The sequence below is a fragment of the Acinetobacter sp. AHP123 genome (genome assembly GCF_023757925.1).
Taxonomy (GTDB): domain Bacteria; phylum Pseudomonadota; class Gammaproteobacteria; order Pseudomonadales; family Moraxellaceae; genus Acinetobacter; species Acinetobacter oleivorans.
Genome location: NZ_CP092454.1, coordinates 2,766,925 through 2,997,610, shown reverse-complemented (window position 1 = coordinate 2,997,610; position 230,686 = coordinate 2,766,925). Strand labels below are relative to the sequence as shown.

Below are 230,686 nucleotides of genomic sequence, written 5' to 3'. Positions count from 1 at the left end.
TGTAGAGTACTCAACCATTGCCCCTAAAGTATCTGGCAATATTGAAGAAATTTATATTAAAGATCATCAGACCGTAAAAAAAGGCCAACTTTTAGCAAGGATTGACGCGCGTGATTATCAAGCTGCTTTAGCTGAAGCTGAATCTAATTATGCAAAAGCACAAGCTGACGTGAGTGAAGCGATGCTCGCAGTTGATAGACAACCGACCGTTATTCGAGAAACTGAAGCACAGCTGAGAAAAGTAGAAGCAGGAATCAAACTCACAAAAGATAATACGGCGCGTTATGAGCAACTACAGGCACTTGGGGCCGAGTCTAGATTAATTACACAGCAATCTAAGACGACTTTGACTGAACAATATGCTGACTTAGACAGCAGTAAAGAAAAAGTGATTGATGCACAGTATCAGCTCAACCAATATAAAATTCAGGTACAAGCCAAACAAGCTGCTCTTAAACAAGCACAAGCGGCACTTGATAAAGCAAAACTGAATTTAAGTTATACAGAAGTTCGTGCACCTATTGATGGCATGATTGGTCAAAAGTCAGCTAACGTAGGTAACTTTGTGAGCGCTGGTAATCCACTCATGGTGGTTGTGCCTTTAGACCAAGTCTATGTAGAAGCCAACTTCCGTGAAATTGAGCTAAAACAAATAAAAATTGGACAACCTGTTAATGTCTATGTAGATGCTTATAACGTTGAGCTGAAAGGTGTGGTAGACAGCTTCTCTCCATCTACGGGCGCATTTTTCTCTCCGATCTCTGCGACCAATGCAACTGGTAACTTTACCAAGATTGTTCAGCGTCTACCTTTACGAATCAAGCTTGTTGAAAATCAAAAAGACGTTAAATTATTACGTCCTGGTTTATCGGTTTTAGTATCAATAGATACGAATAAATAAATAGTTTAGATTTCAAAATATGAGAGACAAAGAGACCATTTACGGTCTCTTTTTTAATGATGAGTTTTAAAAAGTCTTTAAAACTTTTTGGTGTAGTTTACAAACAAACGGTCTTCACCAAAGTCATTGCCATGTTTAACATTGTAATCAATCCGAATATATTGCAGGGCAACGCCTTTTAAGAACGGCTGCTGAAATGCATAGTTTAGAATAACGTTTGACTCGGTTTCATGGTTTTTCTCGCCATTGGCTGCTTTAAAGTCATGGCCGTAAACATATTTCACCATCGCATTTAGGCCTGGTACATAGTCTTTAAAGTCATAGCCATACATGACGTGGTAAGACTTTTCATCTTCTTTAAAGAATCCGGTGGCGTTCCAGTTAATGAAATAGGTCTCTGGTAAGAAACCATCTGGTAATGGATAAGCCGATTCTCCCATAATCTGTTGGTACCCCAAGCCAAAGGTATGATTTTTTACTTTGAGTGTTTCTAACACCCCAATGTTCTGCGCATCAATATCAAAAGTATTGCCGTCATCTTTTGCATTGAAATATTTAAACTTAGAAGTAAGCGCAAAATTAGGTTGCTTCCAATTATGCTCAAGACCAACATAGTGTTTGTTGTAGAGATCTTCTAAATTACCAAAGTAGTATTCGCCCTTGAGTGACGGCGTAAATTGATAGCGCAGATCTATGTAATTTAAACCATCAGATTCTTTAGTAACCCCATTTGCAGTAAAGGAAAACTTTTTAAAGTCTTCTTCATTTCGGGGAGATACTTTTTCAACCCGACCAATTTCAGCATAGAGCTGATCTGAAAGTTGCGACTTAAGATTGGTTCCCCAATAAGAGGCAAGCAATTGTCGGCTGGCATCAACAGCCGTTACAGGCAGGTCTAACCAGAGTTCACCGACACTCAGCAAGGTTTTGTCATAGCCCAGTTTTAAAGTCGCGCCGTATTTTAAAAAGTCGGATGCTTGTGACTGTGTTTCCTTATTAAAAGGCAAAACTGTGTCTGCAACATGTTTGTCTGAACTTAAGCGCACAGCATATTGAACAGAAGCATCGGCCCCAATCGTAATAGGCTTGTCTGCAATTACTAAAGGGGTGTCATGCATTTTCGATTTATAAAATAATGACGCTGCCTGAGACCAACTGCCCGTATCTTTGAGTGCATCATTATCAAAATTACGATTGATATAGGCATTTTTTAAAGTGAATTTCCATTCATCTTCGCTTTGTTGAGCGGTATCTGCTGCCCAAAGCATTGAATGACCACTACAGATAACTAAAAGAGTAGAAAACTTTAAATATGGTGTTTTTAAATATTTCATGAAACAAATCATCCTTTAATTATTGTCTGCGCCATCCTTTGGTGCAGACATATATTTATTCGGTGCGATAGCCTTATCTCAATTCGAAGCGACTAAAACTTGAGACCGATTTTTCTTTAAACGTTTAATGAGTAACAACGAAACCGCGGCACAAAATGCAGGTATCGCTAAAATACTTAAAATTTCAAAACTGGAGAGATTTAACGACATTAACCAGCCGCCCATAATCGATCCCACAATCGAACCTGAGCGTCCTACTGCATTGGCCCAACTTACCCCTGTTGCACGACAATGTGTTGGATAAAAACTAGATGCAAAAGCGTTTGCTCCCACTTGAGAACCACTAATTCCTGCACCTACCCCAAACATAGCAAACATCAATAAAGCCGTATTTGCCTGTTCAATTCCAAACCCTAAACAAATCAGGAAAAAACCACCAAAAACATAAGCCGTACTTAAAATTTTGGTTGCATCCATCTTATCCATCAGTAGGCCTAAGACAATGGCACCAATGGTTCCCCCTATTTGAAAAATTGAAGTCAGCCATGATGCATTGGATAAATTAAAGCCCTCATTGGTTAATAAAGTAGGCATCCAACTTGAAATCATATAAATAATGAGAAGGCTCATAAAAAAGGTAAACCAAATCAAAAAAGTACCTAAAGCAAAACCTTTATTAAACAAGTCTTTCAAGCTTGATTTTTCGACTTCATTGACTGTTGGAACCAAGGTAGGAGTACGATTTAAATGCGGTGCAATACGGTGAATAATCTTTTCAATTTTCTCGGTGCCTTTCTTTTTAAGCACTAAAAATCGGATAGATTCAGGCAATAAAAAATATAAGAAAGGTACAGTCGCTAAAGGCAACACTCCCCCAATGAGCAAAATACCGTGCCAGCCAATATGAGGAAGTAGCTGAGCCGAAAAAATACCACCAAGAGCGGAACCCACAGTAAAGCCACAGAACATCATCGTTACAAGATTAGAGCGACGAGAAGTAGGCGCATATTCAGAGGTTAAAGTAATTGCATTGGGTAAAGCCCCCCCTAAGCCCAAACCAGTGAGAAATCTCCAAATAATCAGCGTTTGTAAATCTGCTGAAAACGAGGCAAAAACACTGGCAATTCCAAACATAATCACCGAACCAATCAAAATCGGTTTACGGCCTAATTTATCGGATAACGGCCCAAAAATGAGTGCGCCTGCCATCAGTCCAAATAAGCCAGCGCCAAATAAAGGTGCCAAATCGGTTGCTTGCAACCCCCATTCTGCCTTTAAAGCAGGTGCAATAAATCCAACTGCTGCGGTATCGAACCCATCAATCGCAACAATCAAAAAACACAACCACATGATTAATTTTTGCAAAGACGATAGCGGTATTTCATCAATGAAACTTTGTACGTCTATAGAATTTTGAGACATGAGAGCTCCTTTCGCCAATACATTGGCGTATATGCAATCCTTAGCAAAGGTACCCAACTGTATTTTTTATTTAGGTTGAGCACCTATTTCAATAAATCAGATCAATTTGATTTATTTCACATTCACCGTAATGCCAGTCAGTCCGGTAATGTCTGCACGCATAACATCACCTTTCACTACCGCACCCACGCCTTCTGGAGTTCCTGTAAAAATCAAATCACCTGCTTTTAGTTCAAATAGCGTAGACAAATTGGCAATCGTTTCAGCCACAGACCAAATCAGGTGACTGACATCGCTGTGCTGTTCGGTTTTACCATTTACCGTTAAATGAATATCGGCATTATTGATTTCACCCGTTTGAGTAATCGGATGAATTGGGCCAACTGGTGCAGAAAAATCAAAAGCCTTACCGATTTCCCATGGGCGACCTTTTTCACGCATTGCCATCTGTAAGTCACGGCGTGTCATATCTAAACCGACGGCATAGCCATAGATATAGTTCACTGCATCTTCAACCGAGACATTTTTGGCATCTTTACCAATTGCAACAACCAACTCAATTTCATAATGAAAATTTGAAGTTTCAGATGGATATGGAATATCAACCGCATCTGTATTTACCGGAACAACCGATTCAAGGTCATTTGGCTTACAAAAGAAAAATGGTGGTTCACGGTCTGGGTCAAAACCCATTTCACGGGCATGAGCAGCATAGTTACGTCCGACACAATACACACGGCGTACTGGAAATTTATGCTCTGAGCCGTGAATAATTAGACCAGCAGTGGTCATTGGTTCAAAAATAAATGACATATATGAATTCCTTCTATTAAGTTAATCACGACTCAAAATGCATCAGCCTGCTGTTCAGGTGCTGCTTTTTGAAATGCTTCTAAGGTCATGCAATGTTGGTAAATTTCATTAATGTTTGGATAAGCCGATAAATCGACTTTAAAACGCTCGGCAGACACTACTTGTGGAACTAAATAGGCATCTGCAATGGTCGGTTGCTTGCCATAGCAGAACTTTTCGCGATTCTGGTCTTGTTCCAAAATATGCTCCAAAGCCGTAAACCCATCCTGAATCCACTTGGCACACCATGCATTGATTTGTGCCTCATCCAGCCCTAAGTTCTGGCGTAAATATTCAAGAACACGTTTGTTGTTTAAGGGATGAATGTCACATCCAACTAAAGCAGCAATGGCGCGGACTTTCTCACGACCCAATGCATCTGTAGGCAATAAAGCAGGTTCGGGATATTGTTCTTCTAGCCATTCGATAATGGCTGGACTTTGCAACAAGTTTCCAGATTCAGTTTCAAGTACGGGTACAAACCCTTGCGGATTTAAAGCTTTAAAAGCAGCTTGATGGTGTTCGTTTTTAGCGAGCGAGATATAAGCCGCCTCATAAGCCAAACCTTTTAGATTCAATACAACGCGTGTTCGGTGCGATGTACCGCTACGGAAAAAGCTATAAAGTTTCATGCCACATTTCCTTGATAGTTTTTCACTGCATCAAGGCAGTTATTGACATTCCAGCCATATAACCATTCCATTGCATCATAAAAACGTTCAGTAGGACGTCCACGCCACAAATCGTTGCGAACCAAGCGTTGCACACCTTTGGCATGGTAAATTTTGCCCATTTCACGTGAAGACAAAACAATGCGCGCTGTACGTGCCACACGTGCTTTTTGATAAATATCAAAAGCTTTCAAAATGTCATGGTCGGTAACACGTAACGCTTCACCTAAAGTTACCGCGTCTTCCATCGCCATACATGCACCCTGCGCCATATATTGCGTGGTTGGATGTGCTGCATCGCCAAGTAATGTCACACGGCCAAAAGTCCATGTTTCAATCGGCTCACGGTCTGCGGTTGCCCAGCGGCGCCAGCTTTTAGGTAACTCAATCAATTGACGAGCTTTCGGGCAAATTCCTTGAAAATAAGACAGTACTTCTTCTTTAGAGCCATCGGTTACGCCCCACTGTTCTTGCTCACGGCTATGGAACGTCACCACAACGTTATATTCCTTTCCGCCGCGCAGTGGATAATGCACAAGGTGGCAATTTGGTCCGACCCAAATACTCGCGGCATTCCATTTCAAGTCTTCAGGAAACTCGCTCTCAGGTACAACAGCACGGTAAACCACATGACCTGTAACCAATGCAGGGTCACCCACATAGGTGTCACGCACAACCGATTTAACACCGTCTGCACCGATAAGGGCCTGACCATGATATTGCTTTCCGTTTTGATCGGTAATTGTTACGCCAGCATCATCTTGGTCAACTTTTTGAATATGACAATTAGTGATAATTTCCAAGTTACCGTATTGTTTTGCACCTTCCACTAATGAACCGTGAATATCAGCACGGTGAATCACCGCATATGGGTTACCAAAACGTTCACGGAACTTTTCATCGGTTGGAATTTTGCCGACCTGATATTCATCAATTGCATCATGCATGACCATATAGTCGGTATAGACCGCTTTACTGCGAGCAATTTCACCAATTCCTAGCGCATCAAAGGCATGAAAAGCATTCGGGCCTAGTTGAATACCTGCACCGATCTCACCAATTTCAGGTGCTTGTTCAAAAACCTGTACCTTAAAGCCTTGTTTTGCCAAAGCGAGTGCAGCTGCAAAGCCGCCAATGCCGCCACCAGCAATTAATATCGGTTGTTGAGTATTTGACATGATTTATATCCTTATAAAATATTCTATTTACTGGCGCTCACGCACAGAGTACAAACCTAGTTTCCGTTGTAAGGGTGCTTCATCTGCAATAAACAAATAACATGGTTGATCTGAGGTATTGATTAAATCAATATGAGAAAAACATGGCGCACATGCTGTATCAGCTTTATTTAAATTGAAATCTTTCTGATCAATTTTGACTTGGAGCTGACCATCAATCACATGAAAAATTTGGGCAGTAGAGCGCGGTTGGAGCTGTAATGTTTCATTTGGTCTGAGCATTAAAGCGGAGTAACCAATAATATTTTGGCAGTCATCACCAGTTTCAGGATTGATGTAAGTCACCTGAATTGGGACTTGATGGTTTTTATCATCTGCAAGCGCATGCAAAACTTTTTTTGTTTCTTTCCAAGAGTAGCGCATGATCGGATACGAGGCATTTTCACGGGTAAAATGAGCTGTTGGTACAATGCCCGTTCCATAATGATGAGCATTTCCGGCACTGGTCACTTTTTGGATTTCACCCGGTTGTACATAAGAAGCTTCCATGTAATAAACCAAAGGTAAATCCAACACATCTAACCAGATCACAGGCTCATCGCCATCATGTCCATGTTCATGCCAAAGCCCTGATGGTGTAAGGATTAAATCTCCATGCTCCATCATGCATTTTTGACCTTCAACAGTCGTATACGCACCTTCACCCTCAACAATCAGACGTACTGCATTTGGGGTATGTCGATGTGATGGTGCCCACTCTTTTGGCAACAAAAGCTGCATACCAAGATACATGACCGAACTGGCTTTCATATTTTCCAGACCATGTCCGGGATTTGCTAAAACCAATACACGGCGTTCAGCTTTTTCAATTGGTGTTAACTCACCAGCTTCGAGTAATAAAGGTTTAATATTCTGAAAATACCAAGCGGTTGCTACGGTCTGCGGCATCGGTTTATGCGGAGGTAATACATTGCGTAAACTTGGCCATAAAGGGACTAAATTTGATTCTTCAAGTTGACCAAGATAACGTTTTGGCAAGTCATCTAACGTTGCTAACTGTTCCATTTCAGATCCTCTATTTAAGGCCAATTTGTACAAGAATGCTTTGTACTTTTACGGCCTATTCTTCCTTGATCATCAATGTAACAATCGAAAATTGTTGAATCCATGCACAAAAAACAATAGTCTGTATTGATAAAATCAATACAAGGAAATTAAAGTGTTTGATCTTGATACTCGGCTTTTACAAATTTTCTTTGAAATTTATAAACATAGTAGTGTGTCTAAAGCTGCCGAACAGCTTGAAATTGGACAACCCACTTTAAGTATTGCGTTAAATAAATTACGTGAGCATTTTCAGGACCCACTTTTTGTCCGTATTGAAAATAAGATGCAACCTACTGAGTTATCTAAACAAATATATCCGCTGGTTGTAGAAATTCTGAACCGACTAAAACTGGTTCAAAACTACAATATTGAATTTGATCCACAGACTTCAAATTATCAATTTAAAATCAGCATGACTGATATCAGCCATCTGGTTTTATTACCTAAACTGATCAATTATTTACGTGCCCATGCTCCCAATATTCGCCTAGAAATTGTCCCCATTGATGCCAATACGCCAGTTATGATGTCAAATGGAGACATTGATTTAGCCATTGGTTTTTTGCCTCAACTTGAAGCAGGTTTTTATCAGCAAACGCTTTTCCAGCAACGTTATATTTGTATAGCCAGTAAAGAACACCCGAGGCTTACAGGCACAACGCTTTCAGATCAAGAATTTCGCCAAGAGCTACATGTCGATATTTTTGCAACGGGTGGGCACTACGTGCTGGAGCATGAGCTACAAAAATTGGGAGTAAGCCGAAATATTCTGGTTCGTTTGCCAAGCTATTTAGGAGTTGGCTTGGTTGTTCAAGACACAGACGCGATTGCGACTATTCCTCATTATTTAAGTCAGGTGCTTTTAGTCAGAGGGGGTCTAAAAGTTTTAGAACCACCTTATCATTTTCCGACTTATAGCGTAAAGCAGCACTGGCATGCACGAGTTCATCAAACACCAAGCAACCAATGGTTAAGAAGAGTATGTTTTGAACTTTTTTCTGAATAGAAAATTTAACAGACATTATTAAATATCTAATAAAAACAAAAAGACTTTGCATAGATGAATAAAATCTCACTAGACAAAGTCTTTATAAACTCTTTTTTTAATTAATCTAAATTCATGGCAACCGATCTGGTTGCTTTACGCTTTCGCGTGACAAACAACCCGCAAATGACCACCAATAAAGTTACGCCTAAAGATAAAGTGGTTTCATAACTATAGGTTGGTGATAAGAACATATAACCTAAAACAGTCATAATCACTAAAATCACAAACCACGTTAACCATGGGAACAACCACATTTTAAAAGATATAGCTGCGCCCTCTTTTTCCAATTTATGTCTTAAACGTAGTTGTGAAAATGCAATTACAAGGTAGACCAGTAAAGCAATTGAGCCTGTGGTGGATAGCAAGAATCCAAAGACTTGACCTGGGAACATATAGTTCACGGCACAGCAAATCACGCCAACCAAAGTAGATAAAAATACGGCTGAAGTCGGCACACCTGCTCTATTAATTTTTGTCACAACACTCGGTGCTTCGTGGCGTGTACCTAAAGCAAATAACATTCGAGATGAGGTATAAACCGCGGCATTCATACAGCTTGCAACGGCAATAAAAACGACGGCGTCCATAATCAGTTTAGTTTCAGGTACATTTAAACTCATTAATACAAACTGAAAGGTGCCGAACTTTTGTAAATCTGGTGAGCGCCAATCGACCAAGGCAACTGCAAGAAAAATCGAAACAACAAAGAATAAAATAATTCGATAAAGTACTAAATTCGTTGCTCGTTTAATTTTTTCTTCTGGATTTTTAGATTCTGCCGCTGCAATAGAAAGAATTTCTATTCCAAAAAATGAAAATGCCGAGATTAAAATGGCTGACAAAACACCGCCCATTCCGTGTGGCATAAAACCACCATTTGAAAATAGGTTGCCAACGCCACTGACATTTGTTGCTAAAGGCCAAATTCCAAATACAGCCATTGCTCCAATGATAATGAACACTACAATCGCAATAACTTTAATGAGTGCAAACCAAAACTCAAACTCACCAAAGCTTTTGGTACTAAAAAAATTAGCTAGACTAAGTAAAATAATAAAGGCAAATGCATAAACGGCACTAGAAATTTGCGGGAACCAAGCATGTAAAATTTCAGCTCCAGCAATGGCTTCAATTGGAATCACCAGTACCCAAAACCACCAATATAACCATCCAATGGTAAACCCAGCCCAAGGGCCAATGGCTTTACGGGCATATGTAGAAAATGAACCTGTGTCAGGTTGCGCTACCGCCATTTCACCCAGCATGCGCATGACCAGAAAAACTAAAATACTTGTAATTATATAAGCAAGTACGGCAGCAGGCCCTGCTTTTGCAATTGCCGCAGAAGAGCCTACAAATAAACCTGCACCAATAACACCACCAATACTAATCATGGTGACATGTCGATTAGAAAGTCCTTCACTTAATTTTATTGTTTTATCATTGTTCATATTCGATTCCTTCAAATTGACAAACTGATTTTAAAACCGTCTTAAAAATGTACTTCTCCAACTTGTACGAAACAAAAAGGGAAAATCAGAGTTTTCCCTTTTATTGATTAATTTAATGTAGGCATAGCAAATTGTTTGGCTTCACGAAGCTGAGTTGAAGGCCAACGTTGGGTAATGGTTTTACGGCGTGTATAAAAACGCACACCATCTGGGCCATATGCATATAAATCACCAAACAATGAACGCTTCCAACCACCAAAGCTATGATATGCAACTGGTACAGGTAATGGCACATTAACTCCAACCATACCAACTTGAATATTGCTCGTAAAATAACGTGCAGCTTCACCATCACGAGTGTAAATACATGTTCCATTACCATATTCATGGTCATTAATCAGTTGCATTGCATCTTGCATGGTTTGTACACGAATGACCTGTAAAACAGGGCCAAATATTTCTTGCTGATAACTTGTCATGTCTGGTGAAACTTGGTCAATTAAAGTTGGCCCTACAAAAAAACCGTTTTCATAACCTGCCGGTTTTGCATCACGACCATCTACAACAATTTTAGCACCTTGTTGCTCTGCACTTTGAATAAAAGCTTGTACTTTGTCTTTATGTGCTTGCGTAATGAGCGGTCCGAAGTCATTACGCTCATCTGCATAGTGCCCAAACTTCAATTGCTTCATTTCTTGTTTTAATTTTTCTATCACAACATCGGCAACTTCATCACCAATTGCAACTGCGACTGATAATGCCATACAACGTTCGCCAGATGAGCCAAACGCAGCCCCTAACAAAGAAGTCACGACATTATCAATATCAGCATCAGGCATAATAATCGCATGATTTTTTGCTCCACCTAAAGCTTGGCAGCGCTTACCACTCGCCGTTGCCGTACGGTATATGTACTCTGCAATAGGCGTTGAGCCGACAAAACTAACCGCTTGAATTTTAGGATGATGTAGCAACGTATCAACTGCCTCTTTATCGCCGTTTACAACACTAAAAACACCATCAGGTAAACCTGCTTGTTTTAGAAGCTCCGCTAAAAATAAAGCGGCAGAAGGCGCTTTTTCCGAAGGTTTTAAAATAAAACAATTACCGCAAACTATTGCCATTGGGAACATCCACAACGGAACCATTGCAGGAAAGTTAAAAGGCGTAATACCTGCAACCACACCTAGCGGCTGGAACTCACTCCACGAATCAATATCTGGACCCACATTTTTTGAAAATTCACCTTTTAAAAACTCAGGCGCACCACATGCATACTCAACATTTTCAATGCCACGTTGTAATTCACCTTTAGCATCGTGGCAAATTTTTCCGTGTTCCTCACCAATCAGCTGGCAAAGCTTGTCAGCATTTTCTTCGAGTAATTGCTTAAATTTAAACATCACACGCGCACGTTTAATCACAGGTGTATCACGCCATGCTGGAAAAGCCTGCTCTGCTATTTGAACCACTTGATTGACCAAATCAGCATCTGCAAGTGCAACTTCTTTTGTACTCTCACCTGTCGCTGGGTTATAAACCGGTTGTTTCTTGGTGGTTTTAGTGACGAGTCCACCATCAATAAAATGCCCTACCATTTTAACGGTTTGCTGACTTGAATCTGTTTCTGTGTTGGCAACCGTGTTACTGTCAAAATTCTCTAAAGTGTTCATCTTTATTCCTTGTATCTATTCATCTTGTCCAATTAAGTTCAGCCGATCAGTGTTATCTGACTTGATAAATTGCCTCACCGACGGCATTCATGAGTCGTTGTAACTCAGCTTCAGTGCTATTAAACATTGGACCAAACTGAAGCGTATCTCCGCCAAAACGGACATAGAAACCTGCTTTCCAAAGTTGCATACCAATTTCAAAACCACGAATCGTCGCATCGCCATCACGCGGAGCTAATTGCACAGCACCAATCAGCCCGCAGTTGCGTATATCAAGAATGTTTGGAGCGCCTTTTAATTCATGTAGAAGTTTTTCAAAGCTTGGAGCCAAAGCAGCCGATTGATGAATTAAATTTTTCTTCTCTAAAACATCGAGCGTCGCTAAAGCCGCAGCACAGGCAACTGGATGCGCCGAATAGGTATAGCCATGGGTAAACTCAACCGCATGTTCTGGTAAATCTTGCTGCATAAAGGCATCATAAATTTCATGGCTTGCCACCACGCCACCCAACGGAATAGCGCCGTTGGTAATTTGTTTGGCAAAATTTAAAATATCTGGCGTAACGTCAAAATATTCTGAAGCCGTCCATTTCCCCATTCGCCCAAAACCAGTAATGACTTCATCAAAAATAAGTAAGATATCGTGTTGATCGCAGATTTCTCTTAAGCGTTTTAAATAACCAGTCGGCGGCACAATACATCCTGCCGAGCCAGAAACAGGCTCTACAATAACGGCAGCAATATTCGAAGCATCATGTAGCTCAATTAACTTAAGCATTTCATTGGCAAGCTCTACGCCACCAGTTTCAGCACAGCCTTTAGTAAAACTTAAATCGGGTTGTAAGGTATGCGGTAAATGGTCTACATCCATAAGCTGACCAAACATTTTACGGTTACCACCGATACCACCAAGACTTGTCCCCGCAACGTTTACACCATGGTAGCCACGTGCGCGACCAATCAACTTGGTTTTGCTTGGTTTGCCTTTAATTCGCCAATAGGCACGCGCCATTTTAATTGCGGTGTCGGCAGACTCTGAACCTGAGTCGGTAAAGAACACATGCTGCAATTTTTCAGGCATAAGCTGAATAATTCGTTCAGCCAATTGAAACGACAATGGATGACCAAACTGAAATGCTGGTGAGTAATCCAGCTTTGCCAACTGAGTACTTACGGCTTGCTGAATTTCAGGAAGCGTATGCCCAGCACCACACGTCCATAGACCTGATAATGAGTCATAGATCTCACGGCCATTGCTATCAATTAAATATGATCCTTTAGCACCGACAATCATCCGTGGATCTTTATGGAAATTACGATTTGCAGAAAATGGCATCCAATGCGCTTGATAATTTAAGCTCATCTGAGCATTTGATTGAACGGTTTCCGATGCTGCATCGTCATCAGTTAATTTGTCGATATCAAACATAATCACTCTTCTTGTTTTGAGGCTATTTTTTGAGTGTACAGAGCGATATAGTTTTGATAAATTCAAATTATCTTGAGTTTAGATTTAAAAAAACAAAACTAAATGAAACCTAAAAAATTAAATCAAGTCACTGATTTTGATATTAAATTACTTAAAGTATTTAAAACGGTTTGTGACTGTCACAGCTTTACATCTGCCGAAAGTATTCTTGGTATTAGTCGTTCTGCAATTAGTTTGCATATGAGCGATTTAGAAAATCGTCTGGGCATTCGGCTATGCCAACGTGGCCGCGCAGGGTTTGCATTAACTGATGAAGGTCGTGAAATTTTAGAATATATAGAAGTGCTCACCGCTTCTATCGAAGACTTTCGCTCTAAAGTTAATCAAATGCATAACCGTCTAAAGGGCGAATTTAATATAGGTATTATTAATAACCTTGTGACCATGCCAAGTGGCTACATTACCAATACGCTGGCACAACTCGCCGAAGAACATTCTGAAGTGATCATTAACATTAGCATGAGCACCCTTTCAGATATTGAGTGCCGTGTATTAGATAACCGTTTACATGCAGGAGCAATTCCCCTTGTGACTCCGCTGTCTGGCCTAGACTATTTTGATTTATATAGCGAAAGTTCATTTTTATATTGCGGTAAAAACCATCCCTTGTTTGGTAAATGTAGCAAGATGGATTTAGATGAATTAAAAAAATGGCAAGCTGTACTCCCTAATTATGCAATCACACCTGAAGCAGCAAAGTTGCACCAGCTTTTAGACTGTAAAGCGACAGCAAGCGACCGTGAAGGAATTGCCTTTCTAATTTTAACCGGAAAATTCTTAGGTTTTTTACCCGACCACTATGCAAAAAAATGGGTTGAAGATGGTTTTATGCAAGCTGTTTCAAAGGAGAAAATGCATTACAGCACACCCATTTGCTTAATTACTCATAAAGGCAAAAACCACAATATTATTTTAAAAACTTTTATGGAGATGCTTGAAAAACGGATTGTTGGAAGTTAAAAATCTTTGTTTTTTAATTTATTAAGCTCAAACATCGCATTTTTATATTCAAGATATGCCTTTTCACTGATTAGAACCACAGAGTCTTTCTCTTTTCGTGTAATTTTTACGGCGTAACCTAACAGCACTCTTTCCATGACTTTTGAAAATTGTGATCTTGCATTTGCATAATTAATTTGTTCCACAATATTAGCCCTAATCAGATAAAAGAAAGCCACTTTTGATATTAAAGTGGCTGTGATTACATTAAAAATTGTATCGACCTAATAAGTTGATTCGAGATAACTTCCCTTCTAAATCTGAAAAAGTTTCTCTCTTACCATAGGTATATTCCACACCAAGATCGACTTTCTCTACAGGCGTCCAGAATAAATTGACGCTTGCATTGATTAGCCTTTTATTTTGATCAGGATTATTTTCTGAAAAAATTGAATCTTTATAAACAAGGCTACCAGCAGATAAAGAAGAGCGTAAATTTTCATTCCATTTACGCATATACCCTAACTCGACAGAATCAAATTCACTTAGATACATTCGATTTTGATCAAAGTAGAACGCATCATTATCTTTTGAATACAGCATGTAACGGTTATCACCCGCTATGTGATAGTAATTGAATACAACTGAGTCGTTTTCAGAAAGCTTATACTTTGTGCCTAGCCCAGCTCCCCAAGCAAGTTTAGTTTGCTCTTCATTCGTATCAGAGATTGCTCGATTTTCATGTACCATTCCGTGCAATTGAACCAAAAAATTTGGATTCTTAAATTCATATCGCATGGTTAATGCAGGAAAACGGCTGCCGCCTTCTACATTTTTATTTTCAACATCACCGCCTTCCAAAGCGACTAATAATTTTTGTTTGGCATCAACAACGTGCTGATAACGGATTTGGATGTTACGCTGAGTTCCTGTACCCATCGCGCCTGTAAAATCAACCAAACTTGGAGCTGTATCACTATTAACAAAAGGTGAAGTGGTTTGACCAATCAACCAATTTCCTAGTGAAATATAAGCATGTCTAACCCGAACCGAACCATTACCGTTATCTCCGCCACTTCCCATGAAATCGGCTTCTAGCTTTCCAACCAAATCTCCTTTCGAGGTCGGCTTGACGATATCCACACCTACACGTGAAGTCGCAGCAGAAACATTTAATGATTTACTTGGTGAGTTTGAATTATCTAATGGTAATGACCCTGTTTTATTCGCAATTGAACGCGTTGAGCCTTCAAAATCATATGCGGCATCAACCCGAATATTTCCATAAAATTTAATTTTAGTTTGGTCAGCCGTAGTAAGCTTTTCGGTGCTTGAGGTTTTGTTTTGAATCAAGTCAGGTGTTTTGTTTAATCCATTATTTTTATTTAAATTTTGCTGCTCCATCAAATAATCTATTTGCTGTTGTAATTTAATTATTTTTTCATTTAGCGCTGAGTTATCTTCGCTTTTAGCTTGGGCTTGCTGCAATGAAATACTCATTAATAACGATAAATAAATAATCCCTTTATATTTCATGTCCTTTTCCTTTAGACGAAATTATCTAGACCAAATTGAAATTTCCTATTTTTCAATTAGCGACCTAATAATTATTGAGTTAACTTTTGAGAGGCTAACGAAGCTCAACCATTGACTTCGCTAGTTCCATTCCTGCTCGAATATTTTTGAATAACCTTATTCAGGTAATTCACATCCTTTTTGTTTTAAGCTGTTGATCACCCAGCTACGGTCATTTTCCCCTACGGCGATTTGATCTAATTGCTTTTGTTCAGCGGCATGTTTGGTACTTGCCTTCAGATAAACTTCTTCTACTTCTGCATACGGCACGCTTAAAAGCCCATCTTCATCCCCTAAAATCAAGTCTCCCGGTTCAATTACCATTCCATTGATTGCGATAGGGACATTAATTTCCCCCGGTCCGTCTTTATAAGGCCCTCGATGTGAAACTCCTGCCGCAAAAAGTGGGAAATCTCCCTCCCCAATTACAACCGAATCACGAATAGCGCCATTAATAACGATGCCGGCTATACCTTTTTTAATGGCATAAGCAACCATCATCTCTCCAATTAATGCATTGGTTAGATCGCCACCCGCATCAACCACAATGACATCTCCCGCTTGGGCGATATCAATAGCGTAGTGCAACATCAAGTTATCACCCGGACGCGCCTTAACTGTAATGGCAGGTCCACAAAGATATCCCTTTTTATGCATTGGTCTTAATTGAGCCCCACCTGAAGTCATTCGATTCATTGAGTCACTGACATTAGCGACTGGTAGATCTCGATATTGCTCAATCCATTTTTGCTCAACTTTTCTGTCGTTTTTTAGCACTCTAAAACCAATTGCCATAACTTTTCCCTTACATCAGTTTTCTTGTGCAAATTAATATGACAGCATTTTTTTGAAATGTCATTTCATTTTTGATTAAATTTAAACTAAAATTTACTCAATTTTTAAATTTAGTTTTTACTATTGACTATTTTTTTGAAATATCGTTTTAATAATATGGATTATTAAGGACGTATTTTGCTCAAAATACTTAAATGGAGTGCAAGTCAAAATGAAACGTAAAGTTCTTATCACGGGGCCAACATTAACTTCAGATGCGTTACTGTATGCTCAATCCCATGATATTCAGTTGATTCCAACTGAACCCTACATGGCAAAAGATGAAATGGAAAAACTCATCCATGATGAACAACCTGATGCAATCATTGTTCGGACAGGCAAACTTTCTAGAGATATGATTTTTGCTTCAGATAATTTAAAAGTCATTGCAAAACATGGTGTTGGGTTTGACACAATCGACACTCAAGCTGCCGCTGAACGAAAAATTCCTGTCACTATTGCCGTAGGTGCAAATGCACAATCTGTTGCCGAACACGCTTTTGCACTCATGTTTAATGTTGCTCGACAAGTCACATGGTTAGACCAACGTATTCGAGAAGGTCATTGGGACAAAGCAAGTGCAAATGGCGTGGAGTTATATGGTAAAACACTGGGCTTAATTGGTTTAGGGGCAATCGGTAGCATACTCATGAAGTTAGTGGCTCCCTTAAACATGAAAGTAAAAGTATATGATCCGTTTCTACAAAATCTGCCAGAGCTTGATTATGTAGAACAAGAGCATGACTTTGAAAAACTCTTAGAAACTAGCGACATTATCAGCCTACATTGTCCACTGACAGCAGAGAATAGACACTTATTTTCTCATGCCCAATTTGAAAAGATGAAACGATCAAGCATCTTAATTAATACAGCACGTGGTGAATTAATTGATCAGGCTGCATTAGTTGATGCACTAAAAAATAATAAAATTGCTGGTGCAGGTCTAGATACTTTTTCTTCAGAGCCACCTGAAAAAGATAATCCATTATGGGAATTACCTAATCTAGTTGTTACTCCTCACATAGGAGCAAACACAACAGATTCACGTAATCGCGTCGGTCTCTTAGCACTCGAACAGATTGTGAGTATTTGGGATGGTCAACTATTAAACCCACGAGCTATCGCTAACTGGAAGTTACTCAATAGCTAATCATGGAACTCAATTGTTTCTAAGCTTTTAGATGCGAGAACAATTAAAATATTGAATATAAAAAAGGATTTTTTTATGTCTACAGAATATTCTCAACCGAGTGCGATTGAACGTGAAACAATGCGCAAGGTGGCGTGGCGATTGCTGCCTTTTTTAACGCTTTGTTATGTGATTGCTATTATTGACCGTGGCAATATTGGTATGGCTTCATTACAAATGAATGAAGACCTTGGATTAACAGCTACTGCCTTTGGTTTTGCCAGTAGCTTATTTTTCTTTGCATATTTTCTATTTGAAGTACCCAGCAACCTCGCCATGCAAAAATTTGGAGCAAAAGTATGGATTGCCCGAATTATGGTGACTTGGGGGGTAATTTCAGCTGCAACAGCATTCGTTGAAAGCTCCACATCGTTATATATTATGCGCTTTTTGCTAGGCGCTGCCGAGGCTGGTTTTTTCCCTGGCGTGATTTTATATCTAACTTATTGGTTGCCCGCAAATTATAGAGGCCGAATGATTGCTATATTTATGGTGGCAATTCCGGGGGCAAACTTTTTAGGTTCACCATTATCTGGTTTTTTGTTATCCCTAGATGGTTTGATGGGCATGCGCGGATGGCATTGGCTATTTATTTTAGAAGGTATTCCTGCGATTTTACTGGGTATCGCTTGCCTATTTGTACTCACAGATCGACCAGAACAGGCAAAATGGCTCAATAGCGAACAAAAAGCTTGGTTAGTTGAAAGACTACAATTTGAACGCCAACAAAAAACTCCGATTGGTCATATTTCACTATGGCAACTTCTAAAGAATAAATATATTTGGGCTATGATCATTATTTACTCTGGTGCTTCTGCTGCCGGCAGTACAATGAGTGTTTGGGCACCACAATTAATTAAATCATTCGGTTTAAGCAATGTAGAAATTGGTTTAGTGAATGCAATTCCTTATGGCATCGCTTCTATTGCCATGATTCTTTGGGGTCGTAGCTCAGATCGTAAAAATGAACGCCTTTGGCATACAGCAATCGCTCTATTAATGATCTCAATTGGTTTATTAATTGCTTTGTTCACGTCTTCACTTATTGGCACAATCTTTTTACTCAGTATCGTTTTAATTGGTGCTTATTCTGTGAAAGGTCCATTCTGGGCTTTAGCATCCTCATGGATGTCACCGACTACAACGGCGGCAGGACTAGCAGCAATTGGCGCATGCGCTAACCTGATTGGTGGCGGCATGATGGTGAATATCTATGGCGCAATCCATGATGCAACAGGAAGCCATGCTATAGCCCTACTTCCACTTGCAGCCTTAAATCTCGTATCGGCTATTATGGTTTTCATTATGTCTAGAAAGAAAGCCGTTTTGTTTAACCAACCACAAAGCACTTCGTAAATAACACGAATAAAAAAGGGGCTAAATCATTAGCCCCTTTTTTATATTTAAAATATTAAGATTAATTACGAATACTCTTACCACCCAAACTTTTGGTCAAGTCATCTGCAATTTTAAAGAAGAAATCACCCACAGATTTTGCAATTTCCGAAGTAAAACGGCTTGATGGACCTGAAACAACCAATGCGCCAACCACATCATTTTGAGCATCAAATACTGGCAATGCCATTGAAGCAGCATGTGGCTCCGTTACACCCGTTGAATAAAAAGGATCAGTTCTTGATAAAACTTGTTCGTGTGTTGACCGTAATGCTTGAGCACCAGCCGCACCATCCATTGGTCGAACTTCACCCGGCTGAATATGAACGCGCAATCGATGGGTAGAGTTTATTCGATATTGGCAAAGGCGATATGCCCCATGTTTAACATAAAAAGAAGCTGTCTCACCAATTTCATCTACAAGTTGCTGTAAACAAGGCACAACATGTCGTTCTAGATCTAAAGCATCTTGATAAATTGTATTTAAACGCATAACTTCGCTGGCAAGCGTATATCTGCCATCTGAAAGACGGTTAACAAAACCAAAATCTTCTAGCGAAACGATTAAGCGCATGATAGTTGCTTTATTTAATTCTGTTCGTTCAGCGAGTTCTGCTAGGGTTAAAGATTTATCACCTATTCTAAAAGCAGTTAACAAAGTTAAAAGGCGATCAGCCGATGCATTTCCGCTTGTTGCTGGGTGAGGTTTAATTTTAACCATGTTTTTCCTACAATAGCTTGATATCAATTTTAATGTATTGAATTAGGTTTTTAACTTTACCATATTTCTTATATTTTAATTTAATCTCTCAAGTGACCTTCGGTTTTTCTTTAACCAACCATATAAAGCTTATTTCTTTCATATATTTATCATAAAACAATAAGTTCTTCCTTGAAGTCACAAACAGACCACTACACTGCTTTTCTTATAAAACCCCACCAATAATTGACATTTGGCGGGGCTTTCTATGCAGAGAAAATACGACAGGTTAAATCGTAAATTTTCCTAAACGAAAGATTAATATTTAAATGAGGATATTAAAAACGATAACCCACACCCAAATAAGTAATTAAAGGATCAATATCAACTTTGGTTGAGGCATGAATTAACTGCTTACCTGTTTTGCTATCAATTACATCAATATTTGCGCGGTTATTTAACTTTGCATAGGACACTGAACCAACAGCATACCAATTTGGCGTGATGTCATAAGTAGCGCCTAGACTCACAATTGGTGCAATCGCATCAGTCGTTTTAACTCGAACATATGGATTTGCACTTGAAGTTTTACCATCTAAGGCTGCACCAGCATTGTTATCTAGAACATTCTGAATCATATGACCCGCAGCAATTAAGTCAGAATTAATTTGGTCGTTTAACTTAATGTTAGAGAAGCGTGAATACATAATTCCAGCACCAATATATGGGCGCAATTTATTTACTCCTGCCTTTCCGAACTGATACTGAGCCTCTAATGCTGGAGTCCATGCTCGTACCGTAGCAGCTTTCGATTTATTACCCAGATTAGTAATCGGAATATCTTGTAATAAATCAAGCTTATCTCCTATAACCAAAGCAGCTAATCCTTCAGGATTTGCAAAACCAGATAACGGCGCGTTGATTTCTCCTTTCCCCTTAATATCAACTTTTGGAGGAATCCCACCGATTAACTGTAAAGACACGTTCTCATTCACATAGTAATTAAACATTAAACCCAGAGTGTCTACATCTTCTGCTTCAAGCCCTGTGCCTTTACCTTCCCATTGTTCTAATCCTTTAATGGTTGCTGTACCCGTGATATCTGGTGAAACCATGTCATTTTCATCTACAAGCCCTAATAACTGACCAACCGATTGTTGTTGATTGCCGTTTTCATCGACTGGATGACTAAATACCATATCGAGAACTTCTTTGGCATTTTCCCCAGTTGATAATGTTGCATTAGGGTCTATGGATTTCATAAATGCTGAAGTAGAAATAGTTCCGACTTTGGCAGTGGTTCCATTTGCTACAGCAGTATTTATGTTGAATGGATTTGCTTTCCCTTGTGGCATGACATGCAACCATCCAGCAGATACAGAAAACCGTTTAAATTCTGCATGTGCTGTTTGAGTTCCCGTTACAAAAGCCACAGCGAGCAGATTTCCGCCTATTAATTTTAAAATATCCATTTTATTTCCTTTATTTTATTTAAGAGGTTTCCATTAACCTCTTCATTTAAAATAAAGATTTTTTTAACTTTTGGTAAAATTTTCCGATAAAAAGCATTATAAAACAATATATTAATTTTAATTAATTTATTTTACTTGATTGAAAAATATACAATATAAGTGAATTTTCTATGGAAATTTATAAATTAAAAAAAGCCCACCTTCCGATGAGTGTATTTTTACTGAGATTAAAGCCTATTTTATTTTTCTTACATTTCACCCATAAAAAACTCCGCTAAATAATTTTTTAGCGGAGTCAAAAATACAGAATAGTCTGTATTTAGATTTAATCAAAAAAAATGCTATCGCATCTATGGAATTTAATTAGTAAATGAAAGAAAAACCATTTTCATAAATTTTATCTGTAGGGACATAGTAATATCCTTGACAAGCACCTGTTACATCATCTATTGCTCCGAGTGAAAGAATACCACTGGCAATCGTTAAAGCTGTAAATACCGGCCCACCACTATCACTACCACCACAAGTAGACGTATTTACATCTACCCAAAAACTGCCAGGAAATAGAGGCGCACCAGTATTAGGATCATATTCTGGAACAATTACACCCACACCTCTAACAGTACCGCAACTATATCCTGTTGCATTACCATAGTGACAAACACTATCACCAACTCTTGTTGCAGATAGAGTACGTCGACCAGTAAGTGTTCTAGTGGTGGTTGGTCCTACGTAGAACTTATTGGTGATATTGGCTGTTGTACTATTCCACTGAAGATCATTAGACTGTGCAAACGGAATCTCACCTACAAATGTATATGGAGTTCCATCCTGTTTACTCTTGAAGTTATTAGGGCAGTGAGCAGCTGTACTCATGTACTTTGTACCATTGGCATTTTTGATGCCAAAACCTGTAGTACAATCTGCATACATTGTTGAGCTGATTTGTCCTGCAACAAAAGTTCCACCATTAGCATCTACAAGAGGCTTTACAGACCAGTTAACTAAATTAATTTCTAGCGGTAAGTTCGGGTTGTTCCATTCAGCTTTGATTTGATCTATTTTTCTTTGGTTCTCTGTTGTTTGTTTGCCCTTTACGCGAACATAAATACTTCCACTTTTTTCGTCATATCCAACAGTTTGAACTTTAGAAAAATATTTACTAGCTAATTTAGCAGCTTTATTTAGTTGTCCTTTAGCATTCTCTCTTGTTTCTTTAGCTCCGTATTGAATTTCTATAGGCAAATTGCTTTTTGAAATAGCATTCCCTACCGCTACATTTCTTTTCTCATTCTGGCCATAACCTTTGACTCTAACCACAATTTTATATGTAGGTGCGTTTTCCACGTAAATACCACCTATACGCCCTTTAAATTCTTTTTCAATAGTGTCGAGTGCCGAGTCTCGGTTAGCTTCTAATACTAATGCTTTATTTGCTTCTGCTGTACTTACGCCATGCAATAAAGAATAGCTTCGAATATCTTGTTCAGCTCCATTATTTGGTGTAGCGAATGTATAAGTTGAGGATATTAAAATTGTTAGTGCTAATATTTTTTTCATTTTTTACCTTCTGGTCAAAAAAATAAGATTCAAATATAACGATATATTGTTTCTATAAAAACCAACCAAATTTTAAACATGAGGTGCATAACCTCGGGTATTCACATAATGTTTCACCATTAAATATAATATTTCTAAGGAAAAATTAGAGAATTACAATTTATAAAACAAAATATTCTTAACCGTTATTTTTTGTTTATTTTTTAAATAGTCTTTTTGCTTAACTTAGTATAAATATTAGAAGTTATAAGATGATGTCTCATAAACAATCAATAAGCTGGGGCTATCTTGTACCATAATTCCTGAGACTATCTGGTTGTAAAATATTATTTTTGATGCTGGCTCATTAATAAACCAAACTTACTAGCTATTATTTTTTTGTTTTAGAGCGGTTACTGCCCTGTCAAGATCGTCACAGCAAATGTTTATAACTCTGCTTACCACACTCATACGGTGTATCTTTTAATTCTTCCAATTCCTCTTGTAATTTTTGTCGATCATGTGGAAAAATATTCATAACATCCTGTTTTTTCAATCTAAATCTTTCTTTATTTAACTTCATAAATTCAATCATTGGTTTTTGTGCTTTCCCAACATCACATAAAAGGTCTGCTATTCTCATCTGATGTTTAAAGCTGACTTGTCCTGCCGAATGAATTCCGCTTAAATAATTTTCTAAATTTTGTTCAGCAGTTCGATAATTTTCTATCAATTTTACATAAGCTTCGATTTTCTCTTTTTCTAATTTTTCAGCATGTAAGTAAGTAGAGCTTAAATAAAATAAGATAAGATAAGGATAATTGAAAATAGTTTCATTTTTATTGGACGTAAAAATTCTTTGGATTTAAATTATAAATCAGAAACTCTAGTCTCAATAAACACTACTACAAAAAAAAGCCCACCTTCCGATGAGCTTTTTATTTAATTAAAATTAACGGTATGTATTAGGCGTTAAATTCTGCTAATACGGCTTATAATATCTATGATTTAAATACAATGACTACTTATTAAAAAAAAGAGCACCTAAGTGCTCTCTTGTTCTTATTGATTTTTGGATAAGGCAAAATTTATTGCCCTGTCATATGCGTGTTCTTGTAACTCTGTATACACATAGAAATGCTGTTCTGTCTTGGTAACAGGATTAATGAGTTTCATTGCTTCATAACTATGAGTATTTAAATCATTAGGATCAACATCAAATGCTTCTAATTGCTGCTCTCTCCACTCGCCACTTAGAACACCACCCACACAAAGCCATTTTGTTGAATTGTCTGACATATCATGTTTACTCTATATAATAGCTGTTGCCATCGGAACTGTTGAAAACCAAATTTAAAGTAGGGTAAATACATTCACCTTTTAACAAAATATATTCAACTTTGGGTCTCTGAACTCTAGAAGAATGACCGATTTTATTAGTATCTACTTCTGTATAGTTTGCGTGCGCTCTTTTTTCTTTACCTTGGAAATCAATAATTGTAATTTCTTTTAGCATTAATATGCTCCAATTTAATCATACATATTATGCCCAACGATATTTTTATACTATGAATATTTTGTAGGCAACTAGATTGAATTAATTTTTAAAAAACTATCAATCCAAAACGTGGAAAAAAATTATATATGTTTACTTTGTGTACCCCTACTTGAAAGTTGGATAAGGCAATTTCAAAATTTAAAGGATAAGACTCAACAGGTTATATATAATTGATTTTATTTATGAAATAAGTTGTCGACATAAAGATCCTTTCTTGGACAAATCAACACACATGAGTCTTAAAACTACCGCAATGTAAAGGCCTTTAAAGTGTACTATCAACTCTCCCTAATGAAGATAAGAAGATAAAAATGTCAGGTTTTAAAAGTTTTTTTTCAAAATACAACTAACCACGCTAATATCATCAAAGCTCAAATGAACAAGCATCCTGCAACACCACCTACCGAAACTCAACCTTCAGAAGTTCCAGGCACAGTAAAAGATCTGCCTGAGAATAATGAACAACCTGATCCTAATAACAAATAATTTCTTATTAACAGTGCTTTGGACGTTGTTTTGAGGCTCTGCTACTATAAAGAATAAATTAGTGCACTGATTTATTATACTATTAACTACTTTTATCAATTTGATTTGTTTAGTTATTTAAGAAATTACAGCCATTCATTCCAGAAAATTGATATGACTAGTCTCTCAGATATGAGGGGCTTTTTTAATTGTTTTTACTTAACCAGTATTTAGCCGACTCCGCCTAGATAGATTAAGCCCACCATAATTGGCAGGCTTATTTTTTAATATCTGAATTATGAAAGATAGGGATGTTTTTGCGCCAAATGATCATTCGCTATTTTTGTAATTTCAAAATAAGATAATTCTGCACAAAGCCAAAAACGATATATATTTTCGCCCACTAAGTAACTCTGGCGGTTGTATGTTGATTGTTTACTTGCATCTATTTCACTGGCTTCAAAGTAAGTACCTTCACGGTCATATACAACTTCACCATCTAAATCACCGCCAATACAAATGAACATTGTAATAATCCATAAATTTATGAAGATCAGCTTAACACATATAGAAAAAATCCCCCCAAAATAAGGATACTTTGCGGAGCTTTATTTAGTGTAAACAGTCAGGAATTTTTAGTCGTATTGGTTAGAGTAAATAAGCTTTATTAATCAAATATCATCATACAATTCGATAAAAATCGAATATCAACTCTTGATTGAACTTTCTATTTGAATTTTATACTTAATATTTTTCTCCTCATCAATATAGGATAGTAAATGTTCATCCCTTCTTTTCCTTAATTTTCCAATTTCTGAATCAATTTTTGCAGTAATCAACGATTCCTCTTCTTGCTCCTCATTAGGAATGTACTCACTTATTGATTTCATACTTTAACACTCCTGTTTTACTGCATTGTTAGTTTAGAACAACTAAATAAACAAGTGCATTAGAGTGTTTTTTATTATTAAAAGAAAATTTGAAATCTATAAAACAAAAAAGCCCACCTTCTGATGAGCTTTTTATTTAATTAAAATTAACGGTATGTATTAGACGTTAAATTCTGCTAATACAAAATTTTTTACTATTTCATCAAAATTAGGTTTCAGAAGAGTTAGCTTGCTATCTTTTATAGTTTTATACCAATAACTTGCTGCAACTCCCATACTGAACAAAGCTAAAAATTTCATTGCTCACCTCACTTATTGGGAAGAGTGAAATTTAAAGTATCATTCGCGTTTGTAGCATTCCAACTCGTTTTAGCGAGGTTTCTGTATGTATTTCAATCAATGTGTAATAAAAAAGTTCACAACTTTTTAGCTTTATTTAATGAAAATAGTGCAATTTATCTACACTTTTCCCAGTATCATGCCAACCTAAAATTTCCCATGTATAAAGTAAAGTTCTTAATAAAAGATAAAGAATGGTTATTCCTCATTTTTAACTTTGTCTGTAGAAGGTGTAATTATAAATGGTTGACTGAAGTAAACTGGATAATCCAGATTCTTATATCTAAGATTCAGCTTTTCTTGAAATATTTTAAAAATTGTAGCTCTTATCGCTTTTAAAATTTTTTCATCTTGCTCTGGATCACCACTACTCTTTGTAAGAACTACTTCGAACGAACCATTTTTATAAAGTTTTATACGTGCTTCTGCTGTTAGATTTTTTAGTCCTGATTTAGAAATTTGAACACGAGTTACTTCATCATTTGCATAGACAGACATACCAAGAGTTAAAACAAATAGCCCACTTACTAAATATTTTTTTATCATATTTTACCTATAGTTACGTTTACTCATATTTTTATAAGTGCTAGGATTAAATAAATTATTGAATAACATAAATAATATGAGCTTTAGTACTTATTTACCAGCTACATCTTTTAAAGGGACACACAACAATACCATTATCGAAGGTAGTTTCGAATCTGGTTCATTTGAAGGCCACCTTTTCTTTAATGGAAATTGGATTCAGGCTAAACTTTTGAATTATTATAAAAATTATGAGAGAACACTTAAATGTGGGATGAAGACTAATCAACGAGTAAAAATCTTGCTAGAGTTTTATGAATGGTTACCTGCTTACGGGACTCAAGCGACTAAAGAGCATTATGGCGAACAGTCTTTTAAATCAAAACTAAAGCTTTTTAAAGAAGCTGGATTTAATCAAAATTTCCTCGATATTATGAATGATTACTATCCTATCGAGTGTCCTGAATTTCGCCAATGGAAGTTTTTATTTAAATTTAATAGAAGACCATTAACGCTCATTGATTAAATTTAATAGAACTCGATTTGAATTTTGATAATTACACGAGAAAAAAATGGAATCTTTAGAAGTCGTTGCCGCAGTCATTCAACACCAGGATAAAATTTTATGTGCCCTTAAAGGTGAGCACAAGTACCCCTATTTATCGAATAAATATGAATTTCCCGGTGGCAAAGTCGAAGCGGATGAAACACTCGAACAAGCGTTAATTCGAGAGATTAAAGAAGAGCTCAATTTAGATATTCAAGTAACAGCATATCTATTAACTGTAGAGCACGGCTACCCTAACTTTAATATCGAACTGATCACTTTTATGTGTGTGACTAAGACTATTGAAGAGTTAGCGTTGAGTGAGCACCAGGATGTACAATGGTGCACAATCGATGAATTAGAACAGCTCGACTGGGCTGCTGCTGATATCCCCATCGTGAAATACTTACTTGATAATAAGACTACAGCATGTTGAAAGATTTTAGACAATTAAAACCAGGTACCATTTTAGATAATGATGGATTACGTGATTACTTCCTTTGCTCACCTCAGGGCGGAATGCGTCGGTCTCACAAGACGAATACCCTAATTATTGTTTCGAGTCCTATCAACTCTATTTATGAAGATCGATGGATCGGTGATGAACTGCATTACACTGGTATGGGTCAAGTAGGTGATCAGGAATTAAAAAGTCAAAATAGAACATTAGCTGAGAGTCATTCTAACGGCGTTTCAGTTCATCTTTTTGAAGTGTTTGTCGATAAAGAATATATCTATCAAGGCCCTGTTACTCTCGTAGCAGATCCATATCAAAAGATCCAACCTGATGCTAATAAACAAGATCGGTTAGTCTGGATATTCCCAGTTAAATTGTCTGATTCAAATATGGCGATTAGTGTAGAGACTATAGAGAGCACCAGTCAGAAAAAACAGCGTAAGTATAAGAAGAAATCGATTGAGCAATTGATGGCAGATGCTCAGGCTACAGCACAAATGCAAGTCAGCTACCGCAATACAAAGACTAAATACTTTATTCGTTCAGATGCTATTGCCCAGCTTGCGAAGCGTTTAGCAAATGGAATTTGTCAGCTTTGTGAACAACCTGCCCCTTTTAAAGACAAAAATAGTGAGCCTTACTTGGAAACTCACCATATTGAATGGTTGGCACACGGTGGACCAGATACCGTTGAAAATACGGTAGCTCTTTGTCCGAATTGTCATAAGAAAATGCATGTTGTGAATGCTGAGTCAGACCGGAAAAAACTATTATTTAAAATAAGTCAGATCAGATCAATTTTATAAGTTTATTAAAACTTGAAAATTCTAAGAAAGGAATGTCAAAATGAATGATAAAATATTTAAATTAATTATTGATATTAGTGGATGGGTTACAACATTAACAATAATTTTCTTTTTTTCTACTCTGTTATTGTTTAGCCATAACAACATTAATGAACCATTAAAAGAGTCTTGGTCTTTGTCAATAAACTTTTTTGCTAGCATCGGCACACTAAGTGCTGTTTTTGTAGCTATTTATGCCTTTTATTTTCAAGCATTACAAGCAGAACCCGTACTTGAATTAAAAATACAATCTATACACAGTACAAACGATAAAAATCTTGGGAGGTCAGTGCATAATATTAATATTTCCATTATTAATATTGGAGGAACAGCAATCTTATTTACACCAAAATTACATTTCACGGGTAAATTAGGCGATTCATTATTTTCTGTACAACCTGAATATGGATATGACATAATTCAAAATCTTGAGCAAAATAAAGATAAACACCTAATAATTACAATTCATAATAATTTAGATATCAACTTACATGAAATAATTAAGGAACTTAAATTAAATTTAGAGTTGGTATATAAAGATAAATTACAAAACAATTTCTCAAGAAATTTTAAAGTTATTTCAAAACTAAATTCACAAAATAAAGATTTTCTATATTTGATAAAAAAGCACCCTAAAGTGCTTTTTTTAAAATCTTATAAAGTTCAATATTAAAAACTGAATCTTTAGATCTAAGGTCAAAATCAGATTCTAAATAAATCCTTTTCAACCATGTAATATCACTATCAGCCTTACTGAACAAAGTAACTCCAACTAATGAGTTAAAAATGTTTAATGATAACTTTTCATTCTTAACATCCAGTAAACTCATTGTTTTTAATACTTTATTTAAATAAATTATTTTTTGTTTATCATCGACTTTTTTAGATAATAGAATTTTCCTTAACATTTCACCTAAACAATTTGAAGCAAAATCAATAGCAACAATCTTATCATTTTGATCTACAAGTAAAGTGTTTGAAGCTAAAACCCAATCACAACAATAATTCACCATAACATTTATTAAATAGTCAAATTTAAGCGGGTTTTCTTGCCAAGTTTCTGAATTTTCACTTCTATCAATATTATTTAAAATTTCATCTAAAAAATTATTATAATAATTTAACGACATATGATCATCTTTTTTTTGGTATATAGAACTACTTACCATAAAGTTAAAAAAATAGATTCCAACATATATTTTACAATTCCATCTTTCATCTGTAGAATAAAAATTATTACAGTAGCTATTATAGTAATTATTTTTACCATTTTGCGACCTTATAAATTCACACAAATAATCACCTATCGGTTGCCATAACATTACTTTAATTGCAACATCTGTATTAGAGAAGTAATAGTTAAGTAAAAAATTCTCTGGTAAAATATCAAATCCTTTGGAATACAAAAATCCTTGATTATCTTTAAGCTCCCGATACAATAAACTATTTTCATTAGAAATTAAAAGTTTAAAAAAACCATCAACAAATTCCTCAATTCTCAAAAAGCAATTTAAAGAAGTTAATTTAATTGGAATAGTTGAATGAACATCAACCAAGTAATTCAAAAATCCTGAAGACTTAATTAGCCTTGAAATTGAATTAATTAAATTAGTTTTCCCACTTATTTCTTTAGGCATATACAATAAAATTCTACTAAAAACAAAAAATTTAAATTTTCTAAATTTACTGATTTTTATTGATGAAATATTTAAAATTTCTTCATATCTCAACTGAGAGTTGACTCTAATAAATTTATGAAAATTTTCATATAATCCTTGCCTATCAATTTCAAATAAAAACTGATCAAGATATTTCTCAAATAAAAAATTTAAAATATTATATTTCTTATCTTTTAAAAGCTTATAAGAAAAGTCATCCCACTCATCATAATTAGATATAGGTAACCTTTTACTACGCAACTTTAATACAAAAATAAGGCTCATTAATATCACACATGTTAAAACAACTGTTTTATCATCAAACCCCCAAATATAATTAATACCTTCTATATTAAAAACTTCTATTACTACACTCGAATAAATAACTACTAAAGCAATCAAATTAAATACAAAAAAGCATAATGTATCTATCCAAGAAACTCTTAAAAAAAAATCTTGTCTTCTTTCTTCAGAAATCAAAGTAATAATTGCAATAAAAATTCCTAATACGGTAAATAAACCACTAGCATCCATTGTAATATTCTTAAGCTAAGTATATGAAATTGACTAATTATACCCAATAATCCCATACCGACAATGCAACACAGCTAACTCATCCTTAACATTATCATTTCCCACCAAAAAACCTCTCCACCACCATATCCCTCTCATCCAAACGATTTGAGCTTAAAATCTGAAACATCAAACCATCGATTAAGTTTAAAACCATATTGGCATCGGGTTTTAGTGTGCTGTTCTCTAAACTAAAAACCAGATCAAAAAGTTCTCGAAGCAACCATTTTCTATACTCAATTGCCATTTGGTAGGCCTGAGAGTAAATCTGTTTAATTTCAAAAATAGCTTTAAGCAATAGATAGTACAGACTATTAAAATTGACATGTAAAGCAATAATCTCTTTGAGTTTATCGCTTGAGGTTCGGTAATTACTTGAGTAAATAATTGCCAACACTTCTTCTTTCAATCGGCTTTTTTGAAAAGAGACGCACCTTTCAACAAGCCGCTCTTTTGAATGAAAGTAGTTATAAAAAGTGGCTTTAGGAATTTTGGATTCTTTGGCAATTAAGTCCACGCCCGTATTGTGAAATCCATAGAGATCGAACAGCTCTATTGCAGTATGAATAACCTGTAATTTTTTGGAAGAAGTTTCTAAAGTTGGCATAGTTTTACCGTTATAAATTCTTGTTGTTTCTAAATGAGATACTTTTTTGGGAGAAAAAAAGGCACAGCAAAGCCGTAAAGACTGTGCGTGGCACATCTCAAGTTTTATTGTTGCTAAGTTTTAGACGTGAAGATTTAAAGTCCGATAAGCCTATAGCTCATCAAACAGCTTTAAATTGACTTAAGTTGTGTCGAGATAGATTTTGACAGTGACTGCCAATAATTTATGAATGTGCATAGCCAACTCCTTCTTTTGGGAGTTCTGCCAAAGCATTATAAATTATGGTGGCAGAACGGAAGCAGGTTGACGGACTGGTTCAACTCCAGCACACTCGAAAGTGTCCCACTCCCGTCCTACCGCTACGGGAGGGAACGAGATGTGCACACAAAACTATTCCTCAGAAGAAATAATCCTGATGTGGTTGAATTACGGTCCGTCAAAACCGACTGGCAATGTAGGCCAGCCCGCAAATGGTAATCTTCAAAAATTAAGGTGTCAATGTGAAATTGGCTAGAAATTATTTAATTAATTATTGTTTTTCATTTAATTACACAATTAAGAAAAACCTTAAATATTAACTTAATAAAACCCTCCTGTTTTATAAACATGTTAGCTGTTAGGTTCAACTTGAGTCGTTTTACTACTTGAATATATAAAATAAAGCGCAATCGCTAAACAAATGAGCGCGCCCAATCTATAAGTTGAAAAAGGCAGAATTTCATTGCCAAACCAACCAAAATTATCAATTAACATACTCATGAGAAGTTGCCCAAAAATCACCGCAACAGTTGCAACAGCCGCCCCGATTCTTTGCACAGCTAAGACCATAATCACAATATAAGGAACGCCACACATTGCACCTAGTAATTGCCATTTAGATACATCTAATAAGGTTAAAGTTTGCTTGGGTTCAAAATAAAAAATCAGTAATGCGGTAATTAAAGCGCCTACAGAAAACGTTAAAAATGCACTACGGAATACGCCAACTTTACTGCCAAGCTGTCCATTAATTGCTGCTTGTACACTGAGTAAAGCACCGCCGATGACTGCCAATAAAATCATAAATATAGTCATATTTCCCCCTTATGCTTTTGCGACTAATGAAAGTGCAACCACAATAAAAACAAGCGCAAGCACACGGTTTCGATCTACTTTTCTATGCGGGGTTCCGAGTAACCCATAATGATCAATAATCAGGCTCTTAAAAACTTGACCAGCCAAAATCCCAATCATGGTCATGGCAATACCAATAATCGGCGCTGTGATGGTGAGAATAATGACGTAGATCGGGCCAATTACCCCACCCAATAACTGCCATGATGGAAGAGTAAAAAATGAGGGACTATTGCGAGGACTAAAAAACAACATAAGTAGAAAGGTAAGTGCGGCCCCTACTCCAAAAATACTAAAAGTGGCCCACAATTCTCCAACTTGTGTACCTAATGGCCCTAAAAGACCTGCTTCTACAGATAGCCCCATCCCACCTAAAATGGTTAGAAACAGTAATAGAATTTGCATGAACATTGCCTCATGGTATTTAGGCAACGAATCATAGAGTAGCCAATTCAGCAGAAAAACAGCATAATCCACGAATCACTTTTGCAGAAATTGCACAGATGAATTTGTCAAATTCGATTGATATTCGTACCCTCCGCTTTTTTATCAGTGTATATAAAGCTCAAAACTTCTCTGTTGTGGCGAGAAAAGAAGATGTTTCGGCATCGATGATTTCTCGGACTATTCAACAGTTAGAAGATGCCTTGGGACAACAACTTTTTTATCGAAATACACGAGCAATCACACCGACCGAATCGGGTAAATTATTTTTTGAATATGCCAAAAGAATTACAGAGCAATTTGATGAAGCTCAAAAAGCATTGCAGGATAAAACTGTAGAGCCCTCTGGGCTGGTTAGAATTAATGCACCCGTATTTTTTGGTCAAAGACATATTGCGCCGTGGTTAGCAGGTTTATCAGAACGTTATCCACGGCTTTTAATCGAACTGATTCAGACAGACGAATTTATAGACCCTCTTCGGGACAGTACTGATTTAATATTTCGCATTGGAACCCTCACAGATTCATCGTTTCATGCGCGTATTTTTGGCACACAAAAATATCATTTGGCGGCCTCTCCTGCTTACATTGCTAAATACGGTACTCTTGATCATCCCAAAGCACTCAATAAACATAAATGTTTAGTCTATAAAGGGTTTGAAGGACCTAACCGTTGGTTAATTAGAAAGCCAGATGAGGAATGGGTACATTATCCAATTGTGCCTTTACTTGCTTCAAATAATGCTGAGAGCTTAATGACGGCGGCACTCAATGGGATGGGAATTGTTTTATTTCCTGACTGGCTCATTGGTGAGGCATTAAAGCATGGCGAATTAATAAAACTTTTACCTCAATATGAAGCATCTATTAAACCTCAACCACAGCACATCGCAGCAATTTATCCTAATGTGCGTCATCCGCCTTTAAACATTCGGGTAATTATTGATTATTTTGCTGAAGTCTACGGTGAAACACCTTATTGGCAGGATTAATTTTTCTTTTAATTAGGATTTATAAAGAAAAAATACCCTGCACGTTAGGCCTCTTTTTAATTAAGCTTATTCATTTTGTTTAAAAATGCTAAAGCTTGCTCAGTTGACCCTTCATTTAAAGGGCTGTGGTCGGGGTTAAAGTATCGCAAACATGCAAATATTATATTATCAACTTTAGGCACACGGTCTTGTCGAGCTGCTCGGAAATAATCTTTGAAACGAAAACGATGTGGTAATTGCGCATCTTGTTCTACTAGATTTTCGACAGCAACATAAGCCAAAACAATAAATAAAGGGAATGTGAAAACCGCTGCCCCCACTCGAAGTACATTACTATTGCTAAAATATCTAAACATTGCATCGGCTACTTCACGGTGCTCAACCTCTTCAGCCCCATGCCATTGCAATAACCGTAACATTTCCACATCGACAGGTGCGTGTTGTAACCCCTCTGCATTGAGAACCCAATGCCCTAATAGTCCAGTCAGATGCTCGGCAGCAGCCACCATTGCTAATCGGGTCGTTAGCCACATCGACTTTAAGCGTGGATGCTTCAATTCATAACCTAATGGTTTTGGGCCAATCATGTCATTAAATATCCAATTCATCAGTTTGGTATAACGACTTAAATCAATCCCTAACGCCTCTATATGCCGAGTTCCGAGAGTGTGCCCATAACTATGAGCACCCTCTTGTTTAATGAAAGCAATTGCAGCCTCTTTAAGTTTTTCATCTTTAATATAAGGCAATGCATCTCTAAACGTCTGACAAAACCAACGTTCTGGTGCAGGTGTAATTGGGTTAATTGAATTTAATATTTGTGAAACTATGGGATCATCATAAATCCAATGCGTTGGCGTTTCAGTAAAATTAAATACAGGACGCCGCGGAACAATCATATGGTTTTGTCTGATTAAACTATTCATGATAATAAATCCTTATATATCAAAAGCGCTTACCATTAATCCTGAGTCAAAATGTTAAAGCCCATACGTGGACCAAAAGCAATCAATGTTCGCACTAAGCCCTTAATCTCTTTGGGTTGTTGCCCACTGCTAATACGGCGAAATTGCGAAGCATGCCAAGCGAGTTGCAAATAGGCATCTACAGGTTTGTATCCAATGGCTGGAATTTTTGCTGGTTTTAATACCGATTTTCCGGCTAACAGTTGTTTTGCTAAATCTGGCTGTACTGCAAAAGGCCGAGCCAATCCAACCAAATCGACCGTACCATTAGCAACAATATGGTTCATAAAATCTACATCGCGCAGTCCACCTGTTAACATGAGTGGTAATTTGCTTTGTTTACGAAGTGCAGTGGCATAGTCAATAAAATATGCATCACGCTGAGCAGAACGATCTGGTGCATAGCCTAACTGTGCAGGAGATTCATAATTCCCGCCTGAAATCTCTAATAGGTCGATCCCTTCTGCTTCTAAAGCTAATGCAATTTGTAGAGACTCTTCCTGACTTAAGCCGCCCTTTTGGAAATCGGCAGAGTTGAGTTTTACGCTTAATATTTTGTCTTTGCCTATTGCAGCTCGCACAGCCTGAACTGTTTCAATGAGCATACGGCGTCGGTTTTCAGGACTACCGCCCCACTTATCTGTTCGAAGATTGGCTAGAGGTGATAAAAATTGTGAGAGTAAATAGCCATGTGCTGCATGAACCTGTACTCCATCAAAACCAGCTTCAATAGCCAGCCTCGCAGTTTGAGCGAATCGATTGATCTGCTCATATATTTCTGCTTCGGTCATCGCACGAGGAGTACGAATAATATTCATGGCAGGTAAATCAAGCCCAACTGCTGAAGGGGCTATTGGCTTTTTCAAAAGTGGTAAAACTGCAACACGACCGGGGTGGTTAATTTGCATAATAATTTTGCTGCCATTGGCTTGAGCAGCCTGAGCCCATAACTTATTTGCTTGCAGAAATTCTGCTGACTCTAAAACCACATTTCGTGGTTCCACAAAAGCACGATGGTCAATCATGACATTGCCGGTAATTAACAACCCTGCTCCACCTCTGGCCCAAGCTGCATACAACTGTTGTAAGTCAGTGGTCGGTGAACCATGCCGATCGGCAAGTTGTTCACTCATTGCAGATTTGGCAATTCGGTTTGGAATGCTAATGCCACAGGCTAACGTTAAAGGACTTGCTAATGTGGGTTTTGAATTAGGTTTTGTCATTTTCTTTCTTCCTAAATTTAAAAATCATTCATTGAGATATATGTCTTTTAATTTCATCATTTGCTCACGGTTATCATGTTGCCAAGGATGAAAATCTTTAGAATAAAAATCTAAGTAACTGCGGCTAATTTTTCGGATCACACCTTGACCGCCAAGCAAATATTTCAAACCTACATATAGACTTTTAAAATCTCTATTTTTGCCAGAAGCCTTTAAAAGCTCTTTTGTTCCTCTGGTGGTAATGATGAGAAAAGAAATCGTGGTTTCTAACATCACTAGTCGTAAGAAGTAAGGTCTATTCACTAAAGATTGGTAGACATCAAACGCCACAGCTTTATGCTCTGTTTCTTCAATCGCATGCCAAGCCCAAATTTTTCGCAAATGAAAATTAAACAACTCTAAGTCTTCAGGCGCGATACTAATAAAATAGTCCGCTAAAATTGCCGTTAAATGTTCCATACATACCGTGCAAGCCAATTGATGTTCTAAAGAAAATCGTTGCTGCAACATACGGTTCATCTTTTTAAAACGCTTATAGATACGTTCAACGGGATAACCTTTTTTAAGCATGACAGCATTAAGGGCATCGTGCTCTTTGCCGTGATGTGCTTCTTGACCAATAAAAGCTCGGACTTGTTTAAGCAAAATAGGATCGCTAATTTTGTCCTGATAATTACGCACACTATAAATAAACTGCCGCTCACCATCTGGAAAAGCACTCGACAAGGCAGTAAATAACATGGTCAGCAAAGGATTATCTTTAAACCAAAACTCTGGTATTTCATCTGGAAAAGATAAGTCTAACTGGCGCACTGTAATGTCAATTGATGCGGAAATTTTAGAAAAATCTTGTGTTGGCTTTGACTCAAAAACTGCATTCATCTTTATTCTCCAGCTATAAAACGCGTGGATTAAACTGACGTAATAAAAATAGCGGCGTACGTAACCGAGGTATTTGAATCGGTGGAATTAATCCTCCCGATAAATCAACGCGATGTAATCTGGCCTCAATAACTTCGCCTAACCCCATATCATGTAAAGGGTCGTTTGCTGTGCCTGTAAAACGTAAGTTTATTTCAACCTGACGCACTTCAACTGGATGCTCTTTCGGGGTAAATCGAACTTCACGGGGTAAACTAATTCCTAATCCACCCGTAATATTCCGATGCGGTAATCCTAAAATTGGAGGTGCATCATGAATGACTTCACCCAGCTTGGCTTCCATTTCAATGAGTGTTGTGCCTCGGCGTGAAGCTTTGCTTAAAATGCGTTTGCCATCATTTTCCCAGCTAATTTCTCCCATCTTTTTAGGGTAGCCGAGCAATTCACGGCCAATAATCATGGCTCGGTCATCGTCCAAAATCATCCAAGGACAAAAGATTCCTGTTCTGTTGCCAACTTTAATATGAACAAATAAACCCGCTTCATGGTAAGCACCCGTATAGACATTTTCTGGGAAATACGCACAAAATAGATCGGCTCTGGCAGGTTTAACCAGTGTCATTCCAGACGGTAACCAACGTGCCATCGCTTTTTCATCAACTTCAACGACAGCAGTCAAATATTGAGCATTGTGATAAAGCTTATTGCCAAGATTAGCTAAACCCACAGGCACACGTAAGTCATTAATCAACTGTTTCATGGGCTTAATCTCGAAAATACTTGTTTAAGAATGGGCAGCAAAATAATGCGTGGTGTGTAACGCCCTCCAAAGGTTTGGGCCTGTGCCACGAACCCTGGAATCACAATTCGACAATTCCGATCCATTCCTTGAATAGCTTCTTTGGCGACGCGTTCTGCGGTTACCCAAACGAGACCTCCACCAACACCATCAATTTTTGTAATGCCTGCAACTTCATTAAAACCAGTTTTGGTTGGCCCCGGAGCCAGTAGCGTACAGCTAACCCCTGTCCCTTTAAGTTCGCTATGTAATGACTCGGCAAAAGAATTGGCAAATGCCTTGGTTGCTGCATAAGTTGCGTTTGCTGGAGTTGGCTGGTGACCAGAAGTTGACCCTACAATGAGTATCGCTCCAGCTTTTCTTTTAATCATTTGTGGCAACACGGCTAGAGTCAGGTCATGAATTGCCACCGAATTAACTTCAACTTCTTCACGCTCTCGGTCTGCATCTAAGTCTTGCAAACAACCAAAAGTCGCAAATCCAGCGTTATTACAAAGAATGGCTACTTCAATATTTTCTAAATAATCACGAAATTTAGCTCGCGCTGCCCGATCTCCCAAATCACATGAATATAAATCTACGGATATTTGATATTCGCCTTTTAATTTTTCAGCAAGTGCTTCTAATTTTTCTACACGGCGAGCCACTAAAACTAAAGAATAGCCCCGTACAGCAAACTGTTTTGCTAGCTGTTCACCAATGCCCGATGAAGCGCCAGTAATCACAACTCGAGAGGAAGCTTGTGGAATAGGTAAGCTCATAATTGATGCTCAAAATACAGTAAATTGATTATTCCGAACTTTTAACTTGAGCGTGAGATGCAGATCAGACATACTGATAATCATTTTCGGCCACAATAAAAAACAATATGAAAGATCCTTATGGGCTTTCCAAAGCCAGTATTCCTATTTCTTATGCGCATTTGTTACTAGAAATCATGGTCGACAAAGGATTTTCTGCGCTTGAAATTTTGAAGAAAAGTAAAATTCCCTTAAACCTTTTAGATCAACTAGATGCGCGAATTACTCCTGTGCAGTGGTCTAAACTGGCATGGGAAAGCTTGTTATTGTCGAAAGATTCTGGCTTGGGATATGAATATGGACTAAAACTGCGTTTAACTGCTCATGGCCCGATGGGATATGCCCTCATGAGTAGCCCAAACTTACATCAGGCTCTCGATGTTTCAACGCAATTCTTTAACATGCGATTAAAAGATTACCGCATTGCTCTGCTAGACGATCATGAATTTTCTATTATTGAAATTAAAGAAACTCATCCTGTTGTCAGCAATCAGCCCGCGCAAGTGGAAAAGCTTAGACGATTTTTTTATGAATGTTTGATGATTGGGGTGATTCAAGCTGGTCAATTTTTGATAGAGCATGACTTTACTGAAATTCAATTATGGGTGGATTGGCCAGAACCTACTTATCACAAAGCCTATCAGCATTTATTGCCACCTATTCGATTTAACCAAGCAACTAACCAAATTCGATATAAAAAACAGCTTCTAGATTTACCCATTAAAATGGCAGATCCGATTGCCTTTAAACAAGCTCTGGCGCAGTGTGAAGCTGAACAAATCCGTTTTTCAGAGCAAATTAAAGATATATGCCTGACCGTAAAGGCCGAACTAAACTTAAAACCACAGGTGGGGTATCCCTCATTTGATGAAATTGCGACTCGCTTAAACATGTCTAGCCGAACATTGCGGCGCCATTTGAACCAAGTCGGTTCTTCATATTTGCAACTGCTTGAAGAAGCTCAACAAAAAGAAGCTGAACATTTGTTAATTCATAGTGATATGGATATACAAGAAATTGCGCTTTATCTGGGCTATATACAACCTACAAATTTCACACGAGCTTTTAAGAAATGGACAGGTCAAACACCCATTACATTTAGAACGAATCAATAATGTAGATCTAACAAAATATATCTTGCTGTCTTGCTATTTTTATGTATGATTGAGTAATCACTCAATTAATGTGTTTATATATGGCTCGTCCACGCAGTGAAGATAAACGTAATGCAATTTTAAGTGCTGCTATTGAAACATTAGCAGAGCTTGGTGAACGTGCGTCTACCTCAAAAATTGCAAAAGTCGCTGGTGTAGCAGAAGGTACTTTATTTACCTATTTTAGCAATAAAGAAGAATTGCTCAATCAGTTATATCTTTCACTAAAGGCTGAACTACGTCAGGTCATGATGCTTGGTTACCCTGCTGATTCTGACCTACAAACACAAATGTCACATATTTGGCAAAGCTATTTGGACTGGAGTTTAGAAGCTCCTCTTAAACGAAAAGTCATGGCACAGCTTTCGACTTCGGAACAAATTACTGAGCAAAGCAAACAAATTGGCATGCAAACCTTTTGTGACCTCACCCAAAATATTCAAGACCGTATTAACGATGGCAAATTAAGAGATTATCCGCCGTTATTTATTGCTTCAATTTTAGGTGCACTTGCAGAAGTTACACTTAATTTTATTGCCCAAGACCCTTCTCAAACCGAGCTTTATCGTAAATCTGGTTTTGAAGCGTTTTGGCATGCAGTTTCAATTTAGATAAAAGTTAAGGATGCGCGGCGTCCTTATTTTTAAACCAATTAATGAGTGAGCAAATACTCATTTAAATAAATCAAAATAAGCACTTAGCCCAAGTTCTTATTTGCACATATAGGTTTGTTCCAATAAGGAAAAACAAGATGACTATTTCAAACACAACAGACTTGCCTTCTCCCTTAATGCCATCTCAACAGCACAATGGCAAATTTAGAAATACGCGTCCCAATCAACACAAGCCTTCTTTTGGCAAAACACTTCAGCTCATGTGGAAGTTTTTATTTAACAAACCAAAAGACACCGTTCCAAACAAAGAAATTCCTATTTTAAGTTTGTCGAAAGAGCAGTTATTAAGTGCACCCGATCGCTCTCTATTTCGTTTGGGCCACTCAACCCTCTTGTTAAAACTGCAAAATGAATTTTGGTTAACCGACCCAGTTTTTTCAGAGCGTGCGTCACCTTTTCAATGGCTTGGACCAAAACGTTTCCACCAGCCACCGATTAGCATTGCGGACTTACCACCCATTAAAGGCGTGATTTTGTCTCATAATCACTACGACCATCTCGACTACCATGCAGTGATGCAACTTAACGATAAGGTTGAGCACTTCTTAACACCGCTTGGTGTGGGTGACACACTCATTAAATGGGGAATTCCAGCAGAAAAAGTTCAACAACTTGATTGGTGGGATACTACCCATGTAGATGGACTAAAATTGGTGGCTACCCCTGCTCATCATTTTTCAGGCCGTGGTATGGGCGACAGCAATGCGACGCTTTGGGCTTCGTGGGTAATTATTGATAATGACTTACGTGTATTTTTCAGCGGTGACACAGGCTATTTCGATGGATTTAAAGAGATTGGACATCGTTATGGCCCCTTCGATCTAACCATGTTAGAAACTGGTGCTTACGACCCTGAATGGCCTGATGTTCACATGCAACCCGAGCAAACTTTACAAGCACATATCGATTTAAAAGGTCGTCATTTGTTGCCTGTTCACAATGGTACTTTTGATTTGGCACTTCATGCTTGGGATGATCCATTTGAACGTATTGTCGGTTTAGCTAAAGAAAATTCGTTAGCGATTAGCACACCGCAAATGGGAGAACTCTTGAATCTTAATGAACCAAATGTCGAAAATTATTGGTGGCGTTCGTAAGTTTGAAGAAATTATTTGGAGAGTAAAAGAATGCTTTTACTCTCCAATCTTAATATTTTAACTTTTCTTATGTGCCTTCCAAGGAAACTTAATTGTGCATAAAACAAAAATCAGAAATAAAAATTGAGAAATATACATATAATTCAGCAAGTCTCGGCCCACTTTTAATGTAATCCAAGTGTTGTGAATGACATCACTAAATATAATGAGAAAAGTTAGAATTAAGCCGATACGGGGTCTATAAAATAGAAGAATTGCTGCAAGTGGATCAATAAAGGTTAAAGATGTCCAATAAATACAGGTAAATAGTGGTGCATTGTTATAGTCCCAAAATAAACCGTGCATTAGAACTGTTTGTAAATGATTGAACCCTGCACCGATAAGACAAAGTGCATAAATACATCTAATAATAAATTCAGTTTTCAAAACAACTCTCTTATTCATTCATCGTGCTATCTAAAAAATATTTTTATTTAAATAGGATGTTTTAAAAACATCAAAATAAAACAATATATTAAAATTAATTATAATCTTTTAAGTTGTCTCTTTATGCCCAATTCCTAATTTATTTTAAGCAGAGTAAAGAAAAATGTAGTGGAGTTAACCACCACATTTTAAAACATAAGAAGTTAAACATTTAAAGCTTCTATAATCGCCAAAGCCGTCTTTCTAGCTGAAAAAGGGTTTTGCCCAGTAATTAAGTTGCCGTCTTGAACTACATATGGTGCAAAGGGAATAAAAGCTTTTTCATAATGAGCGCCGTATTCTTTCGCTAACTCTTCGGCATTGTACGGCACTTTTTTTGCCACTCCGGCCAAGACCTCTTCACTCCAAGCAAAGCCTGTTAACTTTTTATTTTTTATCAGTCGCTCACCATTTGAAAGTCGTACATTGAGCAAGCCACAATAGCCATGACAAACACTTGAAACGATGCCGCCATTTTCATAAATATTTTTGGTGATTTCTTGAAGTTCAGGGTTATCTAAAAAATCCCACATCACACCGTGACCACCTGTGTAATAGATTACGTCATAATCTTGCCCATTAATATCGGAAGGCTTAAACGTATTTGCCAGCAGTGTAATAAAAGCTTGGTCCTTTTCTCGGTCTTTGACAGATTTATCTGCCACTAAAGGCACAAGCGATTTTGGTTCAATTGGAGTTTTTCCGCCATTTGGGCTAACAATATCTTGTATGTAACCTTGCTTTTCAAATTCATCATAGGCATGGGTGAGTTCGCCTAACCACAGCCCTGTTGGTTCATCTACATCCTTATAACGTGAAATATTGGTCACGACATGTAATATGCGTTTAGACATTTTCTCACCTCATTTTTCATATTTATAATTCTATTCTTTCATCTATCAAAGCATAGAAAGCTGTTACTGAAAGTGTGTGGTTAGTAAAGTTATGAACCTTGCTTTTACAACACTATAAGTCTAAAGTTAACTTTAATGTCAATAGAGTCTGTGCCATGAATATTAGCGAGTTATCGAAACTAAGCGGCTTAAGCACCCCTACAATTCGTTACTACGAGCAAATCAAACTCTTACCTAAAGCAAAAAGAAAATCGAATGGTTACCGTGAATATACCGATAACGATTTAAAACAACTTTCTCTTATCCAACAAGCCCAGCAAGTTGGTTTTTCTTTAGCAGAAATTAAAGCTTTTTTGCCTTCAAAAGTTGCCACTTGGAACCACGATGCACTTATTCAAACAATTGAATTAAAAATTCAAGAAATAGAGCTTTTAGAACAAAAACTCAAGGTGAGTAAGCAAAACTTACGTACTATGATTCATGCCATTAATGACAAACCTGATGAAATTACCTGCGAGCAAAATGCAGAACGGCTCATGACACTTTATTTCGACAAAGCAAAAACACCGTAATTCCTTCGAGACCTATTGACCTTAAAGTATGCTTTAAACATACGATTGGCTACAGGTAATGAATGAGGACCTGTCATGTTTAAAGTTTGGAATTTTCAGCGTTGGTTAACCATTATTTTTGCCATTTTTTTGACTACACATGTGGTACATGCCGCTGAGTCAAATAAAGCTCAAAGCCTTACCAAAGCAAATGGAAAAATTTTAGTCGTAATGACCAATCACTCGGCTTACCCTTCCCGTTCGGATAAAACAGGACTTTGGCTGACTGAACTCACTCATTTTTACGAGGTCGCTTTAGCTGCTGGTTATGAAATGGATTTTGTAAGTCCTTTAGGTGGTGAAGTGCCTCTAGATGAACGTAGCCTAAAGTCCATTTACCTAGACAAATCAGCACGTCAGCATTTAGCCGACCCAGCCTTTATGCAGCGGTTAAAAACAACGCTGGCTCCGAGCGCGATTAATCCTACCCTGTACAAAGCCATTTACTATACCGGTGGCCATGGAACCATGTGGGATTTCCCAACCAATAAAGCTTTGCAAAACATTAGTGAACAGATCTATCGCCAAGGTGGAGTCGTTTCAGCGGTCTGTCACGGCGTAGGCGGTTTATTACCTTTGCAGGATGAAAATGGCAAACCCTTAATTGCTGGTAGAACCGTTACTGGTTTTGCAAATATTGAAGAAAGACTTTCAGGTATTAAGTCTCAAGTTCCATTTTCTTTACAAAACGGACTTATTGAACATGGAGCAAACTACAAAGAAGCGTTTATTCCATTTACGTCTTATGTGGTTTCGGACGATAGAATTATTACTGGACAAAACCCTCAGTCGAGTAAAGAAATTGCTGAAGCAGTGGTTAAGCGTTTAAGTAGCATGCAATAAAGCTAAAAAGACGAATTATAGACCAGCACTGTAATTCGTCTTTTCCATACAAATATTATAGAAAAAAATCAGCTTATCTTTTGATAGTGAAGACCTATCGCGCCAGAAGCAAAAGTTTTATTTTCAATAAGTTTAAGATTGGTCTTTTGCTGAATGCCTTGAAATAGTCGTAAGCCACTACCAATTAAAACGGGCGAAACTGTAATTTTATATTCATCGATTAAACCCAGTTGCATCAAATAGTGCGCGAATCGTGGACTGCCCAGAATCACCATATCTTTACCTGATTGCTGTTTCAGCTTATTAATTTCTTCTTCGACATGGTCTTTTACAAGACGGGAATTATTCCATTCAACTTTATCTAAGGTGGTCGAAAAAACAATTTTTTCGGTCTTTTCAATCCACTCAGCATGATTTCGTTCATGCTCCGAAGCTTCTGGATTTGAAAGCATGGTTGGCCAATAATTATGCATCATCTGATAAGTCGCACGTCCCCAAATTACCGTATCGGCAGTGCTCAAAATTTCTTTGGCATGATTTGCCAAATCGGCATCATAAGCAATCCAGCCTATGTCCATTGCCCCATTTGGACCTTCGACAAAACTATCTAGCGATGCATGTAGAAATAGTATGAGTTTTCTCATTATTCTCATTCCTTTGTTATGAAAAATATTTATCGCTTTTTAGTATATTCAATTTGAATTATTTCTTATGGAGTGTTTTGTTTTCTCGTTTTCTTTTTATCTATATAAAGCCGTATTCATTTGAAATATTTATAAATTACCCGAAAAAGAATACTTCCTTCTTCGGGGGTGTCTATAAATGTACTGTTTTAATAAGGGCTTTTAATTAATGACCAGCGGACCAGAACCCGGCAGCTCGGTCACTAGCCTATAACCCATCAATTTTGCTGGTGTATATGTACCGCCTTTCACGGTATTTTTGAGTAAATAATTCACCACAGTCAGTGAGCCATTTACGGTAAGGCTATAAGCGTTTTCTGTTTGGATGCGGGCAGTTTTGATTTCCCCACGTGAATTTCTAGCTTCACCCCAAACATAGGTAGGTACTTTCGCGCGGAGTTCCTCATTTGGCCCCACAACCGTTTTTTCAATACGCGACTTAATAAACTTCTGCACTGCATTGATTTTTAATACTGGGCGTACATAGTTCAGCATTTTCGCGCCAAAAATCATTTTGGGAAATGCGGGTACAAATACTTCAATGTTTGGAATACCTGTTGTATAGAACGCTGTAGATACGTCTCCCCAAGGAACACTCATGGCACTTTTTTTACCGTCACCAAAATCAATGGTCCGAACATAATGTGCTAATGGAACGGTGGTAATTTTTCCGTTTTTACGAATTTTTCCGCCTTCAGCCATGCCTTCTGTACTTGTTTTAGCTGTACCCGGTGAAAACCCTGTTCTAGAGTCAAAACCTAGCGCTAAATGGGTTGCATCTGGCAATGCTTCTTTCAGTGCAGCGGCAACACAATCTGTCGGAATCACATCGAAGCCAACACCCGGACAAAGCACAATATCGGCTTTTTCAGCTTGGCTGTTAAGTGACTGTGCCAATTCAAATACAGCGATTTCACCCGTAATGTCGAGATAATGAGCGCCTGCTTTAATACACGCTTCCATCATAGGTTTTGATGTTGCTGAAAATGGGCCTGCACAGTGCATGACCAGTTTAAAGCCTTGGATTTGCTCACTTACGGCATTTACGTTATCAAGCCCAAAAACTTTATAGTCGAGTTCCAACTCTTGAGCAATTGCTTCAACCTTAGCTTTGTTACGACCAGCCAAAGTTGGTTTTAGACCTTGGCGTACAGCTTCACGAGCGATTAACTCGCCTGTGTAGCCATTTGCTCCATAAATTATCCAATTTGAATCGTTAGGATTTGTCATAACACAACTCACTTATTAAGAAGCAAATGTATAGTCACGCATGCCTTTTTTGTATTGGCGGGTACGGCATGACATAGCTGATTGTTGCAAAATTAAAGCCCAAGCTGGTGAAACATTTGGTTTTGTTTTTTTACCAGAACTTAAATTACGTAACTGGAATTTGACCACTGCCATATTGGCAAGTGAAGCGAATGTTTTATTTTCCCATGTAATTGGCTTGAGTTCAGGTGAAACATTTTTGCCTTGTTTCCAAGCATTTGGCAAATTAGGTTCAATCGCTAAAGCTGTGGCAATACCGACCATATCTACACCACTTTCAACCACTTGCGCTGCCACTTGTTTACGGCGTATGCCACCTGTGACCATAACAGGCATTTTGGCAACTTTACGAATTTCTTGTGCAAATTCTAAAAAGTAAGCTTCGCGAGCAAGTGTACGGCCATCACGTGCTTGGCCTTGCATTGCAGGCGCTTCATAGCTGCCGCCTGAAAGTTCAACCAAATCGACTGCATGCTCATTTAGCATTTTAACCACTTGTTGAGCATCTTCAGCGCTAAACCCACCGCGTTGGAAATCGGCTGAATTTAGTTTTACTGCTACAGTAAACTGAGGAGAAACCACTTTACGAACAGCTTCCACAATCTCAATTAAAATGCGAGCGCGGTTTTCTAAAGAACCACCCCATTGATCTTGGCGTTTATTGCTCAGAGGAGAAAGAAACTGGCTTAGTAAATAACCATGCGCTGCATGAATTTCTACACCAGTAAATCCTGCTTTTTCACCTAAACGTGCCGTGTTTGCAAAACGCTGAATCACTTCTGCAATCATAGATTCAGTCATTTCAATTGGTGTATTAAAGCGATTTGACATTTTGCCAAGATCTAGTGAAATAGCTGATGGCGCCCAAGTCTGCTGACCTAGGTTAGCTTGCATTTGTCGACCCGGATGGTTAATTTGAAGCCAAACCTGAGCACCTTTGGAACGGCTAATTTGTGCCCATTTTTTAAAAGTATCCAGATGCTTTTCATCTTCAAGCACTACGCCGCCCGGTCCAGTCATCGCTCGGCGGTCTACCATCACATTTCCAGTAATGATTAGACCAACACCACCATTTGCCCAAGCTTGATATAAATGCATTAATTCTTCTGATGGTGCATGGTTTAAATCGGCCATGTTTTCTTCCATTGCCGCTTTAGCAATACGGTTAGGAACATAGGAGCCATTTGGAAATACTAATTTTTCGAACACTTTCATTGGAATGACCTCATTCAGTATGGCTTTACTTTAAGATTAAAGCTAACTTTAATGTCAACACCTTTTCGCGATTCTATATTTAATTAATTGAATTTATTATTTTTATAAAAAAAAGGCACTCAATGTGCCCTTTTTTTAAAGTTTTAAAACTTTTAATTATTCGCGAATAAACGCCAACAAGTCAGCATTAATCACTTCATGGTTTACAGTTAACATACCGTGAGAAAAACCCGGGTAGATTTTAAGTTGGCTATTTTGAAGTAACTCTGCAGATTTTACGCCAGACGTTTTATAAGGCACGATCTGGTCATCATCACCATGCAACACCAAAACAGGAATGGTGATTTTCTTTAAATCTTCGGTGAAGTCAGTTTGTGAGAACGCCACAATGCCGTCGTAATGTGCTTTTGCACTGCCCGTCATGCCCTGACGCCACCAGTTAGCAATAATACCTTCAGATGGCTTTGCATCAGGTCGGTTAAAACCATAGAACGGACCTGATGGAAGGTCTCGGAAAAATTGTGCACGGTTGGTGAGAACTTGATTTTGCAGGTCATCAAAGACTTCTTTTGGTAAACCTTCAGAATTATTTTCGGTTTTAACCATTAGGGGTGGAACTGCACTGACAAGAACAGCTTTTGCAACGTTTTCTTGACCATGACGAGCAATATAGTGAGCAACTTCACCGCCACCTGTAGAGTGGCCAATATGAATTGCATTTTTAATATTCAGATGTTTAACCACTTCTGCCACATCATCTGCGTAGTGGTCCATATCGTGACCATCCCACACCTGACTTGAACGTCCATGGCCACGGCGGTCATGAGCAACTACACGAAAACCTTCTTTAAGGAAAAAAAGTAACTGTGTGTCCCAATCATCTGAACTTAAAGGCCAACCATGATGAAAAAATAAAACTTGGGCATCGCGTGGTCCCCAATCTTTATAGAAAATTTCTACGCCATCTTTTGTGGTTACATATCCCATCTTTGTTCTCCTGGTGAAAAACCGCTTGTTGATTCGTTATAAAGATTTGAATATTTATACTAAGCTTAAAGTTAACTTTAAGGTCAACTATATTAATCATCTTTTAAAAATAAAATTTATATGAAGACGCTCATCAAGTTTGTATCTTTTTAAACTTTAATTGTTTTTATTTTATTTCTTTTAAATGTCAAAGATTTGACATGTCAAAATTAAAGCCTTGACTTTAAAGTTAGCTTTAAACTTATAGTGACCACATTGGCTATTAATTAACACGTCTTGATAAAGACAACGGTAGCTACTCGGTCAATTAATGTAAAGGTGAACTCCAATGAATATAAAACAACAATTTACTGAGGTTGAATTCGGGCAACAAAAAGTCAAAGTACCTAAAGGTGGTTATTATGATCGCTTTAGAATGAATCCTGACCTAGACAAAGTGGCTCAAGACCCTGCTGTTGGCAATATCGACTTTTTCCGTCATATTCCTAAAAAAATTGTGGAATCCCGAGTAGGTCCTGTCTGGGCACCTAACTTTTATTATCGTAGTGCAAATGTTCAATTGTTAATACTTGCTCCGATTAAGCAAATTAAAGCAAAACTTCCCACTGCTTTAACGCCATTACAACCATTTCCGGGCTATGGTTTGATCGCCGTCACATTCTTTACCTATTCGGTTTGTGACAATGACCCTTATAACGAAGTGTCGATTACGATTGTTGTCCGTAAGCCTAATGCTCGTGGGCCACACATCGCCGAGTTAATGAAATCGATGCGTCAACGTCATTTTTATGCGCATGTTTTAGCTTTGCCAGTTGATACTGAAATTGCCAGAGTGCGTGGTGTACATGGTTACCAATTACCAAAATGGTTAACTAAAATTGATGTCGACATTAATTCAAAAGAAGTTCAAGCCAATATTTTTGATGTTAATGGAAAATTAGATTTAAGTTTGAAAACTGCTGTTTCTACTTTAAAACGTGTTGACGCTGAAACGCATATTAATAAAGCAACTATGCTTCATGTGGTCGATGGGAAATGGCATCAAACCGAAGTTCAGTCCAACATTCTTTCTTTTGCGCAAAAGCTTTTTCCAAAGAATGTTCAACTCGAGAAAAATGAGGGGCCTTTAACTACATTGCTAAATGAATTAGGCGTTTCAAAAATTTTACGCTTAGATGTTATTGAGGATGCTCAGGTGGTGCTTAATTTGCCAGTTAAAATTTAGTAATGCTTTATTCAATAAGATTTGAGTAGTTAGACTAGATATATAAACATATTTCATGATTGTATTTTTACATCTAAAAGCCTACTAACTAAATAGTAGGCTAGTTTTCAATACATTTATTACCAAATTTTATTTCAGTGGCGATATTGAAGTTGGTGATGGTGTGTTCTTTGAAAGATTAAGGATTAGGTTGTTATTTATTATCAATTTCTGGCACTACCGCTCCCTTATCTATTTTATTAAATCTTTCTCAGGTAAGAAAAAAAACCAAAATCACATGGTAATTTTGGGTTGATATAAAAAAATAAGCACGATCTATATGCGAATATTTGGAGACAATAAACCATGTTTAATCAATCTTGCACGAATAATATTTCGGCTTATTCCTAGTAATTTTGCAGTATGCAATTGATTGTGATGACAATATTCATAGGCAGCTCCTGTAATTTCTGCCTCTAATTGCTCATTTAAATCTTCGATTCCTTGTTCAAACCAACTAAATAGCAATTGTTTTAAAGTTTGATTTGAGTTGCGATAAATCAAAAAATCATATTCCGAAGTGAGTAATTTATGCTTGAAACCGGAAAGTTGGAAATCATAACTTTGAATCACCCCATTTTTACAAATGAGCAATGCGTGATGAATTGCATTTTCTAATTCACGAATATTTCCCGGCCAATGATAATCAACGAGCAATTGTTGAGCTTCTTCACTTAAGATAGGCGGTTTCTTATTCAGACTCTGCGAATAGTCATAAATGAAGTGCTGTGCTAGAGGCAAAATATCACCAGTTCGTAGGCGAAGCGGTAAAACATGGAGCGATGCAACTTTTAATCGAAAATATAAATCTTCTCTGAAATTACCTGCATATACGGCTTCTTCTAATCGAATATTCGTTGCAGCAATTACTCTGACATCAATTTTTTTGGTCTGTCGAGAACCAACCCGAACCACTTCATTTTCTTGTAAAATTCTTAGGAGCTTCACTTGAATGCTTGGTGATAAATCACCAATTTCATCTAAAAAAATGGTTCCGCCATGGGCTGCTTCAAACCACCCGATCTGATGGTTTATAGCACCTGTAAAAGCTCCTTTTTCATGACCGAACAACTCTGTTTCAGCTAACGTATCAGATAAAGCACCACAGTTTACAGCAACAAAGGGTTTATTTTTCCGATTAGATAAAGCGTGAATCTTTCGAGCAACCAGTTCTTTGCCTGTTCCGGTTTCACCCACAATTAAAACGGACGCTTCGCTTGGTGCGATTTGTTCAACATAAGACATTAAACACTTTGAATTTTGATCTTCAAATACATATGCACTAGCTTTAACCGTACGTACGAGTTGGCGAGATTCGGGATGTTTGACGATATCCATAATAATCTCCAAAATTTAAAGTGGATGAGATCAATCTGAACGAGTACTTTTTCTTAAATCAGAAAAATAGCTAAACAACGTAGCTTAATCTAAGTTTTCTAGATAACTAATACCAATAATATTAAGTGCAAATAATATTAAATTTAATTATTTGCTCATTTAGAGTACTCGATGTGAAATAGGCAACATTCCAAAAGCATAGTGTTGTTTATGCAACAGTACATCAACACTTTAAATTTAAAGCCAACCTGCCACATGAGAAAAAAGATACAGTCTGTTGAAATTTAATAAATATTTTATTGGCATAGTATTTGCTGGCTGCATGCTATGAGACTTTAGTTTGGTTGATCTCTTATGATTTATCTAGCTATAACAACTTATAAATCAATTGAAGCACCAGCCAATTATTTATTCGTCCTTCACGCCACATCGTGAAAGTAAGTCTTAAATTATGTCAAAAATAGATAAAAGGATAAGGCAAGTATGAACGTTTTTAATCAGAACCACAGTATTCGTAGTCTTTCTGATGTTATTCCTGTTGCACAGTCTCTGGCTCAACAGTTTGCGCAAACTGCTATAGAAAGAGATAAAGTTGGCGGTACGCCTAAATATGAACGTGATTTAATTCGTCAAAGTGGTCTTCTTTCTTTATCCATTCCAGAGCAATTTGGTGGCTTGTCTGGTCAGTGGCAAGATATCTTTAATGTTGTCAAAATCTTTGCTCAGGCTGATAGCTCACTCGCCCATGTTTTTGGTTTTCATCATTTGCTTTTAGCAACGGTTCGCTTATTTGGCAATTCACAGCAATGGCAGCGTTGGTACCAACTCACGGCTGAAAAATCGTGGTTTTGGGGAAATGCATTAAACCCACTCGACAAACGTACCGTCGTAAAAAAACAAGATGACTGGTACGAATTTTCCGGGAAAAAAAGTTTTTGCTCGGGTGCGCTTGACTCAGAAATGCTTATTGCATCAGGAGTAGATGAAAAAACTGGAAATCTTTTAATTGCAGCGATACCAACCTCACGCTCAGGAATTACGTTGTACCATGACTGGGATAATATTGGACAACGTCAAACAGACAGTGGTAGTTCCATTTTCGAACGGGTTCGTGTTGAAATAAAAGATATGTTGCTTGACCCAGGGCCACTAAGTACACCATTTTCAACGTTAAGACCTTTAATTGCACAATTGGTTTTTGTGAATATGTTCTTGGGCGTTTCCGAAGGTGCAATGCTTGAAGCCAAACGTTATACAAAAACTGAATCACGTGCATGGTTTTTATCTGGTGTGGAACATGCAGACCAAGACCCTTACATTTTGCGACACTATGGGGAGTTCTGGTTAGAGCTAGAAGCCTTACGCCTGTTAAACAAAAATGCGATTACTAAATTACAAGAAGCATGGGACATTGCCGAAAACCTGACAGAACAACAACGTGGTGAGGTTGCTATTGCAGTAGCAACAGCAAAAGTAGCGGCAACACGAACAAGTCTAGATATTACCAATCGTATTTTTGAGGTGACAGGAGCCAGAGCAACTCAGGCATCATTACGATTTGACCGATTCTGGCGCAATGTACGAACACAAACCTTACATGACCCAGTGGAATATAAGCTGCAAGATTTAGGAATTTGGGCTCTAAATGATCTTTATCCCAAAGCGTCATTCTATTCATAACAACATCGACAACTGAATACTTAGGAATAACCGATATGCATCGAACTCCCACCGACAGAAACGATTTGATATAAATGAGAGAGCTACAATAGATGCGGCATAATATTGTTACGCTACCTGAAATTACCCAGCGCAGTGACTCGCATAAAGCCACCGCACAGGTATTTAACGACCCAGAATCCAAAAAATTGCTTGAATATATCAAGCAGATTGCACCCAGCGAAGCGAGTGTATTAATTCATGGGGAAACAGGTACAGGTAAAGAGCTCATTGCCAGACAAATTCATAACCACAGTAAACGGCGTAATAAACCGTTCATTGCTGTAAACTGTGGGGCTTTTTCGGAGACCCTTGTTGAAAGCGAACTCTTTGGTCATGAAAAAGGTGCCTTTACAGGGGCATTATCGAGCAATGCCGGATGGTTCGAGGCTGCAAACGGTGGGACATTATTACTTGATGAAATTGGGGATTTATCTAAACGGATTCAGGTTAAACTTTTAAGGCTATTGCAAGAACGCGAAGTGGTCCGTTTGGGCTCTCGTAAAAGTATTCCTGTAAATGTACGAGTACTCGCAGCAACAAATGTAAACTTAGAACAAGCCATTCTTAGCGATCAGTTTCGTGAAGACTTATATTACCGTCTTAATGTGGTTACCTTAAACATTAAACCTTTACGTGAACGAAAAGGAGATATTCTACCTCTCGCCTATCACTTTATTGATAAATATCATGCTCAACTTGGTTATGATAAAGCCGATTTTTCCAGCGCTGCAAAAGAAAAAATCAGCAATTACTGGTGGCCTGGTAATATTCGTGAATTAGAAAACATGATCCATCATGCGCTATTAATTTGCCAAAATGGCATTATTGAAAGTCATGATCTCACATTGATTCAACCACCCACTCAACTGAACAAAAATAAGCTTCAAGAAAAAAAAACCAGTGAACCTGTCATAAATCCTAAATTAAAAGAAGTTTTTCATCAGCTATTTCAGCAAAATGATGGACAAGTTTATGCACAATTTGAAGAGCAATTATTACGAATCGCCTATCATTATTGCCACCAAAATCAAGTTAAAACTGCACAAATGCTAGGTTTAAGTCGTAATGTCATTCGTTCTCGACTGATTGATTTAGGTGAGCTGGTTGTAAATAAACGCGGCGAATAAATTATTTTCATCTATCAATATCAAGCCAGTCATCAATCATTTGATTGATGACTGGTTATTAAAAGCTAAGCAATCTCTCCTAAATATGCTTTTTGAATTTGTCCGGTTTCATAAAGAACTTGAGTCTGTCCAGAAACTTTGACTTCGCCACTTTCGATGACATAAGCATAGTTGGTGTAACCAAGTGCCAAACGAATATTTTGTTCAGCAACTAAAAAACTCACACCTTGCTCTTCAGAGAGCGACTTAATTAATTCAAAAATTTCATAACTAATCTTAGGAGCTAACCCCATTGAAGGTTCATCTAATAAAACCAACTTTGGCTCTGTCATTAATGCCCGACCAATGGCAAGCATTTGCTGCTCACCACCGGAAAGATAACCCGCCAATGTCTGCTTCTTTTCATCAAGCCTTGGAAAATATTGATAAACTTTTTCTAATGCAGTTGAAAGTTTGGCACCCGAATGATGCGAAATAAAACCGCCTGTCCGTAAATTTTCATCGACAGTCAAATGTGTAAAACAATGACGTCCTTCAAGGACTTGCACCAAACCTTTTTTGACAATATCACTTGGATTTTTCCCAAGTATGGATTCACCCTGATATTCAATTTTGCCACGGTGAATTTGCCCATTTTCAGCAAAAATCAACTGTGATATTGCTTTCAAAGTTGTACTCTTACCAGCTCCATTGGCACCAAGCAATGCAACAATAGAACCGGAAGGAACAGTTAAACTCACCCGTTTAACTGCCAAAATACTCTGGTCATATACGACTTCAATATCATCGACATTTAACAATGGTTCACTGCTTTCAGGTTTGATACTGTTTAATGATTTAGACATGCGGTCATCTCCTGATCTTATTCTTCAGTTGCGCAATCTCGAACTTTTATGCCTTGCTCTTTGGCATATTTTTCTGAAGATTGTTCAATAATCGGACGTAATAAGCTGCGATCTGCTTGTACCCAATCACTAATTACTTTCCACTCTTTACCATCCCATTGTTGGAAACGTACTGCACCACCGCCTTCATGGTCTTGGCACGATAGTTTTAAAGGCTGTACCAAACCATATGCACCAAGTTCTTTTAGACGTGCTTCAGTTAAGTTGATATGTTCAAAGCCCCAACGGACCTCTTCACCAGTAAGCGGACGTTTACCAAATTTATTTTGTGCCACACGTACTGCTTCTACATTCAAAATACCGTTTACCACACCTAGGTTATAGTAAACCGTACCGAAACGATTTTTATCGGCAAGATCTGACTGGCCTTTATCAACAACAAGTTGTTTAATTTCTTGTAATACAGGGAAATTCGTTCCTGATGGATGAGTCGTAATTGAAATAAACCCATTTGCCGCAGCACCTGCTGGGGCAGCATCTTCTTCTGAGTTTGACCAGATATTCCCAATAATTTTATTGGTTGGGTAACCCACTTTCTGTGCAGTCTTTAGTGCAACAGGATTCATTACACCCCAACCACGAAGAATGACCCAATCCGGTTGAATCCGTCTAATATTTAACCATTGAGATTGTTGTTCATTACCAGGGTGTGGTACTTCAATGTTGGTTACTTCAAAGCCATACTTTTTCGATAAAATCCCAATTACTGGAATCGTTTCTTTCCCGTAAGGAGAACCGTGATATAGAACCACGATTTTTTTACCTTTTAGTTTTTCCAAGCCACCGCTTTGCTGACCTAAATAATTAATAATTGCAGATACTTCACTATATGGATTGAGCTGCAATGGAAACACGTATGGGAAAACACGGCCATCCGTAGAATCTGTACGCCCATGATTAATAGTAATCAACGGTAATTTATCTTTTGTTGAACGCTCTAAAGTTGCATAAGCTATACCGACAGATAAAGGGTTGGTTGCAGCAGCAGGCGCTCCATTTAAACCATTCTTCAAACGCTCATAGCATTCTACCCCTTTTTCTACTACGTACTCGGTTTCACACTCAGACCACACCAGCTTCACGCCATTCACACCACCTTTGGCATTGACGGCTTTCATGTAGTCAATAAAGCCTCCGAAAAAGCCCGTTCCCCCAGCAGCGTAAGGGCCAACCCGATAACTCTGTAACGGGAAATACTGGGCATTTTTATCCGACAATTGTGTTTGCTGCTCAGCTGCGGCTTGTTGTTTTTGCTCAGGTGGATTTTGTTTGTCTTTTTTCGTGACAAACACAATAGCGACTAAAGCGATGGCAATAACCACCAGCCAAAACCACAAGGATTTAAATAACTTCATAAATTAATCTCTAAATAAACAGACAAAAGTGTTGTTAAAACAATTAGTAACGTAATGGCCATTTTCTTAATCTGTGATACAAATTACGTAGTAAACGGCTTAATCCTTCTGGTTCCTTGATCAAGAAGTAAATGATCAAAGCCCCGAAAATAATTTTTTGTAGATTCTGTAGTAGTGCTTGATCGATAGCCTGTCCAAAAACAGCTTGCCCCAAAACACTCAATAAGATAGGCAACAGCACAATAAATGCGGCGCCCAAAAAGCTGCCAGTTAGGCTGCCTAAACCACCAATAATGATGATGAATAGAATTTGAAATGATCGATTAAGATCTAGCCCATCTGCTTCAATGGTTCCAAGATAAGCAAAAGCCCAAAGTGCCCCCGCAATACCGAGATAAAATGAACTGATCGCAAAGGCCAGTAATTTAGTCTGGCTCACCGGAATGCCGATGGTGATTGCCGCAGTTTCCATATCTCGTACAGCACGAAAATTACGACCATATTGACTATTGATCAGGTTGCGAGCCAAAACGGTGAGAACCACAACAATACTTAAGGTCAATAAATAGTGCCCGACTGGGCTATTTATGGAATAACCCAATATTTCCATACGAGGAGCAGTAATCACTCCCGAAGCATTATTGTTAGTAAACCAGCCATACTGCGTGAATAACCACGGTATAAAAAACTGTGCAGCCAAGGTAGAAACAATTAAATAAAAGCCTTTAATTCGAAGACTTGGCAGGCCAACCACCACCCCAGTTAAAGCAGCAATTACACCACCCAAAAAAATGCTGACCAGTAATGGCAACTGAGGAATTCGCAGCTCTAAGTTATAAGTTGCAAATGCGCCTACTGCCATAAAAGCTGCGGCACCTAATGAAAGTTGTCCGGTATAACCTGTCAGAATATTGAGCCCCAATCCGGCAAGTGCCAAAACTAGGAAAGGGACTAAAATGGCATTAAATAAGTAATCTGGTCCAACAAATGGAACGAAAAGAAAGGCAATCAATAGTGCAAAAATAAATAAAATACGATGCTCTTTAAGCCGAAAAATGCGTTTCTCATCTTGATATTGCTGTACGTACTGTCTTGCTTGGCTAAATAAAAACATGACTTATACCCTCGTCACTTGTTTCTGACCAAACAGACCAGTTGGGTATACCAATAAAAAGAGAATCGCTAACACATATGGAAACCAGTTTTCAATTCCGGAGCCAATAATGCCGCCTAAATAAATCTCCGCTAGTTTCTCAGTTGCTCCCACAATCAAGCCCGCTAAAATCGCACCTGCAATCGAAGTAAAACCACCAATAATCAGTACAGGTAATGCCTTTAGTACCACCAATGAAAGCGAGAATTGAACACCTAAACGTGCGCCCCACAACAAACCAGCGACTAATGCAACAAACCCTGCCACTGTCCAGACTAATATCCAGATATGATTTAAGCGAATACCTACGGACTGTGCGGCTAAAGGATCATCAGCAACGGCACGTAGTGAAATGCCAAAGCGAGTTTTACTAAATAAAAGAGATAAAATAATGACCAATGTTCCAGCAATACCTGTTGCGAACAGATCAAACTTGCTCAGCATGATGCCAAAGAAATTAATGGGTGAATCAGAAATTCCCAGATCTAATCCATGAACCTGTGTTCCCCATACAGTTTGAGCTAATCCCTCAATGACATAACTCAAACCCAAAGTTGCCATAAACAATGTAATGACAGAGCGATTAATTAAATGTTTTAAAATCAATGCATCGATCAGTAGTACCAGCACAAAAATGACAAATAGCGTGACAATAAAAGCCACCACAAATGGAATGCCACGTTCAGTTAAATTGACAAAAGTTAAGGCTGAAAATAAAACCAAAGAACCTTGTGCAAAATTAAAAACACCCGATGCCCGATAAATCAAAACAAACCCTATGGCAACCAAGGAATACATGACACCTGCCAACGTACCCCCTAGCAAGACTTCTAGAAAAAAAGACATATAAAAACTAACCTCTTATTTTTTAATTTATTTGTATATGCTCAATGCGCTTCAAGCGCTTGAATCCCTAGATATGCGCTCAACACTTCAGGATGTTCTTGAATTTGTTGTGGCGTGCCTTCTGCGATCTTTTTGCCATAGTCCAGCACCACAATATGGTCAGAAATATCCATAACAACAGCCAAATCATGCTCAATCATGAAAATGGTTATATCCAACTGTTGATTTATCTTTTGAATAAACTTGGCAATACTTCGTTTTTCAGCATGGTTCATTCCAGCCATTGGCTCATCTAAAAGCAGAAACTGAGGTTCTGCTGCCAATGCTCTTGCTAACTCAACACGTTTTTGCAAACCATAAGACAACGAGCTAACCAATTGGTCTCGGTACTCTTGTAGACTCAACAGTTTTAAAATTTCTTCAGCTTTAAAACGCTGTAAATCATCATTTTTTTGAGTGCTTGGTAAGGACAATAATGCACCTAACAATGAATGACGACTTTTTAATACCCGTCCAGTTAAGACATTGTCCAATACCGACATTTGCTTGAAGAGTGCTAAATTTTGAAAGGTGCGCGCAATTCCTAAATAGGGTGCATGCTTTGCCTTATAGTTATGCAAAACCTGACCAGCAAAAATGATCTGACCAGATTGCGGCTGATAAATGCCATTAATAATATTAATTACCGAACTTTTGCCGGCACCATTGGGACCAATTAAAGAATAAATCTCTCCCTCTCTCACCTCTAAGCTAAGCTGCTTGAGCACTTGTGAAGAGCCAAAAGATAAATCAATTGCCTTAAGTTCTAGCAATATCACAGATGATACTGACATATATTCCTCGTCTTAAGTTATTGTTGTTATTGGCAAAGAATGAAGCTGCGAATTGTCCAATTGGGTACTTTGCCATTCGGCATATTCTCCCCATTCGTGTAACTTCACACCTAAACTTTGATAAAAATTTCGTGTTGCAAGCGTTACAGGCTGCCCCACTGTTAAAGCCACTTTAAGATGTGAAAAACCCAACTCTTCTAAAATGACTTGCTTAAATAAGGCAAAGCTAAACTTATCAATGAAAGATAATTTTTCTTCATTTTTCTGTTTTTGAAGTGCTTGCTGGTAATGTTTGGCAAGCCATTTATCACTTGGTAAGCGGTTATAAATTAACTGCTCAACACGGGCATAGGTTTCATTGGTCCCTAAAATCAATGTTGGCGAAATAATCTGTCTATCCTGATCGCGAGTATTTAAGGTCTCAGGAATATTTAAGTTAAAACCTGCAAGTAGCCATGACGACCATAGATAACGAATGTGCCCAACACTTGAAAAAGCACGCGTGACAAATGCTTCCTCATGATGATCTAAGTGGTGGTTTTGAACTAAATGTTTGGCCTCTGCAATCAAATCTTGATGAGAATATTGCACTCTTAGTCGTTGATTAGATTCAATCCGTTCAAAGCTAAAAGCAACTTGTGCAGGTTCGAGCTGAGTCTTTTTAAAATCAATACGATATTTCTCATTGGAATTTTTTAATAATTTATCGACAGATACAACATAGTCATATTCAAATGTACTTAATTTGCTTTGTTCAATATAAAAAATATAAATTGGGTGATAGCGTAATGTCTCAATTGAAACAAGCTGCTCTAGCTCTTCTACGAGAATATAATCTGGCTTTAAAATCGCAAGGTGTCTTAAAAAGTCTTCTGTTTTTAATGTATCAACACTTTGGTCAATCAATTGAACTTCGCCACCTAAAGCCTGTATAGCCAGACTAATAGCAACTACATCAATATTCGGAGAACTGACAATAAGAAAAGTTTGCTTGTTTTGAAAACCATACTCATAAAGCGCAGACGCGTATCTTTCGCTAAGTTCTAGTAAATTTTTCCATGACCAGTGCTGCCACAGACCTAGCTTTTTATGTCTTAATGCAATTGCATCTGGACGTGCTGTTGCGTGGTATGCCAACAGTGAAATAAGACTTTGCGAATAATCTGACATTTTGCAATACCCCCCTCATAACGTCGATTGCTAAACGATGAGATAAAAAAATATTGCTGTTATATTTCAATTTACATGCCAAATATTTTTATAATTATTTTCAATGTCTTACAAAAAGATCTTTCTCTATCTGTGCATAAAAGTGATAGTTTATTGTTGAATAACTGTTTTTCAGGCAACAGTTATTACTTGGTTTCAAAAAAACATTTTTAGAGAAATCTCAAGAACAAATTTTGATTAATACTTTTGATTTTCATAATAGCTCTTCTTTGCTTTAAAAGAGCTATTATGATTTTTATAAATATTTTAGCTAAATATTTAACTAAACCACAAAGAAACCATGTGTTCCATCTGTATTCAGTTGGGCAACTAATCCATATTCCCACTCTAAATAGTCTTGCATAGCTTGGATAGAATTATCCGTTCCTTCATAAGGGCGTTTATACCGATCTATACGGGGTGATAAGTACACATGTTTATCAGTTTCCAAAACATAAGTTTTTGCCCATGCCTGATTACCGCCTTCCAAGACATAAACATTTTCTGAAATTTTGGATTGAAGAGCAGATACTGCATATTGTGCTAACAGACTAGTACCACAAGTGACAACAATTTTATGGTTTGTTGGAATTTTTTTCTCATTAAACAGTCGTTCAATATCTGCTTTTAATACCCATTGAGCAGTAGGAATATGCCCTTTTTGATAGTTTGCACTAGTTGTAAAATCCAGAATAGTGACTTCTTCACCGACATCTAACCATGCTTGCAATTGTTCAGGTATGATCCGATGTTTTATATGCAATAACGGAACAACTGGTTTCCATCCTCCTTGCTCGGTAAATATTGTCTGAAAATCCGCATCGAGTACGTAGACATCCCAATTCATTTGCGCCAACCAAGAGGCAGTCATATAAGCACGGACGAGTTGATCATCAATGAGTACAATTCTGGCACCGCGTACACTCGCATAATGGTCAGTTTCCTGAACTAGTTGCCCACCACCAATCCAACGGCTATTAGGTAAATGCGCTTGTATATATTCTTCTTCTGACCGTACATCAAAAACATAGGTAGTGCGTTCACTCTGTTGTTGGAACAGTTGTAGTTGTTCCAAACTAATCGTTTTTACACCAGCCTGCTGGGTTAATTGTTTGGCATTCTCTAATACGCCTGATGAATTATTTTTATTAGCAAAATTAGTATATTGTTGCTGTTGTCCTAAAGCTAATTGTTGCTGTGCCAATGTCCAACCAATCGTACCGTTACGTAAAGCATAGACTTCATGTCCAATCTTGGCATTAATCAATGACTGTGTACCAATTAAACTACGTGTACGCCCTGCACAATTCACAATAATTTTAGTATTTTCATCTTTAACAATATTTTTAGCATGGAGTACCAATTCAGCACCAGGTACGCTGATGCCGCCCGGAATACTCATGGTTTGATATTCATCAAAACGACGAGCATCCAGAATGACAATGTTTTCCTGATCATCAATTAATTTTTTGACTTCTTGAGCTGACAGTGACGGCGTTCCTTTATGATGTTCAACAAATTCACCAAAGGCTTTACTTGCCGAATTGACATCAATAAAAATTTCACCGCCTGCATCTTTCCAGCCTTGTAAACCACCATCCAATAATGAAATCTGCTGATAGCCTAATGCTTGTAACTGTTGATAGGCACGTTCTGCCAAGCCCTCACCATTGTCATAAATAACAATATCACTAGATAAACGAGGTATTCGATTGAGAATTTCTATTTCAAATTTGGAAAAAGAAATATTGGCAGCAAACAGAGGATGGCCTTGAGCATATGGATCTTCTTCACGTACATCAATTAGTGCGATTTCTTGACCAGCCAATAGCTTTTTGCGGATATCTTGATAAGTTTGAATATTGGTTGTCATATTAATGTTCCTGATTTGAATAACCTGAAATAAAACGCTTTGCTGTGCCATCTAAAGCAAAGGTATAGCGTTCTACTTTGCCAATATCTGCACCATAAATGTGGATGCTAATCGAAACCTGATCGGACAGCGCATTACTCACTTGATGCACATCACCCGAGGCTGGAGTAAAAAAATCAATTTCGCCAACTTTTAAATGATCTGGTTCACCTGTGATCTCAAAATGTCCTAATGCATTTTTTTGGTAGCGCTGTGAGATTTCTTCACCTTGCAGGACACCAACGACTCCCCAAACTTCATGATTATGGATTGGTGTAATTTGTCCCTTATCCCATACAAAACTGACAATTGAAAAATGATCTTGCGGATCGCGATATAATAAAAACTGTTGATAGCGATCAGGGTTCGGTTGCTGATAAGAGCTTGGCAACCAATCATTTAAATGTAGCAATCTACGAAAATCTGGAATAAAAGATTGTATGAGATCAACATCTTCTAATTGCTGTGAAATTCCATATTCAATTCTTTCAATCAACGGCTGGAGTACTTGTTGCAACTGACTCATCTTTATTTTTGCTCCACTTTAAAACCAGTATCAAATGAAGATGTCACATCAAACTTTTTATCAATCAGCTTATATTTGGTATAAAAATCGGCAGTTCCTTGAGAAACTTTGATCACTTCATTATCGATCGGCTCCCACGAGGCATTACGGCGTTTAAAAGCTTTGATTCCCACCTCTTCTGGTAGTCCAGTTATTTTGGCATAAGCTTTACCAAACTCATCCCCGTGTTGTCCCGCCCAAGCTTGCGACTCTTTTAAACGATAGATGAAATCTTGAATTGCCACACGTTTGCTCTGATCTTTTAAAGATTTATCCGTGGCTGCTAAAAAGGTGTAACCTGAATACAAACCACGGCCATTAACCACAACACGAAAATGATCCTTGAGCTCAGCATATGCCGTATATGGATCCCATACCACCCAAGCGTCCACTGAACCATTGGCAACAGCTAATTTTCCATCGGCAGGCGGTAAAAATTTAAATGTCACATCTTCAGGCTTCAGACCTTGTTGTTCTAGGGCTTTTAAAGTTAAAAGATGGCTAATTGAGCCTTTATTGAATGCTAAACTTTTACCCTTTAAATCTTTGGCAGACTTAATTGGACTATTCTGCGGCACTAAAATAGCGACTGGATATGGATCTGCTTTATACACGGCAATAGCCTTGGCTGTTCCCCCATTAGAATTGGCAAAAATAAACGGTGCATCACCCAAGTAACCAATATCAATCGCATCTACTTTTAATGCTTCTGCAACTGGTGCAGCAGCTGGAAATTCATACCAATTGATTTTATATGAGACATTTTTTAAAGCACCAGATGCTTCAAGCTGTGCACGCATATTGCCTTTTTGATCACCAATATTGAGCACAACCTGCCCCTTATTTGCTTTGACTTCAGATGCCTGAGCATGTTCAGGTGAAGCCTCTTTTTTTGTACAACCGACTAAAATTGCTGTTGTAAAAACACCCAATAAAATTTTGCCATAGTGATTCATTATTATTTCCTTTCCGATTAGGCCGAAATCAGCTGTTGCTGTTGATCATATTTTTCTGTTTTTTCACGGATTTGGGGCAATAGCTCTCGACCATAATCAATTGCGTCCTGAACAGGATCAAACCCACGTATCAATACGCTATGAATGCCGAGTTTGTAATATTGCAAAATAGACTCTGCAACTTGTTCTGGGGTTCCCACTAATGCCGTAGAGTTATAACTGCCTTGAACTAAAGAAGTGATACCTGTCCATAAATTGGTATCTAAACGTTCGCCTTGACCCGCTGCTGCAAGTAAACGTTGCCCACCCGTACTTTGTGGTTTTTTTCTGGCAGCTTGTAAGCCAAAATTTTCTAATTGTTTTTTAGATAATTGATAAATTTCTTGCGCTTTTTCCCAAGCTAGGGACTCACTATCAGCAATAATTGGGCGAAATGAAATGTTGTAATCAAGTCGGCGCTCATGTTGTGCTGCCAACCGATTTAGTGTTTCAATCTGCTCTTGGGCCCCCGCTAGAGGCTCTCCCCAAAGCGCAAAAATATCAACCTGCTTTGCGGCAACTTGTAAAGCTTCTATTGAAGAACCGCCAAAATAAATGGGTAAGTGTGTTTGGAGTGGTTTAATTTCAGAATAAGCATCTACTACATGGTAATAATCACCTTCATAGCTAAAAGGTTCTTGGCTATACCATGTTTTTTGTACAACTTCGATGAACTCGGCACTACGTGCGTAGCGTTGTTGTTTATTTAAAAAATCTCCATCTTTTTTCTGATCAATATCACTCCCGCCAGAAATAACATGTAGTGCTAAACGTCCGTCCGTCAGCTGATCTAAAGTTGCCAATTTACGTGCTGCCAATGTTGGAGAAACAAAGCCCGGACGATGTGCCAGTAAAAATTTTATTTTAGACGTATGTGCGGCAGCATAGGCTGTCACTAAAAAACCATCAGCCTGATCGGACCAATAGCCACATAGAATACGGTCAAACCCTGCCTGTTCATGTGCCTGAGCAATTTTGACAATATAATTTTTATCAAAAGTTTTCGTCGCTGGAATAATTTCAGATGCCTCACGGTGCCAGATCATTCCTAAAATTTGAATTGCCATATTTAAACCCGATGTATTTTTTATAAGAATACGGCAGGTCTTAATATGTTAAAAACAAATATTAAATATATAATAATATTAAAATATGGAATACTAAAAAGATAAGTCGTGCTCAAAACATTGTGAACGTCAACGAAAGCGTTATTTTCAATTAATGCTTTTTATATTCTTTATGCTTAATAAAATTTCTTGATATTCCATTTCATCCCCATCCGAGTATGCTCTGTACTTTACGGCTCATCTCTTGGCAAATTGATTGATAGACTTCATTCAAATCGGGTTGAATCATATAAAAAAGTTGCACTGATAAATTGAAGTCAGTAAGTTCAATTGAGGTAAGTTGAGCAGCATAAATACTCTTTTCAAAAACTTCTTTCGGTAATAATCCGACTCCAAGACCTTGAGCCAATAAATTCATCTGCAAATTGGTTCCTGTAACCTCAATTTTTATATTAGGTAACTGATTCAATTTATGGTATTCCGATACAAGATATTGGCGAAAACCACATCCTTCAGTATTAAGAATCCATCCTAAAGACTGACAATCGGCAAGATGCTGTACGGACATCTTTTTTAATTTTTTAGAAACAGTCGGCACAATTTGTAACTGTCCTAAAATTTCCATGTTTATCTGGTCATTCTGCCCATAAGTTTGAGCTGTTGTTGAAAAAATGCAATCTAGCTTTTTTTCCTTAAATTTATCTAATAAATCAATACCCCAACCTGTGCTAATTTCTAAGTTTAATGTTGGATAACTTTGCTTTAAGTCTTCTAAAATACCAGACAAGATCGTGTCCGATAGACTTGTCGCTATACCAATTCGTAAGTTTTGAGTCGATAATTTATAGCTGTTCACTAGTTGCCCTAATGCATCTATTTCAGCAGTCACCTGTGCACACTGCTCAAAAATTTGAAATCCTAGCTGAGTCAATTTTAGAGGACGCGTATTACGGTCAAAAAGTTGTAATCCCAAATCTGATTCTAGATTTTGGATCCTTCTAGTAATAGCAGGTTGTGAAATACCTAATTGCTGGGCAGCCAGACTGGTAGATTGAACATTGACAAAACAAACAAAAGCTTCAATATCTTCAATTTTCATAATAGCTTAGGACAAGGTTTATAAATAAAGGTTATATCCAATTATGATGTTTTTTTATGGAATAAACAGTAGCCTACTATTCATTTTATTTCATATCATCAATATTGAATTTAATAAAAGTCCATATAAGTTTTATGGATGAAAATTATGAAAAGCTTTCAAACTTATGCTGAGCTCAATCGCAATTATTCTCAATTCAGCCGTAATTAACTTAAAAATAAATAGAAATTCAGTTTTAACTACGTTTGGAAGTTTAGATTTACAGATGCCCAAGCGCAGTTAAAAGCCATTATTATTAAATCTAATTTAAAATACTTTTTTTACAGAGACTGTAAAAGTCGAATCAATTGGATTTGAAACAGGCGCACCAGATTCTCCATTACTATACTTTTTATAGTAGTCATTTTTATCCCATGCTTTTGTATAGGCCAATCCTGTAGTCCAGCCATCGCCTAAATCTTTTATTAGTTCGGCTTTAACATCCTGAAAGTTTGACTCTGAAAAGTTTTTGATTCTTTCATAGCCATAGTGAGCACCAAAAGTCCAAGTATCACTGACAGGTTGGGTAAAGTTAAGATCTAAATAACTTGAACCTCTCGACCTTTTACCAGCAGGTCCACCCATAGTTTTAGAGTTATACCCAGCATAATCTGGTGTATAAGTCACAAAGTATTTAAGGCTTAAAGGTCCATAGCCAATTTGAGGTACGATCTCGCCATAGTTATAACTGCTACTCCCGGTTTCTGGTGTACTTTTCGCGCCTGGGTAATAGTAGTAAAAAACTGACATCCCAATTGAAAATTTATCGATTGTTTTTAAATAACCTGTATAAAAATCCCATTCAACTGAAGCATCTCGCAAATAATTAGAGCTCACACTCGATGCCCAAGTCCCGACAAAAAAACCATTCGGGTTGGCATAATCCAGTCCACCTTGCAAAGCAGGTTTACCCCAAGTTTGTTGAAACCCACGTGAAATATATTGGCTAGCAAAAGTAACATTCGCGCTATATGGAGAAGTTTTTTCTTGTTCATTTAATTGGTCAGCATGTACAACACAGGTAGACATAATGAGAGAAGCTGCGCCTAAAATTTTTCTCATCTATTAATTCCTTTTAAATATTACCTATAATCTTAAAGTTTTAAAATAACATGATAATTCAATTTAAAACGTATTAAAAAGTTATAAATTTAGATTTCTCGACACTTCTTCTTGGCTATAGATCTCTTCAATACAATCTAAAATTTTAGGAATATAAGAACTTTGGTCCATGTTACGCATGGATAGAGAAATGGGACTATAAGCCTCTAAATCTAAGATATTTAAATAAGTTAGATTCTTCATTCCAATATCACAGGCACTTTCTGGAATAATACAAATACCCTCGCCCGATGCCACCAAACCAAGCGCCATGTGAATTTCTCGGACTTCGGTGAGTTTGGCCGGAATTAAACCTAATTTGGTAAATAAAGCTTGAATAGTGGTCGAAAAATTAGGCTTAGGCGTGGTTGGATAAGAAAAAATCGTCTCATTGATAATTTGAGATAAGTAAATTCCTGAATCTTGAAATTCACTTAAGGGATGTTTTTTATGAATCGCGAGTTTTAATTTTTCTTTTCTGAGTAAAAGTCTCTTAATGGCTGGATCACTAATGGGTAAGCGACCAAAACCTAAATCAATTTTACCTAACTTTAAAGCCTCGACCTGATCTCGTGTGCCACATTCAATAAGCTCGACATGAATGTCAGGATTCTTTTGTCTAAATAGATAAATGACCTGTGGTAAACGCCCATACAGAAGTGAACTGACATAGCCAACTTTGACAATGTTTTCGACCAGCTTCATTTTTTTAGCCATCGAAGCAGCTTGAGCGGTATGCGTCAAAATTTGAACGGCATGTTGGTAAAAAAACAGCCCTGCTTCTGTCACTTTTAATGGACGCGATCCTTTCACAAACAAATCAATGCCTAATTCTTCTTCTAGTTTTTTGATTTGACGCGTGAGTGGTGGCTGGGCAATAAAAAGCTTCTCAGCCGCTTTAGTCAGACTTTGTTCTTCCACAACGGTAACAAAATAACGTAGATGTCTTAATTCCATTAATATACCTTTTTAGTATCTTAAAATACCGTTCTATATCTATTTTAGGCTATTACATTCTTCTATGGTATGTAAACAAGTTCGTAATAGTTGAAACTTCATGTATAGAACCATAGAAACCATACTTGTGGATATTCCAACTATCCGTCCTCACCAGCTGTCTGTGACTACAATGCGTACTCAGACTTTGGTGCTCGTCAAAATTACGACCACGGATGGTATTGTAGGTTGGGGTGAAGCGACCACCATTGGTGGACTGAACTATGGTGAAGAAAGTCCTGAAAGTGTCAAAGCCAATATTGATACTTACTTTGCACCATTACTCGCATCAGTTAAAGATTTAAATGTTGCTCAAACACTAAAACTGATTCGTAAGAATATTAATGGTAACCGTTTCGCGAAATGTGCCATTCAGACCGCTCTACTTGATATTCAGGCAAAACGTTTAGGCGTGCCTTTAAGTGAAGTTTTAGGTGGCCGTCTGCGTAATAGTCTACCTGTACTTTGGACGCTCGCGTCTGGTGACACTGAAAAAGATATTGCTGAAGCTCGAAAAATGATTGAGTTGAAACGTCATAACACGTTCAAACTCAAAATCGGTGCACGCCATTTGCAACACGATGTTGATCATGTGATTGCAATTAAAAAAGCACTAGGTGCAGATATTAGTGTACGTGTTGACGTAAATCGTGCATGGTCAGAGCTGGAATGTATTCAAGGTATTCAACAGCTCCAAGATGGCGGAATTGATTTAATTGAACAGCCTTGTGCTATTCAAAATACTGAAGCACTTGCTCGTTTAACACGCCGTTTTGATGTCGCAATCATGGCGGATGAAGCTTTAACTGGTCCTGACAGCGCATATCGTATTGCAAAAAGTCAGGGTGCAGATGTATTTGCCGTGAAAATTGAACAATCAGGTGGTCTGATCGAGGCATGTGAAGTTGCCAAGATTGCAGGTTTAGCAGGAATCGATCTTTATGGCGGCACTATGCTTGAAGGCCCTGTAGGTAGCATTGCTTCTGCTCATGCGTTTGCAACCTTTGAAACATTAGCGTTTGGTACTGAATTATTTGGTCCGTTATTACTTACCGAAGAAATTTTGAAAGAACCGCTACGTTACGAAAACTTTGAATTGCACTTGCCAACGGCTCCAGGCTTAGGCATTGAAATTGATGAAGAGAAAGTCGAGAAGTTACGTCGTTAAGGCAATAGGATAAGGAGTTTCCCATGTTATTTCATGTACGTATGGATGTGCATATCCCACTTGATATGCCAGCCGACAAAGCAAATGAAATTAAGGCCATTGAAAAGGCTTATTCGCAAGATTTACAACGCCAAGGTAAATGGCGTCACATCTGGCGAGTTACAGGCCAGTATTCAAACATCAGTATTTTTGATGTTGAGAGCAATGAAGAGTTGCACAATATTTTACAGGGATTACCTCTTTATCCTTACATGAACATCGAAGTGATGGCACTTAATCGTCACCCTTCATCTGTTCGTGATGATGATTCGTAATCTAAGAAAATAGTTTGAGTGTGTGGTCTGAAGCACATTCAAAAAGTGAATATATTTATTCAGAAGGTAACAAGGAACGTGGCGGCACTTATTCGCTAGCAAAACAACATGCCCGCAGCGCTGCCACCCAAAACCGTATTGCATACTTAAGGAGTTTTAGTATGAACCGTCAACAAATTGATGCGCTTGTAAAACAAATGAATGTCGACACTGCAAAAGGCGAAGTTGATGCACGTGTTCAACAAATTGTCGTGCGCCTTCTTGGGGATTTATTTCAAGCCATCGAAGACTTAGATATCCAACCTTCAGAAGTATGGAAAGGTTTGGAATATTTCACAGACGCAGGTCAAGCAAACGAACTTGGGCTTTTGGCAGCGGGCTTAGGTTTAGAGCACTATCTTGATTTACGTGCAGATGAAGCTGATGCAAAAGCTGGCGTTACTGGTGGCACACCGCGTACCATTGAAGGCCCACTTTATGTAGCTGGCGCGCCTGAAACCGTTGGCTTTGCTCGTATGGATGATGGTACTGAGTCTGGCAAAATCGATACCTTAATTATTGAAGGTACCGTGACTGATACTGATGGCAATATCATTGAAAATGCTAAAGTTGAAGTATGGCATGCCAACAGTTTGGGTAACTACTCATTCTTTGATAAGTCTCAATCTGACTTCAACTTACGCCGCAGTATTTTGACTGATGCTGATGGTAAATATGTTGCATTAACGACGATGCCAGTGGGTTATGGTTGCCCTCCTGAAGGTACAACTCAGGCCCTTCTTAACAAATTAGGCCGTCATGGTAACCGTCCATCTCACGTTCATTACTTCGTTTCTGCACCAGGTTTCCGCAAGCTTACAACTCAATTCAACATTGAGGGTGATGAGTACTTATGGGATGACTTTGCTTTCGCAACTCGTGATGGATTAGTAGCAACAGCAGTTGATGTAACTGACCCAGCTGAAATCCAGCGCCGTGGTTTAGATCACGCTTTCAAACACATCACATTTAACATCGAACTTGTTAAAGATGCCGCTGCGGCTCCTTCAACTGAAGTTGAACGTCGTCGCGCTAGCGCTTAATTGAAAGTGTATGTGAGTTAAAAGTTCGCTTTTGACTCACAAAATTTATTCCATTTATTACTACCATTAAGAATTTAAATAAATTTTTAGCGGTAGTAATAACATCACGTTACCTCATGCTCTAAGGTTTCTCACATGATTGACAAAAGTAAGTCCTCTCTTAGCGAGGTACTATCGCAGATTAAAGATGGCGCGACCATTCTGATTGGTGGTTTTGGTACCGCAGGACAACCCGCTGAACTCATTGACGGACTAATTGAACTGGGTATTAAAGATTTAACTATTGTTAGTAATAACGCCGGTAATGGCGATTATGGTCTGGCTAAACTGCTTAAAGCTGGTTCGGTTAAAAAAGTAATCTGCTCTTTCCCACGTCAGTCAGACTCTTATGTGTTTGATGAACTATACCGTGCTGGAAAGGTCGAGCTTGAAGTGGTACCGCAAGGTAATCTGGCTTGCCGTATTCAGGCAGCGGGTATGGGCCTTGGTGCTGTATTTACCCCAACAGGCTTTGGAACACTTTTAGCTGAGGGCAAAGAAACCCGCCAGATCGATGGTAAAAATTACGTGCTTGAATATCCAATTAAGGCTGACTTTGCCTTGATTAAAGCTTACAAGGGCGACCGCTGGGGTAATCTGGTTTACCGTAAATCTGCACGTAACTTTGGCCCGATTATGGCCATGGCTGCTGATGTCACGATTGTTCAGGTTTCTGAGGTGGTTGAGCTGGGTGGTTTAGATCCAGAGCACATCATCACACCAGGTATCTTTGTACAGCACGTTGTACAAGTACAGCCCGCACAATAAGCAATAAGGAGAAATAACATGAGCTACCAGAAACTCAGCCGTGACCAGATTGCAAAACGTGTGGCACAAGATATTCCAGATGGCGCCTATGTGAACTTGGGTATTGGTTTACCAACCAAGATCGCGAGCTACCTACCTGACGATAAAGATATTTTTCTTCATTCTGAAAATGGCCTATTGGCATTTGGCCCACCACCAGCGGCAGGTGAAGAAGACCCTGAACTGATTAATGCAGGTAAAGAGTTTGTGACCATGCTTGAAGGCGGCAGCTTTTTCCACCATGGCGATTCATTTGCGATGATGCGTGGTGGACACCTTGATATTGCAGTGCTTGGCGCATTTCAGGTTGCAGCGAATGGTGACTTGGCCAACTGGCACACGGGTGCACCGGATGCGATTCCTGCGGTGGGTGGTGCGATGGATTTGGCTGTAGGTGCTAAAAAGGTATTTATCACCACAGACCATGTGACCAAGCAAGGTGAACCGAAGATTGTGGCTGAGCTGAGCTATCCGGTTACGGGTAAACACTGTGTTGACCGTATTTACACCGACCTGTGTGTAATAGATGTGACCAAAGATGGTTTAAAGGTGATTGAGAAAGTTGAAGGTCTTAGCTTCGATGAGTTACAGGCTTTGACTGGTGCAACTTTGACTGATGCGACTCAAGGGTAAGATTTAAACAGCCCCAAATTATGAGTTAAAGCAAAAGTTTTTTGTATAAGTAATGCCTTACTTTTTAAGGATAAAAAGTAACAAAAATCCTTTGTTACTCAGACACAACATCCCTGTTGTGCTGAGCAACGAGGCGACATCCATGTCGCCACCGCGAAACACAGAATGGAACTCATTGAATACGGTTCTTGCTTATTAATTTGGTTTTTACCGTAATTCGCTATTGTGACAGGCGACATGGATGTCGCCCGTTGGACAGGGAGGCATGGAAGCCTCCTCTGTTCAACAAAGGTTTTTGGTTACTTTTTTAAAAAAGTGACAAGAATTAGCTACTGGTATTTGACTCAACACGATAAGACTCTGTCATGACTACTTTTAACTTAGTAACCATGATGATCGCCAGCAAACTCTGGAAAAGTCTAACGATGTGGCAGTGACAGCAACAGATTTCAAAATGGAAATGTAAGAATGAAAAACGCTTATATCATCGATGCCATCCGTACTCCATTCGGCCGTTATGCCGGTGGCCTTGCACCTGTCCGTGCCGATGACCTTGGTGCTGTGCCGATCAAAGCGCTCATGCAGCGTAACCCGAATGTAGATTGGGAACAGGTCGATGATGTGATCTATGGCTGTGCTAACCAAGCAGGTGAAGATAACCGTAATGTCGGCCGTATGTCAGTACTGCTTGCAGGTTTACCGTATCAAGTACCAGCAACCACCATTAACCGTTTGTGCGGTTCATCACTCGATGCGATTGCTATTGCTGCCCGTGCTATTAAAGCAGGTGAAGCGAACTTGGTGATTGCAGGTGGTGTGGAAAGCATGAGCCGTGCACCTTATGTGATGGGTAAGTCTGACAGTGCTTTTGGCCGTAGCCAGAAGATTGAAGACACCACCATGGGCTGGCGCTTTATTAACCCTAAACTTAAAGAATTGTATGGTGTAGACACCATGCCCCAGACTGCCGAAAACGTCGCTGAACAGTTCAACGTTAATCGTGCAGATCAGGACCAGTTTGCCTTGGTGAGCCAACAACGCACCGCAAGCGCGCAAGCCAAAGGCTTTTTTTCTAAAGAAATCGTGGCAGTTGAAATCCCTCAGCGTAAGGGTGATGCTGTTGTGATTGATACTGATGAACATCCACGTGCATCGACCACACTTGAAGCTTTAAGCAAGCTTAAACCTGTGGTTAAAGCAGATGGTTCTGTGACTGCCGGGAATGCTTCAGGTATTAATGATGGTGCAGCCGCTCTACTGATTGCTTCTGATGATGCAGTTCAAGCTTATAACCTAAAACCACGTGCCAAGATCATTGCTTCAACAGCAGTGGGTGTAGAACCACGCATTATGGGTTTTGCTCCGGCACCAGCGATTAAAAAATTACTTAAACAAGCCAACCTGACTTTAGATCAGATGGATGTGATTGAGCTTAACGAAGCTTTTGCTGCACAAGCTTTAGCAGTGACCCGTGATTTAGGTTTACCAGATGATAGCAACAAGGTAAATCCAAACGGTGGTGCAATTGCTTTGGGCCATCCACTTGGTGCATCAGGTGCACGCCTCGTAACTACAGCCTTAAACCAGCTTGAGCAAACAGGTGGTCGTTACGCTATGTGTTCAATGTGTATTGGTGTAGGCCAAGGCATCGCATTGATTATTGAACGTGTTGAAGCACTTTAAGGAGAAACAAATGCCATCTTTTCAATCTGCCGATGCACAAATTAACTATCAAACTTTTGGCGAACCGTCGTCCCCTGCTCTGGTGTTTTCCAATTCTTTGGGCACCAATTATGGTATGTGGCAAAAACAGTTTAATGAGTTAAAAGATCAATTTTTTGTGATCTGCTATGACACTCGTGGTCACGGTTCATCATCTACGCCTGAAGGTCCTTACACTGTAAAGCAATTAGGTGAAGATGTTGTCCGTTTACTGGATCATCTGAATATTAGCAAAGCTGCTTTTTGTGGAATTTCTATGGGTGGTTTAACCGGTCAATGGCTGGCGATTCATTACCCTGACCGTTTTAGTCATGTGGTTGTGGCAAATACTGCCGCTAAAATTGGACGAGAACAGGCATGGCTTGACCGTGCAAAATTAGTACGTGAGCAAGGTTTACAACCGATCGCAGCTACAGCAGCTTCGAGATGGTTTACAGATCCCTTTATCCAAAGTCATGCTTCAATTGTCAACAACCTGTGTAACGACTTAAGTGCTGGCAGCGCAATCGGTTATGCCAATTGTTGTGAGGCTTTGGCTAAAGCGGATGTCCGTGAGCAGTTAAAAGACATCAAAATTCCTGTATTAGTCGTTGCTGGAACTCAAGATCCTGTAACAACCGTTTCAGATGGTGAATTTATGCAGCAACAGATTCCACAATCAAAACTTGCAGAAATAGATGCCTCTCATATTTCCAATGTAGAACAGCCAGAAGCTTTTAATAAAATCTTAAAAGATTTTTTATTAGGTTAGTTTTAATATTAAAAATGGCCTATAAAGGCCATTTTTTATATCTTGTAGCTTTTAAACTTAATACCGAATCATGACCGATTTTAATTCGGTGTAATCTTCAATAAATGCATCAGAAAACTCTCTGCCAATTCCTGAAGCTTTTACACCGCCAAATGGAACTGATGGATCTAAGAACGTATGCATATTCACCCACAAGGTCCCTGCCTCAATTTTAGGAATTAAACGCAAAGCTTTAGATAAGTCATTTGTCCAGATACTTGCGGTTAAACCAAAGCGCGACTGATTCATAAGCTGAATAAGTTCTTCATCAGTTTCGAATGGCATTACCCCGACTACTGGACCAAAAGTTTCCTCTGAAAATAAAGGATCATCCGTATTTTTGAAGGAAATTAAAGTCGGCTGTACAAAATATCCTGTCTGATCTAGAGCCTCACCACCAGCAATAATCTGGTTGTTGGCTTTAGCCATATCTAAATAATGTTTTACTTTATTAAAATGTGGCTGATTAGAGAGTGGACCAAACATACTTCCTTCATCCATAGCCGATCCAATTTTAAACTGCGAAAGTGCTTTAGAGAGTTTCTCGACAAGTTCATCATATTTTGTACGGTGTACAAAAAAACGCTCTGGGGATGCACAAACTTGGCCTTGATGTACAAAAGTTGCTTGCAACAAAGTCGGTAAAATCTCATCAATATTTGCATCAGCCAAAACAGCTATGGCATTTTTACCGCCTAACTCTAGACTTACACGGGTTAAATCACTGCTCATCGCGAGTTTACCAATGGCAATGCCTGTTGGTACTGAACCTGTAAATGAGACTTTCTTAACGAGTGGCGACTCAATTAAATATTGCCCTGTATCGCCCTTACCCGTAACCACATTAATTACACCAGCTGGAATACCTGCTTCAATCGCAAGTTCGGCTAAACGTAATAAAGATAAGCTGGCAAACTCACTTGGTTTAAGCACAATGGTACAGCCAGTTGTCAACGCTGAACCGATTTTCCAAACGCCAATCATCAGTGAGAAATTCCAAGGCACAATCCCTGCAACCACACCAATGGGTTGTCTTAAAGTAAAGGCTGTATATTTCTCACCTTGCATAGACGGAATAGAGGGCTGCATGGTTTGACCATTAATTTTGGTTGCCCAACCAGCAAAATATCTTAAGAAAATAACAGATTGTGTGACCTCAAGATGCCGTGAAATATTGATAAGTTTTCCAGTAGATAACGACTCGAGCTGTGCAAGTTCTTCACCATGTTGCTCAATTAAATCTGCCAACTTATTTAGTTTAACGCCACGTTCATACGGCGTAGTTTCAGCCCAAGCATTTTGAAAAGCATGTTCAGCACTTTTCACCGCATTTTCGACATCGTGTTGACTACCAATACTAATTTGAGCAACAACTTGTTCAGTAGATGGATTTACAATATCCACTTTGTCTAAATGCTCGGCAGCAACTAACTTTCCATCAATAAAGTGTCCATGTTGACGTGCCATAAATTGCTGTACGCTTTGTAAAATCTGGACTTCACTCATTTTATTTCTCTCAATTCATTAAAAAGGATCTATTAATAGATGTATTGCAGAATCAACTGTGCATACACATTGGTCTTATCATCGTAGTTTTGAGTACCACCACTATGGATATCGTGTTTTGGTTTATAGAGTCCCATTAAAGGAATAACGTTGAATTTTTTATTGACCGACCAGACTGAAAACACATCCAGCTCATGACCATCCACATTGGCTAAAGACTTATTTAGTGTTTTAAACTTATAGGCCAAAGCACCCAACATAAAATTTTCTTTTAAGTTCATCATGTAAGAGACTTGATGAATATCTGCATTTTTATTGAATGGACCAGCATAGTTTCCGGCAACTTCGCCCTGAAACCATGTACCGAATCCGACCGTATTTCCATAAAACATAGGGTCGTATTGGTCTGAAAAATGGCTAAAGCGGTAGCCTAATGAGGGCGTATATTTTGAAGATAAAAAATTATAGTTCAGCGCTAAGTAGCCAGCGTTTTCGTGGCTATCTTTTTTATCTTGCACCACAAACTCAGTTTTAACTTGTAGCTCTGGCAAAGGTTGATAATTCAGACGTAAAGCATAATTTTTAAGATCTTCGCGCCCTGAAACCTGTTCAGCATCTTTAAGATCTAATACGTTTAAATAGGTAAACCCAACGCCCTTATCTTTAAGCTGATACATCAGATCAGTCACAAAGAGTTCAGGTGAAAATTGTGCTTTATTGTCGGACTTTAAATAAGCCAGCTTTAGCGTTGTATTCTCTTGCCATTTGTATTGAAGCAAACTTGTAAAATCAAAGCTTCGACGAGCTGCCAGATAATATGCTCCGCCCCGATCTAGTGTGCCATCCGCAGGTGCTTTACCGAGGTTTAACGCATCACCCGCAATGAAGAACCCGTCACCAATCATGATATTTTGTCGACCGATACTTAAATCATAGGTCGTTAACTCATCTTTATTGGTACCGTCTTTAAAACCAATGATCCATTCATTCACATCTGTTTTACGTTCTTTACCATTACTATTTTGGCCTGCGTCACCATCACCAAATGTTGCCGAGCTAATACCACTTAGGCTTGCATAGAGCTGATTGTTTTTAAAGGTGTAGTTTCCCTTCGCACCATATTTAAGATGACCTTCTTGCCAATTGATTCTTTCATCCTCTAGGTTTTCACCGTTATAGCTTTTACCGCTACTAAAAGCCCCAAAAGTTGCTTCAAAAGTCGGTTTAATTTCAATTTCACCAGCATGCACAGTTGAAAAAAATGAGACAAAGAGAGTCCCTCGCACAACCTGAGAAAATAAATTTTTCATTGAGAAATTCCTTTTTGCGAACGACTTACCCGCGCTCAGCTATGGGTAACCGATTCGTTACCCACTCTAGATCATGTACCCGTTTAGTGATGGTCGTGCTGTGTGTTTTGCTCTTCTTCACCCAAGTTTAAAGTCGGTGTGTTGTCAAAGAAATTCCAAGGTTTGATGAGTGTATTCACCCATTCTGTTGGCATGATTGGCCACTCTTCAGCACGTGCGACATGGGTTGTCCCTGTTGTCATCCACACCACTAGGTCTTTATTTTCAATATTTTCATTGTTGCCAATGAACTGTCCTAACCCTGTGTCATGAGTCGAACGGTTTGAATATTTCCCTTCAGGGTAGCGTTCTTCTGGATTGTACTGAGTCACCCAAATTTGCTTATCCATAAAGTTCAAACGTTTAAATAACCATTCATCTTTAGAGAAATTGGCTCCTTTCGCCACAGGGTGTGTTCCACCTGCAAAAGGAATGAGTTGATAAGAAACCGGATTACCTAATTTATTTTCCTTGTTGAAATTCGTGAGTAAGCGAATAGTGGATGGATCAAATTTTTCAGCCGCATTTTGCTCATTTGTAATGACTTTACTGTCAATTTGCATTGAACTTGTACGAACACCGCCTTTGTCATTGGCTTTCACCACAGGGTCCATATGCATAAAGCTGTTGTTTTCCCCATCTACATCCATGTCTAAGCGGAAGTTATAGATGTGCTGATGCGTTGTACCCACAATATTATGGTCAATTAAAGTTCCATATTTGGTGTCTTCTTTTGCAGTACTGTCATGCATGGTGCGTGATTTAACGCCTTTAACAGCTTCAATACCCGTTGCACCCGCATTAATCCCAATTACACCATTTTGGGCAAATACCCAGTCAAACATGTAATCGTAGTTCCCCACTGTACTAATCCAGCGCACCACAAGTTCACGGCGGGCTTCACTGGCATCTTGGTTACCAAAAATTTCGTGATGTTTATATTCAGGTCCAGCATAACGTTCAAATACAGCAATGGCATTTGGAATTACTTGTGGCTGCCCTTTGTAGTCTGCAATCACGGCATCAAGTAAAACAGCGTTGTCTGGTGCATCAGTTCCCGGAAGAATAGATGAGGTAAGTGTTCCCATACCATATTCGCCAGAGTCCAAATAAGATTTGAAGTACCATCCAATATCAGGGTCACCATATGGAACTACCATTCCACCCAAGTTGCCTTCATACATGACTTTACGCTTAACGCCTTTATCTTTATAGGTCACCGTTGAAAGCTGTAAGCCAACACGAGAGTCTAACGCCACATGCAAACACCAGTTCCCCCAATGTATGGTTTGGCCAGTAATGCTAAAGTTCTTACCCTCAGGTTCAATAATATTGAGTGGTTTTAGCTTACTTGCTACGGGCTTATTCGACATATAAGGTCGATTTGCCATCGGCACAGGAATGATTGCACCTTCTTCAATCTTGATAATTTTTTCTTTATCTAAATCGACTACAGCAACTAAATTTTCAATAGGATGCGCCCAATAATTGCCATCACCCACATCGAGATAAGCAACAACTTTTAATATATTGAGTTGTTTATCCAGACCATCTTTACCGCCAAAATATCCAACAGTTAGCGGTGTAGCAATCACTTTCTTCACATCGGTAATGCCGCGTTTGCGCAAAGCTTCCTGATATTCTTTACTCGTTTCAATTACACGCTGTACGGCTTCAAAATTATCGAGTAACACCATTCCATGAGTGTCTTTAAGTACATTCCATTTGGTGACTTGTTGAGTGTTAAGGTTAACTTCACCTTCAATCGCTTGACTACCCTTTAACAAAATAAATGAGGCAATACGATCTTCTTTAAATTCTTTGTGATTAATAAAGTAATCCCAGACTTTGGCTTTTTCAGGTTCTTTAAGCTTTAACTCGGCAAAACGCATATTTTTATAGGCGTATTTCGAGCGATTAATCACATCAAAGGTCTTTTTAATTTCGTCAGAATTTAAGCTATTGAGCGGGTGAAACGTATTTTCAATTTTAAAAGTTTGATCTAAACCAGACTGGAATACTTCATTAAAAAAATCTTTTCCAATAACAGGTTTACCATCTTTAATTAATAAAGGCACGCTGAGTTTGAAAGGTTTGCCATTCACCAAAACCTGATCTGAATTGGGTTTAGCTCGAACTACCATAGAGCCTTTGGTGATCATATAAGTATTGGTAAAATCGTCTTTGACAACTTTAGCGCCTTGCTCACTCATGTTTTGATAAAGTGAGACCATTTCGGCCTGTCCACCATGCGCAAACGCTTGAGTATTAATTCCCCAAAAGCTTGCAGCGATTGATAAGTTAAGTGCCAGTATTTTTTGTATGTCATTCAATAATCGTTGTTTACGCATTGGGTTCATCCTTTTCATCTATCCCTGAACTATCTGAATCAGATAGTTAAAATGCACTTCCTGTGAGTGAAATTCATTAGACCAACTTAATAGTTTTATGGTTATTAAGCTTATCTAACCTGCTCTAATGAATTTAATTTCAACACAGTTACATAAGGCTAGCTTGTTCAAGAATGACGTCGAACTTGTCTAAAAATGACATTGAGAGATGAAAGAATTAAACCGACATACCCTCTCTAAATTCTTTAGGAGAAATACCATAAGTCTTTTTAAAGATTTTTGAGAAATGAGCACCGTCCCAAAAACCCCATTTCAAGGCAACTTGGGTAATTGAGCTTTGTTTGTTCTTTTTATCAAGCAAATCTGCTTTGACTTTTTCTAGGCGTTTGAGCTGTATATATTTGTTAATAGATAAATTTTCTTGAAGAAATAGACGGTAAAGATGACGCAGCGATACCCCAATATGCTCTGCAATTAATTTAGGGGTTAAATCGGGTTTTGCTAAGTTTTCTATAATATATCGCTCGGCTTTTTCCATTAGATTATTTGAGCTATTTATATTTTTATAATTAATTGTGGGTTTGATTAAGGCTATCAATGCATCTTCAAAAGCATTACCATCTTCGGTTGCGTACCAAAGTTTAATGTTTTCAGCAGACATATTTTTCAAAATATTCTTGAGCAAAAAACCACTCATATTTTGAGTAATCAGTTTTCCAAAATATTCGGTACTAATATTTTCTTTCAGTAATTTTTCACGCGATAGATGGACTGAAATCTGACTTACCAAACCTTGCGGATACATCGAAATTGTTTCGACTGGGTCGACCAACACAATATCGCCTTCATTTAGGCTTAGAGTTTCATTTTTATATTCGAGTAGCATTTTTCCCGAATACTGCAAAATCAAAAAACAAAAACGATTATTCACTCGATCGATTTCATCGGCTTTTCGGACAATTTTATTTGCATTGTTTTTGATAAAAGCAATTTCGGTATCGCCCAATAAAAAGCACTGAACTTCACCAATGAATAAATTACGGGTTCCGTCAAAATCGGTTTCAAAATTGCCGCACACACTTTTAATATGGTGCGTCCATGTGAGTAATGCATCGCTTACATATTGGTTCATCCCTTACCTCTCTATACATGTGCAACCGCTCAAAATTTTGCGTTTGTGGTGGTGCACTGTCTTGGCTTTTTACAATCTTGTTTTATTGATAAACAAATTGTGTGCCAAAAATTCCTTATCCTTGGAATTGTTTTGATGATAGTCAGCTAGATGTAAAGAAGCTGATAAATCAATTCAATTTATCAGCTTAATGGGACTTATGCTACTCCTGCAAAATCTCGCAGCATGGTAATAAAAATATCCTTTTGTTCCTCAGAATACTTTTTAAACACCTCATTTTGATGGCTATCGGCAATATCAAACAAATACTGTGCTGTTTGTTTACCTTTCTCGGTCAATGCATACAAATTATCGTGATCAACCAATAACCCTTCAAATTTTAGAATTTCAGCCGATCTTTCAACTTCTTGCATTGGCATAGCAATATCACGCGGTAAATCTTCCTTACTTGAAGCAGTACCACTGGCTAAAACGAGTAAAAGACGTGATTCACTGGTACGAAAACCAGAAGCCATTTGCTTAGGGATATAGTCGGTTTGATACGCTTTAAAAGCACGACTCATCAAATAGCAAACATTATTATATAAATGCCCATAATGTGTTTGGTCTACGCCATTCTCTTCAGTTTGCTTAACTTGAAGGCTTGGATGCGGCATGACACAAGAATATGCACCCTGATGGTAAACTAGCGGGCTTCGGCCTTGGTCATGGAAACGAACCACTTTACCAACAATAATCCAGTGGTCACCACCTTCAATCACTTGATAGCGTTCGCACTCAAACACTGCAGAACAATTTTCTAAAATAGGTGCGCGTCCTGCACCAAGTTGAAAATTGGTGTCGGCAAATTTATCAATATTGCGTCTCGAAAACTTATTAGACAGCTCAATTTGGGTACCCGATAAAATATTGACTGCAAAATGTGTCGCCTCTTCAAACACTGAAAAACTTGAAGATTTTTTATCAATACTCCACAAAATAAGTGGTGGGTCGAGTGACACCGAGTTAAAACTATTTGCGGTTACACCGACTTTCTCACCTTGTGCATTTTGTGCAGTAACAATGGTAACGCCTGTTGCAAAATTTCCTAATGCTCGTCGGAACTGTAGTGGATCGACCGTAAACTCATCTATTTGTTGTAATACATTCATCATCTTTCTCCTAAACCTTCTCTTACATCCATATAAATCGCGAGAGCATTAGATATCTAAAACTAGTCTCGGTGTTTTAGAGCGTGAACAGCACACCAATATTTGTTCATTGCTGGCTTTTTCTTCGTCAGTAAAATAAACATCTCGATGGTCAGGTTCGCCTTCAATTACATCGCACATACAGGTTCCGCATACGCCTTGCTCGCAAGACATTTCAATGTCGATGCCTTCTTTAGCCAAAGCCTGCAAAATGGTTTCACCAGCTTCAACCATAATGATTTTTCCACTACGCTCAGCCACCACCTCAAATGAATCTCCCGAGGTGTCAGTTTCGACTTGGAAATATTCTTTGTGGATTTGTGGCTCAGGAAAATCGTGAGTCGTGGCAAGGTTAATCACCCAGTCCATGAAACCGACTGGACCACACGTGTAAATATGGCTTTCCGAGTCAATATTTTTAATGGCAGATTCAAAAAATGCTCTGTGGCTTGCACCTTCGGATTTAAAATGGAAAGTCGTGTATTTTGCTAACTCACCATTTTTAATTTCATCAACAAAAGCACAATGTTCAGGACTAGCCCCACAGTAGTGAAGCTCAAATGATTCACCTTCATGTGCAAGTTGATATGCCATCGTGATTAACGGCGTAATTCCAATTCCACCGCCAATCAATACACTGTGTTTAGCTTTTAAAAGTGGGAATAAGTTTTTTGGTTCACTGACCTGAATTTGCATCCCATCTTTAATTTCATCAAAAGCCGAGACTGAGCCACCACGTGATTCAGGGTCACGTAAAATTCCAAGGCGAAACTTACCTTCGTCATTCGGATTTTGACAAAGTGAATACTGGCGTACCATACCATTTGGTAAGTGCACATCAATATGCGCACCCGCTTCAACTTTTGGTAATGTTGCAGAAGTTGCAGATTCAAATTCCATGACTGCAATATTTCCACCTTCCACATGGCGATTTTTAACGACAACATCATAAAGTGTAGTCATAATTTAACTCCCTTTTCATGGTTAAGCGATTGGCTTAACGCATGAATAAACCACCGTTAATATCCCATGTTGCACCAGTCACAAACCCCGCATTTGGACTCGCGAGCAACCCACAAGTTTCAGCAATAAAATGCATACTTCCTAAGGCTTTAACTGGAATATTCTGGATGAACTGTTCCATTTTTTCGTCAGACACTACGCTATGAACGATTGGTGACTCCATTGGTCCCGGTGCAACCGCATTAACCGTCACCCCTTTTGCCGCAAACTCTTTGGCAAAGATTTTGGTTAACGTCACAATCGCACCTTTGGTTGCCGCATAGTGTGCGCCTGTTGCAGTACCGCCATTTTGTCCCGCTAACGACGCCATATTAATGATGCGTCCATAGCCCTTTTTAGCCATATATTGACCAATAATTTGGCAAGCTTGAAAGGTGCCGCGTTGGTTGACTTGGGTCACCCAATCAAAATCGGCTGCGGTAATTTCAAGTACTGGCGTTGCTTTAGTGACGGTGGCATTGTTAATCAACACATCAAGTTTAGAAAATTTCTCTTCAATCCATTGCACCGCAGCATGAAAATCTGCTTCAACCGAAATATCTAATTTCAAGGGAAACATATTTTGTGCATATTGACTTTGTGCCTTGGCATTTTCGGCTTTTTCAAGCGTACTGGCTGACAAAATCACTTGATGGCCTTGGCTCGCAAAATATTCAGCAATCACATTACCGAGTCCAGAAGCAGCACCTGTCACTAAAACAACTTGTTTCATGTTACCGCTCCTAAAGAATGTAGCTAATACCAGCTAAGGTATCGGTTGAGTTAACTAAGTTAATGATTTTACGGTTAATCTTAAAGCCTGTAGCCGCATCACGAGTCAAATGGTAAGTAATATCAGCTGTGTAATGCTTGAGGTTTTCTTTACGGAACTCGCGCAAGTTTTGAGCACAACGCAAAACGATCTCATTATCTTGATCTTGAATAACACGTACACGAGAAACACTACGTACAGTATTGGCTTTAGGTGCTGTAGAAATTGCTTCACCATTTTCCAGACGCTCTACACGTAAAGTACGCATATGATTATCGTCATAGGCATAATTTAAGTTGTTTTCGTAGTCAGTGAGGTTTGGGTCAATCGGAATGATATAAACACCTTTTTCATTCCATAAATTGAGCCATTCACGGTATTCACTGTGGTCCAACATATCTGCTTCAGCCCAGATGAAAGCAGTGACTTCATTTAATAATTGCAGATTCATATTCATTGCTCTCTCCTTAAGCCGTCATCATCTTTTTCCACTGCTGATATGCTGCTCGCATACCTGTTTCAGCACTGACATCACTTTTTAAGCCATCTTCAGTTTTGACTTCGCCCGGTAAACCACGGTTAAGCATGATCCATAAATCATTACCAGCATTGGCGCCGTGTTGTACGCGTTCCCAAGCTTCAGAGTCATCTGGCGTACCAAAACCAAATGGGCCTTGAAAATGCTCATGCAAACGTAAGCGATATTGGTTGGCAATTTGTGGACCACCGTCCATGGTAATTACCGAGTGATGAATTTCTGTTTCAGCAACTGAAATTGGCTGTAACACACGGAAGAACGCCATCGAACATGCAATATTCGGGAATAAATTTAAGTTAAAGCCAGAACCACCGACTGCACGAACAATACGGCGTACTTCTAATTCTTCATGTCCTTCGTCACGCAAAGCTTGAGCCAAGTCTTCAAAACGCTCTTGAATTGGACGTTCCATGAGCTCTTCGTCTAAATCAACCAGTTCAGGAATCATCACCATGACACTGTGACCATTACCTAAATCTTCAACAAAGCCCGGTTGGTTCTCGAAGTTAAAGAGTTCTTCGGTTTTTTCATCGACAGAACTTAAGAATGACTTATGTACCAACGGGAAGTGATATGCATCGGTGGTATTTTCAAGCTGGATTTTCCAGTTACCTGGGAAGCGGAAACGGTGTTCTCCCAACACTTTAATTGGATAACCCGCACCTTGTTTCATAAACAGGTCAATCCATTTTTTTGCAGGCCCTAAGAACTCTTCAAGCGGTTGAATATCTTCTTTAAATGAAGCGAAGATCATGCCGTTATATTCTTCTACACGTAGACTCACCAGTGGCAATTCAGACTTATCTAAACAATCGCCGTAGCTTTCTGGAGATGGTACACCGCGTAAACTGCCATCAAGTGCATAACTCCAACCGTGATACGGACATACAAAACTATTGGTTTTTCCTTTTTTATGTTCGCATACAGTTGCGGCACGGTGACGGCAACGGTTTAAAAGTACATGGACTTTCTTTTTACGGTCACGCACCGCAACCACAGGTTGTTTACCAATGTTAATTGTTTTATAGCTTCCGCCTTCTGGAATTTCGCTGGCATGCGCAACCCACACCCAAGTGCTATAAAAGATTTTTTCCATTTCTTCATCAAAAATTCGTTCATCTTTATAAAGAGAAGTATGGGCACGGTCACTTTGAACCAAAGTATCGTAATCATTGCCAATGTTATGCGTTGGGATAATACTGTTCATATCAATAGTCCTTTTAAATATGTCCTGGGTCATTCCTGGGAAGGTACCGGCAATTCGGCTTCACTGTGCCAATGCGATACGGGACGACTGAAAATATTCTGTGTTTGGAAATGTTTAATTTTCCATGTTCCATCTGCTTGCTTTTGAAACTTCACATTGAGCTTTGCTGTATTCAGATGACTACGGCCATCTTTAAAGGTTGAAGTTTGCAACATGAGCCAAGAAGCATTTGCATCATTTTGATTTACATAAATTTGTTCTGAATTTACAAAGTGTGCATTCATAACAAAGTGAGATTCTTTTTGGGTGTAGCTTTTAAACATGTCGTAAATCGACTGCCAAGAATCATAACTGCCAAAGGATTTGGCATATTTCTCGCCAATACCTTCCCAAATACAGTCTTGATCAAAAAGATTCATTAGCTCATCAAGGTCTGTATTTGCATTGAGCTCGTCGCAGATTTCCATATAACGGTTCAAACAATTACGAATGGCGTTGTGCGCTTCTAACTGTTCTAGTCGCTCTATGATTTCTGCAAGATTCACTTTGTCATTCATTGCCATCGCCTTAACGTTGGATAATCAATTCGCGCCCAACACGAGCTTCAACTTTGCAATATTTCCAAAGCTTGTATGGCCCTTCACCCACCACGGTCGTTCTAAACAAGTTACAAGCGGCATGTACGGTTTCAATATCTGGAACATCTGCAAGCAAGTAGGTTGTCCAAGGCCAACCAGCACTTGGACCAACCATGCTTTGGTCATCATCAAGATTTCCAAAAACATGTACGCCCGGTAAGTCATGAATGCCATTCCACATTTCACCAAACGCGGCCCAAACCGCTTTGGCTTCAGCGGGTTCAGCATCAAAAAAGTTCTGGTTAATACCCATGCAGAATAAAACGCGTAATGATTTTTTAGCTTCCATCTCAATATCCTTTTTAAAAAATTAAACTTATAAATAACCCGGGGTTGGTTGTAACCCGAAACTGATTGAGCCTGCATTTTGTAAAGTCGCATCGCCCATAAAGGCATGCTGAGTCACCACGTTGGTGTCATTTACAAAACGGCTAAATGGATTGTTGGTATAGATCGCTGTCATGCCCGCGAGCATTTGCATTTTTCGGGTGACTTTGGCGCAAACTCGCGCTGCATGGGTACATGCCAGACGCATATCGCTAATTTGTTCAGCAGTTGCTTCATGCCCAGCAATAATTTCATTCCAGACAATATCCATGGTTTGATAAAACCAAGACTTTGCAGCCTGAAACTCTGCATCAGCTTGAGCAAACTCATATTGAGTCACTGGGCGGTTGGCAATTTCTGACCCGCCCGTAATCGATGCTTTACCCGGTGCTAATTTTTCAAACTCTTCTAATGCGGCAGCTGCAACACCAATACCCACCACAGTTAATACTTGCGTCGCTAAAGACAGTGACGGATATTTAAAAAATGGCTCACTGAGTTTTGACGGTTCACCACGGACAAAAGTCCATTTCTTTTCGACCAATACATCTTCAACGACTAAGTCATGACTTCCTGTACCTTTTAGGCCAACGGTGTCCCAAGTCATTTCAATTTTGGCTTTTTTTGCAGGCATCACTGCCATACGTGGTAAGCCCTGCATTTCATTATTTTTAAGCGGTGAAATGCCCACGCCAACAATGTCAGCGCCCATGCAGCCGCTGGAAAATTTCCAACGTCCACGAACTACGACACCTTCATCGGTAATTTCAGCAGGTTGCGGTGGAAAAATACCTCCAGCAAACACCACATCTGGTCCGTCTTGGTACAATTCTTTAAGCGTTTCTTCTGGCAAACTTCCTAAATAAGCAGGGCTCATACCGAAACTTGCCACCCAACCGACTGAACCATCAGCTTTAGATAATGTCTCGATTAATTCACAAAACTGTCGTGGTGAACATTCGTCACCGCCAAAACGTTTCGGAACCAAAGCACGGTAAACACCGATTTGCTTAAGCTTTTCAATAACGTCTTGGCTCACATATGCCTGATTATCAAATTCACCTGTACAGGCACGTTCACGAATTTCTTGACACAAAGCGTCTAAGTCAACTGCTTTGTCTTGAGAAGCAAACTCCATTTTAGACAACTTATTCATCATCTAACTCCTTGTAATTTATTGCATTGCATCAACACAAAATTTAGCTATTGCGCATAATTGCTCATCTTTTTGATGCTTCGATACGATCTGTAAGCCCACAGGCAAACCTTCACTGGTTTCAAGTGGCACTGAAATAACGGGATGACCTGATAAATTAAATGGTCGAACTAAACCTGTAAGATTCAAAAAAGCGACTGTGTTTTCAGCTTCAGAAACTTTTGGTGGAATTTGCGGAAGTGTCGGTAGAACCAATGCATCATATTTTTCTAATAAAGCATCGAGTTCTTGGGTGAGCTGCGCTTTCACAGCTTCCGCTTGTTTTACTTGCTCTAAAGTGGTGTGTGCCGCTTTTAATAAACGACCATTGACATCAGAACCAATTAAGCCGGTTTGGGTTAATTCACCGTACGCTTGCCAGTTTTCATAATTAATAATCTGCATGCCTGCATCATAAGCAGCTTCAAAATGTTCAACTTTTTCTAAAGTGGTCTGTAAATTGGCTTTTTGAAGTGCTTGATGGATACAGTTCCAAACAACCTCATCTGCTTTGACATCTAAAACCGCAATTTTTGGTGTACGAGTAAATTCAGTAGGTTTGAAAGTTGGATCAATAATTTGCATAGCCTTTTCAATCATATCGACTGAATTTGCAAAAGGACCAACACAATCTAAAGAACTCGACGGCGGATATACGCCTTTTCTGCTCACACGGCCAAAAGTTGGCTTTAATCCAAAAACTCCGCAGCACGCAGCAGGCATACGAATAGAGCCGCCCGTGTCGGTACCTAGAGTAAAGTCAGCTTGTTTTGCTGCAACTGCCGCAGCCGAACCACTCGAAGAGCCGCCTGGAATAAGTTCAGGATATTTAGGGTTGATGGGTGTACCAAAAGCATGGTTAATGCCTGTAATACCAAAAGCCAATTCATGCAAATTTGTTTTGGCAATAATTTCACAGTCAGCTTTTAAAATGTTTTTAACCACCTCAGCATCATCTTGAGCAGGTTCAACATTTAATAAAGCTCGACTACCAGCAATGGTTTTTAGACCTTGAATATCAATTGTGTCCTTGACCATCACCTTGAGCTTGCCACTTCCTTTGTGCACGCTTTGGCTAACAATATTCATTCACTTTTCCATGTATTTTTATTCATTAATCAAAATATCGGAAAATTTAATGGAATTGTCAAGTATTTTTTATAATTTGTTCCCAAGGAAATATCCAAAATTTTGTTTATAATAGGATTACCCTTTTTTCACTAAGTTATTGCTTAGCTATGCTTGATCATTTAGAACAATTTCTTCCTAATAAAGAACCGTCGAGTATTCAAAACTTCCCTTTTTTTTGGGTATCCCAAGTTAACGGAAAATATTCACAACTCATTGAAAAATCAATAAAAAAACTAGGTATTGATAATACACGCCGTAAAATCATTTTAAGTACTAATGCTTTGGGTGAAGCCAGTATTACCGATATCGCTAATCTTTCTACCTTAAAGTTAACTACGGCAACAAAAGCTGTATATCGCTTAGTAGAAGATGGAATTGTCGAGGTCTACTCTTCTACCACCGATGAACGCATCTCGATGGTGAAATTAACGGCCAAAGGTGTTGAGCTAGTTGAACAGATTAATCAAATTAGTGTGGTTACCTTAGCAGGCATCCTAAATGCTTTTTCAGAAGATGAGCTTCACAATTTAAATCATCAGTTAAAAAAATTATTTGATCTCATGCCATCAAGTTGATTATTTGACTTGATATGGGGTTAGATACGCTCAAGAGCAGCATGAAACAGTTCTTCTTTTCTCGCTGCTCTTTATTAAAATAAGTTTTAATATTAAAAAATAAATAAAAATCAGTTTCTTAATTCAATAAATTATTACTATCTGTTTACTTAACATACTTTTTAGGTATTCTAACATACTCAATAAGTAATGGAATTTTACATATAAAAAGAAAATAATAATTCCATGATCTTTAAAAACCCATTAACTCCTAATTGGGTTTAGATGCACTCTTCCGGTCTGTACGAGACCAAATTACTCATTTCTAGCCTATTTATTATTCTTATCTAAAAGGGGGAAATATCGAAAACTTCAGAGGAATAATAAAAGTTAGATATCAATTTCTTTAAGCGTTTTATACATAAGGATTAAGTGTATGAACCAAAGTAATATCGCTGTTGAAAGGACACAAAAGAAAAGCAATGCTTATGCATGGTATGTCGTCACACTTTGTATGTTGGCATATATATTTTCATTTATTGACCGCCAAATTCTGGCGTTGATGATTGAACCCATCAAAGCAGATCTCCAACTTTCAGATACACAATTTAGCTTGTTACATGGCCTTGCCTTCTCTCTGTTCTACGCGGTTATGGGTTTACCCTTAGCCTATATTGCCGATCGTTTTTCACGACCAAAACTGATTTCAATCGGGATTATTGTTTGGAGCCTAGCAACGGCAACTTGTGGTTTAAGTAAAAACTTTATTCAACTGTTCCTGAGCCGTATGGCGGTCGGCGTAGGTGAAGCTGCGTTATCTCCAGCCGCTTATTCAATGTTTAGCGACATGTTTAGTAAGGACAAACTAGGCCGCGCGGTCGGGATTTATTCAATTGGCGCTTTTTTAGGTGGTGGTATCGCCTTTTTAGTTGGCGGTTATGTCATTAACTTGCTTAAAGGCGTGACACTCATTGAAGTTCCACTATTAGGCGCACTTAAAGCATGGCAAATTGCCTTTTTTGTAGTAGGTTTACCCGGTATCATTATTGGTCTGCTATTTATTCTGACTGTTAAAGACCCTGCACGTAAAGGCCAACAGCTCAATCAAAATGGACAAGTTGACCAAGTCAAATTCTCACAATGTCTTCAGTTTATTAAAAAGCATTCGAAAACATTTGCTTGTCATTATTTAGGTTTTACCTTTTATGCAATGGCACTCTACAGTCTGACTAGCTGGACACCTGCATTTTATATTCGAAAGTTTCAACTTGCACCGACTGAAACAGGTTACATGCTCGGTACGATTCTGTTAATTGCAAATACCTTAGGTGTGTTTTGTGCAGGTTGGTTAAACGACTGGTTTATTAAAAAAGGTCGTCAAGATGCGCCGATGTTCACGGGGGTGATTGGTATTGTTGGCCTGATTATTCCAATCGCGTTTTTTACCCAAACAGATCAGCTTTGGCTTTCAGTTAGCTTACTGATTCCTGCAATGTTCTTCGCATCTTTTCCTCTTGTTATTTCAGCAACTGCTTTGCAGATGTTAGCACCTAACCAATTTAGAGCACGTCTTTCTGCCCTATTTCTTTTGGTGAGTAACTTAATTGGACTCGGTATTGGTACAACATTGGTGGCCATTATCACAGATAAAGTTTTTGGTAGTCCGTTAATGGTGGGTTCTTCTTTATCTATTGTCGGTGGTCTGTCGTGTGTACTGGCTCTAATACTGCTTTTTAAAGGCTGCAAATTCTTTAGTGAAAGCATGAAGCTTGAAAAATTAAATTAATAGGTCTCACCAATTGCAGAAATGTACTCTCTAACCAAACGCTTAGAGAGTACCGAAATATTCAAAATTAAGTACTGCCGAGGACTGGCATACATCTGGGAAATGGATTATGGAATTATTTCACCGTTTTAAACCACGCACTTTAGCTGTTGTCACTTTAATACTTATGTGTAGCAACTCATGGGCCGCAAATCCAAATCAGCAAACTGAAGATGAATGGAAATTCACGCTAAAGAATGCTTATATCAACCGTGATTTTGATAATGATGCACTCAAAGATACCGGTAGCTGGTCTCAGGCAGCATCTTTATTTTATAAATCAAAAATGCATGACACTCCATTAGTCATAGCAGATAAGCCAATCACGATTGGGGCTGATGCATCTGTTCAATATGCTGTGCGCTTAAGTTCAGACAAACACGTCGCAGATACAGTTTTGCCCTTTAATAAAGAAACGCAATCTCAGGCTTCAGACTATTTAAAATACGGCGCGACTTTAAAGCTGGGCTATGACAAAACACTTTTAAGTGTCGGTGAACTCTGGCTAGATTTACCTGTAACGGCAGTCGATGCTAGTCGTCAGTTACTCACTTCGTATTGGGGAACCAACTTAAAGTCACAACTTTCAGATCAACTCTATGCTGAAATTGGCCGAGTGGAAAAAGTGTCGCCACGAAATGAAGAAGACTTTAAAAAGTTTTCTTTCACATCCAATGGGATTACTAAAGAATCTGATGGTTTGAACTACATTGACCTGCGCTATCAATTTACGCCGTCTTTAAAGGGTGAATATTATTTTGGTAATTTAGAAGATCTATATAACAAGCATTATGTTGGGCTTGAACATACGTGGAAGCAGCCAACTTTTGCCCTCACCTCTAAGTTTAAATACTTTAATGCAAAAGATGATGGCAATACCTTTGATATTGATGCGCAGAACATTGGATTACTTGAAACCGTTAAAGTAAAAAACCACACATTTGGCTTGGGTTACCAGCAAATTATCGGTGAGTCGGCTTACCCGCTACCAGATGGCTTCTTACCAGAAACTTATTTCATTAACTGGAACGCTACCGGATTCTTTAAAGAAGATGAAAAGTCTTACCATGTGATGTACGGCTACGATTTTAAAGATTATGTACCGGGTTTAAATGCGATGGTGAAATATGTTTATGGACATGACTTTAAAGCAGCCAATGGTGAGAAAAACCACGAGACTGAGTCGAATGTGATTTTAAACTACGCATTTCAGCAGCCTTTCTTAAAAGGTGTGGCCCTGCAATATATTCGTATTGATTACAACGTAAAACATGGTAATGACTTTGGCGAAGACCGCTTATTCGTCAATTACACCAAAAAGTTTTAATTAAAAATTACCCCCTAAAATTTAGGGGGTAATTTTTTATCCTAATTTATTGACCAACTTTAATGGTAAAACCTTCATAGCAATACTCATTGGTAACCACGGCCACTGTGGTACATAAGCTTTCACTGGTTGTTTTTCGATAGCTTTGACAAGTGCTTTGCATCCTGTTTTAGCATCTACCTCAAAAGGTAAATGTTTAGCACCTTCATTCATTTCGGTACGGATGTAGCCTGGGAAAATGGTTGAGACTTTAATTGGAGTATCCAGTAATTCAGCACGAATACCTTCAGCCAAGTGAGCAACAGCGGCTTTACTTGCCGCATAAGTCGATAAATGTTTTGGTAATCCGCGCATTGCACTCATAGACGACATTACCACCAAATGACCTGCATTTTGCGCTCTAAAAATTTCAATCGCTGCCTCACACTGTGCTAAAGCAGAAATAAAGTTTGTTTCGGCCGTGGCTCTGTTAATTTCAAAATTACCTTTACCAATACGACGGCCATTTCCGACTCCAGCATTTACAATAATTCGGTCTAAATAGCCAAATTCTTGTTTAAAGGCGCGAAATACTTCAAAAACCTGATCGTAATTGGTGACGTCCAGACTTTTTGCAATGACTTTAATACCATACTGATTTTCTAGTTCGGTTTTTAAAGATTCTAATCGGTCTGAACGGCGTGCACAAATCGCTAAGTTATAGCCTTTGGCTGCAAATTCATGCGCCATACCCGCGCCCAATCCAGAACTTGCACCTGTAATTAAAATTGTCTTTGCCATGCTTTTATCCTTATTTTAAATCCATGTCAGTAAATCTGGACGCTCAGCTTTTATAAAATGATGTTCATTTAAACTTAAAACCTGAGCTTCATTTCCAACCAAACGCAAAGTCGTGAGGCTTGTATTCGCAATTGCCCAATTCAATGCAAAAGTTCGATTAGGACTGAGTTCAAGCAATTTTCCAATTGCTACAGAAATCACACCACCAGAGGTAAAAACAATTGCATAGCGAGGTTTGGTTTTTGCTAACTCATCACAAAGTTGCTGCAATGCTGTTTCGACTCTTTCTTTAAAGTGTGGCCAAGACTCATCATACTCATGATGAAAATCGCCATCTGTCCATCGTCCAATGGCACCTTCGAATATTTTGGCAAGATATGCGCGAGGGTTCTGTTCTTGCGCCACGTCAGCTTTTAACAGTTCAGGCTGTTCAAAACGCGGTTCATAGCGGGCAAAAACCTGTTGATGGTTAAACTCATTCCATAAATTATTATGTTGAATCACCGCATCTGGAAAGCATTCAGTAAGTGCGAGCTTTGCAGTTTGTTCGTGGCGCTGCATAGTTCCTGCAACCACATAAGGTTGTTCTTTCAATATTTGCTTAAAATAACGACCTAACAAAGTCGCCTGAGCCTCACCATTTTCAGACAGCTCATCATAATTACTTTTACCAAACGATGCCTGTCCATGTCTTACCAGATAAATTGTGGTCATCTTCTTAAAATACCCTGTATTTTCTGTAGAGATTGCTGAGCAAATTCAGATTCTTGCAATTTTTGCTGTGCGATAAGTTTTAAAGCTCGAATATGTAGCGCATGAATCACGATCCAAAAATCTTTAAATGCAGGATTTCGGGTTTGCTTGTGGTAATAACGGTAATAGATTTGCTGGGCAATTACTGCTAAACGAAATACACCGAAGACTTCATAAAAAGCCCAGTTTTGAGGCTCCAATCCTGTTTTTTGCAAATAATACTCAACGACTTCTTTACGAGAGAACATTCCCTTTAAGTGAGTCGGTTGACGGCGCGTCGACCTAAAAATCATGTTATCCGTTAGCTCAACCCAATAGGCCAAAGCACTGCCCAAATCCATTAATGGATCACCCAAGGTCGCCATTTCCCAATCAAGTACGCCAATCACTTCAGTTGGATGTTCTGGATCTAAAATCACATTATCAAAACGCCAATCATTGTGAATAATGCAAGTTGTAGAGTCTTGAGGAATATTATCGTTTAGCCATTTTCGAACATATTTAAATGAAGGAACGTTGATTGTACGGACTTTTTCATAGCGTTTATCCCAACCTTCAACTTGTCTGCGGCAATATCCTGTTCCTTTGCCTAGTTCAGCTAAAGGCGTGTTCTCATAAGGAACTTGATGTAGCTCAATCAGCTTATCAATAGCATTTACACAAAGCTCATGAACTTTTTCTTCATTAAAGCCAAGCTCAGGTGGCAATTTTGCACGAGGAATAATGCCTTCAATGCGTTCCATGACATAAAAATCACAGCCAATGACCGATTCATCCTGACAAAGTGCCACCATTTTAGGAAGCACCGGATAATAAGGCGCAAGATTTTTTTGCACCATATATTCACGGGCCATATCGTGGGCCGACTTCGCTTTTGTTCCTTTTGGAGGACGGCGCAAAATTAAATCGGTATTTTCATATTTTAAACGATAAGTCCAATTCGACGCCCCACCAGTATATTGAGTAACGACTGCTGGGCCAACCAAATCAACGCCTTGGTTTTTTAACCAGTTTTCAACTGCCCCAATATCAAGCTCTTCACCTTCACGTACTTCACCGCCTACATCAATTACCGACATATTCACTTCCTTTAAACTTATACTTTCTTATGACGACCGAAATAACCACGTTTGGTCAACTCTAATTTGGCAATCATGCCTTTATGTACTTCATCCGGACCATCAGCTAAACGTAAACTGCGTGCTTGGGCAAAGAAACCCGTTAATGGCGTATCTCTTGAAACACCTGCACCGCCATGTAGCTGAATCGCCATATCGACTACTTTTTCTAAAACGCTCGGAGCGACTACTTTAATTGCAGATATTTCTGTTAAAGCAGCCATATTTCCTAAAGTATCCATTTTATAAGCAGCATACAAGGTTAAAAGTCTAGCTTGATCTATGGCGACTCGCGCATCGGCTACGCGTTCGAGGTTTCCGCCAAGTTTTAAAATTTCTTTGCCAAACGCCGTTCTAGACATACCTCTATCAATCATGAGTTCTAGTGCTTTTTCAGCAGCTCCGATACAGCGCATGCAATGGTGAATACGCCCTGGACCTAAACGACCTTGTGCAATTTCAAAACCTTGACCCGCTCCACCAATAAAGTTTTCAAGAGGCACTCGAACATTATTAAAGTGAACCTCACCGTGTCCATGTGGCGCATCGTAGTCGCCAAACACAGGTAACATCCGTTGAATTTCGACACCCACCGTGTCAATCGGTACTAAAACCATAGAGTGTTGATGATGGCGGTCTTTAGTTTCATCTGGAGTATGTGCCATAAAAATAATGACTTTAGCATTTGGATCACCTAAGCCAGACGACCACCACTTTTTGCCATTTAAAACAATTTCATTACCATCGATGAGTGCAGTTGCTTGCATATTGGTTGCATCGCTTGATGCAACATCAGGTTCAGTCATGCAAAAAACCGAACGAATTTTTCCGTCTAATAAAGGCTGTAACCATTGTTGTTTTTGCTGTTCACTGCCATAGCGCCATAACAATTCCATATTTCCTGTGTCTGGTGCATTACAGTTAAAAACGGTTGGTGCCAATAAGCTACGGCCAGTTAATTCAGCTATGTGTGCATATTCTTGAACAGTTAACCCTGCACCCAGCTTTTCATCGGGTAAAAACATATTCCAAAGACCAGCTTGCTTTGCTTTAGATTTCAAAGTTTCTAAAAGCTCAGGCCATTGCCATTTTTTCCAGTTTCCATCTGGATTTAACTCGTGAACTTCTTCCCAAAATTTTGCTTCGACAGGTTCTATTTCTTCTAAAATAAATTTTCTTGTTCGCTCAGCAAAATCCTGAGCTTTCTGTGAGAGTTCAAACATTCTTTTTCCTTTACATCATTATCTGGTCTTTACATCAACATAACTTGAAACTTAATATGAATGAAATGATTTTATTAAATAACACCTCATGAATAATATTCATAACTTGTATGGCCTAGACTTAAGTTTTTTTCACCGAATTGATATCAATTTATATCCGCTATTTATCGCGATTTATGAGCAAAAAAGTATTTCAAATGCGGCAAGTAGTCTCAATATTACACAGTCAGCAGCAAGTCATGCTTTGCAGCGTTTACGCCAACAACTTGAAGATGATGTATTCATACGAGTAGGCAATAAAATGTCTGCAACGCCTTTTGCAGAACAGATTTATCCAACTGTTAAGCAAGCACTTTTAACGATTCAAAATATTAGCCAACAGAAACATGTCTTTGATCCAGCCAGTTTAAAAAGCTTAAAAATCGCCGTTCATGATGAGATTGAACCGATTATTCTTCCAAGGCTTGCTCAACATTTTCAAAATCTTAATTTAGATTTGCAGTTTGTCAGTATGAAGCTAGATCGAAAACATATTATGGCGGACTTGGCGACGCAGCAGCTCGATTTCGTGATTGACCTAGAACAATATTTATCTCCAAAAATTACCTTTGATCATTTGGTAACAGATGAGTTCGTCATTTGCAGCCAACTTAAAGAAGTCGATTTATCTCGTTATATTAATGGACGACACATTGGTGTTTCATCACGCCGTACAGGTGCCTTACTTGAAGATATTTATTTAAACCAACATCAAAAAATATCAAGAAATGTATTTATGCGCTGTCAAAACTACTCAACGGCATTACAAGTTCTGGCAGCTCAAGCCAACGCAATATTGACCATGCCTCGTATGATTTTGCAGCATTTATCTTATAGTCCTGAAATTTGCTTACATTCTCTGCCTTTTGAGATAACCAATATTAAAATGGGTATGTTTTGGCACGAAGATTTAAGGGATAATTTAAGACATCAATTTTTGCGAAATGAAATTATTAAACTTTTTCAATAAAGCAAATTGATCTACTAAGCTTCTATCGTACAAGGACCAGTAATGAGTAAAGATGAACGGATAATCCAGAATCAGGACAACAAAAAAACGATTCGTCATGAAGATTACATTGCTGGCATCGGTAAAGGCATGGCGATTTTAGATAGCTTTAGCAGCAATCAACATCGTTTAAACATTTCTATGGCCGCTGAAAAAACCGGGCTCACCCGAGCGGCAGCAAGACGTCATTTATTAACTTTAGAATATTTAGGTTATCTTGAGTCAGATGGTCACTATTACTATTTAACTCCGAAAGTTCTTAAATTTTCAGGAGCTTATTTAGGTGCAGCTCAGCTTCCGAAAGTATCGCAGCCTTTATTGAATCTGTTAACTAACCAAACTTCCCTCATTTATTCTGTGATGGTACTTGATGGTTATGAAGCCATTACCATTGCCCGTAGTGCTGCCCACCAACAAACTGACCGTGTAAATCCATACGGCTTACATTTGGGTAACCGCTTACCTGCACATGCGACATCGGCGGGTAAAATTTTACTGGCACATTTAAGCCAAGAAGAACAATTGGACTGGCTTCAAAAATACCCTCTTCAGCGTCTAACTAAATATACGCATGTCGAAAATGATAAATTTTTAGAGTTACTACAAGAGATTCGAGAGCAAGATTGGTGTTATTCACGTGAAGAACACGAATTAGGCGTTCATGCGCTCGCCGTACCCATTTATGGACAAGACTTTAAAGTGGTTGCAGCTTTAAATATTGTTTCTCCAACTATGAAAACAACTGAAGAATATTTAATTCAACACATTTTGCCTTTATTGCAAGAGACTTCGCGAGATTTAAGGCAAGTTCTTTAAATCTTACTTAGGCTATTCCATAAGGTGTCAATTTTATAATTAGCTTAGGCTATTCGAACACGTAAACGATCGAAATGAATCTGCTTAGGCTATTTCTAAAAGTAATTGAATGGAATTTTCAAATAGCGGATGCCATTCGCTTCAGGTTCCGGAAAGTTTCCACCGTTCATATTAATTTGAATTGAAGGCAGAATTAATTTTGGCATTGCCAAAGTAGCATCTCTTTCTTGACGCATTTTTATGAATGATTCTTTAGAAACGCGTCGATTTAAATGAATATTGCTTTGCTTTTGAGTTCTAATATCTGTTTGACAGACATATTCATCACGGCCTTCGGGCTTATAGTCATGGCATAAAAACATGCGCATGTTGTCAGGAAGTGTATAAAGTTTTTGTACCGAATCATAAAGTGCAGCAGCACTTCCCTTAGGAAAGTCGCATCTCGCTGAGCCATAATCGGGCATAAATAAAGTATCTCCCACAAAAACAGCATCACCAATCACATAACTTAAGCAAGCGGGTGTATGCCCTGGTGTAGGAATGTTATAGGCTTCTATATCCCCTATTTTGAAATGTTCATGATCTTCAAATAAATAATCAAAAGGTTGATTTTCATTAAATTTTTTAAAATCAAAATTATAGATAGCTGAAAATGTTTCTTGTACGATTGAAATCTTCTGACTAATTGCAATTTTACCGCCCAATTTAGATTTCAAATATTGGGCAGCAGTCATATGGTCGGCGTGGACGTGGGTTTCTAAAATCCATTGCACTTTAAAGTTTTGAGCCAAGACATAATCGACAATCAGATCAGCATTAGTTGTTTTTGTAGTCGCCGAAGCTGCATCGTAGTCAAGCACACTATCAATAATCGCGCATTGACGAGTCGCTAAATCCGCAACAACATAGCTAAAAGTATTGGTGTTTTCATCAAAAAAATCTTTTACTAGAGGTCGTTGCATAGGTTTAATTTCCTTTATTTAAGACTCGGTAAATAAACATTCCTAATAACATTGCCACAATAAAATAGAGCGCTTCAAAATGCCCTAATCCAATAAGTGTTAAAGCGGGCGCTGGACATATCCCTGCTATTCCCCAGCCTATACCGAAAATAAAAGCACCGACAATTAACCTTTGGTCAATCTGTGTATTCATTGGTAATTGAATTTTCTCATTAAAAAGCGTTTTAGGACTTTTTATAGCCTTTTGAAATGGAATAAATGCCACAGCAATTGCGCCTAACATCACAAACATTAAGCTGATATCCCACTGCCCAAAGATATCTAAAAAACCTAATACCTTTTCAGGATTCGACATGCCCGAAATCATTAAGCCTAATGAAAACAAGCCACCAAATATAAAAGCTAAAATGTTTTTCATAAGATTACCCCAGCACATGACGAATGATATAAACGGTTAACATCCCAGCAAACATAAAAACTGCTGTCGCTATCATCGAGCGTTTTGATAGCCTGCTCATACCACAAATGCCATGGCCGCTTGTACATCCAGAGCCTAGTCGTGTTCCAAAACCAACAAGTACACCTGCTAAAATAAGTGCAAATGTATTGGCTTTAATTTCAATTTCAGGCTGATAAAAATAGCCATATATGAAAGGTGTAATCACGAGTCCTGCAATAAACCAGAATGCAGAACTTTTAAAAGTATCTTTAGTAGGATTAATGATTTGAGCAAGCAATCCACTAATTCCGGCTATACGACCATTTATATATAAATATCCAACTGTTGCGATGCCGAGTAATAAACCACCCAAAAAGGCATAGACAATATTTGACATATAACCACTCTTAACAATATATGTTTTTATAATCTGTATTATACGCTGATTCTTTTAGAAATACTTAATATAAAACTTTTGAGTTTATAATACTTCTTAACAAGAAAAAGCCCCAAGGTTTTGGGGCTTTTGTCATTAAATTAGATCTTTAATGCCTAATTGTTCAGGCAGTTTTTCCATGACTTTATTCAATCTAGTATTTGCAGGAGAGATACAACCAGTGTAATGGCTTAATTTTGTTTCCGTGCCATTTGGTTGAATCCATGAAATGTAATAGCTAGACATATCAGTTGCCGTTTGCTGACAACCCGCAGTTTTAGATTGTGTACCTGTTTCAGGACGATAAGCTTTTAAATCATCTGCAAGTTTTTTATAGTCTTTTACGCTGCCTTGAATTTCTTTAACACCGATAGCTTTAGTGTATTGCTTACCTTCAAAACGAATTAAACCTGTAGGTGTTACTTCTACAGAATAGATTGGGCATGCGCCAAAGCATGGACTAGAAGCATAACGAATTGTCTCTTGTGTATTCGGTGCTTGCTGAACAGAAGCACAACCCATCAAAGCCAAACCAGATAAAGTTGCAAGAACCAAAAATCTCATCGTATCACCTATTATTATCAAGTGGCTTTAATTTATCAAATCATACACTTCTTGTCATTAAAGACTATTTTTTGTGATTGTTTTCATCAATTCATACAGCTTACCGCTTAGGCTATTTTTATAATAATTAGATGTTATGATCGAAAGTGCATAAAAAAAGGCCCATCTTGCGATGAGCCTTAAGCCAATAAAAGCTTAAATTCCTGAAATACAAATTATTACTGGGTAGTAATAATCTGCGATGACCATTCTAACGTAATGCTATAAATTATATAAATATAATATAAATATATATTTACGCTGGTTTTTCCAGCAAAAAAATCCGACTTTTAAGGACTAAAAAGACAATAATGTTTATTTCTAATTAAAATTCACAACCTTAAGTTAAACAAAACTTAATAAACAAATCAGTTTTATTTATAGGTAAAACATTGTGAAAAATATCTAATCATTCGGCCACCTCTGCGGTTCAAGTATTCTCAATCTTAAGAATATTTTAGGTTTTGCAATGAGTTAAAGCACTTTTTTACTATTTGGTAAATCTATCTAGTTAAAATAATAGAATTTACCACAGCACTTTAATATAAAAAACATATTAAAATTAAAGGCAAAAGAGAATTACTCTCTTTTGCCTTATTTAATTATTGTTCTAAGCTATAAGCGATTACATAATCACCATGATCAGGAGACTGGCGAGCTCCGCCTGCCGTAACAACCACAAATTGTTTACCTGTTTTCGGTGAAACATAGCTTATTGGAGTTCCTTGGCTACCTACAGGCATGCGTGATTTCCACAGTTCTTTACCTGTAGATGAATCAAATGCACGTAAATAGTAGTCCTGTGTCGCAGCAAAGAAAACCAAGCCACCTTGAGTTGCCATCGGCCCGCCAATTGTTGGCATACCAATCGGTGCTTTTAAGCCCATTTTGATACCCATAGGTCCTGTGTCTTCAACCGTACCTAGTGGGACTTGCCATGCGACTTGACGAGTTTTCATGTCAATTGCAGTCATAGTACCAAATGGTGGTTTCTGACAAGGAATACTTAAGGCAGACATAAAGCGGTTTTTATTCACTTTATATGGTGTACCTTTCATTGGTACAGCACCCATACCTGTATTTACTTTTTCACCGCCACTCGCCTGAATCTTAATATCTTCAGGAGTTTGTTCCATTAATTGAACCCATAAACCAAGGCGCATATCGTTCACGAACATATAACGATGAGTCGGATCAAAAGCAATACTACCCCAGTTCATGCCACCCAAAGAACCTGGGAAGCTTAATGAAATGTCAGTACCTGGTGCAGTAAATAGACCTTCATAACGCATCGACTTGAAGTTAATACGGCACATGAGCTGATCAAACGGCGTTGCACCCCACATATCCGATTCAGTTAAAGTCTGATTACCTATTTGAGGCATTTCAACTGAACGTGGTTGAGTTGCACTGTATTGCTCACCCGGAATATTGGCTGGCTTAACTGGCTGTTCAATCACTTTAGTTAGTGGTTTGCCGGTTACACGGTCAAGCACAAAAAATTGACCTGATTTGGTTCCAATCACAACAGCAGGTTTAGTCGTACCATCTTTCAATGGGAAATCAACTAGACTTGGTTGCATTGGTAAATCGAAGTCCCATAAATCGTTATGAACAGTTTGATATACCCACTTTTCTTTACCTGTTGTCGCATCAAGTGCCAAAACAGAAGTATTGTATTTATGATCTAACGGATTACGGTTACCACCCCAAATGTCGACAGATGAGCTACCCATAGGTAAGAACACCGTATTCATTTGCGGGTCATATGACATTGCAGCCCATGAGTTTGCCGAACTACGTTTATAAGTTTCACCTGGTTTAAGAACATAGTTAGGATCTGGATTACGTGCGTCAAATGCCCAACGAAGTTTACCCGTAATGACGTCATAACCACGGATAACACCGCCCGGCATATCTGCTGCTACGTTATCGGCAATACGGCTACCCACTACAATGGTTGTTCCAGCAATAGTTGGTGCAGAAGTGACCTCAAAACGTGGAGCTTTAGTTCCAGCTCCCAGACCTTCTAACAAATCAACTGTTCCATTTACACCAAAATCAGCACAGCGCTGACCATTATCTGCATTCACTGCAATTAAACGACCATCAGGTGTATTGGTATATAAACGATGCGGACATGCTGTATTGGTTGCAACTGTGGTTACTGCATTTGCACCAGGCAAAGTTGGTTGTACAAGTGGTTTGGTTGAATCAAAGTATGCGACCCCACGGCAACGTTCCCAAGCATCGGCTTTAGAGTTCACTTCAGCTTTCCAGAGTTGTTTACCCGAGTCAGCATCTATCGCAAAAATGTTGTTATGTGGTGTACATAAAAAAACTTTGTTTCCAACTTGTAGTGGGGTCATTTGGTCTTCAGCACCATTACCACTACCTGTTGTAAAATCACCTGTTCTAAAACGCCAAGCTTCTTTTAGTTTATGAACGTTATCTCGGTTAATTTGATCGAGAGCAACAAAGCGACTACCACCTGCATCATTTCCATAATTTTCCCAATTCACCTGTTTTTTAGCTGGGTCAACTGGTACTAAAGGTAGCTTTTCTCCTGAACTTGCTACTGTTGGATGCGGTTGGAACATTTGATAGAACGCAATCAACATACCAACAACAACTAACCCACCCACTGCATAGGATGAAGAAGCCAAGCTAGTTTGAAATTGGTAACGTCGAATTGAAGGCAAGGTAAATAACAGTGCGGCAAAAAGACCAGCAGGAAACATTAACCGCGAGAATAACGGCCAAAATTCCCATCCTGCATCAACAAATGACCAAATGACTGTGCCAACAAAAACAGCCGCAAAAATCCAGACACCAAGTGCCTTTTTACGAAAAATACTAAATGCAGAAATGGTAATTAACAGTCCTGCGACTAGGAAATACCAAGATCCACCTAATGAAACTAGCTTGCCACCGCCTACGATGTAAAAAACACCAGTAGCCAATAAAACTAGGCCTAATAGAAAACACCATATTTTGAATAAGATATGAAACTTAGAATCTGACTCAGACATAGATCCTACTCCACATATACTGAACACAATAGTTCAAGCATTTGGGCCAGTTAAACTATGTCTAACTAGCCATCAACATTGTTAAAAATTGACTTTAACGCTTAAGCCCGCCACCCAAGCATCATCGACCGCTTTTACACCAGCAGGTTGATGGATATATTGAATGTTTGGACGTAACATAACGGCCGGAGACCATTGATAGGTATAGTTCAATTCGACATTTAGCTCGTCGTCTTGAATTGGAATATAGTCAGATGCAATCGCATCATAGCTATAATATCCACGGCTTTCGTTTGTTGCGATTTGCTTATCTTTAGCACGATCATTGACCAAATAATTGGCAATACCAAAGCCAATCGAATCATTTGGACGGCTATCAAATGGCCCTTTATACCAAAGAGCAAGTTGTTGGGTACTTTGAACAAAGGTCGTTGCCTTATCATTTACAACACCATTAAAACTTACATATAAACCGCGTTTCGGATCTTGGCCGTTATTCGTCAGTTGTTGTTGTGCATTAATCCAGAAACTTTGTTTTCCGTCATGAACCTTACCCGCGGTTTTAATATCATTCGCTTCTGCGGTTGAGTACAGCGCACCTACTTTATATTCACCTGGTAAACCATTAAAAGCAGCAAGTTTTGGTTTCCATGCGAGCTCAACTGGTATGGTTGCACCCTTCACGTTGTTCATATCCAGATTAAAACCATCACTATTTGATTCGGTTTTAATATTGTCTGGATTTACTTCATAAACACCGACACCCAAAGTCCACTCAGGCGCAAATTGATATTTAACGTTTGCAGCCCAAACACCAACTGGTGAGTTGTACCAAATTGAACCAATTGATTTTCCTAGCTGCCCACCACAAAGCAATAAGTTCTGAAACTCACATTGAGAACTATTAAAGTCTTCTGACATGCCCATACGGCCAACTTTGGCCTGTATAGTATTATCAACAAAGCCTTTCTTCACCCATGCTTGAGACAGACGCCAGATTTTACCGCGACCATAAATCTCTTGAGCATTACCTAATTGGCTAGAACGCGGGTCTTTAATACGCTCCAAAGTAAGCGCATTTCCGTCACGTTTAGTCACGACTAGACTCGCTGTTGTATCTTTCCACCCAGCAATCTTTTCTAAATCGAAGTTTGCACCTAAAGAAAGCTGTGCGGCATTTTCAAAAGTATTGCTGTCGTTGTAACCACCATCTAAATTTGTGGCACTTTGGCTCATAATAGAAGCTGTAAATTTATAGCCCTGTTGTTCTAGCTGCTGGCGTTCACCATTCCAGTCACCTAGCAACCATTGACGGTCTTGTGACCAAGGCTCATTAGCAAGTGCAAATTGACTGCCTAATACTGCGATTGTTAACACACTCAGTTTCATTATATTTGGCATTTCAAGTCCCTTTTATCATTTCTATATTTCTATGCTGCGCCTCATTTTGAGGCGCTTCCCTTATTGTTATTATTTAGTTTGTACGGCCGAACTAAGTTCAGACGTAGCTCCAAAACGATCCGTTACATTCGCTGTAATTGAAGCAACTTTGAGAGTTGGCTTCCAATTCGCTTTTGTATTGCCTTCGGCATCTGTAGCAACGGTAACCGCTCCTAAATATTGCTCAGCTTCTTTTGATGCTGCATTTTGATTTCCAAAGAACTCAACTTGATAGCGTTGGTTTGGTAAACCATTAATTTCTACAGTAACTGAACCTTTATTAACGGTTAACTTCGGCGCTTTAATGCCCTGATTCGGCTGAGCATTACAGTTTTGTTGATTTGGTTGAGTACATGTTTTTTGTTGCTTAGATGGATCCACAACTACACCGCCACCGCGAGAACCGACAAAACCTTCGTGTTCAAGTGCAGGTACACCAAATACAATTGCACCTAAACGCTGATTTGGTACACATGAACCACCGGCTTCACAGCGTTTAATATCTTTACCATTGTCCCAAATCAGATTTTTAGTCAATGTAATTTTTGCATTCGCATCTTTTTCCGAACGAATAGCAACACCAATACGGTTACCATGCACTCTATTGCTATCAAGAATATTGCCATCACCCGTCATGTTGAAACCAATCGAGTTATTGGTCATTTCGTTATAGGCAATATAGTTACGCTTACCCCAGTTAATCTGTAAACCATCCGAGTAGTTTTCGAATTTATTACCGACTACGGCATTGTCATTACCCCACAAAATTTCAATACCTTGTGATGGCTCTGGGTTTGCTTTCGTTGAAACAAAATGGTTATTTGCAATTAAGTTAAACGCAGCGCCACGTGTCAGTTCTAAACCATCACCATTGTCTTGGAAGATGTTGTCTAAAACTTTGTTGTTATTGGTCGTGGTTGCCGTTGGGTTACCTTGCCCGTCATCACCAGTAAGCATGACACCAGCACCGCCATAGTTATTACTAATACGGTTATGTTGAATAAGGTTATTGCTTGAACGGTTAACCAAAACACCAATACAGAAACGATGAATGTCTAAACCTTTTAAAGTGACATTGTTGACGTCACGTAGTACCAATCCCGGTAAAGTCATGGTACGGACATTTGTTCCGTATTGCTCAGGGTTTGCACCAGGACAAGCTTTTGCACCTTCGCCTTTAATGTAATTTGATCCATCAATTGCGATGTATTCACCCGTTTTATCCCACTGGGTACCAATAATTTTGACAGGTGCTTTAATTTCAGGAAGTGCGCTATTTAATTTAATCGCATAAGGTGCTTTGCCTACCGCCTGAATCAAGATCTCGCTCGCTTCGCTTGAGTTTGCATTGGCTTGTTCAATTGCCCAGCGTAAAGAGCCTTTATTGCTATCGTCTTGATAACGGTCAACCACATAAGTTTGTGCTGCAGTTATTCCTGAAACCATCAAACCTAATGCAAGAGTAGTTAAACGTAATGTATTCATTTCATCATATCCTTATGATTTATGGGTTTGTTGGTTGAACGGTTTTTAAAATCTGTTTGAGCTTAGTCACATCAATTTGTCCTGGTGCAGAAGCCTGCCCAATCATGCCAAAGCTATAACTTCCGCCCATGTTGGCAGTCGCAACACGAGAAATCGTACCAAGTTGTCCCATCGACATCGTTAACAATGGTTTAGTGGTTTGCTGACTTACTTTTAAAGTTGCGTTCATTAAAGTGAAAACGTCTTGTTTAGATTTTGGCATTACGGCAATTTTTAGAATATCTGCCCCCATTTGATCTTGTTTTAACAACCGTTTTTCAATTTCATCTTGGCTTGGCGTTTTTTGGAAGTCATGATTAGACATCACAATCAGCACTTTCTTTTGATGTGCTTTTTGAACAATCTCTGAAACTACTTTTTGATCACGGAACATTTCAACATCTAACCAATCCATGAATGGATTTTTTAAATAAGCCTGATAAGTCTTACCATAATCCGCATCGCTAATTTCAAGCTGACCACCTTCGTTTTTAGTACGAATTGTGGCAATTAATGGCTTATTACCTAGAATCTTTTTTAATTCATGCCCCAATGCAATCACTTGTTTTGTATCACTTGCAAAACTGAGTAAGTCGATACGGAACTCTGCCAAATCAGCATCTGCTGTATTCGCAATCACTTGAGCTTGCGCTAAAGCTTGTTCTTTGGTTTTTGCTGTAATTGGAACAATTGTTTTAACTGCTGTAGTCGCAGGTTGTGTTTGAGTAGCTAAAGCAACAGGTTCAGCATTTACCTGTGCTGTGAAAAATGGGAGTGCAAGCAAACTTAAGCTTAATAATGTTTTCATTTTCATCTCTGTCATACCATCCTTTAAAAAGGCTACACGCATCCATGGACAATCATGTGTAGCCTTAGGTGTTTCTTAAATATCAAAAAATACTGTTTCGTTATCGCCTTGAATACGAATATCAAAGCGGTAAACAATTTCACCATTTTCTTCAAAACGTTTTGCAATAAGAGTTTGGCGACGCGGTGCCCACTCAATGCTATTTAAAATTGGGTCATTGCCATTTGCCTCAGCTTCATCTTCAAAATAAACACGTGTATGAAGACCTAAGTTAATACCGCGAGCGAAAATGACTAATGCAATATGCGGTGCTTGAGTTGAACCTTTGCGACCGGCTGTAGCACCTGGCTTAATTGTATTAAAGCTCCAGATACCTGTTTCAAAGTCAGCACCAGTACGACCCCAACCCTGAAATGCAGGATCAGCTTTTTGCTCACGCGTATCTGCCTGACTTGGGTAAATACCATTCGCATCGGCTTGCCAAATTTCAATCAGCACGTCGCGCAGCGGTAAACCTAATCCGTCAAATACCTGACCTTCAAGACGAATACGCTCGCCTTTGGTTTGATCTTGTACTAACTGGTTATTAAAGTTGTTTTCAAACACTTCGATATTTGCTTGTTGTGGCAACAAACCAATGTGAACGTAAGGACCACCTGTTTGAGATGGAGTTTCTTTTAATTCCTGAAAATTCCAGTTATTCATGCTCGTGCTCCCAATTAAGTCAAATCATTTTCGAAGTAAGTCGCTCGACGTCCACGTAAAGTGATGTCAAAACGGTAACAACGGCTATCAGCTTCGATAAAGTTGTTTTTATCTTCTAGTGCAATCAATGCACGACGTTGATCTTCAGAAGGAATCGTTTTTAAAATCGGGCAAGTGTCAATGAGCGTATCGCCTTCAAAATAAAACTGCGAAATTAGGCGCTGAGCCCAACCATCAGCAATTAAAGAGAAGTGAATATGAGCTGGGCGCCATTCATTAATACGGTTACGCCACGGATATGGACCTGGTTTAATGGTACGGAAAATATAAAAACCATTTTCGTCAGTTAATGTACGACCACAACCACCGAAGTTAGGGTCCATTGCACCAATAAACTTATCGTTTGGATGACGATAACGTCCAGAAGCATTGGCTTGCCATACTTCTAAAAGCGCATTTTTTACAGGACGACCAAACTGGTCACGGACATAACCATGAACGATGACACGCTCACCAATTGGTAAACCATCTTTGGCATAGTTCAAAATCAAATCGTTATCTTTTGGGCCAAACAAATTTGAAGAAAAATGCGGTGAAGTAACTTCAGTTAAAGTCTCATTAATAGAAATCAATGCATTTTTTGGCGAACGTAAAACACTTGTCTTATAACCTTCTGCATATGCAGGTGGATGGTCTTCTGTATTACGTTGGGCGTAAGCACCCCAGCTATGTTGTGACATCTTTATCTCCTTAATCCTGTTCTTTTGCTGCAACTGAGTTGACTTCTATTCCCAACTCTTTAAAGACTTCTTCGGCCATATGCATTGCAGCATTTGCAGCAGGTAAACCTGCATAGAGTGAGCTATGTAAGATCAACTCTTTTAAATCTTCTTTAGTGACACCATTGTTGAAACAAGCACGTAAATGCATGCGTAGTTCATCTTCACGGCCAAGCGCCAATAAAATTGCGATCGTCACTAAACTACGTGTATGACGCGGTAGGCCCGGACGAGACCACACCTCACCCCATGCGTAACGGCTAATAAAGTTTTGAAAATCTTGGTTAAAGTCATTTAAGTTTTGCAAAGACCGACCAACATGCTTTTCACCCAAAACTTCAGTCCGCACCTCAATGCCTTGTTTATAGCGTTGTTCATCATTCATTGTGATAGACCTCTATTAAGTTGCATCGGTATGCGCAACAAGTGATTTAACAAATACAGCAACAGCCGCAGCAGTTGCTGGAATTAGTAATAAACTAAGAATGGCAGTAAACGACCAATCATTACCAAGTAGTACGGCACCAATCCAAGCACCAAATACCGCACCGAAACGACCAATACCCGTCATCCAAGAAACACCAGTTGCACGGCACTGCGTTGGGTAAAAACGAGCACTTAAAGCTGGCATGGAAGATTGCGCACCATTAATCGCGATACCTGCACAAAGAACCAATACAGCAAGTAATGTTGAGTTTCCTAAGCTTTGACCAACAGCAATCGCAAATAGACCTGCGGCAAAGTAGAAAATGGCAATGACACGGTTCGGATTAAATTTATCCATCGCCCAACCAATGAACAATGCACTGACCACACCACCAAACTGGAACAAACCACCAATAAATGCAGCACGCTCCATTGAAGCACCTGTTTCACGCATGAGTGTTGGTAACCAGCTTGTAAGCAAGTAAACCACTACTAAGCCCATGAAATAGGTCAACCAAAGTAAAAGTGTCCCTTTTGCATATGGTTTAGAAAACATAATTCCAAAGACATTTTTCTTTTGAGCTGTTTCAGTTTTCTCTTCAGGTACGTGGAATGCGGTGGCATTTTGAACTTGCGTTGGCGCGATATGATTTAAGATCTTGCGTACTTTTTCAGGGTTCTTACCTTTAACAATTAAAAAGCGGTAAGACTCAGGTAATACAAAAATCACTAAAATCATTAAGATCAAAGGTGACCAGCCACCAAGTAAAAATAGACTGTGCCAACCATAGGTCGGGATGAGCCAGCTACTAATAAAGCCACCTGTTGCCATTCCTAGGTTGTAGCCACAGAACATGCATGTCACCAGTAGTGAACGAATGCGTGTTGGACAGTATTCAGAGAATAATGTGGTGGCATTTGGCATCGCTGCACCCAAACCAATACCTGTCAAAAAGCGTAAAACGACAAGGCTATCTAAGTTGGTCGCATACGCAGATGCCAAAGTAAAACCACCAAACACAAGCATCGAAAAAGCTAAAACGATTTTTCGACCAAAACGGTCAGCTGTTGGACCAGAAACCAAAGCTCCAATAATCATTCCACCAAGTGCAGCACTCATCACTGGGCCTAACTGAGAACGATCAACACCCCAGTCTTGAGCCAAAGCTGGAGCGATAAAACCCATTGCAGCAGTATCGATACCATCAGTAAAAATAATTAAGAAACAGATGATTGCGATCATCCATTGATACTTACTGAGTGGAGCATCATTAATTAATGCTTGAGCATCGATACTTTTATTTGGTGCAGCGTAATCCTGAGACGCCATATTTGCCTCCTTAAGGCCAATTCCTTTTAAACTACTAAGCTATTAGATTTGCTGAATAAACCTAGTCAATTCCTGTGTAAATCTTTGTGGTTGCTCAATATTAGAAAGATGAGATGCTTCTAATTTAGCAATTTGACTGTTCTTAATAGCATTCTGCATAAACTCAGCATCTGCTACTGTTGTCACTGGATCTGCCGTTCCTGCAATGAGCAATACCGGCACTTGTATTTGTGTAATTTCATCTCTTAAATCAGCATGTGCTAAAGCACGACATGCATTGGCATAACCTTGTGCTGGTGTGTTTGCCAGACTTTGAATCGTCGTTTGTGCAACCACATTATGTTGATAGTCGAATTTTTCGCTAAACCAACGTGTGTGCGTGGTTTTAACCAATTCAGCCAGTCCATTTTGTTCTACTGATTCTGCGCGACTCAACCACGCCTCAGCCTGTCCAATTTTTGCCGCCGAATTTGCGACAGTAATACTTAGAAAGCGCTCTGGGTAATGGATAGCTAACCAAAGCCCTGTAATTCCGCCCATTGAAATGCCACAAAAATGAGCTTTTTCAATATCTAAGGCATCTAAAATATCAGCAACATCTTCACCTAAATTTTGTAAAGATGTTTCAGCGATCACATCACTTTCGCCATGACCACGTGTGTCGTATGTAATGACATTAAAATGACTTTTAAGCTCATCTACTTGCGGCTGCCACATTCCATGATCTGTTCCTAAGGAGTTAGATAACACAAGTGTTGGAGCATCTTTTAATCCGTCAGTGTATACAGCGAGCTGCTTACCTTGTCGATTGGTTATAAGCTGTTTCACTTTATGTCTCCTCCTTGTGCTTCTTGCAGAACAGCATCAATTTGAGCTTGAATGTTGCCCAAATAATTTTCTGCTTTAAATATTTCCAAAATTTCTGTTTGACTAAAATGTTCTTTTACTTCATCTAACTGACTAACAACCTCAGATAAATGCTGCTTTTGAGCCACGGCTGTTTTACAAGCGGCTTCAACAACATGATGAGCATTTAAACGTCCAATTTTTGGAGCAAGTGCCATCATCACAGCTTCTGCCATAATCAACCCGTTGGTACAGTCAAGGTTCTGCTGCATATGCTCAGCATTAACTTCGAAACCATTTAAAACTTCACCAGTACGAGTTAATGCTCCAGCACAAAGCTGAAAAATTTCAGGGATTGCTAACCATTCTGCATGCCACGCACCTAAGCTACGCTCATGTTCCTGCACCATGCTTTGATAGATACTAGACATAAGTGCTGGTACACGATTTGCTGCTGCAAGTACTGAAGCTGCTGCAACTGGATTACGCTTATGCGGCATGGTTGATGAACCACCACGACCCTTTGCAGTTGGTTCAAATAACTCTGCAATTTCAGTTTGCATCATGAGTGACCAATCACGTGCCATCTTGCCCGTATTCCCGACAATCATGCCAAGCACACTTACGATTTCTACAATACGGTCGCGCTCACCATGCCATGTGCTTGTGGGTACAGTCAGATTCAGCTGCTGAGCAAATGCACTGACCACAAGTGAACCTTGATCTTGCAAAGAAGCTAATGAACCCACAGCCCCACCTAACTGAGCAGTAAGTACACGTGATTTCATGGCTTGAATACGGTCTAAATCACGTTTAAACGCAGAAGCCCAGCGAGCGAGTTTATGCCCTAAAGTAATTGGCAAAGCTTGCTGTAACCATGTACGTCCAATCATGACTTGATAGCGATATTGCTTAGCTTGTTGTAATGCAGCGGTGTAGCACTGTTGAAGTTGTGCTTCGACAATATTTAACGCATCGCGGCATTGCAAAATACAAGCTGTGTCTAAAATATCCTGACTTGTTGCGCCCCAATGCACATAACGTGAAGCATCTTCATCTACATCTTTAACAATTGCCGTAAGCTGCTTTACAAATGGAATTGCGATATTTCCAGCTAAGCCAGTTGCTACAGCCAACGCTGGAAAATCAAACTTTTCTATTGCCTGCTCAGCTACTTGGGCAATGGTATTAGCTGCATTGTGAGGAATCACGCCAACTTTTGCCTGTGCTTGAGCTAATGCAACTTCAACCTGAATCATATATGTGATTAAAGATGAGTCACTAAAGATGTCCGTGACGCCTTCTTGATAAAACAAGCTGGCATATAACTGGCTCATGATTAGACTCTCTCAATAATCAATGCGATGCCTTGACCTACACCAATACACATTGAACACAAAGCGTAACGACCACCTGTTTGTTCAAGTTGGTTTAGGGCTGTAGTCACTAAGCGTGCACCTGACGCACCAAGTGGATGACCCAAAGCAATTGCACCACCGTTTGGATTTACCTTGTTGCTATCGTCTGGCAAACCTAAATCACGGGTCACGGCCAAAGCTTGGGCAGCAAAAGCTTCGTTAAGCTCAATCACATCCATCTGATCTAAAGTCAGGTTGGCTTGTTTAAGTAATTTCTTAATCGCTGGTGCCGGAGCAAAACCCATAATGCGTGGTTCTACACCCACTGCTGTTGAAGCAATGATCTTGGCACGTGGTTTGAGGTTGTAGGCCTGAACTGCCTCATCAGAAGCAATCAGCAGAGCGGCTGCACCATCATTAATACCTGAAGCATTCCCCGCAGTCACAGAACCCTCTGCTTTAACTACAGGTTTAAGTTTGCTTAAAGCTTCAAGGGTGGTCGATGCACGTGGATGCTCATCGGTATCAATCACAACAGCATCACCCTTACGCTGAGGGATTTCAACTGCCACGATTTCTTTAGAAAAAAAGCCTTTGGCTTGCGCGCTTGCGGTGCGTTGTTGGCTCACCAAGGCAAACTGGTCCTGATCTACACGATTAACGTTGAACTGTTCAGCGACGTTTTCGGCAGTCTGGGGCATAGTGTCTACACCATACAATTCTTTAAGTTTAGGGTTAATGAAACGCCAGCCCATGGTGGTGTCTTCAATCTTCTGGCTACGACCAAAAGCACTGTCAGACTTACCCATCACATACGGTGCACGGCTCATGCTTTCCACACCACCTGCAATCACCAAGCTCGCTTCACCTGCTTTAATAGCACGGGCAGCAATGGCAATCGCATCGAGTGAAGAACCACACAAACGGTTAATGGTGGTTGCTGGTACTTGATACGGTAAACCTGCAAGCAGTGCTGACATACGGCCGACATTACGGTTATCTTCACCGGCTTGGTTAGCACAGCCATAGATCACATCATCGACCTGTTCCCAATCTACATTTGGGTTACGCTGCATGAGAGCTTTGATCGGCACAGCACCAAGGTCATCGGCACGGACAGGAGCAAGGCCACCGGCATAACGGCCGAATGGAGTACGGATGGCATCGATGATATAAGCGTTTTTTAATGTCATTTCCCTACTTCCTTACCCTTGAGTCGCATCAATCAAAGTTGCACCTGTTAAAGCCTGTAACTCATCAAAGCTAAGACCTTCAACTTTCTCAATCACCTTCAAACCATCTTTAGTTACATCAATCACGCACAGGTCGGTGTAAATACGGTCAACACATTTTTTACCCGTAACCGGATAGCTCAGCTCAGCCACAATCTTTGGTTCACCTTGCTTGGTCACATGGTCGGTAGTGATAAATACTTTTTTAGCACCTACAGCTAAATCCATCGCACCACCTACCGCAGGAATCGCATCCGGTGCACCTGTGTGCCAGTTCGCCAAGTCACCATTCGCTGCAACCTGAAATGCACCGAGTACGGCAATATCAAGGTGACCACCACGCATCATCGCAAATGAGTCGCCATGGTGGAAAAAGCTGCCGCCTTCAAGCATGGTCACAAATTCTTTACCCGCATTAATTAGTTCAGGGTCTTCTTCACCTGCCGCTGGTGGTGGGCCAAAAGCCAACAGGCCATTTTCAGAATGAAGGAAAATATCTTTATCGTTAGGTAGGTAGCTTGCGATCTTGGTTGGTAAGCCAATGCCCAAATTCACATAGGCGCCATCTGGAATATCTTGTGCCACACGTTTTGCAATCTGGTCACGGCTGAGTTTCTGGTAGCTCATGTTATTTCTCCTTATTGCTTACTGTGCGGGCTGTACTTGAACAACGTGCTGTACAAAAATACCTGGGGTGATGATGTGCTCTGGATCTAGGCCACCTAGCTCAACCACTTCAGACACCTGAACAATTGTGACATCCGCAGCCATGGCCATAATTGGACCAAAGTTACGTGCAGATTTACGGTAAACCAGATTGCCCCAGCGGTCGCCTTTGTAAGCTTTAATCAAGGCAAAGTCAGCCTTAATTGGATATTCGAGTACGTAATCTTTACCATCAATCTGGCGAGTTTCTTTGCCTTCAGCTAGAAGTGTTCCAAAGCCTGTTGGGGTAAACACAGCACCAAGTCCCATACCTGCTGCCTGAATACGGCAAGCCAGATTACCTTGCGGAACAACTTCAAGCTCGACCTTTCCGGCACGATACAATTCATCAAAAACATAAGAGTCTGACTGACGTGGGAAAGAACAGATCACTTTTTTAACTGAACCAGCCTTAAGCAGTTTAGCCAGACCATAATCGCCATTACCGGCGTTATTACTAACAATCGTTAAATCTTTAACACCGAGTTCAATCAGTCCATCAATGAGTTCAGCGGGTTGTCCTGCGGTACCGAAACCACCAATCAGGATGGTCGCGCCATCTTTAATCTGCGATAGTACCTCGCTAAGAGAGGACTTACTTTTGTCAATCATTAGACAACTCCATTGTGCTCATTCAGGAAGGAATAGATAAGAGAGTTAGGCACACAGAGGCAGAATGAACAGATAGATATTTCACTCAATCCCGAGTGTTTCCCTTAGATTTCCTTTTAAACATTCTTGATAATTTTTGTAATTTGATCTAGTTATCAAACCATGGTTTTGTTCGGTATAAATATTTTTTGTTCGATGATCGAACATTATCTAGTATAGTTGTCCGATCTTGATAAATCCTAAAACTTATCAATGTAAAAGAATATGAGTGGTTATAAATAGATATGTAGAAAACTTACTTAGATGGGCAAATCATCCAAGCAAGTTAAAAATAATAGAATTATGACTGAGATTGCAGAATCAAACGTGCAAGTTCTAAATCATCGGGATAGGTAATTTTTATATTATCCGAACGACCCATCACGACCTGTACAGTTTCACCCATATACTCGAGTGCACTTGCCTCATCGGTAATAGTGACGTTATTTTCTAAAGCGTATTCAATTGCTTTTTTTAGTTTACCGATTTTAGTAATTTGAGGAGTTTGAGCTTGCCATAATAAATCTCGGCTAACTGTTTTATCAATTTGATTGCCTGACTTAACCTGCTTTAAAGTATCACGAACAGGAATTGCTAAAATAGCGCTCTCATTTGATTCAATTGCATTTGCCACAAGTGCATTTAAACAATCAAGGGTTACACAAGGGCGAGCCGCATCATGCACAAGGACCCAATCATTTTCATCGGCAAAATTTAAAAGATGATTTAACGCATTTAAAACTGAATGAACTCGCTCAGCTCCACCTATGCAAAAATGCGCCTTATCTATATTTTGAAATGCTAGAGTCTGAGCAAAGGTATCTTGTGTACCAATTGCCAAAACATAACCATTTAATGGAAGTTGGCTTATACGGCCAATCGTATGTTCTAAAACAGTCCTATTCTGAATATATTGATACTGCTTCAATTCAGTTTTAGAAAAACGACTTCCTGATCCTGCAGCGGGAATTACTGCCCACAATTTAGTCTGGGATATCTGGGGATGCAGGTGTCTCATTCGTTTCCAAATCAACTTTAGCGTTCGGGTCAATATAAATAGGTTTGTAATGGGTACTGATCGTACTCATTTGAACAAATGTCTCGTGAGGTTTAACCAAACCAAGATCAAGGCGGGCATGTTCTTCTATTGCTTCTGTACCATTTTTCAGGTCAAAAACCTCTGCTGCCAAAATACGGTTTCGTTCTTTAAGCTCTTCATTTACCTCAGCTTGTTGCTGAATTTGTTGCATGAGAGCTTGATGAGGGATATAGCCACCCTCACCTAACCAAAATTGATATTGCAGGATAGCTACTAAAACAATAACAAGTAGCAATATCAGTTTGCTTGAAGTGGATCGAAATACTTCTAACATATCATTAAGATTTTTAATTAAAAACTTTCGTTAAGAGATTGTATTGTATAGTAATTAACAAGTAGCATGCGCAATTCCTGCAAAAATTTAAGCAAAATTATTAATGGGCATATTACTTTAATTGACCATTGTGACATGTTTCATTTTGTCAAAAATGAATAGAATTTGAAAGGGAAATAATATTTATAAGTACAACTGTTTATAAATCACTCTACACACAAAAAATCATTCTGAGTATGAGAAATTTATGCTGAGAAAAGCTTATGGTTAATTTCCATTATTTACCCGTGTAAATTGTTGCTCTAACATGGTGTTGCCCCATTGGTCTCCTTCCCATTCATTCGTTAGCTTAAAACCAAAAGTTTCATAAAGTTTTCTTGCGGCGCTAAGGCCACTAAACGTCCATAATTGAACAGCAGAGAATTGCTTTTGATCACAAAAGTTTATTGCTTCTTTTAATAGCTTTTTGCCGATTCCCTGTCCTCGACAATCGTCACTTAAAATAAACCACCGAAGATGAGCCTCGTTATTCCCTAAATCTTCGCCATCAATCGCAACAGAACCCACAATTTTATTATTTTTTATTGCCAACCAAATATTATTAGAGTCTTTATAAAGACGGTTAGAGAACTCAGCTAAATTGGTAGCCACTTTTCCTTCAAAAAAAGGTCCAAAATTATAATTTTCATAATAATAAGTACCATGCATTTCTGCGATTCTGCCAATCATACCTGCGCGGTAGCCACTCACAATTTGAATAGTATTGTTATCTATAAGATCTTTATTATCTCGACAGTCTATTAAAGATTCAGCATAGGCTGTCAAACCTTGAGCAATAATAAGTTGTTCAGAAGAGTTTAACTTTTCAATGGCTTGAATAACTCGCCTTTCTCCATAATTATTAATTTTTCTTACAGTATCTATTCCTTTCGGAGTGAGTTTAATCACTTTTAGTCTAGCATCATTCTTATCTTGTTCCTCTTTAATCTCACCCGCCTTAATGAGTTTAAGCAACATTCTACTCACACTCGATTTCTCTAAGCCTAAAAGCTGTCCTAATTGTACAGCGGTTAAAGAACCTCTATTTTCAAGTTCAAGTAAAGAATGAACAGCTGACGGAGAATAATCAGTGGCAGCAAGAGTTGAACTCATAAAACCCAATTCACGGACCATAATTCGAGATGAACTACGGATTTCATCAATAATTTTTTGATCAATCATCACTGCACACTCAAAATATAGTTGTATAATACAACCATATTTGTAAAAAAGAAGTCAAGATTTTCTTCACTTTTAAAACGAGCTTAAAAAGAATAAAAGCCCTCTTTCGAGGACTTTTATAAATCGTTTTCTTATGTGAGTTTAAATCAGAAATTATAACGAACACTCAACGTTGCATTTCGTGGTGTGCCCCAATTCATTGAGTTAGCACCAATACCTTCATAATATTTTTCATCAAAAATATTATCGATATTCAATTGAAGTTTAATATTTTTATCCACTTGATAGCCAAGCATCGCACTTACTAAAACATATGCATCTTGCTCAATACGAGAGCTTCCACTACCCGTATAGTATTTACTCTTATAATTTAAACCAAGCCCTGCACTCCATTGATCAAGTTTGTACTTAACAAATAGATTCGAGGTTGTTCGAGAGTTTGTCGTATTAACCTTTGTGCCTTGTGCATCTTTTGCTTCAAAATTAGCAAAACCAAAGTTAATACCCCAATTGTCATTAATCTCGCCATCAGCTTCAAACTCAAAACCTTTACTTTTAACCCCATCTACAGCGCGATAGGCCTGTTCTGTAGTTTGTGTACCATTACGAATAATAAACGTGTCAGGTATCGATTCAGCAAAATTAGATTGTTCTATTCGGAATACTGACAATGCTGTATTTAAACGCCCTCCAAACCATTCGCTCTTTAAGCCAGCCTCATAACTCTTACCAGTAATCGGATCTATATATTGATCATTTATATCTTTACGTTCTTGAGGTTTAAAAATTTCTGTATAACTTGCATACACAGAATGATCTTGAGCAAAATCGTAAATAGCGCCAACATATGGTGCTAATTCATTGTTAAATTCGCGGTTACCTTTATCATTTTCAGACTTATATTCCCAATTAGATAAACGTGCACCAGCAATAATTTTCAAAGGATCCAGAATCTGAAATTTTCCGGCAACATAAGCAGCAGTTTGTGTAGTTTCATTTAGTGCATTTTTACCATTTAATACTACTGGTTGAAGCAACTCTTGAGCCATATCATTATAGTTAAGTGGTCCACCTAAATACTTTTCAATGTCTTGGTTTGTGTTAGATCCACCAAAAATATCTTTTGTCTTTTCATTCTTATTCCACGATCCACCAATAATGATTTCTTGTGGACGATTAAAAATCGTAAATGGAGCATTGATAAAAACATCAATATTGTTTTCTTCATTTGCAGCTTTTGCGCCATATACTGAGACATAATCAGATTTATTCTCCTGATTATCATTGGGAGTTTCTAATGGACTTGTATTGGTTGCCTTGTCTACTTTTCCAGCTGTATATAGCAACATAGAAGCTGTATCTTCTTTACGGAAGGTATAAGCAATATTTAAATTAACATCATTAAATAAATTATGCTTTAAGTTCGCAAATACTGCCGTTGTATTTACATCCCAATAAGTCCAAGGTGCACTTACTGTTAAGCTTCTAGAAAAATTGGTACGAGTCCCATCAGTATAAAAAGCAGGTGTACCGCCCCAACGAATACCGTCACGATGTAACTCTTGATAAGTTGCCCCAAGCGACATGCTTGTTTTATCACTCAAATCATAGTCAACCGCACCATAAAATACATTACGTTCTTTCTCATAGAAATCCATAAATGATTTTTCATCAGAATGTTTTACAAACATGCGACCACGCAATGATCCATCTGCATTAAGTGGCGTGGAAACATCTGCTGAGCTACTCCAAGAGTTCCATGAGCCTAAAGATGTGCTGACATTACCAGTGAGTTCTTTTGAGTTTGCATGTTTCCGAATCATATTTAGAGCCATTGCTGGATTACCCGCACCCGTGGTTAGGCCACTTGCACCCTTTACGACTTCGATATGATCATAAATATCTAGATCAAGATCGCCTATACTTAAATTTGTTGTGCTAGGCATTCCATCTAATAAGTAATAATCCACCTCAAAACCACGTGCATAAACTTTTTGACGCTCATCGGTACGTGAGGTTGAAACACCCGTAATATTATTCATTAAATCTTGAAAGGAATCGATTTTTCGATCATCTAAATATTCACGGGTTAAAACTTTGACTGATTGAGGAGTTTCACGAAGAGATAAATTTAATTTTGTAGAAGTATTTGTGCTTTTTGCTGTATAGCTCCCTGAACCTTCAGTAACCGCCGGATTTTCTTGTTCTGCTTGTACTTTTATCGTTGCTAAAGTGGTTGTTTCGGTTTGTTCTGCATAAACAAATGAAGGTACCGTTAAAGCCATAGAAAGTGCTAAAGGGTGAACTCTAAATGCTTTTCTAAAGGGCGGATTGTACATAAGAAAATTCCATAATAACTAATGTGCTGAACCATATTTTTAGCCTTCCACTACCTTGTTCCTTGTTACACAGTAGTAAAAGTTCGGCACAAAAATTAACACGAATGATAATTGTTATCAACTTTAAGTTAATAATTATTCTTATTTGTTTAATTTAAATTGCCAATCCATCATTGCATTAAAGAATCGCTATCCACGACATCAAAATTTGGATTTCTAACAGATTAAATGTTGATCTTGTTCAATCATGGTACTGAAACAATGGGCTTTATATTATTGATTCAAAAATATATAAACCAATTTCAAATTCAAATTGACTGTTGAACTACTCATGGACATGAGAAATAAAAAACTACACAGTATTTTCTTTTATATTTTATTATTCTTCATAAATCTCATGAAAGAGAATAAAGGTATAAACTGTAGTGCACAAAATTTTAGCGTTTTCTTTAGTAAGCTTAGGTTTAAGCGCTTGTGATCACCCTACTGATGATAGCCCTTCAAAAATAATTAATATGGAGAGCAATCATAAACAATATACACCTGCTAACCCTTATATATTTGAATATAATGATATTATTTACAGTCTAAAAGCTGAGCAGCCACAAGATACTTCCCATAGAAAATTTAAAAACTTATTAAAAAAAATTCCCTCTAATGATAATAATTTAGATATTTTAAAAACCAAACGCAAGGTACTTATTCACTTAGGTTGCCTTAAAGACGCATATATAGTTACCGAAAAAATTTTAAATAAAACAGATAGTTCACAACTACAAGAGATGCAATGTATTTTTTTAAGAAAAATGAAAAAAGATGCTCATGAAATAAAAGCATGTTATGAAAAAACGGCTCATAGCTATTTAAACGAAATAAATTTAATTCCAAAGGCAGCCATACGATATCAATATGCACTGTGGGGCCATTATGCAGCGATGTTTCATGCGGGACATATAGAATATAAAGATAAACTTCAAGAAATCGTTGATTATCATCATATTGAAGATCATAAACGAACATATCAACAAATGTATGAAAATATACTGAATCCAAATGTTTTTCAAAAACGTTTAGATGCTATTCCCTACAGTCCTGATTGCCCTTAAGTCATATTCGCAATTATTGATAATTAATCATCGTAGTTCAGATCATCCTCATCAACATTGATATAATCTGGTTGAGGGTCTTTATCAAATTGTACAGCACGTATTTTAACCTCACCTAAAATTTTCGCTTTCCCTACCCTATGCATACCATCCATTATTCTCCCATGTGAACATAGTATTATTGGATAAGACAAATCTGCTTCTTGAATTAATATCATATGATCAATGATATCTTGAGTAGTGGGATGAGAATCTGGATACCAGTATGGTTCATTTAATTCTTTTATTTCTGATAGCAAAATTTCTTTTACTTTAAAATTTCTAGTTAATTCTACTAAATTATCTACATCCCAAATATAAGTATCATTTTCAACTTTTCTAAAATGATATTGCTTTCTCATCATATGAAATTCGCTTAAAACACAATAAATTAAAATATATCATATATATATTAAGACCAAACATTATAAAAATTGAGAGACTAAATTTAGGTAATACAGATCAAAATTTTTATTTTATTTAATAACTTTAACAATCATTTTTTCTTAGTGTTATTTCTACGATTGAAGCTTCAACTATATGTTTACTTTAATAAATATTTTAAATAGTAGAATTTATACAAAATCACATAAAGTTTGAATTTTTAACCAACAACTACTTAAAAAGTATATTTTTTCAATTTTTAATTTGCTAAGAATTTTAGAAAGACTTTATCGACCTATTAAAAGGGAGAAAAAAATGGATTTTTTTAATATTTTCATAGGTGACACAACTTGGCCCTTTATTTTGGAAATTTTGGTTCGATGTTTCGTCATGTTTATCATTATTATTAGTTTTTTAAGACTATCAGGTAAACGGGGTATTCGCCAACTTTCCCTTTTTGAACTCGCAATTATTTTATGTTTAGGTTCCGCGGCTGGCGATCCAATGTTTACTAAGGATTTACCTATCGCACATGCTTTTGTCGCATTTATCGTTATTCTTTTTCTCTACCGCCTTGTAACTTGGGCAATGGTAAAACATAAGAAAATTGAAGACCTATTGGAAGGAAGAGCTCTCTGTGTAGTCAAAGATGGACTTTTAGTTTACAAAGATTTCCAGAAACAATCATATTCACATGATGAGTTTTTCTCAGAGATGCGCCAACAAAATGTTGAACATCTAGGCCAAGTGAGAACAGCCTTATTGGAGTCTGACGGTATCCTGAGTTTACTTTACTATGAAGATGAAGAGGTAAAATGGGGACTCCCCCTATTCCCAGATGCTTATTGCAAAGCTGACGTACTTAAAATCAATACTTTTTATTCATGTATGAAATGTGGTGAAACGAAAATTCTAAATACACTCGATCAAGAATGTTCTCGTTGCAAACACCATAGTTGGGCTAAGTCGTTAAAAACCCGTCGTCTAGGATAATAAAAAAGGTGCTATTTTTTATTAAAAATAGCACCTTAAAATGTTAAAAAACTAATTTTAACTTTTTATTTAAAGATTAGTTTAAACCTTTAAACTCAGCTTTACCGCGGTAAGCAGCTTTAGTCAATTCTTCAATACGAAGTAATTGGTTGTACTTAGAAACACGGTCAGAACGGCAAAGTGAACCAGTCTTAATTTGACCAGCTGCTGTACCTACTGCTAAGTCAGCGATAGTTGAATCTTCAGTTTCACCAGAACGGTGAGAAATTACAGTTGTATAACCATTTTCTTTAGCAAGGTAAATTGCATCAAGAGTTTCAGTCAACGTACCAATTTGGTTGTATTTGATTAAGATAGAGTTACCTACTTTCTCATTAATACCACGTTGTAAAATCTTAGGGTTTGTAACGAACAAGTCATCACCTACCAATTGGATTTTGTCACCAAGGATAGATGTCAAGTAAGACCAACCTTCCCAATCTGATTCATCTAAACCATCTTCAATTGAGATAATTGGATATTGGTTTACAAGGCCTGCTAAATAGTCAGAGAACTGATTGCTTGTGAATGCTTTATTGCCTTCACCCGCAAGAACATATTGACCATTTTTGTAGAATTCTGAAGATGCACAGTCAAGCGCCAACATAATATCAGAACCAGCTTTGTAACCAGTTTGACCGATAGCTTCAAGAATAACAGTGATTGCTTCTTCGTTTGAACGCAAGTTTGGTGCAAAACCACCTTCATCACCTACAGCAGTGTTTAAACCTTTTTTGTTTAAAACTGATTTTAGTGAATGGAAGATTTCAGCACCAGCGCGTAATGCTTCAGCAAATGAAGTAAAGCCTACTGGCTCAATCATAAACTCTTGAATATCAACGTTGTTGTCTGCATGTGAACCACCATTGATGATGTTCATCATTGGTACAGGCATAGTCAAAATCGTTTGACCACGTAAGTCAGCGATGTATTGGAAAAGAGGAATTTTCTTTTCATCAGCAGCAGCACGCGCAACAGCTAATGACACAGCCAAAGTTGCATTTGCACCCAATTTTTCTTTGTTTTCAGTACCATCAAGTTCGATCATCGTATTATCGATGTCTTTTTGTTCAAATACTGATTTGCCCACTAAAGCGTCACGGATAATCGTGTTTACGTTGTTAACCGCAGTTTTAACGCCTTTACCTAAGTAACGTGATTTATCACCGTCACGTAGTTCTAAAGCTTCACGAGAACCAGTTGAAGCACCAGATGGTGCACATGCACGACCAACAACCCCAGATTCTAAAATTACGTCTGCTTCGATGGTTGGGTTACCACGAGAGTCCAAAATTTCACGTGCACGGATGTCAACGATTTGGCTCATGAACAATTCCTCTGTTGAATGAATATGAGCTGCGATTAAAGCAGCGTAAATGAGTAAAAACTCAATGGGTGTCTAACTTTTTGAATCCTTTAACCAAAGTATCCAATTCTTTTATTTGTGCCAAGAATGGCTCAAGCTGCGACATACGTAATGCACAAGGTCCATCGCATTTTGCATGTTCTGGGTCTGGATGACCTTCCAAGAACAATCCAGCCAAGCCTGTTGCCATTCCAGCGCGTGCTAAAGTTGTAATTTGAGCACGACGACCACCTGCCGAGTCAGCACGACCACCAGGAGTTTGCAACGCATGTGTTACATCAAAGAAAACAGGAACATTCATTTCTTTCATGATGTCAAAGCCAAGCATATCTACAACAAGGTTGTTATAGCCAAATGCTGAACCGCGCTCACAAAGAATTAGTTTATCGTTTCCTGCTTCTAAACATTTATTCAGGATATGACGCATTTCATGAGGTGCCAAAAACTGAGCTTTCTTAATGTTAATAATAGCCTGTGTTTTTGCCATCGCTTCAACAAGATCAGTTTGGCGACTTAAGAAAGCCGGTAACTGAATAATATCAGCTACTTGTGCAACTGCTTCAGCTTGGTGTGGCTCATGAACATCGGTAATGATAGGAACATTAAAATGTTTTTTAATATCGCCTAACCATTCAATACCTTTTTCAAGTCCAGGACCACGGAACGAATGCAGACTAGAACGATTTGCTTTATCGAAACTCGCTTTAAATACATAAGGAATATCTAAGCGTTTGCAGATATCAACATAAGTTTCTGCAATTTCGAAAGCTAAATCTTTTGATTCAAGTACGTTCATTCCGCCAAATAATACAAATGGCAAATGATTTGCCATTTGTATATCGCCTAAACGTACAACTTCTTGTGGTTTTAATTGTGACATTTAAACTTTCCCAGTTTATTTAAAATCGCATTATTTACTTTTTTGATGCTGTGTTTTCGCAGCATCAATAAAACTAGCAAATAATGGATGTCCATCACGTGGTGAACTTGTAAATTCCGGGTGGAATTGTACAGCAATAAACCAAGGATGTTCAGGAATTTCTACAGTTTCAACCAAATGTTGAGCCGAAGAGTAACCAGAAATCTTCATACCAGCTTGTTCAATCGCTTCAATGAAACGGTTATTCATTTCATAACGGTGACGATGACGCTCAGTAATTTCTGCTTTACCATAGACTTCACGTGTTTTAGTGCCTTCAACCAATTCAGATTTTTGTGCACCCAAACGCATAGTTCCGCCTAAATCAGACTCTACACTGCGTTGTTGTAACTCGCCACGCTCATCTAACCATTCAGTAATTAAACCAATCAATGGATACTTGGTAGAACGGTTAAACTCTGTAGAAGATGCTTCTGGCATTGCAGCAACATGGCGTGCATATTCGATTACAGCCAATTGCATGCCTAAACAAATACCTAAGAATGGAACTTTGTTTTCACGTGCATATTGAATAGCTTTCATTTTGCCTTCAGTACCACGTTCACCAAAGCCACCTGGGACTAAGATTGCGTCAGCAGTTTGCAAAATAGAAACGTCTTGGCTTTCAAGCTCTTCAGCATTGACATAATCAATCTGTACTTTCACACGGTTTTTGATGCCTGCATGCAATAATGCTTCATTAACAGATTTATAAGCATCTGGTAATTCAACATATTTACCAACCATAGCTACACGTAAAGTGTATTCAGGATTGAGTAATGCTTCGACTACATTGTCCCAATCTTCTAGGTTTGCTTCTGGAAGATCATTAAATCCAAAACGCTCACAGATCAAGTCATCAACGTTTTGTTCATAGAACGTACGTGGAATTTGATAAATCGTTTTCGCATCTTTACATACCACAACGGCACGCGCTTCCACGTTAGTGAACAATGCAATTTTGCGTTTAGTATCAACATCTACATCATATTCAGTACGGCAGATTAAGATATCTGGCTGAATACCAATTGAAAGTAATTCTTTTACAGAATGCTGAGTTGGTTTCGTCTTAAGCTCTGCTGCCGATTTAATATATGGCAACAAAGTTAAATGCATAAGCATGGTACGTTTATGACCAAGCTCAACCATTAACTGACGAACTGATTCCATAAATGGAAGTGATTCGATATCACCTACCGTACCACCAATCTCAACGATTGCAACGTCGTAACCTTCACCAGCACGAAGTACGCGTTCTTTAATATTGTCAGTAATATGTGGAATAACTTGAACCGTACCGCCTAAGTAGTCACCACGACGTTCTTTATTTAGAACATCTTGATAAACACGGCCACTAGTAAAGTTATTCAGTTTGGTCATTTTCGCACGACGTAAGAAACGTTCGTAATAACCCAAGTCTAGATCAGTTTCGGCACCATCCTCTGTGACAAAAACTTCACCATGTTGGAAAGGACTCATTGTCCCCGGATCGACATTAATGTAAGGATCCATTTTAACCATTGTGACTTTTAAGCCACGGGCTTCCAAAAGTGCAGCAACTGAAGCAGCAGAAATACCTTTACCTAGCGATGAAACCACACCACCAGTAACAAAAATAAAATGGGTCATTAAGTTTCTCGTACAATCAAGCCGAAATCGGCCTACAATGTTGGGCAATTTTACTGTACTCTGCCCCTATAAAGCAAAGTCAAACCGCACCAATTCAAAGATCATTAAACAACTGGCTATTCTATCAGCATTTTTAATAAAAAATTAGGTCAATCTCACATGATTTTTTCATTCTCTTTTGCTGTTATAATGCGGGCTCCTCAATTAAATGTTGTTTAGGACAATGGCAAATAAAAAACTTTTAATCTGTGCTGCTATTGCGGCTGGACTATTGTTAACCGCATGCGTCAAAAAAGAAACACCAGAAGAAGAGCAAGAAAAGGTTGAAACAGCTGTTTCGGAACCTAAACCTGCTGAACCTGCAAAATTTGAGTCTTTAGAAAGTGTTAAAACTGAAGAAGCTCAAACTCAGGAGCCAACGCAAGTCGAAGTTCACCACGAAGAAACAGCGAATACTACAACTGAAATTCGCCGTGAAACTCGTCCTGCCCATTCTGAGCAAAATTCACAAACAACTGTTTCTGAACAACCTAAAGCAGAGCCGAAGCCTAAGCCAGAACCTAAACCTGAGCCAAAAGCAGAACCTAAGCCTGAGAAAGCTCAGTCTAAACCTGCTAAGCCAGCAGAACCATCTCAAACTGAAGATGATGCTGTTGCCGCTGCAATTGCTGCTGCTACACCAGCGCTTAAAAACTAAGTTCTCGTATGAATATGCCCAAATTAAACACTTGATTTGGGCTTTTTAATTATTATTAAAATTATCAATTCACTCATCAGTTTTACTTTTTCATTCCAATTTGTCTTTAAAGTTTTCCTAGATATCAATTTAGGACAACCTACCCCTTTCACTTGAAAAAGCATTGACGTTCCCTATTCTGAGATGTAATTTTTAATCAAGTTCCTTTTTGGAACTTTAATTAAAAGAAGATTGGAGCTTAAAATGAATACCGTATCAAATCGCGTGCCTGCCTCATTTCCAGTCCGTCGTATGGACTATAATTTTGAAAATGTACCTCGCTATTGGTGTAATAACGAACCCACTTTTACACATTATTTTACGGGTTTATCTACATTGTTCCCCGAAGGTGAATCATATTTTGTTCGTTCAGTTCGAGCATTACGTGCAAAAGCAAAGTCAAATGAACTTCTAGATCGTGAAATTAGTGCTTTTATTGGTCAAGAAGCAATGCATTCTAAAGAACATCATGCTTTTCATGTGAGTGCACAACAACATGGTTTAGATCCAGAATCTTTAGAAAAAGTAACGGGTATTGTTTTAAAGAGTATTGAAAAAGTTTTTAGTAAAAAATGGAACCTACTTGTAACGGTAGGCCTTGAACACTACACCGCTGTACTTGTAGTAAGCATGATGCAGTCTGTTAATGAACTGATGACAGACACAACTATTCGTAACTTATGGTTATGGCATAGTATTGAAGAAACTGAGCATAAAGCTGTGGCCTTTGATCTTTATGAACACTTGTATGGAAGTGGGCTAAGCGCATATCTGCCACGTATCACCGTCTTCACTTTAAGTTTATTTTTAATTACTGGCTTCTCAACAATCTATCAATTCGTTCTTATGAACCGAGATCGCCAACTACTTAATTTTAAATCTTGGCGTAAGTTCTTTAGTTTTGCTAATAAGCAATACAGAACATTGATTCCTAAATTTTTTGACTATTATCGATTTGATTTTCACCCTAACCAAACAGATGAAAAAGACCTCGTTGCTAGTACCAAAATCAAAATTGAACTGAAAGATCCGAAATTGCTTTTATCCTGATCCAATAAAACCATAAAGCCCATCTATTGAATGGGCTTTATTTAATCAATTACGGCAATACCATCACTTTTTATGATCAACCATAAAATAATTCGATATTAATTTGGCTGCCCATGAAGTACTTTTCCAACCTTCGTAAAAACCACAATGACTTCCCTTTTTAGTGGTTACCACTGCAATGTTACTCATTTGCTGAATAGTTTCTTTATAAGGCTCTAAATTTTTAATAGAGCATACTGGATCATCTTCAGCATTAAGAATCATTAATGGAATTTTGACATTTTCAAATACATAAATTGGATTAATTGCCTGACAATAACTTTGATAGTCCTGAAAGCCTGCCATTTCAAAGTATTCTTTTTCAAACTCTTCGAGACTAGTCGTTGCAAGAACTTTTTCTAAAGAAGCAATCTGATTCCAAGTACTTTGATAAGGATGAATAAAATATTTAAATAACTTTTTGGTCATCATTTTGCTATAAAACGGGTGAACATTTTTAAAGCCAATCTCAGTGTTGTAGCCTGGACACATTGCAAAAGCCGCTTTAAATGGTGTGTCAGAGCCTTGCTCACCCAAATAACGAACTAACAATCCTGTGCCAGCAGAAGAACCAACTGCATACAAATCCGATTCAGGAAACAAACTTTGAATATGCGTAAGCTGCTCTTTAAGATCACTTGTTGATCCGAAAAGAGAAATCTGTGGTACAGGCATAGGTAAACCCGCATGCCCACGGCGTAAGCATAGTGCTATTCTCCATCCAGTATATTGATGAATATCTCTCACCAATTCACGCATACTTTCAGGCGTTCCTGTAATGGTGTGCATGATAACCACCGTGGGAGTATCTTTCGGAAGATTATAGCCATACCATGCAATTGCAGTTACGCCCCCATCTTTCATACTGAGTTGCTCAATACGGTCATATTCAAGCTTGATGGTTTTTTTTCTAATAATATCGAAATATAAAAGATGGACATGATTGTTAGTTAACCATGGTGTAGGACGATATTTCTGCTTAAGTTGGGGCAACTTATCCAAAACATCTTTAATTTTCCCTTGTGGGTCATAATAGATTTTTGGCTGTTCAGCACCGAGTACTGAGTCAAACAATTCTGAACCAAAAGCTTTAATTTTATTTAAAGTAGATATGCCCATATCCAATCACGACCTCTGATTATGAGTTAAATGATTGCCGCACTAATGCTGCAACCTGCTGTCCCCAAATTGCATAAATTTCTTTGCTTGGATGAAAGCCATCACTTGCCATAGGCAGATTCAAAGCTTGAAAACTTTCAATATCATATTGAATGAATCTAAATTGGTTTTGTGCTTCTACCCAGTTATATAACACTTGATTCATTTGTTCCGCGTATTTTCCAAACAACCAAGCCAATGGATTGGGTAAAGCTGGAAAATGTTGCATGGGCGGAACGCCTGAAACAATAATGAGTTTAGGCTGAAAACGTGCTTGTATATATTCAAATAATTGCTTTTGTTGTTTTATCCATGAATTTGCTGACGTTAGTTTTGTCACATCATTAACACCAATAGATGTAACAACAACATCATAATTTTGCGGCTCTAAATACTGTAAAGCTTGAAAAACCTGCTTAGTAGTATGACCTGTTTTTGCATGAAGTTTCCAATTTATCAAATATTGATCTTGTAACTCAGAAATAATTGCGCCTGATAAAGCGTCTTGTTGTGTTTCAACGCCAACTCCCGCTGCGGCAGAGTCTCCTAAAATAAGCAGAGACAATGGTCTGCCCTTGCCAACCATGCCTTCTCTTTCACCACTGGCTTCTAGCAAGCGTGGTGTATTCTTACGAACCTTTGTTCCCTGCACAAAAAGTACAGGCAACAATGCTAAAGTTGAAAGTTTTAACCACATTCTATTAGTCTCTATCTCACTTAGGCTATTTACTAAAATTATTGTGGTTGAAACTTGGCAATTCTTATACCCATTTGTTCAGCCAGCGCAGCTAAGCCACTCATTGGACGAATCATTACTTCAAAATCAACAATTTTTCCTTGTTCATTAAAACGAATCATATCAATACCTTTTAATGATTTACCACTGACATTAGCGCTGAACTCAAGCACTACATTCTCGCCATCTTCTGTATAAAACTCACGATGATATGTAAAGTTTTCGAACACTTGGATGACATTGGTAAGAATGAAGAAAACGACCTGCTTTCCTTCGTAAGGTTTATAGGCAACCGGTGAACGAAAAACCACGTCATCTGCCAGTAAATCATTTAGATCAGACAAGTTACCTGCCTGAATCATGTGATGCCATTTTTCTAAAGACTGTTTTGTAGTTTCAAGTGTCATTGTTATTTTATCCCGTAATTTAACCAATGAAGTTAGGGGCATTTCCATATAAAGAAATGCACCATAAAATTTATAGAACCGCTGCTAGTTCAGCACCTTGACGTATTGCTCGTTTTGCATCTAGCTCTCCCGCTTCTTTGGCACCACCAATTAAATGAACATTTTTACCTTCTGTTTTTAATTGGTCATACATTGCAGTGAAAGATTCTTGACCCGCACAAATCACAACATGATCAACTTCAAGTACACTCGGTTGCCCATCTATAGTGATATGTAAGCCCTGATCATCTACTTTGTTGTATTGAACGCCTGCAAGCATTTTAACTTGGCGATTTTTAAGGCCTGCACGATGAATCCATCCTGTAGTTTTACCTAAACCTGCACCGACAACAGCAGTCTTACGTTGCAGTAAATAGATTTCTCGTTCAGAAGTCTCAACTTTTGGCTGTTTTAAACCACCTACATGCTCATATTGAGTGTCAATTCCCCATTCTTCATAAAACTTTTCTGGGTTTAAACTGCCACTTTCACCTTCGTGAGTGAGATATTCAGCCGTATCAAAACCAATACCACCTGCCCCAATAATGGCTACACGTTGTCCCACTGGCACACGTTCTTTTAAAACTTGTAAATAGCTGAGAACTTTAGGATGATCAATACCTTCAAATTGTAATTGACGAGGCGTTACACCAGTTGCAACCACAATTTCATCAAAATTTGCTTGGCTCAACTCTTCATAAGTTGCCTTATGATTCAAAATTAATTCAATGTTTGGTCGTAACTCAATTTGGCGAGCAAAGTAGCGTAAGGTTTCATAAAACTCTTCTTTTCCAGGAACAGTCTTTGCAATATTAAATTGGCCACCAATTTGATGACTAGCCTCAAAAATTTTAACTTGATGTCCACGGTCAGCTGCATATACAGCAAAACTTAAGCCCGCAGGCCCTGCACCAATAACAGCAATATTCTTTTGAACTTGTGCATCTTTAAAAATAAGTTCAGTTTCATAACATGCACGCGGGTTCACTAAACAAGTTGCAATTTTCATTGAGAAAATGTGATCTAAACATGCTTGGTTACAGCCAATACATGTATTAATTTCATCACTACGGCCTTCACTTGCTTTTAAAACAAACTCAGCATCCGCTAGCATTGGGCGTGCCATAGATACCATATCGGCATGACCTGATGCCAATACATGTTCAGCCATTTCTGGAGTATTAATTCGGTTAGAAGTAACTAAAGGGATAGAGACTTCACCTTTAAGTTTTTCAGTAACCCACGTAAATGCAGCACGAGGAACTTTTGTCGCAATTGTTGGGATACGAGCCTCATGCCAGCCAATCCCTGTATTAATAATAGTTGCACCTGCTTTTTCAATTTCTTTTGCAAGCTGAATCACTTCTTCAATGCTTGAACCACCTTCAACTAAATCAAGCATCGATAGACGATAAATAATGATAAAGTTTTCACCCACTAAAGCACGTGTACGTTTTACGATTTCAATAGGAAAACGAATACGGTTTTCATAGCTACCGCCCCATTCGTCATCACGATGATTCGTACGCGCAGCAATGAACTCATTAATTAAATAACCTTCAGAACCCATGATTTCCACGCCATCATAACCCGCATACTGAGCAAGTTTGGCGCAGTTTGCAAAGTCATCAATGGTCTGCTGCACTTCGGCAGAACTTAAAGCTTTTGGCTTAATTGGGTTAATCGGTGCTTGAATTGCTGAAGGAGCAACGTTATTTGGCTGATAAGAATAACGTCCAGTATGTAAAATCTGCATAGCAATTTTACCCCCAGCTTCATGAACAGCTTGGGTAATCACTTTATGTTTTTCAGCTTCTTCAACTGTATCTAACTTCGTACCATGGCTAAATACAACACCATCATCATTCGGAGAAACACCGCCAGTTACAATTAAACCCACATCACCTTTTGCACGCTCAGCATAAAACGCAGCCATGCGTTCATATCCTTGTGGTGCTTCTTCTAAACCAATATGCATAGACCCCATAAGCACACGGTTTTTTAAAGTAGTAAAGCCTAAATCAAGTGGCTTCAATAAATGCGGATAAGCTGACATATTTTCTCCTTTGGCTAGCAATAAGCTTGCTAATGCAACTTGTTGCATTAATTTATAATCAAATTTTGACTTTTATGCAACATGTTGCATAATCTCATTAGTCACACTTTACTTTTGCTTACAAACCGGATTGCCATGTCACTTCCTCATGTTTTATTAACCAGTTTGCTTGAACGACCAAGTACAGGGTTCGAACTTGCCCGCCGGTTTGATCGTTCAATTGGTTTTTTCTGGAATGCTACCCATCAGCAAATTTATCGTGAACTCAACCACATGCTAAAAAAAGGTTGGGTTTCAACGTTAGAAAATGAAATGGAAAATAGTCGAAAAAAAACCTATCAAGTTGAACAATTGGGGCGTATTGAACTAGCTTCATGGATGACACAACAAAGTGAACCCGCGCAGCTTCGTGATGATTTAATGGTTAGATTGCGTGCTGAAGCACAATTGAGCAATAATCAGATATTACCTGAGCTGTTAAGACATCTTGGTTTACATCAAGAGAAACTGAAACTTTATCAAAGTATTTATGATAAGGATTTTAAAGATAACGATGATCTAGATAACCGTGTGTTATACATTCACAAAATGATCTTAGAACTTGGGATTACGATGGAAAGTGAATGGATCAAATGGTTGGAACAAGTCATCCCTCAATTAAAACGCTTTGCTCAAGCTAGCGTAGTTGGAGAATAGTCATGCCATATTACACCATGCCCGATCGGGAAAATTTATTTGTTCGTCGTGTTGGTCGTGGTGAACCAGTTTTGGTTTTATCTGGTCTTGGCATGCAAAGCTGGCAATGGCTTCCTTTTATTTATGCAAACCGTAAAGATTATGAGTTTATCATTCCAGATTGGCGTGGTTTTGGGGGGTCAAAGAACTGTGCAATCCCTGAACAAGATGCAATTTCTAGCCACTGGCAAGATGTCGCCCATTTAATAGAACAATTAAAACTCGATAACTTTATCTTGATGGGTTATTCAATGGGTGCTACAACGGCCATGCATGGCATGAAGCATGCTCATCTGGCGCAGCAATTAAAAGCCTATTTACATATCGATCAAACACCAAAAATATCTGTGGATTCAACATGGGAATATGGTCTATTCGGCCCTCTACATCCCCAGTTCAAACAATTATTAAATGATATCTATCAATTATTATCAAAGCACAAAAATGCCAAATATCTTTATGAATTAGCGCTTCCAGATCGACAAGAACTGGTTCGTCTTTGGGTAGATTTTATTGAGTTACAAAGCAGCAATCCCTTTAGCCCTTTAGTTTTTAAAACAGCGCTCAAACAGCCTTTTCTACAAAAATATTTATTACCAATTCAGCGTCTCGATTATTTATTTTGGTATGTTGAAAATTATCTTTATCACAATGAAGATTATCGTGAAGCCATTCAACAGTTACAATGCCCAACCACCTTCTTTATTGGTCGCAACTCGACGCTTTATCCAGAAACAGGACAGACACTTATTGCCCATAGTGTTGAACACGCAAAAGCAATATATTTTGAGCGCTCAGGCCATACACCTTTATTAACCGAGCCGAAAAAATTTGGGCATGAAATCACTACATTCTTATCAGAACTAAAACATGCTTCTTAAAAAAATAAAGGGATCTATTCGTAGATCCCTTTTTAGTCGAAAAATGATTAAGCAGAATGAGCTAACTCTTTCACTTTTAGTTGCTCAGAAACACTTAACAAAAGTTGCTCAGTTTTTTCCCAACCTAAACAACCATCAGTTACTGACTGCCCATAAGTCATATCACAAGAAATCTTTTGGCTACCATCAACCAAATGACTTTCAATCATGACACCCTTTACCTGGGTTTTTAAACGTTCAGCAACGATTTGCTGTAAAACTTCTGGCTGACGCAACGGATCTTTAGTACTGTTACCATGACTACAGTCAATAACTAATGCCGGAAGATTTTGTTTGTGTTTTTCTCGTATTGCCTGAATTGAAGCTAAATCATAATTTGGTCCATGATTTGCTCCACGCAAAATCAAGTGTGGTAATGGATTACCAGCGCTCTGAATCACTGAAGGCAAACCTTGTTGATTCATTCCTAAAAATTGATGTTCATTTTGTGCTGACTGAATTGCATCTAATGCAATCTGAATTGAACCATCTGTACCATTCTTGAAACCAATGCTGTATGGCATGTGGCTTGAGATTTCACGGTGAATCTGAGATTCACTTGTACGAGCCCCAATTGCGCCCCAAGCCAATAAATCATCAAAATAACCAGTTGCCATTGGACTTAAAATTTCACTCGCAATTGGTAAACCCTTTTCAATAATTTGCAGGTAAAGTTCACGAGACTTTTCTAAACCAAGTTGTAAATTTGATGAGCCATCTAAATTTGGATCGTACATGAAACCTTTCCAACCCACAGTTGTACGAGGTTTTTCAATGTATGCACGCATCACAATAAAAATCTGATTTTTTACTTTTTCTTGTAATTTTTGCAATCTTTCAGCGTATTCAAGTACTGCAACCGGATCATGAATTGAACAAGGCCCTGTAATTACCATTAACCGAGGATCGTTGCCGTTAAGAATATTTTGAATAGTTTGGCGATGTTCGGCAATTTGACGCACGAAAGAGTGTGCAAGCGGATATTTTGCTTTTAACTGGACAGGTAAACTAACTGGTGTTTCTTTTGTATTGCTTTGTGTCAATAAAGTATTTAGGGCATTCATTGGTTTTTCCTTGGGACTGCAATCTATTCAGTCCGATCATTTATTTGAGCGTTTTGGATCTATTCGTTGGTAAAGGTAAGCAAAAGTAAAACCAATAAAAGTTGCTAAAGTACGAATAAGTCATGTTGTTCATTTTAAGTTCCTCGATTCAAAAAAGATAAAGCATAAAAAAACCTGATCGGGGTTGCCGATCAGGTATTAACTGTGATGGGCAACTTTCTCATGCCCGAATACGCTCAGGCAACTATCTAAATTGCCAAAAGTAATAGTAAGCGTTAGTGTTCACAGATAGATTTAACATCTTTATCTCAAATATTAAAAAATGTTCCTTAAACCTAAAATACGCATTGTTGAGAGCTTTGACAAGTCTTTTTTAGAAAAAACTTCTTATTTTCACGCTTAAGATTTGATTCACTCATTGTATTAACGAATCAGCCCTTGAGGTTGTAAAATAATTAAGCCAGCTCCACAAAGCACGATTAGACCACCCAATATATCCCATCTTGTTAATCCAACCTGATCCACAAAACGCAACCACATGAGAGCAGTAAAAATATAAATACCGCCATATGCAGCATAAATGCGCCCAGAAGCCGCTGGATGTAAAGTCAGTAGCCATACAAAGATAGCCAGACTTAAAGCTGTAGGTAGCCACAGCCAAGCAGACTTGCCTTCTCTTAAAATCAGATAAGGGAAATAACAACCAAGAATTTCAGCAATTGCTGTGATAATAAATAACCCGAATACACTGAGTATTCGGGTTATAGCAAGACTATCAATTAACATAAGTTACGCTGGTTCTGCCGTATGATGATCTTCAAAAACTTCAAGTTTTAAGCCGACAGCTTTGCCATCTTCATTTTTCACTGATACAGCCACATTACCACCATGATCTGCAAGTTCGCCAAACAGAATCATTTCAGCTAGTGGTTTCTTCAAGTGTTCTTGAATGAGGCGTTGCATTGGACGTGCACCCATCAAGCGGTCATAACCATTTGTTGCCAACCAATCACGAGCACTTTGATCCACATCAAGTACAACTTGTTTGTCATCTAGTTGTGCTTGTAATTCTGTTAAGAATTTATCAACCACAGACTCAATCACAGTTGTTGGTAATGACTTGAATTGAATAACACTATCTAGACGGTTACGGAACTCTGGTGAGAAAGCACGTTTCATTGCTTCTTGGTTATCAGAACTATGATCTTGTTCAGTAAAACCAATACTCGCACGAGAAATACTTTCTGCGCCAATATTCGTAGTCAGGACAATAATAACGTTTCTAAAGTCTGACTTACGTCCGTTGTTATCCGTTAAAGCACCATGATCCATGATTTGTAGCAACAGATTAAACACATCTGGATGTGCTTTCTCAATTTCATCTAGCAATAAAACACAGTGTGGGTTCTTATGAATCGCATCAGTAAGCAACCCACCTTGGTCATAACCCACATAACCAGGAGGTGCACCAATTAAGCGTGAAACTGCATGACGTTCCATATATTCAGACATATCGAAACGCACAAGCTCAACACCTAACAGCTTCGCAAGTTGCTTAGTCACTTCGGTTTTACCCACACCTGTTGGGCCAGCAAAAACGAAACTACCTACTGGCTTATCTGGTGATTTCAACCCAGCACGAGACAACTTGATTGCTGAGCCTAAAGCGGTAATCGCTTCGTCTTGACCAAACACAACGCGTTTTAAATCACGCTCAAGATTTTCAAGTACTGACTTATCATCTTTAGAAACAGTTTTAGGCGGAATACGAGCAATCTTAGAAACGATGTCTTCGATATTCTCTACGGTAATCAAACTATCATCGCTTTCAGCTTTCAAACGACGCTGAGCACCAGCTTCGTCAATCACATCAATTGCCTTATCTGGCAAGAAACGATCATTAATGAATTTAGCAGAAAGCTCTACAGCTGATACCAATGCCTTATCGTCATATTGTACGTGGTGGAAATCTTCAAATTTAGATTTCAAGCCACGCAAAATATCAATTGTTTCAGCAATACTTGGCTCATTGACGTCAATTTTCTGGAAACGACGTGATAACGCATGATCTTTTTCAAAAACCTGACGATATTCTTGGAACGTCGTTGAACCGATACAACGTAAAGTACCATTAGCCAAAGCCGGTTTGATCAAATTCGAAGCATCCATTGTGCTGCCCATACTTGAGCCTGCGCCAATGATCATATGAATTTCATCAATGAATAAAATCGCATTTGGATTTTTCTTCAAAGCATTAAGCAACTGTTTTAAACGTTTTTCAAAGTCACCGCGATATTTGGTCCCAGCAACTAATGCACCAATATCTAAGCTATAGACTTCAGCCTGACTTAAAGGTTTAGGCGCCTTACCATTCACAATTAACCATGCTAAACCTTCAGCAATCGAGGTTTTACCAACGCCCGGATCACCGACAAGCAATGGGTTATTTTTGCGACGGCGGCACAGAATTTGTGCTGTACGCTCAATTTCTTTTTCACGACCAATAAGTGGATCAGTTTTGCCTTTTTGCGCTTCAACATTTAAGTTCAGCGTATAAAGCTCTAATGGTCCTGCATTGCCCGCGCTAGTTTCACCCTCAATATCTTCAACTTCTTCTTCAACTTGCACTTCATCTTTACGTGTCCCATGAGACAAGTATTGAGTCAATGTCAATCGATTGATTTGATGACGTTTAAGCAAATACACAGCAAAAGAATCACGCTCTGAATACATTGCGACCAAAACATCTGCGCCTTCAACAGTACGATCGCCGCCACTTGATTGCACGTGGAAAATAGCACGTTGCAAAATGCGGTCGAAACTTTCTGTTGGATGAGGCGCTTGCTCGCTATTTTCGCCAAGCTTAGGAGTATGTTGTTCTACATATTCTTCTAATTCTTTACGTAAAGAAACTATATCAGCCCCACATGCTTTTAAAGCATTCACGGCCGAATCGTTGTCGAGTAGTGCTAATAATAAATGTTCAACTGTAAGAAACTCATGTCTCTTTTGACGAGCCATGCTAACAGCCAAACGTAATGATACTTCTAATTGACGACTGAGCATGTAACCCCCTTATGCTTTAGGCTCAATCTGGCAAAGTAATGGATGACCTTGCGATCGAGCGTAATTATTAACAAGGTTTGCTTTGGTCTCCGCGATGTCTCTTGGATATACCCCAGCAATACCTTTACCTTCATAGTGTACTGTTAGCATTACTTGAGTTGCTTGGTCAAGATTCATTGCAAAGTATTGTTGTAAAATTTCAATTACAAAGTCCATTGGCGTGTAATCGTCATTCATTAATACGACTGCATACAATGGTGGACGCTTGAGTTCAGGAGGTGCTGTTTGTACAACAACCTCTCCGTCATGATCTTCGTTTTGCGAATCACTTAAGCGTGGATGGAAGTGCCAATCGACATAACCAGACTGCTGAAAAGAAGCCTTAATATCTTTTAAGTTTGTTTGACGCTTATTTGTTCGCATAGGATGTTACTATTGTGAATTTGCTTCAGCTTGAGGAATTTCTGCCACGAAAGCAGAAGATGTTTCGACAGGTTTACCGCGCTGCCAACTAAAACGTTTAATAACTGGTGTATCAGAGCCGCCTGTTAAACGTACCTCAATAAATTGAGGTGTAAAACCTTTGGGCATCGTCCAACGACCTGTTAAGCGCTCGAAGTCAGTAAAGTTAAAGCTTTTAGCTTCAAGTGGTACAACTAAAACTTCTGTATCTTTAATGAGTCTTATCTCAATTGATCCTGAAGCACGGCGCTTACTTGGGCTTACCTGTACTAGATCCAACTGATATTCATAAGCATTTTCAGGCAAAGGTTTGATTGCCAAATTTTGAATGGTCAAACTTAAACCACCACGCTGCCTCAAGATATCTCGGTAGATATTACTCATACCTTCTTGCTGCGTTTTATCAGCGTTGGCCTGATTAAGAGCTTCAAACAGATCATTTGCATTTGTTACAGCAACATCACGCTCTTGTACCGCAGCGTTCAGGCTTTTATTAACCGCATCTAAAGCTGTTTTCTGCTTTTGCACCACTTCAACCAATTGCTCTGCATCTGCATCGTAACCTACAACAGTTAAACCTTGACGGTGTCCAATTGTATAGCCGAGCGCAAGACAACCACTCATTAAAATAGCCGCACCAATAAACAAAGGTTTATTAGTATTTAAAAAATTTTTCTTTTGCAACGAACTTTCTGCTGAAGTCGTCTGTCCAGAGTTTTGCATCGTCATCTCAGTGTTTAAGATCAGAGTCAAGACACACATTTAAATCGAAATTTAAATGTGTGTGAAGCAAAAAAGAGTTTTTTATGGTAATAAACCAATCCCTTGTAAGCCTTCATCTTCATCAAAGCCGAACATAAGGTTCATATTTTGTACAGCTTGACCAGATGCACCCTTCACAAGGTTATCTTGTACCGCAAGAATAATAAGTTTATTCGGCTGCGGCTTATATAAAGCAATACGAAGCTCATTCGCACCGCGCACACTACGTGTTTCAGGCGAACTGTTAGCAGGCATCACATCAACAAATTTTTCATTTGCGTAAAATTGCTCATACAATGCCTGAATATCAGTTTGTTTTCCAGTTTCTGTCAAATCGACATAAATTGTGCTGAGCATACCGCGAATCATTGGAACTAAATGAGGAACAAATAAGAGCCCTTCGAAGCCACCTTTTTGTCCAGAAATATTTTCTAATGCTTCAACAATTTCAGGATGGTGACGGTGACCCGCAACGCCATAAGCCTTGAAGTTATCAGCATTTTCACTATAGATCATGCCTAAGCTTGCTTTACGGCCAGCTCCTGAAACACCTGACTTCGCATCAATAATAATATTTTTTGTTTCAATCAATGCTTGCGCTGATTTCAAAAGTGGTGCCAAACCTAATTGAACGGTAGTGGGGTAGCAACCAGGGTTACCAATAACTTGTGCCTGTTTAATTTTTTCGCGGTTTAATTCAGCCAAACCATATACTGAGTTTTCTAAAACGTCTGGGCAAGCATGCTCCATGCCATACCATTTTTCAAACTGCTCAAGATTTTGCAAACGAAAATCAGCTGCCAAATCAATAACTTTAGTACCAGCCGCAATCAATTCTTTTGCATGCTGCATCGCAACACCATGAGGTGTAGCAAAAAATACAACATCACATTTTTTTAAATCATCAATATTTAAATCAGAAAATTGAAGATCAGTATGTCCACGTAAATTAGGGAACATATCTGCAACTGGTTTGCCCGCTTCTGTACGTGAAGTAAGAACTCGAACCTGCGCTTTAGGATGTCGTAATAAAATACGTAATAGTTCAACGCCTGTATAACCCGTTCCACCAACAATTCCGACAGAAATCACGTGCATTACCTCAATTTTTGAATCTATACTTGTGCTGTAGTATGACAGGATGTCCAAGCTTACAAAACCATTTCATGCTTGGTAATTTTAATTTTTTTAATTTTAGCGACAATTAGATAGCACTTATTCAACTGTCAGAACTAAACAAATATCAGCAAATAAATATCAGATTTAATTTTGGAGAGCTAGGATGCTTCATCAATCAAAAGAAACAAAATTACGCACTTACCTTGGTTTAAGCACATTAATTTTAAGTGCTGCACTTGTAGGTTGCGGAGGTGGAGGCAGTAGTAGCGGTAGTTCACCAAGCACTCCAACACCTGTTGATCCTACTCCAGAGGCAACAACGGATGTTACAGTTAAATCTCCTGTAGAAATACGCAATATCCAACTCAAAGTATATGACAATACCACCAACTCTGTTTTAGTAGATACTTCAATTGCAAGTTTAAACAGCTTTAATGTCAAAATTCCTACTGCTAAATTAAGTCGTTTATATCGTGTAGAAATTACGACTCAAAATTCATCTCAAGTATTTGATCCGATTACTTCAACATACCAAAATTTCTCTGGCGTTTATCATGCGTTTATTACACCAAACAGTGTAAGTGGCAGAACCCTATTCATCAGCCCAAGCAGTGAAGCAGTCTACCAACGGGCTGTGATACGCTCGGGACAACTCCCTCAAGAAACGATTGACCCAACCCGCATTGAGCAATTGCATGTAGATTTAGCTTCTCAAGATGTTTATAGATCGCTTCTTAATGCATTCAAAGATGCCGATATTCCAAGTTTAAGTCCAGCCAATCCTCTTACAGTTTTAAATTTATTGCAGTATTCAACTAAAAAACCTAGTACATATGTGGATAGCTATCTTAGCTTTGGCTACTTACAATATTGGTCAACTTTTCATGCTGGAACAACCACATACCAAGAGCTCATTAAAAGTTTGGCAACCGATTTAAAAGATGGCTTTTTAGATGGGAAAAAACTTCAAGGTGATCAAACAACATTCACCCCTATTTTCACAGCTGCTCCAGATAATATTGATCCAGTTAAAAATACACTGTTAGATATCGCAGCTAATCAAAAAGCTACACGCGATAATTTTGCAACAAATTTAAAAGTCGCTACCTTTAAATTAGCAGATGCCCAAAGCCAATCCACTCTAGATCAAACAGGTTATGACCTTCTGCAAAAGAAACAATATTCAGGCGTCGTACCTATCGGAAATACGACTGACTTTTTCCGCATCGATGGTGCTGGTGATTATCGTCGTGCTGTAGGTTTTAGCGGCATTACAGCCACCTGCAACGGTTCTGCATATCCTTGCAAACAAGGTTTGACAAGCATTAATCTTTCCGACCCAAAACTACCTGCTACAGATTATTTAGTGGGTCATTACAAAGACACCACAACAGGTTGCCAGCTTAATTTCCGTGCGAATGGTCAAATCGACCTTATTAAAGGATCACAGACTTATCGCTCTGCGTTAAGTGCGGATAGTACAGATAATTTATTGCAAATAGATGCTGCAAGCTCTAGTTATTTACTCAACTCAAGTTCCGCCGAACCAAATAACTCAACGCAGCAATACAACTTTATACAATTATCAATTAAAGCAAATAAAATCGTGAGTGCTAAAGCAGGTTTAGACAGCCGAAAAGCACCCGATAACTTACAAACACCACAACTAGAATGTAGTTTTAGTTAATTTGAGACATACCACCATGCAGGCAACGGATTTGATTTAAGTTGTCTGCGGTGTTTTTGAAAATATGGATCGTATTTTTCAACTTCCGCCCAAAAAGCTGGGCTATGGTCAAAATGTTTAGTATGAGCTAATTCATGAATAGCCACATAACGAGCAATCTCGTGTGACATCAACACTAATCCTGCATGTAGCATAATATTATGCTGACTGCTACAACTTCCCCAACGAGTTTTCGGACGGCGAATTGTACATTCCCGATAAGCCAAATGCGTGTGTTCACTTAACTCTTTTAAAAGCTCGGGTAACTCTTGTTTTGCAAACGCAATCACTGCACTTTGTAATGCCAAATATGGCTGCGTGTCTTTAAGAAATAAACAACTACTTTCCCAATCGAATTGAAAAACTCGATGCTGCTTTTGAACAATGACCTGAAACGGTTGGTCTTTATTAAAAAAATAAATCTCAGAAGGAATTTCAATCGATGCCGATTGAACATTTTGTTGCTTATTCCACGTCTCAGTCAACCATTGTTCAGATTGAGCCAAAAACTGCTGAATTTGTTTCTTACTACAAAACAAAGGAACCGTGAGACGGATTGAAGCAGGCTCAACACGTAAGCGCAATTTTCTTGCTCTTACGTGTCGAACGATTTTAATTTCTGGCATTTCCACAGACATTACTGTGCAGTACGCTCTTCAATACCATTATTTGTTGCAACAATTGCAATCGTTGCTGGGTTTAAAGCAAAAATACCATTAGTCACAACACCTGGAATATTGTTAATGGTTTTTTCTAAATCAAGTGCATTTAAAATATTAAGATTAAATACATCTAAAATTACATTACCATTATCTGTTACTACACCTTCACGATAAACTGGGTCACCACCTAAACTTACCAACTTACGAGCTACAGCAGAACGAGCCATTGGAATAACTTCTACTGGAAGTGGAAAATCACGTCCAAGTTGATCAACCCATTTTGAATCATCAACAATACAAACAAATTTCTTAGCAATTGAAGCTACAATTTTTTCACGTGTTAATGCAGCACCACCACCTTTAATCATATGCATATGACGGTCAATTTCATCTGCACCATCAACATAGGCATCTAAACCACCTACATGGTTCATATCTACAACTTCGATACCTAATTTTTTAAGACGATCAGCAGTTGCTTGTGAACTTGCCACAGCTGCTTCTAATTGTAATTCAGGCAATAAATCAATTAGAAAATTTACGGTACTTCCAGTCCCAACCCCCAAAATGCCGCCTTTGGGCAAGTGTTTTAAAGCAGCTTTCGCAGCAGCTTGTTTCTTTTCATCTTGGGTTGCATATAGACTCATGACATCACTCAACTATTTTTTGACATTTATGCACCAATAATCGGCGCAAATGCACAAGGGTTTGCTACAATAATTTCCTATTTTAAACTGTTATAGGGAAGATGAACATGCTGTCTCGTGTGGTACGACAAATTTTACAAGCAACGGTTTATGATGTTGCAATTGAAACGCCTCTCGAAGCAGCTCCACGAATTAGTCAAAAATTAAATAATACAATTCGTTTTAAGCGCGAAGATTTACAGCCTGTTTTTTCTTTTAAATTACGTGGTGCCTATAACCGTATTAGCCAGTTACCTAAAGAACAACTCGAACGTGGGGTAATTTGTGCCTCTGCTGGTAACCATGCTCAAGGTGTAGCATTGTCAGGTCAACGCTTAGGAATTCCAGCAATTATTGTAATGCCAAGTACAACTCCTGACATTAAAGTTCAAGCAGTTAAACGCTTGGGCGGTCAAGTTGTATTACATGGTGATAGTTTTGATGTAGCAAATAAATATGCACAGCAACGTGCCGAAGTTGAAGGCCTTGTATTCATTCCGCCCTACGACGATGAACTTGTTATTGCTGGCCAAGGCACAATTGCAAATGAAATCTTACGTCAATGGCGTGATGTAGAATATGTGTTTGTTGCTGTAGGTGGTGGTGGTCTAATTTCAGGCGTAGCAGCTTACCTTGGTGAAGTTGCACCCCATGTTAAAATTATTGGCGTTGAATATGAAGAGTCTGCATGTTTAAAAGCAGCCTTAGAAGCCAATGAGCGAGTAATCTTGCCACATGTAGGATTGTTTGCAGATGGTACTGCTGTTGCACAAATTGGTGCTTTACCATTTGATATTATTCGTCTGCGCAAGTCTGATAACTCAGGCCCAATTGTTGATCCAGATATTGTGACGGTAAATACAGATGAAATCTGTGCTGCCATTAAAGATACGTTTGATGAAAACCGCAGCATTGTTGAACCATCTGGTGCAATGGCCCTTGCTGGTATCAAGAAATATATTACCGAACATAAAATTAGCAATAAAAATATGGTATCGATTGTATGCGGTGCCAATATGAACTTTGACCGTCTACGTTATATTGCTGAACGCACTGAGTTAGGTGAGCAACGTGAAGCGATCTATGCGGTAACCTTATCTGAAGAAAAAGGCGCATTCCTAGGCTTCTGCCGTGCTTTACAAGGTCGTAATATTACCGAGTTTAACTACCGAGCAAACAATACAGATGAAGCGCAAGTATTCGTCGGTATTAGCTTAAAAGGTGGTGATGCAGAGCGTCATGAAATTTTAGAACAATTAAAGCAACAGAATTATGTAGTAGATGACTTATCTGATGATGAGGTTGCCAAACTACATATTCGTTATTTAATTGGTGGTCATGCAAATATAGATGATGAAAGATTGTTCCGCGTTGAGTTCCCGGAACGTCCAGGCGCCCTCTTAACCTTCTTAACTCGTTTAGGCCCAACCCATAATATTACGTTGTTCCATTACCGCAATCATGGCGCAGCAGAAGGACGTGTTTTAGTAGGTTTACAAGCAACCGATGCAAAACAGAACCCTGATGGTCTAATTGAAACTCTTGAGCAGATTAGTTATCCGTATGCAGAAATTACGAATAATGTCGGCTACAAACGTTTCTTGAAATAATCTTCAATTTTGATGAATAAGCCGATAAATTTGTCGGCTTATTCATACAATTCTTTTAATATTCCCCTCATATTTACATTGCCTCTCTTTATCTCAAAGAAAATATCCTTAAAAATAAACGTCTAATCAGGAAACAAGGATCAATATGGCACAGTTTGCAGTCATTGGCTTAGGAAGTTTTGGAGCAACTGTTGCTCAAGAGCTCACAAAATTAAATCATGATGTTATTGGCATTGATACGGTAAAAAAGAATGTTGAAAATCTTGCCGACGTTTTAACTCATGCCGTCATTGCCGATGCGACTGACGAACACGTACTTGATGAACTTAACATTCAAAATTGTGATGCAGTTGTGGTCGCAATTGGTGAAGATATTGAAGCAAGTATCTTATGTGTACTCAATTTAAAAAATTTAGGTATAGATAAGATTTGGGTAAAGGCAAAAACTAAAGCACATCACACCATTTTGTCGCACCTCAATATCAATAAAATTATTCATCCTGAAGAAGATATGGGGGTACGAGTTGCCCAAGCACTGAACTATCCAATGGTTAGTCGCTATATGTCTTTAGAAGATGATCACTACATTATAAAAATTGAAATTCCTGACAAGCTTAATGGCATTAACTTATATGGCATTATGCAGCAAGCACCACAGGTTAAAACATTGCTCGTAAAAAGACAGCAGCAAATTTTGTTTGAGACTGAAGAAAATTTCACCTTGCAAACGCATGATATTCTTATTTTAGAAGGTCATTTACCTCAGTTAAAGAAACTTTCTCATTGCTTCACATAAGAGGCGAAATCTAGAATATGTCTATATATCCCAAGCCTAATAAAACATTAAATTTAAGCCCTCCTTCACTCTTGGCACTGGGTTTTTTGGGCTTTATTATTTTTGGCACTTTATTATTAAAACTGCCATTTGCCAATACAGGTCATGTGAGCTGGATGGATGCACTCTTTACAGCCACCTCAGCGGTCACAATTACTGGTTTATCTGTTTTAAATATTCATGAATCTTTTACCCTGTTCGGACAAACCATTATTCTATTGCTGATTCAATCGGGTGGTTTGGGTTTCATGACTTTTGCCATATTGGCTGCATTAAGTTTGTCACCCAAAGTTGGCCTTAAACAGCAAATGATGGCACAAGATAGTCTTGGTCAAACGAGCCTATCAAAAGTTACGTTTGTTGCTAAAGGAGTTGTTACTTACACTCTCATTTTTGAGCTTATTGGTACAATTATTCTCACTACTGCTTTCACACCGACTTACGGCTTTGCACGTGGATTGTACTATGCGATTTTTTACAGCATTTCGTCATTTAACAATGCTGGTTTTTCATTATTTTCTAACAGCTTAATCAGTTTTCAAAGCAATTATATGATTTGTATAACTGTTAGCATACTTTACACCTTGGGTGGCCTTGGCTTTTTAGTTCTCATGGATATTAAGCAAAATAAAAAATGGAAAAAACTCACTCCGAATAGCAAGCTGATTCTTACAACGATTACAGTGATTAACCTGATTGCCTTTATTTTAATTTGGGCTTTAGAAGCTCAAAATCCTCATACCCTAGGAATGCTCAGTGTAGGTGATCAAGCGTTAAATGCTTGGTTTCAAGCCACTGTTCCGCGCTCATCAGGATTTAATACCATTGATACAGGTGCAATGACCAACAGCAGCTCGTTACTCATGATGTTGCTTATGTTTATTGGTGGTGGTTCGCTTAGTACAGCGGGTGGAATTAAAGTTGGGACCTTTGTCATTTTAGTGCTCAGTGTAATTTCTTTTTTACGTCGCACAGATGAAATCCGAATATTTAATCATTCAGTCGCACACGAAACGACGTATAAAGCATTAGCTGTAACTGCAATTACAAGCATACTCATTTTCATGGGATTCTTTATTATTTTGCTTTTAGAGCCTAAAGCAGACTTTATGAACTTGCTTTTTGAGGTTGTTTCCGCAGCTTGTACAGTGGGGCTTTCTCGTGGAATCACGCCAGAGCTGCATAATGGTAGTTTATTCATTTTAAGCCTGCTCATGTTTGCTGGAAGACTCGGGCCTTTAACGCTGGCTTATTTAATTGCCACGCCGAAAAAAAGTCGGCTCAAACATCCCCAAGCCAATATTCAAATTGGATAATAAAAAAGCCGCGTTTAAAGCGGCTTTTTTACAAGTAAAAACTTAGTACCAGTTCATGAGTGAAACACCCAAGCCCGCGTAGGTTGCTCGGTGGTTATAGTCAATTAAGCTTTCACCGTAACCATTAAACAACTGGAAGTGTCCACGCAGTTTGCCACTGATTGGAAAAGCCCAATCAAATTGAACTGCGCCATGAGAATCATCACCGCCTTTCAATGAATGACGCAGCATTAAAGAGAAATCATTCTGCTTCCACTTATAAAATGCTGTTAAATCACCACGACCAACGTAATCTTCAATATCCGGGTTATTATCATCTTTGCTGTCTTCTTCCAGACGAATCCATGGACGAAGCATTACAGCAAAATTACCGCGCTCTAATCCAACGTTAAAAATCACACGGTTCCAGCTACGAGATAATGGATCTGAACGACCATTTGATTGGTGGTTTAAAGTAACCCCAAGCAGACGACCATCTAAACCAAGCAATTCATAGTTTGTTCTAAACATTAAACTTGCTTCAGGCTCATAATTCGTTTCACGGAAAGGACGAGACTCTTCTGCATTAAATGTCTGCCAACGGGAAGATTGGGTATAACCTACCCACAAATCACCATTATTACCAAAAATATTTTCCCAAGCTTTGGTCTTTAAAGAAATCTGAAATTTACTTTCTGTTGATTTCAGATTTTGATCTTCTGTTACCGTATTATTTGGGTTCGGACTATGTGGCAACTCATTTTTGTCACTGGTCCAGAATACAGGTAGTAAATAAACGGGCTGATAAGCACGAATATTCCAAACCCCTAGTTTACTTTTTTCAGACAACTCCCAACGTTGATCTAGCAAAGAAGTAGTAGGTTCAATTTTCGGTGCTTTACCAATTATTTTGATATTACTCACTGTATCTACCACCTTCTCTTTAAAAGTTTCAGGTGGAACAGCAGGTGCATCAATTTTTTTAACAGGCTCTGGTACAGCCGCAGCTTGAATAACTGGTAAAGCTGACGGTTTAAATACAGAGTCATAACAAGCCAGACGATCGGCATTCGAAGCAAGAGCAACACATGCATCTACTGTCGCGGGGGTTACAGGTGCCAAGGTGTCAGCATATGTCACAGACGCACACAAACAGCTAAGCACGATTCCCATGCTTAGCTGTAAAGATGTGCGTTCAAATTGTCTGAACGCCATGTTCATCTCCAATTTTTATTTTAATTAACTTGTTGAATGGTAAAACCTAATTGCTGCAATTCATCACGTTTAGCAAATGGTGCAACTACAGCTTTTACAGGAGTTTGCTCAACCAAATATTGACGAGCAACACGTTGTAAATCATCTAAAGTTACATGCAACAATCTCTCACGCAAGAGACGGCGGAAAGCTGGCGTTCTTGCATGTAACAAGGCATAACACGCAGTAATCGCCTCGCCCGCTGGTGAACCTGGCTTATCCATACTTGCAACTAGTCCAAGAATCGCTTCTTCAAGCTGATGAGGCTGTTGTTCCGTATTTAATAACCATTGCACACTTGCTTCAAAGTCTTTAAAAGTTTCTGCTAAACGTGGGTCACGGTAACTATAGAAACGGAATGAACATGCATTCCCATCATAACTTGCTCCACCACCGTATGCACCGCCTTTCTCACGAATGGCGCTGTGTAAGAAGCCATTACGTAAATAAGCTGCCAATACCATTAACGGAGCTGCATCTGGATGCGACACGTCCACCGCCTGATAGGCTGAAGCACAGAACTGAACATTTGCCTGAATTAACCATGCTTCATGATTATTGTCATTTGCCTGTTCTACGTGAGTTAATTCTGTTGCAGTTGCATCAAAATTTAGTTTATCCCAAACATTTTGGATTTCTTCAACCAAACGTTCAGACTGATGTTCTTCACATACAAGCAAGAACTGTTTAGGTGCTTGCAATAATTTACGATGAATACGCTTTAATTCTGCAATCAAATCATCATATGCAGCAGTGTCTTGGGTAATCTTAGTAACAAGCTCACCTAACCAGTTTAATGCACCTAAACCAGTGTTTTGATAATCGCGTTGAGCCAATGCACTCATATTACGTGACGCGATTTGCATTGCGTAACTATGGCCCGCTCCAGACAAGCGAGATTGCCAGCGTGTTTTACGTTGTTGCAATAACTCAATAATTCGCTCTTTCTCATCAAATCGAAGCTGTTCAAATGCTAATTTTAATAAATGAATTGCATCAAACTTCTGAGTTAACGATTTAGTCGTTAAAGTTAACCAAGCACTAATTTTATCTTTGTCGTCAACTTTACTACGTAATGAAGCACCCATTCCTAAACCACCACTTACAGCTGTTTGTAAGTTTTGTAGTTCAAGATAGTCATATTCACCTGCACCTACTTCACCCATTAAGATAGAAAGCAAATTGAAGTAAGGTGACTTCACAATATCATCAGGAATCTGAATGAGTACTTGTTGATAGTAAATACCGTTCGTACCAGCATGGTACAAATTCAACGGTGTATCCATACGATTACAAAGAATTTCACGTAACTGCCCCTGCACAATATGCAAGTCAGCAGGTACATCTTCCAAACCTACTTTTGGTAATAGTTCAAGGTTGTCTGGAGTATCTTGACGTTCCTCTAGCGCCTTGGTATTAGCGATAATTTCAGCCTTATCAGCATCTGTTAACTTTTCACCAATAGCAGCTAAACGTGCTTTTTCTGCTTCTTGCTCTTTTACAGACTTAGTAGGGTCTGGAACTAGAGTCATTTGCACACGATGTGGGTTGTCTAGCAAATGTGTTTGAATCAGATTTGATAACCACATTGGGTCTTTCAACTCTTCTTTAACTTGTGCAATTGCGCTGTCAACATCCCAAATTTGAATTGGGTCATTATGGTGAATCGCACCACTTAAGCCATTTAAAATTAAACTTAAGCCATAAGGTGTACCGTCACCATTAATTTCACGCTGATGCAACTCAATCTGATGCAAGATTGCATCGACTAAATTACTGTCAATTGGTTTTGCAGCAACATCACGCAGAATATTTAAAACCCCATCTCTAAAGCTTTGTGCATGTTCTGGGTTTGAACCTTGAACACCGCAGTAGAAAGTCATTTCAAAATTACTGTCGTCTACGCCCATCAATGGACCTGTTGATTGAGCATAACCACAAGTTTCTAGGTAATGACGCAGTGGTGAAGCTGAATTTTCTAACAAAATTCCTTCAACCAAACGCATTCCCAAACGCAATTTCACATCATTTGCTTCTGGTAATAACCAAGATAAAACATGATAAGTTTTATCTTTTAAATCATCACTATCAACACCATAATTTTCTGTTACTTCAATTGGTGCTGCCAAACGTTTTTCGGGCTTAGAATATAGAGTTGTTCCAGCAGAAAACTTATGTAGAGCTAGTTTTTCAAATTGCTCTTGCAGTTCATATGCTGTTTGATTACCAAAGGTCATGAATACAGCATTACTTGGATGGTAATGTACTTTATAAAAATCGACTAACTGCTCATACGTTAAATCAGGAATATCTTTCGGGTCACCGCCTGAGTTGTAATGATAGGTCGTTTCAGGAAATAAATGATGAGCCAACTGATGATAAAGTTGGTCAGACGGGGCACTCATCGCACCTTTCATTTCATTAAAAACAACACCTTTATAAACAGGTTGCCCATTTTCTAGTTCAATACGAATACCTTCTTGAGCAAAATCAAGCGGATTCAAATTAGCAGCAAATGCCGCATCAAGATAAACAGAGAGTAAGTTTTGGAAATCTTTTTTGTTTTGAGTAGCAAATGGATACGCAGTCCAATCTGCTGCAGTAAACGCGTTCATGAACGTATTTAAAGAACGGCGAATCATTAAAAAGAACGGATCACGTACCGGAAACTTTTCAGATCCACACAAAGCGGTATGTTCTAAAATATGTGCCGTGCCTTTAGAGTCCATAGGCTGTGTTCTAAAAGCAACAAGAAATACATTTTCATCATAGTCAGTTGCCAAGTGATAATGCACCGCACCTGTGACTTTATGCTTATATTCAGACACTAAAATATCTAATGCTTCTACATGGTGCTGACGTAGCAACTGAAACGCAGGGTGAACAGTTTGAGAAATGGTTTCAGTGACATCTACAGTCATGTGATCTCCTAACATATCGGATAAGTGAATAAGTCTCATTATAGCCTGAGTCAGCTTGAGATTGGCGAACAAAAGCCAAGTAAAATACTATGTTTTTGTTGAGTATTAGTTTTCATTGGCACGGCTTTGATATCAAGCACATAGCCATGAACGTTTTATCCTACCAGAACAAAAGCTTTTAATTCTATTTATATATTAACCAATAAATAAAAAAGCCCATCAAGTCGATGGGCTTTTAGAAAAACTTTTACTTAAAAACGATAACGAAGTGCAATTTGAGCATTCAGTGGATCGCCCATCATGTTTGAATCATTTGCGTTACTATGACCTGAAACAAAGTAATCACGATCAAACAGGTTATTTAAGTTGAAGTTCACATCATAGCGTTCACTTTGATAGCCTAGCGCAGCATTTACAACAGCATAACCTGGTAACACGTTTTTGTTATCTGGCGCACTAAAACGTGATGATTCACCGCGTCCGCCTACAGCAGCATACCAATGATCGTTAATTTGATATTTTAACCATAGGTTAGCAGTATTGTTTGGCGTAAGCGCAGAATGATTGCCTGTCAGTCCAATAGTAGATTTTTCAATCTTACCATCCATATAAGAATAGCCTGCCAATACTGATAATTGATCAGTTAATTGACCTGTTAATGAAAGCTCAACACCCTTGTTTTTTTGCTCACCCGCCAACAATGCTTGATTTGGGTTTGCAGGATCTTGGTTTTGAATATTCGTTTGGCTCATTTCAAACAAAGCCAATGTCACATTCAACTGATCATTCACATCCCACTTCGCACCGACCTCAATATTTTCGGTTTTTGTTGGGCTCAAATCATCACTATTTTTATATAAAACAAATGAATCAGCCAAAGGCTGGAAAGATCGATTATAAGAAGTGTAGAGTGAAATATTGCTTACTGGCTGATAAACCACCCCGATTCTTGGAGAATAGGTGTTATCAGTTCTATTTAATATTTGAGACTTCACTTTATCATTACGATCTTGTGACAAATTATCATAGCGTAGACCAACTAAAACTTTCAGCTGATCTGTAACTGTCATTAAATCTTGTAAATAGATACCGTAGTTTTCAAAGGTATTACTATTATTATTACGTGCAGCTGTTGAGCCTGTATTAATCGGCGCCCAGTATTCTAATTTAGGGTTATACAAATCAGTTGTGGTTTTAGCACCTTGCCAAAGTATTTCATCTTTGTGCTGCTTACTATATTCCGCACCAATCAAAGTATTGTGCTTTAAGAAACCAGTATTAAATAAACTACTTAATTCTTGCTGAACATACACGCCATCTTCATTACGTAAACGCTTATTTTGAGTCAAAGTAATTTGTGACTTATCAGCGGGATGTGAATCAACACTATATTGGCGGTCTAATGAATAGTTATAATGACGAACTGCGCCATGATATTTTAGATTATCATTAAACTCATGATCTAAGCTTATGGTTTGGCTTGAAATTTCAGTATCAACATCACCAACCTCTTTACCGTTTAACGCACCATAAAAAGTTTTAGGGTTTGTTTTAACTGGTTTACCTGTAATTGGATCTGTCGGAAAACCTTGATCTGCTAAACGGTCATCATGCAAATAGTCAGCCTGAATTAAAAGCTTAGTCTTGTCTGAAATATCCCATTGTAAAGATGGAGCAACCGCTTGGCGTTTTAAAAAAGCCTGATCACGATAACCATCTGAATCTTCAACTGCTCCAGTTAAACGAACCTTAACATTCTCTGCTACTTTTTCATTCACATCGACTTCTGCACGGCGTTGCCCTGTTGTAGCACCAATAAGACTGACTTCATGCAAAGATTCGTCCATTGGTTTTTTATTAATTTTATTGACTAATCCACCCGCAGAACCACGTCCATATAATACAGAAGCAGGCCCTTTTAATACTTCAATACGCTCAACATTCGACATGTCGCGAAAATACAATGCATCATCACGAATACCATCTACATAATTATCTGTGATTGCAGAGAAACCACGAATCATGACCTGATCACGTTGCCCGTCACCTACACTAAAGCTCAAACCAGCAACGTTTTGCAAGGCACCTTGCATTGAAGTGACAGTCTGCTCTCTTAAAACTTGTTTAGGCACCACATTTACGATTTGAGGAACATCTTTTAATTGCATAAGTCCTTTAGTTGCAGTTGATGCTTGTCCCACTTCTTGTTTTAGGCTTTGTTCCTTTTCAGCTTTTACTGAAATTGTTGGAAGGTTGGTTACAGCCTGTTGCTCTGCCTCGACGGCATATACATGGCTCGTCATAACCCCAACTGATGAAATAAATAAAATTGAACGCTTCATGTAAGTTCGCTATGAAAAATTTCATGCGAAGTTTCAATGAAGTACACTGTATTTGTAAATATTAGCAAGAATCATTATTAATTGATAATATTTATTAAAAATAGCATTTCAATAGCTTAGTTAAACAATAATTTTCCATTAATCTCTGAATTAACTGAATTTTATTCAACAAACTACAGCAAATCCAAGCAATGGTGTAAACTTAGCAACCTGATTTTTTTATTTGTGACAACACATATGGCAACTGTAGATCTTTTTGCAATTGGTAATGCATTAATCGACCAAGAATTTAAAGTGTCTGATGATTTTCTGAATCAACAAGGCTTGCAAAAAGGCACAATGCAGTTGTCCGATGGTGACACTCAATCTGCTCTTTATGCAGAGTTAAAACAGCACCAAGACTACAAAGGTCAAGCGAGTGGTGGTTCAGCAGCAAATACGACCGTGGCTTTTAGTGCATTAGGTGGAACTGCTTTCTATGGTTGTCGTGTTGGTAACGATGATTTAGGTTCAATCTATCTGCAAGGTCTAAATGAAGCTGGCATTAAGACTACTCCAAAATCGATCAGTGAAGGTGTGACAGGTACTTGCATGGTACTCATTAGCCCTGACTCTGAACGCACGATGCACACCTATTTGGGTATTACTGCTGAACTCTCTCAAGATCAAATCGATTTTGAACCATTAAAAACAGCAAAATGGCTTTATATTGAAGGTTATCTTTCTACAAGTGAAACAGCGCGTAAAGCTGTAAAACAAGCAAGAGAAATTGCAAAAGCAAATGGTGTTAAAATTGCCCTGTCTCTTTCAGATCCTGCGATGGTGCAATACGCTCGCGAAGGCTTGGAAGAGCTTATGGATGATGGCGTAGATTTACTATTTTGTAATGAACAAGAAGCCTTAATGTATACCAATACAACATCTGTAGAAGATGCTCTTGCTCAATTACGTTTTAAAAATCATACAGTAGTTATTACACAAAGTGCTAAAGGTGCTTTAGTTTCTAACCCTACCCAACATTTCCATGTGGCAGGCCGTCATGTAGAAGCCGTTGATACAAATGGTGCAGGCGATGCATTTGCAGGCGCATTCCTTTATGCCCTCAACCATCATCAAGATTTAAATGCTGCTGCACAGTTAGCTGTCTTAATTTCGAGTGAAGTTGTTTCTCAATTTGGTCCACGTTTAGCAATTAATGATTATGCTAAACTTCTTGAAAATTTTCAGAAGGAATGTGCTTGAAATGGAAAGGATCTGTATGACGGAAGAAGTTCCTGAGCGTGAAGCTAGAGCTTTTGACACTTTACAAGGAACGACTATTTTCGTTACGCAACGTGACGGCGCATTCTATGCTTATCAGAATTTATGCCCTCATTTGCAAACTGAGCTTGAATATTTAGAAAATCAATTTCTTGACCAAGATCAAGAATACATCCAATGTTCTACTCATGGTGCTTTATTTACCGTGGAAACAGGTGAATGTATTTCTGGGCCATGTTTAGGCGATTTTTTAAATAAAGTTGAGCTTAAAGTACATTCAGATGGCGGTATCTATATCGTAGACTGAAGCTATAAACATTAGAGTTTCTGCCATGGCTGATTTCTTTTTCAATTATTATCTTATGCCATTTCACTTAAGTGTAGTGGCTTTGATATTGCTCAGCGTGGTAGAAACCATTGGTATGTATATTGGACTCCGTCCAAGTCAATTACTCAAAAAAATTGCACCCGATTGGCTTTCTAATTCACCGCTACTTAATGTTAAATTTTCTAAAGCTCTAATTTTCGTTTTTTTACTTATCAATTTCAGTTATGCAGGTTACTTTTTACAACTCTCTTTCTTCGCAATACAACATTATTTTATTTCCCCATTTTATTTAATCGTCCCTGCACTTGTGATCGCAATCTTTTTTACTGTGTTCATGATTCACTGCCTTGACCAAGTGATTAAGCCCAAGCTCACTCATACAAACTATAACCTTTTAGGCCGATTAGCAACCATTTCTAGTGGTAATGCCAGACCTGGATTTTCTGCCCAAGCCCGCGTGCGTGATGAATTTGGTCAGCTACATTACGTTCAAGTAGAACCAGAGTACGGCGAACTCGAATTATACTCTCAAGTTATTCTTGTCAGAGTTCATAAAAGTCATTATGTAGCTAAGAAAATTTCTGTATCTAACGATCTTTTTGCACCCGATTAACTCTTAATTATTCGTGTAGTTTCTTATCACTTTTTGCAGGCTTCATTACGCCTGCATTTTGTTATTTTCTTTCTTAATTAATATTTATTATCCCGAGCACTTTAGTTGGAAATAAATTTAATAAATATTATATGCAACCATTTTAGTTGGTATTAAATTAAAACAAACCATTTTAATAAACTTTATATTTTTATTTACAAGTGTTTTAGTAGGAATTAATAATTAATTCAAACTATTTTAGTATGATATTTATTTTAAAATAACAAGTCATTGTTTTATATAAAATAATTATTTAAATATTCATTTTAAATATATTTAATGTTTATTTTTATTATGTTTTGATTAATAATAAAATTATTATCAAATGAGGTTTAATATATGAGCCTTTATTTTAAAAATCTTAATAGTCGTTTAATTAAAGAAATCACTATTATTCTAATAATAAAAATAGTACTTCTTTTAACGATTAAACATATTTGGTTTGATGCTCCCACCATCCCCAAAAATTTCGACAATCAGGTCGCTGAGCATATTGCTGGCGATAACATTTCCAACATTAAGGAGACACGTTGATGATTTCTGAAAGCGTGGTTGATCTTTCGCGGTTTCAATTTGCAATGACCGCAATGTATCACTTTCTTTTCGTCCCTTTAACTTTAGGTTTGGCATTTATTCTTGCCATCATGGAAACCACTTATGTCATTTCTGGTAAAGAAATTTACAAAGATATGACTAAATTTTGGGGAAAATTATTTGGTATTAACTTTGCTTTAGGGGTTACGACTGGCTTAACAATGGAGTTCCAGTTTGGAACAAACTGGGCTTATTACTCACACTATGTAGGTGATATTTTCGGTGCACCATTAGCAATTGAAGGCCTGATGGCATTCTTCCTTGAATCGACATTTATAGGTCTATTTTTCTTTGGATGGGACCGGTTAACTAAGGTTCAGCATCTAGGCGTAACATGGTTAGTCGCTCTAGGTTCTAACATGTCAGCGCTCTGGATTTTAGTGGCGAATGGTTGGATGCAAAACCCAGTAGGTGCTGCATTTAACTTTGAAACGATGCGTATGGAATTAGTTGATTTCGGCGCGCTTATCTTTAACCCTGTAGCTCAGGTTAAATTTGTACACACTGTATCTGCGGGATATGTAACTGGTGCAATTTTTGTACTTGCTATCTCAAGCTACTACTTGCTTAAAAAACGTGATCTACCTTTTGCACGTCGTTCATTTGCAATTGCTGCAATTTTCGGTCTTGCATCTACACTTTCAGTGATTTTGTTAGGCGATGAATCTGGCTATGAGCTAGGTGATGTTCAAAAAACTAAACTCGCTGCGATTGAAGCAGAATGGGATACTCACCCTGCTCCTGCTCCGTTTACCTTGTTTGGCGTACCAAATCATGAAGAAATGCGGACAGATTATGCAGTTAAAATTCCATATGCATTAGGTTTAATTGCAACTCGCTCAACAACCAAAGAAGTTACTGGTCTTAAAGACCTCATGCAGCAGCATGAAGTCCGTATTCGTAACGGTATGCTTGCCTATGCTGAACTTGAAAAATTACGTGCAGGCGATCGCTCACCAGAGTTATTGGCTTCTTTTGAGAAAAATCAAAAAGATCTAGGTTATGGCCTACTTCTTAAGAAATATGCACCAAATGTAGTTGATGCAAGCGAGCAAAATATTAAAGCTGCTGTAAAAGATACTGTTCCAAATGTTACAGCGCTATTTTTCTCTTTCCGCGCAATGGTTGCCTCTGGCTTCTTAATGCTATTACTTTTCATTTTAGCGACTTGGGCTGTAGCAAAAAGAAATGCTGAAAACAAACCTTGGTTACTTAAATATGCATTGTTTGCACTGCCACTTCCTTGGATTGCTGCACAAACTGGTTGGTATGTAGCTGAAGGTGGACGTCAGCCATGGTCAATTGGTGAAATCTTACCAACCCACCTCTCTACTTCTAGTTTAAGTACTGGTGATGTATGGGGTTCGATTCTTGCCTTAGCAGCGTTCTATACAGCTCTTTTAATTATTGAAATGTATTTAATGATCAAGTTTGCTCGTTTAGGGCCAAGCTCTCTGCACACTGGCAAATATCATTTTGAAAAGCAAGAACCAAAAGCAGCTGTTAATGGGGAGGCCTTATCATGATTGAATATGAATTATTAAAAATCATTTGGTGGGTGTTAGTTGGCGTACTACTGATCGGCTTTGCTCTGACTGATGGCTTCGATATGGGTTCTATGGCTCTCATGCCTTTCGTTGGAAAAACTGATAGCGAACGCCGTGCTGCAATCAACACGATTGCACCACACTGGGATGGTAATCAGGTCTGGTTTATTACGGCGGGCGGTGCCCTATTTGCTGCTTGGCCAATGGTCTATTCAGTTGCCTTCTCTGGCATGTACTGGGCACTGTTATTAGTTTTATTCGCCCTCTTCTTAAGACCGGTTGGCTTCGATTATCGTTCTAAACTAGATAATACCAAGTGGCGTAATTCTTGGGATTGGGGCCTGTGCATTGGTGGTGCCGTTCCAGCGCTTGTGTTTGGTGTAGCGTTCGGCAACTTATTTCTGGGCTTACCATTTAGTTTAGATGACACGTTACGCTCTGAATATACTGGCAGTTTTTTTGCTCTTCTCAACCCCTTTGCCCTAGTTTGTGGTGTTGTGAGTTTATCTATGCTTTGTGCACATGGTGGTGCATGGCTCATGTTGCGTACAGATGAAGCTTTAAAACAACGCTCTGCCAAAGCCACTCAAATTATGGCAATTATATTTTTAATTTGTTTCCTTGTGATTGGAGCGTGGCTCTATTTCGGGCAAGTGCCAGGTTATAGCTATGCTGTTGCCATAGATCCAAATGCTGCACTCAACCCTTTAGCTAAAGAAGTGGTGACTAATAGCAATCCTGGTTGGATGAACAATTACAGTACCTATCCAGTGACTAAAGTTGCTCCAGTTCTTGCAATATTAGGCGCCATCATTGCAATTTTTGCATCCTCAAAAGCAAAAGCGGGCTTAAGTTTTACTGGTACAAGCTTAATGATTGTAGGAGCAATTTTAACTGCTGGTTTTGCTCTATTTCCGTTCCTGCTTCCATCTAGTATTAATCCCAACTCGAGCTTGACGATGTGGGATGCTGTCTCAAGTCACCTTACTTTAGGCGTTATGACGGTTGCTGCGTGCATTTTTGTTCCTCTTATTTTGATCTATACCAGTTGGTCTTATTACAAAATGTGGGGAGTCATTACCAACAAACACATCGAGTCAAACTCGCATAGCTTGTATTAAGGAGAACACAATGTGGTATTTCGCATGGATCCTAGGCATTTTGATGGCATGTTTCGCGGGCGTACTCAGTGCACTTTATATCGAACATCATCAAAATTTAGATGAGGAATAAATGATGGCAAAAGCAATGACAGCATCAAATCATCGAAAAGCTCAAGCATTTGCAATGGCCCTTTCTTTTCTGTTGGCATTGCCTCTTGCTGCAATTTTGTTGGTTTATCCTTCACTCATGCTAGATGCTAACGGACACTACAATCATAGCCAGCTTATGCTGGTAATGATTGGTATTTCTGGTGGCTTTATTTATGGAGTGGGTTTCGTACCCAACTTCTGGCTATGGAAATGGCTATTTAGCCCATGGGTGGCTTGGCCTCTCATGCTTTTAGGCTATTACATCTGGTTTCTAACCTAAATCAAAAAGACCTCAAATGAGGTCTTTTTTCATTTCAACTAACTTAATAGGCACCCTTGGCACGCCTACCTTTGCCTCAACTGGATATGGCTGTTCATTACCCGTTTTCACATATCCACGTCTTTCATAATAAGCTATCAATTCAGAACGGACATCGAGTACATGCATTACGGCATTTGTCAGATGTGGATCTTCTTTCAATGCGTATTGCTCTGCATATTCTAAAACAGACCGACCCACTCGCATATTTTGAACTTGAGGATCCGTACAGAATGTTCCAATCTCAACCTGACTATTTTCAAATGTGAGCCCAACACACGCAACAATTTTAGAAAATTCAGTTTCCGCTACCAATAATGTTGAATTCCCAAGTTGTAGTTGTTCCTCTAATTGATGCTCTGTGATACGTAGTCCTTTTACCCACCCGAGCTCTGTTGTCCAACTTCGACCCTGCTGTTCTCGATAAGACTTATTAATTAAATCTACAAGCTGTGGAATATCCGCAAATGAAGATAAACGAAATTTTAAATTATTCATAAAGTATACTTAGGCTATTTATAAAAATTCTAAAAATAAAGCCGATATTAAATCGGCTTTATTTCAAATAGCAATTAATTAATTTGATTGTTCAGCTAACCATGCCATGAATTTTTGACGCTCAGCTTTAGAAGCCTTCTGCCAAGTTTCAACTAAACGTTGATCATTCGTTTGCGCTCCACCTGTTACTGCCATAGACGTTGCAGTTGGCACAACAACTTGAGCGGAAGTAGGTTTAGCCGATGCATATACTGCTTCAGGCTGTGGTTTAGATGATCTAGTTGTAAAGTCAGTTACTTTACCCAACAAGCCAGTTGCAAACCATGGTTTTGCTTCATTGTTTGCACCCGTTTGTTTCACAATTAATTCATTATTTGCACTGTACAAAGCAACTGTTGGTTGTTCAGCATATTTTTTCGCATTTTCATAATCTTTAGGTACATCTACCATCGAAAGCTTATAAGTTTTCCCATCTTGCAATGCAGGCGTTTGAATTGTGACTACACCAGATTTAACAATGTCATGCTCACCATTTAAATGTTCAAAATATTCTTGATAGCGCACGCTTAAGCTAGTTTCACCCGCATCAACTTTATAATTATTTTTAGATGAACGAAATAACCCAGAATTGACTTCTTGACCATTCACAGCAAGGATTACAATTTCCTCTGGCGCTGTAATTGTAACTGCTGAAAATACCGAACTACTGAGTAATAAACCAATTGCAGCAACACCTAATCTTAAAGTCATCTGTCTCTTTCTCTATATTTGATAAGCTATTAAATCATGAGCAATATGCAATATGATTGTGACTATTTTATGACAGTGCAGTGATCCATTAATTTTTCGATCTATTATTATTAAATATACATTTGAATTTTATCAATTTCCGTTGGTTTAACCTTTTTATTAATTCAAAAAACACATAAAAAAAGAGTACCTAAATAGGTACTCTTTTTTAGCTTTCAATTAGTTGAAAGTTTTGAAACGATCAGCATCATTAATAAATGCTTTTTCGCCTGCTGGTGCTTCAACTGAACCAAATACTAATTGAGCACGTAGTTTCCAAGTTGCAGGAACATCAAAAGCTTCAGCGGCTTCAGCATCAACAATCGGGTTATAGTGCTGTAAAGATGCACCTAAACCAAGCTCTGAAAGCGCAGTCCAAGTTGCAAATTGAGCAATCGCACTTGAGTGTTCAGACCATACTGGGAAGTTATCTGCATATAATTCGAATTGCTCTTGTAAGCTTTTAACAACTGCTTGGTCTTCATAAAATAGAACCGTACCAACGCCAGCTACAAAACTATCAATTTTTGTGTTTGTACCAGCAAAAGCTTCAGCAGGAACAATTTTACGTAATGCTTCACGAACCAAATTCCAGAATTTAGCATGTGATTCACCGTATAGTGTCACCACACGTGAAGACTGCGAGTTAAAAGCTGAAGGACTATGTTTAACCGCTTCACGAATAGTTTCTTCGATTTTAGTGCGATCTAATGCAACATTTTTACCAATTGCATAAATAGTACGACGATTTTTAATTTTATCTAAGAAAGTAGACATTTTGTTATTTCCTACCTATTGATTGACCAAGGGCCGTTGTTTGGGAATGAATACAGTGTATTAAAGTCATTTTTCATAATCAGCATTAAAAATATGACAGTTCGTTTTATTTTCGCAACAATAAAAAAAGATATACATATAAAAAAAGCTTCACGTTTTAGTGAAGCTTTTGAATGCTAACAACCGTTTTACTTATCAGTTTCAAACAGTGCAGCAACAAATGATTTCGCCGAGAATGGTCTTAAATCATCAATTTTTTCACCAACACCAATAAAACGAATTGGCACATGGGTACGACTTGCAATATTAAAGAGCACGCCACCTTTCGCAGTCCCATCCAGTTTGGTAATGGTAATCCCAGTTAAACCTACAGCTTGGTCAAACTCTTGCACTTGGTTAATCGCATTTTGCCCTGTACCCGCATCTACTACCAACATAATTTCATGAGGTGCAGTTGCATCAATTTTTTGCATCACACGTTTAACTTTTTTGAGTTCTTCCATCAAGTTACTCTTATTATGTAAACGACCTGCCGTATCTGCGATTAATACGTCAATTCCTTTAGCACGAGCACTTTCAAAAGCATCAAAAATAACAGAAGCACTATCAGCTCCGTGACCTTGAGCGACCACAGAGATATCGTTACGTTCACCCCAGATCTGCAATTGTTCTGTTGCTGCGGCACGGAACGTATCCCCTGCAGCCAACATCACTTTTTTACCTTCGCCTTGCAAACGTTTCGCTAATTTACCAATAGTTGTGGTTTTACCAACACCATTTACCCCAACCATTAAAATCACATAAGGTGATTTGTTAGGATCAATATGCAAAGGTTTAACACGTGGGGCCAACAAAGCAACCAACTCTTCTTGTAACGCTTTATATAGAGAGTGGGAATAGATCAAATCACCACGAGCGGTACGCTCTGTTAAATTGGTAATGATCGTTTTAGTTGCTTCAACACCAATATCTGCAACCAATAATTGCTCTTCTACTTCTTCGAGTAACTCATCGTCAATTTCTTTTCCACCAATCAAGATATTAACCATACCATCAGCGAAATTACGACGAGTTTTGGTTAAACCCTCTTTCATCCGACCAAAAAAACCAGTTTTTGGTTGTTCAACCGCAGTTTCTGAAGAAGCTAATTCAACTTTGGCTGCTTCAATATTTTCTTGCGATTTAACAGGAGATTCAACGATGGGAACATCGATAGCAGGTAAATTAGGTAATGTGACATCGTCATCACCGATCTCAGCATCTATCAAGAATTTATTTTGCATATTCGATTGTTGCTCCATGCGGATTCCTTGAAAAGCAGCGCGTTTAAAAAGATAAAGTTTAGCATAAATTCAAAATTTTGCCTGCCACAATAGTGCTCAAAAAGCTTTGGAAACCAAGATTTAGCCTGATTAACCCATTTACTGAGTATCTTCCTGAGCGAGTGCTGGATATTGCTTAATATGAGCACCCTCAAATTGGTAAGCATGCATTAACTTTAAATAATCTGCCCGATGAATTTCTGACTGAGCTATAAGCAACTCAGCCATGTCTTGAGTTCTTGGATAAGTAGCCTGATGAGAAAGTTGTATAATTCGTTGATATTGATCCGGACTAATAGGCCGAAGTAATGCTAAATATGACAGCACAAAAATACAGCCAATGACAATAACCACAAATAGGTTAAAACATTGATCAACTTTTAACTCAGACTTTAATTTAAGAAAATTTTGTTTGAATATGAGCATGACCTACCTCGAATTAGTGTAGTGTAGGGTTCAATACTCATAAGTACAAGATCAAACATCCAGTAAGGTTAATAATCATACCTTACTGGATAGTATGAGTATGCTTAACTTATTAGTGAACGAATGACGGAAAAGTATAAAATTGCCGCAATAATCACCAAGACTAAAAACATAGCAAAAATACTTAACCCTTCTTCTGCATCTGCTGGATGCAATTCGTCTTCATCAGCAATTTTTCGAAGCTCCCCATCATAAACTTGATAAAACCAGTTTTTTTGCGCCGGTTCCAAATGACCAGCAAAATCAAACACCCTTTTACGCTGTGCTAGACAGTAATCCCCTAAATGGATTTCCTCATGAAAGATAGCTTCATCTAATAATTTACGGTGATAATGGGCCAGTTCTATGATTTGTTCCTCCTTAGGAGGCGTGTCAAAAACAAAGCCGTCGATTGTATTTGTCATATTTTATTCTCCTTGTCTTTTATTCTCATATTGATTTTAATCAAAATTATTTGTGAATAATGTTTAATCATGTATCCTAATAGTGAACTAAACGAAATGACAAATAGTTGACAAATCCATCAATTTGTAATATTAGTTTAATAATTCTAAGTTAAATTAATTTAAAGGCACTAGCCTTTAGAAAAAAGTAATCATAATTACAATAAGGAGTTTTCTATGATTCAACGTATCTCTCATCATGATTTAGAACATGTATATGCAACTGCAGTAAACACAATTCACTCTCAAATGAATTTCCAAGATGCTGTTGTACAGTTAGAAGAAGTTGCTCGCGCTGGGCATGGTAAAGCCGCTCTATTCTTAGCAGAATTGTATTATCAAGGTTTCCGTGTTGAACGTGACTCACTTAAAGCACAATATTGGCAAAAGTTAGCCACAATGCAAGCATAAAGAGACGTCACCTAGGTGGCGTTTTTTTATGCCTGTAAAATTTGATATAAACCAATTCATCCCTTATCTCTTCTTGCGCTTCACCAAAGCTTTAATCGCTTTGTTTTGCTCAGGTGGCGTTTTTTGTACCCGTAAAAACCCAAAGTTATCAATTTATATAAAGCCTTACTTCGCCACTTCAGTCTTAGCGCAAGTGGCGTTTTTTTATGCCTGTAAAAATATTCTATAAATATAATTTGCTATGCACTTCATTTGTCTTACGTTAATGTCAACGCCTTAATCATATTGACGTTCTCAAGTGACATTTTTTATAGCTGGGAATATTTGTTTACGATTTGATACCTGTTTAAACTGAAATGTCATCTGATTTTTCTATAATAAGCAAGATAAGTTAAGAACCATTAAATTGACAATGAATAGTTTAAGCAATCTGCAACCGGTTTCAAAAGACTTGATGATTAAAATTTATATTTTAAGAACCATGATGTATTGCGGAGTTCTCTGGGGATTATTTCATCAGGGCTGGGCAATTAAATCAGATCAAGAAGACTTTATTTTTCCTTTTTGGCTCAATGGATTGCAAGCTCACCGCTACGCTAAAGAACATTGGCCACATTACAAACCTAGAAGAATTACTCCTAAAGATTTTCACGAGTCTTTATTACCAACTTTAACTCGACTCAACGTTACACCAGCTTTGTTTAATTCTTCTCATCGCAAGTTGAAATTATCTACACAACAAATGCAACATTTCTTTTTTAAACAGCCGCACTGGCAAGGAGCCTAAAGTTTTCTTTAGGTTCTTAATCTCTATTAGAATGCTTTTTGAACGCTTGAGTGTAAAACTTGTATTTGAATGACTATCAAGTCTTTGCATTTTTATAAAATCAAGCTAATTTAAAACAAAATGATAAAACATAGGACAGAAGAAATGACAATCGTTGCACAAGTAATCAAAAACAAATCAGAGCAAGATATTTTTACAATTTCTCCTGAAGCCACTGTCCTTGAAGCGATTAAGATCATGGCTGATAAAGGAATTGGTGCGTTAGTGGTAGCTGAAGGCGAAAAAGTTGTCGGAATTTTATCTGAACGTGACTACACGCGAAAAGTGACACTGATGGAACGTTCTTCATATAGCACTACAGTTGCTGAAATTATGACATCTAAGGTGCTTACAGTAAGTCTAAACAACACAGTTGAAGAGTGCTTACAGCTTATGACAGATCGCCACTTACGTCACTTACCTGTATTAGACAATGAAAAATTAGTTGGTTTTATCTCTATTGGTGACTTGGTAAAAGCAGCGATGGAAGACCAGAAAAATTTAATTGAACAGTTAAAGCAGTATATTTCTGGTTAATTATTCGAAATAAAAAATGGGCATATAAATGCCCATTTTTAATACCAAAACTTAAAGATAATTATTAATCAAAGCGACTAAACGCTCTAATAAGTCATCAGCCTGTGCTTGAGTCATATTAATAGGCGGTAAAAGACGAACCACTGAACCTGCTGTAACGTTGATAATAAGCTTGTGTTGATCACGAGCAATCGCAACGAGTTCAGCACAGTCTTTAGGTAATTGAATACCTATCATCATCCCAAAACCACGCACCTGAACATTCTTGTCAGCTAACTGTGTGCGAAGTTGATCAACAATATAGCGCCCCACTACTGCCGCATTTTCTACAGCATTTTCTTTTTGAATTGTATCGATTACCGTATAAACCACACGAGAACCTAATACAGTACCGCCATAGGTGGAACCATGACTACCAGGTCCTAATAAACCAACGGCTTTACCTTGTGTCATTACTGCTCCCACTGGAAAGCCATTCCCAAGTCCTTTCGCAGTCGTCAAAACATCAGGCACAATGTTGGTATGCTGATATGCAAAATATTTACCTGTACGGCCATTACCTGTTTGAATTTCATCCAACATCATTAGCCAGTTGTGCTGATTACAAATATTACGGACTTCTTCAAGATAGCTAAAGCCTTGAGGAGCAGTATTAATACCACCCTCACCTTGAATTGGTTCAATCAAAATTGCAACAATATCTGGATGCTGCAATGCAGCTTCTTGAATTGCTTCTACATCACCAAATGGCACACGAATAAAATCATTGGTTAAAGGAGCAAAGCCATCTTGTACTTTCTTATTACCAGTTGCTGAAAGTGTTGCTAAAGTACGACCATGAAAAGATTGTTCTGCCACAATAATCTTTGGTAAACGTACGCCTTGTTGAGTACCAAATTTACGAGCAATCTTAATCGCACCTTCATTTGACTCAGCACCACTATTTGAAAAGAAAATTTCCTCCATACCAGAAACCTCTGCAAGCTTCTGAGCAGCAGCAGTTTGCCAAGGAATTTCAAATAAATTACTGGTATGCACAAGTGTTACAGCTTGTTCTGCAATTGCTTCTGCAATAACTGGATGTGCATGACCTAAACCACATACAGCAATACCCGTTAAAGCATCTAGATATTCCGTACCATCTTCAGTATATAGATATGCCCCTCGGCCTCGTACAAAACTGATCGCTTGGCGACCATAAGTAGCCATTAAGTGTGATGGTTGATCAGGTTGTATTGGAGCTAGGGTAATATCAGTCATAACGAACTCTGTCTGTATGAGGTTTTTAGAAGGGTTTATATAAACAAAAACTGGCTCTGATGAAAAGTCTCATCAATCATTTATCTAAAATTTCGTCCGCTTTTCGCTATCACTTCGGTTTATACAATAAAATATTGAATATTCAATGCAACTTTAAGCATTCAGGTGGTTTGCAAAGCAACATAAACACCCCCTATAATGCTGCTAGATTAGTTGAGGATCTATTTATGACTGAACAAGCACGTGATACTGAAGCGTTAATCCGCGATCAAATTGCGAAGCATCCCGTTTTACTTTACATGAAAGGCACTCCACAGTTTCCACAATGTGGTTTCTCTGCACGTGCTGTAGAGGCGCTCAGTCAAATTGGTCGTCCATTTGCATATGTAAATATTCTGGAAAATCCTGATATTCGTGCAATGTTACCAGCAATTGCGAATTGGCCTACATTCCCGCAACTTTGGGTAAATGGCGAACTTATTGGCGGTAGCGATATTATGCTAGAAATGTTCCAAAATGGTGAATTAAAACCATTAGTTGAACAATATAGCGCTGCACCAGAAGCGTAAATAATAAAAAAGCCAATCAATAGATTGGCTTTTTTTATGCTCTTAATTTTAAAGATCGCTTACCCCAACATAGCGAAACAAACCTTCCACACCTAAATCAGATTTTAAAACAATCAAATTTTCATAGCTTGTTGTCGTTAGAGCTTCAAAAATATTCATGTTTGGATCTTCGTGTAACTCATCCACGCTCTGGTTCATGCACTCTTCAAATCGATCTGCAACAAATTCAAAGCCCAAGTCCATCGCAATAAATAAAGTATGTTCACATGGCTGAACATACTGTTCTTGTGCCCAGTCAATTATCGCTTGTTTGCAAAATGGACAGTCAATATTTGCAGAGGCATCGTTAAGTTCTATCAATTGATAAGGCATTAGATTTGAAAAGTAGAGAAAAATATAGTGTAGAAGAGATTGATAAATAGTTCTATAGATAGACTATAAATCCTTTTTATATACATACATTAAATACACAACGTAATTACAATATAATTTCAAAAAACCATTTCTAGCAATGAGTAATGAATTTATCCCCCACTTACAAAAAATTTAGTATAAGAATTATCGTTGCAAAAATAATAATGTAGAATCATGGTTGTTGCAGAAATAGGATATTTTAATGCTCACCGATCTTGATGACTTTTATTGTTTTGCTCTTGTTGTTGAGCATGGTGGCTTTAGTGCTGCTGAGCGTGTAACGGATATACCAAAATCAAAATTAAGTCGCCGCGTTTACAGCTTAGAGGAAAACTTGGGGGTCCGCTTAATCCAACGTAGTTCTCGTCATTTTGCTGTTACAGATATTGGGATGGATATTTACAGACACGCTCAAGTCATGATGAATGCTGCTCAAGCTGCCCATGATTTGGTTGATCATTTAAGTATTCAACCTAGAGGTGTAGTGAAGGTTAGCGTTCCTGTTGATATTGCTCAAAATCAACTTCCAAAAATCCTACCTGCTTTCTTAAAAAAATATCCAGAAATTCGTTTGCAACTGATGGTCAGTAACCGTCGAGTAGATGTGATTAATGAAGGGATTGATATCGCGTTACGAGTTCGCTCAAAACTAGATGACGATCCAAGTTTAGTTCTTAGACAGTTTGCGCTTATAGAACAAAGCCTATTCGCAAGTCAGGCCTATTTAAATGAGTTTGGGGATATAAAAAATCCTGAGCAACTCAGTGAACACCGTATTTTAAGTTTGTCTGAAGAGCATCTCGATCAACAATTCATCCTACATGGACCTGACAATCAACAGAAAAAAGTGAAAGTTAGCCCAACAGTAATGGGAACAAATATCTATATGCTCGCCCAACTTGCGAGTCAAAATTGTGGTATTGCATTGTTACCTGACACAGCGGCTGAAGATTTTGTGAAATCGGGGCAGCTTGTACAAATCTTGCCAGATTGGAAAGCAGCTCACGGTATATTCCATGCCGTATATCCATCACGCCGAGGATTACTACCTGCTGTTCGAGTATTTATTGATTATTTAGTAGAAAATCTTTCTGAGCGTTAAAATAAAAAAGTTCGATAATTTATCGAACTTTTTTTTATATTTTTCAAATTGCAGGATAGCTTCCCACACCTTCAGGCCATGGGGTTAATAGTTCAAAACCAGTATCTGTTACTGCAACCATATGTTCCCATTGAGCAGATAATGAATGATCTTGAGTAATAACGGTCCACCCATCATTTAACTCTTTCACTTGCGGTCTACCTGCATTTACCATTGGCTCAATGGTAAAAACCATTCCTTTCTTTAAGACCAAACCTTGCCCACGCTGCCCATAATGCAAAACATTAGGTTGTTCATGATAGACCTTACCAATCCCATGTCCACAATATTCTCGAACAATACTATAGCCTTCTCGATGAGCAACCGACTGAATAGCATAGCCAATATCACCTAATGTAGCTCCTGGCTTAACAGTGTGAATACCTGCAACCATCGCTTCATAAGTTGTATCAACTAATTTTTTTGCTTGTGGATTTACATTACCCACAAAATACATGCGGCTCGTATCACCAAAATAACCATCTTTAATAATTGCGACATCAATATTAATAATATCGCCATCTTTTAAAATTTTATTCGGCGATGGTATGCCATGGCAAACAACTTCATTGACTGAAGTACATATCGTTTTTGTAAAACCGTGATATCCCACATTAGCAGGAATAACTTTTAAATTATTTACAATATAGTCATTACAGAGGTTATCTAAATACTCAGTAGATACGCCTGGTTTAATATAGGCCTCTATCATTTCTAAAACTTGTGCAGCCAAGCGTCCAGAAACTCTTAACTTTTCCAGATCTTGTTCAGTTTTAATGGTAACAGTAGAAGCTCTCATTCAATTCTATCCTCGCAGACAAGAAACATGCCCTTCCCTACAAAAACCTAAGGTAATTCAAAATATTTTAGGATGAATATAAGTCAGACCAAAAGCCTAAAATGCTTAAATATTCGGCATTCACAATAAAAATTTATGTTTTTATTCTTACATATTTTTTATAAAAAGTCAGAACTTAAAAAGAAGTTCTTTTCTCCTTTTTATGGCTTTTCAAGTACATACTTTAACCAAACAAACGCTTATAACACTATATATGGTTTTAACCACCTGAAAAAAAGCTTTTTCCCATAAATTAGCGCTTGATCATGATTACTTTTGCTCTAAAATTCCTTCTTTTTTTATTAACTTTAATTTATGCAACATCTTCGTACCGGAGATATTATTGCCTTAGGTTTTATGACCTTTGCTCTTTTTATTGGGGCTGGCAATATTATCTTTCCTCCCATCGTTGCTCAACAAGCTGGTGAGCATGTATGGTTAGCTGCACTAGGCTTTTTAATTACAGCTGTCGGCTTACCTGTAATTACCATCATGGCACTCTCTCGTATGCAGGGTTCCATTGAAATTATTAGCTCTCCCTTAGGTCGAGTAGCAAGTCTGATTTTAACTGTTGTTTGTTATTTATCAGTCGGCCCTCTATTTGCTACCCCACGTACAGCTACTGTTTCTTATGAAATTGGTTTTTCCTCTTATTTTGGAACCTCAAGTAGCAGTCTTTTAATCTATAGCGCAATTTATTTTTCATTTGTAACTGTAGTTTCACTTTATCCAAACAAGTTATTGGATACTGTAGGACATGTACTTGCCCCACTAAAAATTATTGCTTTAGCAATTTTAGGTATTGCAGCAGTGATGATTCCTGCGGGTTACGTACCGGCTCCGATCAACCATTACGTCACATCTCCGGTTTCAGAGGGTTTCGTAAACGGTTATCTCACTATGGATACGTTAGGTGCACTAGTATTTGGTATCGTTATTATTCAAGCGATTTACTCTCGCGGCGTTACTGATAAAAAGTTAGTCACCAAATATGCAATTATTGCCAGTCTCATTTCAGGTGTTGGCCTTACTTTAGTATATTTAAGCTTATTCAAATTAGGTTTAGGTAGCCATGAAGTAGCACCAAATGCAGCAAATGGCGCAGTAATTTTACATGCATATGTACAACATGCTTTTGGAAATATGGGTTCATTATTCTTAACTGGACTAATCTTTTTAGCATGTATGGTTACAGCAATTGGCTTAACTTGTGCGTGTGGTGAGTACTTTGCTCAGTTAACGAAATTACCATATAAGCTTTTAGTATTTATTTTAGTTGGTTTCTCTTTCATTATTTCGAATCTTGGCCTAACTAAACTGATTGCTATTTCAGTACCTGTCTTAAGTGCAATCTATCCACCAGCAATTGTGGTGATTATGCTGAGCTTCTTCTGGAAATTTTGGCACAAGCCTTCTTTCATTGTCGGTTCAGTAACAAGTATTGCTTTAATTTTCGGTATTATCGATGGTCTTAAAGTTGCAGGCTTCAGCAATTATTTACCTGAATTTCTTCAGCATTTACCATTAAATGAACAAAACTTAGCTTGGTTGATCCCATCTTTAGTTGTTCTTGCAGTTACCGTACTTATCGACAAAGTTAAATTCAAAAGCATTTAATCTAGTGACTTTTTTGAAATCGAGTTTTATCCAAACATGATTTTATATATTGAATAGAATGCTGTGTTTACCCAACCAGCATTTTATTTCCACACTAGTTTTTAATGACAAATCAACTATAGATATAATTAATTTTTACTGTAAAATTACACTAAAATAATTTTTAGCTACTCAGGAAAGAAGAGCAACAATGAAAACTAAATATTACCTAACATTAGCAGATGCAGAGTTTTTAATGGAAGAAGCTCAAAAATATGCAATTGAACACAACTTTAAAGTCAGCATTGCGATTGTTGATGAAACAAGCTCTCTATTATTCATGAAACGATTAGATGGTGCTTCTCCTCTAACTACACATCTATGCCTAGAAAAAGCAAAATGCGCTTCAATATCAGGTAGACCGTCAAAATTTTACGAAGAACTTCTAAAAAGTGGGCGTCTGGGTTTCTTAAGTATGCCTAGTGCTCAAGGGATGTTAGAAGGTGGAATACCGATTATTTATGAAGGTGAAATTTTAGGGGCTATTGGTGTATCGGGTGTTCAATCTTTTGAAGATGCAGAAATTGCTCAACATGCGATCGATAGTTTTTTAAAAAAATATAATAGCTAAAGCAAAACCATAGGAAAGAGAAATTAATATACTTTTCATTTAAATAATTTCTCTTTTCTAAAAGAATAAGTATTTCATACAAAAATATTAAACATTTACTTTTTTAATACCTTAAACCTTTATAAATATAGAGGTTTTTATAAAACTGTTCAAAAAATTTTCTATTTGCTATTGAACTGAATCAAAAATAGCAGTACAACATTAAACTTAAAACTTATTCTTGACTAAAACATTAGGTTTTAGCGCAACCACAAGGAGGGATGGAGATGTTATCATTACATTTCAACAAACAAGTCTTCATTAACACTCTGAACAGCAAAGATTCAGTTGTTTATGGAGTAACACCGCTTGCTCTTATGCTGACTTTACTGTTTCAAGGTATGATTAAAGGAAATCTGAAGCCCGAATACTTTATGTATGCGATGGTCGTTTCTTTCATATTTTGTGTGTGGGCCTTTGTCGATCATAAGATGCGAAAACTAGCTAAAAGACGTCTTAGTCAACAAAATTTGAATTCTTAAAAAATGGATGAGTAATCATCCATTTTTATACACCTATAAATAAAAAAATTGTTCCAATAATTAAGATAGCTGTAGCCAATAATTCAGTCACAATTAATCCCACCATCATTAAAGACATTATCCACGAAGGTAAATTAAATCTGCCCAACCGATGTGGCGTTTTGAATTGATTTGTCGTGTCCTGTAAACATCCATGTATGATATAAACCAATATTGAAAAGCTAAAAAAGAAAATATTAGCTAACACACACCACAAAGCAACATTTTCATTTAAAACAGTAAAATAGCTTAATACAGCAAGAATGAGACTAGCAGCCGCATATAGCAAGCTACTGCGATGAGCAATGTCAACATAATAGTGGGCACGATGTAACTCTGAACGGCGTATTTGCCAATACTTCCACACCCCCGTGAACATTCCTACCCATAAAAATATGCCACTAAACACAATTGCTAACTGTACAGCTTTCGGTAAATCCATCTTTTTTTCCAATTATTCGTTTTATTAAAATTTAATGAGCTGTATAGCACAAATCTTGACTTTATAGTCACATTTCAATCAAGTATCGTTTTGGAACTCATGTAAATTAAAGTCATTAATAAGCCAATCATTACGTAATATTATGGATAACACTTTTGAATCATTTTGGATGACCTGCGAAGATGGTTATCAACTTGCTGCACAATTTTATCCAACTCAATCAAAGAAATCGGTACATCCTGTTTTGATTTGTCCAGCAACAGGTATTACCAAAAACTTTTATCATTCTTTTGCTACATGGTTAAGCCAGCAAGGCTATGATGTATTAAGCTTTGATTTCCGTGGAATTGGAGATTCATTGCATGGGCCGTTAAAGCAAAGTACAGCGAGTATCAATGATTGGGGAACGCTTGATATCCCTTGTGCAATTGAAACTTTATTAGAAAAAACCCAAGCAGAAAAAGTTACTCTTCTTGGCCATAGTGCGGGTGGGCAACTGTTAGGGATTGTGCCAAATTTTCATAAAGTAGCAAAAGTTGTTGCAGTGGCAGGCTCTACAGGCCATGTAAAAGGACTTAAAGGTAAAACAAAATTTCTAGCCCCTGTCATGTTTAACGTTATCTTTCCAATTACGAGTACTTTAAAAGGCTATGGTGCTACTCAATTTATTGGAATGGGTGAAAACTTGCCTAAAAAAGTCGCACAACAGTGGAGAGAGTTTTGTAGTCAACCCGGCTATGTGAAAAATGCTATTGGTAAAACTATTTTTCATGACTTTCATAGTGAAATTATTTGCCCTATTACTTCAATTTGGGCAAGTGATGATGAAATTGCGACTCAACACAACGTTGCAGATTTATTAAGTTTATACCCGAATGCATCTACTAAAATGCTAGAACTGAACCCGACAAAACTCGGCTATAAATCAATCGGCCACATGTTAATGTTTAAAAAATCACATCAAAAGCTGTGGTCAGTCTTAGAGCAAGAAATTCAATAGTAATTTAAATTCTATCATTTAGTTTTTGCCTCTATGCCCGTAATCCGGTGTAGAGGTTTTTTTTATTATTAGCAGCCCCCTTTTTATAAAATAACTTTATTAAATTTATAGTTACCATAAGAAACTAAAATATATTAAGTCGTGATTCCTTTGTATTTTTAATAAGCATTATTTACGTAAATACGTCGATATAAATTTAAAGTTCTGCTATGGTAATTTGTCTGAAGCTGTTGTTTAAAAACAGGTAAACCAACCTATTTTAATACAAACAGCTTCTTTTTTTCTGTTTTAGTTAAAACCTAAGAAATTGTTCAAGGATAAGTATGCTAGCACTCGAGCCTCGACATATTCATATGAATCAACATGCTGTTGATAAAAAGCATGCATTACAGTGTCTAGTAGATATATTAGTAAAAGATGGGTTAGTTACGCCTGAATATATAACAGGACTCATCAATCGTGAACAACAAAGCGCTACCTATTTAGGCCAAGGTATTGCTATTCCACATGGTACGCCACAATCTCGTGAATTTATTTTAGAAACAGGTATTCGGTTAGCTCACTTCCCTGAAGGAATAATCTGGGATGGGGAAAACACGATTTATTTAGCTGTTGTTATTGCAGCAAAATCTGATGAACATTTACAAGTACTACAAATATTAACTAGAGCGTTAATGCAGGATGTAAGTGAACAAGTAAAAAATGCGACGCAACCTGAGCAAATTATTGAACTATTACAAGCTCAACCCCTATCCTTAACCCTGCATGAAAATTTAATTCAAACTGAAATTGAATCTCAAGATATCGAAGACTTATTGTGGTCAGCCTCTCAAATTCTCAAAAAACATAATTTCGTAAAATGTGGTTTTTTAAGCTCACTTGAGCCAGATCAAGTTATCCAGTTACAAGACCAGATCTGGTCTATTTCTAGCAGTAAGTTTGTTCAACAACCAGCAATCAGTATTGTAAAACCACGCCATGCTTTAAATGTAAATGGGCAAAAACTAAATACTCTCGTCTGTATTGCTGCCAATGAGCAGTTAGATAGCCAAAGATTTAACCGACTGATTGATATTTTATTTAACCCAGAACAAGTCGCACAGCTAGATCAAACACAAGCACCAAATGAGATTGCTAAAATTATTGGTGCAGATGTTATTCCAGATTGGCCTCATCGTTCGGTTGTATTAGCCAATGCCCATGGATTACATGCTCGACCAGCGACTCATCTAGTAAACTTAACTAAAAGTTTTCAAGGTGATATTCAGGTCGCGGTGGACGATGGTAATTTTGTTTCGGCCAAAAGTTTGACGCGCCTCTTGGCTTTAGGATGTAAACGTGGTCAAACTTTACGTTTTATTGCCGAGCCAGAAACAGATGCTGTTGAAGCTTTAGATAAAGTTATTCAGGCCGTGCAAGAAGGCTTAGGAGAAGAAGTTGAACCTATTCAATCTTCAGATACCCAAGAAGCTCAATCGCCTCAAACAGTAAAATCACACCCGAAAACATTGAGTACAAATACAGGTATTCCAGCTTCTAGTGGTCTAGCTTTTGGCCCCGTACATGTCATCAAACCTAAGGTTTACCAATATGAACGTATGGGTTTAAGCGTTAAAGCAGAAAAAGAAAAACTTGATATTGCTCTTCACGCAGTTAAAAACAATATTCACCAAGTTATTGCAAAATCTGAAGTAGCTGAAATTAAGCAAATTTTCCAAGCGCATTTGGAAATGCTAGACGACCCAGATCTTATTAATGGTGTTTATCAAAAGATTAACTTAAACCTTTCTGCTCCTGCTGCTTGGCATGAACATATTGAAGCAGCAGCTAAAGAGCAAGCAGCTTTACCAGACCGATTACTGGCTGAGCGTGCTACAGACTTACGTGATATTGGTGATCGGGTTTTAGCACAGCTCTGTGGTGAAGTTATTATCGAAGAGCCTAAAGAGCCTTATATTTTGATCATGTATGATGTGGGCCCTAGTGATGTGGCTCGCCTTAATAAAGATCGAGTAGCGGGCATTTTGACAGCTGTAGGCGGTGCAAGTGCACATAGCGCTATTGTTGCTCGTGCTTTAGGTATTCCTGCAATTGTTGGTGCTGGTGAGCAAGTACTAGAGATTGAACAAAAGAGTTCTCTTTTAATTAATGGAGACACAGGAACTTTTGTATTAAACCCGAACACTCAGCAAATCGAACAAGCAAAACAAGAACGAGAGCTTCAAGAAAAAATTCGTGAAGAGGCTGAACGTCACAGCCAAGAACCTGCGATTACCCTAGATCAACATCAAATTGAAGTTGCTGCAAATTTAGGAAAAGTTCAAGCTACAGCACACGCAGTTGAATGTGGCGCAGAAGCAATTGGCTTACTTAGAACAGAGCTTGTTTTTATGGCTCATAGTAGTGCTCCAAGTGAAGCTACCCAAGAAGCAGATTATCGTGTTGTGCTAGATTCCCTCGCTGGTCGCCCACTTGTAGTACGTACTCTTGATGTAGGTGGTGACAAACCACTTCCTTACCTTCCAATTGCTGAAGAAGAAAATCCATTTTTAGGCTTAAGAGGTATCCGTTTGACATTAAGACAGCCAGAGCTGTTACGTCAACAACTTATCGCTTTGCTTAAAGCCGCAGATGATCGTCCTTTACGAATCATGTTTCCAATGATTGGCCGTGTGGAAGAATGGCGTGCTGCCAAAGCTATTCTGGATGAAGTTAAAGCTGCACATCCATGCGCTGACTTACAAGTTGGTATTATGATAGAAGTTCCTTCTGCTGCTTTACTTGCGCCTATTCTTGCTCAAGAAGTGGACTTTTTCAGTATAGGAACAAATGATTTAACCCAATATACTTTAGCTATTGACCGTGGTCACCCTATCCTCTCGGCTGAAGCAGATGGCCTCCACCCAAGTATTTTGCAATTGATTGAACACACTGTAAAAGCTGCGCACAAACATGGCAAATGGGTGGGTATCTGCGGAGAACTCGCAGCTGATCCAAAAGCTGTACCGATTCTTATGGGATTAGGCGTAGATGAGCTCAGCATGTCTCCAAATAGTATTCCTTTAGTAAAAGCCCAAATTCGTACACTTAACTACAGCCAAGCTCAAGCGCTTGCAAAACGCGCACTAGAATGTGAAAGCGCCATTGCTGTACGTCAGTTATCCGAACAAGAAATCTAAAGATTAGGAACAGTAATGGCTAAAGTTTTAACAATTACTTTAAATCCTGCAATTGATGTAACGATACAACTCAATGAGTTACAGGTTGGCGAGGTAAATCGCCAAGAATCTGTAGAAATACATGCAGCAGGTAAAGGATTAAATATTGCACAAGTTTTAAAAGATTTGGGGCATGAAATTATAGTTTCTGGCTTTCTAGGAACAACGAACAAACAAATTTTTGATGATCATTTTAAAGAGGCTCAACTCCAATCTGAGTTTATTTATATTGAAGGCGAGACTCGTCAAAATATAAAAATTGCTGAACATTCTGGGCGTATGACCGATTTAAATGGAAAAGGTTTCTTAGTTTCTGAACAAGATAAAAAGAACCTCTTTCAAAAAATCGAAATGATTTTGCCACAGATAGATGTAGTTGCAATTGCCGGGAGCCTTCCACAAGGTTTTAGTGTTGATGAATTACAGCAACTTATTAAGCTCATTCAACAGCAAGGGAAAAAAGTTGCACTTGATACAAGTGGTAAAGCATTGGTCGCTGCAATTGAATGTCAACCATGGATGATTAAACCAAATACAGATGAGTTAGTAGAAAGTTATCAGCTTCCTGCCGCGACTTATGCTGAACAAAAAAAGCTTTTTGAAAACTTAGCTAAAATTGAACATGTCGTTATTTCGATGGGTGAAGACGGTGTAAACTGGCTACACGACACTCACCCACTTCATGCCAAAGCCCCTAAAGTAGTAGTTAAAAGTACTGTTGGTGCAGGTGACTCTCTTTTAGCAGGTATGATTCATGGCTTAATAAATGGCTTCTCTGATGAAGAAACATTAAAAACTGCTACCGCAATCGCAAGCCATGCTGTCACACAAATTGGCTTTCGTATTCCTAATGCTGAAACGCTAAACCAGTTAAAAGCCCAAACTACAATCAATTCATTGAGTGAATCTGATGCTAACTGCTAAACATTTATTATTTGTCATTAATAGTCCGCAACAGCAAGTCAATGCTTTGATTTTAGCTCGGAAACTTGCGCAAGTCGCATCCCAACAGGGTTATCCAAATAACATTATTTCGCTTGATGAATTCGAAATAAGTGAAAACTTTGACCAAGTCATTGTTGTTGGACAACGCCCGAAAGATCTTAATAGTTTTGGTACGCATCCATTATCTTTCATTAGCATTGAAGAGATAAAAAATGATGCTCACACAGCTTTCCAAACTGCCTTAGATCACTTTAAGCCAGCTCAAGATTGGCTAAGTGATAATAGCTTGGCAGTAACTACTACTAAAAAGTTTGTAGCAATCACTGCGTGTCCTACAGGTGTTGCACATACTTTTATGGCTGCTGAAGCTTTACAACAAGGTGCAGAAAAGCTTGGGTATGAGATTGAAATAGAAACACAAGGTTCTGTTGGTGCAAAAAATATTTTATCAGCTCAAGCTATTGCTGAAGCGGACATTGTGATTCTTGCCACTGACATTGAAGTTAACACAGACCGTTTTGTAGGTAAGCGTGTTTATCGGTGTGGTACTGGCTTTGCTCTAAAGCAAACAGATAAAGCCTTTGCTGAAGCAATCAGCAATGCACAAGTTTTAGAACAAGGTAAGCAACAAGCATCGACAGAAAATAAAGATAAAACCGAAAAAGTTGGCGTATATAAACATCTCTTAACTGGTGTTTCTTTTATGTTGCCTATGGTGGTGGCTGGAGGTCTGTTAATTGCTCTCTCCTTATGCTTTGGTCTAAATGCTGCTGAACAAGCAGGTAGCTTACCCGCCATATTAAAACAAATTGGTGCTGCCGCATTTATGCTTATGGTCCCGATGTTATCGGGTTATATTGCCTACTCAATTGCTGATCGCCCTGGTCTTGCACCTGGTCTAATTGGAGGGTTACTCGCCTCTCAACTACAAGCAGGTTTTTTAGGCGGTATTGTTTCAGGTTTTCTTGCAGGTTATATCGCACTATTTATTGCTAAAAAACTTAAACTTCCTACAAGTTTAGAGGCACTTAAACCGATTTTAATTATTCCATTATTAGGTACATTATTTGTCGGTCTGATTATGTTCTACGTGGTTGGACAACCTGTAGCACATATTTTCGAGCTAATGAAAGACTTCTTAAATAACATGGGTACAACAAATGCTGTGTTAATGGGAATTATATTAGCCAGCATGATGTGTATCGATTTAGGCGGTCCAATCAATAAGGCAGCCTACGCTTTTACTGTCGGATTGTTGACAACAAATACCTATATGCCAATGGCAGCAACAATGGCGGGTGGTATGGTCCCTGCAATTGGCATGGCTATTGCGACTTTCATTGCTAAAAATAAATTTAGTACAGGAGAGAAAGATGCCGGAAAAGCTGCTTTCGTATTAGGTTTATGTTTTATTTCAGAAGGTGCTATTCCCTTTGCGGCTAAAGACCCAATGCGTGTTATTCCAACTTGCATTTTAGGTGGTGCTGTAACTGGAGCACTTGTTGCATTATTCCATTGCGAATTAGTTACTCCTCACGGCGGCGTATTTGTTCTTTTAATTCCAAATGCAATTAACCATGCTTGGTTATATCTTGCTGCCATTGCAGCAGGTAGTATTGTTACAGGCATAAGCTATGCGATTGTTAAGAAAAAAATAGAAGAAAAAATTGTGACTACTGCATAATTAAAAAGGGAGAATATAAATTCTCCCTTTTTTACACTTCATATGCTTCAACAAATAAAATTCTTCAATTACCCGCTTTACGCTACTCGCATAATTTAATCTGAATAACTGTTGCTAGAAGCTGTGCTAGCACTTCCTCTTCTAACTTTATTGTTAAAGTGAACCTATCTGAAATTTAGAAGATGAGTAGCATGCAGTATGATTAAAAACTCTTAAAAATATAATTTATAGACAAAAAAGCTAAAAATATATGGTTAATCATTCCACCAGCTATTTAATTTTATATATAACAATCAATAATTTAATAAATAAATCAAATTTATTTCACTTAATAATAGATGATTCATGTTAAATGTATGGTAAATTTCACAAACCACATAACAAAATAAGGTGTTGATATTTATAAATATTTATTATTTAAATATCTTGATTTTTCATAATTATGACTTTAGAGACAAAAACTATCTCGTTCAATGCCACGTTCAAATCATAATTTTTTTTCTACGATGCGCTTGTAAGCAAATATCGTTCAATTAACGATCAAGCAAGCCTAGATGCAATCTTGTATATCTGTTCAAAGATTTTAAGGAATTAATGACTATGACTCATCAAGTCACTTTAACTTTCAACAAACTTTGACTATAGAAGAAGAGTATTTTTAGTTTATGCAAAGTATAGAGAAACTTATCAAGACAAGGTCCTTTAAACCATGTCATTGTTAAATTTAGCTATATAAATTTTGCTCACCAAGTAAAGTCCTGATATAACTTGCTTGATGAAACTATATTTTTCAACTATTAAAGATAGTTCACCAGAAATGCGATCCACCAAGGTATGGGGAAAAGTCAATGACAAAGAAGTATGCGCGTTTTTTACCTACAACAGAATCTTTTACTCTTGAAGATTTTCCATATTATTGGATTACTCAAGTACATGCTCAGTATGTACAAAACATTGATAATGCTTTAAAAAAATATGGTTTAGATAACTCACGTCGACGCATTATGTTGGCTTTAAGTAGTAAGCCCCATGCGAGTGTTTCTGAACTTTCAGATATGATTATTTCAAAAATGTCGACGACCACTAAAATTGTTTACCGTTTAAAAGATGAAGGTTTAGTAGAAACTTATTCTTGTCAGACCGATGGTCGAATCACCCGCGTAGTACTTACAGACAAAGGTACTGAAATGATCAATAAGATTAATGATCTAACCAGCGTAGTACTCGAACAATCTTTCGAAGGTATCACCCCTTTGCAATTAGAAAAAATGATGGAAAGTTTAAAATTACTTTTAAAGAATCTTTCTCGTTAAAAATAGCATAGATATCTTATTAAGCTCTCTTAGGAGAGCTTTTCTATTTTAAGCTCTTGTCTGGGTATTGATAGAAACAACACTTCACATAAAATAAGCAATTAACTTGTCATCTGTTGACTTGAGTCCTTAACTCCAGTAGAAATTCTCTTTCAACAACTGCATAGCAAATTTTTTAAAATGGCTAAAAGAAAATACAAAAGTGACAAGTTTCAAGTGCGTCGTATTAACCGTCAATGGTGGGTACTTGAAAAAGACCTTGAATCAAACTGCTATTTAAAACATGAACAAGTGGCAACAAAAACCTTAGCAAACAACTATGCTGATGATTATATTGAACAATATTATATGAATCTTTATATTCAACAAGAGTTGAAAAAACCTGAAACTGTATAAAAAAGCCATTTGGCTTTTTTTTATTTTTAATATTTAAAGATTATAAGGTCAAAAATTAAGAATAAAAAAAACCTACATCTTGGGGAAAATGTAGGCTATAAAATGCACAAAAAGGAAATATATATCCTTCTTGATGAAAAGAATTTTACGATAATATAAGCCTTTATTTTATATTACTTTTGTAAACTTAATGGTGGTTATTGTATTTATTCAGACTTTTAAAAACCTCTTCGTCTTTATATATCATGGTTAAATTTTGGCTTATTAAGATTTTAATTCTCGCAATTTAATCCTTCTCATTTTTATAATTTATTTTCATGGCTTTTATTAAGATAGTTCTGCAGAGACAAATATAAGCTTCTGTTTTAATAAGTTTTTTACAAAAATAAGCATAAATCTTTTTTTAACTTAAGACAGATAAAAATTAATAAATAACAAAAACATAAATTAAATATTAAGTATATAATTTATTTAAGATCTCAATTTTAGTTCAAAAAAAAGACAATTGAAATTTATTTATTACTGTTTTGATTACTACAGAAAGATTACAATAACGACTAATAATTAGATTACCCGCCCATACAATCTTTCTAGGCATGTTATGACTTCAATGTCGAACAACACCCAAAAGCATTTTATTGTTGAGCAGATTCCACTACCGACTTGGGTCAGTGATGAAAATGGCTTGATATTATATTGCAATGTAGAGTGTACAGAATATTGGCAGGATACTTTTTCTCCATTACCTCAACAATGGTTAGATTTTATATCTCCTGTCGATTTAGACGAAGTCAAAAATAGATGGCTCGAAGCAATTCGCCTGCAAAAAAGAATAGAATTAAAATGCCGACTTTTACAAAGTGGCAATCAATATAGGTGGTGCAAACTTTCCATTCAAGCATCTAAATATCGCGGCTCTTCACTAGCGAGTGAATGGTATGTCAGCTTTTTAGATATTGATCACGATATTCAAGAGCAACAAAACTTGCAAAAGAATATTGAAATACAAAATCAAATGTTAGACATCAGTGTAGATTGCATTAAAGTATTGAATGTAGACGGCACCGTTTCTCATATGAATAAATCAGGATGCCTCGCTTTAGGTGTTCCTGTTGATGAAACAAAATTTGGAATGAAATGGCTTGAGCTATTGCCACCTCATATTCGTAAACGTGGACGTGTCGCTTTAAAAAAAGCCCTTCAAGGCAAAGTTGCCAGATTCGCTGGAATGAGTTGTTTACCAGATCAGGACCCCGAATATTGGGATAATATGTTGACCCCGATTCATCGGGAAAATGGTGAAATCATACAAATACTGTGTGTATCCCGTAACGTCACTCAACAGCATCTGACAGAAAATCAACTTAGAAATATGAGTGAAAGAGATGAGCTGACCGGATTATGTAATCGGCGTTCATTTAAATTTCAACTTAAACGCACTCTTGCATATTCAAAAGACAGCCAAACAAGTGTGGGTCTACTATTAATTGACCTTGATCATTTTAAGCATATTAATGACACATTAGGGCATAGCGCAGGCGATCATCTTTTAAAAGTTTTATCCAAACGTTTTAGTCATTGTGTTGATGATGAAAGATGCTTTGTCGCAAGACTGGGTGGAGATGAGTTTGCGGTTATTATTAATAACCTTAAATCTGAAAGTGATGTGCGTGACTTAGCCGCAATCTTACTTCAGCAGCTAAATCAACCTATTACCTATCTAGGCAATGTTCTAAATGGTGGTATGAGTATTGGCTGTGCGATTTATCCTCAAGATGCCGTCGACCAATCAGGTTTACTCAGTTGTGCAGATATGGCATTGCATGATTTAAAAGCACGTGGTCGTGGTGGTATTCGCATGTATGACCCATGCATGATGCAAATGACCGAAACAGTCGCTTCTCAGCTTAATTTAGCACGTCAGCTTATTCGTCATCATACTATTCAGCCCTACTATCAACCTAAAGTAGATTTAAAAACTCATCGTGTTGTAGGTTTTGAAGCTCTATTACGATGGCATACAACTTCCGCTCAAAGAGGTTATCCTTCTCAAATTGCAGAAGCTTTTAAAGATTATAATTTAGCGAGTAAAATCGGTGAAACGATGCAACATCAAGTTTTACGGGACATCGCAAAATGGATAGATCTTGGTATTAAACCCCTTCCTGTTTCACTCAATGCTGCTCCTGTTGAGTTTTTAAGAGACAACTATGCTGAACGGCTTTTGAAAAAGATCAATCAATTTCAAATTCCAACACATTATATTGAAGTAGAAGTCACTGAACATATGTTGGGCGATCGAGGTTCAGAGTATGTGATCCGTGCACTTAATAAATTAAAACAACATGGCGTACATATTGCTCTAGATGACTTTGGTACAGGTTTTTCATCACTTACCCATATTCGTGACTATCCAATTGATAGTTTAAAAGTAGACTGTAGTTTTATACAAAAGATGCAGCATGACCCATCAATTTATGCGATTGTTCAAGCAATTGGGTTACTCGCTCCGAATTTATCACTGGGGCTTATTGCAGAAGGTATTGAAACCCCTGAACAAGAAGAACTGCTTCGACAATTTGGATATAGTATAGGCCAAGGATTCTTATTTGAATCTGCTATAGATGCCAATCAAGTCATTTCAATACTTAAGCAGAATCAACCCTACTTAGAAAGTCATTATCATGCTTTAAGATAAAATTTATAATAAAATCTCTCATCTTTCTCCATACTAAAAATAAACAATAATCTTTCAAAAATTGTTCATAATATAAGCATAAAGATAATAAATCGGTGTTTTGGCACCATACATTGTCACAGGACAATAAGGAGCAATATATGAGTTATCACCATATCTTGGTTCCAGTCGATGGTTCTCCTACTTCACTCATTGCTGTCAATCATGCAGCAGCACTTGCTAAGGCCTTTGGTAGTAAAGTGACTCTAGTATATGCGCTTACTATAGATCCTTTTATTTCTGTAGAATTCATTGATAGTACAGAATTAGCACAGGATTACTTTAATAAAGCTAGAGCATCTATTCAGGGTATTTTAGACCAAGCGAAAGAACAATTTAGCCAACATGGAATTTCTGTTGAAACAAAAATTGTTGAAGGTCAAACAATTCACACAGAAATTATTAAAGCCGCTACTGAACTCAAAGCAGACCTATTGGTGATTGGTTCTCATGGTCGAAAAGGGTTTAAAAAGTTCTTCTTAGGAAGTGTGACTAAAGCTCTTTTAGGAGAAATTCATTTACCGGTATTAGTCGTAACTGAATAATTTTTATTAAGCTAAAAAAACCGATCTTATGTAGATCGGTTTTTTAATGGCCTGTGTTACTGAGCTTTATATGTAAATTTAATCAGAGACCCAGGGTTTTCTAATGTGTTCGTTACAGAGCCATCATCTTTTTGGACATTTCCGGCTGTATCAGTCAACACGTATAAAACATTCCCATCTGGACTTGCAATCACGTCACGATAACGGTTGTTGCTTTTAAACATTGGTACCGCATCATCATAAGTCGCACTATACGTTGGATCTAACTTAATACGGAAAATAACACCGCGTTTTAAAGATGGAACCAACAACGTATTTTCCCAACCAGCAATTGCTTTTTTGCCGCCCTTATAGACATAAGCAGATGACGGCGCAACGGTTGGCCAGCAAATGTAGGTCATATCCCCACACGTTGGGTCATTATAGTTGTAGGTATCCTGCACGGTATATAAAGTTTTTAACGGCGGTACAAAGTTTTTACCAGTCCATTCAGATTCTTTCGTCACAGGTACACCTGCAGCTACTTTTACTCCGTTTTGCCCTAAATCTTTAATTTGTGACTTATTAGTTGCTGCCGAATAATTTGCATAGGCATAACCACTGTCATCTTTGTAACCCGCTACATTTGGCCAACCATAGTTACCACCTTTAACTATGAGGTTAATTTCATCGTCAGAGTTTGGACCTTGTTCAGATTGCAACAATTTACCATTTGGAGTAAATGCTAAGCCCTGTGGATTACGGTGTCCGAGCGTATAAATATGGCTAACCACCCCGTTAAAACTTGGATTATCTTTTGGAATACTTCCATCTAGATTTAAGCGTAGTACTTTACCCATGTAGGTGTGATAGTCTTTGCCATTCAACTCTTGTCGAGTCGGCGTATGCTGTGCCTGATTTGGCAAGAATAAATAAGCAAGCTGGTTACGCCCTTGGTCACCAATCGTATAGTAAATCTTTTGGTCTGGACCAATGACAAGACGACCTGATTGATGGTCTTTCGATGAAGGTAATCCTGCTAATAAATCGACTGGCTTCTCAAGCGTATCAGTTGACTTGTTATAGGTATATCGACGAATAATTGTTTGATTCGGTAGTTCTTTATCTGTAGATTTCGGATTTTTAAATGTACCTGAAATATAGATATAAGGATTATTTTTAAAATCAGGATGGAAAGCAAAGCCTAACAAACCATTTTGTCCATCAGCATCATTTACAATCTCAGGCACCTGAAAAACTGTTTTTACACTGCCCGACTCCGGATTCACTCTTAGAATCTTACCTGTTGCGCGCTCTGTTAACCAAATTTGATTATCAGGTCCCCACAACAAAGCATGTGGCTTATTTAAATTAGATAGAATAACTTTCTTGTCAAAGTTTTCCGATTTCGCTTTAGCAAATTGAGATGGAGTTAGAGGAACATCAGCAAATGCTGAGAGTGTAACTATCTGAGCAGCGCCTAATAAAGCAATTTTAGCCAATAAATGTTTATTCATGTGTCCACCTTATAAATTGTCAAAATTTTCCGAGAATTTTTAAACCTCTAATAAAGGCTTTGTACGAGTTCTCTATATGATTTGTATTATGATGAATAACGAACCTATTAAAATCTAAATTTCTGAAAGGCTCTGTTGCATAAAAGTAGCTATTAAAACTGAATAAACTCTCTTTAAGATGAGCAACTTAACTATACGATTTATCTATTCTATTCATTATATATCTGAACTTTTTTGAAATGCCCATGAGTTAAATAAATATTTATTAACGAAGTAATTGATAGTTAAAAATTAATACTCAAAGAGACAATTCTAATTATAAAAATATACATCACTAAAGATTAAAAGTTAGAAGCTGTAATTGAGAGCTATTTTTACAACGAAGGTGTCTTATGTGTGCAAACCTTAAACCTATTAAGAAAACACATGCCAATCAATTAGACTTATTTGAACCCACTTTTGAATATAAGATGGATATTTTTCCAAGTGATGATTGCCCACTCATTTTATCGAATGAAAATGAGCTTGAGTGGAGAAAAGCTAAATTTGGAATGCTTCTCCCTTATGCCAAAGAAATTTCATTCAAATATGCAACGTATAATGCCAGAACAGAGACAGTACAACAAAAGCGCTCTTTTAAACATGCTTGGTTAAATGACCAATTTGCGCTTATTCCTGTTGAAGCCATTTATGAACCTAAATATATCAATGGAAAAGCGCATTGGTATGGTATTTCCCGGCAAGATGAGCAACCTTTTACACTGGCTGCGATCTTTGAGGAAACACTTATTGATGAACAGAAAGTTAGATCAATGTCGCTATTAACAATCAATGCTGATCATCACCCTTTTATGAAACAATTTCATAAACCAGATGATGAAAAACGCTCAGTTATTGTAATACCAGATGATCTTAGAAATGATTGGCTCAACTGCACTCATTCTGAAGCAAAAGATTTTTTCTTAGATATGCCTGCGAATGAATTTACCTCAATGCCGAAAGCTGAAATGAAGAATTATGATTAAATTGGTTTAGTCGACTTAGGTTAGTCAGCCTTAAAAACTTATGCTATTCTTCGGGCACTTTTAGATGCCTCAAACTCTCTATACCTATGACACTTACGCCACCTTAAGTTTATTTACCCTTATTCATTGTAAATAACTCATCACTGTTTAGTGATGTGGTGTAGTCGCTTGTGTTGGTATATCACATCACTAGCCTTTCAAAATTTAGAACTTAGGCTATTTCTCATGTTATCGAATGTCCGAGAACAATGGTTCTCTAATGTCCGCGCAGATATTCTTTCTGGTCTTGTTGTGGGTCTTGCTTTAATTCCAGAAGCAATTGCATTTTCAATTATTGCGGGTGTAGATCCCAAAGTCGGTTTATATGCATCCTTTTGTATTGCCGTTATTATTTCTTTCGTAGGCGGTCGTCCCGCTATGATTTCGGCGGCTACAGGCGCAATGGCTTTGGTTATGACAACGCTCGTAAAGGACCATGGGCTTCAATACCTATTTGCAGCAACAGTATTAACTGGCGTCATACAGATTTTGGCAGGATATTTCAAACTCGCCAAACTCATGCGTTTTGTTTCTAAATCGGTGGTTATTGGATTCGTGAATGCTCTCGCCATACTTATCTTTATGGCTCAATTACCAGAATTGGTAAATGTGACGTGGCATGTCTACTTATTAGTAGCAATCGGCTTAGGAATTATTTATCTATTCCCCTATATTCCAAAAATTGGGAAGTTCTTTCCCTCACCTCTTATTTGTATTGTAGTGGTCACATTACTCGCTATTTTTTTAGGTTTTGACGTTCGAACAGTGGGTGATATGGGATCATTACCAGATACGTTACCTATATTTCTAATTCCGAATATTCCGTTAAATTTAGAAACCCTCCTTATTATTCTTCCATACTCGTTAGCCCTTGCCGCGGTTGGCTTACTTGAATCAATGATGACTGCAACAATCGTTGATGAAATGACAGATACATCTAGTGATAAATTTCAAGAATGTAAAGGTCAAGGTATCGCAAATATTGCTTCAGGTTTCATGGGCGGCATGGCTGGTTGTGCCATGATTGGTCAATCAATGATTAATGTAAAATCGGGTGGTCGCACTCGTTTATCCACTTTCTGCGCGGGCATATTCTTACTTATTTTAGTTGTATTCTTAAGTGATTGGTTAAAGGTAATTCCTATGGCTGCTCTAGTTGCGGTCATGATTATGGTATCAATCAGTACTTTTGAGTGGAACTCTCTCACTCAATTTAAAAATAATCCTAAAAGTAGTAATGTCGTTATGATCGCTACCGTTATTGTAGTGGTTGCTACTCATAACTTAGCGCTAGGTGTGTTAACGGGTGTATTACTTTCAGCACTTTTCTTAGCTAATAAACTTGAAAATGATATTCGTATAGAAACTTCATTCGAGAATCAAGCTCGTCTATATGAATTAAGAGGTCAAATATTTTTTAGTTCATCTGAAAAATTTATGCAACGTTTTAACTTTAAAGAAGAAATTAAAGAAGTCATTATTGATCTTACCCACTCTCATATTTGGGATGTGACTTCAGTTGCTATGCTAGATTCAGTAGTAAATAAATTTCAAAAGAACGGTATTCAGGTAACGGTTCGCGGTTTAAATGAAGCCAGTTCAATCATGATTGATAAATATGGTACTCATGCAAAAATCTAAAAAAAGGTCCTTCGGGACCTTTTCCAATTTCAAGACATACTTCTTATTAAGGTGATTTATATAACAATCGATTTGGGCTACCAGAAGGATTTTTTACCACATTATTACTTGCTTGATTTAAAAGATTAGTTGAGATTGTCTGAGGTGTTGCAGTAGGTGTACTTTGCAACATTTCATAAAAAATCTCCATTTTTTTACTTCAGGCATCGTTGCTATGATCAGTACAGTCTTTATATTTAGAGGTTAAATTTTTTAGAAAGGAATTTTTATTATATTCTCCATGTATTATAACCAAGTCATATTTTCATAAAACTTGGGACTATACAATACTGCTATCTTTTTCCATTAAAAGTGAGAACCAATTCAAATAAATTAAAAAATCGAAGATTATTTTGCTTTATTGATAATTTAGATTAGCTGGGATGTATAATGTAAAAATATATAATCATTAAAAACAATATAAATGTAGAAATAATGAGGTATGTTCCAATGGTGTTAAAACTTCTTAAAAATTTCCAGATATCCATAAATAAAATATAAAACGTTGAGTTATATAAATTTTTGCAAATTTCAATCCTAGCTTCAACCAAAATAAATTTACAATTTCTTTAACTATACATATTCAGTATTAAATATGTAAAGATATATTACTCAAGTTTCTATTACTTACCGATTCTATAAACTTTTAAATGATATTAAATATATATGACAAAAAGTAAAATTAATAAAACCTATCATTTTTTAATTTTAGTTCTGGCAACTCAACCGTACATCCTGCTAAATGATGTCTACAGTTAGCACTATATTCAATAAATCCACCTTTAATAAAGTAATTACAATGCCCATACATAATTATAAGCTTATCAAAAGTTGGTTTTTTCAAATTATTATTAAAAGTCCATTGGTTACCATTAGAAAAAGGATAATGGACAGGAATATAATGAAGATACCCGCAACCTGGACACATATGTTTATACATGCCACCTTCAAAATATTGTACTTTCATAAAGGCTCCTTTATAAATAAAAAAACCAACTCATGAGAGCCGACTAAATTAATTACTTTCAAATGCTATATATATTATTTAATTATTCTTTATAGCTTTTATTTTCTTATAATTTATCAAGCCTATATGACAAATTCATGAATGATTAGTCAGCTTATATTTTAATTAATCTACTTATTAAATGATAATTCTAGTTAAATCATGAAAAAAATCCTAGTTTATTTCTTATTTATGACAGGTCTATCTTCTTCATTCATATTAATCTTTGGATAGATATTATAGCTATATCACCATTTATCTTATTGTTTTTAAAAGTCAAATAAAAAAGTCCGCATCTTGGGAAGCTACGGACTTAAAAACTCAACTAAACAACAGCTAAACAATTTATTGTCTAGTGAGAAAGCACTATCTTTTTAATCTAATTAAGTTCCACTGTTAGGTCAACAACAATAAATAATTTCTATAAAAAAACAGGTTAAGATGTGATTCACCTCACACTTTATCTTTCTATTTTATAAAATTAATTAATCATACAATCACATTGCATATATTGTAATTCGACTGCTTAAACTAATATCAACTTAAAATAGTGTTCCAAAATAGAGTAATGATTAATTTTAGGAATAATCTTAAAAGAAACAAAATCCTGATCTTGCTCTTTTTTAATATCAAAATAATTTTGGCTTTGCCATTTCAACTCTTCGAGCTCAAGTTCACCACAGAAAATTGAACATGGAATAGTAATTCGATCACTGTGATAAATAGGACTATATTTTAAGATATCTTCGCTTGAAAGATTGAGAGCATGATTTAAATGAATGCTTTGTATAGGTCTTAAGTCATAAATTCCACTTAACAACACCATCTCAGATATGAGTGGATGACCTAATGAAAAAGCAGCCAGATGCGCCCCTGCTGAATGCCCAACCAAAACCACCTCATCGGTTCTCCAGTCTTGCTCTCGAATAAAATCGAGAGCTTGATTAACTTGAGAAGCAATATCTGAAATTTTGCTTTGTGGGGCTAGATCATATTCTAAAAGAACACACTGGGCTCCTTTTGCTAGAACATACGGTACGATGAATCCAAAATCTGATTTATCACACCATTGCCAATAGCCGCCATGAATAAAAATAATAGTCTTTTGGGCTTGCTCTAATGGGAATAAATCTAAGGTTGACCTTGGGTGCAAACCATATTGGATATCTGCAATATGAGTGCATTGTTGATAGGCCGCCAAGCTGCTTCTTTGAAATTCTGCCAATAGCTCATGTTCATTAGCCACAGTTCTAGCATTGTCATAGAGTCTCATAGGTCTCTCACTTCAACGATTCTTCATGAGCATTTAAAGCAAGCTTGGCTGATGATCGTTTTAAATAATAGAAAACAGTAAGCACAACAACTAATGGAACTCCAAATTGTAAAGTTGACTTAAACTCATTGGTAAACCATGTGGTGACTGTGATACTTAAAATTGCGATTAACCCCAACAGTGAAATTAACTGGCTTGCTGGAACCTTAAACTTTAATTGCTGGCCTTGTTGTGCCATTTTCCGTCTAAAAAACATATGGGTAATGAAAATACTGCCCCAAGTGAACAATGCACCAAACATAGATAAAGCAATCATGATCGGAAAAGCAGAAGCTGGGTTAATCGTATAAACAATACTTGCTATACCAATACCCACTGCTGACAATAGCAACGCGTTAATTGGTACGCCATTATGACTAATACGACCAAACAGTTTCGGTGCATCACCTGCGCGTGACAAACTAAATAGCATACGTGTCGAGATATACAACATACTATTCATGGCGGATAAGGCCGCGACAATTACAATAAAATTTAAAATGCTGTCTGCATATGGAATGCCTACAATTTTCATTACCATCACAAAAGGGCTGGTCGCATCGGCCCCAATTAAAGTTGTCCAAGGAACAAGCGCCACAATGAGAAATAAAGACAGTAAATAAAATAAGATTAAGCGAATTGCAGTACTTTTAAACGCTTTCTTAACGGCTCTTTCCGGATCTTTAGCCTCACCAGCCGCAACAGCGATCATTTCAATACTTAAATAACTAAATATTGAAATGATTACCCCAATCCAGACCCCACTAAAACCATGAGGAAAAAAGCCACCATGCTCGGTTAAATTAGAGAGAACCTGTTCTGTTCCTCCATGACTTTGGGTCAGAATGCCAATTGCTAAAAGAATAAATACAATAATTGCAAAGACTTTTATTGTCGAAAACCAATATTCAACCAAACCAAAAGCTTTAACACTATATGCATTAACCACAAGCAAAGTCAGCGAGAAAAAAGCGATCCAGACCCAAGAGCCTACATCTGGAAACCATAATTTCATATAGTCAGCTACTGCTGTAATTTCTGTACCGACCGCTAATACAATACATGCCCAATAGCAATAACGGACTAAAAACCCAGCAAGAGGACTTACATAATGCTCAGCATATGCTCCAAATGAGCCTGACGTAGGATGCTGAACTGTCATCTCAGCCAAACAAGCCATAATAGCAAATGCGATTAAGCCACCAATGGCATAGCTCACGATGACAGCTGGCCCAGCAAAGCTAATTGCAAACTTGCTTCCCATGAACAGCCCTGTACCAATCGCTCCTCCAATTGCAATCATTCCCATCTGTTTTGCGGATAATTTCTTATGTAAACCCGCTTCTCGATTTTGTATTTCATCAAAACTGCTCATAGGCCCTCCTAGCCATTCTTCTGATATTAATCTTTAACGATCAGGTCACTTCGCTGCGCACCAGATAACGCTCATTTTTCCATTCACTATTCAACATAATCTGCTTAAGTTGCTGTACGGCATTCCAAATATCTTCGAAACCTAAATATAGAGGTGTAATTCCAAAACGTAATACTTCCGGCTCTCGATAATCCCCAATCACACCACGAGCAATAAGCGCCTGAATAATTTCATAACCAAAGTCATGTCTATAACTGACATGACTGCCGCGATATTTATGGTTTAAAGGTGTAATCAGCTCGAAACCAAACTGAGAACATTCTTGTTGAACAAGTTGAATAAACAAATCAGTTAATTTGAGGGATTTCTCGCGTATTTGTTGCATATCAGCTTGTAAGAAAATATCGATACCACATTCGATTAGACTCATCGAAATGATAGGTTGTGTTCCACACAAATAACGACGAATACTGTTAGCTGGTTCATAGTGCTGAGCCATATCAAATGGTTTTTTGTGCCCCCACCAGCCTGATAAAGGTTGCCAGAACTGATCAAGATGCTTTTGATTTACCCATAACAATGCTGGAGAACCTGGGCCGCCATTTAAATATTTATAAGTACACCCAATCGCAAAATCACTATTACTCTGATTAAGATCCATAGGCACCGCACCAACCGAGTGACATAAATCCCAAATAATCAAAGCATCTTTATCATGAATTTGTTGATTAATAGATTCCATATCATAGAAATATCCAGTCCGATAATTCACATGAGAAAGAACAACGACAGCCACATCTTTTGCCAAAACACGAGATAAATCATCGGCCCCATCAATTAACTCAACTTGATAACCTTGATTAATCAAGTCTATAAAGCCTTCAATAATATAAATATCAGTTGGGAAAGCATCTTTTTCTGCAACAATAATTTTACGTTCCGGAAATTTTTCGGCTTGAATTTTTACCGCTGCTGATAAAACTTTAAATAAATTTAGAGTAGTTGAGTCTGAAATAACTACTTCCCCTTTTTCGGCACCAATAAGCTGCGCGACTTTATCTCCGAGCCTAGTCGGTAACCCCCACCAATCTGCTTTATTCCAACTATTAATGAGGTCCTCGCCCCACTCTTTTGAAATAATATGCTGAGCAACCTCTAATGATTTCTTTGGTCTTGCACCTAAAGAATTACCATCTAAATAAATGACATTTTCTGGCAGTGCAAATTCATCTTTAAACTTTTTGAGTTCATCTTCCTGATCCCAATAGAGGCATTGTTCGCGAGTAATCATTTGTTATTTCACCTATTTTCAACATTTCCTTTGTATTTGAATTTTATCACGCCAATTCTTTCGATTTATTCGATAATATTTGATTAAAATTTGCTATTTTCGTATAAAATTCGAATTAAAATTAAAAAACATGGATGAAATTCGAAAATGAATGTAGATGCAATCGACCTAAAAATCCTGAAGTATTTACAAGATAATGCTCGGTTAAGTAACCAAGAACTGGCCGATCTCGTTAACCTTTCGGCTTCAGCTTGTCATCGGCGAGTTAAAATTCTAGAAAGCAATGGTGTAATTGAAAAATATCAAGCGAAAGTTAATTATGAAAAACTAGGCATAAAAATTGAGGCAATTGTCGAAATAAAACTTGCCCAGCTAACAGAAAATGATCACAACTTCTTTTTAAGTAAGATCAAAAATTTTGATGAAGTCATTAATGCATATATTATTACTGGCGAATCTAATTATGTTTTACACGTTGCGACCAAAGATTTGAGTTCTTTTTCTCATTTCGTCATTAACACCTTAAATAAAATAAAAGGTGTAGTGAGCATCAATTCCAAGATCATTTTACAGAAGATTGTGCAAAAACCACTTTGACCCCTCATTTTTAATTAAAGAGTCACCTCATGATCGAAACAAAGCGTTTAATTTTAAGACAGTGGAATGAAAGTGATTTTGAGCCATTTATAACAATGGGCTTAGATCAAGATGTTATGCAATTTTTCCCAAATCTTTTAACACCCCAAGAAAGCCTTAATTTAATCCAAAAAATTTCATCTCTCATCCATGAAAAAGGTTGGGGCTTTTGGGCAGTAGAATTAAAAGAAACCCATCAATTTATCGGGTTTATTGGTCTACACAACCAACCTGAACAATTTGACTTCTCTCCATGTGTGGAAATTGGGTGGCGACTTGCAAAAGAATTTTGGAAACAAGGTTATGCAACAGAAGGAGCAAAAGCAGTTTTAGATTATGGTTTTAATATACTGAATTTAGATAAAATCGTTTCATTTACCGCTACGATTAATACACCCTCTCAAGCTGTCATGAAAAAACTTGGAATGCAAAAAGTTAAAAACTTCGAACATCCTAAAGTTCCTCTTCATCACGAATTAAGAGAACATGTGCTATATGAAATCACGAATGTTTACTCATCAAAATCATAGCCGACGGAGGTTGAACATTCCCAATATTCATTAAGTTTATCTGCTATTTCTTCTTTTTCCATAGTGGTAAGCACATAGAAAAGTTTAGCCTCTTTATTTTTTCTTAGAATTAATAAATTGTAATAATCATACTCAGGTCCATTCAGCCCCAAGGTAAGTTGTGACTCACAATGTTTTTCTGCTTTGTAGTGCCACTCAAGTTTATAAGTATCAAGGCCATCGGCAGCATTGATTACGATACCGTCATTGGTTCCACCAATAAATCCAATTTTCATTGCTTTCTCTAAATTGTTATAAGAATAATTTTAAATATAACTTTAAATAAGTATCCTTCAATTTATAAAATGTTTGTCAATACGTATCCTATGTAAGCAAACTTAATCTTAAGAGCTAAAAACCCAAAATAAATTTTAAATATTTTTAATTTAAGGGAGGAATTTTCTACTAAAACTGCTTCATTATTATTTTTTGTTTTATAAAATTCCACGTTATAATTTCAAACCATTGATCTCTCCCTATCCATCCTATGAAGCCATGTAAATTTTAGAAAATTATTGGATGGAGCTTTAAATTAGTTTGAGTATTTATAAGTTTATTTAATTTATGATTTTAAAAGGTTATATGGTAGATGTGTTTTAAAAATTTTGATTTAAATGATTTTGGAGATCTTTAAAAAAATGTCTAAAATCATAATGTTTGACATGGACGGAACACTCTTAGATCTCGCTTTTGATGATTTCATATGGAATGAATGTCTTCCTGAACGGCATGCAAAAACACATCAACTTCCCCTCTTCGAGAGCAAAGAAAAGCTATATCAATTTTATCAATCACATCGCCATACGCTTGTTTGGTATTCATCAACCTATTGGACTAAAACTGTAGGCGTTGATGTACTCAAATTACAACAAGAATTTCAATCTAAGATCCAAGTTCGTTCTGGCTGTATTGAGCTTTTGCAACAACTTAAAGAACAAGGATACACGTGTTGGTTAGTTACAAATGCTGACCGCGCGAGCTTACGCTTAAAACTCGATAATATTGCGATTGAACATTTCTTCGATGTCATCATATCAAGCGAACAAGTGGGTTATGCCAAAGAAGATATTAATTTTTGGCAAGAACTCCAAAGATTACATCCATTCAATCCAGATGAAACGATTTTTATTGATGATACGGCCCCCGTATTAAAGACAGCAGAAAAATTTGGTATTCAACACTTGTTTACTATCTTGCAGCCCTCAAGTCTAAAGGATATAAAACAGCATCAAGATTTAGAATTTAAAGCACTAGATCGACTTACAGAATTGCTGTCTATATTGAATGAAATTGATAGAAAGGATAATGATGTCAAAATTGCCTGAAAACGATGCTGTAGAGACCATGCGTGTCGACAAATGGTTATGGGTTGCTCGTTTTTTTAAAACTCGTTCAATTGCTAAAGGAGCGATTGAAGGAGGTAAAGTACATCACAATAATGAGCGTGTAAAAGTTTCCAAAGAAATTCGAGTTGGAATGGAACTTGTTATTCAGCAAGGGTTTGATAAGAAAACTGTTGTGATAAAAGCTCTTTCGAACACACGTGGTCCAGCTCCAATCGCACAGCAACTTTATGAAGAAACCGAAGTAAGTATTGCTAGACGGGAGTTGATTGCATCCCAACGAAAATTGCATAATCTAGCTCGACCTGACCATAGACCGGGTAAAAAGGATCGTCGTCAAATTATTCGGTTTAAACAGGAGAATGATCAAAATTGGTCATACGGTGATGAATAAAAACGTCGAGTTGTGTCGCACACACACATACAACACATAGAAGCTATAGAAAAAATCTGTCACTATTACCCTAGTGAAACAAGTTGAGATTCAATGCATCCACTTGGGTTAAACGTGATGAACATAGAGTATTGAGGTTTTTGAGATGGATGAGAATAAAAGCAAAGCATTACAAGCCGCGCTAAGTCAAATTGAGAAACAATTTGGCAAAAATACGGTGATGCGTCTCGGTGACAACACTGTTCAAGCTGTTGAAGCTGTATCTACAGGCTCTTTGACTTTAGATATTGCATTGGGGATTGGCGGTTTACCAAAAGGTCGTATTGTAGAGATTTATGGTCCAGAATCTTCTGGTAAAACCACAATGACTCTACAAGCAATTGCACAATGTCAAAAAACTGGTGGTACTTGTGCCTTTATCGATGCAGAGCACGCATTAGATCCACAATATGCACGTAAGCTTGGTGTAGACATTGATAACCTGCTTGTATCGCAACCTGATAACGGTGAACAAGCACTCGAAATTGCAGATATGCTAGTCCGTTCTGGTGCAATTGACTTAATCGTTGTCGACTCAGTCGCTGCACTTACTCCTAAAGCAGAAATTGAAGGTGAGATGGGTGACTCTCATATGGGCTTACAAGCTCGTCTAATGAGTCAGGCACTTCGTAAAATTACAGGTAATGCTAAACGTTCAAACTGTATGGTTATCTTCATTAACCAGATCCGTATGAAGATTGGGGTAATGTTTGGTAGTCCAGAAACTACAACTGGTGGTAACGCATTGAAGTTCTACGCTTCTGTACGTTTAGATATCCGCCGTATTGGCCAAGTAAAAGAAGGCGATGAAATCGTCGGCTCTGAAACCCGAGTTAAAGTGGTTAAAAACAAAATGGCTCCTCCTTTCAGAGAGGCTATTTTCCAAATCCTATATGGTAAAGGCACAAACCAGTTAGGCGAACTTGTAGATTTAGCTGTACAACAAGATATCGTACAAAAAGCAGGCGCTTGGTATTCATATCAAGGTAATAAAATTGGTCAAGGTAAGAACAATGTTATTCGCCACTTTGAAGAAAACCCTCAAATGGCTGGGGAAATTGAACGTAACATCCGTGAACAGTTATTAACAACTGGTACTAATACTGCTCAAGTTGAAGATGAAGAAGAAGTTGATCTTCTACTAGAATCTTAATTAGTCATGAGCCTTAAAACGCCCTTCGGGGCGTTTTTTTACAAGGGAACCCTAATACTATGTTCAAAAGAACTGAAGAACAGTCTCAACAAAGAGCTTTGCTTACAGGTCAACGTTTACGCTCTTATGCTTTTGCTTTATTGACTCGTCGAGATTACTCCAAAGCAGAGCTTACTGAAAAATTAACTCGTTATGCACAAAATCCTGAAGAAGTTAAGCGACTTGTTGAAGAATTATCTGAACAAAACTATCAAAGTGATCAACGCGTTGCCGAATTAACATTAGCTAGCCAGATTCGTAAAGGCAAAGGTCCAAAACGTATTAAGCAAGCTTTAAAAACAAAACAAATCGAAAATGATTTAATTGCTGATGAAATTTATAATATTGATTGGGTAGAACAGGCTTATCAACTGAAAGTGAAGAAATTCGGTGAAGAAGTAGAAAAAGATCCTAAACTTAAAGCAAAACAGATGAGGTTTTTACAATATAGAGGATTTGATTTAGATGTAATTATGAAGGCAATCCAACGGAGAGTGGATTAAAAGAATGGTGGCAGCCCCACTAGCAAAACTTCGGCACATCATAGATCTGCTACCGTTGCTACCTTCCGGTCCTGGCGGGGTTCACAGAGTACAATTGCGAAGCCACCAGCGGGGCTACCATTGCAAAACAGAGTATAGAGATTTTTAAAATAGTTGCAAGCCTTCTTCACAGTTTTAAGCAAGTTTATGTTTCAATTGATTAATTCATCAGCAAAAAGCCTGAAATTCCTATACTTCTCTCCCCTATATTCTTTCTTGTATCTAATTTTGGATAAAATATGCTTGAAGATTGTAAACTATTCTTGCATTTATATTGTTAGCTGTTTTAATTGCATTGACCAATTAAAATCTTAGATAGTTAAGTGAATAGTTTATATATTCCTTTTTTAAGTTGGCTTTTACATAAAATTATGGACCTATACTCATGCGATTAATGAAGCATTCTTTCTTATTTATTGCCTTAATGAGCACTACCTCTCTCTATGCCAACATTCCAATTGAGTCTCGCGGTTTAAGCCAAAGCGGTGGTAGCGCAACTAATACTTCTTCCAATAATGTTTCGGTACCTAGTAATTTAAACTGGGAATTAATGCAAAAAAATCAACAATTAGAAAATGATATACGTACCCTGCGTGGGCAATTAGAAGAACAATCAAATGATATTGAACAATTGAAAAAAGATCTATCTAATCGCTACACAGACCTTGATCAACGCCTAGAACTCCTTAATCAGAAAGTTGATCCTGAAAGTGCACAATCAGATAATCCAGCGAACAGTGATACTCCTGCTACGGCAAGCACAGAAACTCCTGCAGTTGAAAATAAAGTAGTGAATGCTGCTCCAACAAGCACCCCATCCACTACTCCCCCCCCCCAACCAGAAGCCTCACAACCACCTTCACAAAACCAATCAAACCCTATAGAGCTTGAAAAGGCAGCTTACACTGTTGCTTTAGATGCCTATAAACAAGGTGGCGCAAAAAAAGCTATTGCTCCAATGCAGAACTTTATCAAAAATCATCCTAATAGCGTCTATACAGGGAATGCATATTTTTGGTTAGCTGAGTTTAATTTAGCAACTGATCCGGTGAATTATAATGAAGCTAAAAAGAACTACAATGTAGTAGCAACTCGATATCCAAATTCGAGCAAAGCTCCTCGCGCCCTTTATCAGCTCTATAGCATTGCTAAAGATGTCGATAAAAATACAGCTTCAGCAAACCAATATAAAACTAAAATTTTAAGTCAGTATCCAAAATCTGAAGAAGCCAAATTTTTTAATAAATAATAATTTTAAGAAAAAAAAAAGACACTGCATTTTGCAGTGTCTTTTTTTTTTAATATATTTTCTTAACGCACAATACCACGTTCTGACTGTTCAACAGAGTCAATTAGTAATTGAGCTTCAGGAACATTCGGAAGAATATCATTTTTAATCTGCTCAACAGCTTGAACAGAAGTAAGACCTGATTTAAAAATTAATTTATAAGCCTCTCTGAGACCTTGAATTGTATTCTTAGACCAACCCTTTCTACGCATTCCTTCGATATTAATACCGAATGCATGAGCTGGATTACCAGAAGCCATAACGTAAGCTGGCACATCTTTTAAAATTAGTGATGCTCCACCCACCATACTGTAAGAATCAATTTTACAGAATTGATGAATGCCAGAATTACCACCAATAATGATGTGATCACCTATGTGTACGTGCCCAGCAACCCCAACGTTATTCGCGAAGATATTGTGATCACCGACAATACAATCATGTGCAATATGTGTATTAACCATCAATAGGTTATGACTTCCTATTTTAGTTAAAGCATTATCTTGCACAGTTCCTCTATGTAAACTGCAATGTTCACGAATTAAATTATGATCACCAATCTCTAACCAAGTTTCTTCACCTTGATATTTCAAATCTTGGCAAACCTCACCAACACTTGCGAACTGGAAAATCTCATTATTTTGACCAATTTTGGTAAAACCACCCACTACTACATGAGAATGAAGTTTAGTACCCGCACCAATCGTCACATTTGGACCGATAACGCAATATGGTCCTATCTGGACATCTGGAGCAATCACTGCAGATGGATCAATAATGGCCGTAGAATGAATTAAGTCGTGATTGCTCATGCCTGCTCTGTTTTTTGGTGTGAAATCATAATTTCAGCGGTTGTTGCTACAATACCATCCACGGTAGCCGTACAATTATATTTGTAGATACCGCGTTTTTGCATTACTAATTCAGATTTTAATACAAGTTGGTCACCAGCAACTACTTGTTTTTTAAATCTAACTCTTTCCGCACCAGCAAAAAGGAATAAAGAACCAGGTTTTGGCGTTTCATTGTTCATAATAAACCCTAGAACACCTGAAACTTGAGCTAATGCTTCAACAATTAGAACACCAGGCATAATTGGATATTCTGGGAAATGTCCTTGTAGGAACTCTTCATTGATAGAAACATTTTTATAACCAACAATACTATTGTCAGTAACTTCAGTCACACGATCAACCAATAAGAAAGGATAACGATGCGGCAAATATTGACGAATCGTTTGAATCTGCATTGGTAATTCAGGGATGGCAAATTTAGGTGTAGTTGACTCGGTCATAATATTCTATTTACGCAAATTAAAGGTTGATTCAAGAGACTCTATTTGAGCTTGTATATGATCAAGTCGTTTAGTGATTTGGGTCAATGGCACATCTGCTAATTGTCGCAAGCGTACAATTGTCTTTTTCCAATGGCTATTTTCAAATAATCCAATTCCCGAAGAGTAAGTACCAGGTTCAGAAATATTTTTTGTGACCATTGACATTCCGGTCAAAGTCACATTATCGGTAATAGAAAGGTGGCCTGATACACCGCAAGCCCCAGCTAGAATACAGTTTTTGCCAATTTTAACACTACCAGCAATTCCGCATTTAGCAGCGATAGCTGTATTTGAACCAATATGAACGTTATGCGCGATTTGCACAAGGTTATCAATAATTACCCCATCTTCCAAAATGGTGTTGTCGAGTGCACCTCGATCAATACTACAATTTGAACCAATGCGAACATCATTACCAATAACAACTGAACCCAATTGAGCAATACGATGCCACTTTCCTTGATATGGCGCAAAGCCGAAACCTTCACTACCAATTACAGTGCTTGCATGAACTCTCACACGATCAAATAATTTAGATCCACCAGTAATAGTGACATGAGCATCAATAAAACAATCTTTTCCAACTTCCACATTATCATCCAGTCGAGTATGGGACTGAATAATTGTGTTATCACCAACCACACAATTTTCGCCAATAACGACGTAATGACCAATATATGCTGTTTCAGAAATGATCGCAGAAGGATGAATTTGAGCAGTACTTTCTATACCCACCGATGTGATTTTTTTATCGAAAACATGTGTAAGTATGGCAAATGCTAAATATGGATTATCAACAATAATAAAATTTTGTTTGTCAGGAAGCTGTTCTTTAATAAGGCTTGTAACAATGTACGCACCCGCACGGCTAGCCTTTGCTTGATCAATATACTTTTCGCCATTCACGAAAGCAATTTGATGAGTTTCAGCATTTTCTAAACTTGCTAAGTTTATAAATTGAAGACTACCCGTACCTACTAGCTCACCATTTACTAGGTGAGCTAGTTCATCTAAACGATAATGTTGCACTTTCATTAATTTATTTCATTGAATTAACCTTTTGTATCATTTTATCAGTTAAATCATATTTAGCGTCATAGGCAACAGTTGAATTTTTATTCAAAATGAAGTCAAGATTATTTTCTTTTCGTAATTGTTCAGCTGCTTGCTTCACACGAGTTTCAAAAGTTGAGTTCATTCCTTGCAAACTAGTTTGAACTTTAGACTGCAAACCTTGTTGAGTAGAATTAAATTCATTGAGTTTTGTTTGATATTGCGCCTGAAGCTTTTTGATATCATCTTCTTTCATTTTTTGCCCTTGCGTTTGGGCTTGACGTTGAAGACCTTCTAATTCTTTACCTAATTGCTCAAGACGAGTTGTGGTTGGCTTAACTGATTGATTTAAACTTGCGTTTTGTTGTTTCAAATAAGCACTGCTTTCAACAACTTTAGCAAGATCAATGACACCATAACCAGCAGCATTAGTCATGGCAGAAACTGTCAAACCTAGTCCTAACATTAATATATTTAATTTTTTCATTTAAATTTGTGTCCTTATTGCATGTTTAGTCAAGCCGTACTTAGAAAGTACGACCGATTTCAAACTGGATCTCTTTAGTTTCATCACCAGGCTTATCATTTAGAGGGAATGCATAGCTAAGAGATAGGGGTCCGATCATGGTGATCCATGTGAAGCCAACACCTACGCTATAACGCATATTACCTAAGTCGAAGCCATAGTTATCTTCACAATATTTTCTAACATCATCAATTTGCTGACCATTAATCATCATGCCTTTATTTCCGTAGGCAGTATTATTAATATCACATTTAGTATCAAAAACTTGACCGCCCTCAGCAAATAAAACTGGACGCACTTGACGGGTCCAGTCACCTTTGAATGGTAATGGTAAAGCGAGCTCTGTACCAAACTGAACTAAAGCATTACCACCCACTTCTTCTGGTGAAGGATCATTAGTTTTTGTTTCTTGTAAATTTACGCTTGCGTATTTAGGTCCAAGTGTACTGTTATCATATCCTCGAACTGAGCCATAACCACCCGCATAGAAGTTTTTATAGAATGGTAAATCATTACCATAACCAAGCTTACCATAACCACGAAGTACGAATCCTGATTTACCAATTGGTAAGAATGCCTGAGTATCATAAGTTAATTTTTGATAATCCACATCACTACCAGGTAAACCAATTTCTAGACCAACACGATGAGACATACCTGAAGTTGGGAAAATTGGTCTATTCAAGGTGTTATATGACCAACCTAAGTTCAAGTTATAAGTAAAGAATTCACTTTCGAAAGCACTATTATAGGGTTTAAATCCACCTTCACATGTACCAGGTATTGGTATTTGCGTGCCAGGATTTGCGGGATCCTCTTCAGTCTCCGTCTTACCACTTTCACACCAAGTCGACGTACCAGTTGGTTTACCACCATTTGCTAATAAGTAATCACGGACATAAGTAGAGACATAAGGACCTGTCGTTACTTTAGTATTATCAATACCGACAGACGCGCTTAAACTTTGGTTTTCATCAATTGGGTAACCAAAACTCAAACTACCACCAAAACTATCGGTAACGTAGTTATTAACGTTATAGTCCTCATTTAGCTTCGTTTTACGGTAGTAAACATTATAACCTCGGCTTACCCCATCAATTGTAAAGTAAGGGTCGGTAACACTTAAGTTATAGTAATCTTGAGTTTCAGAACGAGATAAATCGATCGCAACACGGTTACCTGTTCCCATAAAGTTAGTTTGACTCAAACCTGCCTGGAATGTGATACCACCACTTTGTGAGTAACCTACCGCTAATGTTGTAGTTCCCGAGTGTTGTTCTTCAACATTTACGTTTAAATCCACCTGATCTGGTGAGTTTGGAATACGAGCTGGTTTAATATCAACAGTTTTGAAGAATCCTGTACGCTCTAAACGAACCTTAGACAAATCAATTTTTTCATTACTCGCTAAAGCGCCTTCCATTTGACGCATTTCACGACGTAATACTTCATCGGCAGTTTTACTGTTACCTGTAAAATTAATACGACGTACAGTAACTTGCTGACCTGGATTTACATAGTAATTTAAGTCAACAACACCTGTATCGTTATTAATTTGTGGAACAATATTCACATCTGCAAAGTAATAACCAGCATTACCGTATTTACGCAATAACAATTGCTTAACAGCATTTACTTTTTCTTGAGAATAGGTATCGCCATCTTTATAGATTTTTAAAGCTTGTAACTCTTCAGGTTTATAAAGTGCATCACCTAAAAACTTGGTTTGCCCAAATTTAAATTGACTGCCTTCCTCTACAGCAACTTCAATAAAGATGTTCTTCTTATCTTCACTAATATTAAGCTGTGAGTTATTAATATGAAAATTGATATAACCTTTATTCAGATACATCGCACGCAAAGCTTCAAGGCTCGCCGCCATTTTCTCTCTAGCATAACGGTCATTCCGAGTTACGATTGAAGCCCAACCGCTTTCTTTAACTGCGAAAGCTTGCTTAATCTCACTGTCTTTAAAAACTGTATTACCAATAATATTGATATTAAAAACTTTAGCCGCTGTACCTTCATTAAAATTTAATTTAAGTTCAACACGGTTATTTGGACGAGCTATCGTATCAACAGTTACATCAGCATCATAACGGCCTTGCTGGGTATATTGCTGCTCTAATTCAGTTTCAATTGTTTGTAAAGCTGACTTCTTAAAAACCTCGCCTTCAGCAATGCCCATTTTTTTGAGGCCTTGCTCTAAAGCCTCTTTAGGAATAAGTTTATTACCCTTAAATTCAAGTTTTGAAATAATTGGGCGCTCTACGACATTGAAAACTAAAGTATCGTTGTCTCTTGATGCTTTAATATCGTCAAAAAGTCCAGTGGCATACAATGTTCGAATTGCTTCTGCGATCATCGGTTCATTAACGCGATCGCCACTGTTGATTGGCAACATGGTAGAAACATTTGCAGGAGTAAGACGGACCAAACCATCTACACGAATATCTCGAACGACGAAATCATCAGCTGCATATGCTTGTTGTACCGCTGCCATAGCGCTAACAAGTGCCAAAGGCATTAAAAAATGTGTGTGCCGCATGCCAGTTTTTCCAGTAAGTTATAAATCCATATACGTTTACAAACGCATAAAATCGTTAAATAAAGCTAAAAGCATCATACTACCGAGCAGTACCATACCAATTTTTAGACCAAACATTTGTATTTGTTCAGAAACAGGCTTACCACGAATAGCCTCAATAATGTAATAAACGAGATGCCCACCATCTAGCATTGGAATTGGCAATAAATTTAAAATTCCAAGACTTACACTCATTAAAGCCATAAATGAGATAAAAGTCTGCCATCCCATTTCTGCACTTTGTCCCGCTACTTTCGCGATTGTAATTGGTCCAGAAAGATTCTCTAAACCAATTAAACCCTTAACCATTTTTACAATCGAACTCAATATCATGCTAGAGATTTGACCAGTTTTATCTAATGACATCTCTAAAGCTTGTATTGGAGTATATTGAATTGTTTGCTTATATTCGTCAGGAATTGTAATTTTTCCCGCATCACTTTTCACACCCAAAACACCACTCACTTGCCCCATGTTATCTCGTTTCCCTTGAGGCATAACTTGCAAATGGATTAATTGACTATTACGCAACACATCAATATTGAGTAATTTTTCTGGAGAATGTTGTACGACCTCGACAACATCAAACCAGTCTTTCATTGCTTGACCATTAATTGAAACAATACGATCACCTACTTTCATTCCTTGACGAATTGCAGCTCCATCTTGAGTCAATTCAGTAACAACAGCAGGAATAACAGGACGATATGGTAAAAAACCTAACACATCTAAAGCTGATTCATTCTGGTTTTTTAAGAAGTCTTTAATTGGTAAAACAATATTTTTTTCAGTACCTGCACGGTCTACATCAACATTTACACTACCAGTTTCGCCTACACGATCAATTAAAGCAAAGTTAAGTTTTTCCCAAGTTTGTGTTTCTTTTCCATCAACAGCAATAATCTTGTCACCGACTTGCATTTGTGCAGTTGCTGCTGGTGAGTTTGGTATAACTTTACCGACTCTAGTGTTCAGTTGTTCTTGTGCAGGTAAAAATAAGATCCAGAAAAGTAAGACAGCAAAAATAAGATTAATTAATGGACCAGCTGCAACAATTGCTATACGTTTCCATGGCTTTTGGCGGTTAAATGCATAAGGTAAATCTTGCTCTGCAACATTACCTTCACGCTCATCAAGCATTTTTACATAGCCGCCCAATGGTAAAGCTGAAAGTTGATATTTAATGCCAGATTTTTTTGATGTCCACTTGAGTAATGTAGGCCCAAAACCAATGGAATACACTAAAACTTTAACACCTAGTTTTCGTGCCACCCAATAATGACCAAACTCATGAATTGCAATTAAAGGACCAAGTAAAAGAGCCGCTGCTGCAATCATAAATAATGCACTCATTTCAGCCTCCTATACTTGATATATATTGCTGTGCTACATGTCGTGCTATTTCATCTTTAGCTAAAATACACTCAATATTTTCAGCAACTGAATTTTCCAATTTTTGCAAAGTATGCTCTACCACTTGTGGGATATTTGTAAATCCAATCTGTTCCTTTAAAAATGCAGCAACAGCAACTTCATTTGCAGCATTTAAAATAGTAGGTGCCAAACCTCCCGTACGCATTGCCTGACGAGCCAAATCAAGTGCTGGAAATTTCTGAATATCTGGCGCTTGGAAATTAAGCTGAGAATATTCAAACAAATCTAAAGCAGGAACACTCGTCTGTAAACGCTCAGGCCATGCTAAAGCATGTGCAATTGGCGTACACATATCTGGATTACCCATTTGCGCCAATGTTGAACCATCCACATATTGCACCATAGAATGAATAATACTTTGTGGATGAACAACAACTGTAACAAAATGTTCAGATATTGAAAACAAATGACATGCCTCGATCAACTCCAACCCTTTATTCATAAGAGTAGCTGAGTCAACTGAGATTTTCTGTCCCATAGACCAGTTGGGATGCTTACAAGCCTGTGCAGGAGTAACTTTTTCTAATTGTTCTAACGAATGGTTTAAAAATGGTCCACCTGAAGCGGTCAATAAGATTCTTGATACACCCTGTTGCGGTTGTCCATTTCTTTCAGCTTCTAAATAGTTATGAGGCAATGACTGAAAAATAGCGTTGTGTTCTGAATCTACCGGTAATAATAATGCCTGATGATCACGTGCTGCTTGCATCATGATTTCACCAGACATGACCAAAGCTTCTTTATTAGCAAGCAATACGCGTTTACCAGCTTTCACAGCAGCTAGAGTTGGCAACAAGCCTGCAGCACCAACTATTGCAGCCATAACAATATCAACATCTGGATGTGAAGCAATGCTTATCAGGCCTTCCTCACCAACCAAAATTTCAATATTTTGTAATTTATTATATGCAAATACAGCTGTTAATTCGGCAACTTTCTGCTCAGGAACGACCACAACTTTTGGTTGGAAATGTTTGCAAATTTCAACCAACTCAGAAATTCGACTATGAGCTGAAACTGCAAACACTGAATACTTATCAGGATGTTGATTTAAAATTTTTAAGGTACTTTGACCAATGGAACCGGTTACACCTAATATGCAAACAGATTGTGTCATCTATAAATCTACACCAATAAGTTTTAATATATACATTCCCGTTGCAAAAATCGGGGCTGCTGCAAGTAAAGAATCAATACGATCTAACACACCACCATGACCTGGTAAAACACGACCAGAATCTTTAATACCGGCACGACGTTTAATCATTGATTCAAATAAGTCACCTAAAACTGAACCAAATACCGTAATTAACGACAATATAAGAAACAGAATTTGCTGAATTAAAGTTAAATTTAGATAATGATATTGCACAACCACCATTATTACTACGGTCGTAATAATACCACCATACAAACCTTCCACTGATTTATTAGGGCTTACAGTCGGAGCTAATTTTCTTTTTCCAAATTTACGACCAACAAAGTAAGCACCACTATCCGCACCCCAAACGAGTAAGAACAGATACATTAACCACCATGGCGAACTTTGCCATACTACAAAAATTGATGTTACCGCAGCGCAGACTAAAATTATGCCAATTACATACAAGGTTGCGTTATACCAGCCATCAAATTCAGGAAATGACTTAACCCAATATACACTGACAATCCAAGTCAAAATTGAAGCAGACCACAAAAGTAATGCAATATCGTGGAAAAATAGGGCGACACCTGAAACAAATGCAACAAGCAGACCGTAACACCAAGCTTTAGGTTTTACAGCATTTGCAGTTTCGCGAGGCATTAACTTATACCACTCATACCCCGCTACCCCTGCTGCAACAATCATAAGAACCAACATTGGATAATGTGATTGCGTAGCAAACATACAGCCTAAAACAACTGCAACAAGTACCAATGCGGTAACAATCCGCTCTAACATTATAAATTCTCTATTTTCTCTTGCTGAATTTGTTCAGATGTTTTGCCAAAACGACGTTCACGCCCTGAAAAAACATTCAATGCATGATCGAACTCTTTTACTGTAAATTCTGGCCATAAAGCTTCGGTAAAATACAGTTCCGCATAAGCTGCTTGCCACAACAAGAAATTAGATATGCGATAATCTCCGCCTGTGCGGATTAGCAAGTCCACAGCCGGCAGATCGTTTAGACTGACATATTTTTCGAACAAATCAACATTTATTTGATCAGCACTAAATTCACCACGGGAAACGGCCTCTGCAACCTGTTTTGCTGCATTAGCAATGTCCCACATCCCACCATAGCTTATTGCAATGGTTAAGGTCATAGTGTCATGGTGTGCTGTCTGTTGCTCTGCATCTTCCATTAAGGCAACTAAGTGTGAGGATAATCGAGAACGATCACCGATAAAACGCAAAGCAATATTAAATTTCTTCATGCGAGGTATTTGCTCATGAATACTTTCTTCCAGAAGCTTCATGAGCAGATCGACTTCATACTGCGGTCGATTCCAATTTTCACTTGAAAATGCAAAAACAGTTAAAGCACGAATACCAGTTTTTTTACAATGTTCAACGATAGGATCAAGAACATTTTTACCTTCCCGATGCCCATCACCTTTTTGCATTTGATTTTTTTTAGCAAAGCGGTTGTTGCCATCCATAATGATGGCAACATGCTTGGGAAGATGATACTCTTCAGAATCGGTCATAAAAATTAGACCTTCATCAATTCTGCTTCTTTCGCTGCAAGACGTTTATCTACTTCTGCAACATATTTGTCAGTAATTTTCTGAATATCATCACCTGCACGGCGCTCATCATCTTCAGAAATTTCTTTTTCCTTCAATAATGCTTTGATATCACCTAATACATCACGACGAATATTACGAATCGCAACTTTTGCATTTTCAGCTTCATTACGCGCAACTTTTTGCATATCACGACGTGTTTCTTCAGTTAATGCTGGTAAAGGTACACGAATTGCATCTGCTGTAATCGGGTTTAAACCAAGATCACTTTCACGGATCGCCTTATCAATAGCTGAAACCATTGTACGCTCAAATGGCTGAACAATAAGTGTACGAGAGTCTTCAATACCCACGTTTGCTACTTGATTTAATGGCACATCAGAACCGTAGTAAGGAACCATCACACCATTTAAGATTGATGGGTGTGCACGGCCGGTACGAACTTTAGCAAACCCGAGTTCTAAAGACTCTAGAGTTTTTAACATACGCTGTTCGCTGTCTTTTTTCAGATCGTTAATCATATGATCTACCTTACTTATTTATTCAAAGATATATTTAACAAATTTAATTTAGCGCTAGTATAAAGAGCTTTCGGTAACACGTACATTACTTAGTAACGCGCGTTCCTTCTTTTTCACCCATTACTACTGACAATAACGCACCTGATTTATTCATATCAAAAACTTGCAATGGCACATTATGGTCGCGACACAAACAAATAGCAGTCAAATCCATAACACCAAGCTTTTCATCTAACACTTGATCAAAAGTTAAATGATCGTATTTAACAGCATCATCATATTTACTTGGATCTTTATTATAAACCCCATCAACTTTAGTCGCTTTTAAAATCAAATTCGCTTCAATTTCAATACCACGTAGACATGCTGCTGTATCCGTTGTGAAAAATGGATTTCCTGTACCCGCAACGAAAACACAAACTTCACCTTGACTCAAATGACGAATCGCATCACGACTTGAATAAGACTCTACCACTGTACCAATTGGTAATGCAGACATAAGACGAGTTCTGATATTACGACGAACTAGAGCATCACGCATAGCTAAGCCATTCATCACAGTTGCAAGCATACCCATTTGATCGCCTGTTACACGACCAACCAAGCCATCTTTTTGCAACTGACTACCACGGTATAAATTACCGCCACCCACAACGATACCCACTTGCACCCCCAAACCAACCAAATGCGCAATTGAAAGTGACATATGATCTAAAACTTGGGCATCAATACCCATATCTTTATTACCTGACAATGCCTCACCAGATAATTTTAATAGAATACGTGAATAACGTGGGCTAATTGTTTCCGCCATGACTTTGCTCCAAAACCTCTTAAACTGAATGCTCTTTAAATATATTTCGATTAAACCGATTTAATTTTAATTAACTTTGCAAATAAATCGTATTCATCTGCATCGGTAATTTCGACTTCCAATATATCGCCCGGTTGAATAGTGCTCTTATCGATATCTTCTACAAACACATTACCGTCAATTTCCGGAGCATCGGCATAAGAACGTGCAACGGCAACAGGATATTCGTCTTCTAAACCATCGACTAATACAGTCATCGTTTGACCAATACGTTTTTGTAATTTGGCAGCAGATATTTGCTGCTGTACTTGCATAAAGCGCTCGTAACGCTCTTGCTTAATTTCTTCTGGCACATGATCTGGTAAATCATTTGCCGTAGCGCCTTCTACTGGTGAATAGGTAAAGCAGCCTACGCGATCAAGTTGAGCTTCAACTAACCAATCTAACAAAATCTGGAAGTCTTCTTCAGTTTCGCCTGGAAAACCAACCACAAAAGTAGAACGGATCACAAGGTCCGGACACTTTTCACGCCATAACTTAATTTTTTCTAGTGTATTTTCACTATGTGCCGGACGCTTCATTAATTTAAGAACGCGTGGGCTTGCATGTTGGAAAGGAATATCAAGATATGGCAAGATTTTACCTTGAGCCATCAAATCGATAACTGCATCAACATGTGGATATGGGTATACATAGTGTAGACGCACCCAGATGCCCAATTGGCCTAGTGCTTCACACATGTCGAAGAATTTTGTCTTAACCGGTTGACCATTCCAGAAGTCAAGTTTGTACTTGGTGTCTACGCCATAAGCCGATGTATCTTGAGAAATAACCAAGATTTCTTTAACACCCGCTCTTTTAAGTGCCGCAGCTTCTTCTAATACACTACCAACTGGACGAGAAACCAAGTCACCACGCATACTTGGGATAATACAGAAGGTACAACGATGGTTACATCCTTCAGATATTTTTAAATAGGCATAATGCTTTGGTGTTAAGCGAATTCCCTGTTCAGGAACCAAATCAATAAACGGATTATGTTTAGGTGGTGCTGGTACATATTCATGTACAGCTTCCATTACATCTTGATAAGCTGCCGCACCAGTAACCTTTAAAACGTTCGGATGCATTTGACGAATTTTATCTTCGTCTTTACCTAAGCATCCTGTAACGATTACTCGACCATTTTCACTCATGGCCTCGCCAATTGCATCTAGCGACTCTTGTACCGCAGATTCAATAAAACCACAGGTATTAACAACTACTAAATCAGCACCATCATAATCTGATGCAACTTGATAACCTTCAGTCTTTAACTGAGTTAAAATTCGTTCAGAATCTACCAATGCCTTAGGACAACCTAAAGAAACAAAACCGACTTTGGGGGTCTTCATGAATCTGCGCTCCACTTGAATGCGCGTATTGTATGTCTTTTCTTGTCTCAAGCATAGGTGGAAAGCCTACTCTTTGTGTAATGCACCAAAATACAACCAACATTTGCACCAAAACTCACCTTTGCACCAATTTAGATCATGTTATTATCTAGACTAAAGCTATTTGTTTTGATCAAAAGATATAAAGAACGATTTCAGCGCGTTTTTAAGTACCTTAAAACTTTAAAATAACCCATAAACAAAGTTGGCGTATATTTTGCATCGTTCATGTTCTATAACGGTGAAAATCCGATAACCAATGAAGATGCCATTGCGCTATTTTAAGACAGGAACGATTCGCTAATGGATCAACACAACCCTATCGACTATCGCCTATTGGTAGACAATTTAACTACTGCGATTTTATTAATCGATAGTAACTTGAATATTTTTTATTTAAATTCAGCCTGCGAAGCACTATTTGACATTAGTTTGCTCCGCGCTTCAGGACAGCCTGTTTTAAATTTACTTCATGCGCCAGATGATACTTTTAATACACATGAAGCTTTATTAAACACCATAAAAACCGGACAACCTTATACGCGTCGAGAAGCTGTCATTAATGTCAACTTTAAAGACCTTCACGTTGATTACACAGTCTCTCAATTAAATGCCGGTAAAAGTTATCATCCATTATTGTTGATTGAGCTCAACCCAATTGACCGCATGTTAAAGATTTCAAAGGAAGAAAATCTTGTTCAACAACATCAGGTCGCTAGGCAGCTCGTGCGTGGCGTTGCACATGAAATTAAAAACCCACTTGCAGGTATTCGGGGAGCAACCCAGCTACTCGCTCGCAGTTTAAATGATAAGACTTATGCTGAATTCACGGATGTCATCATTAATGAAGTGGATCGTTTAACTAACTTGGCTGACACCATGTTAGGTTCCAGACAATTACCAAGCTATGAAAATGTTAACGTACACGAACCTTTAGAACGAGTACGCTCTCTCATTGCAAACCAGACAAAGAAAAAAATTAAAATTATACGTGACTATGATTTGTCTTTACCTGATGTGAATGCCGATCGTGATCAGTTAATCCAAGTCATGCTCAACATTAGTGTAAATGCAATTCAGGCCATAACAGAGAATAAAGCATTCTTTATAGATCATGAACCAGAGCTAATTCTACGTACTCGCATACAACGACTTGTCACAATTAATGGTGTGCTGAATCGATCTACCGTGCGGGTTGATATTGAAGACAATGGGCCAGGTATACCTGAGAGTATTTTAGAGTCCGTATTTTACCCACTGGTTACTGGACGAGCAAAAGGTACTGGGCTTGGCCTGAGTATTGCACAGAATATTATGCATCAACATAACGGAATGATTGAATGCCAATCTGTTCCTGGAAAAACTATTTTTAGCTTATATTTACCTTGGGAGTCAGACCGTGTCGCGAAATAAAATATGGGTTATTGATGATGATCGCGCCATGCGATGGGTATTGGAAAAGACTTTTAAAGAAGAAGGCTTTGACGTTACCAATTTTGAAGAAGCTCAAACTGCGCTTGAACGTTTGCATCATGATGCTCCCGATGTCATCTTAACTGACATTCGAATGCCTGGAATTGATGGTTTAACTTTTTTATCTAAAGTCAAAAACACTCATCCGGATTTACCTGTCATTATTATGACAGCACATTCTGATTTAGAGTCTGCGGTATCAAGTTATCAAACAGGTGCATTTGAGTATTTACCAAAACCTTTTGATATTGATGAAGCTTTAGCTTTAGTCAATCGTGCAATTCTGCATATCAATAAACTACAACAACAAGAAGCTACAAAAACAGCTTCACCACTTCAATCAACAGAAATTATTGGTGAATCTCCTGCCATGCAAGAGGTTTTCCGCGCTATTGGTCGTTTATCTCAATCTCATATTACTGTTTTAATTAATGGTGAATCTGGTACAGGTAAAGAATTAGTTGCGCATGCTTTACACAAGCATTCACCACGCCGTGCAAAGCCTTTTATTGCCTTAAATATGGCGGCAATTCCAAAAGACTTGATTGAAACTGAGTTATTTGGTCATGAGAAAGGTGCATTTACAGGTGCAAACACTCAACACCAAGGCCGCTTTGAGCAAGCAAATGGTGGAACACTATTCCTTGATGAAATTGGTGACATGCCATTTGAAACACAGACTCGACTACTTCGTGTGCTCGCCGATGGTGAATTTTATCGTGTAGGCGGACATATTCCAGTTAAAGTTGATGTTCGAATTGTGGCAGCAACGCATCAGGATTTAGAAAAACTGGTGAATGAAGGTCGCTTCCGTGAAGACTTATATCACCGCTTAAATGTAATTCGTATTCACATTCCTAAACTCGCTCATCGTAGTGAAGATATACCAATGCTGGCTCAGCATTTTCTTGCACGTGCAGGTAAAGAACTTGGCGTGAGTCCAAAAATCTTACGTACTGAAACAACGGACTATATGCAACAGTTACCGTGGCCCGGTAATGTTCGACAACTTGAAAACACGTGTCGCTGGTTAACTGTGATGATCACTGGACGTGAAGTTTATCCAGAAGATTTACCTTCTGAACTTAAACAAGTTCCATTGCAAAAGAATAGTGACTCTGGGCAACCTGCTCCTTCATTTGAACGCATTTCTTTACACCATTGGGATGAGTTACTAAATCAATGGGCAATTCAAAAGCTTAAGAATGGTGAAATGAAGATTTTGGATATTGCCACACCAATGTTTGAACGCACCTTAATTAACGCAGCTTTACAACAAACGCGTGGACGCAAACGTCATGCTGCAGAATTACTAGGTTGGGGCCGCAACACCTTAACTCGCAAGTTAAAAGAACTTGGAATGGATTCTGCTGACGATGATGAAGAAGATGAACATAAGGTTAGCCAAACCGAGGCCTAAAAAAGTGTAGTGCCTAAATCAGAAGCGGCTAAGACATTCTTAGCCGCTTTATTTTTGATTAGATATTTTATTAAATTTAAAATTAAACATCAGGTTACATCATTAAATCATTTCAAAACCAACTCTAAGCTTATATTTTCTATTCTTTTATTTTTTAAAATTTCTACTCACTGTTCAGCAGATGATCTAAAAAAATAGCGATGACCATCCTTAAAGATAGTTTTGCTATACTAAATAAGCAAAGTTAACTGTTGTTATGAAATTTTATGCATGATTCCGTCCTTGACCCACATCATTCAGTATGTGAAAAACCACAAACACGCAGAGGTATAGAACGTCGCCTAGCTCTATTGCTAAGTGCAACCGAGCTGTTTTTGGATAAAGGATATGATGCAGTTTCTCTTGATGACATTGTTAACCATGCTGGAGGTTCAAAAACTTCTATTTATAAATATTTTGGTAATAAAGAAGGCTTGTTTACCGCAATTTGCGACTATAAACGTGAAATGTTTTTTAAGGACGTTTGCATTCCATTTCAACCAGAGAAAAGCACTTTAAGAGAATACTTAATTCAAACGCTCAATCGTGTTTATGCTCACCTCACTCAACCCGAGCATGTTGCGTTTTTACGACTAATTATTGAACAGACCGAGTGTAATAAGGTCCTTATACAATATCTATATGACAAATGGGTACATAATTTACAGAATACACTTACCCAAGCCTTAGAGTTTGCAGATAAATCAGGTGAAATTACATGTCCTTCTCCTTATTATTCTTCACTCATGTATTTTGGGGTATTACGCGATATTGAATGGCGTATGATTATGGGCGTGCCAGCCCTACCAGATGAGCAGGAAGCCACTGATTATATTGAATATTGCGTAGATGTTTTCTTAAAGGGCCATCATAAAGTCTAATTCTTTTGCATTTTAAAATGCTTATAGTATAGTAGACTTCTTTTTTCCCACCTCCACCCAGCCAACAACAGATAATTGTTGTATTTCATAACGATTATTATGGAGTAGCTACATGGCTCTAAGACATTTCCTGACTTTACGTGATCTATCCACTCTAGAACTTAATCGCATTTTAGAACGCGCAAGCGAACTTAAAAAAATGCAGCATGACAATAAGGTATATCAACCTTTTGTTGGTAAAGTATTGGGAATGATTTTTGAGAAATCAAGCACGCGTACACGTATCTCTTTTGAAGCAGGCATTAACCAATTTGGTGGTAGCGCGATTTTCCTATCACCTCGCGACACCCAATTAGGCCGCGGCGAACCGATCGAAGACTCAGCACGTGTAATTTCTAGTATGCTTGATATTGTGATGATTCGTACTTTCGGTCATGACATTGTTGAACGTTTTGCATCGTATTCAAAAGTTCCTGTGATTAACGGTTTGACAGATGACCATCATCCTTGCCAGTTACTTGCAGATTTACAGACTTATAATGAACACCGCGGTAGCATTAAAGGTAAAACCGTTGCTTGGATTGGTGATGGCAATAATATGTGTAACTCATATATTGAAGCTGCACACATGATGGGCTTTAAACTTAAAATTGCATCGCCAAAAGGATATGAGCCTAAACCTGAATTTTTAGCAGAGTTTGGTCATTGTGTTGAAGTTTTTGACAACGCAGAAGATGCTGCTGTAAATGCTGACCTCATTGTGACAGATGTATGGGCAAGCATGGGACAAGAAGAAGAACAGAAGCTTCGTGAAAGAGCTTTTGCTGCTTTTCAAGTCAATGAAAAATTAATGGGACTTGCTCATCCTGAATGTTTATTCATGCACTGCTTACCTGCTCATCGTGGTGAAGAAATTTCTGAAACTATGCTTGATCATAAAAATGCAGTGGTATGGGATGAAGCAGAGAATCGTCTTCATGCTCAAAAAGCTTTAGTAGAATTTTTATTGAATGAAAATCTAAAATCATAATTATTTAGACAAAAAAACAGCATCTTTATGATGCTGTTTTTTTATTTTATAAAACTTGTACTTTTCCAGTTAATTATTTTTAAAGTTTTGATAACGTTGTCGAATATATAAGCAGGCTGTATTTCAACTATTCCCTAGAATCGTGTATAACATTCTACACAATAAGCTAAGCCTACTCTTGTAGAGTGCGATCATGACTACCCTTGAACAATCATTATCTCAAATTCCCGCATTTTCAATTATTCATGAACATTTATTTAGTTCAGCACAGCCTTCTGCTGAACAACTGAAACTAATTAAAGAATATGGTTGTAGTACCGTCATTAATCTCGCTTTAAGTAACGCACCAAATCATATTGAAAATGAAGATCGTATTTGTTTAGACCTCGGTTTAAATTACATCCATATTCCAATTGACTGGGAAACTCCATCTGCTGAACAATGTTTATTGGTCCTCGATCTTATTGATCATTTAGTCCAGAATGAAATTGTCTGGATTCACTGTTCTAAAAATGACCGCTCTAGTTGCCTGATGTATGTCTATAGACAGTTTTATATGAATATGGACATGCCTACTTCTCAAGATTTACTTCATGAAATTTGGGAACCCAATGAAACTTGGACAGGCCTTATTCATAGTATTACCTTACAGCTACAAGGCCGTAAGGCAACTCTTGAACTTCAGCAGTCTTTACAACAAGCCGATCACTTAGTGTGATGAGAGACTAAAACAGTTGCTGTAGCCAAAATACCTTCTTGACGACCGGTAAACCCAAGTTTTTCGGTTGTCGTTGCTTTAATACTGATTTGATTAACATCTACATTTAAAACATCAGCAATACTTTGACGCATTTCCAAATTATATTTAGCTAATTTTGGACGCTCACAAGCCACCGTAATATCCGCATTATTTAACTGATAACCGCGATCTAAGATTAACTGATAAACATGCTTTAATAGTACTCGGCTGTCCGCACCCTTAAATTCTGGGTCAGTGTCAGGAAAATGTTGCCCTATATCTCCAAGTGCCAAAGTACCTAACAAAGCATCACACAAGGCATGGAGTACAACATCGCCATCAGAGTGCGCTTTCAAGCCATGCGTATGTGGAATTTGAATGCCAGCCAATGTAACGAAGTTTCCCTCTTCAAAGGCATGCACATCCATTCCTTGTCCAATGCGAATTTGAGCAACCATATAACTATTACCTTCCATAAAAACTTAAGAAATCTTGTATTCAGCCTTTCTGTTTCGCTATAGTACACCTAGCAAAGTAGACTGAAAGTATAAGCGATCATGCTGTCTAATACTGATATGAATCAATTGAAAAGATTAAGTTTTGCCGTGACACTGAGTTGTTTATGTTCATCTCATGTTTTTGCAGAACCAATAGACTGTTCCAATCGTGGAGCTGAGCTTAAAATCTGTTCAAAAACATTTAGTGAATCGAGAAAGCAACTCAATAATAAATATCTTTCTGCATATTTAGTTACTGATGCTCCCTTACAGCTTTTGCAGGATACACAAAAGTTATGGTCTAAACATACTCAGCAATGTAAGAGTAATTCTTGTTTTCAACAACAGTTTGATTTACGTACTGACGACCTAAATTTTTATGCATCGCTTAAGCAAACGCTTACCCAACATTATCTTAAGTTTGAAAATGGACGTCTAGCAGCACAACCTGTTCACATTCAGGTCCATCAGCTCGCGAAAGATAAAATCAAGATTGAAGGAATAGCATACCGAAATCCAAATAACCGCAAAGAAACTCAAACGATTTCTTTAATGGCCTATAGTTCACCTGAACAAAAAAATGAAATCTTAGATAATGAGCATAATTGCAAATATCAGTTTAATTTCCAAAAAGCTTTACTAAACGTAAAAACCCAGCAAAAAGGCTGTGAGCGTTTTAGCGGAATCTACCGATTATATGATTAGTGCGTTAAATAAAAGCCAGTGTTGAACACTGGCTTTTTTACTTTCTAGATCGGATATTTTTGAGCAATATCCTGACCCACTAAAACCGCTGTTGCCGCAGACAAAGTCCAGCCTAAATGCCCATGTCCTGTATTGTAAAAAATACGAGGCTGTTTAGACTGCTTCACCACAGGCAGCATATTAGGCATCATCGGTCTTAGCCCAGCCCAAGGTACCACGTGCTCAGTTGAAATATCAAAGTTACGGTTTACCCAATTTACCAAAGGTTGAATACGATCAGCCCGTATATCGCGGTTGTAACCATTAAATTCAGCAGTTCCCGCCACGCGCAACCGATCTTTACCTAAACGAGAAGTCACAATTTTAGCGCTCTCATCTAGTAAACTAACCCACGGCGCATTCTTTACACTTTGCTCATCTTTCAATTGCACAGTAATTGAATAACCTTTTACTGGGTAGACATTTACTCGCTCTCCAATCATATCGGCGAGTTGATAACTTCCTACACCACCGCAAACTACAAGAACATCACCTTCGATTTGGATGCTATCGGATTCAACAAGATAAGGATGCTCTGCACTTGGCTGACAGCTTACGATCACTTTGTCTGGATGACACTTAATATCTGTAACTTCCAAGCCAAATTTATACTCAACACCGTATTGTTTAGTCTTTTCAGCCAAAGAGGTTGAATATTTATGAATATCCCCCGTTGCATCGCTTGGTGTGTAATAACCACCAAAATATTCACCTGTTAATGATGGTTCTATGGTTTTCATCTCATCAGGTGAAACCGAATAGCGCTCTAATGTACCTTTGTTCAGTACATTGTTCACTTGTTTAGCAATCTCGTAGTCAGCCTTACTATGATACATATGGAGAATTCCACGTTTCTCCAAATCAAACTCGAGCTGCTCTTTTTCAGCAACCTCAAATAAACGCTTACGAGCAAGTAATGCCAAACGGACCGTCTCAATCGTGTTTGCTTCATAGTTTTTAATATGGGATAAAAACTCAACTAGCCAGCTATATTTATGCAAACTAAATGAAGGATTCAGCAGTAGCGGTGCGTCTTTTTGTCTCATCCACTTAAAGCCTTTAACTACAGTGGCTTTTTGGTTCCATACTTCGGCATTACAAGCCGATAATTGCCCTCCATTGGCAAATGATGTTTCCATTGCAGGATATAGATGTCGATCAATCACTGTGACTTGATAACCCAGTTGCGATAATTCATAAGCAGAGGTAACCCCTGTGATTCCCGCACCTATCACAATAACATGTGGCATAACAGACTCCTCAGAAATGTAAAACATTTCATCAGTACAGCCCATCTGTCATTGGTACCTGAGAGTTTCGACCCCAACGTTACCTTTTAACGTTTAGATCTTCCCCTTCGGTGAGTTTATAATTTATAAGTTATTATTTTCAATTCTTATAAATCTAAGCTTCTCTCCAGATTTTTTAATTATTACAGTCCTTCTGCCTGAGAGTTTCCGGGCTTGTTGCTCCTTCGGCGGGTTCTTTCGAACCTCTCTCCCGCAATAATTTTGTATTTATATAAGCAATGTATCTGCCACTTTAGAAAAAACGCATTCTTTTCTTGTAAACTTTTGTACCAGTAATTATCAGGTTATAAATCATTAATTTAATTATAAAAATAAAAAAGGTGAATTTTTATAAATTCACCTTTTGTGTTTAATTAGAATTTTCCATTGAGCACTGGGTCTGAGACTGTACCCTTCCATTGCTCACGCAAGGTTGGTAAATAAAATTTCTCACCAATAGTGACCAATTCCGCATCAATTAATGCGTGAACTTCGTGCATAAAAATATAATCAAGTGCAACCAAAGAGAGCTGATGATTTTTTTGTGCTGTTTTCTTACGTTTCGCTTGAGCTTGTTTTACTAACTCATTCGCAAAGTTTTTATCTTTATAAGCCGTAATTGCATTTAAACGGAGTTCAATAACACCCCATCCAGCCAAGAGCTTTTTAAAGACATCAAAATCTTCTGAAGTTGATTCCCATGTTACATTTTCTAAATCATTATCATCAGGTAAAACTGGTAATAACAGGTCACCTGTACTTGGGAAAATCTTTTTAAGATTTAACAGAAACTTAACAGGCTGATCACCGGGATAATCATTAAATTGCACATGTTGTTGGGTATCTGTTAAATAAATAGAGAGCATTCAAAAATCCTTAGCTAAGCTTCTGTTTTCAATTATTTTATTTTCAATCTTGCAAAATAAATGCAAAACAAAAACAATATAAAAACAGGACAAGGTGGGCATTTTAACAATTATGACAGCTTATTCAACGCTAATTCGCCATTAATTAGTGAAACTTATACCCTCTTGATAAAAAGCCCTCCGAAAAGAGCTCTTTGTTGATACAAGTTCAATTCTTGCTACAGCTAAAAACAGAGCAACCACTAGTCATCAAAAGATTTTCTTATGTTTTAGTGATACAGCTAATAAGACTTTTTGAATAAAGTTGTTGCCTTATTTCTAAATTAAATTTGAGAAATGAACTCTTCTGTCGTTTTTAATTTAGCAAAAGCATTACTTAAAATTTGGTTATGATGATCAATTGCTTGCTGAGCATTTAAAGTTACTGAATCAGTTGTTGTATGTGCATCTGAAATTAATATCAATTTATATCCATACTCAGAAGCAGCCCTAACCGTAGTATCAATGCAATACTCAGTTTTCATGCCAGTAATGATGATTTCATCAACACCAAGCTTCTCTAGCACTTCTTTTAAAACAGTATCTTTAAATCCACTAGGATACTTTTTTTCAATGACTATATCTTTATCTAGATTAAGAGCTAACTCTGTGATTAGCTGAGTATTCGGTCCACTCGGATCTAATGGGGTGCCTTTCTCACCAACATGCCGAATAAAGATAATTGGTCTGTCATTCAAGCGGTAATATTCAATAAGACTAAGAATATTTGAAAGTACGAGTTGAGCATTATGTGGCTTAGACTGGCTGTTAAATAGCCCATTTTGCATATCAATAACCAGTAAAGCCGATTTTGAATTGCTATTGAGTTTTTCCATAATTTCTCTCTGTAAGAACCAATAATGAACAGAGAAAAATTAACCCAGCCATTATTGGCTGGGTTTAGTTATCTTATTAAGTCACTTTAATAAAAATCACACACAGCCTTCTTTAGAGGTCGTGGTGGTGGTGATTTTATTCAATAAACAGTTCATTTGTTTTAACTGCCCAAAATTAAAGCTTGAATAACCATACCATAGCTTTTTCAATAAAAATAAAAATTTTTAATTTTTATTGTATGAAATATCTTTTAAGCATACCTAGTTCTTAAAGAAATAATTCATCATAAAAACTAATTTATTTAACTGAAAGTAAGTATTCATATGCTGTTTTTTCATTACTCTCTAATTTAATGACTGCATCAGTTTCATCATTCAAAGTAAGGTTAAATACCTTCTCACCATCATAAGAAATTTGATGACCCATACGAAATTCTGAATCAATTGACTCAAGAATAATAAAATTTCCTTCGATATTCGAAGCGATATAGTAAGTGTTGTTCCGATGAACATATCTAATTGTGTACATCAATATTTAAATTCCATCTAAAAAATTATGTTTTTTCTTAATTAATAAAAAAGGCTGCTTCCTCTTTTCACCCAAAAATAAGCCTAACGAAAAAGTTGCTTAAAACTAGAATTGGAAAGATGCATACAGTCACTTTCCAATTTGATAACACCTAAACTCCATCAATATAAATCGAATTAAAAATAAAATAATTCAAATATTTAAAACTAAAAAACATATAAATTTATGCTAGTTTGAAAAGATCTACCCCTTCTTTTGATTTCTAACACCAATCAGTCAGCGCTAAACTTATATACAGATATTACAGAAATACTTAATAATAAAAAACCCCGCCATTAGTCGATAGTTAGTCGGGTTTCATGTACTGCCCTATGTCTAACAAAATTAACTCTCGAATGGAGTTAACTACTATTTAAATTAATCTTTACACTTAACTTTCAGAACGGCTGCTTTGGTATTCACTGGAATAAGCATTCCTGAATTATAAACAGTATGATGATTTACGATTTTGTTATTACTATCCAACTCATCAAAACCCTTATCTTTACATATTTCTTCTGCTTTACTGATTAACTTTGCCCTCAAGGCTTCTCTTGAACCAAATGCATTACTTTGAGCATGAAGTTGATAAACCCCAGGATTCACCTCAGCTACAGTAGGTGGAAACATTTGTAGACAACCCGACAAGGTACAAGCTATTACTGCTAAAACAGCTATTGATTTAATCTTTTTCATTTATTTGAACTTAAAATAAAATAACGTAGCCAAAATAAAGTTTAGATATGACATTTATATTTCAAAGTATAAAAAAGCCCACTTTTTCAAGCAGGCCTTCCCCTTATGATTTTTTGCGCTGATCATTCAGGACTTTTGTTGTACTTAGCAACTCGCGGATATTACAGAAGTATTTAAGAATAAAAAAGCCCATTAGGAGAGATTATTTACTATTTGGTGAAACCATTTTTTCAGGTTTAACCACTTCATCAAATTGCTCTGCTGTAACTAAACCAAGCTCAACAGCAACCTGCTTCAAAGTTTTATTTTCCTTATAGGCAGTCTTGGCAACTTTTGCAGAATTTTCATAACCAATCACTGGGTTTAAAGCAGTGACCAACATGAGAGAGTTATGTAAGAAGTGATCAATTTTATCCTGATTAGGTTCAATTCCTACCGCACAGTGATCATTAAAACTATTACATGCATCACCCAGCAATTGAATAGACTGCAATAAGTTATAAGCAATCACAGGCATAAATACGTTTAATTCAAAGTTACCTGAAGCACCAGCCACATTAATGGTCGTATCATTTCCAAGCACTTGCGCAACAACCATGGTCATTGCTTCACTTTGTGTTGGGTTTACTTTACCCGGCATAATGCTTGAACCAGGTTCATTTTCTGGAATACGGATTTCACCGAAACCACAACGTGGACCACTGGCCAACCAACGAATATCATTCGCAATTTTATTTAAGCTAACTGCAAGCGTTTTTAATGCACCAGAAGCAAAAACAGCAGCATCACGTCCTGCAAGTGCTTCAAATTTGTTTGGAGCAGTCACAAATGGTAAACCTGTAAGCAAAGCAAGTTGAGCAGCCGCTTTCACTGCATAGTCAGGATGTGCATTTAACCCTGTACCTACCGCAGTACCACCCAATGGTAATTCATATAAACCTGTCAATGCCTGTTGCAAACGAACTAATCCATGCTCAAGCTGAGACACATAGCCACTAAATTCTTGACCTAGTGTTAATGGAGTTGCATCTTGTAAATGGGTACGACCAATTTTAACAATAGACTGAAACTCATCTGATTTTTTTTGCAAAGTCGCTTTAAGCTGTTCTACCGCAGGAATAAGCAATTCATTAATTTGCAAACTTGCTGCTACGTGAATAGCGGTTGGAAATGAATCGTTCGTTGATTGAGCACGGTTGACATGATCATTTGGATGTACAGGTTTTTGCGCACCCAATGCTTGACCTAATTTTTGGTTAGCAATATTGGCAATCACTTCATTACAGTTCATGTTACTTTGCGTACCAGAACCTGTCTGCCAGACCACTAAAGGAAACTGTGAATCCCATTTACCATCAATGACTTCTTCAGCCGCGCCCACAATATATTGGCTCAAATCTTGTGGTAACTGTTCAAGTTCAGCATTAGTTATTGCAGCAGCCTTTTTCACCAGCCCCATTGCTCGAATCATGGCACGGGGTAATCGTTCTTGCCCGATTTTAAAGTTCTGTAAGCTGCGTTGAGTCTGCGCCCCCCACAATGCTTCATTTGGAACTTCAATCTCACCCATAGTGTCATGTTCAATTCGTGTTTGCATAGAAACCTCAGTTGTCTGGTTAAAGAACTTACGGGCTGAAGCAATTATTTGCTCTGGCTAGTTAATTTTTAGTATCGTACTCAAGCATTCCATTACTGTAAATAAGAATCATTATCTTATCTTCCATTTAATGTATTTTGATAAAAACGCCATTCATCTTCAATCATTTTTTTTAACGGACGTTTAGGTGTCCAATTCAATAATGTTTTTGCTTTCGTTATGTCTGCTGCAACCTGACTTAATTCAACATGTTTGTAAATCGCAGGTTGAGTCAGAATTTCAGATTGCGTTACCTGTGAAATTTCATCTAGTAATTGACGCACAGAGTGAACTTGGTCATGGGCAATATTAAATGCCTCACAACAATGTGTTTGATCACGTAGCCAATGTAAGCTGGCAGTTACAGCTTCACACACATCTAAAACGTGTAGAAAACTGCGTTCAGTTGTATGGTCCGATGTTTCAGCTTGATCTTGTAATTCAATCAAATCACGTTGCATTGCTGCGACTTGCATGGCAAGCGGTACAATATTTTTAGGAAGCTGTGCGACATACTCTCCGAGCACCCCATGTTCAAATGCACCTACGATATTAGATAAGCGTAAGATCGCAATTTTCCACTCATGATCAATTTTATAAGTATCACGGATAATTTCTTCAATCATCTGTTGAGACTTAATATAGGGATTAGGATAAGCATAATTGAATTCGTCTGTTTCGCTTAATTGCAGACCAGATTTTCCATATGCTGCAAGGCTAGATAAATGAATAAAGTGACGAACACCTGTGCGTTGCATGGCACGTAGTAAACTCATGATGCAACTGACATTATCATTATAATATTCAAGAGGTTTAAGATTAGATTCTTCAATTGATTTAAACCCAGCAGTATGAATAACCGCATCAATTGAATATTGCTCGAAGACCTTATTCAATGCTGGTGTATTACGTACATCAAGTTTAACAAATGGAACGTACATGCCAGAAATAAACTCTAGGCGTTCCAGCGTTTGCAAGGTTGAATTAGCCAAATTATCGACAATTACCACTTCTTGACCCTGAGCCATGAGACTCAACGCAATATGTGAACCGATAAAGCCTAAACCACCTGTCACTAAAATCATTGTATACTTACCTTTCTCTTAATGCATCTACGCCCATTTAGACGTATGACCATAGTGAATTCTCAATGAGTACATTACTACTAATTACCTCTGCTCCTACTTCCATTCATGCTTGGCATGCTTTAGGACTTGCTCAGGCACTCAAAAGTAAAAATGAAGACTTTCGTGTATTCTTTTACCAAGATGGCGTGCAGGTTGCTAATGATTTTCAATGGGTTCCTGACGACCAGCGTAATTTAACGCATGAATGGCAAAAGCTTGCGATTCGACTTCCTGTATGTGTGAGTGCTGCCCTCGCTCGTGGTATTACCGATGCAGAAAATGCCAGTCGCCATCACCTTACTCATCACAACCTTGCCAAAGACTTTCAACTGGTCGGGTTAGGTGAACTTGCTGATGCGGTACAGTCAGCATCTCGTCTTATTCAATTTTAAGTTACTTTGTTTGCTTAGATTGTTGCTTTTAAAAGGTATATTGTGTGAAATCTGTACTCGTCATTTTAAGCCAAGCCAACTTAACCAGTCTGCAAATCAATGAAAGCCTTTCTGCTACTATGGTTTTAGCAACCTTTGGCTCACCAGTCAAAGTATTATTGAAAGATGCTGCGCTTAGCCTTTTACAAAATGACTTAAGCTTTAGCCAACTTCATCATGCTTTCAAAGTCGCATCAAATATGGTCGAAAGCTTTGAATTTTATGATTTAAGCCCAATTTTGATCGAAAGCAAAAATCAGCAAAATCCTTTTGTTCAGCAAACAGAACAAGAGCTCGAATTCATTGAGTTAAATAATGAGTTCGTTCAGTCTTTTGACCATGTCTTATATTGGTAGATGAAGGTGTAATTTTAATGAATCCATCAACACTTTATCTCGTGCAATCTACTTATCACAATACACCGAATGTTATTGATGAATTAGGTAACCTTTATCAAAAAGGTGACCAGATTATTTTTATGGGTGATTCTGTTGCACGACTTTCAGCTGAAATGATTCAAGGATTTGAAATTGTTTCATGCTTAAGCATCGAAAAAGATTTAATCGATACGCATACTTTAACTCAGATAAATGTATTGGACTATGATCAATTTGCAGATCTTGTTTTAACATTTAATCGCTGTATTTCTTTTAAATAATATATTTAGGCTGGTTTCATGAATTTAGAATTAGACCAAGATGGTCATTTGGTTGATTATACAATCTGGAATCCTGAAGTTGCACAAGAGCTTGCCAAGTCACTTGATATTGAATTGACCGAGTGGCATTTCGAAGTTTTAACTGCTGTACGTCAGTTTTATCAACAGTTTGGGCACTCTCCTGCAACTCGCCCGCTCATTAAATTTTTAATGAAAACGGTAAGTCCAGAGATTAATAATGCTGTTTTACAGCAACAATTTAATACTGGTTTAGTTGCCCGTCATTTGAGTCGTTTGGCAGGTGTTCCTAAACCAGCAAATTGTTTATAAAGTTAAGTAAACTTTTTAGCAGCAGCGACACATAAAATAGTTGCTGCTGTGACCACTAACATTGACCAGCTCACATGTTCGTGCAATAAAGCCGCTGCAATACCTAGCCCCATTAAAGGCTGTAAAAGTTGTAGTTGGCTTATAGCAGCAATACCGCCTTGTGCCAGTCCTTTGTACCAAAAGAAAAAGCCAATGAGCATACTAAACAAAGACACATAAATAAGACCGACTAGAGCTGATGTAGACACACTTTGGAATGAAGCTGGCATATAGAAAATAGTAAGCAACAACATAAAAGGTAAAGACAAAATAAGTGCCCAACAAATGACTTGCCACCCGCCTATTTTTCTTGAAAGTACACCGCCTTCTGCATAGCCAAACCCACAAAAAATAATCGCCATCAACATATAAAAGTCCCCTATTCCAAGAGATGCATCACCAGAAAGGAAGAACATATAGGCAAAAACAACAGCACTCCCTAATACTGCAAATATCCAGAAAAAATGATTCGGTTTTTCTCCGCCTCTGAGTACAGCAAATATTGCAGTTGCAAGCGGCAAAAGACTAACGAATACAATTGAATGGGCTGCATTCATATATTGCAAAGCAAGTGCTGTAAACAACGGAAAACCGATCACAACTCCTAAAGCAACAATGGCTAGAGGCCACCAATCTTGTTTGGCTGGCTTTTTTTGTTTTAAAACCAATATAAGAATAAGCCCTAAAATACCTGCTATCGCAGCTCGTGCTGCTGTTAAAAAACCGGGTTCAAACCCCATTACCGCTACACGTGTTGCTGGTAGTGACCCTGCAAAAATAGCCACGCCAATAAAACCATTCACCCAGCCATTCATAAACCTATTCATAATTTTCTCCGTCACTATACGAAGAATTTAAGCTGTGCTAAGGTGATTAAACCAGATACAAAGCAGTACAATTTAAAAGAACTGTTATGTATCAACAACCAGTACAGTTGGGATTTTAAGCGCGTGAATCAGAGCAAAACAAAAATTGAAATTGTCATTTCAGAGATTGAGCGACAAATAAAAAATCGATCTTTATTGCCCGGAGCACGCTTGCCTTCTGTTCGTAAGTTAGCAAATGATCTGGGATTTTCAGTATCCACTGTTGTAGAGGCGTATGAAAGATTAATTGCTTTAGGCAAAATCGAATCAAGAACTGGATCTGGTTTTTATATCGTTGGTCCGCTCGCACCTTTAGCTTTAAGTGAATTAGGCCCTAAATTAGATCGTTCAGTTGATCCATTATGGATTTCACGTCAATCTTTGGAAGCGAAAGCAGATGTTTTTAAGCCTGGTTGCGGTTGGCTACCCGATGACTGGATGCCATTAGACAGTATTCGTAAAGCTTTAAGGACCGCCGCGAAAAGCCCAGATGATTGTTTAATGGGTTATTCAACACCATTGGGATTACCAGCTTTACGTGATTTACTGGCAAGGCGCGCTCAAGCAAAAGGGATAGAGGCGAATCTAAACCAAGTACTTTTAACTGATTCGGGTACTCAAGCGATTGATTTGGTTTGCCGATTTTTACTAAAGCCCGATGATGTCGTTTTGATTGATGATCCTTGTTATTTCAACTTTCATGCATTACTTAAAGTCCATCAAGTCAAAGTTATTGGTATTCCCTACACACCGACAGGCCCTGACTTAGAGGCATTTAAAGAAGCAATTGAGACTTACAATCCACGTCTTTATATCACCAACTCAGGAATTCACAATCCAACTGGAGCAGTACTTTCTCTTTCTACAGCACATCAACTATTAAAACTGATTGAGCAATCCAATTTGATTGTTGTGGAAGATGATATTTTTTCAGATTTTGAATATAACGCTGCTCCT

The 230,686-nt window shown here is 37.9% G+C and carries 230 protein-coding genes, 1 other RNA gene, 1 pseudogene and 1 riboswitch (2 of these 233 running past the window's edge); of the genes and pseudogenes, 84 read left to right on the top strand and 148 right to left on the bottom strand.

All coding sequences use genetic code 11. From position 1 onward, the window contains the following. Nucleotides 1–901, top strand: the 3' portion of a protein-coding gene (locus MJX77_RS14315) for an HlyD family secretion protein (RefSeq protein WP_005305563.1). Its footprint begins 185 nt before the window's first position; 901 of the gene's 1,086 nt are visible here — the last part of the coding sequence; its start codon lies off the left edge, out of view; the stop codon is at nucleotides 899–901. A 77-nt stretch (nucleotides 902–978) separates the two neighbouring features. Here the strand turns inward: MJX77_RS14315 and MJX77_RS14310 are convergent, their stop codons facing one another. From MJX77_RS14310 to MJX77_RS14285, 6 genes are all read right to left on the bottom strand, one after another. Beyond that, nucleotides 979–2,235, bottom strand: coding sequence for an OprD family outer membrane porin (locus MJX77_RS14310; RefSeq protein ID WP_252059435.1), 1,257 nt, complete (start codon nucleotides 2,233–2,235; stop codon nucleotides 979–981). 78 nt (nucleotides 2,236–2,313) lie between these two features. Further along, nucleotides 2,314–3,657, bottom strand: coding sequence for an MFS transporter (locus MJX77_RS14305; protein ID WP_252059434.1), 1,344 nt, complete (start codon nucleotides 3,655–3,657; stop codon nucleotides 2,314–2,316). 111 nt (nucleotides 3,658–3,768) lie between these two features. After that, entirely contained in the window at nucleotides 3,769–4,470 is a 702-nt protein-coding gene (locus MJX77_RS14300; RefSeq protein ID WP_252059433.1) for a fumarylacetoacetate hydrolase family protein, read from the bottom strand. A gap of 32 nt (nucleotides 4,471–4,502) precedes the next feature. Continuing rightward, nucleotides 4,503–5,141, bottom strand: coding sequence for a maleylacetoacetate isomerase (gene maiA / locus MJX77_RS14295; RefSeq protein WP_252059432.1), 639 nt, complete (start codon nucleotides 5,139–5,141; stop codon nucleotides 4,503–4,505). Then, the gene (locus MJX77_RS14290) at nucleotides 5,138–6,358 is read right to left on the bottom strand and encodes a 3-hydroxybenzoate 6-monooxygenase (protein WP_238515125.1); all 1,221 of its coding nucleotides are present in this window, start codon (nucleotides 6,356–6,358) and stop codon (nucleotides 5,138–5,140) included. Before MJX77_RS14290 ends, maiA begins: the two co-directional genes overlap by 4 nt. Before the next feature lie 27 nt (nucleotides 6,359–6,385). Then, complete coding sequence (locus MJX77_RS14285; RefSeq protein ID WP_252059431.1) at nucleotides 6,386–7,423, bottom strand: cupin domain-containing protein; 1,038 nt, start codon at nucleotides 7,421–7,423, stop codon at nucleotides 6,386–6,388. A 154-nt stretch (nucleotides 7,424–7,577) separates the two neighbouring features. Between MJX77_RS14285 and MJX77_RS14280 the strand changes: the two genes are divergently transcribed. After that, complete coding sequence (locus MJX77_RS14280; RefSeq protein WP_252059430.1) at nucleotides 7,578–8,471, top strand: LysR family transcriptional regulator; 894 nt, start codon at nucleotides 7,578–7,580, stop codon at nucleotides 8,469–8,471. Between the two features lie 101 nt (nucleotides 8,472–8,572). On the opposite strand, the gene MJX77_RS14275 is transcribed toward MJX77_RS14280, so the two are convergent. The 3 genes from MJX77_RS14275 to aptA all read right to left on the bottom strand — a co-directional run bounded on the left by MJX77_RS14275 (nucleotide 8,573) and on the right by aptA (nucleotide 13,072). After that, nucleotides 8,573–9,964 carry an amino acid permease gene (locus MJX77_RS14275; protein ID WP_252059429.1) on the bottom strand — a complete coding sequence of 464 codons (1,392 nt, stop codon included), beginning with the start codon at nucleotides 9,962–9,964 and terminating at the stop codon, nucleotides 8,573–8,575. A 107-nt stretch (nucleotides 9,965–10,071) separates the two neighbouring features. Continuing rightward, nucleotides 10,072–11,637, bottom strand: a complete 1,566-nt coding sequence (locus tag MJX77_RS14270) for a CoA-acylating methylmalonate-semialdehyde dehydrogenase (protein ID WP_252059428.1) — start codon at nucleotides 11,635–11,637, stop codon at nucleotides 10,072–10,074. 52 nt (nucleotides 11,638–11,689) lie between these two features. Beyond that, nucleotides 11,690–13,072 carry an omega-aminotransferase AptA gene (gene aptA, locus MJX77_RS14265; protein ID WP_252059427.1) on the bottom strand — a complete coding sequence of 461 codons (1,383 nt, stop codon included), beginning with the start codon at nucleotides 13,070–13,072 and terminating at the stop codon, nucleotides 11,690–11,692. Between the two features lie 96 nt (nucleotides 13,073–13,168). Here aptA and MJX77_RS14260 point away from each other — a divergent pair, with 96 nt between their 5' ends. Next, complete coding sequence (locus MJX77_RS14260) at nucleotides 13,169–14,086, top strand: LysR family transcriptional regulator (RefSeq protein WP_252059426.1); 918 nt, start codon at nucleotides 13,169–13,171, stop codon at nucleotides 14,084–14,086. Here MJX77_RS14260 and MJX77_RS14255 read toward each other — a convergent pair. From MJX77_RS14255 to MJX77_RS14245, 3 genes are all read right to left on the bottom strand, one after another. Then, a complete protein-coding gene (locus tag MJX77_RS14255) occupies nucleotides 14,083–14,271 on the bottom strand; it encodes a type II toxin-antitoxin system Phd/YefM family antitoxin (RefSeq protein ID WP_016138054.1) in 189 nt (62 codons plus the stop codon). The two genes, MJX77_RS14260 and MJX77_RS14255, sit on opposite strands and share 4 nt — an antisense overlap. Before the next feature lie 61 nt (nucleotides 14,272–14,332). Then, complete coding sequence (locus MJX77_RS14250; RefSeq protein WP_252059425.1) at nucleotides 14,333–15,601, bottom strand: DcaP family trimeric outer membrane transporter; 1,269 nt, start codon at nucleotides 15,599–15,601, stop codon at nucleotides 14,333–14,335. A gap of 156 nt (nucleotides 15,602–15,757) precedes the next feature. Beyond that, nucleotides 15,758–16,435 (bottom strand): RraA family protein, encoded by a 678-nt coding sequence (locus tag MJX77_RS14245; protein WP_252059424.1) that lies wholly within the window; start codon nucleotides 16,433–16,435, stop codon nucleotides 15,758–15,760. A gap of 199 nt (nucleotides 16,436–16,634) precedes the next feature. Here MJX77_RS14245 and MJX77_RS14240 point away from each other — a divergent pair, with 199 nt between their 5' ends. Both MJX77_RS14240 and MJX77_RS14235 read left to right on the top strand, forming a co-directional pair. Next, nucleotides 16,635–17,624, top strand: coding sequence for a hydroxyacid dehydrogenase (locus MJX77_RS14240; protein ID WP_080973570.1), 990 nt, complete (start codon nucleotides 16,635–16,637; stop codon nucleotides 17,622–17,624). A gap of 75 nt (nucleotides 17,625–17,699) precedes the next feature. Beyond that, nucleotides 17,700–19,019: an MFS transporter gene (locus tag MJX77_RS14235; protein WP_252059423.1), complete on the top strand. Its 1,320-nt coding sequence runs from the start codon at nucleotides 17,700–17,702 to the stop codon at nucleotides 19,017–19,019. 61 nt (nucleotides 19,020–19,080) lie between these two features. On the opposite strand, the gene MJX77_RS14230 is transcribed toward MJX77_RS14235, so the two are convergent. From MJX77_RS14230 to MJX77_RS14185, 10 genes are all read right to left on the bottom strand, one after another. Continuing rightward, complete coding sequence (locus tag MJX77_RS14230) at nucleotides 19,081–19,779, bottom strand: IclR family transcriptional regulator (RefSeq protein ID WP_013197779.1); 699 nt, start codon at nucleotides 19,777–19,779, stop codon at nucleotides 19,081–19,083. 317 nt (nucleotides 19,780–20,096) lie between these two features. Beyond that, nucleotides 20,097–21,230, bottom strand: a complete 1,134-nt coding sequence (locus tag MJX77_RS14225) for an OmpW/AlkL family protein (protein WP_252059422.1) — start codon at nucleotides 21,228–21,230, stop codon at nucleotides 20,097–20,099. 363 nt (nucleotides 21,231–21,593) lie between these two features. After that, nucleotides 21,594–22,790 carry a S1 family peptidase gene (locus tag MJX77_RS14220; RefSeq protein WP_225623320.1) on the bottom strand — a complete coding sequence of 399 codons (1,197 nt, stop codon included), beginning with the start codon at nucleotides 22,788–22,790 and terminating at the stop codon, nucleotides 21,594–21,596. Between the two features lie 412 nt (nucleotides 22,791–23,202). Then, entirely contained in the window at nucleotides 23,203–23,520 is a 318-nt protein-coding gene (locus tag MJX77_RS14215; protein WP_502806542.1) for a hypothetical protein, read from the bottom strand. Between the two features lie 311 nt (nucleotides 23,521–23,831). After that, on the bottom strand, nucleotides 23,832–24,068 hold the full coding sequence (locus tag MJX77_RS14210) for a hypothetical protein (RefSeq protein WP_013197775.1): 237 nt from the start codon (nucleotides 24,066–24,068) through the stop codon (nucleotides 23,832–23,834). Between the two features lie 7 nt (nucleotides 24,069–24,075). Continuing rightward, nucleotides 24,076–24,285, bottom strand: a complete 210-nt coding sequence (locus tag MJX77_RS14205) for a hypothetical protein (RefSeq protein WP_005305637.1) — start codon at nucleotides 24,283–24,285, stop codon at nucleotides 24,076–24,078. Between the two features lie 803 nt (nucleotides 24,286–25,088). Beyond that, a complete protein-coding gene (locus MJX77_RS14200; protein ID WP_005305644.1) occupies nucleotides 25,089–25,319 on the bottom strand; it encodes a hypothetical protein in 231 nt (76 codons plus the stop codon). 180 nt (nucleotides 25,320–25,499) lie between these two features. Next, a complete protein-coding gene (locus tag MJX77_RS14195) occupies nucleotides 25,500–25,682 on the bottom strand; it encodes a hypothetical protein (RefSeq protein WP_005305647.1) in 183 nt (60 codons plus the stop codon). Nucleotides 25,683–25,841: 159 nt separating this feature from the next. Beyond that, nucleotides 25,842–25,982, bottom strand: coding sequence for a hypothetical protein (locus MJX77_RS14190; RefSeq protein ID WP_252059420.1), 141 nt, complete (start codon nucleotides 25,980–25,982; stop codon nucleotides 25,842–25,844). A 237-nt stretch (nucleotides 25,983–26,219) separates the two neighbouring features. After that, a complete protein-coding gene (locus MJX77_RS14185; RefSeq protein WP_252059419.1) occupies nucleotides 26,220–26,567 on the bottom strand; it encodes a TonB C-terminal domain-containing protein in 348 nt (115 codons plus the stop codon). Nucleotides 26,568–26,643: 76 nt separating this feature from the next. Here MJX77_RS14185 and MJX77_RS14180 point away from each other — a divergent pair, with 76 nt between their 5' ends. From MJX77_RS14180 to MJX77_RS14165, 4 genes are read left to right on the top strand one after another with little or no spacing between them, the layout of a single operon-like run. After that, a complete protein-coding gene (locus MJX77_RS14180) occupies nucleotides 26,644–27,072 on the top strand; it encodes a hypothetical protein (protein WP_252059418.1) in 429 nt (142 codons plus the stop codon). Nucleotides 27,073–27,118: 46 nt separating this feature from the next. Next, complete coding sequence (locus tag MJX77_RS14175) at nucleotides 27,119–27,529, top strand: (deoxy)nucleoside triphosphate pyrophosphohydrolase (protein WP_252059417.1); 411 nt, start codon at nucleotides 27,119–27,121, stop codon at nucleotides 27,527–27,529. Beyond that, nucleotides 27,523–28,356 (top strand): HNH endonuclease, encoded by an 834-nt coding sequence (locus tag MJX77_RS14170; protein WP_252059416.1) that lies wholly within the window; start codon nucleotides 27,523–27,525, stop codon nucleotides 28,354–28,356. The genes MJX77_RS14175 and MJX77_RS14170 overlap by 7 nt, the downstream gene beginning before the upstream one ends. 40 nt (nucleotides 28,357–28,396) lie before the next feature. After that, nucleotides 28,397–29,068 carry a hypothetical protein gene (locus tag MJX77_RS14165; protein WP_252059415.1) on the top strand — a complete coding sequence of 224 codons (672 nt, stop codon included), beginning with the start codon at nucleotides 28,397–28,399 and terminating at the stop codon, nucleotides 29,066–29,068. On the opposite strand, the gene MJX77_RS14160 is transcribed toward MJX77_RS14165, so the two are convergent. From MJX77_RS14160 to MJX77_RS14145, 4 genes are all read right to left on the bottom strand, one after another. After that, nucleotides 29,028–30,587 (bottom strand): hypothetical protein, encoded by a 1,560-nt coding sequence (locus tag MJX77_RS14160; protein ID WP_252059414.1) that lies wholly within the window; start codon nucleotides 30,585–30,587, stop codon nucleotides 29,028–29,030. The two genes, MJX77_RS14165 and MJX77_RS14160, sit on opposite strands and share 41 nt — an antisense overlap. A 94-nt stretch (nucleotides 30,588–30,681) precedes the next feature. Next, nucleotides 30,682–31,233, bottom strand: a complete 552-nt coding sequence (locus tag MJX77_RS14155) for a TetR/AcrR family transcriptional regulator (protein ID WP_252059413.1) — start codon at nucleotides 31,231–31,233, stop codon at nucleotides 30,682–30,684. Between the two features lie 609 nt (nucleotides 31,234–31,842). Beyond that, nucleotides 31,843–32,307, bottom strand: coding sequence for a DMT family transporter (locus tag MJX77_RS14150; protein WP_252059412.1), 465 nt, complete (start codon nucleotides 32,305–32,307; stop codon nucleotides 31,843–31,845). 9 nt (nucleotides 32,308–32,316) lie between these two features. Next, nucleotides 32,317–32,751 (bottom strand): DMT family transporter, encoded by a 435-nt coding sequence (locus MJX77_RS14145; protein WP_252059411.1) that lies wholly within the window; start codon nucleotides 32,749–32,751, stop codon nucleotides 32,317–32,319. 98 nt (nucleotides 32,752–32,849) lie between these two features. Between MJX77_RS14145 and MJX77_RS14140 the strand changes: the two genes are divergently transcribed. Beyond that, nucleotides 32,850–33,782: a LysR family transcriptional regulator gene (locus tag MJX77_RS14140; RefSeq protein ID WP_252059410.1), complete on the top strand. Its 933-nt coding sequence runs from the start codon at nucleotides 32,850–32,852 to the stop codon at nucleotides 33,780–33,782. Between the two features lie 56 nt (nucleotides 33,783–33,838). On the opposite strand, the gene MJX77_RS14135 is transcribed toward MJX77_RS14140, so the two are convergent. Genes MJX77_RS14135 through MJX77_RS14115 form a run of 5 tightly spaced genes read right to left on the bottom strand, consistent with a single transcriptional unit; the run spans nucleotide 33,839 to nucleotide 38,412 of the window. Further along, complete coding sequence (locus MJX77_RS14135) at nucleotides 33,839–34,708, bottom strand: metal-dependent hydrolase (RefSeq protein WP_252059409.1); 870 nt, start codon at nucleotides 34,706–34,708, stop codon at nucleotides 33,839–33,841. Nucleotides 34,709–34,743: 35 nt separating this feature from the next. Continuing rightward, nucleotides 34,744–35,970, bottom strand: coding sequence for an NADH:flavin oxidoreductase/NADH oxidase family protein (locus tag MJX77_RS14130; protein ID WP_252059408.1), 1,227 nt, complete (start codon nucleotides 35,968–35,970; stop codon nucleotides 34,744–34,746). Nucleotides 35,971–35,994: 24 nt separating this feature from the next. Next, nucleotides 35,995–36,852 carry a metal-dependent hydrolase gene (locus tag MJX77_RS14125; RefSeq protein ID WP_252059407.1) on the bottom strand — a complete coding sequence of 286 codons (858 nt, stop codon included), beginning with the start codon at nucleotides 36,850–36,852 and terminating at the stop codon, nucleotides 35,995–35,997. A gap of 13 nt (nucleotides 36,853–36,865) precedes the next feature. Then, nucleotides 36,866–37,612: an acetoacetate decarboxylase family protein gene (locus MJX77_RS14120; RefSeq protein ID WP_252059406.1), complete on the bottom strand. Its 747-nt coding sequence runs from the start codon at nucleotides 37,610–37,612 to the stop codon at nucleotides 36,866–36,868. Next, a complete protein-coding gene (locus tag MJX77_RS14115; protein WP_252059405.1) occupies nucleotides 37,609–38,412 on the bottom strand; it encodes an SDR family NAD(P)-dependent oxidoreductase in 804 nt (267 codons plus the stop codon). The genes MJX77_RS14120 and MJX77_RS14115 overlap by 4 nt, the downstream gene beginning before the upstream one ends. A gap of 107 nt (nucleotides 38,413–38,519) precedes the next feature. Between MJX77_RS14115 and MJX77_RS14110 the strand changes: the two genes are divergently transcribed. From MJX77_RS14110 to MJX77_RS14100, 3 genes are all read left to right on the top strand, one after another. Beyond that, entirely contained in the window at nucleotides 38,520–39,566 is a 1,047-nt protein-coding gene (locus tag MJX77_RS14110) for an AraC family transcriptional regulator (protein ID WP_252059404.1), read from the top strand. Nucleotides 39,567–39,646: 80 nt separating this feature from the next. Next, nucleotides 39,647–40,216 carry a TetR/AcrR family transcriptional regulator gene (locus tag MJX77_RS14105; RefSeq protein ID WP_252059403.1) on the top strand — a complete coding sequence of 190 codons (570 nt, stop codon included), beginning with the start codon at nucleotides 39,647–39,649 and terminating at the stop codon, nucleotides 40,214–40,216. Nucleotides 40,217–40,356: 140 nt separating this feature from the next. Next, a complete protein-coding gene (locus MJX77_RS14100; RefSeq protein ID WP_252059402.1) occupies nucleotides 40,357–41,376 on the top strand; it encodes an MBL fold metallo-hydrolase in 1,020 nt (339 codons plus the stop codon). Between the two features lie 57 nt (nucleotides 41,377–41,433). Here the strand turns inward: MJX77_RS14100 and MJX77_RS14095 are convergent, their stop codons facing one another. Both MJX77_RS14095 and MJX77_RS14090 read right to left on the bottom strand, forming a co-directional pair. After that, a complete protein-coding gene (locus MJX77_RS14095; protein ID WP_252059401.1) occupies nucleotides 41,434–41,802 on the bottom strand; it encodes a hypothetical protein in 369 nt (122 codons plus the stop codon). 203 nt (nucleotides 41,803–42,005) lie between these two features. Continuing rightward, a complete protein-coding gene (locus MJX77_RS14090) occupies nucleotides 42,006–42,695 on the bottom strand; it encodes a type 1 glutamine amidotransferase domain-containing protein (RefSeq protein WP_252059400.1) in 690 nt (229 codons plus the stop codon). 155 nt (nucleotides 42,696–42,850) lie between these two features. Between MJX77_RS14090 and MJX77_RS14085 the strand changes: the two genes are divergently transcribed. After that, complete coding sequence (locus tag MJX77_RS14085) at nucleotides 42,851–43,267, top strand: MerR family transcriptional regulator (RefSeq protein WP_191900906.1); 417 nt, start codon at nucleotides 42,851–42,853, stop codon at nucleotides 43,265–43,267. Between the two features lie 75 nt (nucleotides 43,268–43,342). After that, a complete protein-coding gene (locus MJX77_RS14080) occupies nucleotides 43,343–44,149 on the top strand; it encodes a type 1 glutamine amidotransferase domain-containing protein (RefSeq protein ID WP_252059399.1) in 807 nt (268 codons plus the stop codon). 68 nt (nucleotides 44,150–44,217) lie between these two features. On the opposite strand, the gene MJX77_RS14075 is transcribed toward MJX77_RS14080, so the two are convergent. The 4 genes from MJX77_RS14075 to MJX77_RS14060 form a co-directional block, all read right to left on the bottom strand. Continuing rightward, nucleotides 44,218–44,793 carry a dihydrofolate reductase family protein gene (locus tag MJX77_RS14075; protein WP_252059398.1) on the bottom strand — a complete coding sequence of 192 codons (576 nt, stop codon included), beginning with the start codon at nucleotides 44,791–44,793 and terminating at the stop codon, nucleotides 44,218–44,220. A 201-nt stretch (nucleotides 44,794–44,994) separates the two neighbouring features. Beyond that, nucleotides 44,995–46,062, bottom strand: a complete 1,068-nt coding sequence (locus tag MJX77_RS14070; protein ID WP_252059397.1) for a saccharopine dehydrogenase family protein — start codon at nucleotides 46,060–46,062, stop codon at nucleotides 44,995–44,997. 15 nt (nucleotides 46,063–46,077) lie between these two features. Beyond that, nucleotides 46,078–47,316, bottom strand: coding sequence for an NADH:flavin oxidoreductase/NADH oxidase family protein (locus tag MJX77_RS14065; RefSeq protein WP_252059396.1), 1,239 nt, complete (start codon nucleotides 47,314–47,316; stop codon nucleotides 46,078–46,080). A 156-nt stretch (nucleotides 47,317–47,472) separates the two neighbouring features. Next, nucleotides 47,473–48,303, bottom strand: coding sequence for an alpha/beta fold hydrolase (locus MJX77_RS14060; protein WP_252059395.1), 831 nt, complete (start codon nucleotides 48,301–48,303; stop codon nucleotides 47,473–47,475). A gap of 328 nt (nucleotides 48,304–48,631) precedes the next feature. On the opposite strand from MJX77_RS14060, the gene MJX77_RS14055 reads away from it, so the two are divergent. Beyond that, on the top strand, nucleotides 48,632–49,528 hold the full coding sequence (locus MJX77_RS14055; protein ID WP_252059394.1) for an acetoacetate decarboxylase: 897 nt from the start codon (nucleotides 48,632–48,634) through the stop codon (nucleotides 49,526–49,528). Nucleotides 49,529–49,843: 315 nt separating this feature from the next. Here MJX77_RS14055 and MJX77_RS14050 read toward each other — a convergent pair whose 3' ends face one another. Beyond that, a complete protein-coding gene (locus MJX77_RS14050) occupies nucleotides 49,844–50,905 on the bottom strand; it encodes a sigma-54 interaction domain-containing protein (RefSeq protein WP_252059393.1) in 1,062 nt (353 codons plus the stop codon). 483 nt (nucleotides 50,906–51,388) lie between these two features. On the opposite strand from MJX77_RS14050, the gene MJX77_RS14045 reads away from it, so the two are divergent. Next, complete coding sequence (locus MJX77_RS14045; protein ID WP_252059392.1) at nucleotides 51,389–52,585, top strand: acyl-CoA dehydrogenase family protein; 1,197 nt, start codon at nucleotides 51,389–51,391, stop codon at nucleotides 52,583–52,585. Between the two features lie 92 nt (nucleotides 52,586–52,677). After that, entirely contained in the window at nucleotides 52,678–53,754 is a 1,077-nt protein-coding gene (locus MJX77_RS14040; protein ID WP_252059391.1) for a sigma-54 interaction domain-containing protein, read from the top strand. A gap of 65 nt (nucleotides 53,755–53,819) precedes the next feature. Here MJX77_RS14040 and MJX77_RS14035 read toward each other — a convergent pair whose 3' ends face one another. The 13 genes from MJX77_RS14035 to MJX77_RS13975 all read right to left on the bottom strand — a co-directional run bounded on the left by MJX77_RS14035 (nucleotide 53,820) and on the right by MJX77_RS13975 (nucleotide 67,790). Then, on the bottom strand, nucleotides 53,820–54,599 hold the full coding sequence (locus MJX77_RS14035) for an ABC transporter ATP-binding protein (protein ID WP_252059390.1): 780 nt from the start codon (nucleotides 54,597–54,599) through the stop codon (nucleotides 53,820–53,822). Nucleotides 54,600–54,616: 17 nt separating this feature from the next. Next, complete coding sequence (locus MJX77_RS14030) at nucleotides 54,617–56,014, bottom strand: ABC transporter substrate-binding protein (RefSeq protein WP_252059389.1); 1,398 nt, start codon at nucleotides 56,012–56,014, stop codon at nucleotides 54,617–54,619. Nucleotides 56,015–56,057: 43 nt separating this feature from the next. Continuing rightward, nucleotides 56,058–57,128, bottom strand: coding sequence for a branched-chain amino acid ABC transporter permease (locus tag MJX77_RS14025; RefSeq protein WP_250375603.1), 1,071 nt, complete (start codon nucleotides 57,126–57,128; stop codon nucleotides 56,058–56,060). A 3-nt stretch (nucleotides 57,129–57,131) separates the two neighbouring features. Next, the gene (locus MJX77_RS14020) at nucleotides 57,132–58,013 is read right to left on the bottom strand and encodes a branched-chain amino acid ABC transporter permease (RefSeq protein ID WP_005305864.1); all 882 of its coding nucleotides are present in this window, start codon (nucleotides 58,011–58,013) and stop codon (nucleotides 57,132–57,134) included. A 41-nt stretch (nucleotides 58,014–58,054) separates the two neighbouring features. After that, nucleotides 58,055–58,846 carry an ABC transporter ATP-binding protein gene (locus MJX77_RS14015; RefSeq protein ID WP_252059388.1) on the bottom strand — a complete coding sequence of 264 codons (792 nt, stop codon included), beginning with the start codon at nucleotides 58,844–58,846 and terminating at the stop codon, nucleotides 58,055–58,057. A gap of 12 nt (nucleotides 58,847–58,858) precedes the next feature. After that, nucleotides 58,859–60,016: an AMP-binding protein gene (locus MJX77_RS14010; protein ID WP_252059387.1), complete on the bottom strand. Its 1,158-nt coding sequence runs from the start codon at nucleotides 60,014–60,016 to the stop codon at nucleotides 58,859–58,861. 322 nt (nucleotides 60,017–60,338) lie between these two features. Further along, nucleotides 60,339–61,928: a rhodanese-like domain-containing protein gene (locus MJX77_RS14005; protein ID WP_252059386.1), complete on the bottom strand. Its 1,590-nt coding sequence runs from the start codon at nucleotides 61,926–61,928 to the stop codon at nucleotides 60,339–60,341. A 1-nt stretch (nucleotide 61,929) separates the two neighbouring features. Further along, the gene (locus MJX77_RS14000; RefSeq protein WP_252059385.1) at nucleotides 61,930–62,493 is read right to left on the bottom strand and encodes a cysteine dioxygenase family protein; all 564 of its coding nucleotides are present in this window, start codon (nucleotides 62,491–62,493) and stop codon (nucleotides 61,930–61,932) included. A gap of 2 nt (nucleotides 62,494–62,495) precedes the next feature. After that, the gene (locus tag MJX77_RS13995) at nucleotides 62,496–63,488 is read right to left on the bottom strand and encodes an ABC transporter substrate-binding protein (RefSeq protein WP_252059384.1); all 993 of its coding nucleotides are present in this window, start codon (nucleotides 63,486–63,488) and stop codon (nucleotides 62,496–62,498) included. A 17-nt stretch (nucleotides 63,489–63,505) separates the two neighbouring features. Then, complete coding sequence (locus MJX77_RS13990) at nucleotides 63,506–64,594, bottom strand: LLM class flavin-dependent oxidoreductase (RefSeq protein WP_252059383.1); 1,089 nt, start codon at nucleotides 64,592–64,594, stop codon at nucleotides 63,506–63,508. Nucleotides 64,595–64,796: 202 nt separating this feature from the next. Next, nucleotides 64,797–65,693 (bottom strand): LysR family transcriptional regulator, encoded by an 897-nt coding sequence (locus tag MJX77_RS13985; protein WP_151768162.1) that lies wholly within the window; start codon nucleotides 65,691–65,693, stop codon nucleotides 64,797–64,799. 306 nt (nucleotides 65,694–65,999) lie between these two features. After that, complete coding sequence (locus MJX77_RS13980; protein ID WP_252059382.1) at nucleotides 66,000–66,794, bottom strand: TorF family putative porin; 795 nt, start codon at nucleotides 66,792–66,794, stop codon at nucleotides 66,000–66,002. A gap of 81 nt (nucleotides 66,795–66,875) precedes the next feature. After that, on the bottom strand, nucleotides 66,876–67,790 hold the full coding sequence (locus tag MJX77_RS13975) for a LysR family transcriptional regulator (protein ID WP_005305939.1): 915 nt from the start codon (nucleotides 67,788–67,790) through the stop codon (nucleotides 66,876–66,878). A 100-nt stretch (nucleotides 67,791–67,890) separates the two neighbouring features. Here MJX77_RS13975 and MJX77_RS13970 point away from each other — a divergent pair, with 100 nt between their 5' ends. The 7 genes from MJX77_RS13970 to pcaD (MJX77_RS13940) all read left to right on the top strand — a co-directional run bounded on the left by MJX77_RS13970 (nucleotide 67,891) and on the right by pcaD (MJX77_RS13940) (nucleotide 74,345). After that, nucleotides 67,891–68,997, top strand: coding sequence for a muconate/chloromuconate family cycloisomerase (locus tag MJX77_RS13970; protein WP_107881466.1), 1,107 nt, complete (start codon nucleotides 67,891–67,893; stop codon nucleotides 68,995–68,997). A 23-nt stretch (nucleotides 68,998–69,020) separates the two neighbouring features. Further along, on the top strand, nucleotides 69,021–69,311 hold the full coding sequence (catC, locus tag MJX77_RS13965; protein ID WP_005305945.1) for a muconolactone Delta-isomerase: 291 nt from the start codon (nucleotides 69,021–69,023) through the stop codon (nucleotides 69,309–69,311). A 161-nt stretch (nucleotides 69,312–69,472) separates the two neighbouring features. Further along, nucleotides 69,473–70,393: a catechol 1,2-dioxygenase gene (catA, locus tag MJX77_RS13960; RefSeq protein ID WP_013197704.1), complete on the top strand. Its 921-nt coding sequence runs from the start codon at nucleotides 69,473–69,475 to the stop codon at nucleotides 70,391–70,393. Nucleotides 70,394–70,528: 135 nt separating this feature from the next. Continuing rightward, the gene (locus MJX77_RS13955; RefSeq protein WP_252059381.1) at nucleotides 70,529–71,200 is read left to right on the top strand and encodes a 3-oxoacid CoA-transferase subunit A; all 672 of its coding nucleotides are present in this window, start codon (nucleotides 70,529–70,531) and stop codon (nucleotides 71,198–71,200) included. Between the two features lie 18 nt (nucleotides 71,201–71,218). Continuing rightward, complete coding sequence (locus MJX77_RS13950) at nucleotides 71,219–71,872, top strand: 3-oxoacid CoA-transferase subunit B (protein ID WP_252059380.1); 654 nt, start codon at nucleotides 71,219–71,221, stop codon at nucleotides 71,870–71,872. Between the two features lie 468 nt (nucleotides 71,873–72,340). Next, nucleotides 72,341–73,555, top strand: a complete 1,215-nt coding sequence (gene pcaF / locus MJX77_RS13945; RefSeq protein WP_252059379.1) for a 3-oxoadipyl-CoA thiolase — start codon at nucleotides 72,341–72,343, stop codon at nucleotides 73,553–73,555. A gap of 10 nt (nucleotides 73,556–73,565) precedes the next feature. Beyond that, a complete protein-coding gene (gene pcaD, locus MJX77_RS13940) occupies nucleotides 73,566–74,345 on the top strand; it encodes a 3-oxoadipate enol-lactonase (RefSeq protein ID WP_252059378.1) in 780 nt (259 codons plus the stop codon). Nucleotides 74,346–74,402: 57 nt separating this feature from the next. Here the strand turns inward: pcaD (MJX77_RS13940) and MJX77_RS13935 are convergent, their stop codons facing one another. The 13 genes from MJX77_RS13935 to MJX77_RS13875 form a co-directional block, all read right to left on the bottom strand. After that, the gene (locus MJX77_RS13935; RefSeq protein ID WP_252059377.1) at nucleotides 74,403–75,890 is read right to left on the bottom strand and encodes an NAD-dependent phenylacetaldehyde dehydrogenase; all 1,488 of its coding nucleotides are present in this window, start codon (nucleotides 75,888–75,890) and stop codon (nucleotides 74,403–74,405) included. A 32-nt stretch (nucleotides 75,891–75,922) separates the two neighbouring features. Next, nucleotides 75,923–77,140 carry a hypothetical protein gene (locus MJX77_RS13930; protein ID WP_252061338.1) on the bottom strand — a complete coding sequence of 406 codons (1,218 nt, stop codon included), beginning with the start codon at nucleotides 77,138–77,140 and terminating at the stop codon, nucleotides 75,923–75,925. Between the two features lie 143 nt (nucleotides 77,141–77,283). Then, entirely contained in the window at nucleotides 77,284–79,599 is a 2,316-nt protein-coding gene (gene tynA / locus MJX77_RS13925; RefSeq protein WP_252059376.1) for a primary-amine oxidase, read from the bottom strand. Between the two features lie 208 nt (nucleotides 79,600–79,807). Further along, nucleotides 79,808–80,722 carry a transcriptional regulator FeaR gene (gene feaR, locus MJX77_RS13920; RefSeq protein ID WP_004701415.1) on the bottom strand — a complete coding sequence of 305 codons (915 nt, stop codon included), beginning with the start codon at nucleotides 80,720–80,722 and terminating at the stop codon, nucleotides 79,808–79,810. 197 nt (nucleotides 80,723–80,919) lie between these two features. Further along, nucleotides 80,920–81,876, bottom strand: a complete 957-nt coding sequence (locus MJX77_RS13915; RefSeq protein WP_080592267.1) for a p-hydroxyphenylacetate 3-hydroxylase reductase component — start codon at nucleotides 81,874–81,876, stop codon at nucleotides 80,920–80,922. A 45-nt stretch (nucleotides 81,877–81,921) separates the two neighbouring features. Then, a complete protein-coding gene (locus tag MJX77_RS13910) occupies nucleotides 81,922–82,875 on the bottom strand; it encodes a PDR/VanB family oxidoreductase (RefSeq protein WP_252059375.1) in 954 nt (317 codons plus the stop codon). A 34-nt stretch (nucleotides 82,876–82,909) separates the two neighbouring features. Continuing rightward, nucleotides 82,910–83,647 carry an SDR family NAD(P)-dependent oxidoreductase gene (locus MJX77_RS13905; protein WP_049836819.1) on the bottom strand — a complete coding sequence of 246 codons (738 nt, stop codon included), beginning with the start codon at nucleotides 83,645–83,647 and terminating at the stop codon, nucleotides 82,910–82,912. Nucleotides 83,648–83,657: 10 nt separating this feature from the next. Further along, nucleotides 83,658–84,143, bottom strand: coding sequence for an aromatic-ring-hydroxylating dioxygenase subunit beta (locus MJX77_RS13900; protein WP_004792056.1), 486 nt, complete (start codon nucleotides 84,141–84,143; stop codon nucleotides 83,658–83,660). Between the two features lie 10 nt (nucleotides 84,144–84,153). Beyond that, a complete protein-coding gene (locus tag MJX77_RS13895) occupies nucleotides 84,154–85,431 on the bottom strand; it encodes an aromatic ring-hydroxylating oxygenase subunit alpha (protein WP_252059374.1) in 1,278 nt (425 codons plus the stop codon). Between the two features lie 29 nt (nucleotides 85,432–85,460). Then, a complete protein-coding gene (locus MJX77_RS13890; RefSeq protein WP_252059373.1) occupies nucleotides 85,461–85,994 on the bottom strand; it encodes a nuclear transport factor 2 family protein in 534 nt (177 codons plus the stop codon). 4 nt (nucleotides 85,995–85,998) lie between these two features. Continuing rightward, a complete protein-coding gene (locus tag MJX77_RS13885) occupies nucleotides 85,999–86,358 on the bottom strand; it encodes a hypothetical protein (RefSeq protein WP_000387554.1) in 360 nt (119 codons plus the stop codon). Nucleotides 86,359–86,385: 27 nt separating this feature from the next. After that, nucleotides 86,386–87,534 carry an acyl-CoA dehydrogenase family protein gene (locus tag MJX77_RS13880; RefSeq protein ID WP_252061337.1) on the bottom strand — a complete coding sequence of 383 codons (1,149 nt, stop codon included), beginning with the start codon at nucleotides 87,532–87,534 and terminating at the stop codon, nucleotides 86,386–86,388. 36 nt (nucleotides 87,535–87,570) lie between these two features. Beyond that, nucleotides 87,571–88,680 carry an amidase gene (locus MJX77_RS13875; protein WP_252059372.1) on the bottom strand — a complete coding sequence of 370 codons (1,110 nt, stop codon included), beginning with the start codon at nucleotides 88,678–88,680 and terminating at the stop codon, nucleotides 87,571–87,573. Between the two features lie 149 nt (nucleotides 88,681–88,829). Between MJX77_RS13875 and MJX77_RS13870 the strand changes: the two genes are divergently transcribed. The 3 genes from MJX77_RS13870 (at nucleotide 88,830) to MJX77_RS13860 (ending at nucleotide 92,428) form a co-directional block, all read left to right on the top strand. Next, nucleotides 88,830–89,297, top strand: a complete 468-nt coding sequence (locus tag MJX77_RS13870; protein ID WP_009392094.1) for a MarR family winged helix-turn-helix transcriptional regulator — start codon at nucleotides 88,830–88,832, stop codon at nucleotides 89,295–89,297. A 415-nt stretch (nucleotides 89,298–89,712) separates the two neighbouring features. Next, nucleotides 89,713–91,062, top strand: a complete 1,350-nt coding sequence (locus tag MJX77_RS13865; protein ID WP_100193540.1) for a spinster family MFS transporter — start codon at nucleotides 89,713–89,715, stop codon at nucleotides 91,060–91,062. 109 nt (nucleotides 91,063–91,171) lie between these two features. Further along, nucleotides 91,172–92,428: an OprD family outer membrane porin gene (locus MJX77_RS13860; RefSeq protein WP_252059371.1), complete on the top strand. Its 1,257-nt coding sequence runs from the start codon at nucleotides 91,172–91,174 to the stop codon at nucleotides 92,426–92,428. 36 nt (nucleotides 92,429–92,464) lie between these two features. Here MJX77_RS13860 and MJX77_RS13855 read toward each other — a convergent pair whose 3' ends face one another. Genes MJX77_RS13855 through MJX77_RS13840 form a run of 4 tightly spaced genes read right to left on the bottom strand, consistent with a single transcriptional unit; the run spans nucleotide 92,465 to nucleotide 96,302 of the window. Next, a complete protein-coding gene (locus tag MJX77_RS13855; RefSeq protein ID WP_252059370.1) occupies nucleotides 92,465–93,208 on the bottom strand; it encodes an SDR family oxidoreductase in 744 nt (247 codons plus the stop codon). A gap of 15 nt (nucleotides 93,209–93,223) precedes the next feature. Further along, nucleotides 93,224–93,922, bottom strand: a complete 699-nt coding sequence (locus MJX77_RS13850; protein ID WP_252059369.1) for a histidine phosphatase family protein — start codon at nucleotides 93,920–93,922, stop codon at nucleotides 93,224–93,226. Then, nucleotides 93,919–95,040: a phosphotransferase family protein gene (locus MJX77_RS13845; protein ID WP_252059368.1), complete on the bottom strand. Its 1,122-nt coding sequence runs from the start codon at nucleotides 95,038–95,040 to the stop codon at nucleotides 93,919–93,921. Before MJX77_RS13845 ends, MJX77_RS13850 begins: the two co-directional genes overlap by 4 nt. 17 nt (nucleotides 95,041–95,057) lie before the next feature. Then, nucleotides 95,058–96,302, bottom strand: coding sequence for an acyl-CoA dehydrogenase family protein (locus tag MJX77_RS13840; protein WP_252059367.1), 1,245 nt, complete (start codon nucleotides 96,300–96,302; stop codon nucleotides 95,058–95,060). A gap of 88 nt (nucleotides 96,303–96,390) precedes the next feature. Here MJX77_RS13840 and MJX77_RS13835 point away from each other — a divergent pair, with 88 nt between their 5' ends. After that, a complete protein-coding gene (locus MJX77_RS13835; RefSeq protein ID WP_252059366.1) occupies nucleotides 96,391–97,311 on the top strand; it encodes a LysR family transcriptional regulator in 921 nt (306 codons plus the stop codon). A gap of 42 nt (nucleotides 97,312–97,353) precedes the next feature. Beyond that, nucleotides 97,354–98,166, top strand: coding sequence for an IclR family transcriptional regulator PcaU (gene pcaU, locus MJX77_RS13830; RefSeq protein WP_002120879.1), 813 nt, complete (start codon nucleotides 97,354–97,356; stop codon nucleotides 98,164–98,166). A gap of 95 nt (nucleotides 98,167–98,261) precedes the next feature. Here pcaU and MJX77_RS13825 read toward each other — a convergent pair whose 3' ends face one another. The 21 genes from MJX77_RS13825 to MJX77_RS13725 all read right to left on the bottom strand — a co-directional run bounded on the left by MJX77_RS13825 (nucleotide 98,262) and on the right by MJX77_RS13725 (nucleotide 120,375). Next, on the bottom strand, nucleotides 98,262–99,128 hold the full coding sequence (locus MJX77_RS13825) for an MBL fold metallo-hydrolase (RefSeq protein ID WP_252059365.1): 867 nt from the start codon (nucleotides 99,126–99,128) through the stop codon (nucleotides 98,262–98,264). Nucleotides 99,129–99,132: 4 nt separating this feature from the next. Then, nucleotides 99,133–99,546, bottom strand: coding sequence for a DUF6691 family protein (locus MJX77_RS13820; RefSeq protein ID WP_252059364.1), 414 nt, complete (start codon nucleotides 99,544–99,546; stop codon nucleotides 99,133–99,135). A 4-nt stretch (nucleotides 99,547–99,550) separates the two neighbouring features. Further along, complete coding sequence (locus MJX77_RS13815) at nucleotides 99,551–99,964, bottom strand: YeeE/YedE family protein (protein WP_111854082.1); 414 nt, start codon at nucleotides 99,962–99,964, stop codon at nucleotides 99,551–99,553. Between the two features lie 135 nt (nucleotides 99,965–100,099). Further along, a complete protein-coding gene (locus MJX77_RS13810) occupies nucleotides 100,100–100,558 on the bottom strand; it encodes a DUF6438 domain-containing protein (RefSeq protein WP_081399304.1) in 459 nt (152 codons plus the stop codon). Between the two features lie 650 nt (nucleotides 100,559–101,208). Beyond that, complete coding sequence (locus MJX77_RS13805) at nucleotides 101,209–103,638, bottom strand: glucose/quinate/shikimate family membrane-bound PQQ-dependent dehydrogenase (RefSeq protein ID WP_252059363.1); 2,430 nt, start codon at nucleotides 103,636–103,638, stop codon at nucleotides 101,209–101,211. Nucleotides 103,639–103,719: 81 nt separating this feature from the next. Continuing rightward, on the bottom strand, nucleotides 103,720–105,039 hold the full coding sequence (locus tag MJX77_RS13800) for a carbohydrate porin (RefSeq protein ID WP_013197674.1): 1,320 nt from the start codon (nucleotides 105,037–105,039) through the stop codon (nucleotides 103,720–103,722). Nucleotides 105,040–105,108: 69 nt separating this feature from the next. Next, nucleotides 105,109–106,563: a right-handed parallel beta-helix repeat-containing protein gene (locus MJX77_RS13795; RefSeq protein ID WP_252059362.1), complete on the bottom strand. Its 1,455-nt coding sequence runs from the start codon at nucleotides 106,561–106,563 to the stop codon at nucleotides 105,109–105,111. A 19-nt stretch (nucleotides 106,564–106,582) separates the two neighbouring features. Further along, on the bottom strand, nucleotides 106,583–107,410 hold the full coding sequence (gene aroD, locus MJX77_RS13790; RefSeq protein ID WP_111854576.1) for a type I 3-dehydroquinate dehydratase: 828 nt from the start codon (nucleotides 107,408–107,410) through the stop codon (nucleotides 106,583–106,585). A 75-nt stretch (nucleotides 107,411–107,485) separates the two neighbouring features. Beyond that, nucleotides 107,486–108,115, bottom strand: a complete 630-nt coding sequence (pcaG, locus tag MJX77_RS13785; RefSeq protein WP_060466640.1) for a protocatechuate 3,4-dioxygenase subunit alpha — start codon at nucleotides 108,113–108,115, stop codon at nucleotides 107,486–107,488. A gap of 14 nt (nucleotides 108,116–108,129) precedes the next feature. After that, nucleotides 108,130–108,855, bottom strand: a complete 726-nt coding sequence (gene pcaH, locus MJX77_RS13780; protein ID WP_016137964.1) for a protocatechuate 3,4-dioxygenase subunit beta — start codon at nucleotides 108,853–108,855, stop codon at nucleotides 108,130–108,132. A 10-nt stretch (nucleotides 108,856–108,865) separates the two neighbouring features. Then, nucleotides 108,866–109,279 carry a 4-carboxymuconolactone decarboxylase gene (pcaC, locus tag MJX77_RS13775; protein ID WP_005306044.1) on the bottom strand — a complete coding sequence of 138 codons (414 nt, stop codon included), beginning with the start codon at nucleotides 109,277–109,279 and terminating at the stop codon, nucleotides 108,866–108,868. A gap of 15 nt (nucleotides 109,280–109,294) precedes the next feature. Further along, nucleotides 109,295–110,650, bottom strand: a complete 1,356-nt coding sequence (gene pcaK / locus MJX77_RS13770; protein WP_049836838.1) for a 4-hydroxybenzoate transporter PcaK — start codon at nucleotides 110,648–110,650, stop codon at nucleotides 109,295–109,297. Between the two features lie 42 nt (nucleotides 110,651–110,692). Next, nucleotides 110,693–111,478, bottom strand: coding sequence for a 3-oxoadipate enol-lactonase (pcaD, locus tag MJX77_RS13765; protein ID WP_151767810.1), 786 nt, complete (start codon nucleotides 111,476–111,478; stop codon nucleotides 110,693–110,695). Beyond that, on the bottom strand, nucleotides 111,475–112,833 hold the full coding sequence (pcaB, locus tag MJX77_RS13760; RefSeq protein ID WP_252059361.1) for a 3-carboxy-cis,cis-muconate cycloisomerase: 1,359 nt from the start codon (nucleotides 112,831–112,833) through the stop codon (nucleotides 111,475–111,477). Before pcaB ends, pcaD (MJX77_RS13765) begins: the two co-directional genes overlap by 4 nt. A gap of 2 nt (nucleotides 112,834–112,835) precedes the next feature. Then, on the bottom strand, nucleotides 112,836–114,047 hold the full coding sequence (gene pcaF, locus MJX77_RS13755) for a 3-oxoadipyl-CoA thiolase (RefSeq protein WP_252059360.1): 1,212 nt from the start codon (nucleotides 114,045–114,047) through the stop codon (nucleotides 112,836–112,838). Nucleotides 114,048–114,059: 12 nt separating this feature from the next. Next, nucleotides 114,060–114,713 carry a 3-oxoacid CoA-transferase subunit B gene (locus MJX77_RS13750; RefSeq protein WP_000121765.1) on the bottom strand — a complete coding sequence of 218 codons (654 nt, stop codon included), beginning with the start codon at nucleotides 114,711–114,713 and terminating at the stop codon, nucleotides 114,060–114,062. An 18-nt stretch (nucleotides 114,714–114,731) separates the two neighbouring features. Then, a complete protein-coding gene (locus MJX77_RS13745; protein ID WP_013197703.1) occupies nucleotides 114,732–115,403 on the bottom strand; it encodes a 3-oxoacid CoA-transferase subunit A in 672 nt (223 codons plus the stop codon). A 340-nt stretch (nucleotides 115,404–115,743) separates the two neighbouring features. Further along, on the bottom strand, nucleotides 115,744–116,460 hold the full coding sequence (gene ispD, locus MJX77_RS13740) for a 2-C-methyl-D-erythritol 4-phosphate cytidylyltransferase (RefSeq protein ID WP_252059359.1): 717 nt from the start codon (nucleotides 116,458–116,460) through the stop codon (nucleotides 115,744–115,746). After that, nucleotides 116,426–116,815: a cell division protein FtsB gene (ftsB, locus tag MJX77_RS13735; protein ID WP_004643028.1), complete on the bottom strand. Its 390-nt coding sequence runs from the start codon at nucleotides 116,813–116,815 to the stop codon at nucleotides 116,426–116,428. The genes ispD and ftsB overlap by 35 nt, the downstream gene beginning before the upstream one ends. A 267-nt stretch (nucleotides 116,816–117,082) precedes the next feature. Then, the gene (locus MJX77_RS13730) at nucleotides 117,083–118,036 is read right to left on the bottom strand and encodes a bifunctional helix-turn-helix transcriptional regulator/GNAT family N-acetyltransferase (RefSeq protein ID WP_252059358.1); all 954 of its coding nucleotides are present in this window, start codon (nucleotides 118,034–118,036) and stop codon (nucleotides 117,083–117,085) included. 146 nt (nucleotides 118,037–118,182) lie between these two features. Next, nucleotides 118,183–120,375, bottom strand: a complete 2,193-nt coding sequence (locus tag MJX77_RS13725; RefSeq protein WP_353619229.1) for a TonB-dependent siderophore receptor — start codon at nucleotides 120,373–120,375, stop codon at nucleotides 118,183–118,185. A 425-nt stretch (nucleotides 120,376–120,800) separates the two neighbouring features. Between MJX77_RS13725 and MJX77_RS13720 the strand changes: the two genes are divergently transcribed. After that, nucleotides 120,801–121,481 (top strand): hypothetical protein, encoded by a 681-nt coding sequence (locus MJX77_RS13720; protein WP_252059357.1) that lies wholly within the window; start codon nucleotides 120,801–120,803, stop codon nucleotides 121,479–121,481. Between the two features lie 23 nt (nucleotides 121,482–121,504). On the opposite strand, the gene MJX77_RS13715 is transcribed toward MJX77_RS13720, so the two are convergent. Then, nucleotides 121,505–121,882, bottom strand: coding sequence for a ParB N-terminal domain-containing protein (locus MJX77_RS13715; protein ID WP_252061335.1), 378 nt, complete (start codon nucleotides 121,880–121,882; stop codon nucleotides 121,505–121,507). A gap of 337 nt (nucleotides 121,883–122,219) precedes the next feature. Between MJX77_RS13715 and MJX77_RS13710 the strand changes: the two genes are divergently transcribed. Further along, nucleotides 122,220–122,897 carry a DUF421 domain-containing protein gene (locus MJX77_RS13710; RefSeq protein WP_049836844.1) on the top strand — a complete coding sequence of 226 codons (678 nt, stop codon included), beginning with the start codon at nucleotides 122,220–122,222 and terminating at the stop codon, nucleotides 122,895–122,897. A gap of 76 nt (nucleotides 122,898–122,973) precedes the next feature. On the opposite strand, the gene eno is transcribed toward MJX77_RS13710, so the two are convergent. The 3 genes from eno to pyrG form a co-directional block, all read right to left on the bottom strand. Next, entirely contained in the window at nucleotides 122,974–124,263 is a 1,290-nt protein-coding gene (eno, locus tag MJX77_RS13705; protein WP_004792004.1) for a phosphopyruvate hydratase, read from the bottom strand. Nucleotides 124,264–124,324: 61 nt separating this feature from the next. Beyond that, entirely contained in the window at nucleotides 124,325–125,182 is an 858-nt protein-coding gene (gene kdsA / locus MJX77_RS13700; RefSeq protein WP_252059356.1) for a 3-deoxy-8-phosphooctulonate synthase, read from the bottom strand. A 30-nt stretch (nucleotides 125,183–125,212) separates the two neighbouring features. Then, a complete protein-coding gene (gene pyrG, locus MJX77_RS13695; RefSeq protein ID WP_004792002.1) occupies nucleotides 125,213–126,850 on the bottom strand; it encodes a CTP synthase in 1,638 nt (545 codons plus the stop codon). A gap of 223 nt (nucleotides 126,851–127,073) precedes the next feature. Here pyrG and MJX77_RS13690 point away from each other — a divergent pair, with 223 nt between their 5' ends. Then, nucleotides 127,074–127,547 carry a hypothetical protein gene (locus tag MJX77_RS13690; protein WP_013197658.1) on the top strand — a complete coding sequence of 158 codons (474 nt, stop codon included), beginning with the start codon at nucleotides 127,074–127,076 and terminating at the stop codon, nucleotides 127,545–127,547. Between the two features lie 243 nt (nucleotides 127,548–127,790). Further along, a complete protein-coding gene (locus MJX77_RS13685) occupies nucleotides 127,791–128,636 on the top strand; it encodes a metal-dependent hydrolase (RefSeq protein WP_202724205.1) in 846 nt (281 codons plus the stop codon). Between the two features lie 63 nt (nucleotides 128,637–128,699). On the opposite strand, the gene MJX77_RS13680 is transcribed toward MJX77_RS13685, so the two are convergent. From MJX77_RS13680 to MJX77_RS13665, 4 genes are all read right to left on the bottom strand, one after another. Next, nucleotides 128,700–129,794: a YheT family hydrolase gene (locus MJX77_RS13680; protein WP_252059355.1), complete on the bottom strand. Its 1,095-nt coding sequence runs from the start codon at nucleotides 129,792–129,794 to the stop codon at nucleotides 128,700–128,702. Between the two features lie 19 nt (nucleotides 129,795–129,813). After that, on the bottom strand, nucleotides 129,814–130,530 hold the full coding sequence (locus tag MJX77_RS13675) for an SGNH/GDSL hydrolase family protein (protein WP_252059354.1): 717 nt from the start codon (nucleotides 130,528–130,530) through the stop codon (nucleotides 129,814–129,816). Between the two features lie 38 nt (nucleotides 130,531–130,568). Further along, complete coding sequence (locus MJX77_RS13670; RefSeq protein ID WP_013197653.1) at nucleotides 130,569–130,976, bottom strand: nuclear transport factor 2 family protein; 408 nt, start codon at nucleotides 130,974–130,976, stop codon at nucleotides 130,569–130,571. A 70-nt stretch (nucleotides 130,977–131,046) separates the two neighbouring features. Beyond that, entirely contained in the window at nucleotides 131,047–133,071 is a 2,025-nt protein-coding gene (locus MJX77_RS13665; protein WP_252059353.1) for an NADPH-dependent 2,4-dienoyl-CoA reductase, read from the bottom strand. Nucleotides 133,072–133,206: 135 nt separating this feature from the next. On the opposite strand from MJX77_RS13665, the gene MJX77_RS13660 reads away from it, so the two are divergent. Beyond that, on the top strand, nucleotides 133,207–133,767 hold the full coding sequence (locus MJX77_RS13660) for a PadR family transcriptional regulator (protein ID WP_252059352.1): 561 nt from the start codon (nucleotides 133,207–133,209) through the stop codon (nucleotides 133,765–133,767). 2 nt (nucleotides 133,768–133,769) lie between these two features. Further along, nucleotides 133,770–134,687 carry an alpha/beta fold hydrolase gene (locus MJX77_RS13655; protein ID WP_111854097.1) on the top strand — a complete coding sequence of 306 codons (918 nt, stop codon included), beginning with the start codon at nucleotides 133,770–133,772 and terminating at the stop codon, nucleotides 134,685–134,687. Between the two features lie 47 nt (nucleotides 134,688–134,734). On the opposite strand, the gene MJX77_RS13650 is transcribed toward MJX77_RS13655, so the two are convergent. The 6 genes from MJX77_RS13650 to argC all read right to left on the bottom strand — a co-directional run bounded on the left by MJX77_RS13650 (nucleotide 134,735) and on the right by argC (nucleotide 141,178). After that, nucleotides 134,735–135,790, bottom strand: coding sequence for a 3-deoxy-7-phosphoheptulonate synthase (locus tag MJX77_RS13650; protein ID WP_252059351.1), 1,056 nt, complete (start codon nucleotides 135,788–135,790; stop codon nucleotides 134,735–134,737). Nucleotides 135,791–136,213: 423 nt separating this feature from the next. Continuing rightward, nucleotides 136,214–136,576, bottom strand: a complete 363-nt coding sequence (locus MJX77_RS13645; protein WP_151767973.1) for a YnfA family protein — start codon at nucleotides 136,574–136,576, stop codon at nucleotides 136,214–136,216. Between the two features lie 3 nt (nucleotides 136,577–136,579). Continuing rightward, a complete protein-coding gene (gene clpA / locus MJX77_RS13640; RefSeq protein WP_005306114.1) occupies nucleotides 136,580–138,856 on the bottom strand; it encodes an ATP-dependent Clp protease ATP-binding subunit ClpA in 2,277 nt (758 codons plus the stop codon). Between the two features lie 9 nt (nucleotides 138,857–138,865). Next, complete coding sequence (gene clpS / locus MJX77_RS13635; protein ID WP_002121129.1) at nucleotides 138,866–139,279, bottom strand: ATP-dependent Clp protease adapter ClpS; 414 nt, start codon at nucleotides 139,277–139,279, stop codon at nucleotides 138,866–138,868. Nucleotides 139,280–139,288: 9 nt separating this feature from the next. Further along, a complete protein-coding gene (locus tag MJX77_RS13630; protein WP_080645537.1) occupies nucleotides 139,289–140,047 on the bottom strand; it encodes a DUF6776 family protein in 759 nt (252 codons plus the stop codon). A gap of 75 nt (nucleotides 140,048–140,122) precedes the next feature. Then, a complete protein-coding gene (argC, locus tag MJX77_RS13625; RefSeq protein ID WP_081402179.1) occupies nucleotides 140,123–141,178 on the bottom strand; it encodes an N-acetyl-gamma-glutamyl-phosphate reductase in 1,056 nt (351 codons plus the stop codon). A gap of 184 nt (nucleotides 141,179–141,362) precedes the next feature. Here argC and MJX77_RS13620 point away from each other — a divergent pair, with 184 nt between their 5' ends. Continuing rightward, nucleotides 141,363–142,886: a hypothetical protein gene (locus MJX77_RS13620; RefSeq protein WP_252059350.1), complete on the top strand. Its 1,524-nt coding sequence runs from the start codon at nucleotides 141,363–141,365 to the stop codon at nucleotides 142,884–142,886. Here the strand turns inward: MJX77_RS13620 and MJX77_RS13615 are convergent. Beyond that, nucleotides 142,883–143,563, bottom strand: a complete 681-nt coding sequence (locus MJX77_RS13615; RefSeq protein ID WP_252059349.1) for a YgjP family zinc-dependent metalloprotease — start codon at nucleotides 143,561–143,563, stop codon at nucleotides 142,883–142,885. The genes MJX77_RS13620 and MJX77_RS13615 overlap by 4 nt on opposite strands. After that, entirely contained in the window at nucleotides 143,563–144,234 is a 672-nt protein-coding gene (gene rpiA, locus MJX77_RS13610; RefSeq protein WP_049836852.1) for a ribose-5-phosphate isomerase RpiA, read from the bottom strand. The genes MJX77_RS13615 and rpiA overlap by 1 nt, the downstream gene beginning before the upstream one ends. Before the next feature lie 101 nt (nucleotides 144,235–144,335). Between rpiA and ilvA the strand changes: the two genes are divergently transcribed. The 3 genes from ilvA to MJX77_RS13595 all read left to right on the top strand — a co-directional run bounded on the left by ilvA (nucleotide 144,336) and on the right by MJX77_RS13595 (nucleotide 148,034). Beyond that, nucleotides 144,336–145,883 carry a threonine ammonia-lyase, biosynthetic gene (gene ilvA / locus MJX77_RS13605; protein ID WP_171056849.1) on the top strand — a complete coding sequence of 516 codons (1,548 nt, stop codon included), beginning with the start codon at nucleotides 144,336–144,338 and terminating at the stop codon, nucleotides 145,881–145,883. Between the two features lie 145 nt (nucleotides 145,884–146,028). After that, entirely contained in the window at nucleotides 146,029–146,679 is a 651-nt protein-coding gene (locus MJX77_RS13600; protein ID WP_005306134.1) for a potassium channel family protein, read from the top strand. A gap of 17 nt (nucleotides 146,680–146,696) precedes the next feature. Beyond that, nucleotides 146,697–148,034: a TrkH family potassium uptake protein gene (locus tag MJX77_RS13595; protein ID WP_174743128.1), complete on the top strand. Its 1,338-nt coding sequence runs from the start codon at nucleotides 146,697–146,699 to the stop codon at nucleotides 148,032–148,034. A gap of 42 nt (nucleotides 148,035–148,076) precedes the next feature. Here MJX77_RS13595 and MJX77_RS13590 read toward each other — a convergent pair whose 3' ends face one another. From MJX77_RS13590 to MJX77_RS13580, 3 genes are all read right to left on the bottom strand, one after another. Next, complete coding sequence (locus MJX77_RS13590; RefSeq protein ID WP_005306142.1) at nucleotides 148,077–149,228, bottom strand: phospholipase A; 1,152 nt, start codon at nucleotides 149,226–149,228, stop codon at nucleotides 148,077–148,079. A gap of 20 nt (nucleotides 149,229–149,248) precedes the next feature. Continuing rightward, nucleotides 149,249–152,188: an insulinase family protein gene (locus tag MJX77_RS13585; RefSeq protein ID WP_252059348.1), complete on the bottom strand. Its 2,940-nt coding sequence runs from the start codon at nucleotides 152,186–152,188 to the stop codon at nucleotides 149,249–149,251. 251 nt (nucleotides 152,189–152,439) lie between these two features. Further along, nucleotides 152,440–154,530, bottom strand: a complete 2,091-nt coding sequence (locus MJX77_RS13580; protein WP_252059347.1) for a TonB-dependent receptor — start codon at nucleotides 154,528–154,530, stop codon at nucleotides 152,440–152,442. Between the two features lie 237 nt (nucleotides 154,531–154,767). Between MJX77_RS13580 and MJX77_RS13575 the strand changes: the two genes are divergently transcribed. The 8 genes from MJX77_RS13575 (at nucleotide 154,768) to MJX77_RS13540 (ending at nucleotide 160,444) form a co-directional block, all read left to right on the top strand. Then, the gene (locus tag MJX77_RS13575) at nucleotides 154,768–155,772 is read left to right on the top strand and encodes an adenosine kinase (protein WP_199943245.1); all 1,005 of its coding nucleotides are present in this window, start codon (nucleotides 154,768–154,770) and stop codon (nucleotides 155,770–155,772) included. Nucleotides 155,773–155,788: 16 nt separating this feature from the next. Further along, a complete protein-coding gene (locus MJX77_RS13570) occupies nucleotides 155,789–156,097 on the top strand; it encodes a Rieske (2Fe-2S) protein (protein ID WP_003652095.1) in 309 nt (102 codons plus the stop codon). 25 nt (nucleotides 156,098–156,122) lie between these two features. Continuing rightward, the gene (locus tag MJX77_RS13565; protein WP_005306154.1) at nucleotides 156,123–156,731 is read left to right on the top strand and encodes an OB-fold-containig protein; all 609 of its coding nucleotides are present in this window, start codon (nucleotides 156,123–156,125) and stop codon (nucleotides 156,729–156,731) included. 378 nt (nucleotides 156,732–157,109) lie between these two features. Next, entirely contained in the window at nucleotides 157,110–157,304 is a 195-nt protein-coding gene (cydP, locus tag MJX77_RS13560; RefSeq protein ID WP_005306157.1) for a cytochrome oxidase putative small subunit CydP, read from the top strand. Continuing rightward, nucleotides 157,304–158,890 (top strand): cytochrome ubiquinol oxidase subunit I, encoded by a 1,587-nt coding sequence (locus tag MJX77_RS13555; protein ID WP_049836858.1) that lies wholly within the window; start codon nucleotides 157,304–157,306, stop codon nucleotides 158,888–158,890. Before cydP ends, MJX77_RS13555 begins: the two co-directional genes overlap by 1 nt. After that, complete coding sequence (gene cydB, locus MJX77_RS13550) at nucleotides 158,887–160,032, top strand: cytochrome d ubiquinol oxidase subunit II (RefSeq protein ID WP_151822784.1); 1,146 nt, start codon at nucleotides 158,887–158,889, stop codon at nucleotides 160,030–160,032. The genes MJX77_RS13555 and cydB overlap by 4 nt, the downstream gene beginning before the upstream one ends. Before the next feature lie 10 nt (nucleotides 160,033–160,042). After that, on the top strand, nucleotides 160,043–160,144 hold the full coding sequence (gene cydX / locus MJX77_RS13545) for a cytochrome bd-I oxidase subunit CydX (RefSeq protein WP_000270276.1): 102 nt from the start codon (nucleotides 160,043–160,045) through the stop codon (nucleotides 160,142–160,144). Then, complete coding sequence (locus tag MJX77_RS13540) at nucleotides 160,145–160,444, top strand: cyd operon YbgE family protein (RefSeq protein ID WP_004791954.1); 300 nt, start codon at nucleotides 160,145–160,147, stop codon at nucleotides 160,442–160,444. A gap of 12 nt (nucleotides 160,445–160,456) precedes the next feature. On the opposite strand, the gene MJX77_RS13535 is transcribed toward MJX77_RS13540, so the two are convergent. The 6 genes from MJX77_RS13535 to MJX77_RS13510 all read right to left on the bottom strand — a co-directional run bounded on the left by MJX77_RS13535 (nucleotide 160,457) and on the right by MJX77_RS13510 (nucleotide 164,759). After that, nucleotides 160,457–160,981, bottom strand: a complete 525-nt coding sequence (locus MJX77_RS13535; protein ID WP_199944489.1) for a GNAT family N-acetyltransferase — start codon at nucleotides 160,979–160,981, stop codon at nucleotides 160,457–160,459. Nucleotides 160,982–161,059: 78 nt separating this feature from the next. Then, the gene (locus MJX77_RS13530) at nucleotides 161,060–161,731 is read right to left on the bottom strand and encodes a YccT family protein (RefSeq protein ID WP_199987652.1); all 672 of its coding nucleotides are present in this window, start codon (nucleotides 161,729–161,731) and stop codon (nucleotides 161,060–161,062) included. A gap of 219 nt (nucleotides 161,732–161,950) precedes the next feature. Beyond that, complete coding sequence (locus MJX77_RS13525; protein WP_009392698.1) at nucleotides 161,951–162,547, bottom strand: nitroreductase family protein; 597 nt, start codon at nucleotides 162,545–162,547, stop codon at nucleotides 161,951–161,953. A gap of 188 nt (nucleotides 162,548–162,735) precedes the next feature. Beyond that, the gene (ftsY, locus tag MJX77_RS13520; protein WP_107880813.1) at nucleotides 162,736–163,848 is read right to left on the bottom strand and encodes a signal recognition particle-docking protein FtsY; all 1,113 of its coding nucleotides are present in this window, start codon (nucleotides 163,846–163,848) and stop codon (nucleotides 162,736–162,738) included. A gap of 120 nt (nucleotides 163,849–163,968) precedes the next feature. Beyond that, nucleotides 163,969–164,295 (bottom strand): hypothetical protein, encoded by a 327-nt coding sequence (locus tag MJX77_RS13515; RefSeq protein ID WP_005306180.1) that lies wholly within the window; start codon nucleotides 164,293–164,295, stop codon nucleotides 163,969–163,971. A gap of 104 nt (nucleotides 164,296–164,399) precedes the next feature. After that, the gene (locus MJX77_RS13510) at nucleotides 164,400–164,759 is read right to left on the bottom strand and encodes a hypothetical protein (protein ID WP_004791942.1); all 360 of its coding nucleotides are present in this window, start codon (nucleotides 164,757–164,759) and stop codon (nucleotides 164,400–164,402) included. A 216-nt stretch (nucleotides 164,760–164,975) separates the two neighbouring features. On the opposite strand from MJX77_RS13510, the gene MJX77_RS13505 reads away from it, so the two are divergent. From MJX77_RS13505 to MJX77_RS13495, 3 genes are all read left to right on the top strand, one after another. Next, complete coding sequence (locus tag MJX77_RS13505; RefSeq protein ID WP_107880814.1) at nucleotides 164,976–165,209, top strand: SEL1-like repeat protein; 234 nt, start codon at nucleotides 164,976–164,978, stop codon at nucleotides 165,207–165,209. 412 nt (nucleotides 165,210–165,621) lie between these two features. After that, a complete protein-coding gene (locus tag MJX77_RS13500) occupies nucleotides 165,622–165,996 on the top strand; it encodes a DUF2750 domain-containing protein (protein WP_005306184.1) in 375 nt (124 codons plus the stop codon). 144 nt (nucleotides 165,997–166,140) lie between these two features. Continuing rightward, nucleotides 166,141–166,572, top strand: coding sequence for a CBS domain-containing protein (locus MJX77_RS13495; protein ID WP_004791938.1), 432 nt, complete (start codon nucleotides 166,141–166,143; stop codon nucleotides 166,570–166,572). A 51-nt stretch (nucleotides 166,573–166,623) separates the two neighbouring features. Here MJX77_RS13495 and MJX77_RS13490 read toward each other — a convergent pair whose 3' ends face one another. After that, entirely contained in the window at nucleotides 166,624–167,832 is a 1,209-nt protein-coding gene (locus MJX77_RS13490) for an aspartate aminotransferase family protein (protein ID WP_252059346.1), read from the bottom strand. Nucleotides 167,833–168,059: 227 nt separating this feature from the next. Between MJX77_RS13490 and grxD the strand changes: the two genes are divergently transcribed. After that, the gene (grxD, locus tag MJX77_RS13485) at nucleotides 168,060–168,401 is read left to right on the top strand and encodes a Grx4 family monothiol glutaredoxin (RefSeq protein ID WP_004791933.1); all 342 of its coding nucleotides are present in this window, start codon (nucleotides 168,060–168,062) and stop codon (nucleotides 168,399–168,401) included. A 48-nt stretch (nucleotides 168,402–168,449) separates the two neighbouring features. Here the strand turns inward: grxD and MJX77_RS13480 are convergent, their stop codons facing one another. Beyond that, nucleotides 168,450–168,773 (bottom strand): hypothetical protein, encoded by a 324-nt coding sequence (locus MJX77_RS13480; protein WP_252059345.1) that lies wholly within the window; start codon nucleotides 168,771–168,773, stop codon nucleotides 168,450–168,452. 244 nt (nucleotides 168,774–169,017) lie between these two features. Between MJX77_RS13480 and MJX77_RS13475 the strand changes: the two genes are divergently transcribed. Then, nucleotides 169,018–169,917, top strand: coding sequence for a LysR family transcriptional regulator (locus MJX77_RS13475; protein ID WP_005306196.1), 900 nt, complete (start codon nucleotides 169,018–169,020; stop codon nucleotides 169,915–169,917). A 43-nt stretch (nucleotides 169,918–169,960) separates the two neighbouring features. Here MJX77_RS13475 and map read toward each other — a convergent pair whose 3' ends face one another. Further along, nucleotides 169,961–170,755, bottom strand: a complete 795-nt coding sequence (gene map, locus MJX77_RS13470) for a type I methionyl aminopeptidase (RefSeq protein ID WP_005306198.1) — start codon at nucleotides 170,753–170,755, stop codon at nucleotides 169,961–169,963. A 354-nt stretch (nucleotides 170,756–171,109) separates the two neighbouring features. Between map and brnQ the strand changes: the two genes are divergently transcribed. The 3 genes from brnQ to MJX77_RS13455 all read left to right on the top strand — a co-directional run bounded on the left by brnQ (nucleotide 171,110) and on the right by MJX77_RS13455 (nucleotide 173,542). Next, complete coding sequence (brnQ, locus tag MJX77_RS13465; protein ID WP_013197634.1) at nucleotides 171,110–172,411, top strand: branched-chain amino acid transport system II carrier protein; 1,302 nt, start codon at nucleotides 171,110–171,112, stop codon at nucleotides 172,409–172,411. Between the two features lie 190 nt (nucleotides 172,412–172,601). Next, nucleotides 172,602–173,021 (top strand): GlcG/HbpS family heme-binding protein, encoded by a 420-nt coding sequence (locus MJX77_RS13460; RefSeq protein ID WP_174746689.1) that lies wholly within the window; start codon nucleotides 172,602–172,604, stop codon nucleotides 173,019–173,021. 266 nt (nucleotides 173,022–173,287) lie between these two features. After that, nucleotides 173,288–173,542 carry a hypothetical protein gene (locus MJX77_RS13455; protein ID WP_004791919.1) on the top strand — a complete coding sequence of 85 codons (255 nt, stop codon included), beginning with the start codon at nucleotides 173,288–173,290 and terminating at the stop codon, nucleotides 173,540–173,542. Nucleotides 173,543–173,567: 25 nt separating this feature from the next. Here MJX77_RS13455 and MJX77_RS13450 read toward each other — a convergent pair whose 3' ends face one another. After that, nucleotides 173,568–174,023 carry a hypothetical protein gene (locus MJX77_RS13450; protein ID WP_252059344.1) on the bottom strand — a complete coding sequence of 152 codons (456 nt, stop codon included), beginning with the start codon at nucleotides 174,021–174,023 and terminating at the stop codon, nucleotides 173,568–173,570. Nucleotides 174,024–174,165: 142 nt separating this feature from the next. Here MJX77_RS13450 and MJX77_RS13445 point away from each other — a divergent pair, with 142 nt between their 5' ends. The 8 genes from MJX77_RS13445 to MJX77_RS13410 all read left to right on the top strand — a co-directional run bounded on the left by MJX77_RS13445 (nucleotide 174,166) and on the right by MJX77_RS13410 (nucleotide 185,861). Further along, a complete protein-coding gene (locus MJX77_RS13445; RefSeq protein WP_252059343.1) occupies nucleotides 174,166–175,023 on the top strand; it encodes an alpha/beta hydrolase family protein in 858 nt (285 codons plus the stop codon). A gap of 323 nt (nucleotides 175,024–175,346) precedes the next feature. Then, complete coding sequence (ptsP, locus tag MJX77_RS13440) at nucleotides 175,347–178,202, top strand: phosphoenolpyruvate--protein phosphotransferase (RefSeq protein WP_252059342.1); 2,856 nt, start codon at nucleotides 175,347–175,349, stop codon at nucleotides 178,200–178,202. Between the two features lie 15 nt (nucleotides 178,203–178,217). Beyond that, nucleotides 178,218–179,165 carry a 1-phosphofructokinase gene (gene pfkB / locus MJX77_RS13435; protein WP_252059341.1) on the top strand — a complete coding sequence of 316 codons (948 nt, stop codon included), beginning with the start codon at nucleotides 178,218–178,220 and terminating at the stop codon, nucleotides 179,163–179,165. Continuing rightward, nucleotides 179,152–180,870, top strand: a complete 1,719-nt coding sequence (locus MJX77_RS13430) for a fructose-specific PTS transporter subunit EIIC (protein WP_252059340.1) — start codon at nucleotides 179,152–179,154, stop codon at nucleotides 180,868–180,870. Before pfkB ends, MJX77_RS13430 begins: the two co-directional genes overlap by 14 nt. An 848-nt stretch (nucleotides 180,871–181,718) precedes the next feature. Further along, a complete protein-coding gene (locus MJX77_RS13425) occupies nucleotides 181,719–182,183 on the top strand; it encodes a MarR family winged helix-turn-helix transcriptional regulator (RefSeq protein ID WP_004791909.1) in 465 nt (154 codons plus the stop codon). Nucleotides 182,184–182,363: 180 nt separating this feature from the next. Then, the gene (locus MJX77_RS13420) at nucleotides 182,364–182,579 is read left to right on the top strand and encodes a hypothetical protein (RefSeq protein ID WP_003652142.1); all 216 of its coding nucleotides are present in this window, start codon (nucleotides 182,364–182,366) and stop codon (nucleotides 182,577–182,579) included. A 601-nt stretch (nucleotides 182,580–183,180) separates the two neighbouring features. After that, a complete protein-coding gene (locus MJX77_RS13415) occupies nucleotides 183,181–185,277 on the top strand; it encodes a sensor domain-containing protein (RefSeq protein ID WP_013197624.1) in 2,097 nt (698 codons plus the stop codon). A gap of 140 nt (nucleotides 185,278–185,417) precedes the next feature. Beyond that, nucleotides 185,418–185,861, top strand: a complete 444-nt coding sequence (locus MJX77_RS13410; protein WP_252059339.1) for a universal stress protein — start codon at nucleotides 185,418–185,420, stop codon at nucleotides 185,859–185,861. Between the two features lie 56 nt (nucleotides 185,862–185,917). Here MJX77_RS13410 and MJX77_RS13405 read toward each other — a convergent pair whose 3' ends face one another. Then, entirely contained in the window at nucleotides 185,918–187,357 is a 1,440-nt protein-coding gene (locus MJX77_RS13405) for a glucose/sorbosone family PQQ-dependent dehydrogenase (RefSeq protein WP_252059338.1), read from the bottom strand. 392 nt (nucleotides 187,358–187,749) lie between these two features. On the opposite strand from MJX77_RS13405, the gene MJX77_RS13400 reads away from it, so the two are divergent. Together MJX77_RS13400 and MJX77_RS13395 are read left to right on the top strand one after the other, a co-directional pair. Further along, entirely contained in the window at nucleotides 187,750–188,382 is a 633-nt protein-coding gene (locus MJX77_RS13400) for an SOS response-associated peptidase family protein (RefSeq protein WP_252059337.1), read from the top strand. 225 nt (nucleotides 188,383–188,607) lie between these two features. After that, complete coding sequence (locus MJX77_RS13395; protein WP_252059336.1) at nucleotides 188,608–190,062, top strand: SulP family inorganic anion transporter; 1,455 nt, start codon at nucleotides 188,608–188,610, stop codon at nucleotides 190,060–190,062. A gap of 46 nt (nucleotides 190,063–190,108) precedes the next feature. On the opposite strand, the pseudogene MJX77_RS13390 reads toward MJX77_RS13395, so the two are convergent. The 6 genes and pseudogenes from MJX77_RS13390 to kynU form a co-directional block, all read right to left on the bottom strand. Beyond that, nucleotides 190,109–190,237 (bottom strand): annotated as a pseudogene (locus MJX77_RS13390) (S8 family peptidase); the annotation flags it as partial. Nucleotides 190,238–190,475: 238 nt separating this feature from the next. After that, on the bottom strand, nucleotides 190,476–190,589 hold the full coding sequence (locus tag MJX77_RS13385) for a hypothetical protein (RefSeq protein WP_225623321.1): 114 nt from the start codon (nucleotides 190,587–190,589) through the stop codon (nucleotides 190,476–190,478). 194 nt (nucleotides 190,590–190,783) lie between these two features. Further along, nucleotides 190,784–191,068, bottom strand: a complete 285-nt coding sequence (locus tag MJX77_RS13380) for a ubiquitination-like system serine protease family protein (RefSeq protein ID WP_252059335.1) — start codon at nucleotides 191,066–191,068, stop codon at nucleotides 190,784–190,786. Between the two features lie 565 nt (nucleotides 191,069–191,633). Then, nucleotides 191,634–192,380: an alpha/beta hydrolase gene (locus MJX77_RS13375; RefSeq protein ID WP_252059334.1), complete on the bottom strand. Its 747-nt coding sequence runs from the start codon at nucleotides 192,378–192,380 to the stop codon at nucleotides 191,634–191,636. 7 nt (nucleotides 192,381–192,387) lie between these two features. Continuing rightward, entirely contained in the window at nucleotides 192,388–193,794 is a 1,407-nt protein-coding gene (locus tag MJX77_RS13370; RefSeq protein WP_252059333.1) for an amino acid permease, read from the bottom strand. 40 nt (nucleotides 193,795–193,834) lie between these two features. Next, nucleotides 193,835–195,085 carry a kynureninase gene (gene kynU, locus MJX77_RS13365; RefSeq protein ID WP_252059332.1) on the bottom strand — a complete coding sequence of 417 codons (1,251 nt, stop codon included), beginning with the start codon at nucleotides 195,083–195,085 and terminating at the stop codon, nucleotides 193,835–193,837. 147 nt (nucleotides 195,086–195,232) lie between these two features. On the opposite strand from kynU, the gene gigD reads away from it, so the two are divergent. Together gigD and MJX77_RS13355 are read left to right on the top strand one after the other, a co-directional pair. Next, a complete protein-coding gene (gigD, locus tag MJX77_RS13360) occupies nucleotides 195,233–195,682 on the top strand; it encodes an Lrp/AsnC family transcriptional regulator GigD (protein WP_252059331.1) in 450 nt (149 codons plus the stop codon). 29 nt (nucleotides 195,683–195,711) lie between these two features. Beyond that, nucleotides 195,712–196,251, top strand: coding sequence for a GNAT family N-acetyltransferase (locus MJX77_RS13355; protein WP_252059330.1), 540 nt, complete (start codon nucleotides 195,712–195,714; stop codon nucleotides 196,249–196,251). On the opposite strand, the gene MJX77_RS13350 is transcribed toward MJX77_RS13355, so the two are convergent. Beyond that, entirely contained in the window at nucleotides 196,233–196,526 is a 294-nt protein-coding gene (locus tag MJX77_RS13350) for a hypothetical protein (RefSeq protein ID WP_004791883.1), read from the bottom strand. The two genes, MJX77_RS13355 and MJX77_RS13350, sit on opposite strands and share 19 nt — an antisense overlap. Before the next feature lie 402 nt (nucleotides 196,527–196,928). Between MJX77_RS13350 and MJX77_RS13345 the strand changes: the two genes are divergently transcribed. The 4 genes from MJX77_RS13345 (at nucleotide 196,929) to MJX77_RS13330 (ending at nucleotide 199,761) form a co-directional block, all read left to right on the top strand. Then, entirely contained in the window at nucleotides 196,929–197,615 is a 687-nt protein-coding gene (locus MJX77_RS13345; protein WP_252059329.1) for an HAD-IA family hydrolase, read from the top strand. Then, on the top strand, nucleotides 197,599–198,027 hold the full coding sequence (locus MJX77_RS13340; protein WP_005306259.1) for an RNA-binding S4 domain-containing protein: 429 nt from the start codon (nucleotides 197,599–197,601) through the stop codon (nucleotides 198,025–198,027). The genes MJX77_RS13345 and MJX77_RS13340 overlap by 17 nt, the downstream gene beginning before the upstream one ends. Nucleotides 198,028–198,172: 145 nt before the next feature. Continuing rightward, nucleotides 198,173–199,219: a recombinase RecA gene (gene recA, locus MJX77_RS13335; RefSeq protein WP_004791877.1), complete on the top strand. Its 1,047-nt coding sequence runs from the start codon at nucleotides 198,173–198,175 to the stop codon at nucleotides 199,217–199,219. Nucleotides 199,220–199,278: 59 nt separating this feature from the next. Beyond that, the gene (locus MJX77_RS13330; protein WP_252059328.1) at nucleotides 199,279–199,761 is read left to right on the top strand and encodes a regulatory protein RecX; all 483 of its coding nucleotides are present in this window, start codon (nucleotides 199,279–199,281) and stop codon (nucleotides 199,759–199,761) included. A gap of 14 nt (nucleotides 199,762–199,775) precedes the next feature. On the opposite strand, the gene ffs is transcribed toward MJX77_RS13330, so the two are convergent. After that, nucleotides 199,776–199,872: signal recognition particle sRNA small type (gene ffs, locus MJX77_RS13325), an RNA gene on the bottom strand. A gap of 313 nt (nucleotides 199,873–200,185) precedes the next feature. On the opposite strand from ffs, the gene MJX77_RS13320 reads away from it, so the two are divergent. Then, on the top strand, nucleotides 200,186–201,049 hold the full coding sequence (locus MJX77_RS13320) for a YbgF trimerization domain-containing protein (RefSeq protein WP_107880831.1): 864 nt from the start codon (nucleotides 200,186–200,188) through the stop codon (nucleotides 201,047–201,049). A gap of 62 nt (nucleotides 201,050–201,111) precedes the next feature. Here the strand turns inward: MJX77_RS13320 and lpxA are convergent, their stop codons facing one another. The 12 genes from lpxA to rimO all read right to left on the bottom strand — a co-directional run bounded on the left by lpxA (nucleotide 201,112) and on the right by rimO (nucleotide 213,486). Further along, a complete protein-coding gene (gene lpxA / locus MJX77_RS13315; RefSeq protein ID WP_003652175.1) occupies nucleotides 201,112–201,900 on the bottom strand; it encodes an acyl-ACP--UDP-N-acetylglucosamine O-acyltransferase in 789 nt (262 codons plus the stop codon). Continuing rightward, nucleotides 201,897–202,382 (bottom strand): 3-hydroxyacyl-ACP dehydratase FabZ, encoded by a 486-nt coding sequence (fabZ, locus tag MJX77_RS13310; protein WP_003652176.1) that lies wholly within the window; start codon nucleotides 202,380–202,382, stop codon nucleotides 201,897–201,899. The genes lpxA and fabZ overlap by 4 nt, the downstream gene beginning before the upstream one ends. Nucleotides 202,383–202,388: 6 nt before the next feature. Further along, complete coding sequence (gene lpxD / locus MJX77_RS13305) at nucleotides 202,389–203,459, bottom strand: UDP-3-O-(3-hydroxymyristoyl)glucosamine N-acyltransferase (RefSeq protein WP_049836884.1); 1,071 nt, start codon at nucleotides 203,457–203,459, stop codon at nucleotides 202,389–202,391. A 4-nt stretch (nucleotides 203,460–203,463) separates the two neighbouring features. Beyond that, a complete protein-coding gene (locus tag MJX77_RS13300) occupies nucleotides 203,464–203,964 on the bottom strand; it encodes an OmpH/Skp family outer membrane protein (RefSeq protein ID WP_004643108.1) in 501 nt (166 codons plus the stop codon). A 40-nt stretch (nucleotides 203,965–204,004) separates the two neighbouring features. Then, complete coding sequence (bamA, locus tag MJX77_RS13295) at nucleotides 204,005–206,551, bottom strand: outer membrane protein assembly factor BamA (protein WP_252059327.1); 2,547 nt, start codon at nucleotides 206,549–206,551, stop codon at nucleotides 204,005–204,007. A gap of 36 nt (nucleotides 206,552–206,587) precedes the next feature. After that, nucleotides 206,588–207,943, bottom strand: a complete 1,356-nt coding sequence (gene rseP, locus MJX77_RS13290) for an RIP metalloprotease RseP (RefSeq protein WP_192834467.1) — start codon at nucleotides 207,941–207,943, stop codon at nucleotides 206,588–206,590. Nucleotide 207,944: 1 nt separating this feature from the next. After that, entirely contained in the window at nucleotides 207,945–209,141 is a 1,197-nt protein-coding gene (ispC, locus tag MJX77_RS13285) for a 1-deoxy-D-xylulose-5-phosphate reductoisomerase (RefSeq protein ID WP_252059326.1), read from the bottom strand. After that, nucleotides 209,142–209,966, bottom strand: a complete 825-nt coding sequence (locus MJX77_RS13280) for a phosphatidate cytidylyltransferase (RefSeq protein WP_004791856.1) — start codon at nucleotides 209,964–209,966, stop codon at nucleotides 209,142–209,144. Continuing rightward, nucleotides 209,966–210,718, bottom strand: coding sequence for a polyprenyl diphosphate synthase (uppS, locus tag MJX77_RS13275; RefSeq protein WP_004791854.1), 753 nt, complete (start codon nucleotides 210,716–210,718; stop codon nucleotides 209,966–209,968). Before uppS ends, MJX77_RS13280 begins: the two co-directional genes overlap by 1 nt. 5 nt (nucleotides 210,719–210,723) lie before the next feature. Next, nucleotides 210,724–211,278 (bottom strand): ribosome recycling factor, encoded by a 555-nt coding sequence (gene frr, locus MJX77_RS13270; protein ID WP_004791853.1) that lies wholly within the window; start codon nucleotides 211,276–211,278, stop codon nucleotides 210,724–210,726. 85 nt (nucleotides 211,279–211,363) lie between these two features. Further along, nucleotides 211,364–212,092 carry a UMP kinase gene (pyrH, locus tag MJX77_RS13265; RefSeq protein WP_004791851.1) on the bottom strand — a complete coding sequence of 243 codons (729 nt, stop codon included), beginning with the start codon at nucleotides 212,090–212,092 and terminating at the stop codon, nucleotides 211,364–211,366. Between the two features lie 50 nt (nucleotides 212,093–212,142). Beyond that, on the bottom strand, nucleotides 212,143–213,486 hold the full coding sequence (rimO, locus tag MJX77_RS13260; RefSeq protein ID WP_004791849.1) for a 30S ribosomal protein S12 methylthiotransferase RimO: 1,344 nt from the start codon (nucleotides 213,484–213,486) through the stop codon (nucleotides 212,143–212,145). A gap of 342 nt (nucleotides 213,487–213,828) precedes the next feature. Here rimO and glnL point away from each other — a divergent pair, with 342 nt between their 5' ends. The 5 genes from glnL to MJX77_RS13230 all read left to right on the top strand — a co-directional run bounded on the left by glnL (nucleotide 213,829) and on the right by MJX77_RS13230 (nucleotide 219,086). Further along, entirely contained in the window at nucleotides 213,829–214,938 is a 1,110-nt protein-coding gene (gene glnL / locus MJX77_RS13250; protein WP_004791847.1) for a nitrogen regulation protein NR(II), read from the top strand. Beyond that, entirely contained in the window at nucleotides 214,925–216,418 is a 1,494-nt protein-coding gene (gene glnG / locus MJX77_RS13245) for a nitrogen regulation protein NR(I) (protein WP_004791845.1), read from the top strand. Before glnL ends, glnG begins: the two co-directional genes overlap by 14 nt. Before the next feature lie 266 nt (nucleotides 216,419–216,684). After that, on the top strand, nucleotides 216,685–217,338 hold the full coding sequence (locus MJX77_RS13240) for a TetR/AcrR family transcriptional regulator (protein WP_252059325.1): 654 nt from the start codon (nucleotides 216,685–216,687) through the stop codon (nucleotides 217,336–217,338). A gap of 112 nt (nucleotides 217,339–217,450) precedes the next feature. Further along, complete coding sequence (argF, locus tag MJX77_RS13235; RefSeq protein ID WP_005306284.1) at nucleotides 217,451–218,368, top strand: ornithine carbamoyltransferase; 918 nt, start codon at nucleotides 217,451–217,453, stop codon at nucleotides 218,366–218,368. Nucleotides 218,369–218,561: 193 nt separating this feature from the next. Next, nucleotides 218,562–219,086: a protein tyrosine phosphatase family protein gene (locus MJX77_RS13230; RefSeq protein WP_004791839.1), complete on the top strand. Its 525-nt coding sequence runs from the start codon at nucleotides 218,562–218,564 to the stop codon at nucleotides 219,084–219,086. Here MJX77_RS13230 and ispF read toward each other — a convergent pair. Further along, nucleotides 219,074–219,565, bottom strand: a complete 492-nt coding sequence (gene ispF, locus MJX77_RS13225) for a 2-C-methyl-D-erythritol 2,4-cyclodiphosphate synthase (protein WP_198307781.1) — start codon at nucleotides 219,563–219,565, stop codon at nucleotides 219,074–219,076. The genes MJX77_RS13230 and ispF overlap by 13 nt on opposite strands. Nucleotides 219,566–219,664: 99 nt before the next feature. Between ispF and MJX77_RS13220 the strand changes: the two genes are divergently transcribed. Next, complete coding sequence (locus tag MJX77_RS13220; RefSeq protein WP_013197483.1) at nucleotides 219,665–220,309, top strand: A1S_1983 family putative colistin resistance protein; 645 nt, start codon at nucleotides 219,665–219,667, stop codon at nucleotides 220,307–220,309. A 44-nt stretch (nucleotides 220,310–220,353) separates the two neighbouring features. Here the strand turns inward: MJX77_RS13220 and MJX77_RS13215 are convergent, their stop codons facing one another. The 7 genes from MJX77_RS13215 to galE all read right to left on the bottom strand — a co-directional run bounded on the left by MJX77_RS13215 (nucleotide 220,354) and on the right by galE (nucleotide 227,363). Then, a complete protein-coding gene (locus MJX77_RS13215; RefSeq protein WP_144734658.1) occupies nucleotides 220,354–221,598 on the bottom strand; it encodes a D-amino acid dehydrogenase in 1,245 nt (414 codons plus the stop codon). A 175-nt stretch (nucleotides 221,599–221,773) separates the two neighbouring features. After that, nucleotides 221,774–221,861: riboswitch (glycine riboswitch) on the bottom strand. 150 nt (nucleotides 221,862–222,011) lie between these two features. Next, on the bottom strand, nucleotides 222,012–222,503 hold the full coding sequence (locus MJX77_RS13210; RefSeq protein WP_004791829.1) for a hypothetical protein: 492 nt from the start codon (nucleotides 222,501–222,503) through the stop codon (nucleotides 222,012–222,014). A gap of 323 nt (nucleotides 222,504–222,826) precedes the next feature. After that, nucleotides 222,827–223,378 carry a cysteine hydrolase family protein gene (locus tag MJX77_RS13205; protein ID WP_252059324.1) on the bottom strand — a complete coding sequence of 184 codons (552 nt, stop codon included), beginning with the start codon at nucleotides 223,376–223,378 and terminating at the stop codon, nucleotides 222,827–222,829. 298 nt (nucleotides 223,379–223,676) lie between these two features. After that, nucleotides 223,677–223,907, bottom strand: coding sequence for a hypothetical protein (locus tag MJX77_RS13200; protein WP_004791826.1), 231 nt, complete (start codon nucleotides 223,905–223,907; stop codon nucleotides 223,677–223,679). A gap of 417 nt (nucleotides 223,908–224,324) precedes the next feature. Then, nucleotides 224,325–224,642 carry a hypothetical protein gene (locus MJX77_RS13195; protein ID WP_049836896.1) on the bottom strand — a complete coding sequence of 106 codons (318 nt, stop codon included), beginning with the start codon at nucleotides 224,640–224,642 and terminating at the stop codon, nucleotides 224,325–224,327. Nucleotides 224,643–224,844: 202 nt separating this feature from the next. After that, nucleotides 224,845–226,239, bottom strand: a complete 1,395-nt coding sequence (gene fumC / locus MJX77_RS13190) for a class II fumarate hydratase (RefSeq protein WP_004791824.1) — start codon at nucleotides 226,237–226,239, stop codon at nucleotides 224,845–224,847. A gap of 116 nt (nucleotides 226,240–226,355) precedes the next feature. After that, the gene (galE, locus tag MJX77_RS13185; protein WP_252059323.1) at nucleotides 226,356–227,363 is read right to left on the bottom strand and encodes a UDP-glucose 4-epimerase GalE; all 1,008 of its coding nucleotides are present in this window, start codon (nucleotides 227,361–227,363) and stop codon (nucleotides 226,356–226,358) included. Between the two features lie 65 nt (nucleotides 227,364–227,428). Between galE and tusD the strand changes: the two genes are divergently transcribed. From tusD to MJX77_RS13165, 4 genes are read left to right on the top strand one after another with little or no spacing between them, the layout of a single operon-like run. Next, the gene (tusD, locus tag MJX77_RS13180) at nucleotides 227,429–227,797 is read left to right on the top strand and encodes a sulfurtransferase complex subunit TusD (protein ID WP_004791822.1); all 369 of its coding nucleotides are present in this window, start codon (nucleotides 227,429–227,431) and stop codon (nucleotides 227,795–227,797) included. A gap of 44 nt (nucleotides 227,798–227,841) precedes the next feature. After that, nucleotides 227,842–228,192, top strand: a complete 351-nt coding sequence (locus tag MJX77_RS13175; RefSeq protein ID WP_144734667.1) for a hypothetical protein — start codon at nucleotides 227,842–227,844, stop codon at nucleotides 228,190–228,192. Between the two features lie 17 nt (nucleotides 228,193–228,209). Next, nucleotides 228,210–228,494 carry a DsrH/TusB family sulfur relay protein gene (locus MJX77_RS13170; protein WP_252059322.1) on the top strand — a complete coding sequence of 95 codons (285 nt, stop codon included), beginning with the start codon at nucleotides 228,210–228,212 and terminating at the stop codon, nucleotides 228,492–228,494. Nucleotides 228,495–228,512: 18 nt separating this feature from the next. Beyond that, nucleotides 228,513–228,824 (top strand): TusE/DsrC/DsvC family sulfur relay protein, encoded by a 312-nt coding sequence (locus MJX77_RS13165; RefSeq protein ID WP_009390289.1) that lies wholly within the window; start codon nucleotides 228,513–228,515, stop codon nucleotides 228,822–228,824. Nucleotides 228,825–228,826: 2 nt separating this feature from the next. Here MJX77_RS13165 and MJX77_RS13160 read toward each other — a convergent pair whose 3' ends face one another. Then, a complete protein-coding gene (locus MJX77_RS13160; RefSeq protein ID WP_252059321.1) occupies nucleotides 228,827–229,690 on the bottom strand; it encodes a DMT family transporter in 864 nt (287 codons plus the stop codon). Nucleotides 229,691–229,813: 123 nt separating this feature from the next. Between MJX77_RS13160 and MJX77_RS13155 the strand changes: the two genes are divergently transcribed. Beyond that, nucleotides 229,814–230,686, top strand: the 5' portion of a protein-coding gene (locus MJX77_RS13155; protein WP_252059320.1) for an aminotransferase-like domain-containing protein. Its footprint extends 519 nt past the window's final position; 873 of the gene's 1,392 nt are visible here — the first part of the coding sequence; its start codon is at nucleotides 229,814–229,816; its stop codon lies off the right edge, out of view.

Excerpts from the sequence above, each read along its gene's own strand:
- MJX77_RS14310 (WP_252059435.1), bottom strand. The coding sequence starts at position 2,235 with ATGAAATATTTAAAAACACCATATTTAAAGTTTTCTACTCTTTTAGTT.
- MJX77_RS14305 (WP_252059434.1), bottom strand. The coding sequence starts at position 3,657 with ATGTCTCAAAATTCTATAGACGTACAAAGTTTCATTGATGAAATACCG.
- MJX77_RS14300 (WP_252059433.1), bottom strand. The coding sequence starts at position 4,470 with ATGTCATTTATTTTTGAACCAATGACCACTGCTGGTCTAATTATTCAC.
- maiA (WP_252059432.1), bottom strand. The coding sequence starts at position 5,141 with ATGAAACTTTATAGCTTTTTCCGTAGCGGTACATCGCACCGAACACGC.
- MJX77_RS14290 (WP_238515125.1), bottom strand. The coding sequence starts at position 6,358 with ATGTCAAATACTCAACAACCGATATTAATTGCTGGTGGCGGCATTGGC.
- MJX77_RS14285 (WP_252059431.1), bottom strand. The coding sequence starts at position 7,423 with ATGGAACAGTTAGCAACGTTAGATGACTTGCCAAAACGTTATCTTGGT.
- MJX77_RS14275 (WP_252059429.1), bottom strand. The coding sequence starts at position 9,964 with ATGAACAATGATAAAACAATAAAATTAAGTGAAGGACTTTCTAATCGA.
- MJX77_RS14270 (WP_252059428.1), bottom strand. The coding sequence starts at position 11,637 with ATGAACACTTTAGAGAATTTTGACAGTAACACGGTTGCCAACACAGAA.
- MJX77_RS14260 (WP_252059426.1), top strand. The coding sequence starts at position 13,169 with ATGAAACCTAAAAAATTAAATCAAGTCACTGATTTTGATATTAAATTA.
- MJX77_RS14250 (WP_252059425.1), bottom strand. The coding sequence starts at position 15,601 with ATGAAATATAAAGGGATTATTTATTTATCGTTATTAATGAGTATTTCA.
- MJX77_RS14245 (WP_252059424.1), bottom strand. The coding sequence starts at position 16,435 with ATGGCAATTGGTTTTAGAGTGCTAAAAAACGACAGAAAAGTTGAGCAA.
- MJX77_RS14235 (WP_252059423.1), top strand. The coding sequence starts at position 17,700 with ATGTCTACAGAATATTCTCAACCGAGTGCGATTGAACGTGAAACAATG.
- MJX77_RS14230 (WP_013197779.1), bottom strand. The coding sequence starts at position 19,779 with ATGGTTAAAATTAAACCTCACCCAGCAACAAGCGGAAATGCATCGGCT.
- MJX77_RS14225 (WP_252059422.1), bottom strand. The coding sequence starts at position 21,230 with ATGGATATTTTAAAATTAATAGGCGGAAATCTGCTCGCTGTGGCTTTT.
- MJX77_RS14220 (WP_225623320.1), bottom strand. The coding sequence starts at position 22,790 with ATGAAAAAAATATTAGCACTAACAATTTTAATATCCTCAACTTATACA.
- MJX77_RS14210 (WP_013197775.1), bottom strand. The coding sequence starts at position 24,068 with ATGTCAGACAATTCAACAAAATGGCTTTGTGTGGGTGGTGTTCTAAGT.
- MJX77_RS14205 (WP_005305637.1), bottom strand. The coding sequence starts at position 24,285 with ATGCTAAAAGAAATTACAATTATTGATTTCCAAGGTAAAGAAAAAAGA.
- MJX77_RS14200 (WP_005305644.1), bottom strand. The coding sequence starts at position 25,319 with ATGTTCATTTGTATTGGCGGTGATTTAGATGGTGAAGTTGTATATGAC.
- MJX77_RS14195 (WP_005305647.1), bottom strand. The coding sequence starts at position 25,682 with ATGAAATCAATAAGTGAGTACATTCCTAATGAGGAGCAAGAAGAGGAA.
- MJX77_RS14190 (WP_252059420.1), bottom strand. The coding sequence starts at position 25,982 with ATGAAATTTTTAGCTTTGTTCAGTATGGGAGTTGCAGCAAGTTATTGG.
- MJX77_RS14185 (WP_252059419.1), bottom strand. The coding sequence starts at position 26,567 with ATGATAAAAAAATATTTAGTAAGTGGGCTATTTGTTTTAACTCTTGGT.
- MJX77_RS14180 (WP_252059418.1), top strand. The coding sequence starts at position 26,644 with ATGAGCTTTAGTACTTATTTACCAGCTACATCTTTTAAAGGGACACAC.
- MJX77_RS14175 (WP_252059417.1), top strand. The coding sequence starts at position 27,119 with ATGGAATCTTTAGAAGTCGTTGCCGCAGTCATTCAACACCAGGATAAA.
- MJX77_RS14170 (WP_252059416.1), top strand. The coding sequence starts at position 27,523 with ATGTTGAAAGATTTTAGACAATTAAAACCAGGTACCATTTTAGATAAT.
- MJX77_RS14165 (WP_252059415.1), top strand. The coding sequence starts at position 28,397 with ATGAATGATAAAATATTTAAATTAATTATTGATATTAGTGGATGGGTT.
- MJX77_RS14160 (WP_252059414.1), bottom strand. The coding sequence starts at position 30,587 with ATGGATGCTAGTGGTTTATTTACCGTATTAGGAATTTTTATTGCAATT.
- MJX77_RS14155 (WP_252059413.1), bottom strand. The coding sequence starts at position 31,233 with ATGCCAACTTTAGAAACTTCTTCCAAAAAATTACAGGTTATTCATACT.
- MJX77_RS14150 (WP_252059412.1), bottom strand. The coding sequence starts at position 32,307 with ATGACTATATTTATGATTTTATTGGCAGTCATCGGCGGTGCTTTACTC.
- MJX77_RS14145 (WP_252059411.1), bottom strand. The coding sequence starts at position 32,751 with ATGCAAATTCTATTACTGTTTCTAACCATTTTAGGTGGGATGGGGCTA.
- MJX77_RS14140 (WP_252059410.1), top strand. The coding sequence starts at position 32,850 with ATGAATTTGTCAAATTCGATTGATATTCGTACCCTCCGCTTTTTTATC.
- MJX77_RS14135 (WP_252059409.1), bottom strand. The coding sequence starts at position 34,708 with ATGAATAGTTTAATCAGACAAAACCATATGATTGTTCCGCGGCGTCCT.
- MJX77_RS14130 (WP_252059408.1), bottom strand. The coding sequence starts at position 35,970 with ATGACAAAACCTAATTCAAAACCCACATTAGCAAGTCCTTTAACGTTA.
- MJX77_RS14125 (WP_252059407.1), bottom strand. The coding sequence starts at position 36,852 with ATGAATGCAGTTTTTGAGTCAAAGCCAACACAAGATTTTTCTAAAATT.
- MJX77_RS14120 (WP_252059406.1), bottom strand. The coding sequence starts at position 37,612 with ATGAAACAGTTGATTAATGACTTACGTGTGCCTGTGGGTTTAGCTAAT.
- MJX77_RS14115 (WP_252059405.1), bottom strand. The coding sequence starts at position 38,412 with ATGAGCTTACCTATTCCACAAGCTTCCTCTCGAGTTGTGATTACTGGC.
- MJX77_RS14110 (WP_252059404.1), top strand. The coding sequence starts at position 38,520 with ATGAAAGATCCTTATGGGCTTTCCAAAGCCAGTATTCCTATTTCTTAT.
- MJX77_RS14105 (WP_252059403.1), top strand. The coding sequence starts at position 39,647 with ATGGCTCGTCCACGCAGTGAAGATAAACGTAATGCAATTTTAAGTGCT.
- MJX77_RS14100 (WP_252059402.1), top strand. The coding sequence starts at position 40,357 with ATGACTATTTCAAACACAACAGACTTGCCTTCTCCCTTAATGCCATCT.
- MJX77_RS14090 (WP_252059400.1), bottom strand. The coding sequence starts at position 42,695 with ATGTCTAAACGCATATTACATGTCGTGACCAATATTTCACGTTATAAG.
- MJX77_RS14085 (WP_191900906.1), top strand. The coding sequence starts at position 42,851 with ATGAATATTAGCGAGTTATCGAAACTAAGCGGCTTAAGCACCCCTACA.
- MJX77_RS14080 (WP_252059399.1), top strand. The coding sequence starts at position 43,343 with ATGTTTAAAGTTTGGAATTTTCAGCGTTGGTTAACCATTATTTTTGCC.
- MJX77_RS14075 (WP_252059398.1), bottom strand. The coding sequence starts at position 44,793 with ATGAGAAAACTCATACTATTTCTACATGCATCGCTAGATAGTTTTGTC.
- MJX77_RS14070 (WP_252059397.1), bottom strand. The coding sequence starts at position 46,062 with ATGACAAATCCTAACGATTCAAATTGGATAATTTATGGAGCAAATGGC.
- MJX77_RS14065 (WP_252059396.1), bottom strand. The coding sequence starts at position 47,316 with ATGAAAGTGTTCGAAAAATTAGTATTTCCAAATGGCTCCTATGTTCCT.
- MJX77_RS14060 (WP_252059395.1), bottom strand. The coding sequence starts at position 48,303 with ATGGGATATGTAACCACAAAAGATGGCGTAGAAATTTTCTATAAAGAT.
- MJX77_RS14055 (WP_252059394.1), top strand. The coding sequence starts at position 48,632 with ATGAATATAAAACAACAATTTACTGAGGTTGAATTCGGGCAACAAAAA.
- MJX77_RS14050 (WP_252059393.1), bottom strand. The coding sequence starts at position 50,905 with ATGGATATCGTCAAACATCCCGAATCTCGCCAACTCGTACGTACGGTT.
- MJX77_RS14045 (WP_252059392.1), top strand. The coding sequence starts at position 51,389 with ATGAACGTTTTTAATCAGAACCACAGTATTCGTAGTCTTTCTGATGTT.
- MJX77_RS14040 (WP_252059391.1), top strand. The coding sequence starts at position 52,678 with ATGCGGCATAATATTGTTACGCTACCTGAAATTACCCAGCGCAGTGAC.
- MJX77_RS14035 (WP_252059390.1), bottom strand. The coding sequence starts at position 54,599 with ATGTCTAAATCATTAAACAGTATCAAACCTGAAAGCAGTGAACCATTG.
- MJX77_RS14030 (WP_252059389.1), bottom strand. The coding sequence starts at position 56,014 with ATGAAGTTATTTAAATCCTTGTGGTTTTGGCTGGTGGTTATTGCCATC.
- MJX77_RS14025 (WP_250375603.1), bottom strand. The coding sequence starts at position 57,128 with ATGTTTTTATTTAGCCAAGCAAGACAGTACGTACAGCAATATCAAGAT.
- MJX77_RS14020 (WP_005305864.1), bottom strand. The coding sequence starts at position 58,013 with ATGTCTTTTTTTCTAGAAGTCTTGCTAGGGGGTACGTTGGCAGGTGTC.
- MJX77_RS14015 (WP_252059388.1), bottom strand. The coding sequence starts at position 58,846 with ATGTCAGTATCATCTGTGATATTGCTAGAACTTAAGGCAATTGATTTA.
- MJX77_RS14010 (WP_252059387.1), bottom strand. The coding sequence starts at position 60,016 with ATGTCAGATTATTCGCAAAGTCTTATTTCACTGTTGGCATACCACGCA.
- MJX77_RS14005 (WP_252059386.1), bottom strand. The coding sequence starts at position 61,928 with ATGACAACCAATATTCAAACTTATCAAGATATCCGCAAAAAGCTATTG.
- MJX77_RS14000 (WP_252059385.1), bottom strand. The coding sequence starts at position 62,493 with ATGAGTCAGTTGCAACAAGTACTCCAGCCGTTGATTGAAAGAATTGAA.
- MJX77_RS13995 (WP_252059384.1), bottom strand. The coding sequence starts at position 63,488 with ATGAATCACTATGGCAAAATTTTATTGGGTGTTTTTACAACAGCAATT.
- MJX77_RS13990 (WP_252059383.1), bottom strand. The coding sequence starts at position 64,594 with ATGGCAATTCAAATTTTAGGAATGATCTGGCACCGTGAGGCATCTGAA.
- MJX77_RS13985 (WP_151768162.1), bottom strand. The coding sequence starts at position 65,693 with ATGAAAATTGAAGATATTGAAGCTTTTGTTTGTTTTGTCAATGTTCAA.
- MJX77_RS13980 (WP_252059382.1), bottom strand. The coding sequence starts at position 66,794 with ATGAGAAAAATTTTAGGCGCAGCTTCTCTCATTATGTCTACCTGTGTT.
- MJX77_RS13975 (WP_005305939.1), bottom strand. The coding sequence starts at position 67,790 with ATGGAATTAAGACATCTACGTTATTTTGTTACCGTTGTGGAAGAACAA.
- MJX77_RS13970 (WP_107881466.1), top strand. The coding sequence starts at position 67,891 with ATGTATAGAACCATAGAAACCATACTTGTGGATATTCCAACTATCCGT.
- catC (WP_005305945.1), top strand. The coding sequence starts at position 69,021 with ATGTTATTTCATGTACGTATGGATGTGCATATCCCACTTGATATGCCA.
- catA (WP_013197704.1), top strand. The coding sequence starts at position 69,473 with ATGAACCGTCAACAAATTGATGCGCTTGTAAAACAAATGAATGTCGAC.
- MJX77_RS13955 (WP_252059381.1), top strand. The coding sequence starts at position 70,529 with ATGATTGACAAAAGTAAGTCCTCTCTTAGCGAGGTACTATCGCAGATT.
- MJX77_RS13950 (WP_252059380.1), top strand. The coding sequence starts at position 71,219 with ATGAGCTACCAGAAACTCAGCCGTGACCAGATTGCAAAACGTGTGGCA.
- pcaF (WP_252059379.1), top strand. The coding sequence starts at position 72,341 with ATGAAAAACGCTTATATCATCGATGCCATCCGTACTCCATTCGGCCGT.
- pcaD (WP_252059378.1), top strand. The coding sequence starts at position 73,566 with ATGCCATCTTTTCAATCTGCCGATGCACAAATTAACTATCAAACTTTT.
- MJX77_RS13935 (WP_252059377.1), bottom strand. The coding sequence starts at position 75,890 with ATGAGTGAAGTCCAGATTTTACAAAGCGTACAGCAATTTATGGCACGT.
- tynA (WP_252059376.1), bottom strand. The coding sequence starts at position 79,599 with ATGAACCCAATGCGTAAACAACGATTATTGAATGACATACAAAAAATA.
- feaR (WP_004701415.1), bottom strand. The coding sequence starts at position 80,722 with ATGAACCAATATGTAAGCGATGCATTACTCACATGGACGCACCATATT.
- MJX77_RS13915 (WP_080592267.1), bottom strand. The coding sequence starts at position 81,876 with ATGATGAATGTATTACAACAAATAGATGAGTTTACGGTCGATCCACTA.
- MJX77_RS13910 (WP_252059375.1), bottom strand. The coding sequence starts at position 82,875 with ATGACTACACTTTATGATGTTGTCGTTAAAAATCGCCATGTGGAAGGT.
- MJX77_RS13905 (WP_049836819.1), bottom strand. The coding sequence starts at position 83,647 with ATGAAACAAGTTGTTTTAGTGACAGGTGCTGCTTCTGGACTCGGTAAT.
- MJX77_RS13900 (WP_004792056.1), bottom strand. The coding sequence starts at position 84,143 with ATGAATATGAATCTGCAATTATTAAATGAAGTCACTGCTTTCATCTGG.
- MJX77_RS13895 (WP_252059374.1), bottom strand. The coding sequence starts at position 85,431 with ATGAACAGTATTATCCCAACGCATAACATTGGCAATGATTACGATACT.
- MJX77_RS13890 (WP_252059373.1), bottom strand. The coding sequence starts at position 85,994 with ATGGCAATGAATGACAAAGTGAATCTTGCAGAAATCATAGAGCGACTA.
- MJX77_RS13885 (WP_000387554.1), bottom strand. The coding sequence starts at position 86,358 with ATGGAAGCTAAAAAATCATTACGCGTTTTATTCTGCATGGGTATTAAC.
- MJX77_RS13880 (WP_252061337.1), bottom strand. The coding sequence starts at position 87,534 with ATGGAGTTTGCTTCTCAAGACAAAGCAGTTGACTTAGACGCTTTGTGT.
- MJX77_RS13875 (WP_252059372.1), bottom strand. The coding sequence starts at position 88,680 with ATGAATATTGTTAGCCAAAGCGTGCACAAAGGAAGTGGCAAGCTCAAG.
- MJX77_RS13870 (WP_009392094.1), top strand. The coding sequence starts at position 88,830 with ATGCTTGATCATTTAGAACAATTTCTTCCTAATAAAGAACCGTCGAGT.
- MJX77_RS13865 (WP_100193540.1), top strand. The coding sequence starts at position 89,713 with ATGAACCAAAGTAATATCGCTGTTGAAAGGACACAAAAGAAAAGCAAT.
- MJX77_RS13860 (WP_252059371.1), top strand. The coding sequence starts at position 91,172 with ATGGAATTATTTCACCGTTTTAAACCACGCACTTTAGCTGTTGTCACT.
- MJX77_RS13855 (WP_252059370.1), bottom strand. The coding sequence starts at position 93,208 with ATGGCAAAGACAATTTTAATTACAGGTGCAAGTTCTGGATTGGGCGCG.
- MJX77_RS13850 (WP_252059369.1), bottom strand. The coding sequence starts at position 93,922 with ATGACCACAATTTATCTGGTAAGACATGGACAGGCATCGTTTGGTAAA.
- MJX77_RS13845 (WP_252059368.1), bottom strand. The coding sequence starts at position 95,040 with ATGTCGGTAATTGATGTAGGCGGTGAAGTACGTGAAGGTGAAGAGCTT.
- MJX77_RS13840 (WP_252059367.1), bottom strand. The coding sequence starts at position 96,302 with ATGTTTGAACTCTCACAGAAAGCTCAGGATTTTGCTGAGCGAACAAGA.
- MJX77_RS13835 (WP_252059366.1), top strand. The coding sequence starts at position 96,391 with ATGAATAATATTCATAACTTGTATGGCCTAGACTTAAGTTTTTTTCAC.
- pcaU (WP_002120879.1), top strand. The coding sequence starts at position 97,354 with ATGAGTAAAGATGAACGGATAATCCAGAATCAGGACAACAAAAAAACG.
- MJX77_RS13825 (WP_252059365.1), bottom strand. The coding sequence starts at position 99,128 with ATGCAACGACCTCTAGTAAAAGATTTTTTTGATGAAAACACCAATACT.
- MJX77_RS13820 (WP_252059364.1), bottom strand. The coding sequence starts at position 99,546 with ATGAAAAACATTTTAGCTTTTATATTTGGTGGCTTGTTTTCATTAGGC.
- MJX77_RS13815 (WP_111854082.1), bottom strand. The coding sequence starts at position 99,964 with ATGTCAAATATTGTCTATGCCTTTTTGGGTGGTTTATTACTCGGCATC.
- MJX77_RS13805 (WP_252059363.1), bottom strand. The coding sequence starts at position 103,638 with ATGTCTGAGTCAGATTCTAAGTTTCATATCTTATTCAAAATATGGTGT.
- MJX77_RS13800 (WP_013197674.1), bottom strand. The coding sequence starts at position 105,039 with ATGCCAAATATAATGAAACTGAGTGTGTTAACAATCGCAGTATTAGGC.
- MJX77_RS13795 (WP_252059362.1), bottom strand. The coding sequence starts at position 106,563 with ATGAATACATTACGTTTAACTACTCTTGCATTAGGTTTGATGGTTTCA.
- aroD (WP_111854576.1), bottom strand. The coding sequence starts at position 107,410 with ATGAAAACATTATTAAGCTTAAGTTTGCTTGCACTCCCATTTTTCACA.
- pcaG (WP_060466640.1), bottom strand. The coding sequence starts at position 108,115 with ATGAATAACTGGAATTTTCAGGAATTAAAAGAAACTCCATCTCAAACA.
- pcaH (WP_016137964.1), bottom strand. The coding sequence starts at position 108,855 with ATGTCACAACATAGCTGGGGTGCTTACGCCCAACGTAATACAGAAGAC.
- pcaC (WP_005306044.1), bottom strand. The coding sequence starts at position 109,279 with ATGAATGATGAACAACGCTATAAACAAGGCATTGAGGTGCGGACTGAA.
- pcaK (WP_049836838.1), bottom strand. The coding sequence starts at position 110,650 with ATGGCGTCTCAGGATTACGCTGCACCAAATAAAAGTATCGATGCTCAA.
- pcaB (WP_252059361.1), bottom strand. The coding sequence starts at position 112,833 with ATGAGCCAGTTATATGCCAGCTTGTTTTATCAAGAAGGCGTCACGGAC.
- pcaF (WP_252059360.1), bottom strand. The coding sequence starts at position 114,047 with ATGACATTAAAAAACGCTTATATCATCGATGCCATCCGTACTCCATTC.
- MJX77_RS13750 (WP_000121765.1), bottom strand. The coding sequence starts at position 114,713 with ATGAGCTACCAGAAACTCAGCCGTGACCAGATTGCAAAACGTGTGGCA.
- MJX77_RS13745 (WP_013197703.1), bottom strand. The coding sequence starts at position 115,403 with ATGATTGACAAAAGTAAGTCCTCTCTTAGCGAGGTACTATCGCAGATT.
- ispD (WP_252059359.1), bottom strand. The coding sequence starts at position 116,460 with ATGAGACACCTGCATCCCCAGATATCCCAGACTAAATTGTGGGCAGTA.
- ftsB (WP_004643028.1), bottom strand. The coding sequence starts at position 116,815 with ATGTTAGAAGTATTTCGATCCACTTCAAGCAAACTGATATTGCTACTT.
- MJX77_RS13730 (WP_252059358.1), bottom strand. The coding sequence starts at position 118,036 with ATGATTGATCAAAAAATTATTGATGAAATCCGTAGTTCATCTCGAATT.
- MJX77_RS13725 (WP_353619229.1), bottom strand. The coding sequence starts at position 120,375 with ATGTACAATCCGCCCTTTAGAAAAGCATTTAGAGTTCACCCTTTAGCA.
- MJX77_RS13715 (WP_252061335.1), bottom strand. The coding sequence starts at position 121,882 with ATGAGAAAGCAATATCATTTTAGAAAAGTTGAAAATGATACTTATATT.
- MJX77_RS13710 (WP_049836844.1), top strand. The coding sequence starts at position 122,220 with ATGGATTTTTTTAATATTTTCATAGGTGACACAACTTGGCCCTTTATT.
- eno (WP_004792004.1), bottom strand. The coding sequence starts at position 124,263 with ATGAGCCAAATCGTTGACATCCGTGCACGTGAAATTTTGGACTCTCGT.
- kdsA (WP_252059356.1), bottom strand. The coding sequence starts at position 125,182 with ATGTCACAATTAAAACCACAAGAAGTTGTACGTTTAGGCGATATACAA.
- pyrG (WP_004792002.1), bottom strand. The coding sequence starts at position 126,850 with ATGACCCATTTTATTTTTGTTACTGGTGGTGTGGTTTCATCGCTAGGT.
- MJX77_RS13690 (WP_013197658.1), top strand. The coding sequence starts at position 127,074 with ATGGCAAATAAAAAACTTTTAATCTGTGCTGCTATTGCGGCTGGACTA.
- MJX77_RS13685 (WP_202724205.1), top strand. The coding sequence starts at position 127,791 with ATGAATACCGTATCAAATCGCGTGCCTGCCTCATTTCCAGTCCGTCGT.
- MJX77_RS13680 (WP_252059355.1), bottom strand. The coding sequence starts at position 129,794 with ATGGGCATATCTACTTTAAATAAAATTAAAGCTTTTGGTTCAGAATTG.
- MJX77_RS13675 (WP_252059354.1), bottom strand. The coding sequence starts at position 130,530 with ATGTGGTTAAAACTTTCAACTTTAGCATTGTTGCCTGTACTTTTTGTG.
- MJX77_RS13670 (WP_013197653.1), bottom strand. The coding sequence starts at position 130,976 with ATGACACTTGAAACTACAAAACAGTCTTTAGAAAAATGGCATCACATG.
- MJX77_RS13665 (WP_252059353.1), bottom strand. The coding sequence starts at position 133,071 with ATGTCAGCTTATCCGCATTTATTGAAGCCACTTGATTTAGGCTTTACT.
- MJX77_RS13660 (WP_252059352.1), top strand. The coding sequence starts at position 133,207 with ATGTCACTTCCTCATGTTTTATTAACCAGTTTGCTTGAACGACCAAGT.
- MJX77_RS13655 (WP_111854097.1), top strand. The coding sequence starts at position 133,770 with ATGCCATATTACACCATGCCCGATCGGGAAAATTTATTTGTTCGTCGT.
- MJX77_RS13650 (WP_252059351.1), bottom strand. The coding sequence starts at position 135,790 with ATGAATGCCCTAAATACTTTATTGACACAAAGCAATACAAAAGAAACA.
- MJX77_RS13645 (WP_151767973.1), bottom strand. The coding sequence starts at position 136,576 with ATGTTAATTGATAGTCTTGCTATAACCCGAATACTCAGTGTATTCGGG.
- clpA (WP_005306114.1), bottom strand. The coding sequence starts at position 138,856 with ATGCTCAGTCGTCAATTAGAAGTATCATTACGTTTGGCTGTTAGCATG.
- clpS (WP_002121129.1), bottom strand. The coding sequence starts at position 139,279 with ATGCGAACAAATAAGCGTCAAACAAACTTAAAAGATATTAAGGCTTCT.
- MJX77_RS13630 (WP_080645537.1), bottom strand. The coding sequence starts at position 140,047 with ATGACGATGCAAAACTCTGGACAGACGACTTCAGCAGAAAGTTCGTTG.
- argC (WP_081402179.1), bottom strand. The coding sequence starts at position 141,178 with ATGCACGTGATTTCTGTCGGAATTGTTGGTGGAACGGGTTATACAGGC.
- MJX77_RS13620 (WP_252059350.1), top strand. The coding sequence starts at position 141,363 with ATGCTTCATCAATCAAAAGAAACAAAATTACGCACTTACCTTGGTTTA.
- MJX77_RS13615 (WP_252059349.1), bottom strand. The coding sequence starts at position 143,563 with ATGTCTGTGGAAATGCCAGAAATTAAAATCGTTCGACACGTAAGAGCA.
- rpiA (WP_049836852.1), bottom strand. The coding sequence starts at position 144,234 with ATGAGTCTATATGCAACCCAAGATGAAAAGAAACAAGCTGCTGCGAAA.
- ilvA (WP_171056849.1), top strand. The coding sequence starts at position 144,336 with ATGAACATGCTGTCTCGTGTGGTACGACAAATTTTACAAGCAACGGTT.
- MJX77_RS13600 (WP_005306134.1), top strand. The coding sequence starts at position 146,029 with ATGGCACAGTTTGCAGTCATTGGCTTAGGAAGTTTTGGAGCAACTGTT.
- MJX77_RS13595 (WP_174743128.1), top strand. The coding sequence starts at position 146,697 with ATGTCTATATATCCCAAGCCTAATAAAACATTAAATTTAAGCCCTCCT.
- MJX77_RS13590 (WP_005306142.1), bottom strand. The coding sequence starts at position 149,228 with ATGGCGTTCAGACAATTTGAACGCACATCTTTACAGCTAAGCATGGGA.
- MJX77_RS13585 (WP_252059348.1), bottom strand. The coding sequence starts at position 152,188 with ATGACTGTAGATGTCACTGAAACCATTTCTCAAACTGTTCACCCTGCG.
- MJX77_RS13580 (WP_252059347.1), bottom strand. The coding sequence starts at position 154,530 with ATGAAGCGTTCAATTTTATTTATTTCATCAGTTGGGGTTATGACGAGC.
- MJX77_RS13575 (WP_199943245.1), top strand. The coding sequence starts at position 154,768 with ATGGCAACTGTAGATCTTTTTGCAATTGGTAATGCATTAATCGACCAA.
- MJX77_RS13570 (WP_003652095.1), top strand. The coding sequence starts at position 155,789 with ATGACGGAAGAAGTTCCTGAGCGTGAAGCTAGAGCTTTTGACACTTTA.
- MJX77_RS13565 (WP_005306154.1), top strand. The coding sequence starts at position 156,123 with ATGGCTGATTTCTTTTTCAATTATTATCTTATGCCATTTCACTTAAGT.
- cydP (WP_005306157.1), top strand. The coding sequence starts at position 157,110 with ATGAGCCTTTATTTTAAAAATCTTAATAGTCGTTTAATTAAAGAAATC.
- MJX77_RS13555 (WP_049836858.1), top strand. The coding sequence starts at position 157,304 with ATGATTTCTGAAAGCGTGGTTGATCTTTCGCGGTTTCAATTTGCAATG.
- cydB (WP_151822784.1), top strand. The coding sequence starts at position 158,887 with ATGATTGAATATGAATTATTAAAAATCATTTGGTGGGTGTTAGTTGGC.
- cydX (WP_000270276.1), top strand. The coding sequence starts at position 160,043 with ATGTGGTATTTCGCATGGATCCTAGGCATTTTGATGGCATGTTTCGCG.
- MJX77_RS13540 (WP_004791954.1), top strand. The coding sequence starts at position 160,145 with ATGATGGCAAAAGCAATGACAGCATCAAATCATCGAAAAGCTCAAGCA.
- MJX77_RS13535 (WP_199944489.1), bottom strand. The coding sequence starts at position 160,981 with ATGAATAATTTAAAATTTCGTTTATCTTCATTTGCGGATATTCCACAG.
- MJX77_RS13530 (WP_199987652.1), bottom strand. The coding sequence starts at position 161,731 with ATGACTTTAAGATTAGGTGTTGCTGCAATTGGTTTATTACTCAGTAGT.
- MJX77_RS13525 (WP_009392698.1), bottom strand. The coding sequence starts at position 162,547 with ATGTCTACTTTCTTAGATAAAATTAAAAATCGTCGTACTATTTATGCA.
- ftsY (WP_107880813.1), bottom strand. The coding sequence starts at position 163,848 with ATGGAGCAACAATCGAATATGCAAAATAAATTCTTGATAGATGCTGAG.
- MJX77_RS13515 (WP_005306180.1), bottom strand. The coding sequence starts at position 164,295 with ATGCTCATATTCAAACAAAATTTTCTTAAATTAAAGTCTGAGTTAAAA.
- MJX77_RS13510 (WP_004791942.1), bottom strand. The coding sequence starts at position 164,759 with ATGACAAATACAATCGACGGCTTTGTTTTTGACACGCCTCCTAAGGAG.
- MJX77_RS13505 (WP_107880814.1), top strand. The coding sequence starts at position 164,976 with ATGATTCAACGTATCTCTCATCATGATTTAGAACATGTATATGCAACT.
- MJX77_RS13500 (WP_005306184.1), top strand. The coding sequence starts at position 165,622 with ATGAATAGTTTAAGCAATCTGCAACCGGTTTCAAAAGACTTGATGATT.
- MJX77_RS13495 (WP_004791938.1), top strand. The coding sequence starts at position 166,141 with ATGACAATCGTTGCACAAGTAATCAAAAACAAATCAGAGCAAGATATT.
- MJX77_RS13490 (WP_252059346.1), bottom strand. The coding sequence starts at position 167,832 with ATGACTGATATTACCCTAGCTCCAATACAACCTGATCAACCATCACAC.
- grxD (WP_004791933.1), top strand. The coding sequence starts at position 168,060 with ATGACTGAACAAGCACGTGATACTGAAGCGTTAATCCGCGATCAAATT.
- MJX77_RS13480 (WP_252059345.1), bottom strand. The coding sequence starts at position 168,773 with ATGCCTTATCAATTGATAGAACTTAACGATGCCTCTGCAAATATTGAC.
- MJX77_RS13475 (WP_005306196.1), top strand. The coding sequence starts at position 169,018 with ATGCTCACCGATCTTGATGACTTTTATTGTTTTGCTCTTGTTGTTGAG.
- map (WP_005306198.1), bottom strand. The coding sequence starts at position 170,755 with ATGAGAGCTTCTACTGTTACCATTAAAACTGAACAAGATCTGGAAAAG.
- brnQ (WP_013197634.1), top strand. The coding sequence starts at position 171,110 with ATGCAACATCTTCGTACCGGAGATATTATTGCCTTAGGTTTTATGACC.
- MJX77_RS13460 (WP_174746689.1), top strand. The coding sequence starts at position 172,602 with ATGAAAACTAAATATTACCTAACATTAGCAGATGCAGAGTTTTTAATG.
- MJX77_RS13455 (WP_004791919.1), top strand. The coding sequence starts at position 173,288 with ATGTTATCATTACATTTCAACAAACAAGTCTTCATTAACACTCTGAAC.
- MJX77_RS13450 (WP_252059344.1), bottom strand. The coding sequence starts at position 174,023 with ATGGATTTACCGAAAGCTGTACAGTTAGCAATTGTGTTTAGTGGCATA.
- MJX77_RS13445 (WP_252059343.1), top strand. The coding sequence starts at position 174,166 with ATGGATAACACTTTTGAATCATTTTGGATGACCTGCGAAGATGGTTAT.
- ptsP (WP_252059342.1), top strand. The coding sequence starts at position 175,347 with ATGCTAGCACTCGAGCCTCGACATATTCATATGAATCAACATGCTGTT.
- pfkB (WP_252059341.1), top strand. The coding sequence starts at position 178,218 with ATGGCTAAAGTTTTAACAATTACTTTAAATCCTGCAATTGATGTAACG.
- MJX77_RS13430 (WP_252059340.1), top strand. The coding sequence starts at position 179,152 with ATGCTAACTGCTAAACATTTATTATTTGTCATTAATAGTCCGCAACAG.
- MJX77_RS13425 (WP_004791909.1), top strand. The coding sequence starts at position 181,719 with ATGACAAAGAAGTATGCGCGTTTTTTACCTACAACAGAATCTTTTACT.
- MJX77_RS13420 (WP_003652142.1), top strand. The coding sequence starts at position 182,364 with ATGGCTAAAAGAAAATACAAAAGTGACAAGTTTCAAGTGCGTCGTATT.
- MJX77_RS13415 (WP_013197624.1), top strand. The coding sequence starts at position 183,181 with ATGACTTCAATGTCGAACAACACCCAAAAGCATTTTATTGTTGAGCAG.
- MJX77_RS13410 (WP_252059339.1), top strand. The coding sequence starts at position 185,418 with ATGAGTTATCACCATATCTTGGTTCCAGTCGATGGTTCTCCTACTTCA.
- MJX77_RS13405 (WP_252059338.1), bottom strand. The coding sequence starts at position 187,357 with ATGAATAAACATTTATTGGCTAAAATTGCTTTATTAGGCGCTGCTCAG.
- MJX77_RS13400 (WP_252059337.1), top strand. The coding sequence starts at position 187,750 with ATGTGTGCAAACCTTAAACCTATTAAGAAAACACATGCCAATCAATTA.
- MJX77_RS13395 (WP_252059336.1), top strand. The coding sequence starts at position 188,608 with ATGTTATCGAATGTCCGAGAACAATGGTTCTCTAATGTCCGCGCAGAT.
- MJX77_RS13385 (WP_225623321.1), bottom strand. The coding sequence starts at position 190,589 with ATGGATATCTGGAAATTTTTAAGAAGTTTTAACACCATTGGAACATAC.
- MJX77_RS13380 (WP_252059335.1), bottom strand. The coding sequence starts at position 191,068 with ATGAAAGTACAATATTTTGAAGGTGGCATGTATAAACATATGTGTCCA.
- MJX77_RS13375 (WP_252059334.1), bottom strand. The coding sequence starts at position 192,380 with ATGAGACTCTATGACAATGCTAGAACTGTGGCTAATGAACATGAGCTA.
- MJX77_RS13370 (WP_252059333.1), bottom strand. The coding sequence starts at position 193,794 with ATGAGCAGTTTTGATGAAATACAAAATCGAGAAGCGGGTTTACATAAG.
- kynU (WP_252059332.1), bottom strand. The coding sequence starts at position 195,085 with ATGATTACTCGCGAACAATGCCTCTATTGGGATCAGGAAGATGAACTC.
- gigD (WP_252059331.1), top strand. The coding sequence starts at position 195,233 with ATGAATGTAGATGCAATCGACCTAAAAATCCTGAAGTATTTACAAGAT.
- MJX77_RS13355 (WP_252059330.1), top strand. The coding sequence starts at position 195,712 with ATGATCGAAACAAAGCGTTTAATTTTAAGACAGTGGAATGAAAGTGAT.
- MJX77_RS13350 (WP_004791883.1), bottom strand. The coding sequence starts at position 196,526 with ATGAAAATTGGATTTATTGGTGGAACCAATGACGGTATCGTAATCAAT.
- MJX77_RS13345 (WP_252059329.1), top strand. The coding sequence starts at position 196,929 with ATGTCTAAAATCATAATGTTTGACATGGACGGAACACTCTTAGATCTC.
- MJX77_RS13340 (WP_005306259.1), top strand. The coding sequence starts at position 197,599 with ATGTCAAAATTGCCTGAAAACGATGCTGTAGAGACCATGCGTGTCGAC.
- recA (WP_004791877.1), top strand. The coding sequence starts at position 198,173 with ATGGATGAGAATAAAAGCAAAGCATTACAAGCCGCGCTAAGTCAAATT.
- MJX77_RS13330 (WP_252059328.1), top strand. The coding sequence starts at position 199,279 with ATGTTCAAAAGAACTGAAGAACAGTCTCAACAAAGAGCTTTGCTTACA.
- MJX77_RS13320 (WP_107880831.1), top strand. The coding sequence starts at position 200,186 with ATGCGATTAATGAAGCATTCTTTCTTATTTATTGCCTTAATGAGCACT.
- lpxA (WP_003652175.1), bottom strand. The coding sequence starts at position 201,900 with ATGAGCAATCACGACTTAATTCATTCTACGGCCATTATTGATCCATCT.
- fabZ (WP_003652176.1), bottom strand. The coding sequence starts at position 202,382 with ATGACCGAGTCAACTACACCTAAATTTGCCATCCCTGAATTACCAATG.
- lpxD (WP_049836884.1), bottom strand. The coding sequence starts at position 203,459 with ATGAAAGTGCAACATTATCGTTTAGATGAACTAGCTCACCTAGTAAAT.
- MJX77_RS13300 (WP_004643108.1), bottom strand. The coding sequence starts at position 203,964 with ATGAAAAAATTAAATATATTAATGTTAGGACTAGGTTTGACAGTTTCT.
- bamA (WP_252059327.1), bottom strand. The coding sequence starts at position 206,551 with ATGCGGCACACACATTTTTTAATGCCTTTGGCACTTGTTAGCGCTATG.
- rseP (WP_192834467.1), bottom strand. The coding sequence starts at position 207,943 with ATGAGTGCATTATTTATGATTGCAGCAGCGGCTCTTTTACTTGGTCCT.
- ispC (WP_252059326.1), bottom strand. The coding sequence starts at position 209,141 with ATGACACAATCTGTTTGCATATTAGGTGTAACCGGTTCCATTGGTCAA.
- MJX77_RS13280 (WP_004791856.1), bottom strand. The coding sequence starts at position 209,966 with ATGTTAGAGCGGATTGTTACCGCATTGGTACTTGTTGCAGTTGTTTTA.
- uppS (WP_004791854.1), bottom strand. The coding sequence starts at position 210,718 with ATGACCGATTCTGAAGAGTATCATCTTCCCAAGCATGTTGCCATCATT.
- frr (WP_004791853.1), bottom strand. The coding sequence starts at position 211,278 with ATGATTAACGATCTGAAAAAAGACAGCGAACAGCGTATGTTAAAAACT.
- pyrH (WP_004791851.1), bottom strand. The coding sequence starts at position 212,092 with ATGGCGGAAACAATTAGCCCACGTTATTCACGTATTCTATTAAAATTA.
- rimO (WP_004791849.1), bottom strand. The coding sequence starts at position 213,486 with ATGAAGACCCCCAAAGTCGGTTTTGTTTCTTTAGGTTGTCCTAAGGCA.
- glnL (WP_004791847.1), top strand. The coding sequence starts at position 213,829 with ATGGATCAACACAACCCTATCGACTATCGCCTATTGGTAGACAATTTA.
- MJX77_RS13240 (WP_252059325.1), top strand. The coding sequence starts at position 216,685 with ATGCATGATTCCGTCCTTGACCCACATCATTCAGTATGTGAAAAACCA.
- argF (WP_005306284.1), top strand. The coding sequence starts at position 217,451 with ATGGCTCTAAGACATTTCCTGACTTTACGTGATCTATCCACTCTAGAA.
- MJX77_RS13230 (WP_004791839.1), top strand. The coding sequence starts at position 218,562 with ATGACTACCCTTGAACAATCATTATCTCAAATTCCCGCATTTTCAATT.
- ispF (WP_198307781.1), bottom strand. The coding sequence starts at position 219,565 with ATGGTTGCTCAAATTCGCATTGGACAAGGAATGGATGTGCATGCCTTT.
- MJX77_RS13220 (WP_013197483.1), top strand. The coding sequence starts at position 219,665 with ATGCTGTCTAATACTGATATGAATCAATTGAAAAGATTAAGTTTTGCC.
- MJX77_RS13215 (WP_144734658.1), bottom strand. The coding sequence starts at position 221,598 with ATGCCACATGTTATTGTGATAGGTGCGGGAATCACAGGGGTTACCTCT.
- MJX77_RS13210 (WP_004791829.1), bottom strand. The coding sequence starts at position 222,503 with ATGCTCTCTATTTATTTAACAGATACCCAACAACATGTGCAATTTAAT.
- MJX77_RS13205 (WP_252059324.1), bottom strand. The coding sequence starts at position 223,378 with ATGGAAAAACTCAATAGCAATTCAAAATCGGCTTTACTGGTTATTGAT.
- MJX77_RS13200 (WP_004791826.1), bottom strand. The coding sequence starts at position 223,907 with ATGTACACAATTAGATATGTTCATCGGAACAACACTTACTATATCGCT.
- MJX77_RS13195 (WP_049836896.1), bottom strand. The coding sequence starts at position 224,642 with ATGAAAAAGATTAAATCAATAGCTGTTTTAGCAGTAATAGCTTGTACC.
- fumC (WP_004791824.1), bottom strand. The coding sequence starts at position 226,239 with ATGCAAACACGAATTGAACATGACACTATGGGTGAGATTGAAGTTCCA.
- galE (WP_252059323.1), bottom strand. The coding sequence starts at position 227,363 with ATGATTTTAGTGACAGGTGGTTTAGGCTTTATCGGTTCACATATTGCG.
- tusD (WP_004791822.1), top strand. The coding sequence starts at position 227,429 with ATGAGTACATTACTACTAATTACCTCTGCTCCTACTTCCATTCATGCT.
- MJX77_RS13170 (WP_252059322.1), top strand. The coding sequence starts at position 228,210 with ATGAATCCATCAACACTTTATCTCGTGCAATCTACTTATCACAATACA.
- MJX77_RS13165 (WP_009390289.1), top strand. The coding sequence starts at position 228,513 with ATGAATTTAGAATTAGACCAAGATGGTCATTTGGTTGATTATACAATC.
- MJX77_RS13160 (WP_252059321.1), bottom strand. The coding sequence starts at position 229,690 with ATGAATAGGTTTATGAATGGCTGGGTGAATGGTTTTATTGGCGTGGCT.